This window comes from Dactylosporangium sp. NPDC051541 (assembly GCF_044454505.1).
Lineage (GTDB): Bacteria > Actinomycetota > Actinomycetes > Mycobacteriales > Micromonosporaceae > Dactylosporangium.
Genome location: NZ_JBITDU010000011.1, coordinates 1 through 223711, shown reverse-complemented (window position 1 = coordinate 223711; position 223711 = coordinate 1). Strand labels below are relative to the sequence as shown.

The following is a 223711-nucleotide window of genomic DNA, read 5'->3' as shown; positions in this document are numbered from 1 at the left end:
ATGATGGCGTAGGTCGCGCTCGCGAGCAGTACCAACACGATGATCTGTCCTGGCACGTCGACCCGGCGGGGCTTGGGCGCGCGCGACTCGGGGACGAACAGGGCGGTCAGCACCACCGCGGCGATCCCGATGGGCACGTTGATCCAGAAGATGGTCCGCCAGCCGACGGTCTGCACCAGCAGGCCGCCGACGACCGGCCCGAGCGCCATGCTGATGCCGACGACGCCGGCCCACACGCCGATGGCCCGGGCCCGCTCCCGCCGGTCGGTGAAGACGTTGGTGATGATCGACATGGCCACCGGGTTGAGCATCGAGCCGCCGATCGCCTGGACCACGCGAAACGCGATGAGCCACTCCAGCGTCGGCGCCAGCCCGCAGAGCAGTGACCCGATCGAGAAGACGACGAGCCCGAGCTGGAAGATCCGCCGCCGCCCGAGCCGGTCCGCGGTGGAGCCGCCCATGATCAGGAGACTGGCCAGCACGAGGGTGTACGCGTCGATGGCCCACTGCAGCCCCGACAGCGGCGCGTCCAGGTCGCGTCCGATCGCCGGCACCGCGATGTTCACGATCGTGTTGTCGAGCCCGACGATGAGCAGGCTCATGCAGCAGATCGCGAGGATGAGCAGGCGCCGGCCACGTGTTTGTACGACCATAATAGTTATGGTCGTACAACCAACTGTCCGGCGCCACGCGTCGCGGTATTTTGCGGCTCAGATCACGCCCTAGTTCGTCGGCGCCGCGCCCGGCTGCTGCCCGTTCTGCGGTCCGCCGTTCTGCTGGCCGCCGCCGTTGGCCTGGTTGAGCGCCGTGTCGGTGATCGTCGTGGCCGTCGCCGTGTCGCCGCTGACAGTGCCGACGACGGTCACGGTGTCACCGGTCTTGATGTCGGACACGGCGTCGTTGCCGTTGTCGATGCTGGTGGACGAGCCGATGACGAACGTTGTCGCGCGCCCGTCGGCGCTCTTCGCGGTGATCGAGGTGGTGCTGATGTCGGTGACGGTTCCGGTCTGGAGTCGTTTCGTGGTGTACCCGCCATTGCCGTCGGACGCCGTGAAGTCCCCGTACAGCGCACCGGAGAGCCCACTGTTGTTGAAATTGCCCATCCCCGGCCCGCCCTGGCCGCCGCCCATGCCGCCGGGCCCGCCCGCCGGCGCCGTCGAGGCGGTGGCGTCCCCGCTCGCCGCTCTGATCACCGCGAACCCGCCCCCGCCGATCACCAGGGCCGCGACCACGCCGACGATGACCGTCTTCACCTTCGAGGACTTCGCCGCCGGCGCGGGGACGGCCGCCGGCGCGAGTCCGGCGGGCTCCGGCTGCGCGGCGCTCGCCCAGACGGGGGCGGCGGCGGGCTGCTGGTCGGTCGTCTGGCTGCTCATGGCGTCGCTCCCGCGGGTCCGGCGGCCCGCTCCGGGGGAGCCGCTCACCAGCAACGATCGCGATGTTGCCTGTCACGCCGCCGCGTGGACCTTGGCAACCACCTGTGAGCCTTCGGGAGCCGGCCGGCGGCTCCGGCGCACGCCGGCGAGGACCACCAGCAGCAGGCCGAACACCGCCCACGCGGCCAGCACCCAGACGTGCGGCGCGGCCCCGGCCCCGTCGAAGAAGGCCGTGCTGCGCAGGAGGGAGCCGGCCGCACCCGGCGGCAGGTACTGCCCGAACGTCCCCCAGCCCGACGGCAGCATCTCCGGCGCGCTGGTGAGACCCGACAGCGGATTGCCCAGCAGCATCATCGTGGCCGCGCCGAGTGCCAGCCCCCGCACCCCGAGCAGCGACTCCAGCCCGAGGATCGCCAGCGCGGTGGCGGCGATGGACAGTGCGACGACGCCGCTGTTGCGCCAGAAGTCGCCTTCGAGGGAGCCCAGCCAGTACTGCAGGATGCCGACCAGCGCCAGCCCGCCCGTGACCGCGAAGGCCAGCGCCCCCGCCACCCGCCGCCCCATCCCGACGATGAGGCTGGTCAGCAGCCCGGCCGCGATGATGCCGCCGAGCACCAGCGGCAACGCCCCGGCCGCGAGCCCGGCCCCGCGCGGATCGTCGACCGGCAGCGGCACCAGATCGCGGACCGCGACCTCGGACTGGTTGCCGGCCAGCCCCTGCGCCACCTGCTGCAGCGCCTGTGCCACGGCCGGGCTGGCGGCGGAGGCGATGATGAGCTGGGGCTTGCCGCTGGTGAGGTCGATCGCCCCGTACACCTCGCGATCCCTGATCAGCCGCTCCGCCGCCGCCGTGTCGCCGACGGTCCGCACATCGAACGCCCCGGGCCGCTTGCTCTCGAGCTGCTGGACGACCTGCGCGGCGACCGGCGCCGGCCCGGCCACGGCCAGCGGAATGTCGTGCACGCCGGCCCGGGTGGCGGGCCACGCGAACGCCACCATGATGAGGCTGAGCAGGGCCGTCAGCAGCAGCACAGCCGCACCGACCCGGCCCCACCCGGACGACTTCCCACGCTCCTGAGCGGCCATGCGAGTCTCCTAAAAAGAACGTTCGTTCGCTGTTTTTAGACTCCCCTGCTTGCTGTCGCCAGTCAAGAACGAACGTTCGCTTTAAGATGCGACTCAGCTCACGACTGCTTGCCTCAGCGCTCCGAATCCGGCGTTCTGTAGTGGAGGTACATGACGCCGTTGGCGAACCGGCGCTCGTCGACGAGCTCGAGATCGGTGCGCAGGCCGCTCGGCAGCCCCGGCTTGCCCCCGCCGAGGACCACCGGCCACACGAACAGCCGGCACTCGTCGACCAGCCCGGCCCGGAACGCCTGCGCCGCGAGGTCGGCGCCGCCCACGGTGAGATCACCGCCGGCCGCCGCCTTCACCTCCCGCACCGCGGCGGGGTCGAACCGCCGTTCGAGCCGGGTGTCGGCCGTCGGCACCGCGGCCAGCGTCGTGGAGTACACGACCTTGCTCGCCGCCTGCCAGACCCGCGCGAACTCGGCCATGGCCGCGGACCGCGCGGCCAGGGTGGTATCGGTCTCCCAGGTGGCCATCCCCTCGTACAGCCGCCGCCCGTACAGCAACGTGCTCACCGATCGCAGCTGGTCGGTGTAGAACGCGAACAACTCGTCGTCCATCGGCAACCAGGCGAACACGCCGTGCTCGTCCTCGATGTAGCCGTCGAGCGACAGGTTCGTCAGGTAGATGAGCTTGCCCATGCCGGTCCCTCTCGGTGGTCGATCGCACAAGATCCTGCACCTGTTCTACGAACGACCGCCGGCCAATGCGACACCGGGCTTGGTTTCAGGTGGTCCGGCCGCCTGCTTGGGCGACTCCGCCGATTCGGGCGCCTCCGCCGACTTGGGCGACTCCGCCGATTCGGGTGACGATGCCGGCTCGGGTTCGTGTCGCGGTCGCGAGGACCGACGACGGGCGGCCGAGCCGGTCGCCCTGGCGGACCTCGACGCCGCCGTCGCCGGACGTGTCGAGGAGGTGGGCGGCCAGGCAGCCGGCGCTGTTGGCGTTGGCGATGTCCTCGTCGACACCGATCGCGGGGGCGAACATGCGGGCGTCGGCCGTGCTCGCAGCGTCCGCCCTCTTCGCAGCATCGGCCGTTTTCGCGGTGGCGGCCGTTTTCGCGGTGGCGGCCGTGCTCGCGGTGGCGTTCGTGCTCGCGGCGACGGTCGGTGTTGCGGTCGGTGTTGCGGTCGGCGACAGCGCGTAGGTGAAGCAGCCGAGCAGGCCGAGCCGGCGGCACTCGTCGGCCAGCCGGGCGAAGTCGGGCCGCATCGCCGCCAGCGTCCGGCGGTCCCGGACGGGCACGAGCAGCCGCGGCGTGCCGGGCGAGGCGATCCGCAGGTCACCGGCGATGACGTCATCGGGTGTCAGTCCGAGTGCCGCGACGATGCCGCCGCTGACCGCGCCGGCGCCGTCCCGCAGTGCGATGACGCCCTGGTCGAACCAGACTTCGACGCCGCCGGGCCGGCGGGTGGCGGTGACCTGGAAGGTCCGGTTGCCGGTGCGCTGGCACCCGTGGTGCTCGGTGGCCCCGCTGCGGTGCAGCAGGACGGCCTGCGCGGCGATGATCCCGTGGCCGCAGTTGGCGAGCTCACCCGCGGCGGTGAAGAACCGCACGGCCACGACATCGCCGCCGCCGGTGCCGACGAACACGGTGTGTGACGTGCCGGCCGCCGCTGCGATCGCGCGCCGTTCGCCGTCGGTGCGCGCAACATCGTCGATCACGACCGCGGTGGGGCTGCCACCGCCCCCGTCGCGGGTGCAGGCGTCCACCACCGTGGCCTCGACGCGGTCCATGCAGCGCACGTTAGCGATTCGCTTTTCGAAGCGCCAGGGCAGCTACGCCCCACCATCCTCTGTCATTTCGGAAGCCCACGCGTCGGACCAGCGGACGAGCGGCCGCAGAGCCCGATATACGCCGTGCCCGAGCTCGGTGAGCCCGTAGGCGGTGTCCGCCTGCTGCCGGACGAGACGGGCGTCGAGCAGCTCGGTCAGCCGCTGCCGCAGCACGCTGGAGGACATGTTGTCGCAGCGCTGCCGCAGCGCGCGGAAGCCGACGGGCCCGTCCTGCAGCTCCCAGATGATGCGCAGGTTCCACCGGCGCCCGAGCAGGTCGAGGGCGGCCATCAGCGGACGTCCGGTGCTGGACCCCCGCACCGGCCGCCCGGGCCTGGGTGTCGTCATTGGCCCCGCCCTCTTGTCGCTTCGATATCCGACACAGTAACGTCCACCCCGACCGATTCGATTTCCGAAGCGGAGGACGTCATGCACAAGCTGGTGGTCCTGTATCCCGAGCCCGCCGACCCCGACCACTTCCGGCACTACTACGTGACCACCCATCTGCCCTTGGTCACCCGCCTGCCCGGCCTCCTGGCCTGGCGCTACAGCCTCGACGTGACAGCAACGCCGGGCCAGACCCCATACTTCGCCGTCTTCGAAGCCGACTTCGCCGACGCCGAAGCAATGACCGCGGCCAGAACCTCACCCCAGGGCCGCCAGGTAACCGCCGACGTCCCCAACTACACCACCGCCAGCCCCACAGTCATCCATTACGAGGTAAACCGAACGACAAGCTGAACCGGCCCGTCGGTGAGGGGGTTGAAAGGTCAAGAATCAGCAGCGGCCACGGCAAGCGGCTTCGCCACGAAGCAGGAGGTGGCGCAACCAGCGAGCAGCAGATACACCACGACCCGGGCCGGTAACAACCGGACCCGAGCCTCGGTTCGCCTGGTCGAAGCCAGGACATCATCGACCATCTCGAACGGCACCAACCGGGTCAGCTCACCTCAGTGTCGACCGCGAGGTGGCGTTTGCGGCCGTTGATCTTCTTGCCGTTGTCGAAGCCCCGGGTCGCGGCGGCGACGGTGTCGGCGGCCTTGACCGATTGCGTCCATGATGCCGGCGGTCGGTTGCACGTCCCGGCCGACGCCGGTCCGCAGCCGGGCCCGGAGCCGGTCGACCAGCAGGTGTGGCAGTTGCCGTTCGCTCCAGCGCTGGAAGAACGCGTAGACCGCTTCCCACGGTGGGAAATCGATCGGCAGCGCCCGCCATTCGATACCGTTGCGGACGATGTAGCCGACCGCGTCGAGCATCGCGCGGAGGTCGTGGACCATCGGCCGGCCGGCAGCCCGGCGCAGCTGGTCCATCACCTGTCGCGCGTGCGGCTGCAGGACCTTCCACTGCGCATCGGTCAGGTCGGACGGATAGCGGCGGACCCGGTCCCGACACAGGCAACCAGGGCAGGTGGAACTAGCGCCGGGCACGGCCGGCAGGTATGAAGACATCTACGGGTTCTTGGTAGGACGGGCTGACTAGAGACCTCCCATCTACCAAGAGCCCGCCTTCTATGTCTCCGGACACGCCGCAGGTTGACCACGTCGACATCAACCACCTCGCCCAGACCCTTTACCAACAGGCACTTAGACCACTGCGATCAGCTCTTCCTAAGCCCGGGCCGCTCGAACCGGCCCCCGCCGAAGCCTCGCGGATGCCGAATGACTCCCCGCGCGGGGGAATTGCTCGAACCTCAACCGAGACGATGCCCAGCCGGACGTGCGATGGGGGGCGTGGGTGGGCTAGCCCCCCACTGGGGAGCGAGCAACGCGAGCGCGAAACATCCACCGCAGCCACGGCAAGCGGCACCCGCCGCGAAGCAGGGGGTGGCGCTGCGGTGGCCCCGGCGCGAATCGAACGCGCGACACCCGCTTTAGGAGAGCGGTGCTCTATCCCCTGAGCTACGAGGCCTTCGTGCTGCAGGTCGAGTCTAGGGGAAGGTGGGCATCGACCGAAATCGCGTATCCGTGCAACCTCCGGCCGGGTGGTGCTCGTTTCAGTCCGACCGATGGGGGAGGGCGATGCGAAGACAGGCGCAGGACGAGTACGTCGAGTATGTGACCGGGCGGCTCGGGGCGCTTCGGCGGCTGGCGTTTCTGCTGTGCGGGGACGAGCACCGGGCCGATGACGTCGTGCAGCTCACGATCGAGAAGCTGTACCGGCGGTGGGCTCGGGTGAGTGCGGTGGAGCACCTCGACCAGTACGTGCGGCAGATGCTCGTGCGCACGTTTCTCGATGAGCGGAAGCGGCCGTGGGCGCGGATCGGGCTGTTCGCCCGGGCGCCGGAGAAGGAACGGGCGGCGGCGACTGAGATCGAGACGGGGCTGGTCGTGCGGGCGGCGCTGGCGAAGGTGCCGCGGCGGCAGCAGGCGGTGCTGGTGCTGCGGTACCTGTGTGACCTGCCCGTCGACGAGGTCGCGGCGATCTTGAGTTGTTCGCCCGGGACGGTGAAGAGCCAGGCGGCTCGGGGGCTGGCGGCCATGCGTCAGCTCGTCGGTGATGACCTGCAGAGGACGGTGTGAGATGGATGACGACGACCGGTTTGGGATTGATCTGCTGACGCCGCTGCGGCGGGATCCGCTGGGGCCTTCGGCCGTTGACGTGCGGCGGGCCGTGGCCAAGGGGGAGCGGCGGCAGGCCACGGTGCGGGCGGCCGCGGCCGGGGTTACCGTGCTGGCAGTGCTCGGCGGGGTGTGGGTGGTGACCGAGCGCGGCGGTGCCGAGCCCGGCCCGGCACCGGCGGCGAGTGTGCCGTGGGGGCCGCCGGCGCCCCGGGCGTGCACGCCGAAGCAGCTGGAGAACCCGCCGAAGTACCCGGCGATCGCCCAGGTCCAGGGCGGGGACCCGACCGGGCGGTATCTGATCGGGCTGGTCGCCGCCGGCTATGACCGGGACGGCCACAGCGGCGGCGGGACATACGGGTGGTGGGAGGACGGGCACTGGCACGACCTGGACCCTCAGGGTCGCAACCCGACGGACGTCAACTCGCGGGGCGTGATCGTCGGCACCCGGCCGCCGACCGAGTTCCCCGACGCCGGCACCGCCTGGGTGTACAAGGACGGCCAGGTGCGGGACCTCGTTGGCGCGAAGGCGGCGGCGGTGGGCATCAACGACAAGGGTCAGATCGTGGGTTACGTCGGCGGGTCAGGGGTGATGTGGACCGTCGACGACCCGAATCCGGTCCCGTTGAAGGTCCCCGCCGGGTATAGCGGGCCGGCCCGCGTCGGGGGGATCGACGAGGACGGGACGGTGGCCGGCGGGCTGAAACGAGACGGTCACGACGTGCCGGTGGTCTGGCTGCCCGGCGGAGAGGTCAAGCCGATCGACGCGGTGGGCGGCGACGAGGACGTTTCCGCCGGCGCCATCCGTAATGGCTGGGTGATTTTGAGCGGCACGGACCGGCAGATGCTCTGGAATCTGCGCACTGGCGGTGCACCGGTGGAGATGGACCGGTCCATCACCACCGGGCCGAACGCCTCGGGCTGGTACGTCGCGCAGACGTCCGCGGCCGCCGAGCTCGTGACGCCGCGTGGCCGGGTCAAGCTGGCGCAACCGGCGGAGGCCCCGGTCGGCCCACCGGGTGCCCTCGCATCCAGCAAAATCCAGGTGCATGCGATAAGTGACGATGGGTCGCTGATCGCCGGCGAACTACCGGTCACGAACCAGGCAGACCACGCGATCGCGTATGTGTGGACCTGCCGATAAGGGCACGGGCGCGGGCCACCTTCACCGCCTCGGTGAGGGTGGCCAGGTCGTAGGCGCCGTAGTGGCGCTGGCCGTTGATGAAGAAGGTCGGGGTGCCGCTGACACCACTGAGGTCCGCGGACTCCACGTCCTGGTCGATCCGGGCCGCGTGCTGGTGCCTGCGCAGGTCCTCGTGGAACTGCTCGCGGTCCAGGCCGAGGCGCTCCGCGTAGTCGACCAGGGCCATCGGCTTGAGCTCGTCCTGGTGGTCGAGGAGCAGGTCGTGCATGGGCCAGAACGCGCCCTGCGCGGCCGCCGCCTCGGCCGCCTCCGCCGCGAGCTGCGCCTGCGGGTGCACATCGGTCAAGGGCAGATGCCGCCAGACGTACCGCAGGTCGGTGTCCGACAGCAGTTCGCGCACGACGGGCTCGGCCTGGCCGCAGTAGGGGCATTGGAAGTCGCCGTACTCGACGACGGTCACGGACGCGTCGGCGGCGCCCCGGACGTGGTCGACGCTCACATCCACCGGCGGGATCAGGTCGACGAGGACCTCGGCGTCGCCGAGCAGCGCCCGGGCCCGCTTGTGCTTGGGGAGGCGGGCCGTCATGCGGTACACCACGAACGTGAGCAGCGACGCGATGACGGCGGAGGCCAGCACGCCCAGCTTCGCCTCGGCGAGTTCGTCCCCCGTGAACGCCAGGTTGGCGATCAGCAGCGACACCGTGAACCCGATCCCGGCGATCGTGCCGCTGCCGAGGACCGCCGCCCAGCCCGCACCGGGGCGGATCCGGCCCTTCGAGAGCCGGGTCACGGCCCAGGAAGTACCCACGACGGCAATGGGTTTGCCAACAACGTAACCGGCCAGCACACCGAGCGTGATCGGCGAGGTGAAGGCCCGGGCCAGGAAGGTGGCATCGATCGGGATGCCGGCGTTGGCCAGGCCGAAGAGGGGCACGATGAGGTAGCTCGTCCAGGGGTGATACATCCGCTGCAGCCGGTCGTTGGGCGACAGCGTCCGGGTGAGGCCGATGGACGCCGAGCGGGCCAGCTCGGGCGTCGGCTGCTCGCGGAACAGCTTGAACAGGCCGCTGGCGGCCTCCAGCGCGCCGCGCGCCGGGGTATACGCGGTTGCCGTCAGCCCGATCGCCAGGCCGGCGACGACGGGGTCGACACCGCTGCGCAGCATGAGGTACCACAGCAGCAGGCAGAACGGCGCATAGAGCACTCCGCTGCGCACCCCCAGCGCGCGCAGGCCCAGGAGCACCCCGAACACGGCCACGGCCAGCAGCAACGGCATCACCGCGATGTGCTCGGAATACGCCACCGCGATCACGATGAGCGCCACCAGATCGTCGACGACGAATACCGTCAGGAGAAAGACCCGAGCCTGCTCCGGTACCCCCTTGCCGACCAACGCCAGCAGCCCGAGCGCGAGCGCCGTGTCCGTCGACATGGCCACACCCCAGCCGTGAGCGCCACCGCCAGCGAAGTTGATCGCCAGGTAAACGCCGACCGGCAGCACCATCCCGGCCACCCCGGCCGCCAGCGGCAGCAGAAACCGCCGCCGGTCCCGCAGGTCCCCGAGGTCCAGTTCGCGCCGCGCTTCCAGCCCCACCACCAGGAAGAACAGCGTCATCAGGCCGCTGTTGACCCACGTCCGCAGATCGCTCGCCAGCGCCCAGGAGCCGACCTTCAGCGCGAGTTCGGTGCTCCACGCCCGCTCGTAGCCGTCCGCGTCCACGTTCGCCCACACCAGCGCGGCGACGATCGCGCCGACCAGCACCCCGGCGCTGCCGGACTCGGTCGCCATGAAACTGCGCAACGGCGCGGTGAAGTTCCGCCGCGTCTGGGACACCTCGCTCACAACGCCGCAGTCTAGGCTCGTTGATCGTGGGGATACGAGTGGTGATCGCCGACGACCAGGAGATGGTCCGCTCCGGGCTGCGGCGCATCCTCACGGCCGCGCCCGACATCACGGTCGTGGGGGACGCGGCGGACGGGGTCGCGGCGCTCGAACTGATCCGCGCCGTGCGGCCCGACGTCGCCCTGCTCGACATCCGGATGCCGCGGCTGGACGGCCTCGAAGTCACCCGCGCGCTCGCCGGCGGCCCCACCCGGGTGGTCGTCGTCACCACGTTCGACCTCGACGAGTACGTCTACACCGCCCTTCGCAACGGCGCCGCCGGCTTCCTGCTCAAACGCTCCGGGCCGGCCCTGCTCACGGAGGCGGTCCGGGCCGCGTACTCCGGCGAGAGCCTGATCAGCCCCTCCATCACGGTGAAGCTCCTGCGCCATCTGTCGGCACCCCGGCCGTCCTCACCCGAGCCGCTCACCGAACGAGAACTGGAGATCGCCGCCCAGGTCGGGGCCGGACTGACCAATGCCGAAATCGGGGAACAGTTGTTCATTTCCGCCGGTACCGTCAAAACGCACGTATCCGCGGTGCAGCGCAAACTCGCGGTGCGCAATCGGGTCGGGATCGCGGTCTGGGCCTGGAACAACGGGGTTGTCGCGCCGTGAAGGCGCTCTGGCTGCTGCTGCTCATCGTGCCGGTGCTGTGCGGGTTGCCGTTGACGAAAGCGCCGGGGGCATTGGTCAGTATCGCGGCCATGCTCGCCGTCGCCGCCGCGATCAAACCCTCGTGGTGGTGGCTGGTCCTCGGATCGCTGGTCGTGACCGCCGTCTATCCGATTGTGTATCCGGATCAGCCGGAGGCGGCCGGGCTCTGGTTCATGTTCGAGTTCACGCCGTTGCTGGTGCTGCTGGCGCGGCTGGTTCGGCGGGGGCTCTGGACCGGACTGATCGTCGGGGTGGCCGTTGTCGTGCTGCCGCTGCGGATGTCGTTCCCGTTGAACGGGGTGGTGCTCACCGTCGCCTCCGCGTTCGCGTGTGCGGTGGGGGCGGCCGGGGTCGGGCTCTATTTGCGGGGGCGGGATCGGGCCTTGGAGGCGGCTCGGCGGGCGCAGCGGCTCGAGCTGGCGCGGGACCTGCATGACCTGGTCGCGCACGAGGTCACCGGGATCGTGATCGAGGCGCAGGTGCCGGAGGCGGCCTCCTACGCCCGGATCGAGGCGGCCGGGCAGCGGGCATTGGCGGCCATGGATGAAATGGTGGCGGCTCTCCGGTCCGCCCGCGTCTATGGGCTGGCCGATGTGCCGGATCTGGTGGGGCGGTTCGGGTCCTCGGCCTCACTGTCCATCGCGCCCGGGGTCTCGTTGTCGCCGGCGGCTTCGGCGGTTGCTTATCACGTGGTTGTCGAGGCGTTGACCAATGTTCGGCGGCATGCTTCGGCTTCGGCCCGGGTGTTCGTAGCGCTTTCGACTACCGGGGTGATCTCTGTTATTTCCGACCTGTCGGATATTTCGGTTACGCGGGCCCACGGCGGGTCGGGGCTCCTGGGGCTGGCGGAGCGGGTGGCGGCCGTCGGCGGGACGTTGACCTACGGGCCGCGGGACGGGCGGTGGGAAGTCGTCTGCGATCTCTCCCGTTCGGCAGATGTGCGCGGCGGCGGCGTTCAGCAGCCTTGAGGCATGCTCGAACTGCTCGACATCACGAAGGTCTACAAGGGACAGAAACGGGCCGTCGACGGTCTCACGCTCCGGCTGACACCCGGACTGATCGGTCTACTCGGACCCAACGGCGCCGGGAAGTCCTCACTGCTGCGGATCGCCGCCACCGTCACCCGGCCCACCAGCGGAACCGTCCGCTTCGACGGCGCCGACGCCGTGAGCCGGCCCGACGCGCTGCGGCGGGCGCTCGGCTACCTGCCGCAGGACTTCGGGGTCTACCCGCACCTGAGCGCGGTGGAGTTCCTGACGTACCTGGCCGCGGTCAAAGGCCTGCCCGCCCGCGCCTCCCGGGCCCGGATCGACGAGCTGCTGGAGCTGGTCAACCTCACCTCCGCGGGGCGGCGGCCCCTGGGCGGGTACTCCGGCGGCATGCTGCGCCGCGTCGGCATCGCCCAGGCGCTGCTCGGGGACCCGCGGGTGATCATCGTCGACGAGCCGACGGCCGGGCTCGACCCCGAAGAGCGGGTGCGGTTCCGCAACCTGCTGAGCTCGCTGGCCGCCACGCGGGTCGTGCTGCTCTCCACGCACATCGTCAGTGATGTGGAGTCGGTGGCTTCCCGGATCGCGGTACTGCAAGGCGGCCGGCTCCGCCTCGACGGGCCGCCGGAGGATGTCGTGCACAGCGTGGCCGGCCATGTGTGGGAAGTGACAGTACCCCCAAATGCGGTTGGTGATTTGCAACAACGACTCCTCACGACCCGCGCCGTCCGATCCTCGTCCGGGGTGCGGCTGCGAATCCTGTCCACCGCCCGCCCGCTGGCCGACGCGGTGCCGGTGACGCCCGACCTCGAGGACGCGTATGTCGGGGCGGTGCGTCGATGATCTTCTCGGTCGCGCTGGCGGACTTTCGGGAACGGGTGCGGCGCCCGGCGTACCTCTTCATGCTGATCTCGGCCATCGGCCTGGGTCTCCTGGCCGTGCCCGCCGTCGACTCGCACTGGTCGGTCCTGGTGATGGGCGGTTACCGGGGCCGGTACACCAGCGGGTACGTCGGGATGGTGACCGCCCTGACCAGCGCGTTGTGGCTCACACTGGTCGGCTTCTACCTGGTCCGCGACGCCGTCGCCCGCGACGAACGCACAGGCGTCGGCCAGCTGATCGCCGCCTCACCGTTGCGCACCTGGGCCTACCTGCTGGCGAAACTGCTGAGCAATGTCGCCGTGCTCGGCTCGATGACCGCCGTTTCAGCGACGACGGCGGTGGTACTGCAACTGCTGCGCGGCGAGTCCATGCGCGTGGATCTGGTGGCGCTGGCGCTACCCTTTGTGCTGATCGCCTTCCCGATGCTGGTCGTCACCAGCGCGGCCGCCCTACTGTTCGAAACCACCCCGCTCCTGCGCAGCGGCCTCGGCAACGTGCTGTGGATCTTCATCTGGATGGTCGGCACCATCGCCGGCCAATCCCAGAACGCCCCGTTCGGTGGCCTCGGCCTACGCCCCGTCACGCTGCCGGCCGGAGCGAGCCAGGACGTGGGCCTCGGCCTGATGTATGTGGACGAGCCACTGCGCGCCTTCGACTGGCCCGGCCTGCCGGTAACGACATCGTTCGTGCTCGCCCGCGCCGAGCTGATCGCGCTGGCCGTGGCCGTCGCCCTCCTGCCGGCGCTGTGGTTCGGCCGCTTCGACCGCCCGGCCCGCCCCGACCGCCCTTCCAGGTTCTTCCGGTTCCCGGCGCCGCGGTGGGGCGGCCCGGGGCTACGGCTGGTGGCCGGCGAAACACAGATCCTGGTGGCGGGGACACCGCTGTGGTGGTGGCTGGGCGCGGCCACCCTGAGCCTGGCCGGCCTGACACTCCCGCGCGGCGCGCTCCTGGCGATAGCGTGGATCTGGCCGGTACTGATCTGGTCCCGCCTGGGCACACAGGCCGCAACCTCCGGGACGGCCGCGATCCTGGCCGCCTACCCATCCCCTCGCCGCCGAGTGCTGGCCGAGTGGACAGCGGGCGCTCTCCTGGCCGCCGCGACCGGCGCGGGCGCCGCGATCCGGATGGCCTGGGCTTCGGACTTTCCCGGCCTTTCGGCCTGGCTGGCGGGCACCCTGTTCATCCCGGCGCTGGCGTTGACTTCGGGCACACTGACCAAGGCCCCCCGATTCTTCCAGGCGGTGTACACCCTCCTCTGGTACCTGATGATCAACGACGCCGACGCCCTGAATTTCATGGGCATCCTGCGCGACGGCCGCCACCCGACCGGCCCGGGCGCTCTGACCTGGACCACTCTGTCGTTGGCCGGCGTACTGACTACCCTGGCGTGGACAACGGTCAAGCAGGCTCGTCGATGAAACGCTTACGTTCGTTCACAGCAAACCTACGACAGCGCCTTCGCGATGCTTGCGACCTGGCTCGGCGCCACGGCGTCCCAGTAGCGGCCGTCGTGGCAGCCCGTCGAGAAGGTCACAACCGCCGGGTCCGGGAGGTGGTCGCGCAAGCGGTGGACGGTCGGTGCGAACGGGTCGGCCGAGCCGATGTCGATGCGCATGGGGACGCCGGACAGTTCGGAGGCGCGGGCGGTGATGTCGTACCGGTCCCACTCCGCCCGCGAGTCATAAGCGCCCGGGTTGACATGTTCGGCGTCGTCGTAGTCGCGGAAGATGGCCGGCGACGAGGCCACCACATAGCTGACCCGGTCCCGGTACGTCAGGGCCGACAGGAGCGCCCCATAGCCGCCCATCGACCAGCCGGCCACCGCGACCCGCTCCGACTCCAGGCCGTACTCAGCCCCCAGCATCGGCAGGAACTCCTCGAACAGCATCCCCAGCGGATCGTCTCCGGATGCCGCGTGCGGATGCCAGTATCCGCCGCCGCCGTCGGCCGCGGCCAGGACGAACGGCCGGCCGCCGGCAGTGACCAGGTCGGCCATCAGGCGTGGGTAGTTCCCGGTGTTCACGGCACTCAGCGCGTCGGAGCCGAACCCGTGCAGCGCCAGGCACACGGGCAGCTTGGCGCCCCGCCGCGAACCCGGAGGGTAGGCCAGGGCGTAGGAGACCGGACGGCCCCGCAGCCGCGACGGGAACGAGCCTATGGACGGCAGCGGCGCGGAAGCGGTCAGCGGAGCCGGGGGCGTCGCGTCGCAGCGGCCCAGAGCTTCGTCGAGCCGGCCCTTGCCGGGCAGCACCGCGTGATCGACGAGTTCGAATCCGGTGACCGCGGCCGCCGCCAGCAGCGCGGCCCCGCCCGACAACACAACGCGCCGGCTGATCCCCATGTGCGACACCGTAGCGACCGATCGATCAAGTCGTTGTCCTAGTGGTTCACAAGTAACCACCAACCGGCGTGCCGCACGGTTCACCCCATGACCACTGCACTGACCTCGCTCCCGGCCGTGGCCGGTCCCGTATATGTCCCCGGCGACGAAGGCTTCGCGGCCGAGGCGTTCTCCTGGAACGTCGCCATCACCCACGAGCCCCTGGCCGTCGTCGGCGCCACGAGCGCGCAGGACGTGGCCGTGGCCGTGCGCTGGGCCGGCACGCTCGGGCTGCCGGTCGCCGTGCAGGCCACCGGGCACGGCGCGGTACGGCCCGTCAACAATGGTGTCCTCATCACGACGAACCGGATGCGCGAGATGAGCGTCGACCCGGTCGCCCGGACCGCTCGGGTGGCGGCCGGAGTTCGCTGGTCCGAGGTCATCGCGGCCGCGGCCCCGCACGGCCTGGCCCCCTTGAGCGGCTCCTCGTCGCAGGTCGGCGTGGTCGGGTACACCCTGGGCGGCGGGGTTGGTCCCCTCGGCCGGAAACACGGCTTCGCCGCCGACCACGTCCGCTCGGTCGAGATCGTGACCGCGGAAGGCGCGCTGCGAACGATCGATGCCGACCACGACGCCGAGCTGTTCTGGGCCGTGCGGGGCGGGAAGGGCAACTTCGGGATCGTCACCGCCATCGAGTTCGACCTGTTCCCGGTGGCCGCGTTCTTCGGCGGCGGCATCTTCTACCCCGGCGCCCACGTTTTCACGATTTTGCGGGTGTACAGCAAGTGGTCGGCCGGCCTCCCCGAGGACATGAGCACTTCGGTCGCCCTGATCCGGTTCCCGGACGCCGAAATGGTGCCCCCGCCGCTGCGCGGTGCGTTCGCGGTCCACCTGCGCGTCTTCTACCTCGGCCGCGAGGCGGACGGCCGGGCGCTGCTGGAGCCGATGCGCGCGGCCGCACCGGCGATCATCGAAGACCTTGCGACGCTGCCGTACCCCGCGATCGACAGCGTCCACCGCGACCCCGTCGACCCGATGCCGGGCCGCGAGCGGGGCGTCGTGCTCAGTGCGCTCACCGAGGAGACGATCGACCAGGTCGTCGCGGCCGCGGGTCCCGACGTCGACATCCCCGTGCCGATCGTGGAGGTGCGCCACCTCGGCGGCGCGTTCAGCCGCCCGCCGGCCGTGCCCAACGCGGTGAGTGGCCGGGGCGCGGAGTACCTCCTCTTCGCCATCGGCCTCGGCGTGCCCGAGCTGGTCCCGGCGGTCGACGCCACGATCAACCGGATCCTGGCCGTGGACGCCACCCCCGGCGGCCTGATCAACTTCTCCGGCGCCGCCGGCCCGGACGCGCTCCTGGCCAACTGGTCCCCGGCCGACCGCGACCGGCTCCTGCGGGTCAAGGCCGAGTACGACCCGGCGAACGTCTTCTCGAGCGGCCAGGCCCTGCGGTCCTGAAACTGCGGCCTGAACTCCTGTCCTGCACCCGGCCCGCACTGCTGCGGGCCGGGTGCCGCGCCGATGTGGCCACCATGCAAAGGTCGGTGCTGCGGACGATGCGACTGGCGATCGCACTCGCCCTGGCGGCGGTGACGGCGGTCTCGCTGGTCCACCCCACGCTGTGGGGTCTGGTGCCGGTGGCCGTCCTCGCCGTGCTCGCCTACTACCTGCACCGCCTGCTCAACCGCGTGGACCGGCAGCACTCGGCGCAGAACGCGCTGCTGCACACCGTCCTGCGCCGGTTCCCGTTCCCGGTCCTGGTGACCGACCCGGCGGGGGACGTACAGTCGGCCAACCCGGCCGCCCTGGACCTGCTGGGCTGGCCGGCCGGGACCCCCGTCGTGGCCGCCGCGCTGCGCCTGCACACCCCGGACGGCCGCCAGGTGAATCTGCGGGCGTTGGCGCTGAACGGTTCGGACACGTGCGAAGCCCGGCTGACCCGCCCGGACGGCACGACCAGCGAGATCCTGATCGAGTCCATCCCCATAGACCCCGGCGCCGGTACTGTCTTCGCCCTCCTCGACATCAGCGCGCAGCGCGTCTTCGAGGAGTCCCTCCACCACGCCGCCTACCATGACGCCCTCACGGGCCTGCCCAACCGGGCCATGCTGTGGCAGCACCTGAACACGGCCGCCGCCGACCATCACCCCTACGCCGTCCTCCTGGTCGACCTGGACGACTTCCGCACCGTCAACGACACCCACGGCCACCAGGCCGGCGACGAACTCCTGACCGCGGTCGCCCACCGCATCCGCGACGCCGCGTACGCCGAAACCCGCACCACCCCCCACCGGGCCGTAGTGGCCCGCCTCGGCAGCGACGAGTTCGCCGTCCTCCTCCCCGGCGCCGACACCCGCCAGGCCAACCACCTGGCCCAAACCCTCCGCGCGACCTTCGACCACCCGTTCCCGACAACCGCCGGCCGCCTGGTCGCCCGAGCCCGCGTAGGCGTCTCGGTCAGCGCCCCCGGCGCCTACCCCGACGAAGCCCTCACCGACGCCGACGCGGCGATGCGATAACCACGGCCATGACAACCAGAAAGGCCAATGGCCGCTGACGGTTGACCACTGCGGAAAACGAGGCGGGCCGCCCCCGGAAGGGGCGGCCCGAAATCCGTCGCTGCGATCAGTTACGGAACGCGTCGGCTACGTCGTTGCCCGCGTCCTTCACGTGGTCGCCGGCCTGCTTGGCCTTCGCGGCGGCGCGCTCGGCGGCGCCCTCGGCCTGCAGGCTCTCGTTGTCGGTCGCGTCGCCGTACTTCTCCTTGGCGGCGCCCTTGAGCTCTTCGGCCTTGTGCTCGACCTTGTCCGTGAAACTCATTGTCAGTCCCTTCCACGTATTCCAGTCACGCCTTGCTGACTAGAGCATTCCCGGGGCGGCGCGTTCGCAAACGCAGGCGTCGTGCTGCCGTCGTCACACCCGTCACGAGGAATGACAGGGTGATCCCCAGTCCCGCGGCGGCGAGCGGGTTGCCGGTGAACACGTTGCCGCCCAGGTAGCCGAGGCCGACGATGTACAGGCTCCACAGCGACGCCCCGACGGCCAGGGCCGGCAGGAGCCGGCGGCGCGGGAACTCGGCGTAGCCGCTGACGAGGGCCACCGTCGTGCGGCCGAGGGGGACGAAGCGGCCGCCGGCGACGATCGCGCCGCCGTGGCGGTCGAGGAGGCGGGCCACCCAGCTGACGGCCTTGGCGTAGCGCTCGCCGCGCAGGAACCGTTCCACGAACCGCCGGCCGCCGCGCCGCGCCACCTCGTGCATGAGCACGTCGCCGACGAACATCGCGGTCGCCGATGCGGCCAGGACAAGGGCCAGGTGCAGGTGGCCGGACGCGGCCAGGGCGCCACCGGCGATCACGCTGGTCTCGGCCGGTACCGCCGGGATGAGGCAGTCCAGCACGAGCAGCACGAAGATCAGCAGGTAGGCCCACCCGGCCATCGCTTCCATGCCTTCAACCCTGCCGGTGTACAGCTCCGGAGTCAGCGGTGCCAGCCCGCCGAACGGCCGGGGGGTTTCCCCTACCCCTAAGGGCCTCGGGCAAGATTGGTCGGATGTGGGCGGAGTTTCGTGAGCACGTGATCCTGGAGGACGACGCCGTCCTGGTGCTGGACAAGCCGGCCGGCGTGTCCGTCATGGGTGAGCGCCACGAGTCCGATCTCGTCCGCATGGCCGCCGACGCCGGTGAGGAGCTGTTCCCGGCGCACCGCATCGACAAGGTGACGTCGGGGGTCATTCTGTTCGCCAAGAACCTGCCGGCCCACGGCGCCCTGACCCGCCAGTTCAATAAGCGCACGGTCGAGAAGGCATACCTGGCCGTGACCGCCCCCGGTGGGCTCCCGGCGGCCGGGGACATCGACCTGCCGCTGAGCGTGGGCCGCAAGAACCGGGTCCGGATCGCCGCGCCGCGGGAGAGCATCGAGCGCTCCGGTGACAGCTGGACGGTGCCGGCGGCGGCGGTGTTCGACACGGTGCCGACGTACCCGTCGCAGACGTCGTTCACGGTCCGCGCCCAGACCGGGGACCGGGCGCTGCTGGAGGCCCGCCCGCACACGGGCCGCCGCCATCAGATCCGGGTCCACCTGGCCTGGATCGGCCACCCGATCGTGGGCGACCCGCTGTTCGAGAAGCAGCCGGCGGGCCGCACCTACCTGCATTCGTGGCGGCTGTCGTTCGACCACGGGGGCGCCCGCGTCACGGTCGAGGCCCCGATGCCGGCCGATTTCACGGTCTGAACAGCTCCCGGCGGCGGGGGTTGGCGACGGCGCGGTAGCGGCCGTCGGGCTCGGGCTGCGGGCTCACCGGGTCGGCGAAGTCGGGGCGGTCGGCCGCGAGCGCCAGGGCGGCCTCAACGCGGGGCCGCGGCCAGTCGAGGGTCAGCGCCAGTTCGGCGGCGTCGCGGGGGGCCGCCGCATGAACGAGGGCGGCGATGACCGTGAGCATGTCGTCGGCGACCGCGGGGTCGTAGTCGAGGGTCATGCCGCGGCTCAGGTCGTCGAAGAAGCGGCCCATCCGCTCCAGGCGGACGCCGGCCGGGGTGTCCGGGCCGTGGAGCGCCGCGCCCTCGCGGGCCGCCGCGGCCCACTTCGCGTGGGCGCGGGCACTGGTGAGCCCGGTGCGCAGCCAGACGTCGTCGTCGATGACATAGCGCTCACGGCGGCCGGCCGGGCGTTCGCGGCGGACGATGTCCAGGGCCTCCAGGTAGGCGATGGACTTCGACACCGAGGCCGGGCTGACGCGCAGGCGGGCGACCAGTTCGGCGGCGGTCAGCGCGCCCGCGTCGGTGGTGACGATGGCGGTGAGGACGCGGGCGGCCATCCGGTTGAGGCCGCTCTCGACCATGAGGGCGGCAAACCGGTTGGCGAAGCCGTCGGCGGCCGATCGCGTCTCGACCGACGAGGCCTGTGTCGCCTGACTGCCGTCGGCGGCCGATCGCGTCTCGACCGACGAGGCCTGTGTCGCCTGACTGCTGTCGGCGGCCGATCGCGTCTCGACCGACGGGGCCTGTGTCGCCTGACTGCCGGGGCCGCCCGGGCGGGGCCGCGCCGCCCGGATCGGGCGTCGGCGGGTCTGGTGGGCCTCGGCCGCGCGGTAGGTGCCCTGGCGGAGGTTGCGGCCCACCTCCCGGGACACGGTCGACGTCGGCCGGCCGAGGCGGCGGGCGATCTCGGCGTAGTCGAGACCGTCGGCCAGCCCGGCCGCGATGTGCTCGCGGTCCTCCCGCGTCAAGCGCGCCCCCGGCATGCCGCCCATCGTTGCATTCAGCACCACCCCATTGCAACGCTATGCAATTCATTCCAGGCCATTGCAACGTGGCATTGCCATCGACCGGGTGGATTTTCTAGTTTCAAAAAATGGAAACACACCCGATTGAGATCGATGGGCTGCGGATGCGGTACGGGGAGCGGGAGGTGCTCGGCGGCGTGAGTTTCCACGCCCGGCGGAGCCAGGTCCTGGCCCTGCTCGGGCCGAACGGGGCCGGGAAGAGCACCACGATCGAGATCCTGGAGGGCTTCCGGATCCGCACCGGCGGGGCCGCGACAGTGCTCGGGGCCGACCCGGCGCGCGGCGACGAACGGTGGCGGGCCCGGGTCGGGATCGTGCTGCAGGCCTGGCGTGACCACACCCGGTGGCGGGTGCGGGAGCTCGTCGCCCATCAGGCCCGCTACTACCCGGGCCGGGCCTGGGACCCGGACCGGCTCGTCGCCGCCGTCGGGCTGACCGGGCACGCCGGGCAGCGGATCGGGGTGCTCTCCGGCGGGCAGCGGCGGCGGCTCGACCTCGCGCTGGGGCTGGTGGGGCGGCCCGAGGTGCTGTTCCTGGACGAGCCGACGGCCGGGCTCGACCCGCACGCGCGGCGCGAGTTCCACCGGCTGATCCGGGACGTCATCGCCGAATCGCAGACGACGGTCCTGCTCACCACCCACGACCTGGACGAGGCCGAGCGGCTGGCGGCCCGGATCGTGATCCTCGACGCGGGCCGGGTCATCGCCGACGGTACGGCCGCCGAGCTGGCCCGGATCGCCGGCCCGGACGAGGTGCGGTGGAAGCTCGGCGCCGAGCAGCACATCGAGACGACGAGCGACGCCACGAAGTTCGCCTACGAGCTGTTCCAGCGCCACGGCCCGGCCGTGCAGGACCTGGAGATCCACCGCTCGTCCCTCGAAGACACCTACCTGGAGCTGGTCCGTCGAGCGGAGGAGCGGCAATGAGCCCCGGATGGCACCGCGGCCTGATCGAGCTGCGGCAGTCGCTGACCCAGCCGGCCGAGCTGTTCAACCACTGCTTCTGGCCCACGTTGATGCTGATCACGCTGTACTTCATGCGCGGCCACGCGGCCCTGCTGCCCTCGATCCTCGGGATGAACGCCGCGATGGGCATGGTCACCATGAGCCAGGGGCTGACCGCCGACCGCGAGGACGGCACGCTGCTGCGGGCGCGGGCGACACCGAACGGGCTCAGGGAGTACCTCCGGGGCAAAATCATCTCCGTCTCCGGCGGGCTCCTCGTCGACCTCACGATCTTCCTAGTTCCGGCGCTGCTGATCGTGCGGGACCTGCCGTCCGTCGACGTGGGCACCGTCCTGTGGGTGCTCGGGCTCGGGCTGCTCGCCACCCTGCCCCTCGGCGCGATCCTGGGCGCGCTGCTGCCGACCGCGCGCGGGCAGGGCCTGCTGACCCTGCCGATCCTGGCCGTCATCGGCATCTCCGGGATCTTCTACCCGATCACGGCCCTGCCCGGCTGGCTGCAGTCAATGGCGCAGATCTTCCCGGTGTACTGGCTGGGCCTCGGCATGCGCACAGCCTTCCTCCCCACCGAGGCCGGCCACCCGCTCGCCACCGCCGCCGTCCTCGCGGCCTGGGCCGTCGCCGGCCTCGTCCTGGCGCCGCGGGTGCTACGCGAACGCCTCATCGGCCAGCACCGCGTGCAACCGAGCCGCGCCGGCCGGGTCCAGGCTCGATAGCGACAGCGGCAGCTCGCGCCCGCGGTCCAGCGCCGTCAGCTGGGCCGCGGGCGGCGTGTCGATGAGGTCCACGATCGGCGCCACCGACTCCGCGACCGGCCGGGCCGCCACGAACGCGAGCGCCCGCAACACGCCGCGCAGCACGGGATTGAGCGGCGAATGGTCACCGCTCTTCGTGAAACCCGGGTGGTACAGCACATAGCGGGCCTTCCCCGAATACCCGGCGCCGAGCAGATCGTTGAGCCGGCCGGCCTGCATTTGGGCCCGCACCATCGAATAGCCGGTCCGCAATTGCAGGTCGTCCCACGCGATCCGCCCTTTGGTGACGCCGACCCCGCCGACATTGACGATGACCGGTGCCGCGGCCGCTTCCAGCAACGGCCGGAGTCCCTCGGCGAGCCGGTGCCGAGCCAGAAAATAGAGCCCGAAGGTGTACTCCAAATGCTCCGACGTCTCCCGCCGAGCCGGGCTGACCCGATTGGCGCAGAGCACGAGCGCATCCACCGCCGAGACCCGCGCATACAACTCGGCGACGACCGCCTTGATGGCAGTACCCCCGCTGAGGTCTTGGTTTATAAAGGTAATTCCGGACGGCAACGTCCGGCCCTTGGCGGCATTGCTGCCGATCACAAACACGTCGTCGCCGCGCTCGAACCGGGCCAGGGCCGTCGCCCGCCCCATGCCATCCGTCCCGCCGGCGATCACCACCGTCTTGGTGTTCATGTGAACAATCTCAGTACGCTGGCCGCAGGCGCGAAAGGAGGCACTTCAATGTTGGATACGCACACCCGTGTGCCCGTGGCCGAGTACGACGCCTGCCCGGTCACCGGCATCGTGCGGCGCATCGGCGAACGCTGGACCCTGGTGGTCCTCTCCCTGCTGTCCCGCCGCCGATACCGTTTCAACGAACTCCACCGCGCCATCGAGGGCATTTCCCAGCGCATGCTGACCCGCACCCTGCGCACCCTGGAGGCCGACGGCCTCGTCGAACGCACCGTGTATCCGACGGTCCCCCCGTCCGTCGAATACGCCCTCTCCCCGAAGGGTGCCGCCCTCATGGAGTCCCTGGCCGGACTGATCGACTGGGCCGTGACCCACAGCGACGCGTAGCGGCAACGACACGCTGGACTGCGGCGCCGTCGTCGACTCTGCCCACCCGGGCCGCGGCAACAACCAGAACACCGGCGCGCGCTGCGAGACCTTCACCGGCTGAGCTCGTACCGATACCAGCGCCGCGGGTCGCCGTCCACGTCGGTGAGTTCGGGACCCACCTTGGCCGGTATCACGGACTCACTCTTTGGGGGCGCCGTTGGGGCACGACGCCTGGCGGGCGTTGCTCGCGACCCGACCACGTTGGGGATCACCAACTGTCACACCATCGACATTGGGTGGGTCCTGAACTCACGAACACAGGAATCGGACGTCGCCTAATGGGCACCGAACTCTCGCCGACAAACGGGTGCCGAAGTCGGCTCTGGCGCGAACTGTGTGATGGGTGCTGGACGGTGATCCAACCGTCAGTCGGAGAACCTGAGTGCCTCGGCGTGCGTGATCAGCTCCGCGACCGTCGGCGGCGCCGTGAGCAGCCCTGCAATCCGCTCCGCGGCGGGGTCGCCGACGGCGTGACAACGCTCGATCGCGGCCGCGACGTCGTATCGGGTGCGTCGTAGCCGGACGTCGGGTCCGAGCAACGCCCAGTACGCGGTGCCCGGCTCCCCGTCGTGGTAGGGCAGGCCGACGCTGCCCGGGTTGACGCTGCGAAGGCCGTCGACGGTACGGTCGAACTGCACGTGCGAGTGGCCGCTGACGAGTGTCGGCTCGGCGAAGCGGAGGCGCACCTCGGCGAGCCGCTGCGCGGGTGTTCCCGGCGTGAGGATCTCGGTGTCGCTGCGCGGCGAGCCGTGGCAGCATCGGACGGGGCCGAGACCGGCGACATCGACGACCACCGTGAAGTGAAACCCGGCCAGCCAGTCGACGACCTCCCCGGAATGCCGCCCCGGCATCCATGCGTCACGCGGCGTCTGCGCCGCCCGGCGTCCGCCGGCGAGCTCGACGACGGCGCGGTCGGCGTTGCCGCGCACCAGCACGGCCCGGTCCCCGAGCCGCTGCACGAGCTCGACGGTGCGCTGCGGCTCGGGCCCCCAGGTGAGGTCGCCGCAGAAGACGACGAAGTCGGCGGCGCGAACGTCGGGCTCGTCGAGCACAGCGGTCAGCGCCGGCACGTTGGCGTGGACGTCGGAAAGCACCGCGATCTGGCCGACCGGACCGAGCCGGGGCGCCGGTCCTTCCCCGTCGCGAGGTCCGTGCAGCACGGGCTCCATCGGTGCACCCTAATCCCTGCCCAGGCTCGTCGGCAGCCCGCGACGCGCGCCGTCGCCGTGCGCAACCGGTGGTGGTCGCCGCCGAGCTCGGGATGTGGGTCGCGCTCGACCTCGCCCGTCCTGGCGGGCCGAGGCTAACCGGGGTGACATCTACCGTAGCGGCCGGGTCGATGACCCGCGCAGCGCCGACCGGACGGTCGTCTGGCCAGCGGCGGAGCTGGGCTCACCGTGGCTGTGGTTCGGGGCCGATGGCGGCGCACGTGAGGATCAGCAGGCCCAGAGCCACGTCGTTCCAGGTTGAGGCGGACCAGCCGTACTGCAGGACCAGCGGCGCCATCAGGAGCCAGCCGGCCAGGCCCCCGGTGACCGCGGCGAACCCGGTCACGCCCGGTTTGAGCAGGCGGATCGCGGTGACGACGGCGAGGGTGATGCCGGTGACGGCGTCGTTCCAGAACATGTCGTAGCGGCCCGCGCCGATGTAGCCGAACGGGACCGCGGAGACGACCAGCCAGACCGCGGCCAGGAAGATCACCGTGAGGGGGAGGGTCCGCGGCCGAGGCCTAGAGGAAATATCGGAAAAATCAGGATACGGCGGCGGGCCGGCGGCGCGGGTGTGGGCGGGGGTGGTGAAGTCCTGGTCCGAGATGAAGCTCGTCATGGCCGACAGCCTCGGTACGGGGCGGATGAGTGAGGATCACCCCGCGGGAGGGCTTTCGTTCCAGGAGCGGTCCAGTTCGGTGACGCAGTAGGTGCCCTTCGGGCCGGTGTAGTCGCCGTCGCCGCCGCGTTTCGTGGCCACCAGTTTGGCGGTGCCGTCGGCGACCCGGTAGACGGCTGAGGACGTGCCCTTGCCCTTCCAGGTCACCTTCACGCCGCCGCCCTCGACGGCGGTCGTGACGGCCGGGGCGGCGGGGGCGTTGTTCGGCAGCCACTTCATCAGCGGCGGGAGGGCCGGGGTGGAGTAGAAGTGGCCGGCGTACTTGCTGACCGCGCCCAGCGCGTCGGCCCGCAGGTTCTTGGCGCTGAAGTGGACGCTGCCGGTGACCTGGGGATACTTGCGGTTGAGGGCCAGTTGGCGGTCGAGCTCGGCCGGGTCGCTCCAGGGGCCCGACTGCCCCACGCGGTAGTCGGCCTGCCCGATGTACAACTGCACCCTTGTCGTTTTGACGACGTCGGCCCACCAGGGCAGGAGTTTCGCGTAGTCGGCGGCGTCGAAGCCGATGTTCCAGTACAGCTGCGGGACGATGTAGTCCAGCCACTGCTCGCGCACCCAGAGGCGGGTGTCGGCGTAGACCTCGTCGTAGCTCTGCAGGCCGCGGGTCGGGGAGCCGGCCGGGTCGGTGGCGTCGTTGCGCCAGATGCCGAACGGGCTGATGCCGAACTTCACATACGGCTTGATCTGCTTGATCCGCTGGCTCATCTCCTTGACGAGCAGGTTGACGTTGTCGCGGCGCCAGTCGGCCTTGCTCTTGCCGCGGCCGTAGATCTGGAACGCGCCGTCGTCGGGGAAGTCCTGTTTGGCCACCGGGTACTGGTAGAAGAAGTCGTCGAAGTGGACGCCGTCGACGTCGTACTTCTGGACCGCCTCCAGCATCGAGTCCTCGACGAACTTGCGCGCCTCCGGGATGCCGGGGTTGAAGTGCAAACGGCTTCCGGTGGTACCGGCTGAGGGGTAGACGACGGCCCATTCCGGGTGCTTGCGCAGCGGGTGGTCCGCGGCGAGCGCGTTGATGTCGGAACCGGCGCCGGCCGGGGCGGGCTGGCTGCCCCGATACGGGTTGAACCAGGCGTGGAACTCCAGGTTGCGGCGGTGGGTCTCGTCGATCATCCACTGCATCAAATCGAAGCCGGGGCCCTGGCCGCGCACGCCGGTGATCCACTCGGACCAGGGGGCGTACTCCGACGGCCACAGAGCGTCACCGCTGGGCCGGACGTGGACGAAGACCGCGTTGAGGTTCAGCTTCTGGGCCAGGTCGAGCCAGCCCAGGTACTCCTGCTTGATCTGGTCCGCGGGGAGCCCCGGCTTGCTGGGCCAGTCGATGTTCTCGACCGTGGTGATCCAGACGCCGCGCAGCTCCCGGGGCGCGCTCAGCGGGGCCCCGCCGCAGTCGGCGGTGCGCGGGTCGGCCGCGCGATCGGCCCGCCGGGCGTTGCGGTCGAGCCGGTCCGGGCCGGGGGCCTCGGCCGAGGCGCTGCCGGCCCGGTCCCACACCATCCGGGCCACGCCGACCCCGCCTACGAGGACCAGGACGATGCCGACGACGAGCGGCAGCACCGACGTGCGTTCGGGCAGGCGGGGGAGCACCGGCCCAGTCTGCCCCGGTGCCCGGGGGCGAAAGCAAGACATTGGGCCAAGAAAGGTCCTAACGAACCAGCCGAGACTGATCTTCCAGCTCAGCCATGAGCCGCTCGGTGGCCCGGCTGACCGCCGCGTCCATGAGCCGCCGCTCCGCCACCACCGTCTCCATGCCGTCCCCGGCCAGGGTCCGGGCCTGCTCGGTGACCAGCAGTTCCTGCTCGTGCCGCTTGGTCGCCGAGAGCTCCTGGCGGCGGGCCTCGCGGGCCTCGGTGCGCTCATAGCCGTTGCCGTGCGAGACCAGCTTGAGCCAGACGGCCGCGCAGTCCAGGCAGACCAGCAGTGCGGCGACGCCCAGGTAGAAGAAGCCGAAGCCCCAGAAGTCGCTGGTCACCAGGTGCCACATGGCGGTCGTGCGGGCGCCGAAGCCGGCCCCGGCCTCGACCGAGGCGCGGTTGTCGGCGCGCTGCTCGGCGATCTGGGCCAGCAGCGAGGCGACCTGGTCGGCCCGGGACTTGCGGCCCGGCTCCTGGGACGTGCGCAGGGCCGCGGCCTCGGCGTCGAGCCGGGTGGCCTCGTCCATGAGTGCGCGGGACTGCTGCACGAGGGTGTCGCAGTAGCCGCCGGCCGGGCAGCCGGCCCGCTGGGTCACGCCGCCGGCCCGCGAGTCGGCCAGGGCCTGGTCGTAGACGGCGGTGGACTCCTTGCGCTTGTCCGCGGCGAGCTTGTGCAGGTCGGCCACGGCGGTGTCGTCGGCCGCGTCCTGGGCCCGCAGCCCGTCGACCTGGTGCTGGAAGGCCGCGATGGCGCCGCCCTGCTCGAGCTGGATCAGCTGGCGGTTGTGCACGGTGCCGAGGTACGCGTCGATCTCGCCCTTGTATCGGGCCAGCATGAGGGGCTCGGTGATGACGACCGCGAACAACAGGGCCAGAACGATGCGGCCGCAGTACAACCCCAGGGTCCGCTTTTTGAGCAGTTGGTCGGGGTCGGCCGACTCGAGGTGCTCGAAGTTGACGGCGACCCGCCCGACGACGGCCCGGTCGTAGGCGATGACGGCCAGGGCGACCGGCGGGCCGACCAGCCACTGCCACCACGGGTGCGTGTAGTTGGACGAGGCGTCGACGAAGCTCGCGGCGCCGACGATCGCGTAGACGCCGTACAGGACGATGAAGATCCCGATGGAGCCGTAGAGAGCGCGGTCGGTGTGGGTGCGCACGCTGGCGGGGTTCACATTTGCGATCTTGAGCAACACGGTTCCCGCCATGGATGCGACGGTACGCGAGGATGTGTCGCATTTGTGGGTGTTTCTCGAGACCTGCAACTGTGGTCAGCGGCTCATCGCGTGACCGAGGGCCGGACGGCGTCCAGGACGGAGGGGCGGGACTCCGCCGGGCGGACCGAAGCCGCGCCGCGCAGGCCGAAGTGGTCGAGGGCCTCGGCCAGGTTGAGGTCGGTCGGCAGCGACCGGGAGACCTCCTGCCACAGGACGCGGTCCCGCTGCCAGGCGAGCAGGAACCGGACGCACTGGCGGGGCTCGATCAGGAAGGAGCGGCCGCGGGCGGCGCGGAGGGCCTCGACGATGCGGTCGCGGTGCTCGCCCGGCGGGAGCGTGTCGGTGCGGCGCAGCAGGTCGCGGATGAGGGCCCGGCGCTGACCCAGGAAGCCGACCCAGTAGCCGTCGTTGAGCGCGTCGGGGACGGTGCCGTGCCGGCTCAGCAGGGCGAACAGGCCCTCGGCGAGCGTGTCGCCGAACTCCTCCTGCCGCGCCCGGTCGGGGTCGGCGAAGGGGTCGTACGGGCCCTGCACGGCCGAACCGATCAGCGACACCGGGCGCAGGGACCGCGGGCCGACGAGGAACAGCCAGTCCTCGTTGTAGACGTCGGGGAAGAAGGCCGCGTCGTCCCGGTGGACCGGCACGGCCAGGGCGCCGCCGCCGACGAACGTGCCCTGATGGTCGCCGACACTGCGGCGGGCGTGGCAGACCACCGAGTTGTCCGGGAAGCCGTCGATGTAGAGGCCGGCGGCGTCGTAGTGGTCCAGGGCCCCGACGGCCCGGCGCAGGTCGGCCGGGTCGGGCACGGCGATGTCGTCGTCGAGGAACAGGACGTGCCGCCAGCCGACCGTGCGGGCCAGCAGCAGCGCGAGGTTGCGCTTGCGGCTCACGTCGGTGCGGTACTCGAACGCGGTGCCGGCGAACATGTCGGTCGTCTCGAGGTATGGCACCGGGCCCACCGGCGTCTCCGGCGCGTCGATGACGATGAGGTCGCCGGTGCGCTCCGGATGCGCGAGCGCCGCCAGGATCTCGTCCCGGCGGGCCTTGCGGCTGGCCAGCACCACCAGCGGCGCCGCGAGCTCCCAGGCCAGGTCCGCGGCCGCGGCCAGCTGCGCCGCCGGCCGCGCGCTCGGCACGACGATCGCGTCGAGCCGGCGCTGCACGATCTCCGGCGGATCCCCGAACTGCAGCAGAGCGGTGTGGGACAGCAGCTGACCTCGCGCCGGTGCGCGCCTACCCATGCGGCTCCCGGGCGGACAGGTCACTGGGCTGCACTCGGGGCTCGCTTCCGTCGCGCCGGCCGGCCCGGGGCCGGGCCGTCCCAGAAGCGTACGTGCCGGTGACGAGGGCCGAACCGGTCAGTCGAGCAGATTCTTGACCAGGACGTGGCACTTCTCCGTGCTGAAGCGCCGGCGGCCGTCCTGGTCGAACTGCTCCACCACCGCGTTGATCGGGCCGCCGTCCCACTCGGCGTAGCCGAGCCGGGTGTACAGCCGGTAGGCGTCGGGGTTGTCCATGTTCACCCCGAGGGCGATCCGCCGCCGGCCGAGCCGGGCCACCCGCTGCTCGGCCGCGCTGATCATGGCGGTGCCGATGCCCTGGTTGCGCGCGTCCCGGACCACTTCGACGTGGCTGAGGATGGGCACGTTGGGCAGGCGCTCGCGCAGCTCCCACTCCTCGGCCGGCATCGTGCGGACGAACGCGTCGCCGAGGATCCGCCGGCTGCCCGGCTCCTCCGCGAGCAGCAGACTGCCGAGCCGCGGCTGCCGGCTGATGCGGTGCCGGAAGTAGTGAACCTGCCCCAGCGCGTCGGCGAGACGCTCCAGGTCCTGGTCGTTCGCGGTGCGGACGACCACCGCCGCGGCAACGCTCGTAGCGCCCACTTCGCAGGGCTTCCTCTCGACGCTGAGATTCGCTGAAGAACCGCGCCAGGGACGGCCCGAAACCCCTCGTGCCGTCCCTGCTGTGCATGCTGAACCCGGCTGAACGTCAACCCAGCAGCCAGGCCATTATCGCGAGGATAGCGAACACCACCGTGATGATGACCGGCCAGGTCGCCTTGCTCCTCTCGTCGCTCACCCGGACCACGACCGGCGGCGCGGACCGCTCCTGCCGCAGCGAGTTGATCCTCGCCTGCAGCAGCAGGACCACGACCACCAGCACGCCGATGATCAGCAGCGCCGGCGTGCGCGGGTCGGCTCCCGCCTGGGCGCCGGCCGCGGTGACAAATCCGTGATTTACCCATGAACCTGCGAAGGCTAAAGTTGAAGCCATCGGTTACTCCTTGGCCTGGAAGCGGAGAAGTGCCGAGAAGTAGGGGCGCATCCGGCGGCAACCGGGCGCGCCCCGTTCTGTTGCTCGGGCCGGCGCGCTCAGCGCCGGTCGGGCATCAATCGGGGCGGATCTCTCGTGTGGTGGACCGGTCCGGTGGACATCACTCCGACCCCCCTCGTTTCAGTCGACAAGACTGAATTTCAGTGATGACCTGAAGGTCCTCGACCTTTCCTGAGTAATAGTTTAGGATTCAGCGAATTCCTGAATCAATGGTCGCCGATTCCGTCGTGTTACCGGCTCAACGTCCTGTTCGCATCGCCTGGACGGCGCCGTCGCGGTCCGCGACCAGTCCTGAATATGACTGAACAGGAGGGCGGATGGAGTCCCCGGCCGAGCTCGGAGCGCGAGTTCGCGACCTCCGACTTCAGCACGAGCTGACGCAGGGGCGTCTCGCCAAGGTCCTCGGGGTGAGCGTGCCGAGCATCTCCGCGTGGGAGAGCGAGAAGAAGCGGGACGTCCCCAAGGCCGAGCACCTGGCGAAGTACGCCCTGCTGTTCTGCACCGCCCGCTCCTTCGCCGACGGCGACACGCGGCTGCTCGACCCGGCCGAGCTGACCGAGGAGGAGCGCGGCCACCACGCCCGGCTGCGCATCGAGCTGGGGCTGGTCGAGGCGGTGGTCAACCCGCTGCGGTTCCCGGCCGGCGAGCTGCTCACCGTCGTCTGCGCCCAGCTGCCGGTGCACATGCGGGCGGCCAAGGAGTACGCCGACCCCCTGGACCCTGACCACGTCGAGATGTACAACTTCGCCGACATCGACGCCCTCTTCGAGTTGTACAGCTATCTGCGCCAGGTCAACCCGGACAACCCGATCCGCTACAAGCTCGTCAACCAGATCGACCGCCGGGACCTGGACTCCCATCTGATGCTGCTCGGCGGCGTCGACTGGAACACGCTCACCCGCCAGCTGCTCGACCGGCTGCGGCTGCCGGTGGCCCAGGTGCCGCGTGAAGGCATCGACGCGGGCGCGTTCGAAGTGGTGGACGACGACGGGGCGAAGCGCACGCTGGTGCCCGTGCTCAAGGAGGAGGACGGCCGGCTCACGCTGCGCGAGGACGTGGCCCACCTGTGCCGGGCGCCCAACCCGTTCAGCCGGCCGGGCTTCACGGTGACGATCTTCAACGGGATGTACGGCCGCGGCACCCACGGCATCGTCCGCGCGCTGACCGACGTCGACTGGCGCGACAACAACTACCGCTACCTGCACGGCCGCTTCGGCGACGCGAGCACCTTCAGCCTGGTGTCGCGGGTCGAGATCGTCGCCGGCGTGGTGACCGTGCCGGACTGGACCGATCCGCACAACCGGCTGCACGAGTGGCCGCCGGTGTCTCCCTGAGCGGCTGTGACAGTCCGCCTGAACGAGCCGTAAAGTACCTCTCACACGGCCGGGGGAGTGCGGGAGGGCGACGCGTGGAGGCGGCACCATCCGGCGGTCCGCCCCGTCATTTTTCGCATCGCCAGCTGCTCCGGCCGGCGCACGCCACCCCGGCCGACGTCGATGCGATAGTCGTGCCGACCAACCGCCCGGTCAGCTCCCTGGCCGCCGCGATCGAGCTCGCGACCGACCTCAAATGCCTGCTCCTGGTGTTGTGCAGCCGATGGAGCAACGCGACCCCGGCGGTCCGGGAGGCGCGCGCGGCCGGCGCCCGGGTGATCGCCGTCGATGTGCCGCCGCGGGCCCGGCTCCCCGTCCTGGAGACCGACGCGCTGCTGCGGCGGCTTCCGTCGCCGCGCTCCGGCGACACGGTGCCGACCGTCTTCCCCCCGGACACCAGCATGAAGCGCAACCTGGGCCTCGCGGTCGCCCATATGTTGCCGTGGCGCACGGTGCTGTTCCTCGACGACGACATCGTCACCTCGGCCGATGACGTCCGCGCCGCGGCCGGCCTGCTGCGAAACTACGACGCCGTCGGGCTGGAGAACACCGGCTACCCCGACAACTCCGTCGTCTACCACGCCCGCCGGGCCGCCGGGGAGCGCCAGGACACGTTCATCGGCGGCGGTGCGCTCCTGGTCCCGGCCGGCTGCGGCTCACACTTCCCGAACGTGTACAACGAGGACTGGTTCTTCCTGTTCGACGACATCCGCGCGGGCCGGGTCGCCCTGAGCGGCCAGGCCGAGCAGCGCCGCTACGACCCGTTCGACCGCCCGGCCCGGGCCCGGGAGCAGGAGTTCGGCGACTGCCTGGCCGAGGGCCTCTACGCGCTGCTCGACGACCGCCGCGACCTGGCCGACGCCTTCGAACTGGACTTCTGGCGCGGCTACCTGGCCCTGCGGGCGGACCTCATCGCCGACATCGACGGGCGCTCGGCCCGGGCCGACGTGCGCGCCTCCCTGAAAGCCTCCCGCGAGGCCCTGGCCGAGATCACACCCGAGCGCTGCGTGAAGTTCCTGGCCGCCTGGCAACGCGACCGCGGGACCTGGTCGGCGTTCCTCGGCGGGCTGCCGGAGCGCGACGACATCGCCGGCGCGCTGCGGTATCTCGGGCTGCGGCCGATCGGGCAGGAGTAAAAAAGGGCGCTTCGTGGTATGCCAGAGGGCACGGTCTCCCCCCGGCGCGTGGAGGTGCCAGCCCATGGGCAAAGACGTCGAGTCGACGGTGTTCAGCCGGGAGGACCGGACTCGTTACCGCGACAAAGTGCACCGGTGCCTGGACGCGTTCGCGCGGATGCTGGACGAGACCGCGTTCGAGGCCGGTGACGGGATGAGCGGGCTCGAGATCGAGCTCAACCTCGTCGACGAGCGCTACGATCCGGCGCTGCGCAATCAGCGGGTGCTCGATGCCATGGCCGACCCGGCGTTCGTGACCGAGCTGGGGCAGTTCAACATCGAGATCAACGTGCCGCCGCAGCGGCTGGCCGGTGACGGGCTGGCCCGGTTCGAGGCGCAGGTGCGCAAGAGCCTCAACGCCGCCGAGGAGCATGCGGCCCAGGTCGGCACCCGGCTGGCGATGATCGGGATTTTGCCGACGCTGCGCCGCGACCAGCTCACACCGGATGTGTTGTCGGCGAATCCGCGGTACGCCCTGCTGAACGAACAGATTTTCGCGGTCCGCGGCGAGGACCTCATGATCGCCATCGATGGGGTCGAGCGGCTGCATGTGCGGTGTGACTCCATCGCGCCCGAGGCCGCCTGCACCAGCGTGCAGTTCCATCTGCAGGTGCTGCCGCAGCAGTTCGCGGCCTACTGGAACGCGGCCCAGGCCATCGCCGCCGTCCAGGTCGCGCTGGCCGCCAACTCGCCGTACCTGTTCGGCCAGGAGCTGTGGCGCGAGACCCGGATCCCGCTGTTCGAGCAGGCCACCGACACGCGGGCGGAGGAGCTCAAGAGCCAAGGGGTGCGGCCGCGGGTGTGGTTCGGGGAGCGCTGGATCACCTCGATCTTCGACCTGTTCGAGGAGAACGCGCGGTACTTCCCGTCGCTCCTGCCCATCTGCGAGGACGAGGACCCGATCGCGATGCTCGACCGCGGGGAGGCGCCGCGGCTCGGGGAGCTCAAACTGCACAACGGCACCATCTACCGCTGGAACCGGCCGATCTACGACGTCGTCGACGGCCGGCCGCACGTCCGGGTCGAAAACCGGGTGCTGCCCGCGGGGCCGACGGTCGTGGACAGCATGGCCAACGCCGCGTTCTACTTCGGGCTCGTGCACAAGCTGGCCGGGCAGGAGCGGCCGGTGTGGACGCAGATGTCGTTCGGGGCGGCCGAGGAGAACTTCCACACCGCCGCCCGGCACGGCATTGAGGCGTCGGTGTTCTGGCCGGGGCTGGGCTCGGTGCCGGTTACGGAGTTGGTACTGCGACGCCTGCTCCCGATGGCCCACGAAGGACTCGACGAGTGGGGGGTGGACCCCGTCCAGCGTGACCGGCTCCTCGGCATCATCGAGCACCGCTGCCTGGCCCACCGCAACGGCGCTTCCTGGCTGGTCGAGGCCGCCCACGCGATCGAGGGCAACGGGCCCGTGGAGCGCGACGACACCATGCGCAAGCTGCTGGCGGAGTACCTTCCGAGGATGCACTCGAACGTCCCCGTGCACGAATGGTGACCGGCGAGCTCGTCCTCACCCAGGACGGCCCGCTCGCCACCCTCGTCATCACCAACCCCGCGAAGCGCAACGCGATGACCGCCGCGATGTGGGCCGCGCTGCCGGGGCTGCTCGAGGTCCTGGCCAAGGACCGGGCGAACCGGGTGCTGATCGTGGCCGGGGCCGGCGGCACCTTCTGTGCGGGCGCCGACATCACCGAGGCGGCGGCGATCGCCCGGGCCGGCGACGAGAGCCTGGCCGTCGCCGCCGAGCGGGCCCTCGCCGAGTTTCCGAAGCCGACGATCGCCCGGATCGACGGCTTCTGCGTCGGCGGCGGCTGCCAGCTCGCGGTCGCCTGCGATCTGCGGGTCGCCGGGGCGTCGGCGCGCTTCGGGGTGACCCCGGCCAAGCTCGGCATCGTGTATCCGCCCGCCACGACCCGGCGCCTGGCCGCCCTGATCGGCCCGGCGAAGGCGAAGCTCTTGCTGTACACCGGCGAGCTGTTCGAAGCTTCTGAAGCGCTCGACTTCGGTCTCATCGACCGGCTCGTGCCCGATGACCTGCTGTCGGCCGCCGTCGACGACCTGGCCGCGACCATCGCCGCCCGGTCGCGGTTGACGCTGCGGGCCGCGAAGGCGGTGCTGGGCGATCTGCCGGTTCCGGCGCAGGACGAGGCCGAGCTGGCCGAGGGGATCGCCGCGTTCCAGGAGCGCCGGGCGCCGAACTGGGCCTGACTCACAGCTGGGGCACAGGCTGCTCGGACGCGGCCGGAAGCGTCCGGCCGCAGCGTAATGACCATGACAGCCACGCTGACCCCTCCGGTCGTCCTCCCGGCCGCCACCGAGGCCCCAACCCGGGCGCGGGACGGCTGGGTGCGCCCCGCTCTGTTCGCCCTCCTGCTGGCCACCGGCCTGCTCTACCTGTGGAACCTCAGTGCCTCCGGCTGGGGCAACGCGTTCTACGCGGCCGCCGCCCAGGCCGGCGGGGACAGCTGGAAGGCGTGGTTCTTCGGCTCCTCCGACGCCTCGAACTTCATCACCGTCGACAAGACGCCGGCCGCGCTGTGGGTCACCGGCCTGTCCGTGCGGATCTTCGGGCTGAGCTCGTGGAGCGTCCTCGCCCCGCAGGCGCTCATCGGGGTGGCGACGGTGTGGCTGCTGTACCTCACCGTGCGCCGCTGGCACGGCCCGGCCGCCGGGCTCCTCGCCGGTGCGGTGCTCGCCGGCACCCCGGTGGCCACCTTGATGTTCCGGTTCAACAACCCCGACGCGCTGCTCATGCTGCTGCTGGTGGCCGGCGTCTACGGCGTGCTGCGGGCGATCGAGCGGGGCAGCACCTGGTGGCTGCTCTTCGCGGGTTCCATGGTCGGCTTCGGGTTCCTCACCAAAATGCTGCAAGCGCTTCTGGTGGTACCGGCATTCGCCCTCGCATACCTCCTGTTCGCCCCGACCGGCTGGGTCCGCCGCCTCGTCCAGCTCCTCGCGGCCGGCGCGGCCGTCATCGTGTCGGCCGGCTGGTGGGTCGCGATCGTGTCGCTGACCCCGGCCTCCTGGCGCCCGTACGTCGGCGGCTCACAGACCAACTCGATCCTGGAGCTCACCCTCGGGTACAACGGCTTCGGCCGGCTCACCGGCAACGAGACCGGCAGCGTCGGCGGTGGAGGTGGCGGCGGCGCGGGCGGCGGCTGGGGCGAGACCGGCTGGTCCCGCCTCCTCGACGGCTCCACCGGCGGCCAGGCGTCGTGGCTGCTCCCGGCCGCGCTGATCCTCACCGTCGCCGGCCTGATCTTCTCGGCCCGCACATCAGGCGACACAGGCGACGCGGGCGAAGACGTGGTCGGCCGGCGGCGACTGGCCGCGTACGTCATCTGGGGCGGCTGGCTGGTCACCACCACGCTGGTCTTCAGCTACATGCAGGGCATCTTCCACGACTACTACACGGTGGCCCTGGCCCCGGCCCTCGGCGCCCTGGTCGGCATGGGCGTGGCGACCCTCTGGCGGCGCCGCGCCGACCTCTACGCGCTGCTCATCCTGGGCGGCACGGTCGCCATCACCGCCGTCTGGTCCTACATCCTGCTCAACCGGGCCGCCGACTTCCACCCGTGGCTGCGCGTCGCCGTCCTGATCGCCGGGGCCCTGGGCGCGGCCGGCATCCTGCTCAGCCAGCAGCTGGGCCGCACCCTCCGCCTGGCCGCCGCCGCGCTGGCCCTGTTCGCGGTGCTGGGCGGGCCGGTCGCATACTCGGTGAACACGGCCGCGACCGCCCACACCGGCTCCATCGTCACCGCCGGCCCGTCCGTCGGTGGCGGCTTCGGCGGCCGCGGCTTCCCCGGCGGCGGCGGCTTCCAGGGCACCCGGGGCGGTGGCTTCGGCGGCGGTGGGGGCGGGGGCGGCCTGGGCGGCCTGCTCAACGCCACGACCCCGAGCGGCGACGTGGTGGCGGCGCTGCGGCAGGACAGCTCGCAGTACACGTGGGTCGCCGCCGCGGTCGGCTCGAACAACGCCTCCGGCTACCAGCTGGCCACCGAACTCCCGGTGATGGCGATCGGCGGCTTCAACGGCAGCGACCCGGCGCCGAGCCTGGCGCAGTTCCAGCAGTACGCGCGGGACGGCAAGATCCACTACTTCATCGGCGGCTCCGGCGTCGGCGGCCAGAGCAACGGCGGCAGCAGCGTCAGCGCCGAGATCGCCGCCTGGGTCCAGGCCAACTACACAGCCACGACGATCGGCGGCACCACCCTGTACGACCTTTCGACCTGACACCGTCGGCGGTGAGAGGCGGACTCGGCTTCCGGCGGTGTCAGTGGCGTGACAGGGCTGTGTCCGCACGGGCGTCGATGCTTTGCGGCATGACAACCACACAGGTCCACACCGCCGCCGCCACCACCGCCGCTTCGACGCCGACCGCCGGGCCGGGCCGTATCGCCCGCCTCCTGCTCGCCGACCGGCACTCACTGCCCCTGACGACCGCGCTGCACCTGGTGCCCGGCGCGCTGATCGTGGCCGCCTACGAGGTCATCGCCGCGCCGTTCGTGAAGGCCATCCACTATCCGATCTTCTTCGCCTGGGCGATCGCGCTGGTCGTGGTGCTCACGCCGGTGATGGGCGGGCTGTTGTGGCTGGGTAAGCAGCGCAACGGGCGGTTCTCGTTGCGGGGGGTGGTCGCCTACACGGGGCGGCCGATCTCGCGGGGGAAGATCACGGCGCTGATCGCCGGGCTGATCGTCTGGATGACGGTCGTGTCACTGGCGCTGACGCCGTTGGACAGTTTCGTGTTCGAGCACTTCTTCACGTGGATTCCGTTCGAGGGGGCCGGGGGGAGCGCCACCACGTACCTCGACGGGTATTCGCACACGAGTGTCGTCGTCACCATGCTGATCAGCCTGCCGCTGACCGGGTTCTCGCTGCCGTTGATCGAGGAGCTGTACTTCCGCGGCTTCCTGCTGCCCCGCATCGCCCACCTGCGGTGGAAGGCGCCGGTCCTCAACACGGTGCTGTTCTCGGTCTACCACTTCTGGGCGCCGTGGACGGTCCTGTCGAAGCTGGTCTTCCTGTTCCCGGCCGTCTGGCTGGTGTACCGCAAGCGTGACATCCGCATCTCGATCGGCATGCACCCCGGCACGACCCTGCTGATGGCCACGCTCGGCACCGTCGCCATCATCCTCGGCTACACGCCGTGAGCCGGTTCACCGAGCGGGACCCACGCGAGGGCCCGCTCGGTGAGGCTGCCGAACCACAACGTCTCACCGGACTGGCGGACGCCGGTCAGCATCGGATAGCGGCCGGCCGGACTGTGCAATGTGCGCAGTACCGAGCCGGCCGCGTCCACTTGTGCGGCGATCGTGTGCTTGCCCGGCTGTGGCTGCATCCAGACCGGCAGGGCCGCGACGACTTTCCGGATGCCGGGGTACGGCAGCAGCCGCTCCGCGATCGCGACCCGCGGGCTGGCCAGGGCGATCCAGAACGTCCCGTCCCCCACCGACGACATGTTGTCCGGGTAGGCCGGCAGGTCGGCCAGCACCGTGGCCGCGCCGGAGGGCAGGGCGATCCGGGTCAGGCGGTGCGCGACCGTCTCGCAGACCAGCAGCGCGGACTCGTCCGGCGTCAGCGCCACCCCGTTGGGGAAGTACAGGTCCGTCGCCACGACCCGGGTGGTGCCGGACGCCGGGTCGAAGGCCAGGACACGGCCGTTCGGGCGGTGCTCCAGCAGGTCGCGGCGCCAGTGGGACAGCGGGAAGCGGTTGGAGGAGTCGCTGAAGAAGACGGTGCCGTCGGCGGCTATGGCGGCGTTGTTGCAGAAGAGGATGCCCGCGCTGGTCAGCTCCCGCAGGGCGCCGTCGGCGGACAGGCGGAGCAGGCCGCGGTACGCGTCGCAGATGATCAGGGAGTCGTCGCGGCTGTCGCATTCGATCCCCAGGGGACGGCCGCCCGTGTCGGCTACCTGGGTGAAGCCGTTGGAGTCATGGCGCCAGACCAGGCCTTCGGCAGTACCAGTGAAAAGGCTTCCGTCTGAAGTGACCGCAACGTCCTCGGGAGCGTGCTGGCCCGGCGGGAGCGGCACCAGGGTCGCGTCGTCGATTCGGGTGTCGGTCGGGGACCACGGACCGGTCAATGGCGGAGGTGTTGTGGCCGGGAGCTTCGCACCATTGATAAGCCGCGGGACACTCATCGGCTGAGTGTCCCGCGGCAAACCCTTATGCGGTAGCCGTGAACGTGTACGAGCCGGACGGGAGGTAGTAGGTTGCCGTTCCCGACGGGACGGCCTGGGCGGGGGCATTGATGGAGGCGGCGTTCGAGGTGGGGACCTTGACCGTGGCCGTGGCGCCGGCCGGGACCGTCACCCGCAGCGTGAGCGTGCCGCCGGCGATGGACCAGTCGCTGACCGCGCTGCCGTACGGCGTGTCGTACGACGACTTGGCCGAGGTCAGGCCGCCGCCCGGGATCGGGGCGACGGTCAGGGCGCTGTAGCCGGGTGCGGCCGGGGCGACGCCGCCGACCTGGCGGTACAGGAAGTCGCCGACCGAGCCCAGGCCGTAGTGGTTGAAGGAGTTCATGCCGGGGTCGTTGAAGGTGCCGTCGGTCCTGATGCCGTCCCAGCGCTCCCAGATCGTGGTGGCGCCCTTGGCGATCTGGTAGCCCCAGCCGGGGAAGCCGGGCTGGGTCAGGATCGTGTACGCGGTGTCGGCGTGACCGTTGGCGGCCAGCACCGGCAGCAGGTTCTCGACGCCCAGGAAGCCGACCGACAGGTGGCCGCCGGTGGCGTTGACCTTCGCGGCCAGCTTGTCCGCCGCCGCCTGGACGCGGTTGGCGGGCAGGAGACCGAACGCGAGGGCGAGGACGTAGCCGGTCTGGGTGTTGCCGCTGACGGTACCGTCGGCGGCCACGAACCGGTTCGTGAACGCGGCCGCGACCTGGTCGGCGAGCTGGCCGTAGGACGTCGCCTGGGCGGTGCGGCCGGTGGCGGCGGCCATGCGGGACACCAGCCGGGCCGACCACGCGAAGAACGCCGTCGAGACGACGTCCTGCGCCGTGTTGTCGTTGACGTTGAGCCAGTCGCCGTAGGTGGTCTGGTTGCGGATCAGGTCGGCGCCCGAGGTGTTCTTCAGGTAGTCGACCCACCGGGCCATGGCGTCGAAGTGATCGTTGACCACCTTGATGTCCCCGTACCGCTGCCACACGGTGTAGGGCACGATCACCCCGGCGTCGCCCCAGCCCGCGGTCCCGGCGCCGGCCGACACGCCCGGCGCGACATCGGTGAAGGCGCCGTCGGCGTGCTGGGCGTCGACCAGGTCGTCGGTGAACTTGTCGAGGAAACCGTGCACGTCGAGGTTGAACGTCGACGTGGCCACGAACGCGGCGATGTCGCCGGTCCAGCCGAGCCGCTCGTCGCGCTGCGGGCAGTCGGTGGGGATCGTCAGCATGTTGTCGCGCTCGCCCCACAGGATGTTCTTCGCGAGCTGGTTGAGCATCGCGTTGGACGTGGTGAACGTGCCCGTCTGGGCGCCGGTCTGCCAGGCCGCGCGGCCGGTGAGCGTGTCCGCGGTCGGGGTGAAGCCGGCCGGGAGGCCCGTCAGCTCCACGTACCGGTATCCGTGCACGGTGAACCGCGGCTCGTAGGTCTCGGTGCCGGAGCCGCTGAAGGTGTACCGGTCCGTGGCCGCCGCCCCCCGCAGGTTGGCGGTGTAGATCGTTCCGTCGGGGTTGAGGACCTCGGCGTGGCGGATCTGCACCGTCGTCCCGGCCGGTGCGCTCATCGTGAGGCGGTCCCAGCCGGTGAAGTTCTGGCCGAGGTCGAGCACCCACACCCCGCTCTGCGGCTGGGTGATGGCGACCGGGCGGAACTCCTGCTGCACGGTCACCCCGTTGTCGACCTGGGCGACCAAATTGGGCTTGGTGCCGCTGCGCACGGCGACGGCCGGCCAGGCGCTGTCGTTGAACGTGGGGCCGTCCCAGCCGGCGATGGCCGCGCGGGCGTCGTAGGACTCGCCGCCGTAGAGGTCGTCCGCCCGGATCGGACCCGTCGTCACCTTCCAGGTGTTGTCGGTCCTGACGGTCTGCGTGGTGCCGTCGGTGAAGGTGATGAGCAGCTGCGCGGAGTACCAAGGCTGCGTCCCGTAAATGGCGGTGCCCGCGAAGCCGACGTTCCCGGAGTACCACCCGTTGCCGACGTAGGCGCCGAGCGCGTTGGCGCCCTGGCGGATCTGCCCGGTGACGTCGTACTCCTTGTACTGCAGCCGCTTGTTGTAGTCGGTCCACCCCGGCGCCAGGACGTCGTTGCCGACCTTCGCCCCGTTGAGCCGGGTCTCGTGCAGGCCGAGCGCGGTGGTCAGCAGGCGCGCCGACGCGACCGCCTTGCTCACCGTGAAGCCCTTGCGCAGCAGCGGCGAGGGCTTGCTCACGACCACGTTGGAGCCCCACGGGCCGCTGCCGTAGGTGGCCAGGGCCTTGGCCGCGGGCCAGCCGGAGTCGTTGAAGCCGGTCGTGTTCCAGCCGCTCGGTGCGCTGTTGAACGCCTTCCAGGCGGTGTCGGTGCTGACCGTCTGGCCCGGGAGGAAGAGCTTGGCGATCATCCCGGCCGGCGACACCGTGGTGTTCAGCCCGGCGATGGCGATCGTGTTGGTGCCGGCCGTGAGCCGCCCGCCGAGGTCGATCGTGGCCGCCCGCTTCCACGAGTCGGTGACCCGCGGCGAGGAGCTGACCTGGACGCCGTCGACCCAGACGTCGGCCGTGTCGTCGCCGGTGACGACGAGGGTGGCGCCGGCGGGCGCGCTGCTCAGGGTGAGCGTGCGGCGGAAGTACCGGGTGGCCGCGGGCGCTTCGGTGGCGGGGTCGCCTTCGGGGTACCAGATCCAGGTCGCTCCGGAGACGTCGGCGTTGACGGCCGGCTGGCCGATGAAGTCTCCGGTCCACTCGGTGGCCGGCGCGCGCAGGGCGGTCTCGAACGACTGGGTCGCGCTCCAGGCGCCGGTCCGGCCCTGCGTGTCCCAGGCCCGCACGCGCCAGAAGTACTTCCGCAGGCTGCCCAGCGCCGGCCCGCCGTAGACGACCTCCACCTGGCTGCTCGACGCCACCCGGCCGCTGTCCCAGACGTCCGCGGTGTTGCCGCTGCTGGTGGAGACCTGCAGCTGATAGGCCCCCTGTCCGGCCGCCCCGGCCAGCTTCCAGCCGAAGCGGGGCTGGGCCGCGTCGATGCCGAGCGGGTTGACCGCGTGCTCGACTGTCGCACTGGCCACGCTCAGCGGTGAGGCGGCGGCGGTGTCGGGCAGCACCACGGAGCTGTTCCACGGTGCGGCGCCGTAGAGGCCGAGGTCGAGCGCGGCGGCCCACCCGCCGTCGCCGAACCCGGGCTGCTCCCAGCCGGTCGGGGCGCTCTGGGCCGTCTTCCAGCTGGCGTCGGTGACCAGATCGGCGGTGCCGCCGCTGGTGGTGACGTGCACGTGCCCGAGCACACCGGCCGGTCCGGCGGTGGTGTTTCGAGAAGCCAGAGCAATGGTGTTGGTACCGCTGGTGAGCGCGCTCTGCAGATCGACGTACACGGCGCTCTTCCACGAGTCCGTCACCCGCTGCGACCCGGCGAGGGGCTTGCCGTTCAGCCAGACGTCGACCGTGTCGTCACCGGTGACGACCAGCTGCGCGTCGCTGACACTGCCGGCCGCGACGGTGAACGTCTTGCGGAAGTAGCGGTACCCGGCGGGCACGCTGACGTGGGGATCGCCTTCGGGGTACCAGATCCAGTGCGAGCCGGTCAGGGCCACGGGGGTCGCGGCCTGGGCTTGTGTCGGTGGCGCCACGATGACGAGCGCCGCGGCGGTGATGAGCGCGGTGGCGGCCGCGCGTGTTCGTTGCTTGCTCGGGGGCATGGCGGGAGCTCCCTTGTTGTGTGAAACGTTTCATTAAAACGTTTCACATGCCAGTAGTGCGCTCACTGTAGTGAGACGGTTATCAATGCGCAATGGCGACGACCGCACATCCCCGACCAAGTACCGAACAAATTCGAAACCCGATCCCGGCAAACCACGGACGCCCGGCACGGTCGGTTTGCAAGATGTAGGGGTTGTTGGGAGCGAGGTGGGATGCCCGGAAAGCTGCTCGTCATCGGGGGCGCGGAGAGTCACGACGCCGGCGACGACGAGATCCTCGAGCGCTTCGTGCTGCTCGCGGGCGGGGGTGAGGCGCACCTCGTCGTGATCGCCACGGCGAGCGAGAGCCCCGGTGCGCGCGCGAAGGAGTACGCCGAGGTCTTCCACCGGCTCGGGGCCCGGCGCGTCACGGCGCTGCGGCTCGAGTCGCGCGAGGACGCCAACGGCGACCTGGCCGTGGCCGCCATCGAGCGGGCCACCGGCGTGTTCTTCACCGGCGGCGACCAGCTGCGGATCACCACCGTGGTGGGCGGGACGAAGGTCGACCGGGCACTGCACGCGCGGCTGGCCGAGGGCATGATCCTGGCCGGCACCAGCGCGGGCGCCGCGATGATGTCCGGCACCATGATCCTTGGCGGCAGTCTCGCCAGCGTGAGCACCAGCAGCGTGCGGACCGGCCCGGGCATGGAGTTCCTGCCGGGCGTGCTCATCGACATGCACTTCGCCGAGCGCGGGCGGCTCAACCGGCTGCTCAGCGCCATCGCCATGTTCCCGCACGAGCTCGGCCTCGGCATCGACGAGAACACCGCCATCCTCGTCGACGGCGACGTGTTCCAGGTGCTCGGGCGCGGCACCGTGACCGTGATCGACGCCGGGCAGGCCCGGGACATCCAGTGCCCCGCGGCCGGGTCGGGCGGCTTCGCCGGCGAGCCGGGCGGCCCCATCGCGCTGTACGGCGCCCAGCTGCACGTCCTGCCGGCCGGGCACCGGTTCGACCTGACCGAGCGGGCCCCGAAGAGGAAAGCGGAAGAGGATCATGCGTATTGAACACAGCCGCCGCCTACGGGGGCCGAACCGGTACCTCGCCCGCCCCGTCCAGGTCACCCGGGTCCTCCTCGACGACCTCACCGGCCGCGAGACCTGCGACTTCCCGGGCCTGCCGGAGCGCCTCCTCGAGCTGCTGCCGGGCCTGGCCGAGCACCACTGTGCGGCGGGGGCGCCGGGCGGGTTCGTCAAACGGCTGCACGGCGGCACCTACTTCGGCCACACCGCCGAGCACATGGCGATCGAGCTGTCCAACCTCATCGGCCGCGCGGTCAACTTCGGCCGCACCGTCGGCACCGAGGACCCCTCCGCTTTCGACGTCCTCATGGAGTGCCCGCTGGACGAGCCCCACGAGTCCGACTTGCCGGTTGCCCTGCTGAATATGGCCATCTCCCTCCTGCTGCCGCTGGTGCGTGGCGACGCGCCGCCCGCCCTCGACCTCGGGGACCTGCGGCGGCAGTACGAGCGGGAGAAGCCGGGCCCGTCCACCGCCGCCATCGCCGAAGCGGCCCGCGCGAAGGGCATCCCGGTCGAGCGGGTCGGCGATCTGAGTCTGCTGCGGCTTGGCTACGGCCGCCACCGCCGCCTCGTCTGGGCCGCCCTCACCGACCAGACCTCGGCGATCGGCGTCGACATCGCGGGTGACAAGGAGCTCACCCGCCGCCTCCTCGAAGACGCCGGCATCCCGGTCGCGACCGGCGGCCCGGCGACCACGCCGGACGAGGCGGTGCGCCGGTTCGAGGAGCTCGGCGCCCCGGTCGTCGTCAAGCCGCGCGGCGGCCGGCAGGGGCGGCACGTGTACCTCGAACTCGGATCGGCCGACGCGGTCCGGGCCGCGTTCACCGCCGCGACCGCGGACGGCGGGGACGCCGTGGTCGAGCGCCAGGTCGAGGGCCGCGACTACCGGGTGCTGACCGTCGGCGGCGAGATCATCGCGGCCGCCGAACGCGTCGCCGCGCACGTGATCGGCGACGGCCGCACCGACATCGCCGGCCTGATCGCGCGGGCCAACGAGGACCCGCGGCGCGGCGACGGCCACGCCCGCGCGCTCACCCGGCTCGCGGTAGACGAGGTCGCCGCGACGCTCCTGGACCGCCAGGGCCTCACGGTGCACGACGTGCCGGCCGAGGGGGCGACGGTGTGGCTGCGCGACAATGCCAACCTCTCTACGGGCGGCACCAGCGTCGACGTCACCAAGCTGGTCCACCCGTCGGTCGCCGACCTGTGCCGCCGGGTCGCCGGCCTGGTCGGGCTCGACATCGCCGGCATCGACCTGCGGCTGCCCGACATCGCCGAGGAGCTGCCCTTGCGCCGGGGCGCGGTGATCGAGGTCAACGCCGCCCCCGGGCTGCGCATGCACCTGGACCAGCACGACGTGGGCGCCGCGATCGTCGACGCCCTCTACCCGGCCGGCACCCCGTCACGGATCCCGATCGTGGCCATCACCGGCACCAACGGCAAGACCACGGTCGCCCGCCTGACCGCCCATCTCCTGGCCGGCGCCGGCCTCCGCGTGGGCGTGACGACCACCGACGGCGTGGTGGTGGGCGGCCGCCTGATCCAGCGGGCCGACGCGACGGGCCCGCGCTCGGCGCGGGTCGTCCTGGGCGACCCGACGGTGGACGCGGCGGTCCTGGAAACCGCCCGCGGCGGCCTGCTCCGCCAGGGCCTCGGCTACGACTGGAGCGACGTCGGCATCATCACCAACCTGTCCTCCGACCACGTGGGCCAGGACGGCATCGAGAGCGTCGACGAGCTCGTCGACCTCAAGTCGGTCGTGGCCGAGCGGGTCCGCGCCGGCGGCGCCGTGATCCTCAACGCCGACGACCCCCGCGGCAGCGAGCTCGACTTCCCCGGCCGCGAGATCATCTGGTGCTCGCTCGACCCCCGCAACCCGCTGGTCCGCCGCCACTGGGACTCCGGCGGCCGTGCCTACCTCCTGGCCGACGGTTGGCTGGTCGAGCTGTCCGGCCGCCGCTGGATCCCCCTGCTGGCCGCCCACGAGCTGGGCGGCGGCTTCGGCGGCGCCGCGCGCCACCTGGTCGCCAACGCCCTGGCCGCGACCGCCGCCGCGAGAGTCCTGGGCGTCACCACGGCCCGGGTGGCCGAACGCCTGCGCACCTTCGGCGCCAACCCCCTCGACAACCCCGGCCGCGGCACCCTCCTGCGCTGCGGCGAGGTGGACGTGCTGGTCGACTACGCCCACAACCCGGCCGCGATAGCCGCCGTGAGCGATCTGGTCGAGCGGGTGTGGGGCTACGACCGCGCGGTAGCGGCGATCACCCTTCCCGGCGACCGCCGCGACGATCTGCTCCGCGAGTCAGCCACCGTCGTCGGCGCCCGCTTCACCCGCGTGGTCCTCTACGAGGACGCCGACCGCCGCGGCCGCACCCCGGGCGAGGTCCGCGGCATCGTCCACGACGAACTGCTGGCGGTCGCTCCGCAAACGCGGTGTGTCCGGGTCGACACCATCGAGGAGGCCATACCGGCCGCGCTGGCCATGACCCGCCCGGGCGACGTCCTGCTCCTGCTCTACGAGAAGATCGAGCCGGTCCTGGCGCTGCTCGAAGCCCACGGCGCCCGCCACACCGGCGAACTGCCGCGGCCCGCCGCCGATCCGGCCGGCACCATGCCGCTCCTGCAGAGCGCGGACCGCTGAGCCCGGCCCGGCGCCGGGCCGTCTCCGCACCGCCGTCGGCTCAGTGCGGCGCGGTGACCCGCTCGGGCTCGCTCTCCTCCGCGAGCTGGCGGGGTGCGGGGCGCCGCGGCGCGGGCGCCTTCTCCACCGGGTAGAAGAAGCCCTTGACCGTCGGGGCGAGGGCGCCGATGCGGTTCATCTTCTTCGGCACGACCCAGCCCGCGTAGTCCAGGCCGTGGTGGCCCTCGCCGTCGGCCGACGGCAGCGGCTGGTGGATCTCGATGAAGCGGCCGTCGGGCAGGCGCCGGATGATGCCGGTCTCGACGCCGTGGGCCAGGACCTCGCGGTCGTGCTGCTGCAGGCCCAGCGCGATGCGGTAGGCCGCGTAGTAGGCCAGCGGCGGGATGATCAAAATGCCGATGCGCCCGGCCCAGGTCATCGCGTTGAGGCTGATGTGGAACTTGTCGGCCAGGACGTCGTTGCCGCCGGAGATCACCAGCACGATGTAGAACGAGATCGCCATGGCGCCCAGCGCGGTGCGGAACGGGTTGTCCCGCGGGCGCTGGAGGAGGTTGTGGACGGCCTTGTCCTTGCTGAACCGCGCCTCGATGAACGGATACAGGATCGGCAGCATGACCAGGATGCCGGGCAGCGCCACGGTGGGCCAGAAGACCGCCGGGATGGTGTAGCCGTCACCCCAGCCGAACAGGTCGAACCTGATCTCCCAGGCCGGGAACAGCCGGGTCGACCCGTCGAGGAACATCATGTACCAGTCGGGCTGGCTCGCCGCCGACACGACCGCGGCCTTGTAGGGGCCGAACAGCCAGATCGGGTTGATCTGGAACAGCCCCGCCAGGGCCACGATCATGGCAAAAACGATCATGAAGAAGCCGCCGGCCTTGGCCGCGAAGCCCGGGAACATCCGCACGCCGACCACGTTCTCGTTGGTCCGGCCGGGCCCCGGCCACTGCGTGTGCTTCTGCTTCACCAGCAGTCCCATGTGGACGGTGATCAGCGCGAGCAGCGCACCGGGGAGGAGCAGCACGTGCACGATGTACAGCCGGTCGAGAATCACCTCACCGGGGAACTCCCCGCCGAACAGCGACGTGGTTATCCAGGTGCCGACGATCGGGATGGAGAGCAGGATCGCCGAGGCGATCCGCAGGCCCGTGCCGGACAGGGCGTCGTCCGGGAGCGAGTAGCCGGCGAAGCCCTCGAACAGCCCGACCCAGAAGAGCAGCAGGCCGACGATCCAGTTGGCCTCGCGCGGCTTGCGGAACGCGCCGGTGAAGAACACCCGGAACATGTGCACCACGATCGCGGCCATGAACAGCAGCGCGGCCCAGTGGTGCATCTGGCGCATGAAGAGGCCGCCGCGCACGTCGAACGACAGGTGCAGGGCGGTGTTGTACGCCTGCGACATCTCCACGCCGCGCAAGGGCGTGTAGGAGCCGTCGTAGACCACCTCACGCATCGACGGGTCGAAGAACAGCGCCAGGAAGATGCCGCTGAGCAGCAGCACGATGAACGAGTAGAGCGCGATCTCGCCCAGCAGGAACGACCAGTGGTCGGGGAAGACCTTGTTCAGCAGGCGGCGCAGCGGCGTCGCGGCCTGAAACCGCTCGTCGAGCGCACTGGCCGACTGGCCGGGAAGAGCCCGGACCTCGAACTTGCGTCGTGCCATGCCCGCTCCCCCGTACAGGTCCGCCAGTCATGCCGCAGCACAACCATCGTCCACCGCAATACGTAGCCTGTCTACCCTCCGGCCCGGGTGACCGTCCGGCGGCCCTAGGGCGTCAGGGGCGGGAGGTGGTGACGGCGTCGCGGCGGCCGGCGGGGACCAGGCTCTGGCCCGGGGTGATGACGACCTGGCGGGGCTGGGCGATCTGGGCGACGAGCAGGGTGCCGATCAGGCCGAACAGCGCGTAGCCGCCGAGGATGATGGCGGCTCGCTGGACGCCCGCCCCGGAGAAGTACACGATGCCGCGGATGGCTTCGGTGCCCAGGCCCGGTGGGAGCCACTGACCGATGGCGCGCCAGAACGGTGGGAGCAGCGGGGCCGGGTACGCGCCGCCGGCGCTCGGGTTGCCGAGGACTACGAAGAGCAGGATCGTGAGGCCGGTACCCACGAAACCGAATGCCGCCTGCAAAGCCATTGTGCAGCAGCCCGAGGCGAACACCAGCAGCGCGCCGAACCACCACAGTTGCGCGAGGTGGCCGTCCAGGGCGCCGAACAGGGAGCCGGCGATCAGCGCCCCGGCCACGCCCGACACGGCGGAGTAGACGGCCAGGGCGAGCAGGCGGATCACGGCGCGGTGCGGGTTGGCGGGGCGGGCGCCCTTGCTCATGCTGACGGCGAGCGCCACCAGGTAGCCGCCGACGACCCAGCCCAGCGCGAGGTAGAAGCCGGACAGGCCGCGGGCGTCGCCGAGGAGGGCCGGTTTGGCGTCCTCGGTGGTGAACGCCCGCTCCTGTGCGTCCTCGAGCGGGGTGATGATCTGCTGCAGGGCGGTGGCGACGCTCGCGCCCGCGGCGCCGGCGACGATGAGGCGGTCGGTGGCGTCGGTGTTGGAGACGATGAACGCCCCGTACACCTCCCGCTGGTCGATCATGCGGCGGGCGGCGTCCTCGCTGAACGCGGCCCGCGCGTCCAGGGGCTGGCCGGGCAGCCGATCGAGCTTGCCGACCAGGTCGTCGAGCGCCTCCGGGGGCGCGGCGACGGCCAGGGGTATGCGGTGCGGGGTCGGCTCGTGGAAGGCCCCGATGTAGCTGGCGATGAACGCCAGCTGGAGGGCGAGGACCGCGAGGACCAGCGCACCCGCGCGCGGCGTGACGCCGTCGCGCACTTCATGAAGAAATCCCGCTTTCACCACATTTGACGGTATCGTACGAGCGACTCCGGCGTGTCAGACTTGACCGTTTTGTCGGGCCGAAAAACTGTGATCGCCGCGCCCGTGGCGGCATCTACCCGAGCGTGCAGACGTCTCTCGTCCGGACGGCGCAGTGCGGCGACCGGGATGCGCTCGACCAGCTGCTCGCCCGGGTCATGCCCGGGGTGCGGAGCCTGGTCGGCCGGGCCCTCAACGGCCACGCCGACGCCGACGACGTGGTGCAGGAGGTGCTCATCCAGATCGTCCGGGGACTGCCGCGGCTGCGCGACCCCGAGCGGTTCCGGGCGTGGGCGGTGGCGATCACCAACCGGCAGATCCAGCTGTACCTGCGCACCCGCCGCCGGGACGCGCCGCGCCGGCAGGAGCTGGCCGAGGACCTGCCCGACCCGGGGCTGGACTTCGCCGAGCGGACCGCCGAAGACCTGGTCCTGACCGGGCAGCGGCAGGAGGTGGCCGAGGCGGCGCGCTGGCTCGACGACGACGAGCGGGCGCTGCTCGCGGTCTGGTGGCGGGAGGCGGCCGTCCGACACACCAGAAACTGCTCCAGGTGTACCGCGCACAGCGCCGGTCTGATCGCGCCCGAGCGACTGCTGCCCGGCCTGGTCGCGCTGCTGGCCGGCCTCAAGGCGCTGAGCGGCAAACACGCGGCCGCCGCGGTGGCCACGGCCGCCGTCCTGATCGGGTTCGCGCTCACCTTCCCGGTCACCACCCCGCGCGACCTGTTCGTCGCGCCGGACGGCGACGACGGCGGCGACGGCAGCAAGGACCGGCCGCTCGCCACGGTCGGCGCGGCGGCGGACCGGGTCCGGCCGGGCCGCACCATCTGGCTGCGCGGCGGCACCTACGCGCTGACGACCCCGATCGAGCTGCGCACCGGCGGCACCACGGACGCGCGGATCACCCTGGCCGGCTACGGGGACGAGCGGCCGGTACTGGACGGGTCGGGCCTGCCGGCGGACGCGTGGGTCGTCACGCACGAGGCCGACTACTGGACCGTCCGCGATCTGGAGATCCGGGGTGCGCGAAGCAACGCCTACGTCTGCCTCTCCTGCAAGCACGACACGTTCCTGCGGCTGTCGATCCACGGCGGATACCGCGCGGCGCTGCAGCTGCGTGGCGACGGTACCGACGGCAACCAGATCCTGGACGGGGACTTCTACGCCAACCGCGACCCCGCCCCGGGCACGCAGAACGGGCAGGGCATCGCGCTGAAGTTCGGCGGCGGCGCCGGCAACGTGCTGCGCGGCAACCGGGTCTGGTCCAACGCCGACAACGGCATCGACCTGGGCGAGTTCAACGGGGCGGTGACGCTGGAGCGCAACTGGGCCTGGAGCAACGGCGCGAACGGCTTCGCGGTCGGCGGCGGGAGCCCGGCCCCGGCCGCCGGGCACGTCCTGCGCACCAACCTGGCCTGGGACAACGGCGGGGCCGGATTTCAGGACGACGGCAACCCAGGCCCGCTGCGGCTGACCGGCAACACCGCTTGGCGTAACCGCACCGCCGGCTTCGCGCTGACGGCGGACACGGCCCGGCTCGACGGCAACCGGGCCGTCGGCAACGCGAAGCCGGCCACGCGGACCTGGTCGGCGGCCGAGCTGGCGACCCAGGCCGCCTTCCGCTCCACCGACCCGGCCACGGCACAGGGTGCCCGCCAGGCTGACGGCACCCTGCCCGTGACGGACTTCCTGACTACATCGTGATGTTGGCCTGGGGGCCGGAGTAGGTCTTGACCAGGGTCGGCACGTCGGCCGCCGGGTCGAGGGTGTACGAGTAGAACGAGTGCGGATCGAACGCCGAGCCCGACGTCTCCTTGCGGCCGGTGCTGTTGACCACGATCGAGCCGGACTGCTTCAGCTGCGCCGTGCTGTCCGGGTAGTACGGGTTGTTCACGTGGTCGAAGTAGCTGTTCTCCAGCACCATCTTCGTGCTGCCGCGCGAGTAGTTGCCGTAGCTGGAGATGTTCTGCAGGTAGTTGTTGTAGAGGTGCGCGTAGGCGAGGTTGTCGGCGCTGGGGTTGCGCTGGTTGTTGTCGTGCAGCCAGTTGTGGTGGATCGTCATCCGGGCCGTCACGTTGTCGGTCCAGCCGATGCCGAACACCTTGTTGTGGTTGCCGAGCTGGTTCCACGACACCGTACTTCAGCAGGTCCGCGTAGTTCGACACCGTCACCGTGGTCCCGCCGGCCCCGCCGGTCGTCCCCTGCGCGAACCCGTCCGCGGTGTTGGACCAGGTGCGCCCGCCACCGCCGGTGGTCGGCCCGGACGTCGGGCCGCTGACGTAGTTGAACGACCACTGCATCCGGGCGACGTCGGCGCAGGTCTCCTGCACGATCGGGTTGTTCCCGGCCGTGGAGCCGTCCTTGTCGGTCACGCACAGGCCGCTCTGCGCGCTCTTGATGATGTACTTCCCGGCCGCCGCCGTCGACGCGGTCAGCTGCCACGTCTGGTTGGCGCTGGCGCCGCACGTGTACTGCCACAGCTGCGTGCCCGACGTCGTCGACGAGCTCGGGACGTCGACACACTTGCCGCTGGCGACGCTCGTCAGCCCGTAGGCACCGTTCTGCGCCACCACCTTGAACTGCTGGTTGGCGCACGCGACCTGGACCAGCAGGTCACCGTTCGCAGTGCCCGAGCCGCTCACGGCGAGGCACTTGCCCGACGCACCCGCGGCCAGGGTGTAAGTTCCGCCGGCCACCGGGGCGACGGCCGCCTCTGATGGCCAGGCGGTGACCGCGACGACGGCCACCGGCACCGCCACGAGGACCGCGAACAGTCCGACTCGACGTTTCACAGGGTGCTCCTTCCCAAAGAATCTGTCGTGGGAAAGGTGCGCCGACGACCCGCCGCATTACCGAAAAATCAGCCGGCTTCGCGAAACACCCAGACCCGCATCAGCACGAACCGCAGCAGCGTCGTGACCGCGTTGGCCAGCAGCAGCACCGCGAGCTCGGCCGCGTGCGAGTGCCCGGGCGCGGTCCAGTTCAGCGCGATGAGGGCGGCCGAGTTCAGGGCCAGACCGAGCGCGAAGAGCAGAAGACCCTGGACCTGATGGCGTACCGCCCCGTCACTGCCCCGGATCGCGAACGTCAGCCGGCGGTTCAGTGCCGTGTTGGCGACCGCGGTCGTCAGCAGCGCGACGAAGTTGGCCGCTTGCGCCCCGAACTCGGGCCGCAGCAGCGCGTACAGCAGCAGGAAAGCGACGGTCGAGAGCACGCCGATCCCGCCGAAGCGCAGCAGCTGCGGCAGCAGGCCGGCCGGGACCCCCTCGACCAGCGGGGCCCGGCCAAGGCGGCTGCGCAGCGCGGCGACCGGCACCTTCCCGGTGACCAGGGCCCGGCCCAGGCGGGCGATCCCCTTGAGGTCGGCCACGGCCGTCGCGACGATGTCGACCCGGCTGTCGGGGTCGTCGATCCAGTCCACCGGCACCTCGTGGATGCGCAGGCCGGCTCGCTGGGCCAGGACGAGCAGCTCGGTGTCGAAGAACCAGCCGGTGTCCTCGACCAGGGGCAGCAGCTGCTCGGCGACGTCCTTGCGGATCGCTTTGAAACCGCACTGCGCGTCGGAGAAACTGGCGCTGAGGGCAGTGCGAAGGATGCGGTTGTAACTACGCGAAATGAACTCCCGCTTCGGCCCGCGCACCACCCGCGACCCCCGGGCCAGCCGCGACCCGATAGACACGTCCGAATGCCCCGACAGCAGCGGCGCGACCAGCGGCAGCAGTGCGTTGAGGTCGGTGCTGAGGTCCACGTCCATATACGCGAGCACCGGCGCGTCCGAAGCCGACCAGGCCTGCTTCAGCGCTCGCCCCCGCCCCTTCTCCGCCAGCCGCACGACCTCGACCCCGGCGAGCTCGGCGGCGAGCGCCCCCGCCACCTCCGGCGTCGCATCGGTGCTCGCGTTGTCGGCCACCGTGATCCGAAAGGGATACGGAAAACTCTCCCGCAGATGCGCATGGAGCCGCCGCACACAAGGCCCGAGATCAACCTCCTCGTTGAACACCGGGATCACGACGTCAAGGACAGCGCCGGCGTTCCGGCCACCCGCGCCAACCGCGCGAGGAAGCGTCTCTGTGCTGGTCATGCTGTTGAGACTCAGTCCCCGACCTTCCGGCAAGTTCCCGCGAACCTGTGCCCCACCTGGGAACCGGCCCGCTACCTTGCAGGCACGCTGCGCTGGAGGGCGCTAGTCGGTCTCGGGACGCTGGTGGGTGTCGGTGGTTTCGGGGCGGTCGGCGGGGTGGAGATCGAGGACGCGGGTCTTGTCCGGGTCCGGTTCTTCGGGGGCGGGCGGCGGGGCGGGGGGTTCGGTTTCGCCGCGGGCGTCGGCCAGGGCGGCCTGCAGGGCGGCGTTGATCCGGGTGCCGCCGCGTTTGAAGCCGAGCTCCCGGCGGGCCTCGTCGACGACCTGCTCCTCGGTGCGCAGCAGTGTGTCGGACTCGATCCAGAGGAGCAGATCAACCAAAAGGCCGTGGGGGTACTCCGCTATCGGCCGGCCCGGCGTGAAGTCGGGCTTGGGGCGGGTGCGGGCCTCGTCGTCGGTGGGCTCCGGCGGGTCCAGGTGCAGGACGATCGTCGGCTCGTTGGTGCGGCGGGCCTCCACTGCGGCCACCGCCTCGTCGTAGGCGGCCCTGGCGCGGGACGTCTCCGCCACCGGGTCGGCGAACCAGTCCGTCGACCAGATGCGGTGGAAGCGCCAGCCCAGGCGCTCCAGCTGCTCCTGGCGTAGGCGGTCGCGGTCGCGGGCGGTGGTGGAGGAGTGGTAGGTCGCGCCGTCGGTTTCGATGGCCAGGACCATCTCCGCCGGGTTGGTCGGGTGGGCGCAGGCGAAGTCGATCGCGTAGCCGGCCACGCCGAACTGCGGGGTCAGCGGGATGCCGGCCCTGGTCAGGCGGTCCTGGACGTCGGCCTCGAAGGCGTTCAGCGGGGGGCGGGTGGCCGCGGTCGGGGCCAGGCTGGTGCCGCCGGACTCCGTGTATTCCAGGTAGGAGCGCAGCAGGCGGACGCCGTCGCTGGTGGACTTGGCCGGGTCCATGTCGGCCGCGGTGAACGAGCTGACCAGGGTCATCCGGCGGCGGGCCCGCGTGACGGCCACGTTCAGGCGGCGTTCGCCACCCGGGAGCAGGAGCGGGCCGAAGCGGTACAACAGGCGGCCGGAAGCGTTTTTGCCGTAGCCGATGCTCAGGATGATCGCGTCGCGCTCGTCGCCCTGGACGCGCTCCAGGTTCTTCACGAAGAACGGCTCGGCCGCGGTTTCGGCGAAGAACCCGTGCAGCTCCGGTCGTGCCGCCAGGGTCTTGCGCAGCGCCAGGTCGATGCGCTCGGCGTGCGTGATGCCCATCGTGATGACGCCGAGAGACTCGTTCGGGCGGATCTGGGCGTGCTGGAGGATGAGCTCCACGACGCGGTCGACCTCGGCGGTGACGGAGTCGGCGGCTTCGTCCGACCCGGCACCGTCGAACGGCACGTGGACGTGCCGCACGCTGCCCTCGCCCGCGACGCCGGGGAATGTCACGAGGGAGCCCTCGTAGATGTGGGCGTTGGAGAAGCCGATCAGACGGTCGTCCTGGCTGCGGTAGTGCCACCTCAGGAGGTACCCCGGAAGCAAGGCACTCAAGACATCGAGAATCGATTCGTAGCCGGATGTCAGGGACAGATCGATGGAGCCGTCGGCGTTCACCCCCAGCGGGTCGGCGCCCTGGCCCTCCTCGGCGGCGGTGAAGAAGCTGGTCGGCGGGAGCTGGTGCTCGTCGCCGGCCACGACGATCTGGCGGCCGCGGAGCAGGGCCGGGACGGCGTCCGCGGGCGTCACCTGGCTGGCCTCGTCGAAGACGACCACGTCGAACAGGTCGGCCTGCGGTGGCAGCAGCTGGGAGACGACCAGGGGGCTCATCGCCCAGCACGGGCGCAGGGCCGTGAGCATGTGCGGGGCGGTGGCGAAGAGCTGGCGGATCGGCAGGTGGCGGCGTTTGAGATTGGCCTGGTGCTCGACCAGGCGGCTCTCGTCCGGATACTCGTCGCGCACGTGGGTGATGTGCTCGGCCACGGCCCGCAGGACCCGGGTGGCGGTGGCGTCGATGTGGCGGTGGTCGGCGTCGCGGTACTCCGCGACCGTGCGCGACTGCAGGGGTCCGTCGAACGCGCCGACCCGGGGGTCGGTGAAGTTCAGGTGCTGGAGGATCGAGGCGTACCAGCACGCGTCGAACACCGCCGCCGCCTGCTCGGCATCAGGCCTTCGCGCGCGGAGATCCTCGACGAGGTCCTCCAGGCCGGCCTCCGTGAACGCGAGCGAAAGCTCGTTCAGCCGGGGGACGCGGCGGACCGTGCGCTCGTCACCGGCCAGGCTCGTGAGCACGCGGCCCAGACGATCCAGGTCCATGGTGGCCAGCGGGAGGTGCGGGCAGAACCGGAGCAGGCCGCTCACCTGCCCGTCCAGCTGCTCGAAGGCCGCCTTCGCGCGGGGCAGGTCGGACGGGAGCCGGGGGACACCGCCCCACTGCTCGCGCTGACGCAGGACCTCCTGCAACTGCTGTGCGCTCGGCGTGCCGCCGCCGCGCGACAGCTGGGCGGCCTGCTTGCGGAATTTCCGGCGGGTCCACCAGCCGGCGTCCAGGCCGGCGATGAGGCTCGGGAGGTCGGCCTGGTAGACCTCGGGCCGGAACTGCGACAGCGTGGCCGCGATGCCGTCGAGGAAGGCGAACAGAGCGCGCCAGCCGTTGAGGTCGGTGGGTTGGCGCAGGCCGGTCTGGGCGGCGACGTACTGCAGGGCCGGGCGGGTCTCGGGCAGCGTGCGGGCGGACAGGCGCTCGGCCAGGTCGAAGGCGGCCTCGGCGTCCTGCGGGCTGTGGATGGCGGCGCCGATCCAGCCGGACTCCGGCGGGCCGGCCGTGAAGCCGCCGACGGTGGCGTAGTCGCGCAGCTGCTCGCGGACCCGGCGGGCGCCGATCTCGTCCAGCGCGGTCAGGACCGGGCCGCGCAGGCGGACGCCGGTCATCGGCTGGACGACCGCGGCCAGGCGGATCATCTCGGTCTGGGCCTGATACGCGGAGACGCCCCACGGGCCGCGCACCTGGTGCATGGCCTCGTCGTGGTCGTTGAGCGCGGCCCGGCGGGCGGCGAGGGTCTCGTGCAGCACCGCGAGGTCGGGCTGGGCGATCCGGGCCGCGGAGTCGAACGCGGCCTTGAGGTCGGCCGCGACCTTCCTCCTCGAGGTCGTGCCGTCGTGCACGTCCATCACCAGCTGGCCCAGGCCGCGCCGGGCCAGCCGGTCGGTGACGGCGGTGATCGCGGCGCGCTTCTCGGCCACGAAGAGGACCCGCTTGCCCCGGGCCACCAGCGACGCGATCAGGTTGGCGATCGTCTGGCTCTTGCCGGTGCCGGGCGGGCCCTTGATCACGCTGTGCTGACCGGCCAGGACGGCGTTGATCGCGTAGTTCTGCGAGGAGTCGGCGTCGAGGACCAGGAACTCGTCCTCCGGCGGGATCCAGTCCGGGTCACGCAGGCCGATCCCGGTCGCGGGCCGGAGGGCGGCCTGGGCGTCGCGGTCGCCGGCGATGGCCGCGATGACGTCGTGCTCGATCAGGGCCCGGGCGCCGACCCGCAAGTCGGTGACCATCGGGAGCTTGGCGTAGGAGAAGGTGCCCAGGACGCACCGGGGGCTGATCGCGAAGCCGCGGACCCGGGCCGACGCCTCCTTGCCGAGGCGCTCATACAGCGGCTGGGGGTCGAAGCCGGACTGGTAGCTGACCAGCTCTTCGAGTTCGTCGGCGTCCAGGCGTACCCCGAAATCCTCTTCCAGCAGTTGCAGGAGGGTCGGGTTCAGCTCCAGATCACCTTGCAGGGTGAGGTCGAAGTCGTCCTCGGCCGCACCGCGAGCCCGCAGCTGGGCCGAGCGCAGCAGGACCGGCGCGGCCGGGGCGGCGCCGGAGCCGGGCGGCTGGTCCCAGGTGGCGCTGCCGATCGCGGCGAAGCAGGTCTCGATGCCCCGCTCCTCGGTCAGCTCCCGCGCCTTGTTGCGGATCGTCCGGGCCCGCTTGATCGCGGCCTGGTGCGCGTCACGGTCCGGGAAGAGCTGGCCCAGCGGCAGGGTGCGCCCGCCGAGCAGGGCCTGCAGTGCGACCGGGTCGGCGGCGCTGAGGTCGAGCGTGCCCGCGCGCAGGTCGCGGTAGAACAGCAGGGTGTTGCGCCCGCCGAGGTCGATCAGCTGTGACCGCCAGCGGCGGGCCGCCTCCTGCACCAGCGTTCCCCGCCGGTCGACAGCGTCCTCCACGCCTGCGAGCGTACTGCCCGCCGCAACTTGGGGATCGGCCCGTTTACATCGCCAACCCTTGCCCGTCGGGGTGGCGGCCCAGCCAGTTCGAGTACCGCTCGTTGCGCCGCACGGCGTCCGCATACGACTCGATCGCATACGCCCAGACCTGCGAAGCGACTCGCGCGGCGGGCCCGTCGGGGAGCCAGCCGAGCATCTGCCGCCAATGCAGGGGCGCCCCCGCGATCGGTACCGCCACCAGCCCCGCCATCGGCCGCAATGTCGCCTGGCACAGGCCGACCGCGTCCCCGTGCTCGATGAGGTCGATCGCGCCGCGCACCTCGGTCTCGAACAGGACCTTCGGCGTGAACCCGGCCCGCGCGCAGGCCGCCGCGTGGCACGCCGAGAAGCAGCCGTCCCCGGGCGCGGCCACCCACTGCGCGTCGGCCAGCTCGGAGAGCTCGACCTCGTCCCGGTCGGCCAGGGTGTGCCCCTCGGGCAGCAGCAGGAAGACGGGGTCGGCCGCAACCGCGCGCCAGGCCAGCCCGGTGTCGGTCGCCGGTGGCGCGTCTCCGCACGCCCCGACCAGCACGAAGTCCAGCTTCCCGGCGAGCACGAGGTCACCGAGCTCCGCGGACGACCAGGACGCGTGGGTGGTCACCTGGGCGGCCGGGTGGTTGCTGGTGATCCGGTGCACCAGTCCGCCGAGGATCGGGCCGTTCACGGCGCCGATTCGGTACCGCCCGGCCCGCTCGGCCCCGCTGGCGAGCCGGGTCGCCTCGTCCTGCAGCCCCTTCACGGCCGGCAGCAGCACCCGGGCCCGGGCCAGCACCAGCTCGCCCAGCGGCGTGGCCCGCGCACCGCGCCGGTCGCGCTCGAACAGCGTCCCGCCCAGCGCCCGCTCGATCCGCTGCAACTGCGCGGTGAGCGCGGGCTGCGCCAGGCCGAGCACGGACGCGGCTTTGGTCACGCTGCCGGCGTCCGCGATCGCGCACACGACCCGCAGATGCCGCAGCTCCAGTTCCATAACTAGGAACGGTAGGACTGCGGATACCCTGCTAGATACCCTATAAGCATCGAGAGGTGCCGTTTTACAAGAACGTCAAATTTGGCCGGTACCCCCTGTGGGTATTCGGCCACGCTATGGAATTAGGCTGGCTTCGTGATCAACCGCTGGGCCGCCGCCGGTTCCGCGGTCGTCGGGGCCGGTGGCGCGATGGGGCTGGCCACGGCGGTGGCGGGCTCGGCACCCTGGCGATACGTCTCGGAGTCGGGCGTCCCCGGTGCTCCCCACGCGACGTTGTACCAGGTCAGCATGGTGCTGCTGGCGCTCTCCCTCGGTTTGCTGGCGGTCGCGAGCCGGCCCGTCTGCGGGCTGATCGCGCTGTCTCTGGCCCTCGCCGCACCCTTGGCCGCCCTGTCCGGGGCGGTGCACTGCAGCCCCGGCTGTCCGCTGCCGCCGTACGAGTCGCCCACCGCACAGGACCTGGTCCACGCGGCCGCCGCGATCGGGGCACTCCTGCTGATTGCTCTGGCGATCCTGTTGTACTGGTTCCAGGTCCGCTGGATCGGCTGGCTCGGTGTGGCGATCGCCTGGCCGCCCCTGATCCTGTCCGCGTTCGGGATCCTGTTCGCCGGGCGTTCGCTGTTCACCGGGGTGATGGAGCGGGCAGCACTGATCGGAGTGTCGGCCTGGGTGGTTGTGACGGCGTTTGTCCTGATAAAAAGGCATAAATCGTGACCAGGACCGTGGTGATCACCGGGGCCAGCGCCGGCATCGGCCTCGCCGCCGCCCGCCGGTTCGCCGCCCAAGGCGACCGGCTCATCCTGCTCGGCCGGGACGAGCGCCGCCTGGCCGCGGCCGGCTCCTTGTGTGCCAACTCCACCACCGTCCGCGCCGACTTCGGCGACCTCGATCAGGTCCGTGCCGCCGCCCGCAAGGTCCGGGACGCCTGCGACCGCATCGACGTGCTCGTCAACAACGCCGGCGGGCTCTATCGCGGTCCGAAGGCCCTGGTCGTCAACCACCTGGCCGGGTTCCGGCTGGCCCACGACCTGCTCGACCGGCTCTACGCGGCCGGGAGCTCGCGGATCGTCACCACCGCGTCCCTGGCCGAGGCCTGGGGCGTGCTCGACGTCGACAACCCGCTGAAGAACTCCTTGTGGCACCGGGCACGCTGGCTGGCGTACGGGTCGTCCAAGCAGGCCAACATCCTGTTCACCGGCGAGGCGGCCCGGCGCTGGGGCGCGCACGGCGTGCTGCCCGTCGCGTTCTTCCCGGGCCTGGTGCGCAGCCGGTTCGCGTCCAGCAGCCCGCTGTTCATGCTGGCCAAGCCGATCCCGGTGCTGTTCAGTTCCCCCGATCGGGCCGCCGGCCAGCTCCAGTGGCTGGCCGACGCCCCGGCCGCCGAGCTGGTGCCCGGCGGCTACTACTTCATGCGCGAGCGCTTCCCGGCGACCCCGCGCTCGACCAGCCCGGACCGCGCGGCCCGCCTCTGGGAGTCCTCACTGCGTGGATAGCGGGATCTCGGCCCACTGCGCGTCCGGGCCGGGGCCGGCGGTGAAGTCGTAGCGCACGCCCGGCTCCCCGATCGCGACCAGGGCGGCCGAGCCGGAGCCGTACAGCAGACCCTCGACCTCCCGCCGGACCAGCAGCGGCCGCGGGGCGGCCCCGGTGAACTCGCCCCCGGACAGCAGCGCGATCCAGTCGCCCCACGCCGCGGCCGGAGCCAGACCGGGCTTCGGGTCCGGGGTCGCGGCCGCGCGCAGCGGTGCGAAGTCGTTCACGTCCACACCCTGGTTGACGAACACGTGGTCGCCCGGCTCGAGCAGGCGGCGGGTCACCGCGACCCCGTCCCAGGTGACGACCGAGACCTCGGTCGGCTCGGCGTGGACCAGGTGGAACGTGTCGAACGAGCGCAGCACGTCGTCGTCCGGGATCGTCTGGGCCAGGGGCAGCGAGCCGCGGGTCGGGCGGTCGCCGGCGGCGGGCCGGTGCGGGAAGCCGTTGAGCAGCGCGGTCACGCTCGGGCGGGCCGGGTCCACGGCCAGCCACGTGCCGCCCGCGGTGCTGTCCCGGCCGCCGAAGCGGCCCGGCCAGTGCTCGGCCGGGGGTTCCCAGGGGCGGGCCAGATACTCGTCGCGGACCGCGGCCAGGAGTACCGGCCAGGTGGCGTCGGGGTCGAACCGGAGGAGCACGGTGCACATGGACCGAACGTTATGCCCCGCCGAGCTGCGGGACTCGGGCGGTCAGCCAATCGGCGAACTCGTCGGCCGGCAGCGGCTTGGAGATGAAGTACCCCTGCACCAGGTTGCAGCCCTCTCGGCGCAGGTGGAGCAGCGTCTCCTCGTCCTCGACGCCCTCGGCCACGACCATCAGGTCCAGCGCGTGCCCGAGCTGCACGGCCGAGCGCACGACCGCGCGGTCGCGGTGGTCGACGGCGATGCGCTGCACGAACGAGCGGTCGATCTTCATCTCGTGGATCGGGAGCTCACGGAGCCGGCCCAGCGACGAGTAGCCGGTGCCGAAGTCGTCGATGGCCAGCTTCACCCCGAGGCCGTGCAGGCGGTCGAGGATCACCAGGGCGCCGGTCGGGTCGGCCATGATGCTGCTCTCGGTGATCTCCAGGGTCAGGGCGCTGGCCGGGACGCCGGCCTGGCCCAGGAGCCGGTCCACGATGTCGGGCAGGTCGGACTCCTGCAGGCTGTTCGGTGAAAGGTTCACCGCCACGTGCATGTCGTGGCCCATCCGGCGCCAGCTCGCGCAGCGGCGCAGGGAGACCTCGAGCACGTGCAGGGTCAGCGGGCGGATCAGGCCGGAGTGCTCGGCCAGGGGGATGAACTCGTCCGGCGGGACGAACCCGTGGACCGGGTGGTGCCACCGGGCCAGGGCCTCGGCCCCGACGACCACGCCGGTCGCGGTGGAGAGCTTCGGCTGGAAGACGACCACGAGATCGTGGCGCTGGATGGCCTCGCGGAGGTCGGCGACCATCGCCAGGCGCCGCGGGCTGTTGCGGTCGTCGTCGCTGGTGTACACCCGCACGCCGGTGTGGGTGTTTTTGGCGACGTACATCGCCACGTCGGCCCGCTGGATGAGCGAGTTGGCGTCGTGGCCGTGCTCGGGGGCGAGGGCTATGCCGATGCTGACCCGGGCGTTGAGGCGGAGGTGGCCGATGGGGATCGGCTGCTCCATCGCGGCGCCGAGATCGTCGCCGACGGCGATCGCGGACTCCCGGGTCCGGATGTCGGGGAGGAGTACCGCGAACTCGTCCCCGCCGAAGCGAGCGACCGTGCCGCGGTCGCCCAGCCGCGCCTGGAGCCGCTCACCGACGAGCCGGAGCAGCTGGTCGCCGACGTCGTGGCCGAGGGCGTCGTTGACGTCCTTGAACCGGTCCAGGTCCATCAGCAGGACGGCGACGGGCGTGCCGGCCGCCCGGTGCCGGTCGGTCAGGGCCTGGAAGCGCTGCCGGTTGATCAGCCCGGTGAGCGGGTCGTAGGTGGCCAGGCGCTCGGTCTGGGCGACCTCGCGGCGCAGGTCGTCGAGGAGCCGGGCCTTGGTGAGGGAGAGGCTGGCGTGGTTGGCCAGGGCCTGGAACAGCCGCACGTGCTGCTCCCCGAACGTGGGGATGTCGGGGAGGCTGTCGGCCACCAGCAGTACCCCGGACTCGTGGTCGCTCACCGGCACGGGCACCGCGATGCCGTCGGCGATGGAGCCGATCACGCGGGAGCCCTTGGCCACGAGCACCGGCGCACCGCCCCGGGCCGGCTGCCACCAGGCGGTCTCGGGCAGGGTGTCGACGGTACTGATCTCGAAGTCGCTCTGGCCGTGCATGCGCAGCCGGACGTGGGTGCCGTCGGCGGCCGGGATGATGAGCTCGGCCCGCTCCGCGCGCAGCTGGTCGCGGGCCTGCTCGAGCACGATGCGGGCGACGCCGCGGGTGTCGAGCGGGCCGTCGAGGGCGCGGGTGAAGGCGTACAGCTCCTCGACCTGCTGGTGGCCCTGGTTCTGCCGGACGAAGGCGCGGTAGGCCAGGTAGGTGACCGCGGAGACGATGGCCAGCAGCGCGATGGCGCGGGAGTCGCGCTCGATCGCGAGGGCGCTGATGAGCCCGATGCTGGTGGTGATGGCCACGAGCGGCAGGCCCTGCAGCGCGCTGGGCAGCCGGCGCCACTCGCTGGGGTCGTCGTGCAGCGCGATGACGGCGGTGACCAGGACCGCGGCGATGACGTCGGAGAGCAGCATGACGATGAGGACGTAGAGCCACTCCCTCGGCCCCGCTGACAAATCGGGGCCGGCGAGGGTTCGCAGCAGTACCGCCGAAGCAGTGGTCTGCACCCCCAGCAGGGCGACGTTGAAGCCCAGCTTGATGCCCCGCTGCCCGCGCAGGAAGGCGAGGCCGGCCACGCCGCCGATGAGCCGGACGCAGAGCAGCAGCGTCGGGTCGACCGACAGCAGCCCGAGGACCATCGGGATCTCGCTGAGGCTCATCGCGTGCCCGCCCCGGCGGACCCGCACGTGGATCGCGAACCCCTCGGTCAGCGCGAACGCGACAAGCAGGATCGCGAGCGGGACAGGGTCAGGGTCGGCCGGGAGGCCGATGGTCCGGATGCGCACCGCGTGCGCCGCGATGGTCGCGATACCCAGCCAAAGGCTGAGCATCGCGACCCGCGCATCCGGGCGACTCCAACCGCGTACTTTCGTCATCAATCGCCCTGTTTAGTGCTTTAGTCCCAAATGGAGCTGGACCAGTAGCTCCCACTCCAAGTTCGGCCGCTCCAGGTGTTTCCTGACCAAGTTCGGCCACTCCATGTGCGTCCGTCCCACGTCGCCCCGCTCCAGGTGCGGCCGCTCCAGGTGCGGCCGTCCCAGTTGGTGCTCGACCAGCTGACGCTGCTCCAGCTCTTCATCGTGAGCAGGCCCGGCAGCAGGCCGGCCTTCATGTCCGTCCCGGTCCAGGCCGAGCCGTTCCAGGTGCCGCCGGTCCACGCGGTGCCGGCGGTGGCCGTCTTGGCCCAGGTGGTGCCGTTCCAGGCCTTGCCCATGATGTCCTTCTCACCGGTCAGTTCGACGCCGCTGACCGGGTCAGCGACGTGGGCGGTACCGCGGGCGGCCTCCAGCGTCCCGGTGCCGGTGGACGCCGCCCAGGTCTGGGTGGAGGCGGCCGCGGTCGGCGTCGGGGCGTTGATGGCGTTCTTGATGTTCAGCTCACCCGCGCCGCGGCCCAGCGTCTCGGCCAGGGGCATGACGTCGGCGGTACTCGTGAGCAGCTTCTTGACCTGGTCCGGGGTCAGCGTGGGGCGCTGCTGCAGCAGCAGCGCGACCGCCCCCGAGGTGATGGCCGCGGCCTGGGAGCTGCCGCTGCCGCGGAAGTAGCGGCCCGACGTGTCGCCCGGTACCAGGCCGGTCGGGTAGTTCACGTCGACGTACGAGCCGGGGTCGCGCAGGCCGACGATCGACTTCCCGGGGGCGGTCAGGTCGACCGACCGGGTCGTGTTGCCGCGGCTGCTGAAGTCGGCCACAACGTCGTCCGAACGGGACTCCGTGGCCTTGGAGTCGGCCGCGCCCACCGCGATGACGTACGGGTTGACCGCCGGGTTCGACAGGTTGGCCCGGGTCTTGCCGTCGTTGCCGCCGGACACGACCACGGTGATGCCCTTCTTCCAGGCCGACTCGACCGCGTGCGACAGCGGGTCGAGCTTCTCGTCCTGGTTGGAGTCGGTGCCGAATGACAGGTTGATCACCTTGATGTTGAGGCCGGGGTCGTTGCGGTGCGTCACCACCCAGTCGATGCCGGCGATGACCTGCGACACGTCGGTCGCCCCGTCGGCCGCCGCGACCTTGACGCTGATCAGCGTCGCGTTCGGGGCCATGCCGGTGAAGTTGGTCGGGTCGCTGACGGTCAGCGGGTTGGTGTTCGGGTCCCGGCCGGCGATCAGGCCGGCCATGTGGGTGCCGTGGCCGAACGTGTCGGCGTAACGCAGCGTCGGGCTCTGCGACTCGAACGACAGGTCCGGCCCGTTGATGACCCGGGTCGCGTCGTTGAGCCCGGTCACCGGCGCCACACCCGAGTCGATCAGGGCCACGCCCACACCGGTCCCGATGATGTTCCGGCCGCTCGGGTCGAGCTTTTTCCACACGTCGAGGGCGCCGGTGGCGCGCACGACGCTGAACATCGAGTTGGCGTCGCCGTCGGCGCGCCACCGGGCCGCCTCCATGGAGACCGACCCGTCCTCGGTCACGCCGCGCACACCGGGCGCGGCTCGCAAAACGGACAAGCGCTGTGTTGGTACCTCGGCCACGAAGCCGTCCACAACCGCCAGTGCGCGGCCAACCCTGCCGCCGACGCGAGTGACCGCGAGGGCGGCCGCGCCGGGATCGTCGGCCTCGACGATGACGCGGGTCAGGCCGGTGGCACTCGCCGGCGGTGTGGTGGCTGCGACCGCCGGCCCGCCCGGCGCGACCGCCCCGGCTGCGATCGCGAGGACCGCGGCCGAAGCGGCACCCAGTGCGCTCCGGTATCTGCTGGGCATGCAGGCCCCTTCCATGGGTCGATGACTCGCCGTGATCCATGGTTGGGCAGTGCGTAGCTCGCCGTTGTCACCAGATCGGTCGCACTTCGCTCACGGTCCGTGACGCGAGGCACGCGCAGTATTCCTAAACTTCGGCCGGGGCCCGCCGAATCGCCCCCGGACCGGGCTGCGGAACGACGTCGCGCGGGGTGATCTCCTCGTGGCCGTGCTCGCAGACGAGCTTGGCGTGCACCGGGGCGCCGCAGCCACGGTGGACGGTCTCCAACGGTGGCCCGCCCGGGTCGGCCAGGTAGCGGTCGCCCCACTCGCGCAGGGCGACGAACATCGGGTAAAGCGCGAAACCCATTTCCGTCAGCCGGTACTCGTCCCGCGCCCGCGCCCCCGGCTCGCGATACGGCACCCGGCGCAGGATCCCGTTGTCCACGAGCACGCCGAGCCGGTTGGTGAGCACCTGCCGGGGGATGCCGGTGCGCACCCGCATGTCGTCGAACCGGAAGATCCCGTTGAAGACCTCACGGAGCACGACGACGGTCCACCGCTCGCCGAGAATCGCCATCGCGCGGCCGATCGTGCAGTTCTCGACGGACCATTCGAGTGCCCTAGGTCTCATGGTGCAAAGGCTAACCCGGCGCTGAGTCTGATTGACAGATCTAGCCTCGGCCCGGGAGTCTAGGTCCATGACGCAGACCGAGCCGGATGTCCGCAGCCGCACGTTCTCGTGGTCCGACCCCGCGCTGAACGCGGCCGAGGTCGGCCGGCGCAGCGGCTTGGAGCTGCTGCGGGCGATGGGCACGGGCGAGCTGCCCCGCCCGCCGATCATGCACCTGCTGGGCACCGGCGCGCTGGTTGCCGAAGACGGGCGGGTCGTGGTGACGCTGGAGCCGCGGGAGTACCACTACAACCCCCTCGGCACCGTTCACGGCGGGGTGCTGGCCACGCTGCTGGACACGGCCACGGGCTGTGCGGTCCACTCCACCTTGCCGGCTGGCGTGGGCTACACGACGCTGGACCTGACGACCAAGTTCCTCCGCCCCGCGTCCTTGGCGTCCGGCATCCTCACGTGCGAAGGCACCATCCTGAACAAGGGCCGCCGGACAGCGCTCGCCCAGGCCCAGATCACCGACGCCCGCGGCGCCCTGATCGCCCACGCCACGTCCACCTGCATGATCTTCGAGGTGCCGCAGCCGTGACCGCCTTCCGCGAAGCCGTCGAAGCCGCCGACCCCGACGCGATGGCCGCGACCTTGGCCGACAACGTCACCTTCCGCAGCCCGGTAGCCTTCCGCCCCTACGAAGGCAAACCGATCGTGGCCGCCATCCTCCGCGGCGTCCTGCGGGTGTTCGAGGACTTCCACTACGTCCGCGAACTGTCCGCCCCGGACGCCCACGCACTGGTCTTCGCGACCAGAATCGGCGACGTGGCGATCGAGGGCTGCGACTTCCTGCACTTCGACGAGCACGGCCTGATCGACGAGCTGACGGTGATGGTCCGCCCGATGTCCGCCGCCCAGGCCTTGGCCGAGGCGATGGCCACCCAGTTCCCCCAGATCAAACGCGAGGCCGCCGGCGCTTCCTGAGCGGCGTGCTCTTCAAGAGCCGATATGTCGGGCGCTTCGCGCCGCGCTCCGCTCGACATATCGGATTTTTCGCCCGACGGGGTATTCGCGTAATTTGCGGGGATAATTGTGTGCGCTGGTTGTCGCGTGTGACGGCGGTGAATCTGGGCAACACCTTGACGTGGAAGGCGAACGCCTGAGCGGCACGCGGTACCGGCTGATCGAGCCCCTGGGCGCCGGCGGCATGTCCGTCGTGTGGCGCGCCTTCGACGAGATCCTGGAGCGCCCGGTCGCGGTGAAGCTCCTGGCTCCCAAGCTCCTGACCGACCCGGACTCGCGGCGCCGCATTCAGGCCGAGGCTCGGGCGGCTGGACTGCTGAGCCATCCGCACATCGCGCAGGTATACGACTTCGGGCACAAGCCCGACGGGGCCCCGTATGTGGTGATGGAGCTCGTCACCGGCCGCTCACTGGAGGAGGTCGGCGAGCTCCCGGTCGCCACCGTCCTCCAGGTCGGCGCGCAGCTCGCGGCCGCGCTGGCCGCGGTGCACGCCCGCGGCCTGGTGCACCGCGACATCAAGCCGGCCAACGTCATGCTCACCGACGGCGGAGCCAAGCTGGTCGACTTCGGCATCTCCGCGGTCGCCGGCGACAACAGCGACAAGGGCGGCCAGATCCTCGGCACGCCCGCGTACCTGGCGCCGGAGCGCATCCGCGGCCTGCCGACCACCGCCGCGACCGACGTCTACGCGTTGGGGTTGCTGCTGTACCGCGCCGTCGCCGGGCGCTTTCCCTGGCCCGAGGAGTCCACCACCACCGGCGTGCTCGAGGCCCATCGCCGCACCCGCCCCGAGCCCCTCCCGCCCGGCCTGGTCGACGCACCGGTGGCCGCGGCCATCATCCGCTGCCTGGCCAAGGCCCCCGAGAACCGCCCGTCCGCGGCCGACATGGCCGAGCTGCTGGCGACGGGCCGCCCGACGCTGACGGACGCCGCCGCCCCCGCCGCCCTCGACTCGCGCGTCCTCGAGTCCACCCACCGGGTCTTCGTCCCGCGCGGCAAACGGGGCCGGGTCGCGGTCGCGGGTGTCGTCGCGGCGGCCGCGGTCAGTGGCCTGGCAATGTGCTCGTCCGGCAACGCGGCCGCCGACTCCCAGGCGAAGCCGGGCTGGGTGGTGGCCTCCGCTCCCGCCCCGTCAGCGTCCAAGGTGGACTGCACCGTCGAGTACTCGGTCCGCTCCGAGCAGGCCGGCTCCTTCAACGCCGACCTCCAGGTCAAGGCGGCCGGCCCCGGCGGCGGCTGGAGTCTGACGTTCCGGGTCCCCGACGGCCAGGCCATCGGCGCGATCGACGGCGCTACCTGGCACCAGGACGGCGACACCGTCCTGCTCGGCGGCGCGGACCTGACGACGGAACTCGCCGCGGGCGCCCAGTTCCGGGTCGTCGGCGCGTATCGCGACTCGTCGCAGCTGCCGGCCGACTTCACCCTGAACGGTGAAGCGTGCCGCTCCGTCCTGCTCGCGCCCGCGGCTCAGGTCGTCGTCACCCAGGCCCCGGCCACCCAGGCCCCGGTCACCAAACATGTCACCACCACGGCCCCGCCGGCGCCCAAGCCGCCGGCCGTCAACAAGGGCCCCGGATCCGACGATGAGGGTAAGGGCAAAGAGGGCAAGGGCCCGAAGAAGTAAGACGACAGCTGACCCTTTCGTAGGGTGATCGACGTTTTGTAGCGTATGGCGTGCAACCTTCCTGACTGGTACACAAGTCTGATCCTCGTGGCGTCCCGTATATAAGCGGGCCGCCTCACCGTAGGGTGTTGAGGTCGAAGGTAGGAGGCGCCGTGCGGTTCGAGATCAGCCGGGTCATGGACACGATCGAGCAGCGGCTGACCACGGACATAACCCTGGCGCAGGCCGTCGTGGACCTGGCGGAGGTCGCGCGGTTCGTGGCCCTCGACGGCGGCCGCCCCATCAACCTGCTGCGGCTCGGCATGGTGGTGGACGCCTTGAGCCGCTACCTGATCGACGCGGGCGCCATGCTCTATCCGGTCGCCGGGCGCGAGGTCCTGTCCGAGGCCGCGCTGACCTCCAAAGAGCGCATGGTGCTGGGCCGCTGGGCGGACGACGGCCTGATCGAGGTGACCCCGGTGGTGGCCGACCGCCCCGCGGAGATCGCCGACTTCACGGGCCTGCCGCTCGTCGTGGTCCGCGAGCTGCCGCCCCAGGCCAAGACCCGCTTCCCGTGGATCGCCGACAGCCCGGAACGCCTGCTGCGCCTGACGCCGCGGGCCGGCGGCGCGGTGCTGACCCCCGGCGGCGAGCCGATGCCGCCGAAGGACGGCAAGGAGCGCCTGGTGATCCGCGGCCAGGCGACGCTGCCGATCGTCCCGCCGGACCCGAAGGACAAGACCGAGGAGAAGGAGATGGCCGAGCCGTCTCCCGCCGAGCCACCGGCCGAGGATGCTCCCGCCGATGCTCCGGCCGAGGACGCTCCCAAGGAGCCGGTCGCCGCGGAGAAGGGCGGCCGCCCGGACGGCCTGCAGTCGTTCACCGCCCGCGGTGCCCAGCGGTTCGGCCGCACCCGCGTGGTCCGCCGTCGCTTCACGCGCGCCGACCCCAGCGGTGTCGGCGCCTCGCTGATGGCCCGGGAGTGGCGGTGCAAGGAGCCGGAGTGCCCCGCGTTCGGCCCGATCCGCCGCATCGGCCAGCCGGTCCCGAGAATGCGCGCCGGCCTGCCCGCCTGCCCCCGCCACGGTGAGGCGGTGAAGGACATCGGCCCGCGTCCGGCCGCGTTCGCGGTGGCCATCGTGGTGGACGACCTGGCCCGCCGCCGTTTCGTGGTGAGCGCCGAGCACCCGGTGATCGTGGGCCGCGAACCGTCCGACCCCGACGACATCTCGGTCGCGGCCTGGCTCCACGAGGCGGCCGCCGCCTGGATCGCCAAGGAGCACGTCAAGCTCGAGGTGAAGGCCGGTCGTCTCCAGGTCACCGACACCAGCGAGAACGGCACCCTGATCTGGAAGCGCTCGACCCCCGACATCAAGGAGGAGACCGAGCGCATCTACCGCAAGTCCTACCAGCTCGACGGCTGGGACTCGATCGAGCTCTACACCGGCGTCGAGCTGGTCGTCGGCGACCACCGCCTGCAGACGGTCGTCGGCTCCGAACCGGCCTCCGTCCTCCTCGACGCCCCGACGGTCGCCCTCCGCCTGGTCGACTGAGCCCACCCGGCTTCGGTTCAGGCTGGCCGGCTGAGCGCACTCAGGCTTCGGTTCAGGCGGTCAACTCAACGCACCCAGGCTTTCGGCTCAGGCAGGTCGTCTGAGCGCGCCAGGCTTCGGTTCAGGCTGGTCGTCTGAGCGCACTCAGGCTTCGGCTCGGGCGGTCAACTCGACGCACCCAGGCTTTCGGTTCAGGCAGGTCGTCTGAGCGCGCCGACGCTGCCGGCCGGCGTGCTCGTGCCGCGGGCGCTGTCCGGGCGCAACGCCGGCTCGCCGCCTATGTGCGCGACAAGGCTTCGGTTCAGGCTGGTCGTCTGAGCGCGCCCAGGCTTCGGCTCAGGCGGTCAGGGCCAGCGCGAACGGCAGCACTCCCTTCGCCCCGGCCAGGTTGAGCGCCCGCGCGGCCAGGGCCATCGTCCAGCCGCTGTCGACCATGTCGTCGACGAGCAGCACCGGGCCGTCGAGGGCGCTCACCGCGTCGGCGAGGGGCCGCGGCACGGCGAACTCGCGGTGCAGGGCCCGCACCCGCTGGGCCGAGTTGGTGCGGGACGCGACGTCCGTGGACAGCCCGGGCGGGATGGTGCCCAGCAGCGGCAGCCGGCCCACCTCGGCGATGCGGGCACCGAGCGAGGCGACCAGCTCCGGCGCGTGCTGCGAGCCCAGGATCACCACGCCGGCCGGGCGCTCGGGCCAGCGGTCGTCGCCCTTGGACCACTCGGCCAGGGTGGCCACGACGCCCTTGAAGACGTCGTCGGAGATCGGGGCGTCGGGGCCGTTGAGGGCGGCGCGGAGGCGCTCACCCCAGCCCAGGTCGCTCAGGCGGCCGATGGCGCGCCCCGGGAGGGATTGCTCGGCCGGCTTGATCTTGCCGGTCAGCTGGACGCCGACGGCGGGGAGGCCGGTCGGCCACTGGCGGCGCGGGGTGATCTCGACGCCGGCCCGGCCGAGGTGGGCGCGGGCGGTGTCCAGGGCGGCGGGGGAGACCTCGGTCGCGTACCACGCCCCCGCGCAGTTGTCGCAGCGGCCGCACGGGGCCGCCTCCGGGTCGTCGAGCTGGCGGCGCAGGAACTCCAGGCGGCAGGAGGTCAGCACCGCATACTGCCGCATCGCCTCCTGCTCCGCCTCGCGGGCCTGGGCGATGCGGGTGTAGCGCTCGGTGTCGTGCCGCCACTGCGCGCCCGTCGCCTCCCAGCCGCCGCCGCGCACCCGGTGGACGGCACCGTCGACGTCGAGGACCTTCAGCAGCAGCTCGAGGCGGCCGCGGCGCAGCTCGACCCGCGGCTCCAGGGCCGGGAGTGACAGCGGGCGGCCGGCCTCGGCCAGGACGTCGAGGACCTCGCGGACCTGGTGCTCGGGCGGGAAGGCCAGGGACGCGAAGTAGCGCCAGATGTCGGCGTCCTCGCGGCCCGGCAGCAGCAGCACGTCGGCCTTCTCGACGGCTCGGCCGGCCCGGCCGACCTGCTGGTAGTAGGCGATCGGGGAGGACGGGGCGCCGAGGTGCACCACGAAACCGAGGTCCGGCTTGTCGAAGCCCATGCCGAGCGCCGACGTGGCGACGAGGGCCTTGATGCGGTTGCCGAGCAGGTCGGCCTCGGCGGTGAGCCGGTCGGCGGGCTCGCTCTTGCCCGTGTAGGACGCGACCTCGTAGCCCTGTGCCCGCAGGAACGCGGCCGTCTCGTCGGCCCCGGCCACGGTCAGCGTGTAGATGATGCCGGAGCCAGGGAGGTCCTTGAGGTGCTCGGCGAGCCAGCCCAGGCGGTGCGACGGGGAGGGGAGGGTGAGCGAACCCATGCGGAGGGACTCGCGGTCGAGCGAGCCGCGCAGCACCAGGGCGTCACCGAGCTGCTCGGCGACGTCCGCGGTGACCCGGGAGTTGGCGGTGGCCGTCGTTGCGAGCACCGGGGTGTCGGGGGCCAGGTCGAGCAGGAGGGTGCGCAGGCGCCGGTAGTCGGGGCGGAAGTCGTGGCCCCAGTCGGAGACGCAGTGCGCCTCGTCGACGACGAGCAGGCCGGCCGTGGCGGCCAGCTTGGGCAGCACGTCGTCGCGGAACACCGGGTTGTTGAGGCGCTCGGGGCTGACCAGCAGGACGTCGACCGCGCCGTCGTTGATCTCGGCGGTGATCGCGTCCCACTCCTCCAGGTTGGCGGAGTTGATGGCCCGGGCCGCGATCCCGGCCCGGGCGGCCGCGTCGGTCTGGTTGCGCATCAGGGCGATCAGCGGTGACACGATCACCGTCGGGCCGGCGCCGCGGGCGCGCAGGAGGGCGGTGGCCACGAAGTAGACCGCCGACTTGCCCCAGCCGGTGCGCTGGACGCAGAGCACCCGGCGGTGCCCGGCGACCAGCGCCTCGATGGCTGTCCATTGGTCTTCGCGCAGCTCAGCGGCGGGTCCGGCGAGCTTTTTGAGGACTTGCGTGGCTTCCTGTCTCACGGGTCCGACGCTAGTCCAGGGGTGTGACAAAAACCGAAAGGATCACTGCGGTCGGCCGTATCCGACCACCGGAGCGTAGTCGATCAGTCGCATGGAGATACGCTCTCCGGCTCTGGGGGCCTCGACCACGCGGCCGGAGCCGATGTAGATACCGACGTGGCTCACGTCTTTGTAGTAGAAGACCAGGTCACCGGGTTGCAGCTCGGCCCGCGTGATCGGCTTGACGGTCTGCTTCTGGCGGGCGGCGTTGTGCGGAAGGGCCACTCCCGCGGTCTTCCACGCGGCCATCGTCAGGCCCGAGCAGTCGAAGCTGTTGGGCCCGTCGGCGCCCCACTTGTAGACCTTGCCGAGCTGGGAGAACGCGAACTTGACGGCCCGGCCGGCGGCGTCGTCGCTGAAGACGGGCACAAACCCGTCGTGCAGCGCGCCCGAGGGCGACCGCGCGGTGTTCCCGATGCCGAACCGGCGCAGCTGCGCCTCGATCGTGGCCTTGCGCTGCCCGAGCTCGGCCTGCTGCGCGGTCTGCTGCTGGCGCAGCGTCGACAGCTCGGCCTTCTCGTCGTTCAGGGCCCCCTGGGCGGCCTTGAGCTCGTGCAGCGCGGTCACGCGGCCGCGCGAGATCTGGTCCAGCATCGCGAGCTGGTCCATCCAGGCCTCGGGCGACGGCGCCGCGATCAGCACGGCGGTCGAGCCGATGGCGCCGCTGCGGTACAGGGCGGCGGCCTGGGCGTCCGTTTCGCGCTGAGCGGTGTCGACCTGGGCCTCTAGTGGCCCTAGCCGGGTGTTGACCTGCTGGAGACGTGCGTCGGTGGCTCGCAGGTCGTCCCGTACGGCGTTGTACCGTTCGATGACGCTCTCGAGCTCCTGCCATGCGTTGGCGAGCTGCCGTTGCCGGTCCGCGGTTGGGTCCGCGTGCCCGGTCCCGGGCGCCATCAGGACAATGAGTCCGGCGACGACCAGTGATGCGGCGCTGCGCAAGTTCTTGCGGCAAAACCCCACGTGTCACTAACGTCGCAATTTGGACAAAAGTAACTTAACCTCCCTCGGTAGGCTGAATTTCATGGTGCTCAAGGGACCGTTCGTGGCGGCCGGGCTGGTCGCGGCGCTGTTGCTGGGCTTCGGCATCGCCCGCGCGACCGCGCCCGCCGCGACGCCGGCGGCGACGTCCGACCCGACCACGATCCCGTCGCACTCACACGGCGGCGCGGTCCTCGGCGACCTGGGCGGGTTCTCGCTCAGCGGGGCCGGCTTCACGCTGGTCCCGGCGGCCCCACCGACGTTCGAGGCGGGGGTGCCGCGCCCGTTCGCGTTCAAGATCGTGGGGGCGGACGGCAGGGCGGTGACGAAGTTCGTGCCGAACCACGACAAGCTGCTGCACTTCATCGCCATAAAACACGATTTGTCGGGCTTTCAACACCGGCACCCGGAGCTGGCGGCGGATGGCACGTGGTCGATCCCGCTGACCTTGCCGAGCCCCGGCATTTGGCGGTTGTACAGCGACTTCGTCACCCTGGACCCAGCCGGCCAGCAAGTGCCGCTGGCCCTGTCGATCGACGCGACCGTCGCCGGGAACTACTCGCCGCTCGCCCTGCCGGCCGCGGCCCGGACGGCCGACGTGGACGGCTTCACGGTCACCTACGAGGGCACGCCCAAGGTCAACGCCACCCAGCCGCTCACGTTCCGCGTCTTCTCGGGCGGCTCGCCGGTGACCGACCTGGAGAAGTACCTGGCGGCCTACGGGCACCTGGTCGTCATCCGCGACGGCGACCTCGGCTATCTCCACGTACACCCGGAGGACCAGCTCGTGGGCGGCGCCGTGAAGTTCTGGCTCTCCGCACCCAGCCCGGGCCGCTACCGGATGTTCTTCGAGTTCCAGAAGGGCGGCGCGGTCCACCGCGCCGAGTTCACAGTAGACATCCAGTAGCGGCGCTTTGCGTCGCTTGTTCCTGGCGACGCGCTGCGTCGTTTGTTCACCGCGGACGTCCAGTGATGACGCTCCGCGTCGCGTGTTCGTGGCGCTCCGCGTCGCGTGTTCGCGCCGCTTGTTCGTGGCGACGCTCCGCGTCGCGTGTTCGTGACGCCCCGCGTCGCGTGTTCGTGGCGACGCCCCGCGTCGCTTGTTCGCGGCGCTCTGCGCCGCGCGTTCCTGGCGACGCTCCGCGACGCTTGTTCGAAGCGGCCCGGAGCGTCGCTCGTTCGAAGCGGCGCGGAGCGCCGCTTGCCCTGAACCGTTCCCAACGGCGGACGCCGAAGGGAGGGCCCCCAGGGCCCGACCGGTGTCTCGCGGGAGGAGCGGACCGCAATTGATACGGACCCGAGTAAAAGGCTCTTACTCGGGTCCGCTTTTGCAAAAAGCTACTCGGCCGCGCTCTCTTCGCCAGCCCCGCCGCGTCCGCGACCGCCACGACGACGGCGCCGTCGAGTGCGACCGCCCTCGTCGCCAGCCACAACGACCGCGGAACCGTCGTCGGACGCGGACGAAGCGGACGAAGCCGACGACGAGCCAGAAGAGGACGAGCCAGAAGAGGACGAGCCCGACGAAGCCGGAGCGGTGAAGGTGATCGTCGTGGCCGACGTCTCCGCGTGCTCGGCCGCGTCCACCTCGCCCCGGCGGCGACGCCGGCGCTGACGGCGCGGCTCCGACGACTCGGCCGTCTCGGCGACCGGCGACGCGGAGGAGGAGGACGAGCTCGAGGAGTTCGAGGAGCCCGAGGAGCGCCCACGAACCCGACCCCGGGCGGCCCGGCCGCGCGGCTTGCCCTCGATGTCCTCGAGCTTCTCCGCCGACAGCCCGGCCCGTTTGCGGTCGGCCGTCGGTAGCGAGCCCGTGGTGCCCTCGGGAATGCCGATGTCACTGAGCAGGTGGGCCGAGGTGTGGTAGGTCTCCGGCGGCTCCGGGAGGTCCATCCCCAGCGTCTTGTCGATGATCCGCCAGCGGGGCATGTCTTCCCAGTCCACGAACGTCACCGCGACGCCGGTGGCGCCGGCGCGGCCCGTGCGGCCGATGCGGTGGGTGTAGGTGTCCGGGTCCTCCGGGCAGTCGTAGTTGATCACGTGCGTGACGCCGGAGACGTCGAGGCCGCGGGCCGCGACATCGGTGGCGACGAGCACGTCGATCTTGCCGGCCCGGAACGCGCGCAGGGCCCGCTCGCGGGCGCCCTGGCCCAGGTCGCCGTGGACGGCCGCGGCCGCGAAGCCCCGGAAGTCGAGGTCCTCGGCGGCCCGGTCGGCCGCGCGCTTGGTGCGGCAGAAGACCATGGTCAGACCGCGGTCTTCGGCCTGCAGGATGCGGGCCACGATCTCGATCTTGTTGAGCGGGTGCGTGCGGTAGATGAACTGCTTCGTCAGCGGGGACGGGCCCGTGCTGGCGTCGTGGTGCGCGTGGATCGTCATCGGCTGGCGCAGGAACCGCCGGGCCAGGGTGACGATCGGGTCGGGCATGGTGGCCGAGAAGAGCATCGTCTGGCGCTCTTCCGGCAGCAGCTTGAGGATCCGCTCGACGTCGTCGAGGAAGCCGAGGTCCAGCATGCGGTCGGCCTCGTCCAGGACCAGCGCCCGCACGGCGTGCAGCCGCAGGTGCTTGCCCTTGGAGAGGTCGAGCAGCCGCCCGGGCGTGCCGACGACGATCTCGACGCCGTTGCGCAGCGCCTCGACCTGCGGCTCGTAGGCCACCCCGCCGTAGAGCGGGAGCACCCGCACGCCGCGGGTCTTGCCGGCCGCCGCGATGTCGCGGGCGACCTGCAGGCCGAGCTCGCGGGTCGGCACGACGACGAGCGCCTGCGGTAGCCCGTCGGCGCCTTCACCGGGTGCGGTGACGCGGTCCAGCAGTGGAACGCCGAACCCCAGAGTTTTGCCGGTACCGGTCGGTGCCTGTCCGATCAGGTCGGTGCCCCGCAGTGCGATGGGGACCGCGTACTCCTGGATCGCGAAGGCGTGCGTGATGCCGACCGCTTCGAGCGCGGTCACGGTCTCGGGCCGCGCGCCCAGGTCGGCGAATGTGGGACTGTCGGCGCGCACGGGGGCGCGCGGGGCTACCGCTGCGGCAGCCTCTGTGTTGTCGATTGTCATGTTGTGCTCGGGGTGTCTCTCTCGCGGGAGCGCCCCTGAACTGCCGGGTGCGCTCGATCTGTGTAGGGCGCGGGCCACACGCGACCGTGTTCGAACGTTGGTCGCGGGCTACAAGCGCCGGTGCCTGGGCTAGGGTCCGCCCAAGGCCATTTCTCGTCATTGTACCGACACAAATGCGGATCCGCGCACAACACTGCGTGGGCATCTCGCAGCCAGCGCTGGGAGATCCCGCGCGGTACTGTGCCGACGTGTCCGATGTCACGCCCGGGGCGGTGCTCGACCTGCTGGGAATGCTCGCATACGGCGAGCTGGTCGCCTTCGACCGCATGGCCGCCGATGCCCGGCTGGCCCCTGACCTGCGCCGCCGCGCCGTGCTGAGCGAGATGGCGGCCCGTGAGATCAGCAACTACGGCCGCCTGGCCGACCGCCTCGTCGAGCTCGGTGCCGACCCGGAGGCCGCGATGGCGCCCTATGTGCGGGCAGTGTCGGACTACCACGAGCAGACCGAGCCCAACGATTGGCTGGAGGGCCTGACCAAGGCCTATGTGGGTGACGGCATCGCCGACGACTTCACCCGCGAGGTGGCGTTGATCCTGGACGCACCGGACCGCGACCTGATCCTCGACGTGCTGCACGACTCCCGCCACGCCGACTTCGCGGCCGACGAGCTGCGGGCCGCGATCGCGGTCGACCCGAAGGTGGCCAACCGGCTCTCGATGTGGGCCCGGCGGCTGGTGGGGGAGGCGATCTCGCAGTCACTGCGGGTCGCCGGTGAACGGCCCTCGCTGGGGGTGCTGCTGGCCACCCACGGCACCGACTTCCAGGCCCTGATCAAGCGCCTGACCTCGGCGCACACCGAACGGATGGGCGCCGTCGGACTGAATAACTAAGCGGTTGGACTGAATAACTGAAAGGGGCCCCCGGGAAAGGGGGCCCCAATCGTTCAGCGCGCGGCCGAGAAACCAACCGGCCGCGGCGACGACTCGGCGATCTCGACGTATGCGATCTTGTCGACGGGCACGATCACCCGGCGGCCCTTGTCGTCGACCAGGGACAAAACACCTTTATCGCCACCGTTGATCGCGTCGGTGACCGCAGACTCGACCTCGGCCGGCGACTGGTTGCTCTCCAGCACCAGCTCCCGAGGCGCGTACTGCACGCCGATCTTGACCTCCACGCGTTCCTCCTTGATCGGGCGCGGCCGCGCGTCGGGCCGCACACCCAGTGTGGTTGAAGATTAACGCGATCAGGCGTGTTCGCCGTGCAGGGGGAAGCTGGCGATGCCGCGCCACGACAGCGCGGTCAGCAGGCTCTCCGCCTCGGCCTTCTCCACCTGGCGGCCGCCGGCCAGCCAGAAGCGGGCGGCGATCTCGGCCGCGCCGACCATGCCGGAGGCCAGCAGCTCGGCGCGGGCCCGGCTCACGCCGGTGTCGGCCATGATCGTGTCGGTGATGGCCGCGATGCAGCCGGTCTCCACGCGGTCCACGCGCTCGCGGACGGCGGGGTCGTTGCGCAGATCGGACTCGAAGACCAGCCGGAAGGCTTCACTTTCGTGGTCGATGAAGTCGAAGTAGGCCTGGATGGCCCCGCGCACCCGGTCCTTGTTGTCGGTCGTCGCCTCCATCGCGGAGCGCACCCGGGACACCATCGCGTCGCAGTGGGTGTCGAGCAGCGCGAGGTACAACTCCAACTTGCCCGGAAAATGTTGATACAAGACAGGTTTCGAAACACCGGCCCGCTCGGCGATGTCGTCCATCGCGGCGGCGTGGTAGCCCTGCGCCACAAACACCTGCTGAGCTGCGGCGAGCAGTTGCTTTCTCCGCGCCGACCGGGGCAGCCGCACGGGCCGGCCGGCCGCCTGCGTGCCGCTCATCGACGAGGTCATGTTCACCATCCGGATTTGGGTCGAGATTGCAACTTACCCCCTTTCCACCCACACGGTAGCCTCACTACGGGGCGATGGAGGAGCGTGCGGTGGACGAAACGGGGCAAGCCGGTAGCCCGGAAGCGGGTGGCGCCTACCCTGGTGCAAACCTCGGCTCGGGCCACGGCCTGGGTCGCGGTCGTCCCGCATATCCAGAAGGCCAGGCCAACGGCGGTACGCCGACCGATGATGCCCTGGAGGCGATCGTCTCGGCCTGGCGCGAGCCGGCCAGCGGGGCGATCGCCGGCCGGGCCCAGGTCACGGGAGCTTTCAACATCCACCAGCACAACGGCAACGGCCTCGGTTCCAACGGCGTCAATCTCAACGGCGCCAATGGCAATCCCCCTAACGGCGTAAACGGTACAAATGGCGTCAATGGCGGGACGCGGGGCCGGGCTGAGGTCCGCAGTCCGTATTCCGACATGCTGGCCCCCATGAGCCCGCCGGTCTCACCGCCGCCGCCACCGGTGCACGCGCCCACCCCGCAGCCGCCGATGTCGACGCTGCACTACGGCCACTACGGGCCGGACGGGCAGGGCTGGCCGACGTCCAGCCCGACCGGCGAGACGAAGAGCGTCCCGCCGCCGGCCCCGGGCACCGTCTACGGCGCGCTGTCCGCACCCGCCGAGCACACCGGTGAGCTGCGGCGGCCGATCTCCGCGCAGCCCTCTTACGAGCCGTCGTCATACCGGCCCTACGAGGCGCTCGAGCGGGTCGCGGAGCAGCCACCGGCGACCGACGGCTGGGGCTACACGGGCGGGGCCTACCAGCCGCCGCAAGAGACGTACCAGCCGCCGCAAGAGACCTACCAGCCCGCTCAGGAGACGTACCAGCCGCAGGAGCAGCGGCACTGGGCGCCGGAGCCGTCGCAGCCGGAGTTCGACTGGGCCGCGCCGACCCAGCACCCCGCCCCGCACGAGCCGGTGTCGGCCCCGCCGCCCGCACAGGCCGCGCAGCCGCAGGCCCTGCCCAGCCAGCGCGTCCCGGAGGACGACCCGTTGCTCGGGCCGATGCCGCCGCTCCTGCTCGGCTCGGCCACGTCGATGGCGGCCGCCGAGCCGATCATGCCGACGTTCGCCGACGACATGACCCAGCCCGCCTACGAGGCCCCCGAGCTGCCGCAGCGCGTGCCGGCCCAGCCCGATGTGCCGCCCATCCCGGCCGGCGAGCCGCAGGCGTCCGCGGTCGGCGCGCCCGAGCTCACCCGGATCACCGACTACCTGCGCGAAGAGCAGGAGGGTCAGCCCGGCGACCCGGACAGCCGCCCCGACGGCTTCGACGTGCAGAGCGTCCTCCGGGCCGTGCAGACCGTCGGTGGTGTCCACCGCGCGACCCTGCGCAAGAACGCCGACGGCCTGCACACGCTGCGCCTGGAGCTGGCCGACGAGGCCGACGCCGGGCAGGTCAGCCGGATCGTCGCGCGGATGCTCAACGAGACCATGGGCCTGTCGGCCGAGCAGAACCCGCTGCTCCCCGACGGCATGCCGGAGCCGGCCGCGCCCATCGCCGGCCTGCCCTCCTCCGCCCCGGTGCCCACGCCGCGCCCGCCGGTCAACGCCGCCGCCGCGCTCAACGCCGCCCGCAATTCACCACACAGTGCCCTTCCCGGGTACGGCCGTGAAGCCCGTCGTCGCCGCCCCGTCAGCAGTGGCGCGCGCAAACCCGCGCCCGTCGAGCAGAAGGCGCCGGCGCTCACCCCCAACCCGGGCTCGATCGTGTCGCCGCGGGTCGTGATCGAGTCGGTCGACGTCAACACGCAGGGCATCGACGCGACGGTCGAGGTCCGCCTGACCGCCGACAACCAGCCCGCCATCGGCGTCGCCAGCGGCCCCAACTTCGACGGCTACATGCTGAAGCTGGCCGCCCTGGCCGCCGCCTCCGCCGTCGACCAGCTGCTCATCGACACCGACGCCACCGTCCGGGCCCGCTGCTACATCGAGCACGCCGCGGTGGTCGCCCTCGGCGGATGCGAGGTCGCGGTCGTCGTGCTCCTGCTGATGTACGACGGCTTCGTCGAGCAGCTCACCGGCTCGGCCGTGGTGGCCGCCGACGGCGACTCCCGCCAGGCCGTGGTCCGGGCCACGATGGCCGCCGTCAACCGCCGTTTGGAAGCTCTCCTGCCTTAGCCGTGCCTCCAAGGCACACTTGGGGGATGAAGCGAGCCACTCTTGTCCCGGAGTTCACCGTCCCGTCACCCGAGCAGTTGCCGGACCGGTGGCCGGGGCGGGAGGTCGAGCTCGACGGCACGCCCACGTTCGTCCGGGACACCCCGGCGCTCGGCCGCGACGTCGAGCCGGCCGTCTATGTGCACGGCCTCGGCGGCTCGTCGACCAACTGGACCGACCTGGCCGGCATCCTGGCCTCCCGCACCGACGGGCTCGTCCTGGAGGGGCAGGCCATCGACCTGCCCGGGTTCGGCTACAGCGGCCGCGCCCGCAGCTACACCCTCGACGCGATGGCCAACCACGTCATCCACTGGATCGAGCACAGCGACCGCGGCCCGGTCCACCTGTTCGGCAACTCCCTCGGCGGCGCCACCAGCGTCGTCGTCGCCGCGCGGCGGCCGGACCTGGTCCGCTCGCTCACCCTGATCTCTCCGGCGATGCCGTTCCTCGACCCGCGCCGGTCGCTGCAGGGCCGGGTGGTGCCGCTGCTCCTGCTGCCCAACGCCACCCGGCTGGCGGCCCGGCACATGGGTTCCATGGAGCCCGAGGCGATCGCCGACATGGTCATCGACTCCTGCTACGGCGACCCGGCCCGTTACCCCGAACAGCGCCGGCTGGAGGCGATCGAGGAGGCCCGGCTGCGGCACGAGGTGCCGTGGTACGCCGAGGCCTACGTCGGCAGCCTGCGCGGCCTGGTCAGCAGCTTCCTGCGGGCCTACCTGCCGGGGGAGGGCTCCATCTGGCGGATGGCCCAGCGGATCAAGGCGCCGACGCTGGTGGTCGCCGGGCGGCAGGACAAGCTCGTCGACATCCGCACCGCCCCGCAGGTCGCCCGGCTCATCCCGGACAGCCGGCTGATGATGCTGGAGGGCGTCGGGCACGTCGCCCAGATGGAAGTTCCGCGCTCCGTGGCCCGGGCCGTGTTCGGGCTCATCGACGAGGTCGCGGCGCCGGTTGCAGAACGGGAGCAGGTACCGGTCCGCGCGCGCGTGGCCCAGGTGCGCATGGCAAGCTAGCCGTCGATGGTTAGCCGGCTGATCTCCGACCGCCGGCGGGAGCCGGAACCGTTGCCGAGCGACCCGACGGCTGCCCGGGAGGTCGTGCGCGCGTCCCGCCACCGCCGTCGCATGGAGGCGCGCCGCAAGCGTTACCTCATCGCGGGCGTCATGGCCGCGGCCGGACTGCTGGCCGCATTGGGCCTGACCCGGCAGCTGTTTTTTGCAAGCGATTCCGGGGGTACTGCCGACAAGGCGCCCGTTCGCCAGGAGCAGCCGATGCTGGCGCCGCCGTCGCAGCCGGCTAGCCCGCCGCCGGAGGCCGGTGCGGCCAAGGGGGACGGCACGTTCGCCTACGCGACCACCGACGGGCCGATCGCCGGGGCCGGCGGGGGGTTGAAGAAGTACCGCGTCGCCGTCGAGAACGGGGCCGAGCTGCAGGCCGACGCGTTCGCGGCCGCGGTGGAGAAGACCTACGCCGACCCGCGCGGCTGGACCGCCGCCGGCGAGCTGAAGCTGCAGCGGGTCAAGGGCGAGGGCCCGGCCGACTTCACGGTGTTCCTGGCCACGCCGGTCACCTCCGAGGCGATGTGCGCGACGGCCGGGCTGCACACGGACGGATACAGCTCCTGCCGCATCACCGGCAAGGTCATCATCAATCTGGCCCGCTGGAACACCGCCATCCCGGACTACGGCGCGCCGCTCGCCGAATACCGGACCTACGTCATCAACCACGAGACCGGCCACGAGCTCGGCCGCGGCCACGAGGCGTGCCCGGCGGCCGGCAAGCCCGCGCCGGTCATGATGCAGCAGACCTACGGCCTCAAGGGCTGCGTCGCCAACTCGTGGCCGTTCGTGGACGGTCAGCAGTACACGGGGCCCAAAGTGCCCTAGCTCACTCGGGTTCGGGGCGTAGGCGGGGCAGAATGAGAACCATGTCGTTGCCTCCTCTGGTCGAACCCGCCGCCGACCTGTCGGTGGACGAGGTCCGCCGTTACTCACGCCATCTGATCATTCCCGACGTCGGGGTGGCCGGGCAGAAACGACTCAAGAACGCCAAGGTGCTGTGTGTCGGCGCGGGTGGCCTCGGCTCGCCCGCGCTCATGTACCTGGCGGCCGCCGGCGTCGGCACCCTCGGCATCGTCGAGTTCGACACCGTCGACGAGTCCAACCTGCAGCGCCAGATCATCCACGGCCAGTCCGACATCGGCCGCCCCAAGGCCGAGTCGGCGCGGGACTCGGTGCTCGAGATCAACCCCTACGTCAACGTCATCCTGCACAACGAGGCGCTCTCCAACGACAACGTCATGGAGATCTTCGCGCAGTACGACCTGATCATCGACGGCACCGACAACTTCGCGACCCGCTACATGGTCAACGACGCGGCGGTACTGCTCGGCAAGCCCTACGTGTGGGGTTCGATCTACCGCTTCGACGGCCAGGCGTCGGTGTTCTGGGCCGAGCACGGCCCCTGCTACCGCTGCCTCTACCCGGAGCCGCCCCCGCCGGGCATGGTGCCGAGCTGCGCCGAGGGCGGCGTGCTGGGTGTTCTGTGCGCGTCGATCGGCGCGATCCAGGTCACCGAGGCCATCAAGCTTCTGACCGGCGTGGGCGAGACCCTCCTGGGCCGCCTGATGGTCTACGACGCCCTGGAGATGGAATACCGCAAGATCAAGCTGCGCAAGGACCCCAACTGCGCGATCTGCGGCGAAAACCCCACCGTCACCGGCCTCATCGACTACGACGACTTCTGCGGCGCCGTCTCCGACGAGGCCCAGGCCGCGACCGAGGGCTCGACGATCACCGCCCAGGAGCTCAAGGACTGGCAGGACTCGGGCAAGCCGATCGACCTCATCGACGTGCGCGAGCCCGCCGAGTGGGAGATCGTCCGCATCCCCGGCGCCCGCCTGGTCCCGAAGGGCGAGTTCCTCAACGGCAACGCCCTGGCCGACCTCCCGCAGGACAAGCAGATCGTCCTGCACTGCAAGAGCGGCGTCCGCTCCGCCGAGGCTCTGGCCGCGGTGAAGGCGGCGGGCTTCAAGGACGCGGTCCACGTCCAGGGCGGCGTGGTCTCCTGGGTCAAGACAGTCGACCCGTCTTTGCCCATTTACTAAATAAGTAGGGGAGACTTCGCCTCCACCCACACCCCCTCACGATCGGCGCGATAGTGGCCGGCCGCGCGGGGTTGCGCCTCCACTGGGCCTGTTGCCAACCGGTAACAGGCCCAGTGCCTGTCAGGAACGACTCAAGTCACATGATCAACCCGCGCGTATGAGTCAGCCGGGCGGTACTCTGCGCCCCATGGCCGACCTTGATGCCGCAATCGGCTACGTAGTCGCCCACGGCGACTCTGTAGACCGCGCCCGCCTAGCCTGGCTGCGCACCGGTCAGGCCCCCACGGCCGATGTTCTGGACCGAGCCGAATCGGGACAAGCTTCCACGGGCGGCTGGCCAGCCTATTTCGGAGCCCACGTGGCCTCGGTGGACGCCACCTGCTTCCGTCTCAACGAATTGGACGACTTGGCCGCGCTAGCTCGCCCAGCAGCCCGCCGAGCCCTCTCCTGGCTAGCCCAAAGCCAACGCCCAGACGGCATGTGGGAAGAGGACGAGTCCTTGGCCGGCATAGCCCCACCATGGGCTCAACCGGGCGACGACGAGGCCCGCCTGTACCTGACGTGCAGCGCCGCGTACTGGCTCGTTGTCGGCGGCCCAGCGGCGGGCGAAGAGGACGAACACGCGGCCAGCATCGCCAGGGCCGCGGAGGCCTTCCGCGCATCCCTCCGTCCAGACGGCTCCTGGCCATCCTTCCTGGTCACGGGCTGGCTGGGCTGCGCCGTCCTGTACCACTTGGGCTGGTTCTACGAGTCCGCCCAGATCCAAGTCGCGCTGGCCGACCGAGTACCGACGATGACCCCCGCCGACACAGCCCTGCTGTACGCGACCCTGCGCCGTATTGGGATGTCTACCGAGGACTGGCTACTGGGCGCAGCCCGCAAACGCCTGAACGAAACCCAACGCAGCGACGGCAGCTGGCCCAGCGACGACGGCGACCAGTTCAACGTCCACACAACGCTGATTGCTATCCGGGCGCTGCGCTAGCGGGGGGCTCTTCTTGCCGCCTAGCGCAGTTCCGTCAGAGCCGCGTCCAGAGCCACCCGCAGGGCCGTTGAGTCGCCGGTCGCCAGCAGGATGCCGACACCGCCCTGCACCGCCGCCAGAATGACCAACCCCGACCGCTCGGGGTCGGGTGCGTTGGCCCGGCGGGCGCCCTCGGTCAGCTTGGCCAGCCAGGATTCCAGGAGGCCGGACACGATCGGCCGCACCTGCGGATTGCTCGGCGCCAACTGCCGGGTGAGCGCCGCCAGCGGGCACCGGGTCCCCTGCGCCTCGTAGCGAGCAATCACCGCGTCCCGCCACGCGACCCAAGAGGATGGCGGCCCGAGGGAGCTGAGGTGGGGCTCCTGATCGTGCAGTACGGCCGCCGCCTCATGTTCCGCAACGGCCAGCAGGAGCGAGGACCGGCCCGAGGGAAAGTAGTGGAACAGCTGGCTCTTGCTGGTGGCGGTGGCGGCGCGGATGTCATCGAGCGACACCTCGTCGACGCCTCGGGAGCGCAGGAGGGCCGCGGCGCCGGCCACAATGCGGTCTCGGGTGGCTGCGCCCTTGGCCGTCAACGGCGTGCTCATCGGCACATTCTAGGTAGTGGACCGTGCGGTCCAGAGGGCGCTATGGTCAGTGGACTAGTCAGTCCACTTCTAAAGGAGACCTCAGGACATGAGTCGCCGTCTGCAGGGCCGCACTGCCCTCGTCACCGGGTCGACCAGCGGGATCGGGCGGGCCATCGCCGAGCGCTTCGCCGCCGAAGGGGCCGGCGTCATCGTCAGCGGGCGCCGCGAAGATCTGGGCGTCGAAGTGGCCCGGGGCCTCAAGAACGCCACGTTCCTGCGGGTCGATCTGGGCGCGGGCCAGGAAGCGATCGAGGAGTTCGCCGCACAGGCCGGCGACGTGGACATCCTCGTCAACAACGCCGCCTACCTGGTCGGGGGGAAAGCGACGGCAGACACCCCCGAGGACGTCATCGATGCGGCACTGCGCACGAACATCAAGGCGCCGTTCCTGCTGACCGCCGCGCTCGCCCCCAAGATGCGGGCCAAGGGCGGCGGCGCGATCGTGAACATCGGCTCGATCAACGCCCTGACCGGCATGCCCGGCAGCGCGCTCTACAGCGCGACCAAAGCCGCCCTCCACGCCATGACCGCCGCCTGGGCGGCCGAGTTCGGGCCGCACGGCATCCGCGTGAACACGATCGCCCCGGGGCCGACGGCGGTCGAGTGGTCAAAGCCGATTCGGGGGTACCTCGAGCGAATCGTCGCGACGACCCCGAGCCGCCGCCTCTCCGAACCCGACGAGATCGCCAAGGCCGCGGTGTTCCTGGCCTCCGACGAGGCGAGTCACATCCACGGTGCGACGCTCACCGTCGATGGCGGCCTGACGGCCACGACGATCACGAGCTAGTCGTCGCCCGGCCACCAGGCGGCGCGGCGGATGTCGACCTTCTCGCCCCTGAGCGGAGTGCCCTCGGAGCGGTGGCGGCGCAAAGCCTCCTGTTCGTGGCCCGGCACCAGGCGCCCGTTGGCGGCCACGACCCGGTGCCAGGGGACCGGCCCGCCGTAGTGCGACATCACGGACCCGACCTGCCGCGGCCCGCCCTGGCCCAGGTATTCGGCGATCGCCCCGTACGACATGACACGCCCCGGTGGGATGCGCTCCACCAGGGAGAGGACCTGCTCCGTGTACTCCTCGTCCGCCACGATATGGGAACCTACCCCGCCGCCCGGCGGGTCACGCGGCAAGATTAGCGGCGTGCGTGAACAGGTCACCGGGGCTCGGCGGATCGTCGTCAAGGTCGGGTCGTCGTCGTTGACCACCGCGACCGGCGGGCTGGCCGAGGACAGGGTCGATGCGCTGGTCGAGGCCATCGCTTCGGCGCCGGCTGAGGTTGTGCTGGTCTCGTCGGGGGCGATCGCGGCCGGGCTGGCCCCGCTCGGGCTGCCCCGGCGGCCGCGGGACCTGGCCACCCAGCAGGCGGCCGCCAGCGTCGGGCAAGGGTTGCTGATGCGGGCGTACAACGATGCCTTCGCCCGGCACGGGAAAGTGGTGGGGCAGGTGCTCCTGACCGTCGACGACGTGACGCGACGGGCGCACTATCGCAACGCCTATCGCACGCTGCGGCGGCTGCTGGATCTCAAGGCCATCCCGATCGTCAACGAGAACGACACGGTCGCGACGCACGAGATCCGGTTCGGGGACAACGATCGGTTGGCCGCTCTCGTGGCGGCGCTCGTCGATGCCGATCTGCTCGTGCTGCTGTCCGACGTCGACGGGCTGTACACCGGGGATCCGGCACTGCCCACCTCCCGGGCGATCACCGACGTCCGCAGTCTCGCCGACCTGGATGGCGTGGATGTCCGGCGGCCGGGCAAGGCCGGGCTCGGGACCGGGGGGATGGTGACGAAGGTCGAGGCCGCGCGGATCGCCACGACCAGCGGCATTCCGGTCGTGCTGGCTTCAGCCCCACAAGCGGCGGCGGTACTGGCCGGGCGCGAAGTCGGCACACTCTTCCACCGGCAGCGAGAACGGCCGCAGGCCCGCCTGTTCTGGCTGGCCCACGCCACCACGCCGCGCGGCCGGCTCGTCCTCGACGCGGGGGCCGTGCGCGCGGTCGTCAGCCGCCACGCCTCGCTGCTGCCGGCCGGGATCACGGCGGTCGACGGGCGGTTCGCCGCCGGGGACCCGGTGGACCTGGTCGACCCGGGCGGCATCCCGGTCGCGCGCGGCCTGGTCAACTACGACGCGGCCGAGCTGCCGCCGCTGCTGGGCCGCTCGACCGGCGATCTGGCGGCGGAGCTGGGACCGGCCTACGAGCGTGAAGTCGTACACCGCGACGACCTCGTGCTCCTGTAAAGAGAAACTCCTGTAAAGAAGAAACTCCTGTAAAGAGAAACTCCTACGAACAGAAACTCCTATAGAAGGCGCCCGATGCCGCCACGCCGGGGATCACCCGCGGCACCGGCCACGCCCACGGTGCTCACCCCGCCGAAGTAGTGGTCCAGCTTGTCCCAGCGCTGAATTTTGTACCCCGCCTCCTGCAACGCCTCCAGCTCGTCCTCCGGATATCCGGGCTCCGCATGGACCAGATCGGAGACGACGTGGAAACGGGGGCGTCGAATCGCCTCGAGTGCGGAGTCTCCATCGACCAACGTATTGATCAGCGTGTGCAGCAGGGCGGTGCGGATCCGGGTGGCGCCGGCCGAGCCGATCGCCATCAGCAGCGGCCCGTCCGGCGCTATCACGACGGTCGGGCACATGCAGGAAGCCATCCGATCCCCGGGTTTGGTGCCGGGCCGGATCAGCTCGCCCTCGCCGAGCATCGAGTTCAGGTGAATGCCGAGACCGTCGAGCCAGACTCCGGACCCGATGCCCAGCGTCAAGGTGATGACACAGGCGTTGCCGTCGGCGTCGACGACCGAGATGTTCGTCGTATCGCCGAGGCGCTGCGTCCCGTAGGACCGCAATGCGTCGGCCAATGCGACCGCCCGCGCCGGTCGGGGCAGGACATCCAGCTTCGGCTGCGACCCGAGCGTGATGATGAAGTCGTTCAGATCCGGCCGCGCCATGACCGTCGCTCCGGCCAGCGAAGCCGACGCGACCGGCTGCTCCAGCACCTCGTAAACCGATAGGTCGGTGGGCGTGAGAATGCCACCGCCGGCCGCGATCGTGTCGACCAGTTGCCGCCCGACCCGGCCCGTGTAGAACGCGGCCGGGCCTTCAGAGCTCAAAATCCCAAGAGCCCGATCCAGGCCCGGGTGGTACAGCAGATCCCCGCCCTGCAGCAATCGCCCGGCGGGCGCATACACCTGAGCTCCGAACCCGGGCATCATCGCCGGCGCCAGTGATGCGAGGGTCGCCGAATGCGGGGCGGGCAACAATGCGCCCGCGCGCGCCACGGACCGGGCCGGCGAAATGACCTGGGACCACGGCAGCCGGCCCCAGCGCGAATGGATGGCCCCGGCCCCGGCCGGCACTCCGGGAACGCCGACGCTCGATGCCCCGATCTCGTATCGCTGTGGCACTCCGCCGAATGAGACCGCGATCGGCTCCATCGGCGCCGCGGCCCGGGTCGCGTCCAGGCCCGGAACGGAACAGAAGAAGTCGAGGCAGGTGGTATTACCCGATGAAGCCTCGTAAAACGTCGCAAACCCGCCGCCCGCGATCCCGGTCAGCACGGTTTCGGCGACGCAACTGGTCAGCATCGCCGCCACCGCGGCGTCGGCGGCGGAGCCACCCTCTTCCAGGACCCGCAGGCCGACCTCGGTCGTCAGCGGGTGGCCGGCCGCCACCCCCGGCGAAAGTCCTGGCGAAGCAGAAACAGAAACATCCTCGCGATAGCGGTAGCATCCGTGGACCATGAATCACCCGTCGCAATCACTGCCCGGTCGCGTGCGGGCGGGGTACGCACTCGGCTCGCTCGTCACGGGCGCGTTCGGCACCGTGCCCGGTTTGTTGCTGCTGCCCTACCTGACCGACACCCTCGGCGTCGCGGCCGGGATCGCCGGGCTGCTCGTGCTGGCGCCGAAGGCGTGGGACGTGTTGATCAACCCCGTTGCCGGGAGGATCTCCGATCGTACCCGCACTCGCTGGGGCGCTCGGCGACCATTCTTGCTCGCGGCCGGGCTGGCTGTCGCGGTCTTATTCGCGGCAATTTTCGCGGCACCCATCAAAAGCGGCGTATACGTCGCGCTGACGTTCCTGGCGACCGCCACGGCATACGCGTTCTACCAGGTGCCGTACGTCGCCATGCCGGCCGAGATGACCGACGACTACCGCGAGCGAACCCGGCTGATGACCTGGCGCGTAGCGCTCCTCGCGGTCGCCATCCTGGTCTCCGGTGCCCTGGCCCCGGTGGTGACGAAGCAGTTCGGCGACGGAATCCCGGGCCATCGGGCCATGGGCGTTTTCGTGGCATTGCTCATTCTCGTCGGTACCGCCGGCAGCTTCTTCGGCACCAAGAGCGCGCCGACGGGCAAAATCCTCGAAAGCGAAGCGTCGCTCAAAACGCAGCTGAACACGGCCAGGTCCAACAAAGCGTTCACCCGGCTGCTCATCTGCTTCATCATCCAGGCCGCCGGAATCGCCACCATGCTGGCCGGCGTGAGCTACTTCGCCACGCAGGTGCTCGAGGACCCCGACACCGGATCGACGGTCATGTTCGCCTGTTTCGTCGGGCCGGCGCTGCTCGTGATGCCCGTCTGGTCACGGGTCGGAGAAAAGCTCGGGAAGCTGCGGTCGTACGTCCTGAGCTCCCTCATCTTCGCCGGCGCGGCCGCCCTCATCGCCCTGGCGCCGGTGCTGCCGGCCGCCGGCGTCTACGTACTCACCGGCGTAGTCGGCTGCGGCTACGCCGGTCAGCAGGTGTTCGGCCTGGCCATGCTGCCCGACTGCATCGCGTACGACGCCGAGCGGACCGGGCGGCGGCAGGCGGGCGTGTTCACCGGGCTGTGGACGGCCGGCGAGACGTTCGGGCTGGCGCTCGGGCCGGGCATCTTCGCGCTGCTCCTGGCCGCGTTCGGGTATGTCTCGAGCGACTCCGGCACCGCCGCGGCGCAGACGGACACCGCCCGGCTCGGGGTGCTGCTCGGCTTCACGGTCGTACCCGCCATCGTCGTCGCATTGGCGTTGTTCACTCTGCGAGGCTATGACCTCGACGAAGAGCGACTGTCGGGTCGTTCGGAAGGACAGGGTGAAGCACTTGAGCGCGCTGCCTGAGCAGGGCCTCCCGGCCCAGGATGTGCTGGCCGAGCTGCGGGAGTTACGCGGCCGCGACCTGCCTACGCATGGCGGGCGCCTGTTCGCCTACGTATACGACGCCGGGCTGGCCGGCCTGGATGATCTCGCCGCGGCCGCGCACGCGCTCTCCTCCCATGTGAACGGGCTGGACCCGACCGCCTTCCCCTCGCTGCTCGCGATGGAGAACGACCTCGTCGGGGCGGCCGCGCAGGTCCTGGGCGGCGACGAGCACACGGTCGGCAGCGTCACCTCGGGCGGGACGGAGTCGCTGATCCTGGCGGTGAAGGCGGCCCGCGACGGCCGGCCCGACATCGCCCGGCCGCGCCTGGTCATGCCGGTCACGGCCCACGCGGCCCTGGCGAAAGCGGCTTCGTATCTGCGGGTCGAGCTCGACACCGTGCCGGTCGACCCGGTGACGCTGCGGGTGGACCCGGCCGCGATCGCTGCGGCGATCACTCCCGAAACGGTCCTCGTCGCCTGTTCGGCCCCGTCTTATGCCCACGGTCTGATCGATCCGGTCGAGCCGATCGCGGCGGCTGCTCTCCAGGCGGGCGTCCGGTGTCACGTGGATGCGTGCTTCGGCGGCTGGACGCTGCCCTACCTGCGCCGGCTCGGTGAACCGATCCCGCCGTTCGACCTCTCGGTGCCGGGAGTCACGAGCATCTCGGTCGACCTGCATAAGTATGCGTACGTACCCAAGGGCGTGTCCGTACTGCTGCACCGCGACGAGTCACTACGCATGCCGCAGTACTTCGGCTACGCCGACTGGCCCGGGTACACCATGGTCAACCCGGTCATCTCCTCGACCCGTTCCGGCGGCCCGATCGCGGCGGCTTGGGCGGTTTTACGGCACATCGGTGATGACGGATACCTGGAGCTGGCGGCCAAGACCCGCGATGCAACGAGATCTATCGGTGCCGCTATAGCCCGCATTTCGGACTTTTCGGTTATCCCCCAAGAGTCGACTGTTGTGACATTTATGTCTACAAGTGTTGACTTGTTCGTGTTGGCGGATGAACTGGCCGCGCGCGGGTGGCACACGCAGCCGCAGTTCCGGCACGGGGAGATTCCGGCCTCGGTGCATCTCACGGTCACCGCGTCCGTCGCGCCGCGGGTCGGAGAGTTCGAGGCCGACCTGACGGCCGCCGTTGCCGCTGCCCGCGCGTACGGCCCGATCGAGCTGCCTGATGGCATTCTGGACCTTCTCGGATCCGCTCCCGTGGAGCAGATCGCCGCCGCTTTAGGACTCGGCGCGGGCGGAGGGCTGCCGGAGCGCATGGCGCCGGTGAACGCTTTGCTGAATGCGGTCGATCCGGCAGTACGAGAGAAGCTGCTTATCGCTTTTCTCAGTCTCCTGCAGCGACCTTCACGGCGGCCGTGAGCACCAGCTGGGCCAGTGCCGCGGGGACCAGCACCAGCCAGCACAGGCGCTGCAGCTGGTCCTCGCGGAGGCGCGGATAGGAAACGCGGACCCAGATGACGACGAATGACACCGCGAAGATTTTGATGAGCGTCCAGAGCCAGCCGAGCTCGGCGTCGAGCCCGAACGGGCCTTTCCAGCCGCCGAGGAACAGCACGGTCGTGAGCGCGGCGATGACGACGATGCCGACATACTCGGCGAGCAGGAAGAAGGCGAAACGCAGTCCGGTGTACTCGGTCATGTAGCCGAAAACCAGCTCGGAGTCCGCGATCGGCATGTCGAACGGTGGCCGGCGAATCTCGGCGAGGCCCGCGGTGAAGAACACCAGCATCGCCGGGAGCTGCCACAGCAGCCACCACGGCCGCCAGGCCTCGACAATGCCGGAAAGCGACAGCGTGCCGGCCGCCATGGCCACGCTGAGTGCGGAAAGAATGAACGGCAGCTCGTATCCGAGCAGCTGCGCGGCCGCGCGGAGCCCACCGAGCAGCGCGTATTTGTTGGCGCTGGACCAGGCGGCCATGAGCACCGCGACCACGCCGACGCCGACCACCGCGAGCACGAAGAACAGCCCGATGTCGAGCTTCTGCGCGACCAGCCCATTGGGGCCGAGCGGGATGACGAGCAGGACGATGAGGTACGGCAGCAGGGAGATCACCGGCGCGAGCCGGAACACCGCCCGGTCGGCCGCCCGCGGCGTGATGTCCTCCTTCTGCACGAACTTCACGCCGTCGGCGACGAGCTGGGCCCAGCCGTGGAAGGCGCCCGCGTACATCGGCCCGAGCCGCCCCTGCATGTGGGCCATGACCTTGTGCTCGGCCTGCCCGACGACGAGCGGCAGCGTGAGGAACGCGACGACGACACCGACGACGCGGATCGCCACGTCCAGCCAGACCGGGATCACTTCGGCCACTCATTCGGGTCCGGCACACCGGGCGGCCGCATCGGGGCCCGCTTGCTCACGGTGTGCTCGCTCTCGCCGGGCTCCTTGGCGCCGGGCCAGGGCTTCGCGACCCGGGACGCGAGCACGAACTCCTTGCGCAGCGGATGCCCCTCGAACTCGTCCGGCAGCAGGAGCGGCTTCAGGTCGTCATGTCCGGTGAACCCGATCCCGAACATCTCGTGCGTCTCGCGCTCGTGCCAGGCCGCGCCCGGATAGATGTCCTTGACGGTCGCGATGGCCGGCGCCGACCGCGGGATCTCGGCCCGGATCAGGACGCCCTTCTTCTGCGTGGTCGACCAGAGGTGCACGACGAGCGTGAACCCGCCGGGCAGCTCGTCGACGGCCGAGAGCCAGTCGAAGAAGTCGAAGCCCTCGCCCTTGGCGGTCGCGATCGCCTCGGCCCACGACTCGGCGGGCACGTCGTAGGTCGGGCGAGCGAACCGTCCGCCGCCGCTCTCCGTGGCTTCGCCGATCACTCCCGCACCGGCTTCTTCACAGGCGCCGCGGTCAGGGCCTTCACGTCCGGCCGGGGCGTGCCACCGAGCCCGGCCGGCTCGCCGGCGATCTTCTCCTGCAGCCGCATGATCCCGTGCAGCAGTGCCTCGGGCCGCGGCGGGCAGCCGGGCACATACACGTCCACGGGGATGATCTGGTCGACGCCCTTGGTCACCGAGTAGGAGTCCCAGTAGGGTCCGCCGCAGTTGGAGCAGGCGCCGAAGCTGATGACGTACTTCGGCTCGGGCATCTGGTCGTAGAGCCGCTTGACCGCGGGCGCCATCTTGTCGGTGACGGTGCCGGAGACGACCATGAGGTCGGCCTGGCGGGGCCCGTGCGCGAAGGGAATCACGCCGAGCCGCATGAAGTCGTGCCGCCCCATGGACGTGGCGATGAACTCGATGGCGCAGCAGGCGAGCCCGAAATTGAACACCCACAGCGAGTAGCGCCGCCCCCAGTTGAGCACGAACTTGATCGGCTCACCCAGCACTCCCGACATGGCGACAGCGTAGCCTCTGGCAAGCTGTAGTGCGTTCGTGTGTCGCGCAGACTTGGAGACTGGACAGATGGCGTCGTTGGAGCGGACCCTCGTACTGCTGAAGCCGGACGCGGTGGCACGCGGCCTGGCCGGCCGGATCATCCAGCGTTTCGAGGACGCGGGCCTGAAGATCGTCGGCACCAAGATGGTCCAGATGGACGCCGACCTGGCCAAGAAGCACTACTTCGACCTGGAGGAGCGCTTCGGCCCGTCGGTCTTCAACGTGACCGCCACCTTCATGCAGTCCGGCCCGGTGATCGCCCTGTGCCTGGAAGGCGTCGAGGCCGTCCCCACCGTCCGCCGCCTGGTCGGCGTAACCTTCCCGAACCAGGCCAACCCGGGCACCATCCGCGGCGACTTCGCCCACACCTCAAAGGCCTACACCGAGTCCAACCACACCGTAGCCGCCAACTTGATCCACGCCTCCGGCAACTCGGAGGAGGCCAAGTACGAGGTCGAACTCTGGTTCCCCGAGTCGGAGCTCTTCACCTACCAGACCGTCGGCGAGAAGTACCTCTTCTGACCGCTCCCGCACCGTTGAAGGGCTTTCCGCCGGGGCTGACTCCGGTGAAGGGCCCTGCGGCTTTGGTTGCCTTGCCGCGGGCCGGAGCGAGCGCGACATACAAGAAGGGCCTGTCACCCGGATTTCCCCTGGTGACAGGCCCTTCAAGCGTGCCGGTGGCGGGTAGAGGATTCGAACCTCTGTAGCTTTCGCGACGGATTTACAGTCCGCTCCCATTGGCCGCTCGGGCAACCCGCCTGGCGGAAGCCAGAATAGCGGTAGGCCCCCGGGGGAATGCAAACGGGTACCCTCGGCACGCCCACACCCGTCTAACGCACGCAGTAACAGGGAGCGTCTGCCATGGCTTCGGCACCCTCGTTCGACATCGTCAGCAAGGTCGACCGGCAGGAGGTCGACAACGCGCTCAACCAGGCTGAGAAGGAGCTGGCGCAGCGGTTCGACTTCCGCGGCACCGGGGCTGAGATCAAGTGGTCCGGCGAGGAGGCGGTCGCGCTCCAGGCTGAGACCGAGGAGCGGGTCGCCGCTGCGCTTGAAGTGTTCAAGGAGAAGCTGGTCAAGCGCAACATCTCGCTCAAGTCGCTCGACGCGGACGAGCCGCGCGCGTCGGGCAAGGTGTACAAGATCGACGCCCGGATCATCCAGGGGATCGAGTCGGACAAGGCGAAGGCCATCTCGAAGAAGATCCGCGATGAGGGCCCGAAGGGTGTTCAGGCCCAGATTCAGGGTGACCAGCTGCGCGTGACCGGCAAGAAGCGGGATGACCTGCAGGCCGTCATCGCCCTGCTCAAGCAGGAGGATTTCGGTATCGCCCTGCAGTTCACGAACTACCGCTGAGGCGACCGGGCCGGGTGGTGCTGGCTCACTGACGCTTGTTGCGCCGAGTCAGCACCACCGCGACGGTCGTCACGATTGCCGCCATCACCAGCAGACAGCACAACAGGACAAGGACGTGCCACGGCTTGATCGCACCCATGGCCGTGCAGCCTAGCCGAGCGGCGATCCGGCTGTTGACCCACCTCGATGGCGAAGATCAAGAAGATGGTCGCGAAGGTCGCCACGAAGGTCGCCACGAAGATCGTCGCGGAGATCGCCACGAAGATCGTGGCGGACGTCGTCGCGAACATCGTCGCGAAGGTCCTGTGGCGCCCGGACGAGCAGAAAGCTGTCCGTGTCACAAATCTCGAGGTCCTGCTCGCCGGCCTCGTCCGGGTCGGTGAGCACGACGTTGAGCGTCTGAGCCATGGGTGCCGACCCTACACGGCGGCCTGTTTTCGGTCGCCCGTGTGGGTGAACGCGGTCGGCGCGACCAGGGCGCCCGCCGCCACCGAGGCCCCGGCCAGCAGGAACGCCCAGACGGCCCCGCCCGGCCGGTCCACGACCAGCCCGGTCACTCCGACCCCGGCCGCGCTGGCGCCGATGGAGACGGTGACCAGCCACGTGTACGCCTCGTTCAGCATCGACGGCGGCACGATCAGCCCGACCATCGAGTTCTGCACGGTCAGCGCGGGCGCGATCGTCGCCCCGCCGATGACGAGCGCCACGCCCAGCGCGAGCGCGTTGGGCATCGCGGCGAGGATCGCCAGGCTGCCGGCCACGGCGACGAGCAGCCACCGCAGCCGCGCTCCGGGCCGCGGCCGGCTGCCGAACCACACACCCGCGGCCGCGCTGCCGATGCCCCAGACGCCGAGCAGGATGCCGCCGACGCTCTCGGGATCGTCGGCGACGTAGGCCGTCGCGTACGCCGGCACCGCCACCCCGATTCCGCCGAACGCGAACCCGACGCCGAGCGCGGTCACCAGCAGCGCCGCGAACCCCGGTACCCGCAGCGGCCCCAGCCCTCGCGCCGGCGTGTGCTCCGCCGGCCGCCGCCACGAGCGGATCGCCTGCCCCCGCGCCACCGTGAGCGTCCCGACGAACGTCACCACCGCCGCCGTACCCAGGGCCACCGCCGGTTGCCACAGGGCCACACAGAGCGCGACCAGCAGCGGCCCCACGACGAACACGAGCTCGAACAGCGCCGTCTCGGCCGCCAGTGCCGTGACCCGGACCTCGGCATCATGGACGGTCAATGCGTTCCAGGTCCCGCGCACGGCCGCCGTGAGCGGCGGAAACGTGATCCCGGCGAGCACCGCCGCGGCGAGCACGACGCCGAGCGGCAGATCGTTCAGCCCGGCGACAAGCAAAAAGATCAGGCTGCAGGGGTACAGCAAGCCGGTGACCAACAACACCGGAGCCGGACCGATCCGATCGGCCAGCCGCCCCACGATCGGGCTGGCCGCCGCACTCGCGATCGCGTAGACGGAGCAGGCCAGCGCCGCCTGCGCATACCGCCCGTTGGCCTGCTGGAGCAGCAACAACAGCGCCAGCGACACCATCCCGAGCCCGAGCCGGGCCGCGACGCCGACGATGAGCAGCAGGGGCGCGCCGGGAAGCCGCCACACGGACATGTACTGCCGCACGGCAGACCTCGTTTCGCACCTGTTACAAAAGCAGAGAGCCCGCCGATGGTACGGCGAGCCCTCCAGCTGTTCACATGTGTTTTCCACCGCTCATGGTACGAGCCGCAGCCCCGACCGCTCCTTACCGCCGGTCGGCTCGAAGCGGATCAGCGATGCAGCGCGAGCCCGGCCATCTGCTCGAGCCGCGCCACCCGCTGCTCCATCGGCGGGTGCGTCGAGAACAGCGACGCGATCCCACCACCCTTGAGCGGGTTGTCGATCATGAGGTGGGCCTGGCTGGCCATCTGCCCATCGGCCGGCAACGGCAGCGCCTGCGTCCCCCGGTGGATCTTCCGCAGCGCACTGGCCAGGGCCAGCGGGTCACCAGTGAGCCGCGCCCCGGACTCGTCCGCCTGGTACTCCCGGCTCCGGCTGATCGCCAGCTGGATCACCGACGCGGCCAGCGGCCCCAGGATCATCATGAGCAGCAGCCCGCCGATGCCGGGCCCCTCCTCGTCGTCACTGGAACCGAGCGGCAGAAAGATCGCCAGGTTGGCCAGCATGGTGATCATGCCACCGAGCGCCCCGGCGACACTCGAGATCAAAATGTCGCGGTTGTACACGTGGGAGAGCTCGTGTCCAATAACCCCACGAAGCTCACGCGGCGTCAGCATCTCCAGAATCCCGGAGGTGACGGCCACGGCCGCGTTCTGCGGGTTGCGCCCGGTCGCGAACGCGTTGGGCTGCCGCGTAGGACTGATGTAAAGCCGGGGCATGGGCTGCCCAGCCGACGTGGCCAGCTCCCGCACCATCGCGTACAACTGGGGCGCCTGAGCCTCGCTGACCGGCTGCGCGTTCATGGCCCGCAACGCCAGCTTGTCCGAGTAGAAGTAGCTGAACGCGTTCATGCCCAGCGCCACGAACACGGCGATGACAAGTCCAGCGCTACCGCCGAGCCAGTAGCCGACAAGCAAAATAAGAGACGTCAGCAGCCCAAGAAGCGCCGCCGTCTTCAAGCCGTTGAAATGCTTGTGCTGCATGCCTCTAAGAACACCGCAACTCCCCGTACCCCTTCCCAACGCAAGCTGTGAGCTACCTGAAAGCCTCCACCCCCGCGCCTCCACCCCCGCCACTCCCAGCCAAACCGGCAGCCCCCACCAAAACACCCAAAAGCCGTCGACGCCGCACCCCTACCGCCCAGCAGCGATGCCACCCCGATAAGTCCACGAGCGCACCAGCCCACGAGCCCACGAGCGCACCAGCCCACGAGCCCGCGAGCCCGCGAGCGCACGAGCCGACTGCTCGCGCTATCCGAACGTCCCAGCGGCCCGCATCACCACCTCCGGCCCGAACCCGACAAGCACCGCCACCAAAGCCGCCACCGCCAACGAGGCCGCCACCGTCCAAGGCACCCGCACCGCCGGCGCCAGCACATCGCCGGCCGGGGACTCAGGAGCGGCGAAGAACGTGGCACCCACCCGGACGTAGTACGCCAGCCCGATCACAGCGTTGACCGCCACCACGATCGCCAGCCAGGTCGCGTCCCCGCCGAGCAGCGACCGCACCACCGCGACCTTCGCGAACAGCCCGGCGAGCCCCGGCGGCAGCCCCGCCAGCCCGGCCAGGGCCAGCACCAGCACCGCGGTCAGCCACGGCGACCGCCGCGCCAGCCCGCGGTAGTCGGCTATCGTCCCGCCATCGCCGGCCCCGCGGACCGCGACGAGGGCCCCGAACGCGGCGAACTCCAGGATCACGTAGAAGAAGGCGTAGCCGATCGCGGCCGCCACCAGCAGCGGCGTCACCTCGTCGGCGGCGATCAGGGCACCCAGCGGCGCGAGCAGGTAGCCGGCCTGCGCGACCGACGACCAGGCCAGCAGCCGCACCATCCGCCGCTGCCGCAGTGCCACCAGGTTGCCGACGGTCATGCTCAGCACGGCCAGCACCGCGAGTGTCAGCCCGGACGTGGACAGCACCGGCCGCGCCGCCGAGACGCCGACCAGCAGCAGCGCGACGACCCCGCCGAGCTTGGACGCGGTCGACAGGTAGGCCGCGATCGGCAGCGGCGCCCCGTCATACGTCGCGGGCGCCCAGGCGTGGGCCGGCACCGCGGCGACCTTGAACCCGAGCCCGACCAGCAATAGCACGACGCCGGCCTTGAGCAGCGCCGCGGTCGCGGCCCCCGGTGCTCCGACGGCGACCGACTGCCCGGCCAGGTGCCCCGGCCCGGCCGCGATGTCCGAGAAGTGCACGCCGCCCGTGGCGGTGAACACGAGCGCGGCCCCGAGCAGCGCCACTGCCGTCGACACCACACTCACCACGAAGAACGTGACCGCCGCCGTCCCGCCCTCCCGAGCGCCCCGCCGCAGCCCGACCAGCAGGTAGAGCGGGAGCGTCAACGTCTCCAGCGCCACGATCAGCGTGATCAGGTCACGGGCGCCGCCCAGCACCACGGCCCCGGCGAGGGAACAGGCCAGCAGGAAGCAGTATTCCCCGACGGGCACTTCGCCGGTCCGCAGCAGCGGCACGGAGAGCCCGAGCGCCCCGAGCGCCAGCCCGGCGAAGACACCGGCCACGATCGCGGCCGCCGGGTCGAGCACGAGTGAGCACTGGTCGGGCCCGAAGCAGAACGCGCTCCGATGGTCACCCCCGGCCCCGACCGCGATAGCCGCCGCGATCACGCCGGCCATCCCGAGCGCGGTCGCGCCCATCACCGGCCCCCGCCGCGCGGGCCAGAGCAGATCCACGAGCAGCGCGAGCACCGCCGTCCCCGCCGCCACGTATGCGGGGATCAACGCCACCTGATCGATCCTCATCGCCCGAACACCCCCGCCAGCGCCTCGACGGCCGCGTTGGACCACTCCAGCACCAGAACCGGCGCGACACCGACGGCCAGCGTGAGCACGACCAGCGGCCCCCAGGCCACGAGCTCACCCGCCGTCAGCCGAGCGCCACCAACACCGTTGCCGGCACCGACCTGATCCCGGCCGTCGGCACCCGCTCCGCTCTCGGCGACCGGTCCGTCGGCACGGGGCTGTCCGGTCGGCCCGAGCGGCGCGCGGCCGCCGAGCGGGGCGGGCAGCGGCAGGGCGAGCGCGGCGACGAGGGGTGTGGCCGGTCCGTGGGTGACCCGGCGCAGCAGCCGCAGGAAGTACGCCGCCGCCAGCGCGGCCCCGGCCGCCGCCACCGCACCCAGCGCGGTCCACAGCGGCCCGCCCCGTTCGAAGGCGGCGACGACGGCGAACGCCTCACCCCAGAACCCGGCCAGGCCCGGCAGCCCGAGCGAGGCGATCGCCGCGAAGGCCAGCACCCCGCTCAGCGCCGGTGCCGTCTCGCGGAGCCCGCCGAGCCGGTCGAGGTCACCCGTGTGGGTGCGGTCCTTGATCCCCCCGGCGACGAAGAACAGCAGCCCGGTGACGATGCCGTGCGCGATATTGCCGATGAGCGCGGCCTGCATCCCGGTGGCGGTCAGCGTGGACACGCCGAGCAGGACGAAGCCCATGTGGCCGACCGAGGAGTAGGCGATGAGCCGCTTCAGCTCGGTCTGCGCCAGGCAGATCAGGCCGCCCGCGATGATCGCCGCCGTGGCGAGGATCCCCAGGACGGGCGCGCAGCGGGCGGCGCCGTCGGGAGCCACGCCGACCGCGACCCGCAGCAGTCCGTAGGTGCCCATCTTCAGCAGCACCCCGGCCAGGATCACCGACCCGACCGTCGGGGCCTCGGTGTGCGCGGCGGGCAGCCAGGTGTGCAGCGGCCAGAGCGGGCTCTTCACCGCGAACGCCAGGGCCAGCAGCACGAACGCCAGCAGCTGCATCCCCGCCGACATCGGCCGGACCGCCGGGTCGCTCAGCGCCACCAGGTCGCCGGTGCCGGACGACGACACCACCACGAAGACCCCGATGAGCAGCAGCACCGACCCGAACAGCGTGTAAAGCACGAACTTGCGCGCCGCCCGCCGCCGGTCGGCCCCGCCCCAGACTGCGATCACCGCATACATGGGCAGGAGCACGACCTCGAAGAACACGAAGAACAGGACCAGGTCGAGGGCGAGGAACACGCCGGTGATCCCGGCCTGCAGCACCAGCAGCAGCGACACGAGCAGCCGCCCGCGCCCCGGCTCCGGCACCCGCCACAGGCAGTAGGCGCAGCAGAGCAGCGTCAGCAGGGCGGTGAGGGCGACGAGCGGGTAGGAGATCCCGTCCACGCCGATGTGGAACCGCAGGCTCAGCGTCGGCGCCCACGGCAGGTCGACCTCCGCGAACGGCTCGATCCGCCGCACCCCCGGGGTATCCGTGCGCGCCACCCCGAGGGCGACGACCACGCCGGCGGTGGCCGCGGCGAACAGGAGCCCGCCGACCCGCGCGAGCCGGTCCAGCCGCGCCGGCATCGCGGCCGCGAACAGCGCCCCGATCGCCGGCAGCGACAGCGTCGCCAGCAGCAGCGTCTGTGCGGAGGTCATCGGCCCACCTCCAGCGCGAGGACGATCACGGCGGCGATGACCACGGCGCCGGTCAGGACCGCGGTCGCGGCTCGGGGGAGTGCGGCGGTGTGTGCGCGGGCGAGCAGGCCGCCGAGCCCGCCGGCGCCCGTGCCGACCCCGTCGACGGCGCCGTCCACGAGGCCCTCGTCGGAGCGGCGGGCCAGGCGGGCCAGCGCCACCATCGGCTGGGTGACGAGCGCGTGCTGCACCGCGTCCAAGTAGAAGGCATTGGCGAGGAGCCGTCCGAGGCGGGTGTCGGGCGGCGCGGCGGCCGGGTCGCGGCGCCAGGCGAGCAGGCCACCGACGGCCAACAGCACCAGCGCGGCCACGGTCATCCAGCCCAGGTGCGCGACCCGTTCGTGGGAGCCGAGCCGGGCACTGAACCCGGGCAGCAGGCCGGCCAGTCCGAGCAGCGCCGCCGGCACGGCCAGGGCCACCAGCGGTCCGCGCATCGCCCAGGACGGCTCGTGCCCGGCCTCGGCCGCGGCCCCGCGGGGCGCGCCGAAGAACGTCCGGCGCCACAGCCGCACCACGTATGCCGCGGTCACCGCCACCGTCAGCGCCGCCGATCCGAGCACGATCCACGCCACCCCGCGCGGCACCGGCCCGGACCCGGTCGCCGCCTCCAGGATCGCGTCCTTGCTCCAGAACCCGGCCAGCGGCGGCACCCCGGCCAGCGCCCCGAGCCCGATCGTCATCGTCCAGAACGTCACCGGCATGCGTGACCGCAGCCCGCCCATCGCCGACATCAGGTTGCTGCCGACGGCGTGGATCACGGAGCCCGCCGCGAGGAACAGCAGCGCCTTGAACGCCGCGTGGGTGAGCAGGTGGAACAGCGCGGCCGAGGGGGCGCCGACGGCCAGCGCCCCGGTCATGTATCCGAGCTGGCTCACCGTCGACCAGGCGAGCACCCGCTTGATGTCGTCCTGCCCGAGCGCGCTGAGCGCGCCGAGCAGCATGGTCACCGAGGCCATCACCGCGAGCACGACCAGCGCCGGTGTCGAGCGCTCGAACAGCGGATACAGCCGCGCCACCACGTAGACGCCGGCCGCCACCATCGTCGCGGCGTGGATCAGCGCCGAGATCGGAGTCGGGCCGGCCATCGCGTCGGGCAGCCACGTGTGCAGCGGGAACTGGGCGCTCTTGCCCGCGACCCCGGCCAGCAGCAGCACGCACGCCGCGGTCAGCGCGCCGCCGGAGATCGCCCCCGACCCGGCCGCCGCGAACACGTCGGCGATCCGGAAGCTGTGCGCGTGCAGCCCCAGCACCACGATCCCGAGCAGGAACCCGACGTCGCCGACCCGCGTCACGATGAACGCCTTCACCGCCGCCCGCGGCGCTTCGGGGAGCCGCCGATCGTGCCCGATGAGCAGGTATGAGCAGATGCCCATGACCTCCCACCCCACCAGCAGCGCGATGAGGTCGCCGGACACGACGACCAGCAGCATCGCCCCGGTGAAGAGGCTCACCTGCGCGGCGTAAGGCGCGTATCGCTCGTCGTCGTGCAGATAGGCCACGGAGTAGATCTGTACGCAGAGCGCCACGACCCCGACGGCCACGGCGACGAGCCCGGCGGGCCCGTCGAGCCAGGTCCCGAACGTCACGCCGACCCGGCCGAACTCGGCCACCGTGATCCCGGGATCGGCTCCGCGCACGCCCCGGAGCGCGACCGCGATCGCGCAGCCGAGCGCGACGAGCGCACCGCCCACGCCGAGCAGAACGGCAAGACCGCGCATCCGGTACCGCAAGATCAGGCCGACCAGCCCGGCTCCCACGGGCACGGCCGGCAGAGCGACTCCCAGCGCGTCCACACTCATCGCGCCACCTCCGCTCCGTCGGCGCCGGTTTCCGCCGCGGGCGGCGGCTCTTCCGTGAGCGGCAGGTCGTCGACGTCGACCGTGCGCCGCAGCCGGTACAGCTGCAGGATCAAGGCGAGCCCGACGCCGATCTCGGCGGCCGCCAGGACGATCACGAAGAGCGTGAAGGACTGGCCGGCCTGGGGGACCGCGGCCCGGATGGTGGCGTCGGCGGTCACGAAGACCAGGTTGACCGCGTTGAGCATGAGCTCGACGGCCATCAACAGCAGGACGGCGTTGCGCCGGACCAGCACGCCGTAGACCCCGATGCCGAACAGCAGGGCGGCGATGGTGAACGGGAGCGCGGGATGCATCAGCCGCGCCTCCGGTCGGCCGGACGGGCGCCGATGTCGGGGCGGGAGACCACGATCGCGCCGACCAGCGCGGCCAGCAGCAGGACCGAGATCAGCTCGAACGGCAGCACCCAGGTCTTGAACAGGGCCGCACCGAGGCGCTCGGCAGTGCCGGGCTCCGGCATCGTGACCCGGGTCCACCGGAACGCGTCGATCAGCAGGGCCGCAAGGCCGGCCCCGGCGCCGGCGCCGACCAGGGCGCCCGGCCACCGGGCCCGGTCGAGGTCGTCGCTGGCGCCGATCGGGGCCCGGGTGAGCATCACGGCGAAGAGGAGCAGCACGACGACGGCCCCGACGTAGACGAGCACCTGGACCCAGGCCACGAGCTCGGCGGTGAGGACCAGATAGAGGCCCGCGATCGCGCCGAGGGCGACGACGAGCCAGAGCCCGGCCCGCACCACGTGCCGGGTGGTCACGACCAGGAGGCCGGCGCCCAGCGCCACAGCGCCGAGCGCCAGCGTGAGCACGTCGGCCACGGTCATCGCTGCGCCACCCTCATGGCCGACATCCTGCCATCCGGGTGTGACAGGAATCGACCGCCGGGCCGCCCCGCGATCACCGTCGGTTCCCGCGCAACATCAAGTTGCGCTCGGGGCCGGGCTCAGCCGGCGTCGCGGGCGGCGCGCTTGGCCGCCGCCGTCTGCTCCTTGGCCGGCTCGCCGCGGGGGTCGTGCGCGGGCGGGGCCGGTACGGTCGGCACCCACTCCTCCAGCCGCTGCTTCTCGTGGAGCAGGTCGCGGATGTCGTGCTCGGCGTACTCGAACTCGGGCGACCAGTGCAGCGCGTCGAACGGGCACACCTCGATGCAGATGCCGCAGTACATACAGAGCGAGAAGTCGATCGCGAACCGGTCGAGGACGTTGCGCTGGCGGGCCCGGGCGGCGCCGGGGACCATGACCTCTTCCTTGTGCGAGTCGATGTAGATGCACCAGTCCGGGCACTCCCGCGCGCAGAGCATGCACACCGTGCAGTTCTCTTCCAGCAGCGCGATCACACCGCGCGACCGGGGCGGGAGGTCGGGTTCGACGTCCGGGTATTGCTGGGTGTGCGACCGCTTGGTCATCGTGCCCAGCGTGACGGCCAGTCCCTTGGCGAGACCCTTCCCCGGAAACTCCACGTTCGGAAGGTAACACCGGACCCGGACGGGTGGCGGCGGCCCGAGCCCCAAAAAATGTCGTACACCTGTTCTAAGCTATCGGCATGAACGAGCGACGGTGGTGGAACGGCAGCTGGTCGCGGCTCACGCGCCGGGACGTCTTCGTGCACAACGCGGCCGACGGCCGGTGGCAGGTCGAGCTTCGCCGGGGTGGTCCGGAGGGGCGGGTGCGGACCCGGGCGTTCGAGTCCGAGGGGGATGCGGTCGCGTGGATCGAGCGCGCGGTGGTCGCCGTCGAGCCCAATTGGCGGGAGATCGTGGCCACGGGGCGGGCGAAGGCGAAGGCGCGGGTCCGCCGGAAGGTGGCCAAGGCCGGACCGAGCGGGGGCAGCGGCGGGCTCGTCGCATGAAGGCGCCGAGAACGTGAGGAAAGAACGCGTATGAAAGAGGACTTCGCGAAAGACGGCACGACGAAAGAAGGCGTCGAGAAAGGTGCGGGGGAGAGCGCGGCGCCCGGGCGTTGGCGCCACGCGCGCGGCGCTCTTCCCCGCGGCGCGAGACCGGCCCGGCGGACTCCGCGATCCGTCTGCGGACCGGGCGGGCCGGGCGGGCCGGTGGCCCGCAAGCGGGAGTCCGGACGTGTCCGTCAGGAGGAAGTGGCGGCGGGAAAGTCTGCGGGCTCGTCCGGAATGCGCCGAACTGGGCGGGAAGTGAGAATCTCGCGTAACCGCGAGTACCGACGGCGGGTCGCCGGATGGGGCGTCCGTTTTGTGGGAGGTTGTGGCGACCGAACGGCTCGACGGAGTGGCGGATGCGGTGACCGGGTTCGACGAAGGCCGACCCACGACGACGCCGAAACGTTGCGGTGATGCTGCGACGAGTGAAGCGATATAGCCGGTTCGCCAGACCTGAAATCGGCCGAAAGGTCGATTCTTCCTCGCGACCGCGTCATCTTGGCCCGCGCTCTGTTGGTCCTGACGTGGCTTGTGGCACGATCGTGGGTATCTAAACCGTGCCACGTGTCGCACTGATCGCATGGGAGCAATAGATGCGCGAGAAGACGCTGGGCCGGTGGATTGTGCGGTTGGCGGTGACCATCGGGGCTGGGTCGTTGGTGTTAGGCCTGGGGACTGTCGCGGCCAACGCCGACACGTCCACGATCGGCCTGATCCGCAAGTTGCCGGCCGCGGCGACTCACGTTCAACAGAACACTGCGTCATCCGAGCAGATCTTCTTCACCGAGGACTACAGCTGGGAGTGACCGAGCCCGTCGCCATCGCAGCCGGCGACCGGTCGAGCCTTGACCTTTGCTGTGCGCGAATGGGGAACTGGTGCCCGCACCCAAGACGCCGATCCGGCGCGCTGATACGCACGCCTGGCTGATCACCGGTCCGCTCCTGGTCCTGGGGATCGCGATGGCGCTGCCGGGCATCCTCTCCGACCGGTCCTACTCACTGACGCACAACATCCAGTACGCGCCCCTGCTGCTGCTGTTCGCGATCGTGGCGACACACATGCAGCTGCGCCTGGACGTCCGTCGGCAGGTGCTGGCGATCGGCATGAACGACGTGCCGATCCTGCTGGCGCTCTGTTACCTGTCGCCGGTACTGGTGATCTTCATCCGGGTCATCGCCAGTCTGAGCTGGAACGTGTTCAAGCTCCGGCTCGGCCCGCACAAGGTCGCGTTCAACGCCGCCAGCCACTTCGCCGGTGTCGCCGGGGCCACGCTGGTCGTCGCGACGATGCACCTCGGGGAGCCGACCGAGCCGCGCACCTGGCTGGTGCTCGCGCTGGCCATCGTCGTGAGCAACATCATCAACCTGGTGGCGATCGCCGGTGTCATGACGATCGTGCAGGGCGTCGCGCACCTGCCGCAGTTCCTGCGCACGGCCCTGCCCGGGCACGCGGTGATGGGCGTCGGCATCGTGCTCGGCCTGGTGATGCTGCTGACGCTGCAGGCCAACCCGTGGGCGAGCCTGCTGCTGGTCTTCATCGCGATCGCGCTGGTGCTGGGCAACCGGGCCTACGCGCGGTTCCAGCGGCAGCACAAGTCGCTCATGGAGATGTACGGCCTCACCCGCGACATCGCCAGCACCAACCACGACGGCACGCTGCCCGACGTCCTGCTCGGCCGGGTCCGGGCGCTGCTGGTCGCCGACTCCGCCTCGCTGTGGCTGCCCCGTCAGGGGCGCCACCAGGAGGTGCTGCTGTCGGCCCGGTTCGACTACCCGGGCCTGCTCGACGCCGCCCCGACACCGGATCTCTTCCGCGAGCTCGCGATGCGGACCGGGCGGACGGTCGCGACCGGCCCGCGGGTCGGCGACGCGGAACTGCGATCGGTGCTGCAGGAGGCCGGCGTCAAGGACATCATCGTGGTGCCTCTGCGCTCCGGCGGTGTCACCATCGGCACGCTGGAGGTCGCCGGCCGGCTCGGCGAGCGGACCGAGTTCGGCCGCGACGACATCCAGCTGATCGAGACGCTCGCGGCGCACACCGGGGTCGCGGTCGAGAACAGCCGGCTCGTCGACCGGCTGCAGTTCGACGCCAACCACGACGCACTGACCGGGCTGGCCAACCGCCGCCGGATGCTGGAGGCGCTCGGCGAGGCGATGGGCGGGCGTGGGGCCCGCGAGGTGGTCGCCGTCCTGCTGTTCGACGTCGTCGCTCTGCGCCAGGTCAACGACTCGCTCGGGCACGCCGCCGGTGACAAGGTCCTGGCCGAGGTGGCCCGGCGGCTGCGGGCGCTCGCGCCCCAGGGTGCGCTGGTGGCCCGGGTCGGCGACGACGAGTTCGCGATCGAGCTGCGCACGGCCAGCGGCGATGCGGCCGCGACCGTCGCCGACACGCTGCGGCAGGGGCTGCGCGACCCGATGGTGATCGACTCGCTCACGATCGACATCGACACATACGTCGGGGTGGCGATCTACCCCGAGCACGGCACGGAGCCCGAGGAGCTGCTGCAGCGGGCCCACGTGGCCACGCACGTCGCGAAGTCGCGGGGCATCGTGCAGGTCTTCAACGCGGGCCTGCAGTCCCGGGCCGTCCGCCGCGTCGGGCTGGCCGCCGATCTGCGCACCGCCCTCGCCGGCGGGGAGCTCGAGGTGTACTTCCAGCCCAAGGTCGCCCTCACCGACCGCCGGCTGGTCGGCGTCGAGTGCCTGGCCCGCTGGGAGCACCCCGTCCACGGCCAGGTCGCGCCGCCGGACTTCGTGGCCGTCGCCGAGCACACCGGGCAGCTCAACCGGCTCAACGGCGTGGTGCTCCGCGAGGGCATCCGGCGGGCCCGGGAGTGGGCCGACGCCGGGCGGCCGCTCGTCGTGGCCGTCAACCTGTCCACCCGTGCCCTCGGCGACTCCGACCTGCCGCTGCAGATCTCTGAGCTGCTCGACGAGCACGGCGTCCCGGCCGACCGGCTGATCCTGGAGATCGCCGAGGACGAGGGGCTGCTGGCCGGCGGGCGCGCGCTGTCGACCCTGACCCGGCTGCGTGACCTCGGTGTCCGGCTGTCGGTCGACGACTTCGGGGCCGGCCGCTCGTCGTTCGCGGACCTGAGCCGGCTGCCGGTCCAGGAGGTCAAGATCGACCGGACCTTCGTGCAGGGCATGGCCACCTCGCCCAGCGACCTCGCCATCGTGCGCACGATCGTCGACATGGCCCGCAACTTCGAGCTCGACGTCGTCGCCGAGGGCGTCGAGAGTGAGCTCACCCTGGGGCTGCTCGAGGACATGCGCTGCGACATGGGCCAGGGCTTCCTCTTCAGCCGCCCGCTGCCGTATGAGCGCTTCGAATCGTGGCTCCAGGTGCAGACCGCGGAGGACTCGACGGAGGCCCCGGAAGGCGAAGTGCGCTGGCTCCGCGCAGTGCCCTAAAACGGCATCTGAGCAGCGAAGAAACCGAAAGAGGGTAAGTCGATTTCGCGGCCAGGCCGGGGCCGTGTACTCTTAGCGAGCGCGTGTGCGGGACCGTCAGGGAACGTAGGCGATGCGCCCCCTTAGCTCAGTCGGCAGAGCGTCTCCATGGTAAGGAGAAGGTCTACGGTTCGATTCCGTAAGGGGGCTCGAGACCGGGCTTGAGACATCGAGTCCGCCCGCGGCGGTGTAGCTCAGATGGCAGAGCAAGCGGCTCATAATCGCTGTGTCGCCGGTTCAAGTCCGGCCACCGCTACAGAGGCACTACGGGACGCCCGATTGGGCGTCCAACTGTGTGAGCCGCTATGCTGGTTCGCTGGGTCTGAATCCCACCCCACTTTGAAGCTCTGAAGGAAGGCACTTCGCCATGGCCAAGGCGACCGACGTTCGTCCGAAGATCACGCTGGCGTGCACGGAGTGCAAAGAGCGCAACTACATCACCAAGAAGAACCGGCGCAACGACCCGGACCGCATCGAGCTGAAGAAGTTCTGCCCCCGGGACGGCAAGCACACCCTGCACCGCGAAACGCGATAAAAAGCAACAACCGATAAAGGCAAGGCTGAGGATTCCGGGCCGCTTCGCTCCCGCCCGGGCAGGGGGCTCCGCGCCCCCCACACCCCCGGCCACCTCATACGACACGCCACGAAGCCCCGGCCGCGAAGGTCGGGGCTTCGTCGCGCTCGAGAAAGCCGAGCGCTCGAGCAGCCAAGCGCTGGAGAAGACGAGCGCCGGAGAAGCCAAGCAAAGCCCAACCAAAGGCCATGACCGGCCGACCGGTAAATTCCTCGGCATGCCGCTTGATCAGTCGTTCCTGGGCCGGGTGTACCCGCCGACCCCGCCGTATGAGGTGGGGAGGGAGAAGATTCGCGAGTTCGCCGACGCGATCTTCGCCGCCGACCCCGTGCACCGTGACCTCGCCGAGGCCCGGGCCAAGGGCTACAGCGACGTGATCGCGCCGCCCACCTTCGCGATCATCCTCAGCCAGAACGCCGGCCAGCAGCTCGTCGACGACCCGCACTTCGGCCTGGACTACAGCCGGGTCGTGCACGGCGGCCAGACGTTCCGCTACGTGCGGCCCATCCAGGCCGGCGACCACCTCGTCACCGTGATGGCGGTGGAGGAGATCAGCAGCCGGGCCGGGCACGCGTTTCTCACCACCCGGCATGAAGTTTCCACCGTCGAGGGTGAACCGGTCGTGACGATCTGGACCCGGCTCGTGATCCGTGGGGAGGGCTGACAATGCAGCCAGGCACCGAGTTCCCGACCCAGACCTTCCGGGTCACCCGCGCCACCCTGGTGCGCTACGCGGGCGCGTCCGGCGACTTCAACCCGATCCACTGGAACGACCGGCAGGCGACCGCCGTCGGCCTCCCCGGTGTAATCGCGCACGGCATGCTCACCATGGGGCTGGCCGGGCAGGCGGTGGCATGCTGGGTTGGTGGTACCGCCGCGATCGTGGAATTTTCCACCCGTTTCGCGAACCCCGTCGTCGTGCCCGATGACGACGAGGGCACCGAGATCGTCATCGCTGGAGTGGTGAAGAAGGCCCTGGATGACGGCCTGGTGCAGATCGATGTCACCGCGACGTGCCGGGGGGACAAGATCCTCGGGGCGGCGAAGGCGATCGTCCGTAGCTCCTAGAGGGGGGTGGTTGGGATATCCCGTCAGGAACCCGTACACTGGTCCGCCGTGGGGTGAGCAACTCGACACAGGCGCAACAAGGCCTGTGTGGAGGACCTTTCTCACGAAGGGGTGTGGCGCAATTGGTAGCGCAGCGGTCTCCAAAACCGCAGGTTGCAGGTTCGAGTCCTGTCGCCCCTGCGCCGAAGGCCTGACCTGGGCCCGGTGCACCCGGCTGGAAGGCCGGGGCGTCGGCCACAGCGGTCACGGTTCGACTGACCGAGCGCCGCCGGCTCCTGCCGGTGACCGCGGCCGAAGCCGAACCGGTGGTCTACGGGTCGAGCATCGGACCCGGGGTCTTGCTGCCGGCCGAAACGGACCGAGCACTCGCGAGATCACGGAAGAGGGCGAAAGTGGCCGAACGCAGGCGACGCGGGACCAACCCCGCCGACGATCGCCGTGAAGAGGAGCTCAGCGCCGAGGACGCCGCCATCGAGGAAGAGTTCGCTGACGAGCTGGACCGCCTCGACACCACCGACGACGTCGACGACGCCGACGAGGATGACCTCGACGACGATGACGACGACTCGAGCCGCAACGGCCGGGCCAAGGGCAAGGCCAAGGACGCGAAGTCCAAGGACCTGAAGGACCGGCCGAGCAAGAAGATCAAGGTCAAAGAGGGCGGCTCCAACAACATCTTCGCGCGGCTCATCAACTTCATCCGCGAGGTTGTCGCCGAGCTGCGTAAAGTTATCTGGCCGACCCGCAAGGAGCTGACCACCTACACCCTGGTCGTAGTGGTGTTCGTGATCGTCATGCTGGCTATCGTCGGCGGCCTCGACTACGGCTTCGCCAAGCTCGTCCTCTGGTCCTTCGGCAACGGCAGCGCGGCCGACCAGTAGGCGGTCGGCGGCGCCGGGATCAACCAGCCGGGGGATCATGCGGCCGGCGCCACAAACCGAAGACAGACAGACGGAAGTGAGCAGCGTGCAGGAATTCGACGAGACGCCCGGAACCGACGACGAGGAGCACGAGGAAGCGTCGACGGTGATGACGGCCGCCAGCCCGACGGTGGCGTCTGAAGCCGAGGACCCCGTCGCCGAGCTGCGTGCCGCACTGCGCTTCGCGCCCGGTGACTGGTTTGTCGTGCACTCCTACGCCGGCTACGAGAACAAGGTCAAGACCAACCTCGAGACCCGCATCACGAGCCTCGACATGGAAGAGTTCATCTACCAGGTCGAGGTCCCGACGCGCGAAGAGGTCGAGATCAAGAACGGTAAGCGCACCCAGGTGCAGAACAAGGTCTTCCCCGGCTACATCCTCGTCCGGATGGAGCTCACCCCGGAGTCCTACTCGTGCGTGCGTAACACGCCGGGTGTCACCGGCTTCGTCGGCGCGACGGACCGGGCCGACCGCCCGGCGCCGCTGTCGCTCGACGAGGTGCTCAAGTGGCTGGCTCCCGCGGTCCAGCCGGAGGCGGGCAAGAAGGCCGGCAAGCCCGAGGTCAAGGTCCTCGACTTCGAGGTCGGCGACTCGGTCACCGTCACCGACGGCGCGTTCGCCTCGCTGCAGGCGACGATCAGCGAGATCAACGCCGACCAGCAGAAGCTCAAGGTGCTGGTCTCGATCTTCGGCCGTGAGACCCCGGTCGAGCTGAACTTCAACCAGGTCACCAAGATCTGAATCCGGCGGCCCAAAGGCCCTGGTCAAGATCTCAATAGAGCCTGCGGTACGCTTGAGCGTCCGGCCACAGTCGCCGGGCGCTCACGCGTGCGTATTGACCGCACGAAACACGATTCCAGCCCAGGAAGACGAAAACAGCCATGCCTCCGAAGAAGAAGCTCGTCAAGACCTTCACGCTTCAGCTGCCGGGCGGCCAGGCCACGCCGGCGCCGCCGGTCGGCCCCGCCCTCGGTCAGCACGGCGTGAACATCATGGAGTTCGTCAAGGCGTACAACGCCCAGACGGAGTCCATGCGCGGTGACATCATCCCGGCGCAGATCAGCGTCTACGAGGACCGCACGTTCACGTTCATCCTGAAGACCCCGCCCGCCGCGCGCCTGCTGCTCAAGGCCGCCGGTGTGCCGAAGGGCTCGGGTGTGCCGCAGAAGGACAAGGTCGGCTCGATCACCAAGGCGCAGCTGCGCGAGGTGGCCGAGAAGAAGATGGCCGACCTCAACGCGAACGACATCGAGATGGCCGAGCGGATCATCGCCGGCACCGCCCGGTCCATGGGCATCACCGTCAAGGACTGACGCACCCCCGCACAGCACAAGTGGGAGGGCGCCCATCGAGGCGCCCGCACTGAGACCACAGGAGAAAACAGCGACATGTCGCAGCACGGCAAGAACTACCGCAAGGCCGTCGACCAGGTCGACCGCAACGCGCTCTACAGCCCCTTCGCCGCCGTCCGGCTGGCGAAGCAGACCACGACCGTGAAGTTCGACCCCACCGTCGAGGTGGCCATGCGCCTGGGTGTCGACCCGCGCAAGGCCGACCAGATGGTCCGCGGCACGGTCAACCTCCCGCACGGCACCGGCAAGACCGCCCGCGTCATCGTCTTCGCGCAGGGCCCCAAGGCCGCCGAGGCCGAGGCCGCCGGCGCCGACGCGGTCGGCACGGACGAGCTGGTCGCCCGCATTCAGGAGGGCTGGCTGGACTTCGACGCCGCGATCGCCACGCCCGACCAGATGGCCAAGATCGGCCGGATCGCGCGGATCCTGGGCCCGCGCGGCCTGATGCCGAACCCGAAGACGGGCACGGTGACCATGGACGTCACCAAGGCGGTCAACGAGATCAAGGGTGGCAAGATCACCTACCGCGTGGACAAGCACTCGAACCTGCACCTGATCATCGGCAAGGCGAGCTTCTCCGAGCAGCAGCTGGTCGAGAACTACGCGGCGGTCCTCGACGAGGTCAACCGGGCCAAGCCCTCGGCGGCCAAGGGCAAGTACCTCCGGAAGATCTTCCTCACCACCACCATGGGCCCGGGCATCCCGGTCGACCCGAGCAAGACCCGCAACCTCCTCGAGGACGACAGCATCACCCCTGGAGCAGCGGAGTAGCAACGACGCTCAGCAATCTCCCAGCCGACTGGGAACACCCGGGACAGCATGCCTATGGCACGCTGTCCCGGTGCGTTTGCAGGACGTGTGGTTCCGATACGGCCGTCGCGCACCCTGGACGCTGCGCGCCGTCGACCTGGCGCTGGAGCCGGGTGAGACCGCGATCGTGGCCGGGCCCAACGGTGCCGGCAAGTCAACGCTGCTGCAATTGGCGGCGGGGGTACTGCGCCCAGGCCGGGGCGTCATCGCGGAGCGCCCGGAGGTCGTGGGCTGGGTCCCCGAGCGCTTCCCGGCCGACCAGCCGTTCACGGCCCGGGCCTACCTCACCCACATGGGCCGGGTCCGCGGCCTGGACGCCGGCGCCGACATCGAGCGCTGGGCCCAGCGGCTCGACTTCGGCCACTTCCTCGACGTGCGGCTCGGCCGGCTGTCGAAGGGCTCGGCCCAGAAGGTCGGCCTGGTGCAGGCGCTGCTGCAGCCGCCCGGCCTGCTCGTGCTCGACGAGCCCTGGGAGGGTCTCGACGCGCAGACCCGGGAACAGGTCCCGGCGATCGTCGCCGAGGTCGTCGGCCGCGGCGGGTCCGTGCTCGTCAGTGACCACCTGGGCGAGGTCGCGCGGCTGCCCGGCGCGCGCCGCTGGCACGTCCGCGACGGCGAGGTGCACGCCGGCGAGCGCCCGGGTGCCAAGAAGGTGATCGAGCTGGCCGTCGACGCCGCGGACGCCGGTGACGTGGTGTCGCGCCTGCGCTCGGCCGGCTTCGATGTGCTGTCGGTGCGGGATGAGGTACCCCAGCGATGAATGCCCTTGTCCGGATGCGCCTGACCGGCTTTGTGCAGACCGGTCGCGCCGCGGCTCCGCTCTTCTGCGCCCTCGTGGTCCTCTCGATCCTCTACGGTGGCGGCCAGGCTCAGGCCGGCGAGGCCTACGGCGTCTCCGCGGCGATCCTGTTCGCGGTGCTGGCCTGGCAGACCAAGATCCTCATGGACGTAGAGCCGGACGTCCAGCGGCGGCTGGGCCGGGTCGCGGCCGGCGGACCCGGGCGGGAGATCGCGGCCGGGCTGATCGCCGCCCTCGTGGCCGGTCTGCCCGCGATCCTCATCGCGCTGATCCTGCCCTGGGTCGTCGGCGGCGTGACGACCCCGCGCGCCGGTGACCCGCCGCTGTCCACCGGCATCGCGCTCGGCGTCTGGGCCCACCTGCTGTTGCTGTTGCCGGCCGTGGTCCTGGGGGCGCTGGCCAGCCGGGCCGTGACGGTGCACACCGGGCGCGGGCTGACCGTGCTGGTGGCCGGCATCGTGTTCGCGATCGTGTTCGGGCTCAAGAGCTTCCCGGTGCCGTGGCTGGCCCCGCCGGTGATGACGACCGCCCGCGACACGGTCGGTGCCGCGCACCTGCCGACGATCGCCGTCACCACGCTGTGGGCCCTGGTCTGGAGCGCCGTCTTCACCCTCGTCTACGCGCGGATACGACGCGAACAGGCGTGATTTGGTGAAAGCGCGCTCGGTCACGTACTGTTGCAGCGCAAACCCGAAGACCGCTGGTCATATCCGCGTGAGCGGATATCGAAAGCCCCGCCGCAATGCGGGCGACCCGCGCAGGGACGATGCGAGCGACGACGGCACGATCTGTGCCCACCGAAGCCCCGTGCGCCCCTGCGCCCGGGGCGTTTTTCATTGCCCGGGGCTGGTGACCAGCTCTGTAGCAAGGAGAGAGGAGGGACATGGCGGACAAGCCGGTTCGAGACGACAAGGCCACTTCGGTCGCGGAACTCACTGACAAGTTCCGGGGCTCCTCGGCCACCGTGCTGACCGAGTACCGCGGCCTGACCGTGGCGCAGCTCAAGACCCTGCGCCGCAACCTGGGCCGCGAGACCACGTACGCCGTCGCGAAGAACACGCTCGCGAAGCGTGCCGCGACCGATGCGGGCATCAGCGGACTCGACGATTTGTTCTCCGGTCCTACCGCGCTCGCCTTCGTCGGCGGGGACCCCGTGGAGGCGGCCAAGAGCCTCCGCGAGTTCGCGAAGGCCAACCCGATGCTCGTCATCAAGGGCGGCGTCTTCGAGGGCAAGGCCATCAGCGCGGACGAGGTCCGTCGCCTGGCCGACCTGGAGTCCCGTGAGGTGCTGCTGGCGAAGCTGGCCGGCGCCATGAAGGGCAACCTGTCCAAGGCCGCGGCGCTGTTCCAGGCTCCGCTGTCGAAGGCCGTCCGCACCGCTCAGGCCCTGGTGGACAAGCGCGCGCAGGAAGCCGGTGGCGCGGCCGAATAGTCCGGCCCGCCCCCGTTAGTCAAAACTTTTGAGAGGAAACGCCACCATGGCGAAGCTGAGCACCGACGAACTCCTCGACGCGTTCAAGGAGATGACGCTGATCGAGCTCTCCGAGTTCGTGAAGCAGTTCGAAGAGGTCTTCGAGGTCACCGCGGCCGCCCCGGTCGCCATCGCGCAGGGTGGCGGTGGCGGCGGCGCCGCGGCCGAGCCCGTCGAGGAGCAGAGCGAGTTCGACCTCGTCCTCGAGGCCGACGGCGGCAAGAAGATCCAGGTCATCAAGGTCGTCCGCGAGCTGACCGGCCTGGGCCTCAAGGAGGCCAAGGACCTCGTCGAGGCCGCGCCGAAGGCCGTCCTGGAGAAGGTCAACAAGGAGACCGCCGAGAAGGGCAAGGCCAAGCTCGAGGCCGAGGGCGCCAAGGTTACCCTCAAGTAACCTGCTCCACTCGTACAGCGAGATCGAGACGGCCGCCGGACTCCGGCGGCCGTCTTCTTTCTTAAGCAACTTGTAAGGACCCCAAGATCTAGGGGGCCGACCACAACACTTAGTGGTCGGTGTGCGAGATATCTGTCACGAAGCCCCGACGCGCGTGGGAACCCTTGACGCGATGACCGGCGGGCAGGCACGCTAATCAGGCACTGCCTTCCGCGGACGCGGCGGCCGGGCGGACCGACCAGATGTGCCCCGACCCTTCTTGGGCCCGGCTCAGCGCGCATCGCCAGGATTCCGCAGGCCACGACCGATGCGAGCGGCTCGGCCGGTGAGGAAACGATCTTCAAAAAAGGTCGTTGGAAACATCGTGCACGATGCCGCTGGACAGCGGTGAGCCTTGCGGCTACACTGCTAGTTTGCGCTGTCTTCTGACTTCACCTTCGGCGTGAGGTGTCCCTTCATGGGCTCCTCCACATCGGGGGTCGTCAGGCTGCACGCGAAACGGCCTGTCTGCACCACCGGTCCTCGGAAGGACGCATCTTGGCAGCTTCCCGCCCTGCGAAGACCAGTTCGAGCGCTTACGCTCCCCGCCGGGTCTCCTTCGGCAGGATCACCGAACACCTTGAGGTTCCCAACCTCCTCGCCATCCAAACCGACTCGTTCGACTGGTTGGTTGGCAATGAGGCTTGGCAGAGCCGCTCGTCCGGTGATCAGCACGCCCGTTCCGGGCTCGCGGAGATCCTCGAAGAGATCAGTCCTATTGAGGACTTCTCCGGCACGATGTCGCTGTCGTTCTCCGCGCCCCGCTTCGATGAGGTCAAGGCCCCGATCGAGGAGTGCAAAGAGAAGGACCTGACCTACTGCGCCCCGCTGTTCGTGACCGCGGAGTTCACCAACCACACCACCGGCGAGATCAAGAGCCAGACGGTGTTCATGGGTGACTTCCCGATGATGACGCCCAAGGGCACCTTCATCATCAACGGCACCGAGCGCGTCGTGGTGAGCCAGCTCGTCCGCTCGCCGGGCGTGTATTTCGACAAGCAGCCGGACAAGACCTCCGACCGCGACCTCACCAGTGTCAAGGTCATCCCGAGCCGGGGTGCCTGGCTCGAGTTCGACATCGACAAGCGCGACACCGTCGGTGTCCGCATCGACCGCAAGCGCCGGCAGGCGGTCTCCGTCCTGCTCAAGGCCATCGGCTGGTCCGCCGAGCGGATTCGTGAGAAGTTCGGCTGGTCCGAGCTCATGATGACCACGCTCGAGAAGGACCACATCGCCGGCCAGGACGAGGCGCTGCTGGACATCTACCGCAAGCTGCGGCCTGGTGAGCCGCCGACGCGGGAGAACGCGCAGAACCTCCTCGACAACCTGTTCTTCAACCCGAAGCGGTACGACGTCGCCAAGGTTGGTCGATACAAGTTCAACAAGAAGCTCGAACTGGGTCTGCCGATCAACCAGGGCGTCCTGACCGAAGAGGACATCGTCGCCACGGTCGAGTACCTCTGCCGCCTGCACACGGGCGAAGAGGGCTACGAGGCCGACGACATCGACCACTTCGGCAACCGGCGGCTGCGCACGGTCGGCGAGCTCATCCAGAACCAGGTCCGCGTGGGCCTGTCCCGGATGGAGCGCGTCGTCCGCGAACGCATGACCACCCAGGACGTCGAGGCGATCACGCCGCAGACCCTGATCAACATCCGTCCCGTCGTGGCGGCGATCAAGGAGTTCTTCGGCACCTCACAGCTCTCGCAGTTCATGGACCAGACCAACCCGCTGGCGGGCCTGACCCACCGGCGCCGGCTGAGCGCGCTCGGCCCGGGTGGTCTGTCCCGTGAGCGGGCCGGCTTCGAGGTCCGTGACGTGCACCCGTCGCACTACGGCCGCATGTGCCCGATCGAGACCCCTGAGGGTCCCAACATCGGTCTCATCGGCGCGCTCTCGACGTTCGCGCGGGTCAACCCGTTCGGCTTCGTCGAGACGCCCTACCGCAAGGTCGTCGACGGCAAGGTGACCGACCAGATCGACTACCTGACCGCGGACGAGGAGGACCGGTTCGTCAAGGCGCAGGCCAACGCTCCGCTGAAGAGCGACGGCAACTTCGCCGAGGACCGGATCCTGGTTCGCCGGAAGGGCGGTGAGGTCGACAACGTCCCCGCCGAGCAGGTCGACTACATGGACGTGTCGCCGCGGCAGATGACCTCGGTCGCGACCGCGATGATCCCGTTCCTTGAGCACGACGACGCCAACCGGGCACTGATGGGCGCCAACATGCAGCGCCAGGCCGTGCCGCTGGTCAAGGCGGAGTCGCCGCTGGTCGGCACCGGCATGGAATACCGTGCCGCGGTCGACGCCGGCGACGTGGTCGTGGCCGAGGTCGGCGGGGTCGTCGAGGACATGTGCGCCGACTACGTCACCGTCCACCAGGACGACGGCCACCGCCGGACCTACCTGCTGCACAAGTTCCGCCGCTCCAACTCCGGCTCCTGCGTCAACCAGAAGCCGGTGATCTTCGAGGGGCAGCGGGTCGAGGCGGGGCAGGTCATCGCCGACGGCCCGTGCACCGACGAGGGCGAGATGGCGCTCGGGCGCAACCTGCTCGTGGCGTTCATGCCCTGGGAGGGGCACAACTACGAAGACGCGATCATCCTGTCCCAGAAGCTGGTGCAGAACGACGTCCTCACCTCGATCCACATCGAGGAGCACGAGGTCGACGCGCGCGACACCAAGCTGGGGCCGGAGGAGATCACCCGCGACATCCCGAACGTCAGCGAGGAAATGCTCGCCGACCTCGACGAGCGGGGGATCATCCGGATCGGCGCCGAGGTGGTCACCGGCGACATCCTCGTCGGCAAGGTCACGCCCAAGGGTGAGACCGAGCTGACCCCGGAGGAGCGGCTGCTGCGCGCGATCTTCGGTGAGAAGGCCCGCGAGGTCCGCGACACCAGCCTCAAGGTGCCGCACGGCGAGACTGGCACGGTCATCGGCGTGCGGACGTTCAGCCGCGAGGACGGCGACGAGCTGTCCCCGGGCGTGAACGAGCTGGTGCGCGTCTACGTGGCCCAGAAGCGGAAGATCCAGGACGGCGACAAGCTCGCCGGCCGCCACGGCAACAAGGGTGTCATCTCCAAGATCCTGCCGGTCGAGGACATGCCGTTCCTCGAGGACGGGACCCCGGTCGACATCGTCCTCAACCCGCTCGGTGTGCCGAGCCGTATGAACATCGGGCAGGTCCTGGAAACCCACCTCGGGTGGGTGGCCAAGACCGGCTGGAAGATCGACGGCGACGAACACGAGTGGCAGCGCGCCCTGAAGGCCATCAACGCGGGGGAGTCCGAGCCGGACACCAACGTGGCGACCCCGGTCTTCGACGGCGCCAAGGAGGAGGAGATCGCCGGCCTGATGAGCAGCACGCTGCCCAACCGGGACGGCAAGCAGCTCATCGGGGCCAGCGGCAAGGCGCGGCTGTTCGACGGCCGCTCCGGCGAGCCGCTGCCGGACCCGATCGCGGTCGGCTACATCTACATCCTGAAGCTCAACCACCTGGTCGACGACAAGATCCACGCCCGCTCCACCGGTCCCTACTCCATGATCACGCAGCAGCCGCTGGGTGGTAAGGCGCAGTTCGGTGGTCAGCGCTTCGGTGAAATGGAGTGCTGGGCGATGCAGGCCTACGGCGCGGCTTACGCGCTGCAGGAGCTGCTCACGATCAAGTCCGACGACGTCCTCGGACGCGTCAAGGTCTACGAGGCGATCGTCAAGGGCGAGAACATCCCGGAGCCGGGTATCCCGGAGTCCTTCAAGGTGCTCCTCAAGGAGCTGCAGTCGCTGTGCCTGAACGTTGAGGTGCTCTCCAGCGACGGTGTGGCCCTCGAGATGCGCGAGACGGACGACGAGGTGTTCCGGGCCGCCGAGGAGTTGGGCATCGACCTCTCGCGGCGCGAGCCGAGCAGCGTCGAGGAAGTTTGATTCGCGGTTGATGCCCCTGCCGGTGACGGTGGGGGCATCAAGCCCCGCGACCTAGCAATTACCCGAGCAACTGAATCGTGAGGACATAGACGAAGTGCTCGACGTCAACTACTTCGACGAGCTCCGCATCGGCCTGGCCACAGCCGACGACATCCGGCAGTGGTCGCACGGCGAGGTCAAGAAGCCTGAGACGATCAACTACCGCACCCTGAAGCCGGAAAAGGACGGGCTCTTCTGCGAGAAGATCTTCGGCCCGACCCGGGACTGGGAGTGCTACTGCGGTAAGTACAAGCGGGTCCGCTTCAAGGGCATCATCTGCGAGCGCTGCGGCGTCGAGGTGACCCGGGCGAAGGTCCGCCGTGAGCGCATGGGCCACATCGAGCTCGCCGCGCCGGTCACGCACATCTGGTACTTCAAGGGTGTGCCCAGCCGGCTCGGCTACCTGCTCGACCTGGCTCCGAAGGACCTCGAGAAGATCATCTACTTCGCGTCGTACGTGATCACCAGCGTCGACAAGGAGGCCCGCCACCGCGACCTGGCGACCCTCGAGAACGAGGTGTCGGCCGAGAAGCGGCAGGCGGAGAACGCGCGCGACTCCGAGATCGAGAAGCGGGCCGCCAAGCTGGAGCAGGACCTGGCCGAGCTCGAGGCCGAGGGTGCGAAGGCCGACGTGCGCCGCAAGGTCAAGGAGGCCGGCGAGCGCGAGATGCGGCAGATGCGCGATCGCGCCCAGCGCGAGATCGACCGTCTCGACGAGGTCATGGACACGTTCCGCAAGCTGGAGCGCAAGAACCTCATCACCGACGAGCTGCTCTACCGCGAGCTGCGCGACCGGTTCGGTGAGTACTTCAACGGAGCCATGGGCGCTGAGGCGATCAAGGCCCTGCTGGAGAACCTCGACCTGGATGACGAGGCCGAGCTGCTGCGCGAGACCATCCGCAGCGGCAAGGGCCAGCGCAAGATCCGGGCGCTCAAGCGCCTCAAGGTCGTGGCCGCGTTCCTCAACACCGCCAACTCGCCGCTGGGCATGGTGCTGGACTGCGTCCCGGTCATCCCGCCGGACCTGCGCCCGATGGTGCAGCTCGACGGTGGCCGCTTCGCCACCAGCGACCTCAACGACCTCTACCGGCGCGTGATCAACCGGAACAACCGGCTCAAGCGCCTGATCGACCTGGGCGCCCCCGAGATCATCGTCAACAACGAGAAGCGGATGCTGCAGGAGGCCGTCGACGCGCTGTTCGACAACGGCCGCCGCGGCCGCCCCGTCACCGGCCCGGGCAACCGGCCGCTGAAGTCGCTCTCCGACATGCTCAAGGGCAAGCAGGGCCGGTTCCGGCAGAACCTGCTGGGCAAGCGCGTCGACTACTCCGGCCGTTCGGTCATCGTCGTCGGCCCGCAGCTCAAGCTGCACCAGTGCGGCCTGCCCAAGCAGATGGCCCTGGAGCTGTTCAAGCCGTTCGTGATGAAGCGCCTGGTCGATCTCAACCACGCGCAGAACATCAAGTCGGCCAAGCGCATGGTCGAGCGTCAGCGCCCGGTCGTGTGGGACGTGCTGGAGGAGGTCATCGCGGAGCACCCGGTGCTGCTCAACCGCGCGCCGACCCTGCACCGCCTGGGCATCCAGGCCTTCGAGCCGCAGCTGGTCGAGGGCAAGGCGATCCAGATCCACCCGCTCGTCTGCACCGCCTTCAACGCCGACTTCGACGGCGACCAGATGGCCGTGCACGTGCCGCTGTCCGCGGAGGCGCAGGCCGAGGCCCGCATCCTCATGCTGTCCAGCAACAACATCCTCAAGCCGGCCGACGGCAAGCCGGTCACCATGCCCACGCAGGACATGGTCATCGGCCTCTACCACCTCTCGCACATCCAGAAGAACCTGCTCGGTGAGGGGCGCACCTTCAGCTCCGACGCCGAGGCGCGGATGGCGTTCGACAACGGCGAGCTGCACCTGCAGGCGCCGGTGAAGATCCGGCTGCGGGACATCATCGGTGTCGACAACGGCGCCGGTGCCCAGCCGTGGGAGGCCCCGGAGGGCTGGCAGCCGGGCGAGCCGGTGATCGTCGAGACGACGCTCGGGCGCGTGCTGTTCAACGAGGCGCTGCCCGTGGGGTACCGCTTCGTGAACTACGAGATCCGCAAGGGTCAGCTCTCGGCGATCGTCAACGACCTCGCCGAGCGCTTCCCGAAGGTCTCCCTCGCGGCGGCCCTCGACGCGCTCAAGCTGGCCGGCTTCCACTGGGCCACCTGGTCCGGCGTCACCATCGGCATGGAGGACGTCATCCAGCCGCCTCGTAAGCGCGAGATCCTCGAGCGCTACGAGAAGGAGGCCGAGCGGATCGACAAGCAGTACCAGCGTGGTCTCATGACCGCCGAGGAGCGCCGCGGCGAGCTCATCGAGATCTGGACCAAGGCGACCGGCGAGGTGGCCAAGGAGATGGAGAGCGCGCTGCCGCGCGAAAACCCGCTGTGGAAGATGATCAACTCGGGTGCCCGCGGTAACCTCCTCCAGCTCCGCCAGATCGCCGCGATCCGCGGCCTGGTGGCCAACCCGAAGGGCGAGATCATCCCGCGGCCGATCAAGGCCAGCTACCGGGAGGGTCTGTCCGTGCTGGAGTACTTCATCTCCACCCACGGTGCCCGCAAGGGTCTGGCCGACACCGCGCTGCGGACCGCCGACTCGGGTTACCTGACCCGTCGTCTGGTCGACGTCTCGCAGGACGTCATCATCCGCGAGGAGGACTGCGGCACCGACCGCGCCATCCCGATGGCGGTCGGCGAGCTCGCCGACGGTGTCCTGCGGATCCACCAGCACGCGGAGACCGGTGTGCACGCCCGCACCCTGGCCGACGACGTGCGGGACAAGGACGGCCGGATCGTCGCCGAGCGCGGCACGGACATCAACTCGATCGTGGTCGACCTGCTCATCGCGGCCGGCACCGAGAACGTCCGGGTCCGCAGCGTGCTCACCTGCGAGTCGAAGCTGGGCGTCTGTGGCGCCTGCTACGGCCGGTCGCTGCCCACGGGCAAGACGGTCGACGTCGGCGAGGCGGTCGGCATCATCGCCGCCCAGTCGATCGGTGAGCCGGGCACGCAGCTGACGATGCGTACCTTCCACACCGGTGGCGTCGCGGGTGAGGACATCACCCAGGGTCTGCCGCGTGTCACGGAAATCTTCGAGGCCCGCGTGCCGAAGGGTAAGGCGCCCATCGCCGACACCCCCGGCCGCGTGCGCATCGAGGACGGCGAGCGGATGCGGAAGATCATCATCGTGCCGGACGACGGCAGCGACGAGATCGTCCACGACAAGCTCAGCCGGCGGGTCAAGCTGCGCATCCAGGACGGCGAGCACGTCGAGGTGGGCGAGAAGCTCACCGAGGGCACGATCGACCCGCACGAGCTGCTGCGCATCATGGGTCCCCGGGCGGTGCAGGTGCACCTCACGTCCGAGGTCCAGGAGGTGTACCGCTCGCAGGGTGTGCTCATCCACGACAAGCACATCGAGATCATCATCCGGCAGATGCTCAAGCGGGTGACGGTCATCGACTCCGGCTCGACCGAGTTCCTGCCGGGTGTGCTCGTCGACCGCGCGATGTTCGAGGCGGAGAACCGCCGCGTCGTCGCCGAGGGTGGCGAGCCGGCCGCGGGCCGGCCGGTGCTGATGGGCATCACCAAGGCGTCGCTGGCGACGGAGTCGTGGCTGTCCGCGGCCTCGTTCCAGGAGACGACCCGGGTGCTGACCGATGCCGCGATCCACGCGCGCAGCGACTCGCTGATCGGTCTGAAGGAGAACGTGATCATCGGTAAGCTCATCCCGGCCGGTACTGGCATCAGCAAGTACCGCAGCATCCGGGTCGAGCCGACCGAGGAGGCGAAGGCCAAGGTCTACTCGATGACGGGCTACCCGGAGGCCGACTACGGCTTCGGGCCCGCGAGCGGCCAGGCAGTCCCGCTGGACGACTTCGACCTGGGCTCCTTCCGCTAGACAAGGCACAACGAAAGGGCGGGGATCTTCGGGTCCCCGCCCTTTCGCTGTCCCGGAAAGCACGACGGCCGGGCCTCGCTCGCGGCGGACGCGGCGCCTGAACGACCGGCAGTGACCACGTGTGGCAGGGGGTGCGGGTGGGCGGAGCCCCATGCCGGGGAGGGAGCAACGCGACCGCGCAACGCAGTAGAGTCGCCTGGTGACGTCTTCCACCCGGCATCCATTGGATCCGGACCCGGTCCGGGCGACCAAGGCCACGGCCGTGTTCAGCCTGGGCCTGCTCTCGGTCGTCACCGGGCCGTTCCTCGGCGGGGTGATCCCGGCCACGCTGGCGCTGCTCATGGCCCGGGAGTCGCACCGGGAGCTGGTCGCCGCAGAGGGCTTCCTGCTGGGCGCCCGGCGCATCCGCAGCGGCATCCGGCTCGCCTGGACCGGGATCGTGCTCGCCATCGCCGGCCTGGTCGTGCTGGCCATCATCGGGCTGCTGCACTACGCCCGGCAGCGCGGCACCGACTTCGACTCGACGGTGAACTAGAGATGGCCTACCCGCCGCCGTATCAGCCGCAGCCGCCGGGCTACGGCCAGCCCGCCCCCTACGGTCAGCCGCCCGCCTACGGCCAGCTGCCCCCCGGCTACGGCCAGCCGGCGGGCTACGGAGCGCCGCCGCCGCTGTATCCGCCGCCCATGCCGCCGTCGCCGCCGATCGCCCCCGCGATGCGGGTCGACGTCATCCAGGGCACCCCGTTCGGGGTCGCCTACCCGGCCGTCGCGGCCACGCCCAGCGGCCCCTCCATCGGCTCCCTGGTCGCCGGCATCGCCTCGATCCTGGTCGCGCTGTTCGCGATGTGCCTCGGGGTCACCGGTGCGCAGGAGGGCTGGGGCCTCGCCGCGGCCGGAGCGTTCACCGTCCTGGGTGTCTTTCTCGGCGCCGGCGCGATCGGCTTGGCCCTCGCCTCGCTCCGGCAGATCCGCCGGGCGGCGGGCTCGGGCGCCACGATCTCCGGCCGCGGGATGGCCATCACCGGCATCGTTCTCGGCTGCGTCGGTGCTGGTCTGGCCCTCCTGGTGATTCTGCTGACGATCGTCATGTCCTAGATCAAATGCCGTTTGACGACCAGAAACAGGGCCCCCGAACGCTTCGATCGGCGACCAGGTACTCTTGGTGCGAAGAGTGTTCCGCCGATCGGCCCGCCGGGCGATTTTGACCAGCGTCCTTACGGTGGGTACTCTTTCCCCTCGTGCCCGGCTTTGTCGGGCAACTCGTGCGTGCGCCCAACTCGGCTCCCGCTCCGCGGGAGTGAGGGTGGGCGTGGACCACAACCCCGGGCTGGGATTCAACGGGCCGGGTCGCGGACGCGGCGACACGCCCGACCGCGTGTGCCGGTCACACGGGGCATAACAAGAAGAAGACGTGCGGCCGGGAGGCCGAAGGGAGAGGCAGGCCCAGTGCCTACGATCCAGCAGCTGGTCCGCAAGGGCCGCCAGGCGAAGCTGAGCAAGACCAAGACGCCGGCGCTCAAGGGAAGCCCGCAGCGGCGGGGCGTCTGCACGCGTGTGTACACCACCACGCCGAAGAAGCCCAACTCGGCGCTTCGCAAGGTGGCCCGTGTGCGACTGAGCAACGGCATCGAGGTGACGGCCTACATCCCGGGTGTCGGTCACAACCTTCAGGAGCACTCGATCGTGCTCGTGCGCGGCGGCCGGGTGAAGGACCTCCCCGGCGTCCGGTACAAGATCATCCGTGGTTCGCTGGACACCCAGGGCGTCCGCAACCGCAAGCAGGCTCGCAGCCGTTACGGCGCGAAGAAGGAGAAGAGCTGACATGCCGCGTAAAGGCCCCGCGCCGCGCCGGCCGCTCGTGGCGGACCCGGTCTACAACTCCCTGCTTGTCACCCAGCTGATCAACAAGATCCTGGTCGAGGGCAAGCGGCAGCTCGCCGAGCGCATCGTGTACAGCGCGCTCGAGGGTGCCCGCGAGAAGACCGGGACCGACCCCGTGGTGACGCTCAAGCGCGCCATGGACAACGTCAAGCCGACCCTCGAGGTCCGCAGCCGCCGTGTCGGTGGCGCGACCTATCAGGTGCCGGTCGAGGTCCGCCCTCCCCGGGCGACGACGCTGGGCCTGCGCTGGCTGGTCAGCTACTCCCGCGCCCGGCGCGAGAAGACCATGACCGAGCGGCTCATGAACGAGCTGCTCGACGCCAGCAACGGCCTCGGGGCTTCGGTGAAGCGCCGCGAGGACACCCACAAGATGGCGGAGTCCAACAAGGCCTTCGCGCACTACCGCTGGTAAGCAAGCGCCCCCAGCATCCGACGAGAGACGAAGTAGGGATTTGTAGTGGCTGCCGCAGACGCCGCCCTCGCCAAGGTCCGCAACATCGGCATCATGGCGCACATCGACGCCGGTAAGACGACGACGACCGAGCGCATCCTCTTCTACACCGGCATCACGTACAAGATCGGCGAGGTCCACGAGGGCGCGGCGGTCATGGACTGGATGGAGCAGGAGCAGGAGCGCGGCATCACCATCACCTCCGCCGCCACGAAGTGCGAGTGGAAGGGCCACACGATCCAGATCATCGACACGCCCGGCCACGTCGACTTCACGGTCGAGGTCGAGCGGTCGCTGCGCGTCCTCGACGGCGCGGTTGCGGTCTACGACGGTGTGGCCGGCGTGGAGCCGCAGACCGAGAACGTGTGGCGGCAGGCGGACAAGTACAACGTCCCGCGTATGTGCTTCGTCAACAAGCTGGACCGGACCGGGGCCGACTTCTTCCGCTGCGTGCAGATGATGGTCGACCGGCTCAACGCCACCCCGCTGGTGCTGCAGATCCCGATCGGGCTCGAAGGCGACCACATCGGCGTTGTCGACCTTCTGGAGATGCGCGCGCTGACCTGGCGCGGCGAGACCCAGAAGGGCGAGGACTACGCGATCGAGGACATCCCGGAGCACCTGGTCGAGCAGGCCAACGAGTACCGGGACAAGCTCCTCGAGACCCTCTCGGAGACCGACGACGACATCATGGTCCGCTACCTCGACGGCGACTCGTTCGACGTCAAGGAGCTCAAGGCCGCGATCCGCAAGGCGACCATCGCCGGCAAGCTCAACCCGGTCGTGTGCGGCTCGGCGTTCAAGAACAAGGGCGTCCAGCCCATGCTCGACGCCGTGGTCGACTTCCTGCCGTCGCCGCTGGACATCCCGGCGGTCGAGGGTGTCGCGACCGACGGCGAGACGCCGCTGAAGCGCAAGCCGTCCAACGACGAGCCCTTCTCCGCGCTGGCCTTCAAGATCCAGACGGACAAGCACCTCGGCAAGCTGACCTACGTCCGTCTCTACTCGGGCACGCTCGAGTCCGGTTCCCAGGTGGTCAACTCCACCAAGGACCGCAAGGAGCGGATCGGCAAGATCTACCAGATGCACGCCAACAAGCGTGAAGAGCGTCCCAGTGCTCAGGCCGGGGACATCATCGCCGTGCAGGGTCTCAAGCAGACCACCACCGGCGACACGCTGTGCGACCCGGCCAACCCGGTCATCCTCGAGTCGATGACGTTCCCGGAGCCGGTCATCCAGGTGGCCATCGAGCCGAAGAGCAAGGCCGACCAGGAGAAGCTGGGCACCGCGATCCAGCGTCTGGCCGAGGAGGACCCGACCTTCCGCGTCAAGAACGACGAGGAGACCGGTCAGACGATCATCGCCGGTATGGGCGAGCTCCACCTCGACATCCTGGTCGACCGCATGCGCCGCGAGTTCAGCGTCGAGGCCAACATCGGCAAGCCGCAGGTGGCCTACCGCGAGACCATCAAGGGCACCGTGGACAAGATCGACTTTGTCCACAAGAAGCAGACCGGTGGCTCGGGTCAATACGCGAAGGTCGTCGTCAAGCTCGAGCCGCTCGAAATGACGGCCGACGGCGCGACCTACGAGTTCGTCAACGCGGTCTCGGGCGGTCGCATCCCGAAGGAGTTCATCCCTTCGGTCGACGCCGGCGCCCAGGACGCGATGCAATACGGCGTGTTGGCCGGCTACCCGATGGTGGGTGTCAAGCTGACGCTGCTGGACGGCCAGTACCACGAGGTCGACTCGTCGGAGATGGCATTCAAGATCGCTGGTTCGATGGTGATGAAGGAAGCGGCCCGCCGGGCCACTCCCGCACTCCTTGAGCCGCTGATGGCCGTCGAGGTCACCACCCCGGAAGAGAACATGGGTGATGTCATCGGCGACCTCAACTCCCGGCGTGGCACCATCCAGGCGATGGAGGAGCGTGGCGGCGCCCGTGTCGTCCGCGCCACCGTGCCGTTGTCGGAAATGTTCGGCTACGTCGGCGACCTGCGGTCGAAGACTCAGGGCCGGGCGAGCTACTCGATGCAGTTCGACTCCTACGCCGAGGTTCCCGCGAACGTGGCGAAGGAAATCATCGCGAAAGCCACCGGGGAGTAAGACTCCCGGTAGTTGGCCGTGAGGCTGTGTCAGCGGGGCTGAGGTTCCGGCTGTGAAAAGCCGGAGCCGGCCAGACCCAAGTCGACAGGGTGCGTCGGCGCTTCCAGCGTCGGCGCACCGCGAACCAAGAAGTCCACAGGAGGACACCAGTGGCGAAGGCGAAGTTCGAGCGGACTAAGCCGCACGTCAACATCGGCACCATCGGTCACATCGACCACGGTAAGACGACGCTGACGGCGGCCATTACCAAGGTGCTGCACGACCGCATGCCGGACGTGAACCCGTACACGCCGTTCGACGAGATCGACAAGGCGCCGGAGGAGAAGGCCCGCGGCATCACGATCTCGATCGCGCACGTCGAGTACCAGACCGAGGCCCGGCACTACGCGCACGTCGACTGCCCGGGTCACGCCGACTACATCAAGAACATGATCACCGGTGCCGCGCAGATGGACGGCGCGATCCTGGTGGTGGCGGCGACCGACGGCCCGATGCCGCAGACCCGCGAGCACGTGCTGCTGGCCCGCCAGGTCGGTGTGCCGTACATCGTCGTGGCGCTCAACAAGAGCGACATGGTCGACGACGAGGAGCTCCTCGAGCTCGTCGAGCTCGAGGTTCGTGAGCTGCTGTCGAGCCAGGAGTTCCCGGGCGACGACGCGCCGGTCGTGCGCGTCTCCGCGCTCAAGGCGCTCGAGGGCGACCAGAAGTGGTCGGACGCGCTCATGGAGCTCATGACCGCTGTCGACACCGCGATCCCGCAGCCCGAGCGCGAGACCGAGAAGCCGTTCCTCATGCCCGTCGAGGACGTCTTCACGATCACCGGCCGTGGCACGGTCGTGACCGGTCGTGTCGAGCGTGGCATCCTCAAGCCGAACGAGGAGGTCGAAATCGTTGGCATCAAGGCCAAGTCGATGAAGACCACCTGCACGGCGATCGAGATGTTCCGCAAGATCCTCGACGAGGCGCGCGCCGGTGAGAACGTCGGCCTGCTCCTGCGTGGTATCAAGCGCGAGGACGTCGAGCGCGGCATGGTCGTGGTGAAGCCGGGGAGCAACACCCCGCACACCGATTTCGAGGCGACCGTCTACATCCTCTCCAAGGAGGAAGGTGGCCGGCACACCCCGTTCTTCCAGAACTACCGGCCGCAGTTCTACTTCCGCACCACGGACGTCACCGGCGTCGTCACGCTGCCCGAGGGCACCGAGATGGTCATGCCGGGCGACAACACCAGCATGTCGGTGCAGCTCATCCAGCCCATCGCGATGGAGGAAAACCTCCGCTTCGCGATCCGCGAGGGTGGCCGCACCGTCGGCGCCGGCCGTGTGACGAAGATCATCAAGTAACAACCAAGAGGTACCCCGATTTCACTTTGTCGCAGTGCTTGCGGCATAATGGACGGGTTGCGTCGCGGGGCGGTCGAGACTGCTCGATGAGGAGTCTCGACCGCTTCTGCGCGGCGTCAGTTCTGTTGAGCTGGCGCGGATCCCCTCAACGGGCGTGGCACGCCCTGGGGTAGGTCTCCGAAGCGGGAAATCGCATGCGGCGGAGCCTGGCCCTTGGCCGCGACACGCCCGAGCGCGGGGGTCGGACAGACACCAATAGGCGGCACCGGACCCTTCGGGGTTTGGCGGGGCTGCGAAGCCCCGCATGAGAGAGGGAACTGAAGCCACCATGGCGGGACAGAAGATCCGCATCCGGCTCAAGGCCTACGACCACGAGGTCGTCGACTCCTCGGCGCGGAAGATCGTCGAGACGGTCACGCGCACCGGGGCTCAGGTCGCGGGGCCGGTGCCGCTGCCCACTGAGATCAACCGCTACTGCGTGATCCGCTCGCCGCACAAGTACAAGGACTCGCGCGAGCACTTCGAGATGCGCACGCACAAGCGTCTGATCGACATCATCGACCCCACCCCGAAGACGGTCGACTCGCTCATGCGGCTCGACCTGCCGGCCGGCGTCGACATCGAGATCAAGCTGTAGGGACTCGGACTTATGGACAGGCAAGTCAAGGGCATCCTGGGTGAGAAGCTCGGCATGACCCAGGTCTGGGACAACGGCAAGGTTGTCCCCGTGACCGTCGTGCAGGCCGGCCCGTGCGTCGTGACCCAGGTGCGCACGCCCGACAACGACGGCTACTCGGCGGTCCAGCTGGCTTGGGGCCAGATCGACCCCCGCAAGGTGAACAAGCCGCGCGCCGGCCACTTCGCCAAGGCGGACGTCGCCCCGCGCCGGCACGTCGTCGAGCTGCGCACCACCGACGCCGGCGAGTACTCGCTCGGCCAGGAGGTCAGCGCCGACACCTTCGCCGCCGGCCAGCGCATCGACGTCACCGGCCGCACCAAGGGCAAGGGCTACGCCGGCGTCATGAAGCGGCACGGCTTCCACGGTCTGCGGGCCAGCCACGGTGTCGAGCGCAAGCACCGTTCGCCCGGTTCGATCGGCGCCTGCGCGACCCCCGGCCGCGTCTTCAAGGGCGTCCGGATGGCCGGTCGCATGGGTGGCGCGCGCTTCACCGTGCAGAACCTCACCGTGCAGGCGATCGACGCCGAGCAGGGCCTGATCCTCGTCCGGGGCGCCGTCCCCGGCCCGAAGGGCAGCCTCGTGCTCCTGCGCTCCGCCGCCAAGGTCGAGGTCAAGGCGCAGAAGGGTGGGATCACCAAATGAGCACCGTCGACGTCCGTAAGGCCGACGGCACCACCAACGGCACCGTCGAGCTCCCCGACGACATCTTCGACGCCCAGGCCAGCATTCCGCTGCTGCACCAGGTCGTCATCGCCCAGCTCGCCGCGGCCCGTCAGGGCACGCACAAGGCGAAGAGCCGGGGCGAGGTCGCCGGTGGTGGCAAGAAGCCGTACAAGCAGAAGGGCACCGGCCGCGCCCGTCAGGGCTCGATCCGGGCGCCGCAGTTCACCGGTGGTGGCGTGGTCCACGGCCCCGTGCCGCGCGACTACACCCAGCGGGTGAACAAGAAGATGAAGGCGGCTGCCCTGCGCGGCGCGCTCTCGGACCGCGCCCGCGAGGGTCGCATCCACGTCGTCGAGACCTTCATCGAGGGCGAGACGCCGAAGACCAAGGACGCGCTGACCGTGCTGCGCGGCATCACCGAGGACCGTCGCGTCCTGGTGGTGCTCGCCCGCGACGACGAGGCCAACTGGCTGAGCCTGCGCAACGAGCAGTCGGTCCACCTGCTGGTCGCCGACCAGCTCAACACCCACGACGTGCTCATCGCCGACCAGGTGATCTTCACCAGCGCGGCGCTGGACGAGTTCCTCGGGGTGCCGGCCGAGTCGGGCGAGAGCGCCGACGCCGACAGCAACGAGGAGGGCTGAGATGGCGACGATCGCCGACCCGCGGGATGTGATCATCCAGCCGGTGGTCTCCGAGAAGAGCTACAGCGAGCTCAACCGCAACTGGTACACGTTCCTGGTGCACCCGGACGCCAACAAGACCGAGATCAAGATCGCGATTCAGCAGATCTTCAACGTCCGCGTCCTGTCGGTCAACACCATCAATCGCGAAGGCAAGCGCAAGCGGACCCGGACGGGGTTCGGCAAGCGCAAGGACACGAAGCGGGCGATGGTGAAGCTCGCCGAGGGTGACCGGATCGAAGCCTTCGGCGGACCGGTCAGCTGAGGGGTATAGACGATGGCTATCCGTAAATACAAGCCGACGACGCCCGGTCGTCGTGGTTCGAGCGTTGCCGACTTCGCCGAGATCACCCGATCGACGCCGGAGAAGTCGCTGCTCGTCCCGCTGCCGAACAAGGGCGGCCGCAACGTGCACGGGCGCGTGACCGCACGGCACCAGGGCGGCGGGCACAAGCGCCAGTACCGGTTGATCGACTTCCGGCGGGCTGACAAGGACGGGATTCCGGCCAAGGTCGCCCACATCGAGTACGACCCCAACCGGACCGCGCGCATCGCCCTGCTGCACTACGCCGACGGCGAGAAGCGCTACATCATCGCCCCGAAGGACCTCAAGCAGGGCGACCGGGTCGAGGCGGGTGCGGGCGCGGACATCAAGCCCGGCAACAACCTGCCGCTGCGCAACATCCCGGTCGGCACCACCGTGCACGCGGTGGAGCTGCGTCCGGGCGGTGGCGCGAAGCTGGCCCGCTCGGCCGGCGTCGGCATTCAGCTGCTGGGCCGCGAGGGGCAGTACGCCACGCTGCGTATGCCCTCCGGTGAGATCCGCCGGGTCGACGTGCACTGCCGCGCGACCGTGGGTGAGATCGGCAACGCCGACCAGTCCAACATCAACTGGGGCAAGGCCGGCCGTATGCGGTGGAAGGGCAAGCGCCCGACCGTCCGTGGTGTCGCGATGAACCCGGTCGACCACCCGCACGGTGGTGGTGAGGGTAAGACCTCGGGTGGTCGCCACCCGGTCAACCCGAAGGGCAAGCCGGAGGGCCGCACGCGGCGCAAGGGCCAGCCGAGTGACCGTCTCATCGTCCGTCGGCGTTACGCCACCCGGAAGCGCGGCTAAGGAGCCTGAGCAATGCCTCGCAGCCTGAAGAAGGGCCCGTTCGTTGACGACCACCTGATCAAGAAGGTGGAAGTCCAGAACGCCAAGAACTCCAAGAACGTCATCAAGACCTGGTCGCGCCGGTCGACGATCGTCCCCGAGATGCTCGGGCACACGATCGCCGTCCACGACGGACGCAAGCACGTGCCCGTCTTCGTGACCGAGGCGATGGTCGGGCACAAGCTCGGCGAATTCGCTCTGACCCGCACGTTCAAGGGTCACGAGAAGGACGACCGGAAGAGCCGCCGCCGCTAAGGCGATAAAGGAATCAAGGGGATTTCCCGATGCCAACGAAGAGCGAGGCGGCGCTGCCCGGTGCGCGGGCGATCGCGCGGCACGTCCGCGTGTCGCCGATGAAGGCGCGCCGTGTGGTGAACCTTGTGCGCGGCCTGCCCGCGCGCGAGGCGCTCACGGTGCTCCAGTTCGCGCCGCAGTCGGCGAGCGAGCCGGTCTACAAGGTCCTTGCCAGCGCCATTGCCAACGCAGAGAACAACGAGCGTCTCGACCCCGATTCGCTCCTGGTCGCCGAGTGCTACGTCGACGAGGGTCCGACGCTCAAGCGGTTCCGGCCGCGGGCGCAGGGCCGGGCGTACCGCATTCGCAAGCGCACCAGCCACATCACGATTGTGGTCGAGAGCGTCCCGGCCGCCCAGGCCCGCGCGGCGAAAGCCGGCGTGGCCAAGGCGACCAAGGCCGCCAAGGCCGTGACCCCGGAGACCGACGAGGTCGACGAGGTCGAGGAGTCGAAGCCGGCTAAGAAAGCGGCGGCGAAAAAGGCCGCTCCGGCCAAGAAGGCCGAGACGGCCAAGCAGGCCGACGCCGACGAGGCTGACGCCGAGGAAGGGACCGAGTAATGGGTCAGAAGGTTCACCCGCACGGGTTCCGGCTCGGTATCAGCACCGACTGGAAGTCGCGCTGGTACGCCGACAAGCTCTACAAGGACTACATCGCCGAGGACGTCAAGATCCGTCGGATGATGTCCAAGGGCCTGGAGCGGGCCGGCATCGCCAAGGTCGACATCGAGCGCACCCGCGACCGGGTCCGCGTGGACATCCACACGGCCCGCCCGGGCATCGTCATCGGCCGTAAGGGCGCCGAGGCGGACCGCATCCGGGCCGAGCTCGAGAAGCTCACCGGCAAGCAGGTCCAGCTCAACATCCTCGAGGTGAAGAGCCCCGAGTCGGACGCTCAGCTCGTCGCGCAGGCCGTGGCCGAGCAGCTGTCCAGCCGGGTCAGCTTCCGCCGCGCGATGCGCAAGTCGATGCAGTCGGCGATGAAGAACACGCTTGTCCGCGGCATCCGGGTGCAGGTATCCGGCCGCCTGGGCGGCGCCGAAATGAGCCGTACCGAGTTCTACCGCGAGGGCCGCGTTCCGCTGCACTCGCTGCGCGCGAACATCGAGTACGGCTTCTTCGAGGCGCGTACGACCTTCGGCCGCATCGGCGTGAAGGTCTGGATCTACAAGGGCGACGCCGTTCCGGGTCGCGAGGCGCCGGCCGAGGCCGCCGCTCCGCGTGGCCGCCGTGACCGCGCCGACCGGCCCGAGCGGCCGCGTCGTGGGCGTTCCGGCTCCTCCGGCACGACCGCCGGTGGCACCGAGGCCGGTCGGGCCGCGGCCGCCGCGCACGCCGCCGAGGCGGCTGCCGGCGAGCCCGCTCCCGCCGCCGAGACGGCCGCCGCTCCGGCAGAGACGCAGCAGGAGGGCTGACGAATGCTGATCCCTCGTAAGCCCCCGAAGGGCTTCCGCAAGCCGCACCACCCGGACCGTCACGGTCCGGCCAAGGGCGGCACGCGCGTGGTCTTCGGCGAGTTCGGTATTCAGGCTCTCGAGCCCGCGTACATCACGAACCGCCAGATCGAGGCCGCGCGTATCGCGATGACCCGGCACATCAAGCGTGGTGGCAAGGTCTGGATCACGATCTTCCCGGACCGCTCCATCACCAAGAAGCCGGCCGAGACCCGGATGGGTTCCGGCAAGGGTTCGCCGGAGTGGTGGGTGGCCAACATCAAGCCGGGCCGCATCCTCTTCGAGATGTCGTTCCCGAACGAGCAGATCGCCCGCGAGGCGATGCGCCGCGCGATCCACAAGCTTCCTTTGAAGTGCCGGATCGTCACGCGCGAAGGGGCTGATGTCTGATGGCCGCCGGTATCAAGGCCAACGACCTGCGTGAGCTGTCCGACGAGAACCTCGTCGAGAAGCTGCGGGAGGCCAAGGCGGAGCTGTTCAACCTCCGCGTGCAGTCGGCCACCGGCCAGCTGGACAACCACGGGCGGCTGCAGATCATCCGCAGGGACATCGCCCGGATCTACACGATCATGCGCGAGCGCGAGCTGGGTCTTTCGGCGGCGCCCGACGCTGTGGCTGAGGTGGCATGAGCATGAGCGAGCAGACGACCGAGTCGGGCACCGAGGTGCGCGGCCGCCGCAAGGTCCGCGAGGGCCTGGTGGTGAGCGACAAGATGAACAAGACCGTCGTCGTGGCGGTCGAGGACCAGGTCAAGCACCCGCTGTACGGCAAGGTCCTGCGCCGCACGAGCAAGCTCAAGGCGCACGACGAGCAGAACGCGTGTGGTGTCGGCGACCGGGTGCTGCTCATGGAGACCCGCCCCCTGTCGGCGACCAAGCGCTGGCGGGTCGTGGAGATCCTCGAAAAGGCCAAGTAAGGCTTTCGTTCCGCCAAGCTCGGCGCCGGTGCCGGGGTACTGCTCCAAGCCGGCGCCGAGAACTGGCAGACATTAGGAGACAAGCGTGATTCAGCAGGAGTCGCGGCTGCGCGTCGCCGACAACACGGGAGCCCGGGAAATCCTGTGCATCCGTGTGCTCGGTGGCTCCGGCCGCCGCTATGCAGGCATCGGCGACATCATCGTGGCCACGGTGAAGGACGCCATTCCGGGCGCCGGCGTGAAGAAGGGCGACGTGGTCAAGGCCGTCGTCGTCCGCACCACGAAGGAGCGGCGCCGGCCGGACGGCTCATACATCCGCTTCGACGAGAACGCCGCCGTCATCATCAAGGACGGTGGCGACCCGCGCGGTACCCGTATCTTCGGCCCGGTCGGCCGGGAGCTGCGGGACAAGCGTTTCATGAAGATCATCTCGCTCGCGCCGGAGGTGTTGTAGCCGTGAAGGTCAAGAAGGGCGACACCGTCCTCGTCATCGCCGGTAAGGACAAGGGCACCCGGGGCAAGGTCCTGGCCGCGCTGCCCCGCGAGGACAAGGTCCTCGTCGAGGGCGTCAACCGGGTCAAGAAGCACACCCGCATCCGCACCACCCAGCGGGGCTCGAAGACCGGCGGCATCGTGACGCAGGAAGCCCCGATCCACATCTCGAACGTGATGGTGATCGACTCGGACGGGAACCCCACCCGCGTCGGCGCCCGCGAAGACGAGAACGGCGTGAAGACCCGCGTCTCCCGCCGCTCCGGTAAGGAACTGTGATGACGACGGTCGAGAAGGTGAACCCGCGCCTCAAGCAGCGCTACCGCGACGAGATCGCGGGCGCCCTGCAGGAGCAGTTCAAGTACGCCAACGTCATGCAGATCCCGGGCGTGGTGAAGGTCGTCGTGAACATGGGTGTCGGCGAGGCTGCTCGCGACTCCAAGCTCATCGACGGCGCGGTGCGCGACCTGGCCACGATCACCGGCCAGAAGCCGCAGGTCCGGCGGGCGACCAAGTCCATCGCGCAGTTCAAGCTGCGCGAGGGCATGCCGATCGGTGCCAAGGTCACGCTGCGCAACGACCGGATGTGGGAGTTCCTGGACCGGCTGCTGTCCATCGCGCTGCCGCGTATCCGTGACTTCCGTGGTCTGGACGGGCGCAAGCTCGACGGCAACGGCAACTACACGTTCGGTCTCACCGAGCAGTCGGTGTTCCACGAGATCGACCAGGACCGCATCGACCGGCCGCGAGGGATGGACATCACCGTGGTCACCACCGCTCGCACGGACGAGGAAGGTCGCGCGCTGCTCAAGCTGCTCGGCTTCCCTTTCCGTGAGAACTAGGGAGAACTGACCAATGGCGAAAAGAGCCCTTGTCCTCAAGGCCGCCGCGAAGCCCAAGTTCGCGGTCCGCGCGTACACCCGCTGCCAGCGCTGCGGCCGGCCGAAGGCCGTCTACCGCAAGTTCGGCTTGTGCCGCGTGTGCATCCGCGAGATGGCGCACCGTGGTGAACTGCCCGGCGTTTCCAAGGCTTCCTGGTAATCCTCCTTCGCCGCAGGCCCACCGGTCCGGTGCGGAACCGCGGCGAGAAAGGCTGACAAACCCATGACCATGACCGACCCGATCGCAGACATGCTGACCCGTCTGCGCAACGCCAACCAGGCGTACCACGACCGGGTGTCGATGCCCTATTCGAAGATCAAGGCGAACATCGCCGAGGTGCTCAAGTCCGAGGGCTACGTGTCCGCGTGGCTGGTTCAGGAGCCGGAGGAGGGCAAGGTCGGCAAGACCCTTGTCGTCGACCTCAAGTACGGCCAGAACCGTGAGCGCAGCCTCGCCGGCATCCGCCGCGTGTCGAAGCCCGGCCTTCGCGTCTACGCGAAGTCGGTCGAGATGCCGCGCGTGCTCGGTGGTCTCGGTGTGGCCATCATCTCGACGTCCCAGGGCCTCCTGACCGACAAGCAGGCCCGCAAGCGAGGGGTGGGCGGGGAAGTCCTCGCCTACGTCTGGTAAGGGAGGGCATCACATGTCTCGCATCGGACGTAAGCCGATCACGGTGCCCTCGGGCGTCGAAATCAAGATTGACGGCCCGGTCGTCACCGTCAAGGGCCCGAAGGGCCAGCTGAGCCACACCCTGGCCGAGCCGATCACGATCGAGCGGGCCGAGGACGGCAACTACAGCGTCGTCCGCCCCGACGACGAGCGGAAGTCCAAGGAGCTGCACGGGCTCTCCCGCACGCTGGTCTCCAACATGGTGGTCGGCGTGACCGAGGGGTACCGCAAGAGCCTGGAGATCGCCGGCACTGGTTACCGCGTCACGGCCAAGGGCGCCGACCTCGAGTTCGCGCTCGGGTTCTCGCACCCGGTCCTCGTGACGCCGCCGCCCGGGATCACCTTCACGGTCGAGCGGCCGACGGTGTTCCACATCGCCGGTATCGACAAGCAGCAGGTGGGCGAGGTCGCCGCCAACATCCGCAAGATTCGCCCGCCGGAGCCGTACAAGGGCAAGGGCGTGCGGTACCAGGGCGAGGTCATCCGCCGCAAGGCCGGAAAGGCTGGTAAGAAATGAGCGCCACGCTGCTCAAGCGCCGCAACTCCGGCGGCGTTGCCGCCACGCGCCGCACGGGGCGTGCTCGCCGGCACTTCCGCATCCGCAAGCACGTCGGTGGCACCGCCGAGCGTCCGCGCCTGGTCGTCACCCGCTCACTGCGCAACATCACCGCACAGATCGTCGACGACCTCAAGGGCCACACGCTGGCCTCGGCCTCGACGCTCGACGCGACCATCCGCGGCACCGACGGCGACAAGAAGGCGCAGGCCGCGAAGGTCGGCACCCTCCTCGCCGAGCGGGCGAAGGCCGCGGGTGTCGGCAAGGTCGTCTTCGACCGTGGTGGCAACAGGTACGCCGGCCGCATCGCGGCTCTGGCCTCCGCCGCCCGCGAAGCCGGACTCGAGTTCTAGAAGGAGAAACGTTCATGCCTGGTCCTCAGCGCAGGGGCGGCGGGTCCGGTAACACCAATGAAGGTGGTGGCGGCCGTCGCGAGAATCGTCGTGAGGGTGGCGGCCGCGGCAACGCGCCCGCCGAGAAGACGCCCCACCTCGAGCGGGTCGTCGCGATCAACCGTGTCGCCAAGGTCGTGAAGGGTGGTCGTCGCTTCAGCTTCACCGCCCTGGTCATCGTCGGCGACGGCGACGGCACGGTCGGCGTCGGCTACGGAAAGGCCAAGGAGGTGCCCGCGGCCATCGCCAAGGGTGTCGAGGAGGCCAAGAAGCACTTCTTCAAGGTTCCGCGGCTCGCGGCGAGCATTCCGCACCCGGTGATCGGCGAGGACGCGGCCGGTGTCGTGCTGCTCAAGCCGGCCTCCGCCGGTACGGGCGTCATCGCCGGCGGTCCGGTCCGCGCCGTCCTGGAGTGCGCGGGCATCCACGACGTGCTCTCCAAGAGCCTGGGCTCCTCCAACGCCATCAACATCGTCCACGCGACGGTGGCGGCGCTGAAGAAGCTCGAGTCGCCCGAGGCCGTGGCCGCGCGCCGGGGCCTGCCGGTCGAGGATGTCGCGCCGGCCGCCATGCTGGCCGCGCGGGCCGGGGCGGGTGCGTAACGATGGCCCGTCTCAAGGTCACCCAGATCCGGTCCGAGATCGGCGGCAAGCAGAACCAGCGCGACACGCTGCGCTCGCTCGGCCTGAAGCGGATCCGCGACGTTGTCGTCAAGGAGGACCGTCCCGAGATCCGCGGGATGATCCACACCGTGTCGCACCTCGTCGCGGTTGAAGAGGTGGAGTAATTCCATGACGATCAAGCTGCACCACCTGCGGCCGGCCCCCGGCGCCAAGACCGCCAAGACCCGTGTGGGTCGCGGTGAGGGCTCCAAGGGCAAGACCGCCGGTCGTGGTACCAAGGGTTCCAAGGCCCGCAAGAACATCTCGGCGGCGTTCGAGGGTGGGCAGATGCCCCTCCACATGCGCCTGCCGAAGCTCAAGGGCTTCCGCAACCGCAACCGGGTCGAGTTCCAGGTTGTGAATCTTGCACGCCTGGCCGAGCTCTTCCCGCAGGGCGGCGAGGTCGGCGTGGCCGAGCTCGTGCAGGCCGGCGCCGTCCGCAAGGGCGAGCTGGTCAAGGTCCTCGGCGACGGCGAGCTCGGCGGCGTGAAGCTGCAGGTCAGCGCGCACAAGTTCAGCGCGTCGGCCAAGGAGAAGCTCGAGGCGGCCGGCGGTTCTGTGAAGCTGCTCGGCGGCGAGCTCGAATAGAGCGCTATCGTGGCGTCCACCAACGTGGTGGGCGCCACGCGGTGCGTCCAAAGCCGGACGTGATGTGCCCCGGACATCCTGTTAGAGTCCGTTGCGCAGTAACACGCTCGACTCATACGTTTCGTCAGTGACATCGGTACCACCCGGACCCCACCTCGTCGGCCGAACGAACGGCCGCCTTGCGCAGGAGGATGAAGTTGCTCTCCGCCTTTGTTAGCGCGTTCCGAACGCCTGACCTGCGCAAGAAAATTCTTTTCACGTTGCTGATGATCGGCATCTACCGGCTCGGCGCCACCCTGCCCAGCCCCGGTGTGTCCTACGGCAACGTGCAGAAGTGCCTCAACATCGTCGAGAACAGCAAGGACAACCAGGTCTTCACCCTGCTGAACCTGTTCTCCGGTGGTGCACTGCTCCAGCTGTCGGTGTTCGCGCTGGGCATCATGCCCTACATCACCGCGAGCATCATCCTGCAGCTCCTGACGGTGGTGATCCCGCGCCTGGAGCAGCTGCGCAAGGAAGGCCAGTCCGGCCAGGCGAAGATCACCCAGTACACGCGCTACCTGACCCTCGGCCTCGGCATCCTGCAGGCCTCGGCGTTCGTCGCCCTGGCGCGGTCCGGCCAGCTCTTCGGCGGCGCGTGTGACCAGTCGACCTACCCGATCATCCCGGACACCGGCCGCATCCCGATGTGGCTGACGCTGACCTGCCTCGTCATCACGATGACGGCCGGCACCGGCGTCATCATGTGGCTCGGCGAGATGGTCACCGACCGCGGTGTCGGCAACGGCATGTCGGTCCTCATCTTCACCTCGATCGCGGCCCGCCTTCCGCTCGAGGGCATCCAGATCTGGCAGGACGACCGCACCACGTTCTTCATCATCGTCGGCCTGGCCGTCGTGGTCATCGCGTTCGTGGTCTTCCTGGAGCAGGCGCAGCGCCGCATCCCGGTTCAATACGCGAAGCGGATGATCGGCCGGCGGATGTACGGCGGCACCTCGACCTACATCCCGCTGAAGGTCAACCAGGCGGGTGTCATCCCGGTCATCTTCGCCTCGTCGCTGCTCTACATCCCGCAGCTGATCACCTCATTCGCGGGCACCGACTCGACCAACAAGACGATCCTCTGGATCAACCGGAACATCGTGCCGCAGAACAGCGCCTGGCACATCTCGATCTACTTCCTGTTGATCATCTTCTTCACCTACTTCTACGTGTCCATCACCTTCAACCCGACCGAGGTGGCGGACAACATGCGGAAGTACGGCGGATTCGTGCCGGGTATCCGGCCGGGCAAGCCCACGGCCGAGTATCTTGACTTCATCCTCAGCCGCATCACCCTTCCCGGTGCGCTCTACCTGGGCATCATCTCGATCCTGCCCAACCTGCTCATCGGGATCGTGGGCGGGACGCAGGCTCTATCCAACTTCCCGTTCGGTGGCACCGCAGTACTCATTATTGTTGGTGTGGGCCTCGAGACGGTGAAGCAGATCGAGAGCCAGCTGATGCAGCGCAACTACGAAGGGTTCCTCCGGTAGTGAGGCTGGTGCTGGTAGGTCCCCCCGGGGCGGGCAAGGGGACCCAGGCCGAGTACATCGCCGCGCACCTCGCCGTGCCCAAAATCTCCACCGGCGACATCTTCCGGGCCAATGTCGGGCAGGGCACCCCGCTCGGCGTCGAGGCGAAGCGGTACATGGACGCGGGCCAGCTCGTGCCGGACGAGGTCACCATCAACATGGTGTCCGACCGGCTGGCCGAGGGCGATGCGACCGACGGCTTCCTGCTCGACGGATTTCCCCGCACGGTTCCACAGGCCAACGCGCTGGACAAGCTGCTGGCCGACCTGGGCACCGGGCTCGACATCGTGCTCGAGCTCGTGGTCGAGAACGAAGAGGTCATCCGCCGGCTCTCGGGCCGGCGGACCTGCCGCGGCTGCGGGAAGATCTGGCACGTCGAGTTCGACGCGCCGACCCACGACGGCGTGTGCGACCGCTGCGGCGGCGAGCTGTTCCAGCGCGACGACGACAAGGCCGAGACCATCGCCGAGCGGCTGAAGGTCTACGCCCGCGACACGTCGCCGCTGGTGGACTACTACGGCGCACAGGGCAAGCTGGTGGGCATCGACGCGACGGGTCCGGTCGAGGACATCACCGTGCGCGCCATCGATGCCCTCCGCTCATACGGCGCCTGAGCACAACGGCGGTAAGTTGCACATGGCTCATCACATGGAAATCGAGCTCAAGACGCCCGAGGAGATCGGCCACATGCGCCGGGCCGGGCTGGTCGTGGCCGACGCGCTGGCCCGGATGCGAGCCGTGGTCGCGCCCGGTGTGTCGACCGCCGAGCTTGATCGCATCGCCGAGGACACCATTCGCGCCGCGGGTGCCGTTCCGTCCTTCAAGGGGTACCACGGCTATCCGGCTTCTATCTGCTCTTCAGTCAATGACCAAGTGGTCCATGCGATCCCGAGCGCCCGGCAGGTGCTGCAGGACGGGGACCTGATCTCCATCGACTGCGGGGCCGACCTCGACGGGTGGCACGGGGACGCCGCGATCACGATCGGCGTGGGCACCGTACACCCGGATCGGCTTCGGCTCGTGCGAGTGGCCGAGGATGCGATGTGGGCCGGCATCGCCGCGGCCGCTCGCGGGGCGCGCTCGGGCAAGGGGCGGCTGACCGACATCTCGTTCGCCATCCAGTCCTCGATCCGCAAGGCCGGCCGCTACGGCATCGTCGAGGGCTACGGCGGGCACGGGATCGGCAGCGCGATGCACCAGGACCCGTTTGTGCAGAACTCGGGCCGCCCGGGCAAGGGCCCGATGCTGCGGCCGGGGATGGCCCTCGCCATCGAGCCCATGATCACCCGGGGCAAGCCGAAGGTGGCCGAGCTCGACGACGGCTGGACCGTGGTGACCGTCGACGGCTCCGTGGCCGCGCACGTGGAGCACACGATGGCGTTCTGCGAGGACGGTGTCTGGGTGCTGACGGCCCACGACGGCGGCCGCGCCCACCTCGGTGACCTGATCACGGCCCGTGAGCCCGTCGGGGCATCCGAGTAGGGGCAAAGCCGGGGTAGAGCCCTCTGGAGGTCGGCTGCGATGATGTGTGCAGCATCCGAAGGGGGAGCAGTGGCAGACCGGCGGGAAGAGCTGCGCGCGGCCGACGTGGACCGCCAGTTCGTGGCGGAGCGTCTCAAGGCGGCGCTCGACGAGGGTCGGCTGTCGCTCGGTGAATACGACGACCGGCTCAAGGACACCTACGCCGCCCGCACCTATGGCGACCTGGACGGCATTCTCAAGGACCTGCCCGGGTTCCATCCCGTCGGCGGCTCCCAGCTGGCCCCGGCGGAGCCCTTCGTCGACGATCCGGACGAGCGGGCCGACCCGTCCGACAAGAGCAACCCGCGCTGGCTGGTCGGCATCTGGGGCGCCTGGCTCGTCGCCGTCTCCGTCAACGTGGTCATCTGGGCCCTGGTGAGCATCTCGGCCGGCGAGGCCGTCTACTTCTGGCCGATGTGGGTCGCCGGGCCGTGGGGTGCGGTGCTCCTGGCATCGACGTTCTCCGTCAAGGTCCTGGGCAACAACCCGGAGAACGACCGTCAGCGGCGCTACCGCGACAGTTAGTGCGAGCGGGCCGCCCCGACGGGCCGGCCGCCGGGGCCCCCGATTTGGTGTGTGGGGATCGCACGCGTAGACTTGCCGATTGGCGCATCGCGTCCACTCCGGCATGCCTCCACGCGCTTCTAGTGGTGTGACCGGAGCCGCGGCTGGCTCAGGACCCGGACGGTCCTGAGAAAACGGATGCGAGCGTCGACCACCAGACCCGATGTCAGGTAGCGGAGGACATGCCGAAGAAAGACGGGGCCATCGAGATCGAGGGCCGAGTGATCGAGCCACTTCCGAACGCGATGTTCCGGGTGGAGCTCGCCAATGGCCATAAGGTCTTGGCGCACATCAGCGGCAAGATGCGGCAGCACTACATCCGTATCCTGCCCGAGGACCGTGTCGTCGTGGAGCTCTCGCCCTACGACCTCACTCGCGGGCGCATCGTCTACCGCTACAAGTAATTCGGTGTCGGTACCCAAAATAACGGTCGGGTTCTGTCGTGCCCGCTCGTATGAGTGCGCGCGCAGCGAGAGTTAGGCAAACCGTGAAGGTCAAGCCGAGCGTCAAGCGGATCTGCAACAACTGCCGGGTCATCCGGCGGCACGGCCGGGTCATGATCATCTGCAGCACCGACCCGCGCCACAAGCAGCGCCAGGGCTGAGTCCCCGGCTCCGCTTTTTGAAGTAAGCCCGTTCCAGCCTCGGGCCGCCCCGCCGTCACGGCGTGGTGCGCGCGAGGCCGCACCCCCGGTCGGAGGCCGGGGCCCGTCTGTGGGCAGACGGGGGGAGTGGGCACAGACCTCCGCACACTTGAGGAGCACGCCCACTTATGGCACGTCTCGTCGGTGTTGATCTCCCGCGCGACAAGCGCACGGAGATCGCACTCACTTACATCTTCGGCATCGGGCGGACGCGCGCTGTCGAGACCCTGGCCGCTACCGGCATCGACCCGAACAAGCGGGCCCGGGACCTGACCGACGAAGAGGTCGTGCAGCTGCGCGACCACATCGAGGCCAACTACAAAGTCGAAGGTGACCTTCGCCGCGAGGTCCAGGCGGACATCCGCCGCAAAGTTGAGATCGGTTGCTACGAAGGCATCCGGCACCGCAAGGGTCTGCCGGTGCGCGGTCAGCGCACCCGGACCAACGCGCGCACCCGCAAGGGTCCGAAGCGCACGGTCGCCGGCAAGAAGAAGCCGGGCAAGAAGTAACCACCGGTCCACGCAGAAACTTAACTAGGAGCGCATAGAGAATGCCGCCGAAGGCTCGCGCCGGTGGGGCCGCTGTTAAAAAGGTCCGGCGCAAGGAACGCAAGAACGTCGCCCACGGGCAGGCGCACATCAAGAGCACGTTCAACAACACCATCGTGTCGATCACCGACCCGACCGGTGCCGTCATCTCCTGGGCCTCGGCCGGCCAGGTGGGTTTCAAGGGCTCGCGTAAGTCGACTCCCTTCGCCGCGCAGCTGGCCGCCGAGGCCGCCGCGCGCCGCGCGATGGAGCACGGCATGCGCAAGGTCGACGTCTTCGTGAAGGGCCCCGGCTCCGGCCGGGAGACCGCGATCCGCTCGCTGCAGGCCGTCGGCCTGGAGGTCGGGCAGATCTCTGACGTCACGCCGCAGCCGCACAACGGCTGCCGTCCGCCGAAGCGCCGCCGGGTCTAAGGGAAGAGACGAAGAGAACATGGCTCGCTATACAGGTGCCGACTGCCGCCGTTGCCGGCGCGAGAAGATGAAGCTGTTCCTCAAGGGCAGCAAGTGCGACGGGCCGAAGTGCCCGTTCGAGTCGCGTCCCTTCCCGCCCGGCCAGCACGGCCGCGGCCGGCCGAAGGAGACCGAGTACCTCCTGCAGCTGCGCGAGAAGCAGAAGGCCCGCCGCATCTACGGCGTGCTGGAGCGGCAGTTCGCGGGTTACTACGAGGAGGCCGTGGCCAAGCCGGGCAAGACCGGTGAGGAGCTGCTGCGGATCCTCGAGTCGCGGCTGGACAACGTCGTATACCGCGCCGGCCTCGCGACGTCGCGTGACATGGCTCGCCAGCTCGTCAAGCACGGCCACATCGTGGTCAACGGCCGCAAGGTCGACATCCCGTCCTACCGGCTGCGCGAGCACGACATCGTGCAGGTGCGCGAGAAGTCGCGGGAGCTGACCCCGTTCCAGATCGCACAGGGCCTCGCGGGCAGCAAGACCGTCCCGGCGTGGCTGGAGTTCATCCCGAGCGAGTTCAAGGTCCTGGTGCACAGCCTGCCCGCGCGGCAGGTCATCGACACCCAGGTCCAGGAGCAGCTCATCGTCGAGCTCTACAGCAAGTAGCAAGACGTCGACCGGGGCCCTTCGCGGGGCCCCGGCCGAATTCCGGAGCGCGTCAAATAGCGGGCGCGCAACGAACTGGAGGAACAGAACGTGCTCATCTCCCAGCGGCCCAGTCTCGCCGAAGAGTCCATCAGCGAGGTCCGGTCCAAGTTCACCATCGAGCCCCTCGAGCCGGGCTTCGGGTACACCCTCGGCAACTCGCTGCGGCGCACCCTGCTCAGCTCGATCCCGGGTGCGGCGGTGACCAGCATCAAGATCGACGGCGTGCTCCACGAGTTCACCACCATCCCCGGTGTCAAGGAGGACGTGGTCGAGCTCGTCATGAACATCAAGGAGCTGTGCGTCAGCTCCGAGCTCGACGAGCCCGTCTCGATGTACCTGCGCAAGCAGGGCCCGGGCGACGTCACCGCGGGCGACATCCAGCCCCCGGCCGGCGTCTCGGTGCACAACCCGGACCTGAAGCTGGCCACGCTCAACGGCAAGGGCCGCCTCGACATGGAGCTCACCGTCGAGCGGGGCCGTGGCTACGTGACGGCCAACCAGAACAAGCAGCAGGGCCAGGAGATCGGGCGCATCCCGGTCGACTCGATCTACTCGCCGGTGCTCAAGGTGACCTACCGCGTCGAGGCGACCCGTGTCGAGCAGCGCACCGACTTCGACCGGCTCATCATCGACGTCGAGACCAAGGCGTCGCTGACCCCGCGCACCGCGCTGGCCTCGGCCGGCTCGACGCTGGTGGAGCTGTTCGGCCTCGCCCGCGAGCTGGACGAGACGGCCGAGGGCATCGACATCGGCCCCTCGCCGCAGGACGCGCAGCTCGCGGCCGACCTGGCACTGCCGATCGAGGAGCTGGACCTCACCGTCCGCTCGTACAACTGCCTCAAGCGTGAGGGCATCAACTCGGTCGGTGAACTAATAAGCCGTACGGAAGCAGACCTCCTCGATATAAGGAATTTCGGTCAGAAGTCGATCGACGAGGTCAAGATGAAGCTCGCCGGGATGGGCCTGGGTCTGAAGGACTCCGCGCCGACGTTCGACCCGGCCCACGTCGTGGACTCCTTCGCCGAGGTTGACTACGACGCCGACGACTACCGCGAGACCGAGCAGCTGTAATTACACAGCCGCTGTACTAGAGGAGTCCCTGACAATGCCCACGCCCACCAGAGGTCCCCGCCTCGGCGGCAGCCCCGCGCACGAGCGGCTGATGCTGGCGAATCTCGCCTCGTCGCTGTTCAAGCACGGTCGCATCCAGACCACCGAGACGAAGGCCAAGCGGCTGCGCCCGCTCGCCGAGCAGCTCATCACCAAGGCCAAGCGCGGCGACCTGCACGCGCGCCGTCAAGCGCTCTCCGTGGTGCGGGACAAGGACGTGGTGTTCCAGCTGTTCGACCAGATCGCGCCGCGGTACAGCAACCGTCCGGGTGGCTACACCCGCATCGTGAAGACGGGCCCCCGCAAGGGCGACGCCGCGCCGATGGCGATCATCGAGCTGGTCGAGGAGCTCGAGGTGGCCGCCCCGAAGGCGCCGCGCAAGACCGCTCGCAAGGCCGCCAAGGCCGACTCGATCGCGGTGCTCGCCGGCGACGACGAGGACGAGGCGACCCCGGCCGCAGCTGACACCAAGGCTGCGGACGAGGAAAAGGACGTAGAGACCAAGGCTTAAATTTCGGTCTCGGCCCGGCACCCTTCCGAGGGTGCCGGGCTTCTTCCTTTGGGGGGTACGGCATGAGCCCGCGCATTCGCCTCGACGTCTCCTACGACGGCACCGACTTCTCAGGCTGGGCCGTGCAGCCGGGCCGCCGGACGGTGGCGGGGGAGCTGCTGGCCGTCCTCGAGCGCCTCTTCGGCACGGTCGAGGGCCTGACGGTGGCGGGCCGCACTGACGCCGGCGTGCACGCCACGGGCCAGGTCTGCCACGTCGACGTGCCCGAGGATCGCTGGACAGTGCTCGCCCCGGCCCTGGTGCACAAGCTCTCCGGCCTGCTCCCGCCCGACGTCCGCGTCCTGGCCGCGGCTCAGGTCCCGGCCGAGTTCGACGCGCGCTTCTCGGCGTTGTCGCGGCGGTACGAGTACCGGGTGACCGACGCTCCGCACGGCGCCGACCCGCTCCGCCGCCGCAACACCCTGGCCTGGCCGCGCCCGCTCGACGTCGAGCGGCTGAACGCGGCCGCCGAGGGCCTGGTGGGCGAGCACGACTTCGCGGCGTACTGCCGCCGCAAGGAGCACGCCAGCACCATCCGCGCGGTGTCCCGCATGGACTGGCGCCGCGACCCCGACGGCACGGTGGTCGCCACGGTGGCGGCCGACGCGTTCTGCTGGTCGATGGTCCGCAGCCTGGTGGGCGCCCAGCTGTTCACCGGCGACGGCCGGCGCCCGGCTCCGTGGCCGGCGTCGCTGCTCACGAGGTCCGCGCGCGCCGACGAGGTCGTCGTAGCGCCCGCACACGGCCTGACCCTGGTCGAGGTGGCCTACCCGGCCGACGCCGCTGCCCTGAGGGCCCGAGCGGACCTCACCCGCCGCCGCCGGGACCTGTAGCCGGCGGGGCGAGGCCCACGAGCTTGGCCAGGAACCGGTCGGCCTGCTCGGGGAACGGCGGCCAGGGCAGGCCGGGCTCGTTGATCCGCAGCGACAGCATGCCGATGATCGCCGTCCGGAGGTCCAGCGCGACGGTGGCGGCGTCGCCCGGCGGGGCCAGACCGGCGTCCATGCAGCGCTGGACCGCGGCGGTGGTGCGCGTGAACAGGATCTCCTTGAAGGGCATGCCGACCTTGCTCTCGTGCATGACCTTGTAGAGGCCGGGATGGTCCTGCACCCAGGCGGCCTGGGCCAGGATGCGGGCGCGCAGGCTCCCGGCCGGGTCGGGCTGGGCGGCGTCGGCGTCGTCCGCGGCCTTGAGCATCTCGGTGTGGCAGCGCTGCATCGTCGCCGCCACGAGCGCGTCGCGGTCGGAGAAGTACAGGTAGACCGAGGTGGGGGAGATCGACACCGCACGGGCAACCGCGCGGAGGGACAGCGCCTCGTCGTCGGCGAGGTCGTCGAGCATCTTGGCGGCGGCGGCGAGGATCTCCTCCCGCAAGCGCTCGCCGTGGCCACGCGCGTTGGGGCGGCGCGGGGCGGCCGGAGTGCTCTCGTTCATCGCTCCGCCATCGTATCCGCGCGGCCTTGTGTTGCAGACGGTGTGGGCAATACGCTTGTCCATGCAAGGACAGCTGTCCACTCATGAGGAGTCGTCATGCCGCTCACGCTTCAAGAGGCTCAGACGGTCATCGCCGGCGCACATGAGCGCGCGGGGGAGATCGCCGCCCTGGTCACGGTGGCCGTCGTCGACGAGGGCGGGCACCTGCAGGCGCTCGGCCGGATGAGCGGCGCGCCGCCGCTCTCGGCCCGGATCGCCGAGACCAAGGCGGCCAGCGTCGCGCTCTTCCGGCGGGACGGTGCCGTGCTGCGCGCGATGCGGGAGACCTCGCCGGACTTCTTCGCCCAGCTCCAGCCGGCCCTGCGGCAGCCCATCCTGGTCGGCGCCGGCGCGATGCTGATCCGGCGCGGGGAGGACATCGTCGGCGCGCTGGCGGTCAGCGGCGGCACGGCGCCCGGTCAGGACGACGAGTGCGCGAAGGCCGCGCTGACCGCTCTGGCTCCATGAAGCCGCGGCGCCTGGGCGGGACGGCGCCTGGGCGGGACGGCGAGTGCGCGAAGGCCGCGCTGACCGCTCTGGCTCCATGAAGCCGCCTGGGCGGGACGGCGCCTGGGCGGGACGACGCCTGGCGGGACGGCGAGTGCGCGAAGGCCGCGCTGACCGCTCTGGCTCCATGAAGCCGCCTGGGCGGGACGGCGCCTGGGCGGGACGACGCCTGGCGGGACGGCGAGTGCGCGAAGGCCGCGCTGACCGCTCTGGCTCCATGAAGCCGCCTGGGCGTCCTGGCTCCGCGCCCTGATTCCATGAAGCCGCGCCGGCGGACTTCGCTTTCCGTCGCGATTTGCTGCTAAACCGCGCTGATGGCCGAAGTCCGCGATATTCCGCCCGTCGGGGTATAAATCCGATATGTCGGGCTAGCGAAGCGCCCGACATATCGCGCGAAGGCGGCGAAGTGTCAGCTCGGCTTGGAGGGCGGGAGGGAAGCGGCCGGGGTGGCTTGGGGCTGGACGACCGAGCGGTTCTCGATGATGCCGTTGTCCAGGTACGTCTCGACGATGTCGTACGTGATCTGGTTGGGGTAGGGGTCGCCCTGGGCGAAGTTGTTGCCGTCGACGCGGGCGATCACGCAGTAGGTGATGAAGTGGCCCTTGTAGTTCCAGCCCAGCTGCGTCGGGGCCCGGACCAGGGCGTCCGTGCCGGTGCCGGCGCCGACGCTCATGCCCGCGAAGCGGCCCTTCTGGCCGTCGACGATCGGCTTGATGCCGTCGAACGTCTTCGCGGCCACCTGCTCGCTGGTGACGTTGAAGACGCCGGCCGTGATCAGGTACTCCTCGTTGGGCGACTTCATCGTGGCCCGCACGACCTCGGTGCAGCCCGCGCCGGCCAGGAGGTTGGCCAGTTCTTCGGTCGCGGCGACCTTGCAGTCGTTGGACGCCTTGGTCGCGAGGATGACGTACGGCGGCTCGTTCGGCACGGCGACGATGCTGTTGGTCGGGAACACCTCGGCTTCGGTGAGCGCCTTCGGGTCCACGTCGCGGCTGCTGATGTCGCGCTTCTTCGGTGCCGACGTCTGGCCCGACTTCGCCGAGTCCGGGCCGTTCTTCTCGTCCTTGAAGATGAACCAGGTCCCGACGCCGCAGGCGCCCAGCACAACCAGCACCGCGATGGCGCTCAGCATCGCGATCCAGCGGTGCGGCCGCGGGCCGGTGCGCACCGGGTCGACGACCATCCGCTTCGTGCGCGGGCGGTCGAGGCGGTCCGGCGGCTCCATGCGGTCGAGCTCGCGATCGCGGTCCCGGCCGCGGCCGGGCGGGTCGTCACCGTCGGGCCGGCCGGGCCGCTCGCGCACCGGACGGCGGGTGCCGCCGCTCGTGTAGTCGCCGGTGTACTCCCCGGTGCCGCGCCCACCGCGGCCGCGCCTGACCTCGGACGGCTCGTCGTACGGGTCGTAGGGCATGTCGTCGTCGAGGGCCCGCCGCTGCTGCGGAGGATCGTCGTAGGCCGGGCGGCGCCGGGCGATCTCGTCCCGCCGCCGCACGCCGCTGTCGTCGCGACGCCCGATGTCGTCCCGGCGCCCGGTGTCGGGCGGGGCCGCGGACTCGAAGGCGCGCGGGTCGTCGTCGTGCGGGCTCCGGGTCCGGCCGCCGCGCGGGCGGTCACCGGGCCGGAACATCGTCGTGTCACCGCGGTAGACCCCGCTGCCGCCGTTGCGTCCGGGCTCGGCCCCGTCGACGTCGGCGCGGCGGCGGCCACCGGTCACATCCCCGGTGCGGGGCCCCAGGTCGCCGGTCCGCAGCCCGACCTCGCCGGTCCGCGGCCCCAGATCGCCCGTCCGCGGCCCGAGGTCTCCCGTGCGCGGTCCGAGTTCTCCGGTCCGTGGTCCGAGGTCGCCCGTGCGGGGGTTGGCCGCCCGCTCCTCGGCGGCGGCGCGACGGGCCCGGCGGGCGGCGCCGCTGGTCGGCGAGGCGTCCGGGCGCATGTTCGGGAAGATCGGGACCAGCGGCGGTGGCTCGGTGGTCGAGGCCGGTGCGGCCAGCTCGGTGAGGGGCTTGATGATCGGAGTCAGCTGCGGGCCCTGGTCGTGCGGCTCCTCGTCCCGGGCCCGCCGCCGACCCCCGCCCCCGGGCGTGTCGGCGACCGGCGCGACCGGGGTGGAGAGCTGCTGGTCGAGCGGCGGCCGGGCGGTCGGCGGCGGCGTGACCGCACCCCGGCCGTAAATGCCGCTGGGGGAGTCGTCGGCCCGCCGATAGACGCCGCTCGGCGAGTCGTCGGCGCCGCGGCCGTTGGCGACGGCGCCTCGGCCGTAGACCCCGCTCGGCGAATCGTCCTCGACCCGGCGCCGACGGCCGCCCGAAGTCGTGGAGGCGTCCGGGGTCGACCACCCGTCGACGTTCGCCGGACGGGCCGGCGGCCGCGCGGGAGGAAGGGCACCCGGGCCGAAAACGCCACTGGGGGACTCATCCCGCGGCTGGCGACCACGAACATCGCCGGTGCTGTAGACCCCACTGGGCGAGTCGTCACGGGCACGGCGGCCACGAACATCACCGGTGCGTGGCTCGCGGACCTCGCCGCCACGCGGCTCACGGACGTCGCCCGTGCGCGGCTCGCGAATGTCGCCCGTGCGCGGGTCGCCGGCCGGGCGGCGGATCGGGATCGCGGTGGTGCGGTCGAAGGAGACGGCCCGCTCACCGGTGCCCGAGCGCTCCATCCGGTCCGGCCGCTCCAGGGGGCGGTCGTAGGAGCCGGGCCGCTCGCCGGCGAAGCGGCGATCTTCGAACTCGCGGTCGTCGCGGCGGCGGTCGTCCAGGTCGCGGGGGTCGGGTGAGCCGGGGCCGAACGGGTCGGGCTCGCCACGGCCGCCGCCACGGAGGCCGGCCAGCCAGTCGTCGGCCTCGTCCGCCTCGTCCCGGCGGAACGAGTCGGATCGCCGCTTGCGGCGCTGCTCGTCCCGAGAAGTCATGTCGCACAGGGTAGCCGACGGGACCGGGCGATGGCTTGTCGGCGATGTCTCGCACAATCCGAACGGGTGGCCGCTCAAACGGGCCGTCACCTGCGCGTGGACAATGTGTTGACACGCGGCGCCTAAGGAAAAGCCGCACTCCACCAAAGCGGCGCCTCAAGAAGGGCAGGCTGTGGCAGGCGAGCATTACTTCTCGGCCGACCCGGCGGTCGCGTATGAGCGGCACGTGGTCGTGTTCGAGGCCCTTGGCCAGGAGTTTCGCCTCACGAGCGCGGCGGGGGTGTTCTCGCGCGACCGGCTCGATCCGGGCACCGCGACACTCCTCGCTGAGGCTCCGTTACCGAACGTGTCGACCGAGGGGGTGCTGCTGGACCTGGGGTGCGGCTATGGGCCCATCGCGACCGTCCTGGCCGCGGCCGCGCCGCGGGCGACCGTCTACGCCATCGATGTGAATCAGCGCGCACTCGAGCTCGTGCGGGAGAACACGATCGGTAAGCAGGTCGTCGCCGCACTGCCCGACGAGGTCCCGGAGGCTGTCGGGTTTACGCAGATCTGGTCGAACCCGCCGATCCGCGTCGGCAAGGCCGAGCTGCACGCGCTGCTGCTGCGCTGGCTGCCGCGGCTCGCGCCGGACGGCGTCGCGTGGCTGGTCGTGGGCAAGAATTTGGGCGGGGACTCGCTGCAGCGCTGGCTCGTCGAGCAGGGGTTCGCGGCCGAGCGGCACGCCAGCCGGAAAGGGTTCCGGGTGCTCAAAGTCCAAAAACCCCTTTCGCGGGGTACCGCCGCCGCCTGAAGCTTCTCCTTGTGGGATATGTGGACGTCGCAGGAGTCGGGCACACGCTGCCGGACGGCCGTGAGCTTTTCTCCGAGGTTTCGTTCCGGGTCGGCGAGGGCGCGAAGGTGGCACTGGTCGGACCCAATGGAGCCGGCAAGACGACCCTGCTGAAGATGGTCGCCGGCGATCTTCCGGTGCGCGCGGGCGCGGTCGCCCGCTCCGGCGGTCTCGGCGTGATGCGGCAGTTCATCGGCATGATCGGTGATGACCGCACGCTGTATGACCTGGCCCTGGACCTGGCTCCGGCGCGGCTGCAGGAGGTCGGGCTCCGGCTGGCCGCGGCCGAGCACGCCCTGGCCGACGGGACCGAGAAGGCGCAGCTGCGATACGCCAACGCGCTCACGGCCTGGGGCGAGGCCGGCGGCTACGACGCCGAGGTGCTCTTCGACACCGTCAGCGTCGCCGTGCTCGGCCTCCCGTGGGAGAAGTCCCGGGACCGGCCCGTGCGCACCCTCTCGGGCGGGCAGCAGAAGCGGTTCGCGCTGGAGCTGCTGCTGCGCGGCGAGGACGAGGTCCTGCTCCTGGACGAGCCGGACAACTTCCTCGACGTGCCCGGGAAGCGCTGGCTGGAGGAGCGGCTGCGGGAGTCGCCGAAGAGCGTGCTCTATGTCTCACACGACCGCGAGCTGCTGGCCCGGTCGGCCGACCGGGTCGTCGCGGTCGAGGGCGGCTCGGCCTGGGTCCACCCGGGCGGCTTCGCGTCCTGGCACGAGGCCCGCACCGCCCGCCACGAGCGCCTCGACGAGCTGCGCCGGCGCTGGGACGAAGAGCACGAAAAGCTCAAAGCCCTGGTTTTGATGTACCGCACGAAGGCCGCCTACAACGACGGTCTCGCGTCGCGATTGCAGGCCGCCGTCACCCGTCTGAAGAAGTTCGAGGAGGCCGGCCCGCCCCCGGAGCCGCCGAAGGAGCAGAACATCCGGATGCGCCTGTCCGGCGGCCGCACGGCCAAACGCGCGGTCATGTGCGAGGAGCTGGAGCTCGACAACCTGACGTTCCCGTTCGACCTGGAGATCTGGTACGGCGACCGCGTGGCCGTCCTCGGCGGTAACGGCACCGGCAAGTCGCACTTCCTGCGGCTCCTCGCGCGCGGCGGTACCGACCCCGACGGCCCGCAGATCAACATGGAGCTGGCCCCGGTCGCGCACGGCGGCAGAGTGCGCCTGGGCGCGCGGGTCCGCCCGGGGCACTTCTCGCAGACCCACGACCGGCCGGAGCTGCTGGACAAGACCCTGGCCGAGATCCTCTGGCGGGGCGACGACTGGCGGTCGGGCCTGCCGCGGCCCCAGGCCATGCCGGCGCTCGGCCGCTACGAGCTGGCGGCCCAGGCCGACCAGCGCTTCGGCACGCTCTCCGGTGGCCAGCAGGCCCGCTTCCTGGTCCTGCTGCTGGAGCTGTCCGGTGCGACCCTGCTGCTGCTCGACGAGCCGACCGACAACCTGGACCTGGCCAGCGCCGAGGCACTGGAGGAGGGGCTGCGCAGCTTTGACGGCACGGTGATCGCGGTGACCCACGATCGCTGGTTCGCCCGCTCCTTCGACCGCTTCGTGCTCTTCCGTGCGGACGGTGAAGTCGTGGAAGTACCGGAGCCGGTCTGGGAAGGCCGCGGTTAGACGGACGGTTTGTGCGGGTGGCGCGTCACCCTCCGTGGTGACCTATCGCCCGTGCAGCCGACTGTCGTTCTCACCATCGGGGCCTCCGACTCGTCCGGGAGCTCGGGACTGCAGGCCGACCTGCGGACCCTGGCCGCGCTGCGGATGCACGGCGCCTCGGTGGTGACCGCCGTGCTGGCCCGCAACACCCGGGACGTGGCCGACCTGTACCCGCAGCCGACCAACGTCGTGACCGCGCAGCTCGCCAGCGTCCTGGAGGACCTGCCGGTGGCCGCGGTGAAGACCGGCATCCTGCCCACGCCGGAGACGGCGGTGGCGATCGCGGCCCGGGCCCGTAACGGCGCGCTGCCCAACCTGGTCGTCGACCCGGTGCTCACGGCGGCCACGGGGTCGCGGCGGGGGCTCATCGCGGCGTACGAGCGGCTGCTGCCCCACGCCAGCGTCCTCACCCCCAACCGGGAGGAGGCCTCGGCGCTGGTCGGCTGGCCGGTGGTGACCCCGGAGGACATGGCCACGGCGGCGTCGCAGCTCTCCGCCCGGGGTCCGCGCTGCGTGGTGATCACCGGCGGCGACTTCGCGACCGGGTCCGACGCGATCGACGTGGTGTGGGCCGAGGGTGAGGCGCGGATGCTGCAGAGCCCGCGCATCGCCAGCCGCAACACCGACGGCAGCGGTGCGACGTTCGCCACCGCCGTGGCCGCCCGGCTCGCCGCGGCCGACGACATGGACACCGCGGTGTCCTGGGCCAAGGGGTTCGTGGGCCGCGCGATCGGCGACGCCGCGGAGTGGCGCATCGGCGGCGGGCCCGGGCCCATCGACCAGTTCGGCTGGTCCTCGCTCACGCTGCGCTGATCAGCAACCGCTGTGCTGGTCGGCAACCGCCGTGAAGCGGACAGACCGCGCGGACGTGGTGGATGATTGCCTGTCATGGACGAGAAGACGCTGATCCACCAGATCTCGACCCTGGTGGACGAGGAGCACAAACTGCGCACGCAGGTGCAGGCGGGCAAGATCACCGAGCAGGAGGAGCACGAGCGGCTACGCGCCGTCGAGGAGCACCTCGACCAGCTGTGGGACCTGCTGCGCCGCCGGCGCGCGGCGAAGCTGCAGGGCGTCGCCCCGGACGAGGTCGAGGCCCACTCCATCGACGAGGTCGAGCGCTACCTGCAGTAACTCGTTCAGTCGACCCTGAGGCGGTAGCCGCGTTTGACCACGGTCTGGACGAACGCGGAGCCGCCGAGGGCCGCCCGCAGCCGGGCCACCGCCATCTCCACCGCGTGCTCGTCGGCGCCCCGCGGCAGTTCGCGCAGCAGGGCGGCCCGGGACAGCACGCGCCCCGGCGACGCGGCCAGGGCCCGCAGGACCGCCATCGGGCCGGGCGCGAGCGGCTTCAAGGTGCCGTCGATGATCGCCGCGTGGCCGCGCAGGGTCACCGCGGCCCCGGCCACCTGGAGCGTGGGTGAGCGCTTCGGCAGCTCGTCCACGAGTATGCGGACCAGTGCGCCCAGGCGGGCCCGGGCCGGTGCCGCGACGGGCACGCCGAGGCGCTGCAGCGGGGCCGCCGTCACCGGGCCCACGCAGGCGGCCAGGACATCGGTGCGCAGGGCCTCCAGCACGTCGGGAGCCTCCGGACCGGCCACCCGCAGCAGGGAGCTGACGGCCGGGGCCGACGTGAACGTGACCGAGTCGACCAGTCGCGAGCAGATCAGGTCGACCAGGCGGCGCAGCGGGGCCGGGTCGACCGGCGGGGCCCAGCGATACACCGGGATCTCCACGACGATCGCGCCCGCGTCGCGCAGGGCCGACGTGAACTCCGGGTGCGGCTCCCCGTGCAGCTGCAAAGCGATCCGCCGGCCCGCGATCCCGCCGCGGTAGCCGCCGGTCAGCAGGTAGTCGAGGACCTCGTCGCAGCTCTCGGTCTCCGGGGACCAGTGCTCCATCATCCCGGCCGCCCGGACCGCGCCCTTGGCCTTGGGGCCCCGGGCGATCAGGTACGCCTCGCCGAGCCGGGTCCGCAGCGCCTCGCCGAGCCCCCAGCCCTCCGCCGCCTCGAGCCAGCCGCGCAGGCCGATCCCGGTGGTGGCGATGACGATGTCCGGGGCCACGTCCACGCAGGACACGGTGGCGGCCTTGAGCTCGGTGTCGTCGGCGACGGGCACGATGCGCAGGGCCGGCGCCAGGACCACCCGGGCCCCGCGCCGCTCCAGGAGCGCGCTGAGCTCGTCGCGGCGCCGGTCCGCGGTCACGGCCACGGTGAACCCCGCGAGGGGCAGGTCCTCGTCGGACGCCGGCCGGGCCTCCAGGCGGCTGGTCGCGCTCACGCGTGATCACCTATTTCGACCATGCCGTCGTTGACCCGCACGGCGAACACGCGAACCCGCACACCGGGCTCGTCCACGCATTGCCCGGTGGTCAGATCGAAGGCCTGCTTGTGCATCGGTGAGGCGACCACGGACCGATCGCCCCGGCTGCCGACGATCCCGCGGGAGAGCACGGCGGCGCCGCTGAAGGGGTCGACATTGTCTATGGCGTGCAGCGCGCCGTCCGAAGTCCGGAAGAGCGCCACCTGGTCGCCGGCCACCAGGGCGGCCACCCCGCGATCGGGCTCCAGTCGGAGGTACGGGCACACGACGGTCCAGCTCATTGGCGCGCTCCTAGGACGACGGGGACCGGTTGTCCGCGTTCGGACACGAAGGAGATCGTCGGATCGGGGGTGCCGGGGGCGTTGACGAACGATACGAAGCGGGCGAGCCGCTCGGGGTCCTCGACGGTCGCCTTCCACTCGTCCATGTACGACGAGACGTGGCGGGCCATCTGGGCGTCGAGCTCGGCGGCGATGCCGAGGGAGTCCTCGACGATCACCGCGCGCAGGTAGTCGAGGCCGCCTTCGAGCGCCTCGATCCAGGCCGAGGTGCGCTGCAGGCGGTCGGCGGTGCGGATGTAGAACATCAGGAACCGGTCGATGAGGCGGATGAGCTCGTCGGTCGACAGGTCGGCGGCGAGCAGGTCGGCGTGGCGGGGGCGGAAGCCGCCGTTGCCGCCGACGTAGAGGTTCCAGCCCTGGTCGGTGGCGATGATCCCGAAGTCCTTGCCCTTGGCCTCGGCACACTCGCGGGCACAGCCGGAGACCGCGGACTTGAGTTTGTGCGGAGCACGGAGGCCGCGGTACCGCAGCTCCAGCTCGATGGCGAGCCCGACCGAGTCCTGCACGCCGTAGCGGCACCACGTCGACCCGACGCAGGACTTCACGGTGCGCAGGGCCTTGCCGTAGGCGTGCCCGGACTCGAACCCGGCCGCGACCAGCCGGCTCCAGATCGCCGGCAGCTGCTCCACCCGCGCGCCGAGCAGGTCGATGCGCTGCCCGCCGGTGATCTTCGTGTAGAGCTGGAAGTCCCGGGCCACCTCGCCGATCACGATCAGCTTTTCCGGCGTGATCTCGCCGCCCGGGATGCGCGGGACCACGGAGTAGGTGCCGTTGCGCTGGATGTTGGCCAGGAAGTGGTCGTTGGTGTCCTGCAGCGAGGCCTGCTCGCCGTCGAGGACGTAGTCGTTGTGCAGCGACGCCAGGATCGAGGCGACCGTCGGCTTGCACACGTCGCAGCCCCGGCCCTGCCCGTGCTCGGCGATGAGCTGCGAGAACGAACGGATCTCGCGGATCCGCACGATGTCGAAGAGCTCGGCCCGGGAGTACTCGAAGTGCTCGCACAGCGCCTTGGAGGCGGCGACACCGTTGGCGACCAGGATCTTCTTCAGCAGCGGCACGCAGGACCCGCAGCTGGTGCCGGCCCGGGTGCACTCCTTGATCGCGGCGACGTCGGTGCAGCCCTCGTGGATCGCGGCCACGACCTGGCCCTGTGTGACCGCGTTGCAGCTGCAGACCTGTGCCTCGGCCGGCAGCGCGACGTCACCGGCGGCGGCATCCCCGGCCAGCAGCGCGAGGGGGTGGCCGGGGAGCGGCCCGCCGACACTGGCGCGCAGGGTGGGGTACGCGCTGGCGTCCCCGACCAGGATGCCGCCGAGCAGCGTCTGGGCGTCGTCGGAGACGACCAGCTTGGCGTAGCGCCCGTTCGCCGGGTCGAGGTAGACGATGTCGAGCAGGTCCTCCCGCAGGGCGTCGCCGAAGCTGGCCACGTCGACCCCGAGCAGCTTGAGCTTGGTCGACATGTCGGCCCCGGGGAACTCGGCCGCCCCGCCGAGCAGCCGGTCGGCGACCACCTCGGCCATCGCGTAGCCGGGTGCGACCAGCCCGTAGCAGCGCCCGCCGATCTCGGCGCACTCGCCGATGGCGTAGATCGCCGGGTCCTCGGTGCGGCAGCCGGCGTCGACGACCACGCCGCCGCGCGCCCCGGTGGCCAGCCCGGCCGAGCGGGCCAGGTCGTCGCGGGGCCGGATGCCGGCCGCGACCACCACGATGTCGGCCGGCACGTGGGCACCGTCGGACAGCGTCAGGCCGAGCCGCCCGCTGGAGCCGGTCGAGCGGATCGCGGTCGTGCCGGCGCCGAGGTGCGTGGTGACGCCGAGGTCCTCGACGTACTTGCGCAGCACCGCGCCGCCGGCGGTGTCGACCTGGACCGGCATCAGCCGCGGGGCGAACTCGATCACGTGGGTGCGCAGGCCCAGCAGCCGCAGCGCGTTGGCCGCCTCCAGGCCGAGCAGCCCGCCGCCGATGACCGCGCCGACCTCGCGGCCCCGGGCGTGCTCCCGGATCGCCTCCAGGTCGTCGAGGGTGCGGTAGACGAAGACGCCGACCTGGTCCACGCCGGTGATGGGCGGCACGAACGCGGACGAGCCGGTCGCGATCACGAGGGCGTCGTACTCGTACACCCCGTGCGCCGTGGTGACCTTGCGGGCGGCCCGGTCGATGGACAGGGCCGGCTCGCCCAGCCGGACCTCGACCCCGTCCGGCACGTCGTAGGTCAGCTCCTGGGCCGAGACGCCGTCGAAGTAGGCCGACAGCCGGACCCGGTCGTAGGCCCGGCGGCCCTCCTCGGCCAGCACCGTGACCTGCCACCGGCGGCCGGAGTCACGGGCGGTCAGGGCCTCGGTGAAGCGGTGCCCGACCATGCCGTGGCCGACGACGACCACCCTCATCGACGAACTTGACTCACTGGCCGCATCGGACATGGCCCAAAGGCTGCCGGGGGGCGGTTTCGCCGCAAAGTCCCGAATGTTTCGGGCCTGCTAAGTGCGGCTCACACGCGGCTCCACCAGGCCGTTACCGAAGCGTTGTGCCAGATCTTGACACTGTAGATTGGCGACCGTCCGCCACGGGGTAAAGAACTACCGACCCCTATACAGCAGCGAGGAGGAAGCAGATGCGCACGACCGGCAAGGCCGCACTCGCGGCCGTTGCGGCGCTCAGCATCGGGCTCACCGGATGTAGTGGCGACAAGGCCAACCCGAGCAACGGGGCCTCGGCCGGGGCCTCCGGCGCCACCGGCACCCCGGGCACCGGCACCTCGGCCGGCGCCTCCACCGGCGCTTCGGGCGACACCAACGGCACTACCGGCGGCGGCCAGGGCAGCGTGGCGTCGTGCCTCGTCGGCTCCTGGAAGGCCACCAGCATCACGGGCAAGCTCAGCGGCGCGGTTGGCGGCGACTTCACGGGCGGCGGCGGGACCCTGCTGACGATCGACTCCGGCGGCAAGACCCAGGTCGACTTCGGCCCCATGCAGCCGGTGACCTTCACATTCTCCGTCTCCGGCAACGCCGTGAAGGGCAGCTTCTCCTACGGCGGCAAGGTCAACGGTGCGGTCAAGAGCCCGTCCGGCACCACCGGCACGCTCGAGCCGACCGGCGCCGTCGACTTCAGCACCCTGACCGTGACCGTGGACCTGACCGCGCCCGTCGCGCAGCGCGTGGCCGACAAGGTCTCGATCGCCGAGTTCGCCGGGACCGGCACCGCCAACACCGGTGGCGCCGTGGACGCCCAGCCGGTGCTGAAGAAGAGCCAGTACGACTGTGGCGGTGGCACCTTGAAGCTCTCGCCGCCCGCGGGGGAGACCGACACCGGCACCTGGACCTTCACGAAGGCATAGCGGCAAACCCACGGGGGCGGGTCCTCACAAGAGCCGATCCGCCCTCGTGGGGTAAAAGTTTCGACGCCGATAACTTCGGTGCGACGACCCGAAACGGGGCGTCCATAGCGTCCACGGCCATGACACTCGCCGTGGACAAACCGCAGTCTCAGCCCGAGCCGCGCCGCGGCCGGTGGATCGACGACTGGCGCCCCGAGGACCCCGGGTTCTGGGCCGATGGCGGGGCGAAGATCGCCCGGCGCAACCTCGTCGTCTCCATCCTCTCCGAGCACATCGGCTTCTCCATCTGGAGCCTGTGGTCGGTGTTCGTGCTCTTCCTGGGCCCCCAGTACGGGCTCGACCCGGCCCAGAAGTTCCTGCTCACCAGCGCGCCCACCCTGGTCGGGGCGGTACTGCGGCTGCCGTACACGTTCGCCGTCGCGACGTTCGGCGGGCGCAACTGGACGATCTTCAGCGCCCTCATGCTCCTGGTCCCGACGATCTTCGCCGGCGTCATCCTGGAGCCCGGCGTCTCCTTCACCACCCTGCTCATCTGCGCCTCGGTGGCCGGCGTCGGCGGCGGCAACTTCGCCTCCTCGATGGCCAACATCAACGCCTTCTACCCGCAGCGGCTCAAGGGCTGGGCGCTGGGCATCAACGCCGGCGGCGGCAACATCGGGGTGGCCGCGGTACAGCTCATCGGGCTGCTGGTGCTCGCCACCGCCGGAGCCGCCCACCCGCGCTACATCGTGCTGATCTACCTGCCGCTGATCGTGATCGCGGCGGTACTCGCCGCGATCTTCATGGACAACCTGACCCACGCCTCCAACGACAAGCGGGCCATGCGCGACGTGATCAGGGACGGGCACGCCTGGATCATGTCGCTGCTCTACATCGGGACGTTCGGCTCGTTCATCGGCTTCGGATTCGCCTTCGGGCAGGTCCTGCAGGTCCAGTTCAAGGCCGACTTCGCCACCCCGGTCCAGGCGGCCTACCTGACGTTCCTCGGCCCGCTGCTCGGTTCCCTGATCCGGCCGGTCGGCGGCATGCTGGCCGACCGGCTCGGCGGCGCGGTGGTCACCTTCTGGAACTTCGTGGCGATGGCGCTCGGCGCGGTGCTGGCCCTGATCGCGTCCCAGCAGCACTCGCTGCCGCTGTTCGTGACCGGGTTCGTGCTGCTGTTCATCTTCAGCGGGCTCGGCAACGGCTCGACCTACAAGATGATCCCGGCGATCTTCAAGGCCAAGTTCCCGGACGACGAGCGCGAGGCCCGGCGGCTGGCGACCGCGCTCATCGGCGTGGCCGGGGCGATCGGGGCGGCCGGCGGTGTGCTCGTGAACCTCGCGTTCCGGCAGTCCTTCCTGGAGTACAAAACCGGTGATGGCGCTTATATCGCTTTTATCGGGTACTACGCGCTCTGCTTCCTGGTCACGTGGGTGGTCTACCTGCGTCGTTCGCCCGGCAAACTGACGAACGTGTGACCCGATTTTGTTTCCGCTGGGGACGCCGAGTATCGTGGATTGCTGTTGTGCGATGACAAGGCGTCCCCATCGTTCGGGTACGCTGGATGACCGTGCGCCCGGGTGAATTCGCTTGGCGCTGTCATCGAGGCGCACCCCGGACCGACGATTGCGGAAGACAAGGTAGAACTGTGGGTACGTACAGCCCGAAGCCGGGTGAGATCGAGCGCGTGTGGCATGTCATCGACGCCACCGACATTGTGCTCGGCCGCCTCGCCACGCACGCGGCGACGCTGCTGCGCGGCAAGCACAAGCCGACGTTCGCCCCGCACGTGGACACCGGCGACTTCGTCATCGTGATCAACGCCGGCAAGGTCGCGCTGACCGGCAACAAGCGGCAGACGAAGGTGGCCTACCGCCACTCCGGCTACCCGGGTGGTCTGAAGCGGGTCGGCTACGAAGAGCTGCTGACCAAGAACCCCGAGCGGGCGATCGAGCTGGCGGTCAAGGGCATGCTCCCGCACAACCGGCTGGGCGCGCGCCAGATCCACAAGCTGAAGGTCTACGCGGGCGCCGAGCACCCGCACGCCGCCCAGCTGCCCCAGCCGTTCGAGATCAAGCAGATCGCGCAGTGAGCGCGGACGAAGGACTGAGCGTGACCGACGAGACCACCGCCGACCCGACGCCGGCCGCCGAGGCCGTCGAGACCGTCGAGACCCCGGCCGCCCCGGCTGCGGCCGCTCCGGCCCCCGCCGCCACGGCGACCGCGACCGCTCCGGCGGCCACCGCCACCGCTCCGGCGGCCACCGCCACGGCCACCACCGCCACGGCGACCGCCACCAGCTCGGCGCCGACCCGGGCCCGCCGCGCCGGCCAGCCGATCCAGACCGTTGGCCGCCGCAAGGAGGCCATCGTCCGGGTCCGCCTGGTCCCCGGCACCGGCAAGTTCCTGCTCAACGGCCGCGAGCTGGAGAACTACTTCCCCAGCAAGGTCCACCAGCAGTCGGTGAAAGAGCCGCTCGTGATCGTGGAGAAGGCGGAGCAGTTCGACGTCTTCGCCAACCTGCGTGGCGGCGGCACCACCGGCCAGGCCGGCGGCCTGCGCCTGGCGATCGCCCGGGCCCTGATCGAGAACGACCCGGACGACCGCCCGGCCCTCAAGAAGGCCGGATTCCTGACTCGGGACGCGCGTGCGACCGAGCGCAAGAAGTACGGTCTCAAGAAGGCCCGTAAGGCTCCTCAGTACTCGAAGCGCTAACGAAGCGTGTCGGCCGGGTGCCACCCTGGAGGTGGGCACCCGGCCGTTTCGTGTTGCGGGGCGGTTGCGAGGCTGTGCTGCCGGGCGTGTGCGCGGTGGGTTCGACTTGGGAGGTATCGCGATGGGGCGACTCTTCGGCACCGACGGAGTTCGTGGGCGGGCCAACGCCGACCTGACTCCCGAGCTGGCGATGGCGGTCGCCATCGCGGCCGCCCAGGCGCTGTTCGAGCACGACCACTCGCACGCGCCGGTCGCGGTCGTCGGCCGTGACCCGCGGGCGAGCGGGGAGATGCTGGAGGCGGCCGTCGTGGCCGGCCTGACCAGCGCCGGCGCCAACGTGGTGCGGGTCGGCGTGCTGCCGACACCCGCGGTGGCCTACCTGACCGGCGTGCTCGAGGCCGACATCGGCGTGATGCTCTCGGCCTCGCACAACCCGATGCCGGACAACGGGATCAAGCTCTTCGCGGCCGGCGGGCACAAGCTGCCCGACGAGGTCGAGGACGAGATCGAGCGCCTCATGGACAACGGCACCCACCGCCGCCCCACGGGGGCCGGGGTCGGCCGGGTCACCGACTACCCCGACGGCGAGGACCGCTACGTGCGGCACCTGCTGACCTCGCTGCCCAGCCCGCTCGCCGACCTCACCGTCGTCGTCGACTGCGCCAACGGGGCCGCCTCCTCGGCCGCACCCGAGGCCTACCGCCGCGCCGGTGCCAACGTCATCGCGATCAACGCGGACCCCGACGGCCTCAACATCAACGAGGACTGCGGCTCCAACCACATCGCCCAGCTGCGCCAGGCCGTTGTCGAGCACAACGCCGACCTCGGCATCGCCCACGACGGCGACGCCGACCGGTGCATCGCCGTGGCCGGTGACGGCACCGAGGTCGACGGCGACCAGATCATGGCCATCCTCGCGCTGTCGATGCGTGACGCCGGCCTGCTGACCGAGGACACGCTGGTCGCGACCGTCATGAGCAACCTGGGCCTGAAGCTGGCCATGGCCGAGGCCGGCATCCGGCTGCTCGAGACCAAGGTCGGCGACCGCTACGTCCTGGAGGAGCTGCGGGGCAAGGGCCTCGCGCTGGGTGGCGAGCAGAGCGGGCACATCGTGATGCCGGCCTTCGCCACCACCGGCGACGGCGTGCTCACCGCCCTGCACCTCATGGGGCGCATGGAGAGTTCCGGGAAGAGCCTCAAAGAGCTGGCTTCGGTGGTACACCGGCTGCCGCAGGTCATGATCAATGTTCCGGTCCTGGACCGTGCCGCCGCGGCGCGCTCGCCCCAGGTGCTGGACGCGGCCAAGCAGGTCGAGGCCGAGTTGGGCGGTGAGGGCCGGGTGCTGCTGCGCCCCTCCGGCACTGAGCAACTCGTGCGGGTCATGGTCGAGGCCGGGACGCAGGAGATCGCCAAGGAAGCGGCCGAGCGGATCGCTCACATCGTGCGGACGGCGTCACCTACCCAGTAGTAACGTGCGCGCATGACAGATGCCCGCACAGTGATCGTCACCGGCGCCTCCCGCGGTATCGGCAAGGCGAGCGCACTCGCGTTCGCCGCCGAGGGCGGCAACGTCGTGCTGACCTCACGCAAGATCGAGACCTTGGACGAGGTCGCGGCCGAGATCACCGCCAAGTTCCCGGCCGCCGGCGTGCTCACCCACGCCGCCCACGCCGCCGAGCCCGAGCAGGCGGCCGCGGTGGTCGAGGCGACCATGGCCCGCTTCGGGGCGATCGACGTGCTGGTCAACAACGCCGGCACCAACCCCTACTTCGGCCCGCTCATGGACATCGACCCGGTCCGGGCCGAGAAGACGGTCCGGCTCAACCAGTTCGGCCCGGTGCTCTGGACCCAGCTGGTCTACAAGGCCTCGATGGCCCAGCGGGGGGCCGGCACGGTGGTCAACGTGGCCTCCGTCGGCGGGGTGCTCACCGAGCCTGGGATCGGCTACTACAACGCCACCAAGGCCGCGGTCATCCACCTGACCCGGCAGCTGGCGGCCGAGCTCGCGCCGATCCGGGTCAACGCCGTCGCCCCCGGGATCGTGCGCACCCACCTGGCCAAGGGGCTGTGGGAGAACAACGAGGACTACCTCAACGACAAGCTCCCGCTCGGCCGGATCGGCGAGCCGGACGACATCGCCGAAGTGATCACCTTCCTGGCCGGATCTGGTTCACGCTGGATGACGGGCCAGACCCTAGTGGTTGACGGCGGCGCGCAGATCCGCTCTTCACTGATCTAGGGTCAGCCGTTCGTGCGCATTTCCCGTGCGCGTATGCGACAGTTTCGCGCACGGGCTTTGCTCGAAATTCTGCTACGGTACGGGCATGTGCGGAATCGTGGGGTACGCCGGCGCCCGGCCGGCCTTGAACATCGTGCTGGACGGGCTGCGGCGGCTGGAGTACCGCGGCTACGACTCCGCCGGCGTGGCGATCGTGAACGGAGAACTCCTTACCGCCAAGCGCGCCGGCAAGCTGGCCAACCTGGAGAAGGCCCTGGCCGAGGAGGGCGCGCACGGCCTCCGGGTCGGTACGACCGGCATCGGCCACACCCGCTGGGCCACGCACGGCGGCCCGACCGACCGCAACGCGCACCCGCACCGCTCGTTCGACGGCCGGGTCGCGGTCATCCACAACGGCATCATCGAGAACTTCGCGAAGCTGCGGGCCGAGCTGGAGGCCGACGGCATCGAGTTCGCCAGCGACACCGACTCCGAATGCGCGGCCCACCTGCTGGCCCGGGTCCTGCCCGACGCGGCCGGGGCGAGCCCGGCCGAGCGGCTGGCCGAGGCCATGCGGATCGTCAGCCGCCGCCTGGAGGGCGCGTTCACGCTGCTCGCCGTCGACGTCGAGGCTCCCGGCGCGGTGGTCGGCGCCCGGCGCAACTCCCCGCTCGTCGTCGGCCGCGGTGACGGCGAGAACTACCTGGCCAGCGACGTGTCCGCGTTCATCGAGCACACCCGCGAGGCGGTCGAGCTCGGCCAGGACCAGGTCGTGCTGATCACCGGGGCCGACATCGCGATCACGGACTTCGCGGGCAACGCCGTCGAGGGCAAGCCGTTCCACATCACCTGGGACGTCTCCGCCGCCGAGAAGGGCGGCTACGAGTACTTCATGCTCAAGGAGATCGCCGAGCAGCCGCACGCGGTCGCCGAGACGCTCCTGGGCCGGCTCAACGAGACCGGCGACCTCATGCTCGACGAGGTCCGCCTCACCGACCAGGACCTGCGCGACGTCGACAAGGTGTTCATCGTCGCCTGCGGCACCGCCTACCACGCGGGCATGGTCGCCAAGTACGCCATCGAGCACTGGACCCGCATCCCCTGCGAGGTCGAACTGGCCAGTGAGTTCCGCTACCGCGACCCGGTGCTCGACCGCTCAACGCTCGTGGTGGCCATCTCCCAGTCCGGCGAGACCATGGACACCCTGATGGCCCTGCGCCACGCCAAGGAGCAGAAGGCCCGGGTCCTGGCGATCTGCAACACCAACGGCTCGACCATCCCGCGCGAGTCCGACGCCGTGCTCTACACCCACGCCGGGCCGGAGATCGCCGTCGCCTCGACCAAGGCGTTCCTGACCCAGCTGGTCGCCTGCTACCTCGTCGGGCTGCACCTGGCGCAGGTGCGCGGGGTGAAGTACGCCGACGAGGTCGCCGCGATCATCGCCCAGCTCCAGGAGATGCCGGACAAGGTCGAGCAGGTCCTGGCGATGATGGAGCCGATCCGGGATCTGGCCAAGGACCTGGCCGAGGCCAAGAGCGTGCTGTTCATCGGCCGGCACGTCAGCTACCCGGTGGCCCTGGAGGGCGCGCTGAAGCTCAAGGAGCTGGCCTACATGCACGCCGAGGGCTTCGCGGCGGGCGAGCTCAAGCACGGCCCGATCGCGCTGATCGACGAGGGCACCCCGGTCGTCTGCGTGGTGCCGTCGCCCCGCGGCCGCGGCGTCCTGCACGACAAGGTCGTCTCCAACATCCAGGAGGTCCGGGCCCGCGGCGCCCGCACGATCGTGATCGCCGAGGAGGGCGACGTGGCCGTCAAGCCCTACGCCGACCACCTCTTCTACGTCCCGATCACCCCGACGCTGCTCGCCCCGCTCGTCACGACCGTCCCGCTGCAGGTCCTGGCCTGCGAGATCGCCTCGGCCCGCGGCCACGACGTCGACCAGCCCCGAAACCTGGCCAAGTCGGTCACAGTCGAGTAAGGCTCATGTGACAGGGTTGTGCCTGTGAGAGCAGCCTGGCGGGTCGCGCAGGTACGTGCGGCCGAAGAGTCCGTGATGAAGACGCTGCCCGACGGCGCGCTCATGCAGCGCGCCGCCGCGGGGTTGGCCCGGCGTATCGCCGACACGCTCCCGAGGGTGTACGGCAGCCGGATCCTGCTGCTCGTCGGCCCTGGCAATAACGGGGCCGACGCCCTGTACGCCGGAGCTCGCCTCGCCGACCGTGGAGCCCGAGTGGACGCGCTGCTGTTCAACCCGGACAAGGTGCACCGGGCGGCGGCGGAGGCGCTGTATCGGGCCGGTGGGCGGCTCGACGACGATGCCCCGGACGCGGCGGTGGACCTGGTGGTCGACGGCATCCTCGGGATCGGGGGACAGGGCGGGCTGCGGGAGCCGATCGCGGCCCGGGTCGCCGAGCTCGCCGACGTGCTGCACCGCGCGACAGTCGTCGCCGTGGACGTGCCCTCGGGCGTCGACGCCGACACCGGTGCCGTCACCGGCATGGCGGTGCACGCCGACATCACCGTGACCTTCGGCGCCCTGAAGCCGGGGCTGCTGGTGGGGGCGGGGGCAGTACACACGGGAATGCTCGAGCTTGTTGATATCGGCCTCGAGGACCACCTCGAAGGCGATCCCGCGCTCTATGTGCCGGACGCGGCCGACGTCGCCGCCTGGTGGCCGCGGCCGCGGGCGAACGACAACAAGTACTCCCGCGGAGTCGTCGGGGTCGCGACCGGCTCCGACAAGTACCCCGGGGCGGCCGTGCTCTCCACCGCCGGAGCGCTCGCGGGGCCGGCCGGGCTCGTCCGCTACGCCGGCGGCGCCGCCCACGCCGTGCGGTACCACCACCCGCCGGTCATCGCCACCGAGAAGGTCTCCGACGCCGGCCGGGTCCAGGCCTGGGTCTGCGGCAGCGGCCTCGGCACCGACGAGCGCGCCTACGGCGAGCTGCGGGCCGTGCTCGGCGCCCCCGTGCCGGCCATCCTCGACGCCGACGCGCTCACGCTGCTCGCCGACGCGCGGCTGGCCGACTGGATGCGCGAACGCGACGCGCCGACCGTCGTCACCCCGCACGACGGGGAGTTCCAGCGGATGTTCGGCGGCGCGCCCGGCGACGACCGGGTGGCCGCGGCGACCGCCCTGGCCGCCCGGATCGACGCGACGGTCCTGCTCAAGGGCGACCGCACCATCGTCGCCACCCCCGACGGGCGGGTGTTCGTCAACCCGACCGGCACGGCCGCGCTGGCCACCGGCGGCAGCGGCGACGTGCTGGCCGGGCTGCTCGGCGCGCTGCTGGCCGGGGGGCTGCAGGCCGAGCACGCGGCGGTGGCCGCGGCCTACGTACACGGCCTGGCCGGGCGCCGGGCCGCCGAATCCGGACCGGTGACCGCTGCCGATGTGGCCGCCCACCTGCGCGAAGCGGTCAGGACCTTAACTCGCCGGTAACGACCGTTTAGCCTTGTCCTATGGGTACCGAGGTGGCGAAGACCAACCGCAAGCGCACGGCCGGGATCATCGGGGCGCTCGTCGGCCTCGCCGCGGCCGGCGTCGCCGCGGGGGTGGCCACCGAGCGGTACATCGTGCGCCGGTCCAAGAACGCCGACGACCCCTACGCCGAGGAGAACTTCGGGGTCTGGCGCGCCGACGAGGAGCTGACGGTCACCACCGAGGACGGCATCGACCTGCACGTCGAGGTCGTCGACGGCCCCGGTCCGACGCTGGTTTTCGTGCACGGGTTCTGCCTGGACATGGGCACGTTCCACTTCCAGCGCAAGTACTTCGAAGGCAAGTACCGCATGGTCATCTACGACCAGCCCGGGCACGGGAAGTCGGGGCGGCTCAAGAAGGGGGAGTACACCATCGACTCCCTCGGCGCCGGGCTCAAGGCGGTGCTGGAGGCCACCTGCCCCGACGGTCCGGTCGTGCTCATCGGGCACTCGATGGGCGGCATGACCATCATGGCGCTGGCCGAGCAGCTGCCCGAACTCTTCGAGACCCGGGTCGCCGCCTGCGTGCTCATCTCCACCTCGGCCGGCAAGCTCGACACCGTCACGTTCGGATTCCCCGAGGTCGTGGCCCGGTTCCGGCGCCCGCTGCTGCCGCTCGTCGGCCTGGCCGGCCCGATCAGCTCGGCCGTGATCGACCGGGGCCGCCGCGCCTCGGCCGACCTGGCCTGGCTGCTGACCCGGCGCTACGGCTTCGGCACCGCGCGGCCCAGCCCGGCCCTGGTGTCGTACGTCGAGACGATGAACCAGACCACGTCGACCGAGGTCATCGCCCGCTACCTGCGCACCCTCTACACGCACTCGCGGCTGCTCGTCCTGGGCCCGCTACAGTCGGTGCCGGTGCTGGTGGTCTGCGGCGACAAGGACTACCTGACGCCGCTCGCCCACACCTACGAGATAACGGCGGTGCTGCCCGAGGCCGAGCTGGTCGTCGTCGCCGACGCCGGCCACGTGGTCCTGCTGGAGCACGCCGACGAGGTGAACGACGCCATGGACACGTTCCTGACGAAGGTGCTGCAGTGACGCGAATGCTCTCCACAGTGGATGAGACCCGGGATTTCGGCCGGACCCTCGCCGGGGTACTGCGAGCGGGTGACCTGGTCGTGCTGGCCGGACCGCTCGGGGCCGGCAAGACCGCCATGGCTCAGGGGGTCGGCGCCGGGCTGGGCGTGCGCGGGGACGTCACCTCGCCGACCTTCGTCATCGCGCGGGTGCACCAGCCGGACCCGGCCCGCGGTGGCACGCTGCCGATGGTGCACGTCGACGCATACCGCCTCGGCAACGTCAGCGACCCGATCGGCGAGGTGGACGCGCTCGACCTCGATGCCACGCTCGAGGACTCGGTGACGCTCGTCGAGTGGGGCGAGGGCCTGGTCGAGCAGCTCAGCGACGAGCACCTGGAGGTCCGGCTCGAGCGCCGCGACGACGACTCCCGGGTGGTGACGCTGACCCCGCGCGGCGGGGACTGGGCAACCAGGATCTCAGGCCGGCTGTAGTACCTCCCAGACGTCGACCCAGGTGCCCTCGTCGTCGGTGCCGCGGGCCAGCAGGTGCCGGCCCTCGTGGCAGAAGGCGGTGCTGACCCGGTGCGCGGGGGCGAGTTCGGCCCGGAACACCTCGGCCTCCGTCTCCAGGTCGCGGACCGAGAGCGTGCCGTCCGCGGCCGCGGCCCGCAGCCGCCCGTCCGGGCTGCGCATCTCCGCGGCGAACGCATCGGCCCGGCTGGTCTCCGCGTAGCCGGTGAACCGCTTCGGCAGGTCCTCGCCGACGATCCGGTCCAGCCGCGCCCCGGTGGCGAGGTCCCAGACCGTCGCCACATCGCGGCGGTAGCGCCCGACGTGCGCCGCCCCCTCACCGGTCGCCACCAGGCGCCATTCGGCCTCGTTGAGCAGTACCGCATCCGGCTTGTGCACGTCCGAGAAGCTCGCCGTGACCCTTCCCGAACGCACGTCCCACACCGCGAAGTGCCCGTCCGTGTCCCACGTCACGAGCGCGAGCTGCTGCCCCGGCCCGAGCGCGACCTGCGCCTGCCGCTTCTGTCTCGCCGCGCTGCGCCCCGGCCGCAGCTCGGTGACCAGCGCACCGGTCGCGATCGTGCGGAGCTTGACGTACTCCCCGTCACCCGAGCACTCCACGAGCGTGCGCCGGTCCGGCGTGAGCAGCCAGTCGCCGGCGACCCGCAGGTGGTGGCGCTTGGCGAGCTGAAACCGCTCGGCTCCGGCCGGCTCCAGGCGGGCGTGCGCGGCCACGGCCCCGGAGACGATCGTCTCGCCGATCGCGACCCGCTGCTCGAGCAGGGTGCCCTCGCTCCGGCCGGAGGAGAGGTCATACACGCTGTCGTCGGCCGTGCGCACCTGAGCCAGCGGGGCGTCGCGGCCGTACGCCTCGCCTTCTCGAACCAGCCAGCGCACCAGCTGCCCGCGCCCGCCCGGGACGGTCCACACCAGCGGCTCCACCCGCCAGGCCGGCGGATCGGCCGGCACCGCGCGGGTGGGGCGGGCCCGGGCCCAGGCCGCGGCCCCGCGCAGCACCGCCAGCTCCGGGTCGGCCGGCCGGGTGACCGGTCGCCCGAGCCCGTTGTGCAGCGCCGGGCCGATCCCCGGCAGCCGGGCGGCGCCCCCGACGAGCAGGACGGCCACCACGTCACTCGGCCCGAGCCCGGCCCGGGCCACGACCGCCCGGGCACTCGCCACCAGCCAGCGAGCCCCGGGCTCGGTGAGCTGGTCGAGGTGGCGGCGGTCCAGCCGGTATGCCGGCACCCCGGTCTCCACCTCCTCCTCGGCCTCCATGACGTCGGCCAGGCGGTGCTTGACCCGCCGGACGACATCGAGGGCGTGGAGGTTGGCCCGCAGGCTCACGTCACCGCCGGCGGCGAACGCGGGCTCGACCCACTGGGCCAGCCGGGCCCGCAGGTCGGCGACGAGCATGACGTCGAGGTCGCGGCCGCTGCCGGAGCTCTCCTGGCTCAGCAGCACCGGCCGGCCGTGCTGCACCTGCGCGACGGTCGCGGTCCACGTCTGCCCGAGGTCGCACACGAGCACGAACCCGCCCTCCGGCACCTCCAGGAGGGTCTGCGGGTCGAGCACGGCGGCGCCGGCGTCCGGGACCAGTTCGACGTCGGGGAAGCCGGCCAGCGCGGCCGCTTCGAGCGCGGCGGCCCGGGCCGCCACCGGCGCGCTCAACACCAGCCGCGCGACGGACCCGGCCTCCTTCGCGATCGCGCTCAGGGCGGCCCCGAGCCGCTCGGGAGCGGCCGCGGGCCAGCGCGTGGCGCCGCTCACCGGCTCGCGCACGGGATCGGTCCGGTCGGGTCGGACGACGGCGGCGGACAGGGCCCAGGACCCCACGTCCACGACCAGGATCGGTTCGGTCACGGCGGCTCTCCCCCGGCGTCGATAGGCGCCGATGCTAGGGCCTCCTCGTTGCGGCCCTGTTAACTGGTTTTAGAGTTGGGTCCGTGCTGGTGATGGTGGTGGACACGGCGACGGCGGCGGTGACCGCGGCGTTGGCCAAGATCGATGACGAGGTCACGCTGCTCGCCGAGCGGGTCACGGTCGACGCGCGCGGCGCCGGTGAGCTGCTGGCCCCCCAGATCGCCGCGGTCCTGGCCGAAGGCGGAGCGGCCCCCGGCGACCTGGCCGCCGTGGTCGCGGGCGTCGGCCCCGGGCCGTTCACCGGCCTGCGCGCCGGGATGGTCACCGCGGCCGCGCTCGGGCACGCCCTGGCCGTCCCGGTCTACGGGGTGTGCACGCTGGACGCGATCGGCCTGCGGTTGCCGGGGCGGGCGCTGGTCGCCACCGACGCGCGCCGCAAGGAGATCTACTGGGCCGTCTACGTCGACGGCCGGCGTGTTGCCGGCCCCGAAGTGGCGAAGCCCGCGCACGTGGCCCTGGACGGGATTGTGGTGGCGGCGGGCGACGGCGCCGAGAAATACGCCGATGTGCTGAACCTTCCCGTCGACGGCCCGCGCTACCCTCCCGCCCTGGCCCTCGCCGAGCTCGCGGCCGACCGGGTCCGGAGCAAGGCGCCGGGGGAGACCCTGACCCCGCTCTACCTGCGCCGCCCCGACGCCGTACTGCCAGGCGAACGGAAGCCGGCCCTGCAGTGAGCGCGGTGGCATTGGCCGAGATGCGCTGGTTCCACATCGAGGAACTGCTGCCGATCGAGGACGAGCTGTTCGGCGAGGAACAGTGGTCGGCCGGCATGTTCTGGAACGAGCTCGCCCTCGGCCACCACTATCTGGTCGCGGTGGCCGGCGACGCGGTCCTCGGCTACGCCGGGCTGGCCCTCACCGCGCCCGACGAGGCCTGGGTCCAGAACATCGGCGTGCGCAAGGACGCCCAGCGCCGCGGCATCGGCCGGCAACTGCTGGAGGCCCTGCTCGCCGCGGCCGGCCCGCGAAAGGTCCTGCTCGAGGTCGCGGTCGACAACGGCCCGGCACAGAAGCTCTACGCGGAGTACCGGTTCGAGGCCGTCGGCATCCGCCGCGGCTACTACCAGCCCAGCAACACGGATGCCCTGGTGATGATGCGTGAAAACTGAGCCACTGGTCCTTGGGATCGAGACGTCGTGCGACGAGACCGGCGTCGGGATCGTCCGCGGGCACACCCTGCTCGCCGACGAGATCGCGTCGAGCGTCGACGAGCACGCCCGCTACGGCGGCGTCGTGCCGGAGGTGGCCAGCCGCGCACACTTCGAGGCCATGGTCCCGACCATGCAGCGCGCCCTCGACAAGGCCGGCGTGACCCTGTCCGACGTGGACGCGATCGCGGTCACGGCCGGCCCCGGCCTGGCCGGCGCCCTGCTGGTCGGCGTGGCCGCGGCCAAGGCCTACGCACTCGCCGCCGGCAAACCGATCTACGGCGTCAACCACCTGGCCGCCCACGTCGCCGTGGACACCCTCGAGCACGGCGCCCTGCCCGAGCCGGCGATCGCCCTGCTGGTCTCCGGCGGCCACTCCTCACTCCTGCGCGTCGACGACCTGGCCGCCGGCGTCACCCCGCTCGGCGCCACGATCGACGACGCCGCCGGCGAAGCCTTCGACAAGGTCGCCCGCCTGCTCGGCCTGCCGTTCCCCGGCGGCCCTCCGATCGACAAGGCGGCCCGCGAAGGCCAGATCGCGATCCCGTTCCCGCGCGGCCTCACCGGCCCCCGCGACCAGGCCGAGCACCGCTTCGACTTCTCCTTCTCCGGCCTGAAGACCGCCGTCGCCCGCTGGGTCGAGGCCCGTGAACGCGGCGGCGAGCCGGTCCCCGTCAACGACGTGGCCGCCAGCTTCCAGGAGGCGGTCTGCGACGTCCTGACCGCCAAGGCCATCGACGCGTGCGTCACGAACGGCATCGATACCTTGGTCATCGGCGGCGGTGTGGCGGCCAACTCCCGAATCCGTTCCATGGCCCAGGAACGCGCCGAAAAACACGGCATCACGGTCCGCGTCCCCCGCCCGAAGCTCTGCACCGACAACGGCGCGATGGTGGCCGCGCTGGGCTCACACCTGGTCGCCGCCGGCGCCGCACCGGGCCGGCTGGGCCTACCGTCGGACTCGGCGATGCCGATCACGCTGGTGACGGCGTGACATGGGGGTAGTAGAGTCCACCGCCGTGATCGTGCGCATGTGGGAGGTACGAGCGCACCCGGAGGCGTTCGGGGAGCTGTTGTCCTGGGTCTGCGAGGCCATGCTGCCCCGGGTCGAGGTGAGCCCCCTGCACCTGAGCAGCGAGGTCTACTCCTCGACCGACCAACGCCTGGTCGTCATCTCCAAGTGGCGCGGCAGCACCCCGGAGCCCTTCACCGACCCGCCGTCGCACCTGGTCTCCCGCAAACCGCAGTTCTGGGACTTCACCGAGGTCGACCGCTAGTTCAGCCTTCCTGGGGTTCGGACCACAGGAGGGCTCCGAAAATGTAAGGCGCTCCGGCGGGGTGTGCGGTTACCGTCGGGGGCTGTGCGGAGACTGCCTCAAGCTGAGCCCGGGGAGCCCGACAGCCGGTCGGCCTTTCGCTATCTGCTGTGGATCGTTCGGGGGCAGCTGCCGCTGATCGCCGGGGGCGTGACGTTCGGCGTGCTGTGGATGGTCAGCCAGGCGTTGGTGCCGGCGGCTATCGGGGTTGGGGTGGATGCCCTCGCGGCGCATGATCGGACGCGGTTGCTCTGGGCGGGTGCGGGGGTGCTCGGGCTCGGGGCGGCAACCGCGGTCACCGGGATCATGCGGCATCGGTTCGCGGTTTCGAACTTTCTCAGCGCCGGGTTTCGGACCGTGCAGGTCACGGCCCGGCAGGCGACCCGGCTCGGGGCGGCGCTGGAGAAGCGGGTGGCCACCGGGGAAGTCGTCAGTATCGGGACCACCGACTTCGATCACATCGGGTACTCCATCGACGTCACCGCGCGGGCCAGTGGGGCGGTCGTCGCGATCGTCGTCGTGACCGCGTTGCTGTTGCGGGTGTCGGTGCCGCTCGGGCTGGTCGTCGTGCTCGGTGTGCCCGTGCTGGTGATCGTGGTCGGGGGGCTGCTGCGGCCGCTCCACCAGCGGCGGCGGCACCAGCGGGAGCTGGCCGGGGAGCTCACCTCGCGGGCCGCGGACATCGTGGCCGGGCTGCGGGTGCTGCGCGGGGTCGGCGGGGAGAGTGAGTTCTCGCGGCGATACCACGTCGAGTCGCAGCGGGTCCGGTTCGCGGGCGTGCGGGTGGCGCGGGTCGAGGCCACGCTGGAGGCGGCGCAGATCCTGCTGCCCGGGTGCTTCATCGCGCTCGTCACGTGGCTCGGGGCGCGGTTCGCGGTCAGCGGGCGGATCTCGCCGGGGGAGCTGGTGGCGTTCTACGCCTACGCGGCGTTCCTCATCGGGCCGCTGCGGACCCTCACCGAGTTCGCGCAGAAGCTCACGCGGGGGCTGGTCGCCGCCGGGCGGGTGGTTGCCGTCCTGCAGGTTCGGCCGGACTTCGAGCCCAAAAACATCCAAGAAAAATCCAAGGTCCGGCCCGCAGAATCAGCGCATGGCGGCGATCTGGACGACCCCGACTCCGGGCTCCTGGTGGAGCGGCACCGGCTCACGGCCGTGGCCGCGGTGCGACCGGAGGACGCGGCGGCCATCGCGGAGCGCCTCGCCCTGCTCGATCCCCGGTCGAATGTGCGCCTCGGGGGAGTACCACTGCAGCAGCTGGCACTTGAAGAGGTGCGGCGGGAAATCCTCCTCGCGGATAATGACGCGACGCTGTTCCGCGGGGTGTTGCGGGACGAGGTCGGGGACGGTGACACGCTCGCCGACGCGGCCGCCGTGGACATCGTCGAGGCCCTGCCGGACGGGCTCGACACCGAGATCGCCGAGCGGGGGCGGGACTTCTCGGGTGGGCAGCAGCAGCGACTGCGGCTGGCCCGCGCCCTCGCGCTCGACCCGCCCGTGCTCGTCCTCGTCGAGCCGACCAGTGCCGTCGACGCGCACACCGAGGCCCGGATCGCCGAGCGGCTGCCGCAGCGGCGCAAGGGGCGCACCACCGTCGTCTGCACGACCAGTCCGCTGCTGCTCGACCGGGCCGACACCGTCGCGTTCGTGGACGCCGACGGGAAGGTGGCCGCGACCGGGCCGCACCGAGAGCTGCTGGACCGCTGCCCGGCCTACGCCGCGACCGTGACCCGCGGGGAGGACTGAGATGCTGCCGATCGCTTCCCGGGCGCAGGTGCGGGCCTATCTGCGGGCGCTGTTCACCGACTATCCCTGGCGGCTGGCCGGCGTGCTGGCGCTGCACCTCACCGGTGCGGCCGCCGGGCTGGCCGCGCCGCCGTTGCTGGGGCTGCTGGTCGAGCGGGTGGCGACCGGGACCACGACCGTGACCGTCGACCGGATCGCGCTGGCCATCGCCGGGTTCGTGGTCGCGCAGGCGGTGCTGGTGCGCTGGGCGAAGGTGGTGGCGGCGCAGCTGGCCGAGCGGGTGCTGGCCCGGCTGCGCGAGGAGTTCGTCGACGGGGTGCTCGCCATCCCGTTGTCGACGGTCGAGCGGGCCGGGACCGGTGACCTGCTCAGCCGGGCCTCCAGGGACGTGGCGCAGACGTCGGACTCGGTGCAGATCGCGCTGCCGATGATCGTCGTCAGCGGGCTGCAGATGCTGCTGACGCTCGTCGCCGTGGGCCTCGTCGGGCCGATTCTGCTGCTGCCGGCGCTGGTCGGGGTGCCGGTCATCTACTGCAGTTCGCGGTGGTACTTCCGCCGCGCCAACGACGGCTACCTGCGCGAGACTGCGGCGCTGGCCCGCATGGCCGACGGGCTCGCGGAGACCGTCGAGGGCGCGCGGACCGTGGAGACGCTGGGCTGGCAGCAGCGGCGGGTCCAACGGACGCAGGAGCAGCTGGCGGGCACCTACAAGGCCGCGATGTACACGCTGAAGCTGCGGACCGTCTGGTTCCCGCTGTCGGAGTTCGGCTACGCGATCCCGGCCGCGGTGACGCTGCTGGCCGGCGGCTGGTTCGTCATGGAGGGGTGGGCGTCGGTCGGGCAGGTGACGGCCGCGGTCCTCTACTTCGTGTCGATCATCGACCCGCTCGACCGGATCCTCAGCTACATCGACATGCTGCAGCTGGGGCGGGCGTCGTTCGCCCGGATCATCGGGGTGCGCTCGGCGGCCGCGGCGCCGGTGCCCGCGGACGGGCCGAAACCGGTCGACGAGGTGCTGGTGGCCAAGGACGTGCGCTACTCCTATGTGGACGGACGCGATGTCCTGCACGGCATCGACCTGGCCGTGCGGCCCGGGGAGCGGCTGGCCATGGTCGGGCCCTCGGGGGCCGGGAAGTCCACGCTCGGGCGGCTGCTGGCCGGGATTCACGCGCCGCGGGCGGGGTCGATCGAGCTGGGGACGGTACCGCTGAATGCACTGCCTTTGGACGAACTGCGGGGCCACGTCGCGCTCGTCACGCAGGAGCACCACGTGTTCATCGGCAGCCTCCGCGACAACCTCACCCTGGCCAAGCCGGGCGCGACCGACACCGAGCTGCGTGCGGCCCTGGCGACGGTGGACGCGCTGGACTGGGCCCTCGCGCTGCCGGACGGGCTGGACACCGCGTCGCTGTCGCTGTCACCGGCGCAGGCCCAGCAGCTGGCCCTGGCCCGGCTCGTCCTGGCCGACCCGCACACGCTGGTCCTCGACGAGGCGACGTCGCTCATCGACCCGCGGGCGGCCCGGCACCTGGAGCGGTCGCTGGCCGGGGCCCTGGAAGGGCGCACGGTGATCGCGATCGCGCACCGGCTCTTCTCCGCGCACGACGCCGACCGGGTGGCCGTCGTCGAGGACGGCCGGATCAGCGAGCTGGGCCCTCATGACGAGCTGGTCGCGGCCGGCGGGGCCTACGCCGCGCTGTGGCGGTCGTGGCACGGCAAGTCACTTGAGCAGGGCGTAGATGATCCCGATGATGACCACGGCGGCGATCGCCAGGCCGAACGTGAGTAGCAGCTGGCGGTCGTGGGTGGCCGGCGGGGCCGGTGGCGTCGGTGTCTTCGGGGACAGCGCCGGCAGGTCCACCACAGCCGCGCGCAGGTCGTCGAAGGTCTTGGCCGCATACACGGTCCCGACCCGGTCGGAGAACTCCTCCAGGGTGAGCCGGCCCGCCTCGGTGTGCCGCTGGAGCACCCCGATCACGCGCTGCCGGTCCTCGTCCGATGCCCGCACAGCCGACATGGTTTCAGTGCGACGCGATCGGCGCCAGGGTCGCGCCGGTGACCTGCAGGAGGTCGGCCGGGGCGAGCTCGATCTGCAGGCCGCGGCGGCCGCCGGAGACATACATCGTGGCCAGCTCCTCCGCGGAGGCGTCGATCACGATCGGCAGCCGCGAGCGCTGCCCGACCGGGGAGATCCCGCCGGTCACGTAGCCGGTGGCGCGCTCCGCCGCGGCCGGCTCGGCCATCGCGGCCCGCTTCCCGCCGACTGCGGCCGCCAGGGCCTTGAGGTCCAGCGACGCCGAGACCGGGACCACGCCGACGGTCAGCTGCCCGTCGACGGTCGTCACCAGGGTCTTGAACAGCCGGGTCGGCTCCACGCCCAGGGCCGCGGCGGCCGCCTCGCCGTAGGACGCGGCGCGCGGGTCGACCTCGTAGGTGTGCGGGGTGAACGCGATCTTGGCGCGCGTCAGCATCGCGGTCGCCGGAGTGCCCTTGCTCGCCACTGGCCCACAATAGCGAGATGCAGATCGGCTCGGTCCAGTTGTACCTCGGCCACGGCCACCTGTTCCTGGGCGCGACGAGCAGCGTGGACCTGTCGGTGTTCGACGGCGACGGGGCGGTCACCGCGACCGAGCACCACGTGCGCATCGCCGCCCGCCCGCAGGTGGGCCCGGTCCGAGTGCGGCTGTGGCAGGGCGCCGGGCCGCGGGTCGGCAAGCTGGTCTTCGACGGGCTGCTGAAACTGCCCGACGCCAAGTTCTGCGTCGAGGAGGGCACCGGCCAGTCCCGGTTCGTCACCAAGGTCACCAGCCACTGCCCGCGGGTCCTGGTCGCGGTCGACGACCCCGGCCACGCGTCCCGGATCGAGGTCGTGCTCGAGCCCGAGTTCGTGCCCCGCAGCGCCCAGGTCTGGACCGCGGGCGAGCCGCCGTTCCCGAAACTGACCGTGGCCCCGACCACACCCCGGCACCGGGCCGACGCGTTCGCCGACGCCCTCACCGGGCACGACTTCGCCCACCGGCGGCTGGCGGCGGCGCTGCTGGTCGTGGCCGAGGAGCGGCGGCAGCGCAACTCCGAGCAGAGCGTCGCCTTCTACATCAACGACATCGTGGAGTGGCTGCGCTGGCTGAACGACCGGCTCACGTACGAGATGTGCCGGGACACCGGGCGGCACCTGCTGGGGCAGCTCGGGTCACGCCCGCCCGAGCTGCTCGCCGCGGACACGCTCAGCGATCTGCAGCGCCGGCTGGGGCATCCACTGGTTTGAGCAGCAGGGCGGCCGGCTCGTCGGCAATTCTGGTGAGCGCCAGGAAGGCGCTCTCCCGGCCTTGCAGCCTGAGCTGTTTCCGCAAGTCGTCGACGTCGTGCGCGGAGCCGCGTTTGAGGATCTGCAGGGCGCCGATGTCGCGCTCCTTGAGGGCGGCGCGCAGCTTCTTGAGCGCGATTGGGAGCCGGTCCACGATGGCATAGCGTTTCGCGAAATTTGTGGATATGTCAGTTTTTGTGGTGATGTAGGCGATCGACTGGTCCAGCAGCGTGCCGTCCAGCTCCTCGGCCAGCTCCGCCACCAGGTGGGAGCGGACCACGGCGCCGTCCGGGTCGTAGAGGAAGTCGCCGACGGGGCCGACCGGAGCCTGCCGGGTGCCGCCGCCGGTGAGTTGGTAAACCTTGTCACCCTTGATGACCGTCGCCCGCCGCGGCACCTCGGCCAGGGGCCCGCACCACGCGGCCGCCTCCACCACGTCGCCGTCGACGGACACCCACTCGCCCTCCGCGCCCTTCGGCAGCAGCGCGTGGTCGATGCCGGGTGCGAGCTTCAGCACAGTGATGGGGACCCGGGTGGGCAGGGCGGTCACGAAGTCCCACGGCGGCGAACAGGCCCGCGGATCGAACACCCGGCGGCCGCCCGCCGTCCTGCGGGCCGGGTCGCAGAACACCGCCTCGATGGCGACCAGGGGCGTCGTGGTGGCGTCGCGGGCCTCAATCAGTACAACATCCGCGATTTGCAGGTTCTGGGCGTTTGCTTCGGCCACCGCGGCGGTCACCGGGTCGGCGTCCACGGCCAGGACCCGCATGCCGGCCCGGGCGAACGCGATCGTGTCGGCGCCGATCCCGCACCCGAGGTCGGCCACCCGCGTGGCACCGGCCGCGGCGAGTCGAGCGGCTCGGCGCCGGGCCACCGTCGACCGGGTCGCCTGTTCCAGGCCGGCCCTGGTGAAGAGCATTTTGGCGGCATCGGTACCGAACTTCGCCGCACCCCGCCGCCGGAACTCGGTCTGCGTGAGCGCCGCGGCGGCTAGGGTCGGTGTGAAGCCCTGCGCGCGCAGCTTCTCGGCCGCGACGAGCGGATTACTGTCGGGCAGCGCGGCCGCGGCGGCCAGTGCGGCCTGCCCGTCTGCGCTGATCAGAGCCTGAACGTCCTCTAAGCGCACGGTTTTCCTCGGGTGATTTCGTGGCGTGTCTGGCACTCTAGTTGACGGAGTGCTAGCCACCGGCATAACCTCCGAGTTAGCACTCTCATGCCGAGGGTGCCAGACATACCCGGCCGGGGCCGGCACCCGCGACGACGGCTTCACCGGGCACTCGATTAGCAAGCTCGATACCCCAGGAGGGTATGCCCGTGACTACCGCGACGCAGGTTGCGATCAAGCCGCTCGAGGACCGCATCCTGGTCCAGGCCAACGAGGCTGAGACGACCACCGCCTCGGGCATCGTCATTCCGGACACCGCGAAGGAGAAGCCCCAGGAGGGCACCGTCATCGCGGTCGGCCCGGGTCGCATTGACGACAAGGGCAACCGGGTGCCGATTGACGTGAAGGTCGGCGACACCGTGATCTACTCGAAGTACGGCGGCACCGAGGTCAAGTACGCCGGCTCGGAGTACCTGGTGCTCTCGGCCCGCGACGTGCTCGCCGTCATCGAGAAGTAAGAACGTTCTAGAAGCAGTGGCCACCGCCCCGGACTCGTGCACAGGCGCGAGCCGCCGCCGGCCGACCTAGGCCTCGACCTACGAGGCCTGTGTCGCCTGTCGGCTCCGGGGCGGTGTCGCTTTCTTCGTCTTTGAAGGGAATCCGTTAAGCATGGCGAAGATCCTGAGCTTCTCCGACGAGGCGCGCCACCTTCTGGAGCACGGCGTCAACCACCTGGCCGACACGGTCAAGGTCACGCTCGGGCCCCGGGGACGCAACGTCGTCCTCGACAAGAAGTTCGGCGCCCCGACCATCACCAACGACGGCGTGACGATCGCCAAGGAGATCGAGCTCGCCAACCCGTACGAGAACCTTGGCGCCCAGCTGGTCAAGGAAGTCGCCACCAAGACCAACGACGTGGCCGGCGACGGCACCACGACCGCCACCGTGCTGGCTCAGGCGCTGGTCCGCGAGGGCCTGCGCAACGTGACCGCCGGCACCAACCCGGCCGGCATCAAGCGCGGCATCGACCAGGCCACGGCCGCCGTCGTGAAGGCGCTCAAGGACAAGTCGACCCCGGTCAACAGCCACACCGAGATCGCCCAGGTCGCCACCATCTCGGCCCAGGACGCCACCATCGGCGACCTGATCGCCTCGGCCATGGAGCGCGTCGGCCGCGACGGCGTCATCACGGTCGAAGAGGGCTCGATGCTCACCACCGAGCTCGAGGTCACCGAGGGCATGCAGTTCGACAAGGGCTTCATCTCCCCGCACTTCGTCACCGACGGCGAGGCGCAGGAGGCGGTCCTGGAGGACGCCTACGTCCTGCTCACCACCCAGAAGATCTCCGCCATCGAGGAGCTCCTGCCCCTCCTGGAGAAGATCGTCCAGAACAGCAAGCCGCTGCTGATCATCGCCGAGGACGTCGAGGGCCAGGCCCTGTCGACCCTCGTGGTGAACGCCATCCGCAAGACCTTCCGGGTCGTCGCGGTCAAGGCCCCCGGCTTCGGCGACCGCCGCAAGGCCATGCTGCAGGACATCTCGATCCTGACCGGCTCCGAGCTGATCGCTCCCGAGCTCGGCTACAAGCTCGAGAGCGCCACCCTGGAGCAGCTCGGCACCGCCCGCCGCGTCGTGGTCACCAAGGACCTGACCACGATCGTGGACGGCGGCGGCGACCAGTCGGAGGTGACCGCGCGCGTCGAGCAGCTCCGCAAGGAGGTCGAGGCGTCGGACTCGGACTGGGACAAGGAGAAGCTCAACGAGCGCGTCGCGAAGCTCTCCGGCGGTGTCGCGGTCATCAAGGCCGGCGCCGCGACCGAGGTCGAGATGAAGGAGCGCAAGCACCGCATCGAGGACGCCATCTCGGCGACCAAGGCCGCGGTCCAGGAGGGCATCGTCCCCGGCGGCGGCGCCGCTCTCGCGCAGGTGGCCTCCGTCCTGGACGGCGACCTGGGCCTGACCGGCGACGAGAAGGTCGGCGTGGCGATCGTGCGCAAGGCCCTGGTCGAGCCGCTGCGGTGGATCGCCCAGAACGCGGGCTTCGACGGCTACGTCGTGGTCGGCAAGGTCCAGGCGCTCGACTTCGGCCACGGCCTCGACGCCGCCACGGGTGAGTACGTCGACCTGGTCAAGTCCGGCATCGTCGACCCGGTGAAGGTGACCCACAGCGCGGTCTCCAACGCCTCGTCGATCGCGGCCCTCCTGCTCACCACGGAGAGCCTGATCGTCGAGAAGCCGGCCGCCGCCGAGCCGGCCGCGGGCGGTGGCCACGGCCACTCGCACGGTCACGGCCACTCGCACGGCCCCGGCTTCTGACCGGAGCGGATGCACAAGGGGCCCCGGGCGATCTTCGCTCGGGGCCCTCGCAATTCTTAGCGTCCCATTACATGGCTTGGTGCGGCCGGGACGATCGCCGCATGCTTGGGGCGTGCACACTCGCAGGTTCGCCGCGCTGGCCGGGGTCGCGGCCGCCGCCGTTGCCGTCGGCGTCGCTGAAGTCGTCGCGATTCTCACCGGAGCCACCACGTCGCCGCTGGTGAGCGTGGGTGGGGTGGTCATCGACGCGGTGCCGGCGAAGGTCAAGGACTTCGCGGTCGAGGTCTTCTACACCTACGACAAGCTCGCGCTGTCCATCGGCACGCTCGTGATCCTGGCCGCGTTCGCCGCCGGGGTGGGGGTGCTGGCGCGGACGCGGATCTTGTGGGGGTACCTCGGAATCGGCGTTTTCGGTCTTATCGGGATCGTCGCCGCCCTCAGCCGGCACAACGCGCCCTGGTACGCCTTCATCCCCACACTCCTCGGGGCGGCCGCGGGCGCCGGCGTGCTGCGCTGGCTGTTCACCCAGGAGGCGAGCGCGAACGCCACCGAGGACGAGCGGCGGGGGTTCCTGCGGGCGGCCGGTTACACGCTGCTCGGGGCCGTCGTCGTCGGGTTTGGCAGCCGGTGGTTCTCGACGCGGCGCGGGGTCGAGGCCGACCGGGCCAACGTCCAGCTGCCCAGCGTGCCGCCCAACACCGTGGCGCCGCTGCCGCCGGACGCCGACGCGAGCCTGCCCGACATGGCGCCGTTCGTCACGCCGAACAAGGACTTCTACCAGATCGACACGGCGCTGGTGGTACCGCAGCTGACCACCGAGGACTGGCGGCTGCGGATTCACGGCCGGGTCGAGAAGGAACTCACCATCACGTGGGACGAGCTGCTGAAACGGCCCATGATCGAGCGGTACGTCACGCTCGCCTGCGTCTCCAACGAGGTCGGCGGCAACCTCATCAGCAACGCCAAGTGGCAGGGCGTGCGGATCGCCGACCTGCTGGCCGAGGCCCGGCCCCAAGCCGGCGCCGACCAGGTCGTCAGCCGGTCGATCGACGGGTTCACCGCGGGCACTCCCACGACCGCCCTGCTCGACGGGCGCGACGCCATCCTCGCCATCGCCATGAACGGGGAGCCGCTGCCGGTCGAGCACGGTTTTCCCGTTCGGATGGTGGTGCCCGGGCTGTACGGGTACGTCTCCGCCACGAAATGGCTCGTGGAGCTGGAGCTGTCGTCGTTCGCCGATTTCGACGCCTATTGGATCAAACGCGGATGGTCCGCCCAGGGGCCGATCAAGACCGAGTCAAGAATCGACACGCCGCGGGACGGGGGCAGTCCGCACGCCGGCGAGATCATGATTGGCGGCGTCGCCTGGGCGCAGCACCGCGGCATTTCCAAGGTCGAAATCCGGGTTGACGACGGTGCCTGGCAATCGGCGACGCTGCTGCCCGTGCCGTCGATCGACACCTGGCGGCAATGGACGCTCAAGTGGCAGGCCACCCCGGGCAAGCACCGCATCACCGTGCGGGCCACCGACAACGGCGGCGACACCCAGACAGACGCCGTGGCGCCGCCGGATCCCGACGGCGCCACGGGGTGGCACTCCATTGAGGTTGAAGTGAAGTAGCTCTTTAGCGGGCGGCCGTGCGTGAGCGGGAGTTTCCGGCCGACACCTGAGGGCGGCGCTGTGAAGGCACGCCCGGCGCGGGGTGCGTCGGGCCCGGGCGGCCCGGCACGGCGCGCAGCGGCTGCTGAGCGCCCGCGTTCGGGGCCGGCATGGGCGGGGTCGGGCGCAGGCCCAGCTTGGCCTCCAGGCGCGCGACGTCGACCCGGGTGTGGCGGCGGTCCGCCGCCTCCTCCCAGCCCAGGGCCAGCAGCCGGAGCCGCTCGCCCTCGGTGAAGCCGCCCCACACGCCGTAGGGCTCGCGCGTGGTCAACGCCTGGGCGGCGCACTCCGCGCGCACCGGGCAGGCCCGGCAGACGTTCTTGGCGGCCGTTTCCCGGCGGCCTCGCGACGCTCCGCGCTCACCGTCCGGGTGGAAGAACTGGGCGCTGTCCCGCCCGCGGCACAGGCCGAGTCGCTGCCAGTCCCAAATGTCCGCGATTGGACCGGGCAGGCGAGTAACATTCGTCATTCGCTCCTCCTTCCAGGCGTGTGGCCTGGAATTCGTGCGTTGCACAATCTCTGTACAACGCGCGAGACCGCCACAGGTAACGGCATGTCGTCGGTCAATTTCTCGTAGGCCAATCGCGGCGAAACCGCGTCTAGATCTCGCCTTTTCGTGTTTCTCTCTACGAGAGAGAGGAGCACGACGGTGCGTACGATTTTGGTGTGTGTGCGAACACAGGTCGCGGCACAGACGGTCGCCGCAGCCGCGGCCAGGCTGGGAGTGGCACACGCGGTGCGGACCGCCGTCACGATGGTCGAGGCCCTGGCGCGTCTTTCCGAGCAGCCGGCCGACCTGGTGCTGGCGGACCCGACGCTGGCCCGGCCCGACAGTGCGGAGTTCTCCCGCCGCGTGCTGGCCGTGGCGCCGGGCGCGACGGTGGTCTTCTTCGGCACGGAGGAGCCCCGGGCGGCCGCCGCGGCGATCGCGGCCGGCGCGCGGGCGGTCATCCGCGTCGACACGGCCGACCCGGTCACGACGCTGGCCAAGGCGGTGCTGCTGGTGCTGAGCCAGGTCGGCCGCGGCGGCAACGGCGAGCCGGTGCTGCAGGCCCGGATGGGCGCGCCGACCCAGGCGGCGGGCGGCATGATGCAGGCGGGCCGTGGGCTTCCGCCCGGCGCGGCCAGGACCGCGGTCGGGGTGCCCGGTGCCCGGGTGACCGGTGCGGGTGTGCCGACCCAGCGCGGCGACGTCCCCGGCGAGCCCCCGCGGCGGCGGGTCGAGCTCACCGAGCGCGAGCTGCAGGTGCTGCGCGGGATGGCGGACGGCAAGAGCAACGCCGAGATCGGCCGCGAGCTCTTCGTCTCCGAGGACACGGTCAAGACGCACGCTCGCCGGCTGTTCCGGAAGCTGGGAGCACGTGACCGGGCACACGCCGTAGCGGCGGCGTTCCGAGCCGGGCTCGTGAGCTAGCGGGGGCCATCCGGGGCATGCCGCAGCGGTACCCGCCGCACGGCAAACCTAAACGACGAGCAGTTCAGCTTTCGCCGTCGTCGGTGGCACTCGCCAGCGCGTCGTGGACCCCGTCAGCGTAACCCCGCGCGTACTCCCATGTGACGTAATGGTCGGGGTCGGGGTCGAAGGCGGGCTCGTGCACGCGCGGACGACCGGACGTGAGCAGGTGTTTCAGGTTGCCCCGCAGCAGATCCCAGTCGAAATAGTGCGGTTCGTGGCAGTCCTCACACTCGATCACGAGCCCACGCACGCCGATCGCCGTGAGCAGCGCCTGGTAGATCTCGAGGTCCGCAAGGTCCTCGAGAACGTCCTGGCGCTCGGCGGCCGTCAACGGGTCTTCGCTTCCGCTGTCGTCGAGCTCGGCCGAGGGATCGGCCGGGTCGCCGGCGAACGGGTCGATGGGCTCTTCGTGCACGCCTCAACGGTAGACCTTTTCGGCCCCGATGTGGGCCCGGGCACGGCTCTGCCATGGCGGACGGGTGCGCCGCCGGGGCGGAAGTACGATGAGACGCACCCGCCGGACGACCGAGAGCTGGGATGCGCTTCATGGATTTCTCGCGACCTGACGTGCTGCCTTTGGGCCTGACCTTCGACGACGTGCTGCTGCTTCCGGGCGAGTCGGACGTCGTCCCGAGCGCCGTGGACACGTCGAGCCGGGTCACCCGGAACATCACCCTCCGGATACCACTGGTGTCCTCCGCGATGGACACCGTGACCGAGGCCCGGATGGCCATCGCCATGGCCCGCAACGGCGGCATCGGCACGCTGCACCGCAACCTGTCGATCGACGACCAGGCCACCCAGGTCGACCTGGTGAAGCGCTCCGAGGCCGGCATGGTGACCAACCCGGTGACCTGCTCGCCCGACGACACGCTGGGCGAGGTGGACCGGCTCTGCGGCCGCTACCGGATCTCCGGCGTGCCCGTGACCGACGCCGACGGCCAGCTCGTGGGCATCGTCACCAACCGCGACATGCGTTTCGTGTCCGACCCCAACATCCGGGTCCGCGAGATCATGACCGTCGCGCCGCTGATCACCGCCCCCGTCGGGGTGAGCAAGGACCAGGCCCTGGCCCTGCTGCGCCAGCACAAGGTCGAGAAGCTGCCGATCGTCGACGGCGCCGGCAAGCTGCGCGGCCTGATCACCGTCAAGGACTTCTCCAAGAGCGAGAAGTTCCCTCACGCGACCAAGGACGAGGCCGGCCGGCTGCGCGTCGCGGCCGCGGTGGGCGTGGGCGAGGACTCCTACAAGCGGGCCCGCACGCTCATCGACGCCGGCCTCGACATCGTCATGGTCGACACCGCCCACGGCCACAACCGCCAGGTCGTGGAGATGGTCCAGCGGCTGAAGAAGGAGACGTCGGTCGACGTCGTCGGCGGCAACGTGGCCACCTACGAGGGCGCCAAGGCACTCGCCGAGGCCGGGGCCGACGCGGTCAAGATCGGCGTTGGGCCGGGCTCGATCTGCACCACCCGGGTCATCGCCGGCGTGGGTGTGCCGCAGATCACGGCCATCATGGAGGCCTCCAAGGCCTGCGCCCCTCTGGGGGTGCCGGTCATCGCCGACGGCGGCATGCAGTATTCCGGTGACATCGCCAAGGCCATCGCGGCCGGCGCCGACACCGTCATGCTGGGCAGCCTCCTGGCCGGCTGCGAGGAGAGCCCCGGCGACCTGATCTTCATCAACGGCAAGCAGTTCAAGACCTACCGCGGGATGGGCTCCCTCGGCGCCATGCAGTCCCGCGGCCAGGCCCGCTCCTACTCCAAGGACCGCTACTTCCAGGACGACGTCAACTCCGACGACAAGCTCGTCCCCGAGGGCATCGAGGGCCAGGTCGCCTACCGCGGCCCGCTCGCCTCGGTCGCGCAGCAGCTGGTCGGCGGTCTGCGCTCCGGCATGGGCTACGTCGGCGCGGCCACGGTCCCGGACATGCACGAGCGCGGCCGGCTCATCCGGATCACCGCCGCGGGGCTCAAGGAGAGCCACCCGCACGACATCCAGATGACCGTCGAGGCCCCGAACTACCACTCGCGCTAGATACTTGTGCGCGAAGTTCACCCCGGATTAACAGGAGCTGACAATGCGTGACGTGGTCGAGATCGGGCTGAGCAAGAGCGCCCGGCGGGGGTACCACCTGGACGACATCGCGATCGTCCCGACGCGCCGCACCCGCGACGTCGACGACGTGTCCACGAACTGGCAGCTCGACGCCTACCCGTTCAAGATCCCCTGTGTGGCCCACCCGTCCGACGCCACGATGAGCCCGGCCACCGCCGTCGCGCTCGGCCGGCTCGGCGGCCTCGGCGTGCTCAACGTCGAAGGGCTCTGGACCCGCTACGCCGACCCGACCAAGATCCTGGAGGAGCTGGCCGGCCTCGACGACGAGTCACCGGCCACGCACCGCCTCCAGGAGGTCTACGCCGAGCCGATCAAGCCCGAGCTGATCGGCGAGCGGGTCAAGGAGATGCGCGACGGCGGCATCACCGTCGCCGTGCGCGTCTCGCCGCAGCACACCCTCGCGCTCGCCCCGGTGATCCTCGACGCCGGCGTCGACATCCTGGTCATCCAGGGCACAGTGGTCTCGGCCGAGCACGTCTCGATCAGCGACGAGCCGCTCAACCTCAAGGAGTTCATCGCCGACCTCGACCTGCCGGTCATCGTCGGCGGCTGCACCAACTACCAGACCGCCCTGCACCTGATGCGCACCGGCGCCGCCGGCGTCATCGTGGGCATCGGCGCCGACGAGTGGTCGACCACCGACCGCGTCCTGGGCATCCGGGTCCCGATGGCGACCGCCATCGCCGACGCCGCCGACGCCCGCCGCGACTACCTGGACGAGACCGGCGGCCGCTACGTGCACATCATCGCCGACGGCAACATCCAGACCTCGGGCGACATCGCGAAGGCCCTCGGCTGCGGCGCCGACGCGGTCATGGTCGGCGAGCCCCTGTCCCGCAGCGAAACCGCCCCGGCCGGCGGCGCCTGGTGGCACTCGGCGGCGAGCCACCCGAAGCTGCCGCGCGGCTCCTTCGGCTCGGCCGAGCCGACGCTGGGCACGCTGGAGAAGGTCCTCTACGGCCCCTCCGCGGACCCGGACGGCGCGCTGAACCTGTTCGGGGGGCTGCGGCGGGCGATGGCGAAGTGCGGGTACCGCGACCTGAAGGAGTTCCAGAAGGTCGGTCTGATTCTCGACAAATAGCTTATTTTCATGAAAAAAGGGGCCTTCGGGCCCCTTTTTCATTGCCCGAGCAGCGCCAGGTCGCGCGTTGCATGCCGGGCGCCGCTCGGTCTGGCCGCTACGCAGGGCGCTGCGCGTGCCGCCATGCCGTGTGCTGCTGCGTGCCGGGCGTCGCTCGGTCTGGCCGCTGTGTCGGGCGCAGCGTGCCGGGCGCCGCTCGGTCTGGCCGCTGTGTGCCGGGCTCCGCCGGGTCTGGCCGCTATGTCGGGGCTGTGCGTTCGCTATGTCGGGTGCTGTGTGCCGGCTGCGCTCGGACTGCCGATATGTCGGGCGCTGCGCGCCGCGCTTCGCTCGACATATCGGATTTTTCGCCCGACGGGGTATTCGCTGAGCTTGTGGCGATCTCAGGCACCGATCTTGGGGCGGTGACTACCTGGGAAGCGCCTGCTGCAGTTCGGCCCGCAGCGCCGGGGTCAGCATCTCGCCGGCCTGTTTGGCCAGCCGGGCCATCTCGTAGCCGACGACGCCGATGTCCGCCTCGCGGCCGGCCAGGGTGGCCAGGATCGAGCCGTCGCGGATCGACATGACCAGGAAGAAGCCCTGGCCCATCTCCACCACGGTCTGCTTGACCTCGTCGCCGTCGAAGATCCGGGCGGCGCCGCTGGTGACGCTGACCAGGCCCGACGTGACCGCGGCCAGCTGGTCGGCGCTGTCACGGGGCAGATGGTCGGAGACGGCCACCAGCAGGCCGTCGGAAGAGACGACAACAGCATGGGCGATGCCGGGCACCCGCTCGGTGAACGCGTTGATCAGCCAGCTCAGGTCCCGTGCTTGTTGGCTCAGGGTCACGCCGTGCTCCCTCGATGTTCGTTGATCGGCACCGTGGGGACCTCGTCCTCGTTCGCGGCCCGATGCACGCCACTGTAGAACCGGGTGAGCATGCTGCCCACGCTGGCCGGGTCCGGCTCGGTGTGCGGCACGTTGACCGGCTGGGTATCCTCCGGCGCCGGGATCGGCTCATTGGGGTCGCCGGGCAGCTGGGCGAGCGGGACCCGGATCGGCAGGCCCGCGTTGCTCGTGCCGGCCGTGACCGGCTCACGCTGGGCCGGGATCTTGATGGCCGGCTTCGGTGCCTCGCCGCCGCCACCGCCGCGCGACCACCAGCGCGTGCCCTTCCCGGCCGGGGCGGGCGCGCCGTTGGTGCCGCGCGCCGCCGCTCCGATGATGTCCTCGGCCCGGGCCGGTCGGGGTTTCGCCCCGTTCGCCGGGCCGCCGTTCGGTGAGACCGGAGCGGCCGAGACGGGGACCGCCGAGACCGGGGCGGCCGAGACGGGAGCCGCCGACACCGGGGCGGCCGAAACCGGCACCGCCGACACCGGCACCGCGGAGATCGGGGCCTCCTGCGGCACCGGCGGCGCCGCGACCGCGGGCACGTCGGAGTCCACCTCGTCGTCCGCCGGTTCGGCGCCGTTGGAAGGTCCGGCCGTCAGCGCGGGCAGCACCGTGGTCGGCGTGTCCGAGACGGGCTCGGCGGGGGTGACCGGGGTGGCGACACCGTCGACCGGGATCGGCAGGCGGGCGGCGGCCCCGGCGAGCCGGCCGGCCGCGTTGTTGCCGTAGAGCCCGACGCCGTCGGGCGCGCTGGCCAGCAGGCGGGCGGGCAGCGTGACGTACGCCGTGACCCCGCTCTCGTTCGCCGTCAGCCGCACCGACACGCCGTGCCGGTCGGCGAGGTGGCCGACCACGACCAGACCCATCCGCTCGGAGGCGGCCACGTCGATCGCGATCGGGCTGGACACGCGCTCGTTCGCCTCGATGAGGCCGGACTCGGTCATGCCGATGCCCTTGTCCTCGATGACGATCGTGGCCTCGCGGGCCTGCTGGGCCGGCCAGCCGGTGACCGTCACCACCGTGTCCGGCGGCGAGAACGTCGTCGCGTTCTCCAGGAGCTCGGCGAACAGGTGGACGACGTCGGAGACCGCGTGGCCGACGATGAACACGTCATTGGACACGTCATGACGGATCCGGGCGTACTGCTCGATCTCCGCCATCGCCGCCAGCATGACGGCGGACAGGGACACCGGCTGGGCCCACCGCCGGGTCGCCTCACTGCCCGCGAGGACCAGCAGGTTTTCGTCGTTGCGGCGCATGCGGGTGGCCAGGTGGTCCAGCCGGAACAGGTTCGCCAGCTGGTCCGGGTCGGTCTCGGCCGACTCCAGCTGGTCCAGCAGCTGCAGCTGGCGCTCGACCAGCGTCTGCGACCGGCGGGCCAGGTTGACGAACATCGAGTTGACGTTGCGCCGCATGACCGCCTGCTCGACGGCCAGGCTGACCGCGCTGCGGTGCACGGCGGTGAACGCGTCCGCGACCTCGCCGATCTCGTCCGACGAGCGGACCCGGGTCGTCGTGTCGACCGTGACCGTCTCGCCCCGCGGCAGCGTCCGCAGCCGCTGGATCGCCTCGGGCAGGCGGTGCTGGGCCACGTCGAGGGCCTGGGCCCGCAGCTGGCGCAGGGAGCGGGCCATCGACCGGCCGATGAGCCAGGACAGCAGCAGCGCCAGGAGCATGACCAGGACGATCGCCGAGGTGGCGACGATCGCGTTGGTCCGCTGGGTGCTGCTCCGGTCGCCGGCGCCCTTGATCGCGTCCTCGAGCATCAGCTGCTCGATGCTGCGGACGTACTCCAGCTCCTGCGTGCTGGCCCGCCACCAGTCCTCGGCGGAGACGCCGACCGCGGCGCCCCGGGCCCGGGAGATGATGTCCTGCTGGAGCCGGGCGACGGTGGAGACCGCGGACTGGCGCAGGTTCTTGTCGTAGATGGCCAGGTGCCGCGGGCTGGCCGAGCTGCGGAACCGCTCGACCGCGGCGATCTGCCGGGCCTGGATCTCGGAGAACGTCTCGAAGTCGTCGGGGGCGAACTTCCCGGCGCTGGCCGCGGCGAAGATCCGCCCGCGCAGCTGGTCCTTGAGCTCCTTGGCCTGCGCGAGGTCCATGAGCGAGGCGACCTCGGAGACCGACTGGGAGTCGCCGCCGATGTCGGGCCGGTCCGGCACCAGCTCGAACAGGTGCTGGATGGTGATCGAGAACTGGTCGAAGACCGCTTCCTCACGCAGCCACCGGTGGGCGACGCCGTCGCGGACCAGGCCGAGGTCGGTGAAGTCGGCGGTCATCCGGTTCTGCACGCCGCTGAAGATCGGGTTGCGCAGCAGCGGGCGGGCCTGCTCGGAGAAGGCGCGCAGGGAGGCGTCGGTCCCGGCCTGGCTGGAGGCGAGGTCGTCGGCGGCGGGATTCGGGCCGGACGGCTGGGTGCCGGTGTTCGACTTGGCAATAAATCCGACCGTTCGGTCCCTCTCCAGCTGCAACTGGTGGATCAGATCGGTCAGCTGGCGGCCGACCTTGACCCCTTGGGCGAACTGGTCCAGCTTCGTCGCGTCCTGCACCGAAACGTTGATCTGGACGCCGGCGATCACCAGGAAGGCGACGGCCGGCAGCACGAGCACGGCCGCGAGTTTCGTGGGCACGCGCCAGTCGCGCACCCGGAAAAGAGATGCGCTGCGCCGTTGCGGTTCCCCCGGCCGCCGACGGCGATGGCTGTTCACCTTCATCACGACGGCTGGAGCCCTCGTCGAAGGCGGCGTAGCGAAGGTCTGCACCCCTCCACACCTTTCGCATGCGTCATCGCGCTGCTGAGCAGCGTGCGGGACTTATCAAACCAGGGTTGGGGCGACTGGCCAACCGCGTCACAGTGGCGCAGGTCACAATACTCGAAGCCGGACACCGGACTTGCTAGCCATAGACCAGACGGGAAGGATACGGCCGTCCGACCAGCAACGCTTCACAAGGAGTCATACGCCGTGCTCACCCGGGGCCTCCGGCCCGCAGTGACCGCCATCGTGCTGGCGTCGGCGTTACTCATGTCGGCGTGCACCGGTGACCAGAAGCCGACCGCGACCGCACCCACGAGCGTCGCCATCGGCCTGCTCGTGCCGACCAGCGGCCCCAACGCGCAGCTCGGCCAGCAGGCCACCCTGGGCGCCAAACTCGCCGTCGAGGTGGTCAACCGGGACATTCCGACCAAGCCGCTGCCGCTCCCGCTGGGTGCCGGCGTCGGCCTGCGCAACGGGACCAAGCTGACGCTGCTGACCGGCAACACCGAGAGCGCGCCGGAGAAGATCGAGAAGGAGGCCGGCAAGCTCATCGACGACGGTGCCGTCGGCCTGGTCCTCGCCGACACGATCGACGTGGCCCTGGCCACCAGCCGGGTCGCCGACCTGCAGGGCGTCTCCCTGGTCGACGGGCTGAGCACCTCGGACACCTTCGGCGATCTCAACCGCACCGGGCACTTCCGCATCCAGCCGACCGACCGGCGGGAAGTCACCACCGCGCTCGACCTGCTCTACCGGCAGAAGGGCACGGACAAGCAGATCAAGCGGATCGTCACCGCGGCCGGCTCGCCCACGGGCCCGCTCGGCGACCAGGTGAACAGCCTCAAGACCTCGATCGAGGACCTCAGCCAGGCCGCCGGCTACGACGTGGCCGGCAAGGACAAGATCCTGCCGCTCACCGGCAGCGAGGCCGGCCAGCCCAACGGCCAGGTGCAGAAGGGCGACGCGGTCATCGCCGTCGTCACCAGCCCGGCCGAGGCGGGCGCGGCCAACGACCTGGCCGTGAAGCTCAAGGGCACCGCGCCGGTGATCGCGGTCGGCCCGGCCGTCGCCGCGCTCGACGCCGTGAAGAACCCGACCGCGCTGCGCGCCTCCGGCTGGTCCAGCGAGTTCGCCGCCCGCAACCCGATCGCCCAGGTCATCGGCGCGATGTTCGAGCAGGCGTTCCACACGAAGCTGACCGAGGTGGCGGCGGACGCGTTCATGGCCACCCTGACCCTGGCCCTGGCGATGGACCAGTCGGTGGACTATTCCAAGCAGGCCGTCCGCAACGCCGTGCAGCAGCTCAACCTGCCGGCCACGCAGACGATCATGCCGTGGAACGGGGTCCGCTTCGACGGCAACGGCGTCAACCAACTGGCCGGCGGGGTCGTGGAGCTGCGGACCCAGAACGGCTACGCGCTCATCCACCCGGCCGAGCTCGCGATCACGCCGACGTCCGCGCTCTAAGCGCCGCTTCCGCGCACCGGCGGTGTCGTGGAGCAGCGCCCCGGGAACGGCCGCGCGCTCATCCACTTCGCCGAGCTTGCGCACTCCGCCGACCTCGCGATCACGCGGGCGGCGGCGCTCTGAGCGTCGCCTCCGTGCCCTGAGCGCCGCTCCCGCGCACCGACGGCAAATCGCTCCTCACAAGCCGCAGAAGCCGCAAAAAACGCTCAAGGCGCAGAAGTCACGCAACACGAAATAATACGAAATAACCGATAAGTCGTGGCGCGGAGCGCCCGACTTATCGAGAGCGAGAGCAAGAGCGCAACCAGGCGAGCGGTCGGCCAGGTGGGTGGTTCAGCCCAGGTGGGTGACGAGCGCGCCGGGGTCGCTGCGGACCAGTTCGTTGAGGTCCAGGACGTCGCCGGAGGTGGGCTCGACCAGGCGGCGCGGCAGGAGGGGGTGTTCGCGACGCCAGCCCTTGCGGAGCAGGGCGTACTCCACGACGACCGCCAGCAGCGCCGCGCCCATCCACGGTGGTGGTGTTTCCGCGGAGGGGTCGGGGTCCGGGGGTAGGCCGCGCCGGGCCCGCTCCACGTCGACGGGGCGGCGCAGCAGTGTGCCGGCGAGCTCGTCGCGGCCGTCCGGGGGGCGGCCGAGGACGTCGTTGACGGCTTCTACGTACTGCCGCGCCCGGCGTTCGACGTCCGGGAGGTAGGCCTCGACGGGCAGGTCGGCCAGGCGGACCCACGGGTCGGTCGAGTCGGGCAGGACGGCGGCGGCGAGGGTGCGCTGGGCGGCCGGGCCGAGGTCGTCCAGGTGTACCGCGTCCGGGTCCAGGGTGACGAGCGGGCCGCCGGCGGGGGCGCGTAGCTCTTCGGCTAGGCCGGGGTGGCGGGCCGCCAGGTCGTCGGCGGCCGGTTTGATCCTTGGTGCGCCCCACCGGTCCAGCCGCAACCGCCACGCCTGGTGCAAATCCTCGGCCCGCACGATCGCCGTGGTCGGGAGGGAGCCGGTGTCAAGGGTTGGTGCGGTGCCGGAGGCCAGGGGGGCGGCGGCGAAGGCGGCGAACGCGGCTTCGGTCGCGGCCGCTTTGAGCAGGGCCCGGGCGGCGTCCTCGACGGCTGAGAGGCCGCCGCCGGCGGCGGTGATCGCGGCGGCGTCGCGGACCTGTTCGGCCTCGGCCAGCAGCGCCTCGGTGGCGGCCAGCAGGCGGGCGTGCCGGGCGGCGGCCTTCTCCGAGTGTGCGGTGTGGCGGCGGGCGTTGAGCAGGTCGCGGACCAGGTCGGGGTGGCGCGACGGTGGCAGCGCCAGCTCGTGGGTGAGCAGGACCCGCAGCTGGTCGGCGGACAGGCCCCAGACCAGCGGCAGGCCGATGACCAGGACGCCGCCGTCGGTCCGCACGGTGGCCGGGCCGCCGATGTGCACCGAGTGCGGCGGTGGCGCGTCGGCGAACTTCAGTGCGTCGAGCACCACGGAGTGCAGCGCCGCGTGATGTGCGGCATCGACGGCCGGGAGCGGGGGTGGCGACGATGTGTGATCGCCATCCAGCAGCCGGCGACCACGCCAGACGGGCAGCCCGCCGGGAAGTCTCGCCATAGTTGACCAGTCTGCCGCAAATGACCGCCGAAACCGAAGGGGCTTCCGGCCAAGTTACCGGTGAGTCACTATCGGACATGCGCTACGACGTTCGCCGGCGACGAGTTTTCCGAAGGCGTCGTCAACGGCGCCCGTCGCTGACGATCGCCGCCCAGGCCGAGCGGGCGGCGTCGATGTGGCCCGACAAGGGCGAGCCGGATCCGCGCCCGGACCTGGGGGAGCCCTACCGTCCGGTCGCACCGATACCTCCGTCACGTCCCGCGGTCCCGGCGGAGGCTCCGGCCGCTCTCCGACTACCCTTTGCGACATGACCACGCCGCCGCCAGTGCTCGTCGTCGACTTCGGTGCCCAATACGCGCAGCTGATCGCCCGCCGGGTGCGGGAGGCCGACGTGTATTCGGAGATCGTGCCGAGCTCGATGCCGGTCGCCGAGCTGCTGGCCAAGCGGCCCGCGGCGATCATCCTGTCCGGCGGCCCCTCGTCGGTCTACGAGGAGGGCGCGCCGCAGGTCGACCCGGCGCTGTTCACGGCGGGCGTCCCGGTCTTCGGCATCTGCTACGGCTTCCAGGCGATGGCCGTCGCCCTGCGCGGTGAGGCCGCCCACACGGGCAACCGCGAATTCGGGGGTACTGCCCTGACGATCGCCGGCGGCGGTGGCGTCCTGCTGCGGGATCTCGAGGCCGAGCAGTCGGTCTGGATGAGTCACGGGGACTGCGTGACCGCCGCCCCGGCCGGCTTCACGGTCACCGCCGGTTCGCCGGGTGCGCCGGTCGCCGCGTTCGAGGACACCGGGCGCCGCCTGGCCGGCGTGCAGTTCCACCCCGAGGTCGCGCACACCCCGCACGGCCAGGAGATCCTGCGCCGCTTCCTCTACGACATCGCCGGCCTCGAGCCGACCTGGACGTCGAGCAACATCATCGACGAGCAGGTGGAGGCGATCCGGGCCAAGGTCGGCGCCAAGCGGGTCATCTGCGGCCTGTCCGGCGGCGTCGACTCCGCGGTCGCCGCGGCCCTCGTTCACAAGGCCGTCGGTGACCAGCTGACCTGCATCTTCGTCGACCATGGCCTGCTGCGTGCGGGCGAGGCCGAGCAGGTCGAGAAGGACTATGTCGCCGCGACCGCGATCAACCTGAAGGTCGTCGATGCGTCCGCGACGTTCCTCGGCGCGCTGGCCGGCGTCACCGACCCGGAGCAGAAGCGCAAGATCATCGGTCGCGAGTTCATCCGCACGTTCGAGGCCGCCGCCCGCGAGCTCGACGCCGAGGACCACGTCGAGTTCCTCGTGCAGGGCACCCTCTACCCGGACGTGGTCGAGTCCGGTGGCGGCACCGGCACCGCCAACATCAAGTCGCACCACAACGTCGGCGGGCTCCCCGACGACCTGCAGTTCCAGCTGGTCGAGCCGCTGCGGACGCTGTTCAAGGACGAGGTCCGCCAGATCGGCGCCGCGCTCGGCCTGCCCGAGGAGATCGTCATGCGCCACCCGTTCCCGGGGCCGGGCCTGGCGATCCGGATCATCGGCGCGGTCGACGAGGAGCGGCTGGAGATCCTGCGCGCGGCCGACCTCATCGCCCGCGAGGAGCTCACCGCGGCCGGGCTGGACCGCACCGTGTGGCAGTTCCCGGTCGTGCTGCTGGCCGACGTCCGCAGCGTCGGCGTCCAGGGCGACGGCCGCACCTACGGGCACCCGATCGTGCTGCGCCCGGTCTCCAGCGACGACGCCATGACGGCCGACTGGTCGCGGCTGCCGCACGAGCTGATCGCCAAGATTTCGACCCGGATAACAAACGAGGTCCGGGAGGTCAACCGCGTGGTCGTGGACGTTACGTCCAAGCCGCCCGGCACAATTGAATGGGAGTGACCCGGCTGCCTCCCCGGCCACCCACCCTGGCAGGAATAATTCACTCAACACTTCAGGGTGTCTGACCTCTTGTCACGGCCGCCAAAAGCCGGACAATTTATCTCCGTGACTCCAGCGTTACAACCGCTGCGGCGCATCGCGGCTTACTGCGTGTGCACCGACGGCGACACCGTGCTACTTGTGCGGGCCTCGGCCAAGTCCGGGACGCCCGGCGTCTGGTCGCTGCCCGGCGGCGCCGTTGACCACGGTGAGAACCCGGTCGACACCGTCGTGCGGGAGACCGCCGCCGAGACCGGGCTGTCCGTCGCCGTGGTCAAGCTGCGCGACGTCCTGGCCGACATGCGCGCGCTCCCGGCCCGCGAACTGACGATCCACACCGACCGGCTCATCTACGAGGTCACGGTCCGCGGCGGCGCGCTGCGCGACCGGGTCGGCCAGCCCACCGACCTCGCCCGCTGGGTCACGCTGGAAGAGGCCAAGCAGTTGCCGCTGCGCCGGTTCACCGCCGACGCGCTCGGTCTGCCGGAGGCGGCGGCCGATATACGACCGGACGGTACCCCCCAAATCCCTTCGTTCTATGCGGTGCCCGGCCCCGACGGGCTGCACCGGGCCCAGCGCTTCGCCGCCTATGCGGTCTGCACCGACCGGCGCAACCGGGTCCTGCTCACCCGCATCTCCGACGGATACCCCGGCGGCGGCTGCTGGCACCTGCCCGGCGGCGGCACTGACTTCGGCGAGCAGCCCGGCGTGGCGCTCATCCGCGAGCTCGTCGAGGAGACCGGCCAGGAAGGCAGGATCGTCGAGCTGCTCGGCGTGGCCAGCCATCGCGACGCCGCCCAGCTCGGCCCCGAGGGCTACCCCATCGACTGGCACGGCGTCCGCGCCTTCTACCGCGTCCAGGTCGCCCGCTCCAGCCGCCCGGTGATCCACGACGTCGGCGGCTCGACCGCCGAGGCCCGCTGGTTCGACCCTGAGGAGCTCGACGAACTGCCGCTGACCGAGGTGACCGAGGAGGCCCTTCGCGGGGTCGGCCTACGCTGATCACCATGACGCAGACACGGGTGATCACCGTCTACGGCCGGCTGCCGGACGCGGCCGAGGAGATCGGCGGCCCGATCCGGCACGGGGAAAACCCCGCGTCCGCCGTGGTCCGGCTGTTCCGCGAGCGCTCCGGCACACCGGTTGTGGTTTCGGGGGTACACGCTGTGCTCGCACTGATCACAGACGATCTCCATGAGGATCGCGTCGTGTTCGATGTCGTCCCCGCTTCGGGGGAGTCGGTGGCCGATGCCTTCGTCGAGGCCCGGTCCGACCTCCCGAAGGGCCAGCGGTTCGCCGCCTACGGCCTCGTCACCGACCCGGCCGGCCGGGTCCTGCTCACCCAGATCGCCCAGGGCTTCCCCGGCGCCGGCCGCTGGCACCTGCCCGGGGGCGGCACCGACGTCGGCGAGCAGCCGGCCGATGCGCTGCTGCGGGAGCTGTACGAGGAGACCGGTCAGCGCGGCGAGATCGTCGAGCTGCTCGGGGTGACCCACCGGCGCAGCTCGGGGCTCGTGGGGCCGGAGGGGTACCCCATGAACTGGCACGCCGTCCGCGCCCTCTACCGGGTGCTGGTGCGTGAGCCGTCGCCACCGAGCGTGACGGAGGCGGTCGGCGGATCGACCGCCGGGGCGGCCTGGTTCGAGCCGGACGAGCTGTCCGGTCTGACCGTCACGGAAGTGGTCCAGTGGGCGGCGGGACGGCCCGCATCGGGGGAGTGACGAGCGTCGTTAAAATGGACTAGAGGTTAACCGAATTACTACACTGAGTAGTTCCACGACTCGTCCTTCCCGGCGGTTTCCTACCTGAGGCATCGCCAAGCGCGACCTGATATGAGACCGTGTAGATCGCGAGACCTACTCGCGAACCGGACAACGAGGGTCAAAAGGCCCCGGAAAAACGGACCGTGGGAACCTCGTTCCTACATGGAGGATCAGTGCCGAGCACACCTTGGCAGCGACGACGCACCACGGACAGCCCGCGCCCCGGTGGCGGACGGCAATGGGCGGGACGGCTGCGACGCAGCGGCTCGCTCGCCCGTCAGGTGCTCTTCGCCGGACGAGTCGGCCGCCGCGGCGAAGGCAACGTTGCCGGCGCCACCTCGCTGCTCGTGCCCGCTGCGGAGACCGACACCCGCACCGGCCGCGTCCGCCTGCCCCGCCTGCGGATGCGCCGTCGTGACGGACTGTCACGGGACCTGACCACGCTGGCCCCGATCAGCCCCCCGGTCGTCCCCGCCGCGCCGGTAGCTCCCCACGTCGACGACGAGCCCGCCCAGCTCGCCATCCCACTGCTCCCCGGCGAGCGCACAATCGCCCGCCGCATCCGCTTCGCCCTGGTCAACGCCTGCACCCTGAGCAGCCTCATGCTCGGCCTGTCGGCCATCTTCATCGCCGTCAACCAGGGCGACGTGCGGGCGGCCGCGGCCCTGCTCATCGCCTGCGTCGTCTTCGACGGCCTCGACGGCTTCCTGGCCCGCCGCCTGGGCGTGGCCAGCCCGTTCGGCGCGCAGATGGACTCGCTGGCCGACATGTGCTCCTTCGGCCTGGCCGCCCCCGTGGTCGTCTACGCCTGGCTCAACGGCTCCGCCCCCGGCTGGTTCCTGGTCCCGGCCTGCGCCCTCGTGGCCGCGGCCGCCGCGATCCGCCTGGCCCGCTTCAACGTCTCCCCGAAGGACGGCCGCTTCTTCTGCGGCGTCCCGACGACCATGTGCGCGGCCGTCCTGGCCCTGGGCACCCTGATCGCCCCGGAAATGCCGGCCGCCCTCCGCATCGCCGGCGTGGTCCTGCTCGGCCTGGCGATGGTCTCCAGCTTCCCCTACGCGAAACTGGCCCGCCTCCTGAAACTCCCGCCGTGGCTGCTGGTCCTGCCGGTGATCGGCGCCTTCGTGAACTACCGTGTCACCTTCGTCGTGGTGGTCCTGGCCTACCTGATCAGCGGCCCGCTCCTCTGGCTGAAGCACCGCAACGACAACCAGCCCGCGTAGCCCCTCACGCCAGTATCTGGGCCCCCGCTTCCCGCACGTTGGGGAACGGGGGCCGTCTGTTGCCAAGGGCGGAAGAGCCGGAGCAATTGCATTGCTCGGGTCCGCGTGACTCGCGGTCCGCTCCTCCCGCGAGGCCCCGGTCGGCGCCGGGGCGCCTCCCTTCCGACTTCGCCGAGTGAAAGGAAGAAGCATCGGCCCTGGCGGGCCTCAAACGCCCGCCCACCGGGCGCACCGACCGACCTGCGCTCCTGGGGACTGTTCACCGGCCGCACGAAGCGCGACCCGACCCCGAGGAAACCCCCACGACAGCCGCGCGCCGCAACGTCCCGCCGCCGCCGCACGCGCCCGCATTCCGAACCCACGGCGCCAAGACCAAGCCCCCGACGACAAGGCAGCGCAGTCGACAGTGATCCGCATCGTTGCCGGGCGCTTCAACCCAAGAGCAGCGACAGCTCAGACCAGGCGGCGGTCGGCGGCCCAGCGGGAGAGCTCGTAGCGGTTCGACATCTGCAGCTTCCGCAGAACATTCGACACGTGCGTCTCGACGGTCTTGATGGAGATGAAGAGCTCCTTCGCGATCTCCTTGTACGCGTACCCCCGAGCCAGCAGTCGTAGCACCTCGCGCTCCCGGTTGGTCAGCTGGTCCAGTTCCGGGTCGGCGACGGGGGTGTCGGGGCGGGCCGCGAACGCGTCGAGGACGAAGCCGGCGAGGCGGGGGGAGAAGACGGCGTCGCCGTCGGCGACGCGGCGGATGGCGTCGGCGAGCTCGTCCGGGGAGATGGTCTTGGTGACGTAGCCGCGGGCGCCGGCGCGGATCAGGCCGATGACGTCTTCGGCGGCGTCGGAGACGGAGAGGGCCAGGAAGCGCACGTTGGGGTGGGTGCGGCGCATGGCGTCGAGGACGGCGCGGCCGCCGCCGTCGGGCATGTGGACGTCGAGGAGGACGACGTCGGGCTCGAGGGCGGCGATCTTCTGGACCGCCTCGGCGACCGCGCTGGCCTCGCCGATCACGTCGACGTGCAGGCCGAGTTCGGCGCGGACGCCCGCGCGGAACATCGCGTGGTCGTCGACCAGGAAGACGCGCAGGCGCGGGGTGGTCTCGTCGGTGCTCATCGCTCTCCGCTTTCACTAGAACCAGCCGCTGAAGCCGAAGCCGAACCAGTCGCTGAACCCGAACCAGTCGCTGAAGCCGATGCCGTCGCCGGGGCCGATGTCGCCGAAGCGTGCTTGCGGCGCTTGGCCTCGGTGTCGATCGGCATGTGCAGGCGCACTTCAGTGCCTTCGCCGGGGGTACTGCGAATCTCCGCCCGGCCACCGTGACGCTGCATGCGCAGGATGATCGAGCCACGCACCCCGTGCCGATCATCGTCCACGGCGGCCAGGTCGAAGCCGGCGCCCCGGTCGCGGACGAAGACGCTGACGCAGTCGGGTTCGACCTCGGCGTACAGCGAAATCGTCTGCACTTTCGCATGTTTGGCCGCGTTGACGAGCGCCTCCCGGGCCGCGGCGACGATCGCGCCGACCTTCTCGTCGACGTCGACGTCACCGACGACGACGGTCTCGACCGCGATCGCGAACGTGTCCTCGACCTCGGCCGACGCCTCTTCGAGGGCGGCGCTGAACTTCTCCATGGGCGAGGCGGTCGGCTTGTAGAGCCAGTTGCGCAGCGTCCGCTCCTGCCCCCGCGCCAGCCGCTGGACCTCTTTGACGTCGCCGGCGTTGCGCTGGATGAGGGCGAGCGTGTGCAGCACCTGGTCGTGGATCATCGCGGCCAGCTCGGCCCGCTCCTGCTCCCGGACCCGGGCCTCGCGCTCGGTGCTGAGCTGGGTGAACATCCGGTACAGCAGCGGCGCCAACGCCAGCCCGACGCCCGCGAGGGCCACGGCGGCGAAGCCGAGCCCGTAGCCGATCGAGGAGAACGGCACCCCGCGCAGCGGCACGCCGACCACGAACACGCCGATGATCCCGGCGACCACGAGCAGGCCGCCGCCGACGAACCGCACCAGGTAGGACTTGCGGTTGGTGTCCATCACCGCGCCCAGCCACGGCATCCCGGGCACGGCCGCCGACCAGCGCTCGCGGCGTTTCGGGTCGGCCTGGTGCCAGATGATGCCGGCGCCGAGGGCGATGACCGCGGCGAGCCAGCCGATCACCGCCGAGACGCCCGTGCGGCCGTCGGGCTGCAGCATGAGCCGCAGGACCACGATGCCGACGCCGAGCGCGAGGAACGAGAACAGCTGGTTGACGTTGCGCCCGCCGCCCCGCCCGTGCGGTGGCATCGGCAGGACCGCCCAGAACGCGGCGTAGAGCAGCGCACCGAGCCCGTTGAACGCGGCGAGCACCACGAACGCCACGCGCACCAGCACCACCGACGCACCGAGATGCGCGGCGAGGCCGGCCGCGACGCCTCCGACGACCCGGTCGGCGGGTTCGCGATACAGGCGGCGGACGGGGAACGGGCTGCTCACCTCCGAATCGTCACACGGATGCGGGACACAAAACCACTCCGAGAGGCCCGGAGCCGCAGAATCAGGGTGCCGTCAGGGTCGATGCCGGAGGCGGCGGCCCCGTCCGTCCGCGAGCATTGACGGCATGACGAACCCGCCCGCCGCCGACGAGCCGGCCGCCAACGCCGCTTCCCGTGGCGCCGGCGATGCAAAACCGGACGATTCGGGTGCACAGCCCGAGCCCCGCCCAGCCGCCGAAGACTCCCACGACGCCGAGTCGAAGACCAAAGACCTGGACGCTTCGGGGGTACGGCCTGAGCCCCGCCCCGTCGCCAACACCCCCGACGACGAGCGGGAAGAGCCGCCGACCGCTCCGAGCTTCGAGGCCGACTACACCCCACCGGGCCCGCCGGCCACGCTCGACTGGCCCGCTGAGACCACAGACGAGCACGCCACCGTGAGCGAGCACGCCATCACCGAAGAGCACACCGCCGCCAAGACCACGCCCGAGCCGTTGTCGGACGAGCACGCCACGGACGAGCAGGCCGCGGACGAGCAGTTCGCCGCCGCCACCGCCGCACCGCCGCCCTCGACCGCTTGGGACGCTCCTCCGCCTCCGCCGTCGACTGGTGGGGCCACACCGCCACCACCTGGAGGCATGCCGCCCGGCGCGGGGATGCCCGGCGCTGGAATGCCCGGCGGAGGGATGCCCGGCGGAGGGATGCCCGGCGGAGGGATGCCGCCTGGTGGGATGCCCGGTGGTGGGATGCCGCCGCCGTTCGGAGCGCCGCCGCCGCCGTTCGGGGCCGGGTTCAACCGGGCCCTGCTCGTCCGGCCGCAGCAGGGCCGCTACGTCGCCGGTGTCTGCGCCGCCATCGGCCGCGCCACCAACACCGACCCCACCCTCTGGCGGGTGATCTTCGCCGTGCTGACGCTGGCCGGCGGGGTGAGCATCGTCGCGTACCTCCTCGGCTGGCTCCTGCTGCCCGCCGAGGGTGACACCGGCTCCCCGCTGGAGGCCCTGCTCGGGCGCGGCCGCTCCGGCACGTCGGCGCCGCTGGCGATCGCGATCGGCGTGTTCGCGGTGCTCGCGTTCCTGCTGGTCATGTCCCAGAACTTCGGGGCCGCGCTGGTCGGCCTGGCCGTCGTCATCGGCGTGGTCGCGCTGGTCGTGCGCGGTCAGGGCAACAATCAGCAGGCGCCGCCGCCGGGGCCGTACGTGCCGCCGCCCATCCCGAACCCGGCTCCGGGCCAGTTCGCGACCACGGGCGCGCCGTTCGGTGCACCGCAGTACCAGCCGGGGCCCGCGCCTTCGTTCGGCCCCATGTCGTTCGGCGCGCCGTCGTTCGGCGCCCCGCCACCGCGCCCGACGGCGCCGACCGCACCTGGAGGGTTCGAGATGGCCGACGCCCCCGAGGCGCCCGAGCCGCGGCCGGGCAGCGTGGGCACGACGGCTGACCTGGGTGACGACCGGGCCGACGAGCCGGGGCCGCCGCTGATCCCGCAGGCCGCCGCCTACGCGGAGCCGAAGGCGCCCACCGGCCTGTCGTTCCCGCCGGTGCCCCCGATGCCGGCGTTCCCGCCGGTGCCGCCCCTGCCGCCGGTCCCGCCGATGCCGGGCAGTGCCCCGTCCGGATACCGCCCGCCGTTCGCGCCGCGCGGCCCGTTCGCCGGCAGCCCCTACGCCGCGAGCCTCGGCTACCCGCCGGGTCCTCCGGGCGCGCCCTATCCGGGGCTGGGACCGGTGCCGCGGGTGAAGAAGCCGAAGGAGCGGTCGCGCCTGGGCCGGATCACGTTCTCGCTGATCCTGCTGTCGCTCGGGGTGCTCGCGGCGCTCGAGGTGACCGTGGCCGATTTCAAGACGAGCACCTTCTTCGCAGTACCACTGGCAATCACCGCTCTTGGTCTGATCACCGGAGCCTGGTTGGGGCGGGCCCGGGTGCTGATCCTGCTCGGGGCGGTGCTGAGCATCGCCTTGGCGATCGCGACCGCGGCGGCGGACGTGGCCATCCCGCGCAGCACGGCCAACATCTACATTGCTCCGACGACGTTCGAGGAGCTGCGGGACGAGTACTCGACCGACATCGGCGACGTCAGCGCCGACCTCACCGAGCTCAACTTCACCGCGCAGGAGATGCCGACGGTCATCTCGTTCCACGTCGGGGCGGGCGACATGCGGATCACGGTGCCGGCGAACGTGGACGTGACGGTCAACGTGCGCGTCCAGGCCGGCGACTGCCAGGTCTTCGACACGCAGTGCGGCGGGTTCAAGCAGTCGACGACGGTCACCGACTACGGGGCCGACGGCCAGGGCAAGGGCGGCCAGCTGACCCTCGACCTGGACACGCAATTCGGTGATGTGAGGGTGACCCGATGAAGCCACACCGTCTGGACGGCGTCTCGCTGACGTTCGGACTGATCTTCCTGGGAATCGTGGTGGTCTGGCTGTTCAACCAGGCCGTCTCGGTCAACTTGAACGCCGGCTGGATCGTGGCCGTCGGCCTGATCCTGTTCGGAGGGCTCGGCCTGCTGGGGGCACTGCGCTCGGACAAACCGCAGCGCGGCAAGGCCGAGTCGAACGGCGATGGGCTCGACTACGACCTGGACGCCGACTGACCCGGATGGGGGCCGGGATGACCGGGCTCGGGCGGGGGCCCGGCGCGGTCGGTTCGGTGAAGCTCAGCGGGGGGCTGGGCGGACGGCTCGGGTGGGGGACCTGAGCCGATCGGGTTCGGGCGGGGGGCCCGGGCCCGCGAGCCAAGGATGTGGAACGGCTCATCGCGGCACGGAATATGCTGGCCGACGGGGTTCATGCCCCGTCGGCCGGCTTGCGTTCGCGGGCCGAGTCCCTGAGCGACCATGACAACCTTTTGAGGAGCCCTTCCGAGATGACCCAGCTTCCCGTTGGCGGCACGTCCGGCGCCTCCCGCCGCCCGACCCAGATCGGTGACCGGGCCGCCCGGGTCCTCGCCTCCGAGCTCGCCCGCCACGGCGGCCCGAAGACCGGCCTGGTGATCGGCGCGGCCGCCGGCTCACCGGCCCTGGCCGCGGTGATCGACGCACTGCTGCCCGACGACCGGCTGACCGTGGTCGGCTCCGGCCCGGGCGGGGCCGCGGCCCTGCGCGAGCACGTGGAGCGCCAGGGCCGCTGGGTCGTCGAGCGCACCCGGGTGATCGACTCGATCGACGCCGCCGACCCCGCCGACGTGGTGATCCACGCCGAGGCGCTGACCGGCGGCGCCGAGGAGGCCCGCGAGGTGCTCGCCGGCCTGGCCAAGCTGGTCGCCGACGGCGGCGTGCTCACCGTCGTGGTGCCCGCGACCCGGCTGCCCAGCGGGGCCGCCGACGAGGTCGAGCGGCAGGCGGCGCTGTACGGCGTCGGCAGCGACCTGGTCCTGCGCAACGTCCCGCCGGTCCGCGTCCACCGGCTCCGGCTCACGCCCGCCCACCACAGCGCGGCCGCCAACCTGCTCCCGGCGCTGCGCCCGTCGAGCGTTCCGCTGACCCGCGGCATGAACATCGACTCCAACGGCGTCGCCGCGGCCGGCATCGCCCTGGGCCTGGCCGCGCTGGCCAAGGCGGCCCGCCCGAAGTCGAAGCTGTGGCTGGTCCCGGCCCTGGCCGCGGCCCCGGTGGCGGCGTTCTTCCGCGACCCGCAGCGCGACGTGCCCGACGACGCGACCGCGATCGTGGCCGCCAGCGACGGCAAGGTCCTCGGCGTCGAGCGCATGCACGACGAGCGCTTCGGCGACATGGAGTTCCTCCGCATCGCCGTGTTCCTCTCGGTCCTGGACGTCCACGTCAACCGCTCCCCCGTGGCCGGCAAGGTCGTCGACTACTTCGTCGAGGACGGCGGCTACGCGGCCGCGATGAAGCCCGAGGCGGAGCACAACGTCGCGGCCTACACGCTGCTCGAGACCGCACACGGCCCTGTAGCGGTGGTCCAGCGCACGGGCCTGATCGCCCGCCGCATCGTCCAGCGCGCCCCGATCGGCTCCCTGCTGGCGAAGGGCGAACGCTTCGGCCTGATCCGCTTCGGCTCCCGCACCGACGTCTACCTCCCGGCCGACAAGGCCACCCCCGAGGTAGCCCCCGGCGACCGAGTCGTAGGCGGCCGAACCGTCATCGCCACCTGGCACTAGCCCACCCGACCTGCGCCGCCGCCCTCAACCGCAGCGGCGCAGGTCGGCCTTGCACCCCGGCCGGCCGGCAACCAGCCGGTGCTTCTTCCTTTCGCTCGGCGGAGTCGGAAGGGAGGCGCTCCGGCGCCGACCGGGGCCTCGCGGGAGGAGCGGACCGCGAGTCACGCGGACCCGAGCAATGCAATTGCTCCGGCTTATGTTCGGGAATCGGCGCGGCTCAGGCGGTGGCGAAGACCGAGTAGCCCTCGGCCAGGCGGCCGTCGGGGAGGCCGCCGGCTCGGGCGACCATGGCGTGGCGGTCGCGGAGCATCTGTTCGAAGCCGTCCAGGTGGCCGGTCTGTGAGAGGTGGGCGCGCAGCGCGGCGAGTTTGCGGTGGAATACGTCGGTGATGTCGACGATGTGGTCGGGGCTGGGGCCGCCGCTGTACCAGATTTCGCGGACCGTCCACGGGTCCAGGCCGATGTCGGTGAACGTGAACGGGTTGCGGGCGTCGGGGTACACGGCGCAGGTCGTCGCCTCGCCGGCGGCCAGGTGGTCGGGGTGGCTCGGGCCGGCCAGGCGGTCCCAGCGGCGCAGCGGTGAGCTGGTCAGGACCCGGTCAGGGCGGAAACGGCGGATCGCGGCGGTGATGTCGCGGCGCAGGGCGATGGTCGGTTCGAGGACGCCGTCGTGGTACCCCTCCAGGAACTCCACCTGCTTCACGCCCACGGCCGCGGCGGCGGCGCGCTGTTCGCGTTCGCGCAGGAGCGGCATCTCCTCGCGCGGGGTGTCGTCGAACCCGCCGGCGTCGCCCCTGGTCACGAGGAGGTACTTGACCTCTAGGCCGGCATCGACCCAGGTCGCGATCGTGCCGGCGGAGCCGAAGTCGACGTCGTCGGGGTGCGCGAGGACGCACAGCACGCGCTGCACGTCGGTGAGCGGCGCGGCCGATGGAGGAAAGGTCATGTTCCTATTAGACCGCTTACAGCGGCCCGCGACCGGCGCGCAGGATGAGCAGGGCCAGCTGGGTGCCGTCGGCGCCGAGGTCCTGGGAGAAGCGCTCGAGGATCTCGCGCTCGCGGGAGAGCACGAGGCGGGTGCCGCCGGCGGCGACGCGGGTCTTGCCGACCTCCTGCGAGATCGCGGCCCGTTCTTTCCACAGCGCCACGAGGGCGGAGTCGATCTCGTCGATGCGCTGGCGCAGGCCCTGGATGTGCTCGTCCGGGGTGGTGGTGGGCTGCTGGTCCATGGTGGTGGTGACCATTTCTGCTCGTCCCCTGTGTTTCAGGCCTGGTGCATCCGGCCCCGGAACGCGAACGCCCCGGGCTCGGAGCCCGGGGCGTCGGTAGGTTTTGCGATCAGGCGCGACCTACGGCTGCCGGACTCCGGTAGCCGTAAAAAAAGTAGCGCGCCCGCTCGATCACGTAGCCGAGTATCGCACGGCCTCAACGCGACCGGAAAGACCTTCCGGAAGTTGGGACGGGTCGGTTTTCGGTCACCCGTACGAACCGGGATGGGTGTCGCGCCCCGGAAAGTGTCACACCGTCGGCGTAGAGTCGCGGCTGCGATGGATGCTCTGTTCGTAGTACCTCAGTCTCGCCCGCCGCAGCCCGAAGCTCCGGCGGCGCCGCCCCGACCCCCGATGCGCGACCTGCTGGACGGGCTCAACGGCCCCCAGCGTGACGCGGTGACGCACGAGGGGCAGCCCCTGCTCATCGTGGCCGGCGCCGGGTCCGGCAAGACGAAGGTGCTCACGAGCCGGATCGCCTACCTGCTGGCCGCCCGCCACGTGCACCCCGGCGAGATCATCGCGATCACGTTCACCAACAAGGCCGCCGGCGAGATGAAGGAGCGGGTCGCCAAGCTGGTGGGCAACCGCGCCCGGCTGATGTGGGTGTCCACGTTCCACTCGGCCTGCGTGCGGATCCTGCGCAACGAGCACGACCACGCCGGGCTCAAGTCGACGTTCTCGATCTACGACGCCGACGACTCGCGCCGGCTCATGCAGCTCGTCGCCCGGGAGCTCGACCTCGACCCGAAGCGCTACCCGCCGCGGGGCCTGGCGACGCAGGTGTCCAACCTCAAGAACGAGCTCATCGACCCCGAGAAGTTCGCCGGCACCGCCAAGGGGCCGGCCGAGCGGGCCCTGGCCGAGGCCTACACGCTCTATCAGCAGCGGCTGACCGAGGCCCACGCGCTCGACTTCGACGACCTGATCATGCGGGTCGTCCACCTGCTGCAGAGCCACCCGGAGGTCGCCGAGTCCTATCGGCGGCGCTTCCGGCACGTGCTCGTCGACGAGTATCAGGACACCAACCACGCGCAGTACATGCTGGTGAAGGAGCTGGTCGGGGACACCGGCGAGCTCTGCGTGGTGGGCGACGCCGACCAGTCGATCTACGCGTTCCGGGGCGCGACGATCCGCAACATCCTGGAGTTCGAGCGCGACTACCCCAACGCGCGCACGGTCCTGCTGGAGCAGAACTACCGCTCCACCCAGACGATCCTGTCCGCCGCCAACTCGGTGATCGGCCGCAACAGCGACCGCAAGCCGAAGCGGCTGTGGAGCGACCAGGGCGAGGGCGAGCAGATCGTCGGATACGTCGCCGACACCGAGCACGCCGAGGCCGACTGGGTGGCCCGCGAGATCGACCGGCTCTCCGACAACGAAGGCGTCCGCCCGGCCGACGTCGCCGTGTTCTACCGCACCAACGCGCAGTCCCGCGTGTTCGAGGAGATGTTCATCCGCTTCGGCCTGCCCTACAAGGTCGTCGGCGGGGTCCGCTTCTACGAGCGCAAAGAGGTCCGCGACGCGCTGGCCTACCTGCGGGCGGTGGCCAACGAGGACGACACGGTGAGCGTCCGCCGCGTCCTCAACACCCCCCGCCGGGGCATCGGCGACCGGGCCGAGGCCTGCATCGAGGCCCTCGCCAGCCGCGACCGCGTCTCGTTCGGTGCCGCGCTGCGCCGGGCGAGCGAGGCCCCCGGCATCTCGACCCGGGCCGTCAACGCGATCGGCGAGTTCGTGGCCCTGCTCGACGACCTGCGCGCCCTGGCGGAAACGGCGATGCCCGAGGAGGTCCTCGAGGCCGCCCTCGACCGCTCCGGCTACCTCGCCGAGATCGAGGAGAGCACCGACCCGCAGGAGGCCGGCCGCGTCGAAAACCTCCAGGAGCTCGTCAGCGTCGCCCGCGAATACACCGAGCGGGCCGAGGCCACGATCACCGTCGCGGCCGAGCAGGGCGACGCCACCACCGCCCCGCCCCCGAGCGTCGCCGGCTTCCTCGAGCAGGTCTCCCTCGTCGCCGACGCCGACCAGATCCCGTCCGACGACCCCGACCACACCGGCGTCGTCACCCTCATGACCCTGCACACCGCGAAGGGCCTCGAGTTCCCGGTCGTCTTCCTCACCGGCCTCGAGGACAGCGTCTTCCCGCACCAGCGCGCGATGAGCGACAAGAAGGAGCTGGAGGAGGAGCGCCGCCTGGCCTACGTCGGCATCACCCGGGCCCGCCAGCGCCTCTACATCTCCCGCGCCGTGACCCGCTCCGCCTGGGGCGCCCCGTCCTACAACCCGCCGTCGCGCTTCCTCGAGGAGCTCCCACCCGAGCTGATCCGCTGGGAACGCACCGACGCCGCCTACACGAGCTGGTCCGGCCGCGCCGGCGTCGGCGGCCGCTCCTCCGGCGCCACCCAGTCACGCACGTCGTCGTTCGTCGGCAACACCCCGAAGGCGGCGCAGCTGGCGGCCCGGCTCGGTCTCGACGCGTCCAAGCTCTCCACGGCCAGTGAGCTGCAGCGGGAGGTGCCCAACTTCGCGGTCGGCGATCGGGTCAACCACCAGCGTTACGGGCTGGGGCGGGTTCTGGCGGTCGAAGGGGCCGGGCCGCGGGCGCAGGCGCAGATCGACTTCGGCGACCAGGTGGTGTGGCTGGTGCTGCGGCACGCGGCGATCGAGAAGCTGTAGGCGGCGTCGTCGGGCGAGAAGCTGTAGGCGGCGTCGTCGGGCAGGGGGCCGGGCGGGGGCCGGGAATGTGGGCAAGGGCTAAAAGGCCACAGCGAAAAGCTGCAAGACAGAGCAATTGCATTGCTCGGGCTCGTCGTTATCGCGGTCCGTTCCTCCCGCGAGAGACCGGTCGGCGCCGGGGCGCCTCCCTTCGGCGTCCGCCGTTTGTAACGGTTCCAAACGGCGGCGCTGGCGCGCCTTCCAAAAGCGCCGCCAGGCGGCTCTCACTGCTCAGCCCCGTTCGGCCCGGGGGATGGCGGAGATCGTGCGGGGGTGTGGGTGGAGGCGAAGCCTTCCCCACGGAAATGAACCAGCTCAGGAATAGATCGACTCGGTGTGTTTCTGGATGTCGACGCCGTGTTTGCGCATGAAGCTCAGCGGTTCGATCGGCTTGTCGTCCTGGCGTACCTCGAAGTGCAGGTGGGAGCCGAACGAGTGGCCGGTGTTGCCGACCAGGGCGAGCCGGTCGCCGGCCTTCACCTGCTGGCCCTCCTTGCACAGGAGCTTGGAGGCGTGGCCGTAGACGGTGACGATGCCGTCGCCGTGGTCGATCATGACGTTGTTGCCGTAGCCGGCGTTCCAGCGGCACAGGATGACCTTGCCCGCGGCGACCGCGGTGAACGGGGCGCCGGTCGGGGCGCCCAGGTCGACGCCCGGGTGGAGGCGGCCCCAGCGCTCGCCGTAGAACGAGGTCAGCGTGTAGCTGTGCAGCGGCAGGATCCACACGTCGGGGGCGGGCTGGTTGGCCGTGGACAGGGTCGTCTTGGCGTCGCCGCGGCTGGCTCGATCACCGGCCCGGTCGCCCGAACGGGTGGTGATGTCGGCGTAGCTGCTCGTCGACTCCATCGTCAGGCCGTCGGTGTGGGGCTCCGGCAGGGTCGACGCCGTGCCCAGGGCGACCACGCCGGAGGCGACGATCGTGGTGGTCAGTACCGCCAGCAAGCGACTGCGGGGACTTTCCAGCCGCCGGCGGCCCCGGTAATTCGCGCGCTGGGTTGCTGAGGGCACCGCGAAACCTCCGGAGAATGGCGACTGATTGGCCGTACAATTGTGAGCGGTAATTGTGAGAATGAATCATTAATCCTTTGAACCGACCGTCACCGTAGACAGGTCGGAATCTTTCGCACAAGCGCCGCGCCGAATAACGGGTGCGATTGTGCCCGTCGGGTTGGTTGTGCGTAACCGCGGTGTGGTGTGGTCGTTGCGGGCCGGGCGGATTGGATTGCGGTACCTTCGGTTGAGACCCCGCAACGGTGCGGGCTCGCCTGACTGTGGCCGTCACAAGCGGCCGGGAAGGACCGTGAGGATGAGCGCGCGGACCCGCGTCGTCATCGCCAAGCCTGGGCTCGACGGGCACGACCGAGGAGTGAAGATCGTCGCCCGGGCGTTGCGCGACGCCGGCATGGAGGTCATCTACACCGGGCTGCACCAGACGCCCGAGCAGATCGTGGAGACCGCGATCCAGGAGGACGCCGACGCCGTCGGGCTGTCGGTGCTCTCGGGTGCGCACATGACCCTGTTCAAGCGGGTCATCGAGCTGCTGGCCGAGCGGGGCGCGGAAGACGTCACCGTGTTCGGCGGCGGGATCATCCCGGACGAGGATCTGCCCGAGCTCAAGGAGCTGGGTGTGGCCGCCATCTTCACCCCGGGCGCCACCACGCAGTCGATCGTGGAATGGGCGCAGAAGAATCTGGTGACCGGATAGGCGTGCGTCAAAGAAAACTGGGCCCAAAAAATTGGGCGCAGAGAAATTGGGCACACAGGGGGAGGGGCCGGACGCACCCCTCACACGTCCGGCCCCTCTATCGCACGATGCCCCGCCGCCACCCCTCGACCGACAGGGCATCGGCCGTTTTTGGTGCCGGCCCTACCTCGGGTTTTCCCCGTGGGCGGGCCGACACTGCTCTCAACGACGCTCCATCGGGGCGGTTACGCGGCCGCGGCCGTGTCACCTGGAAGTGAAATGTCGCAGGAGTGGAATGGGGCACATCAGGAGCCCGCGCCGCGCTGCGGGGTGAGGCCGTGGTTAGGCTGCGCTTGTTGAGCCGTCCTCGCGATGGGGCAGGCGGCACGGTTGACGGAACGGGACCACTGTGGACCTGTACGAGTACCAGGGGCGCGCCCTCTTCGCCAAGCACGGGCTGCCCGTGCTGGGCGGCGGTGTCGCCGAGACCCCTGCCGAGGCCCGGGCGATCGCCGAAGAACTCGGTGGCCGGGTCGTCATCAAAGCCCAGGTGAAGGTCGGGGGCCGCGGCAAGGCCGGCGGCGTCAAGCTCGCGGAGAACGCCGATGAGGCGACCACCCACGCGACCAACATCCTCGGCATGGACATCAAGGGCCACACGGTCCACAAGGTGATGGTCACCACCACGGCCGACATCGCCGAGGAGTACTACTTCTCCTACCTGCTCGACCGGGCGAACCGCACGTTCCTGTGCATCGCCAGCGTCGCCGGCGGCATGGAGATCGAGACCGTCGCACACGACGCGCCGGAGAAGGTGGCCAAGGTCGCCATCGACGCGGTCAAGGGCGTCGACGAGGCCCTCGCCCGCCAGATCGTCGAGCAGGCCAAGTTCCCGGCCGACGTCGCCGACCAGGTCGTCTCGATCGCGGTCAAGCTGTGGGCCGCGTTCGTCGCCGAGGACGCCACGCTGGTCGAGGTCAACCCGCTGGCGAAGACCCCCGACGGCACCGTGCTGTGCCTCGACGCCAAGGTCACGCTGGACGCGAACGCCGACTTCCGCCAGGCCGAGCACGCCGAGCTCGAGGACAAGGCCGCGGCCGACCCGCTGGAGCAGGCGGCCAAGGAGAAGAACCTCAACTACGTGAAGCTCGACGGCAACGTCGGCATCATCGGCAACGGCGCGGGCCTGGTCATGTCGACCCTGGACGTCGTCGCCTACGCCGGCGAGGGCCTCGGCAGCAAGCCGGCCAACTTCCTCGACATCGGCGGCGGCGCCAGCGCCCAGGTCATGGCCAACGGCCTGGAGATCGTGCTGGGCGACCCCGACGTCAAGAGCGTCTTCGTCAACGTGTTCGGCGGGATCACCGCCTGCGACGCGGTGGCCAACGGCATCGTGCAGGCGCTGCAGCTGCTGGGGGACCGGGGCGAGGCGGTCACCAAGCCGCTCGTCGTCCGCCTCGACGGCAACAACGCGGAGGAGGGCCGCCGCATCCTGGATGAGGCCGCCAACCCGCTGATCGAGCGGGTCGACACGATGGACGGCGCGGCCCGCCGGGCCGCCGAGCTCGCAGCGAGTGGGGTGTAACGACCATGGCGGTATGGCTCACCGAGTCCAGCAAGGTCATCGTGCAGGGCATGACCGGTGCCGAGGGCTCCAAGCACACCCGGCGCATGCTCGCCGCGGGCACCGACGTGGTCGGCGGCGTCAACCCGCGCAAGGCCGGTCAGCAGGTCGACTTCGACGGCACCAAGCTCCCGGTGTTCGCGAGTGTCGGCGAGGCGATGGAGCAGACCGGCGCCGACGCCAGCGTCATCTTCGTCCCGCCGGCGTTCACCAAGGCGGCCGCGATCGAGGCGATCGACGCCCGGATCCCGCTCGCCGTGGTCATCACGGAGGGCGTGCCGGTCCACGACACCGCCTACTTCTGGGCGCACGCGCAGGCGGCCGGCAACACGACCCGGATCATCGGCCCCAACTGCCCCGGCATCGCCAGCCCCGGCAAGTCCAACGCCGGCATCATCCCGGCCGACATCACCGGCCCCGGCAAGATCGGGCTCGTGAGCAAGTCGGGCACGTTGACGTACCAGATGATGTATGAGCTTCGGGACATCGGCTTCTCGACCGCCATCGGCATCGGCGGCGACCCGGTGATCGGCACGACGCACATCGACGCCCTGGCCGCGTTCGAGGCCGACCCGGAGACCGCGGCCATCGTCATGATCGGTGAGATCGGCGGCGACGCCGAGGAGCGGGCCGCGGACTTCATCAAGGCCAGCGTCCGCAAGCCGGTCGTCGGCTACATCGCCGGCTTCACGGCCCCGCCCGGCAAGACCATGGGCCACGCCGGCGCGATCATCTCCGGCTCGGCGGGCACCGCCGACGCCAAGAAGGCGGCGCTCGAGGCGGCCGGCGTCGCGGTCGGCAAGACCCCGACCGAGACGGCCAACCTGATGCGGGACATCGTCACCGCGCTGTAGGGCACCCGGCAACCGGCCGAGGTCACGTCGACGACGGCCGCCGGGTGGTGCCGGCTCGAGCGGAGTGCCTGTTGCCGGGTGCTCCTGAACAAAAAACCGTGACCAGCAGTCCGGACGGCCGGGGTTAGTGACCGGCCGTCCGGACTTTGGCAGAGTACAAGGCGATGCCGACCACCCCTGAAGACCCGGAAGAGGGGGCGCAGACCCGGCTCGCCGACCGCGAGACCGTCAAGCTGCCGATCCAGCGGCGCTCGGTGCGTGGCAAGGACCCCGCCAAGCGTCCGGCTCGCCGTGCCCCGCTCGCCCTCGCCGCGGCCGTCAACTCCTTCTGGGCGGCCGTCGTCTCGCTGCTGCCGACCCTGCTGGTGGTCTGGGCCCTGTTCGCCATGGAGGGCGCCGGCGCCCCGCTGGGGCAGGTGCTGCGCCTCGGGCTCGCCGGCTGGCTGCTGGCGCACTGGGTGCCGCTCCAGACCGCCGTCGGCCCGATCAGCCTCGCCCCGCTCGGCCTCACCGCGATCGCCGCCTGGCGGGTCTACCGCGCCGGCGTCCACACCGCCCGCGCGATCGGCGCCCGCGCCCACCACCGCGGCCGCCCCTGGTCGCCCTGGCCGGCGGCCCGGGCCGGGCTCGGCGTCGGCGTCGTCTACTGCGGCCTCGGCGCCCTCGCCGCGATCATCGCCGACCACAGCGGTGTCCAGATCTCCGCGGCCCGGGCGGCCGGCACGTTCGCCGCGTTCGGCCTGGCCGGCGGCCTGCTCGGGGCGTTCGCCGAGGCCCGCGGCATCGCCCGGCTGGCCCACCACACCCCCCGCGTCCTGCGCGACGCGACCCGCACCGGCGCCGTCGCGGCCCTGCTGGTCCTCGGCGCGGGCGCGGCGACGACGGGCATGGCGGTGGCCTTCAGCGGCGGCGACGCCAGCCAGATCATCGACGACTATCACACCGGCATCGCCGGGCAGATCGGCCTGGTCGTCGTGTGCGCGTTCTTCGCACCGGACGTGACCGCGTGGACTGCCAGCTACCTCGTCGGGCCCGGCTTCACGATCGGCTCGGAGACGTTCATCAGCGCGGCCCAGGTGACGGTGGGACCCTTGCCGGCGGTACCCCTGCTGGCTGGTCTGCCCTCGACTCCGGCCACCGGCTACGCGCCGCTGCTGCTCGGCCTGCCCCTGCTGGCGGCTCTGATCGCGGGCTGGCTGCTGGCCCGGCGGGCGCAGCGGCTCGACCCCGACCGCTCGTGGGTGGCCCTGCTCGGCGCGGCCGCCCTGGCCGGTCCGGTGGCCGGGGCGCTGCTCACGCTGGTGTGCCGGGCGGCGAGCGGTTCACTTGGCGCGAGCGGGCTCAGCGACGTGGGGCCGCACTCGGGCGCGGTCGGCTTCGTGGCCATGTTCATGGTGGCGATCGGCACCCTGCTGTCGACGGCCGCGACCAAACTCGCGCTGCGCGCTAAAAGGGCGCGCGAATAGCTCGCGCGCCGTGCGAGGCGCGCTGCCACGAAGCTGGCCGTGCGCGCTAAAAGGGCGCGCGAATAGCTCGCGCGCCCTTCAAAAGCGGTCTGGCTGGCGCTAGTACCCGTAGCTCATGTTCAGGGCGAAGCGCAGGATCAGCAGCAGCAGGCCGATCAGGGCACCGACGCCGCCGCAGATGAGGCCGGCGAGCGCCATGCCCTTGTTGTTGGCGAGGCCCTGGTTGACCTTGTTGAGGCCCAGGTAGCTGACGACCACCGCGCCGATGCCGAGCGGCAGGCCGATGTACAGGCAGCAGGCCAGCGGGATCGAGGCGATGCCCAGGATCATGCCGACGAGGCCGAGCGTGTTCTGCGGCTGGGCCGGTGCGCCGTAACCCTGCTGCGGGTAGGCCCCGCCGGAGGTCGGGTATGCGCCGCCGGACGTCGGGTAGCCGCCGCCCGAGGTCGGGTAGGGCGTGCCGGAGACCGGGGGCTGCTGCGCGTACGGGTCCTGGTACTGCGGCTGCTGCGGCTGCGCGTACGGGTCCTGATACGCGGGCTGCTGGGGCTGCGCGTAGGGGTCCTGGTAGCCGGGCTGCTGCGGCTGCCCGTACTGCGGCTGCTGCGGCTGGCCGTATTGGGGCTGCTGGCCGTAGGGATCCTGGTTGGGCTGCTGCCCGTACGGATCCTGGCCCGGTGGTGGGTAGCCCATGACGTCTGGCTCCTAAGGCTGGGGACTATCGCTGGGTGGTGGACCGCACCAGGGTAATCCCGAGGGGATATAGAACCTCGGCAGCCTAACCGCCCGGATCAACTCTGCGCAGTCGCGGCCTGTACTTTGTACGGTTTTGTCGGAAATACTCGGTGACCCGCCGCTGAGCAGGGCTGACCCGGCCGATAGAGTTTCGTGGTGACAGTTCGGCTTGTCGTGCTCGTCTCCGGTTCGGGGTCAAACCTGCAGGCCCTGCTCGACGCGGCGGCCGACCCGGCCTACGGCGCCGAGGTCGTGGCCGTCGGCGCCGACCGCCCCGGCATCGAAGGCCTGGCGCGTGCGGAGCGTAACGGCGTGCCCACGTTCGTGGCCCGCGTCGCCGACTTCCCGGACCGGGCCGCCTGGGATGCGGCCCTGCTCGCCGAGTGCTCCCGGTTCAAGCCCGACCTGATCGTCTCGGCCGGGTTCATGAAACTCGTGGGGCCGCGGTTCCTGGGGGAGTACGAAGGCCGCTACATCAACACCCACAACGCGCTGCTCCCGGCGTTCCCCGGCACGCACGGACCCCGCGACGCGCTCGCCTACGGCGTCAAGCTCGCCGGGGCCACGCTGCACTTCGTCGACAGCGGCGTCGACACCGGGGCGATCATCGCGCAGGTCGCGGTGCCGGTCCTCGACGACGACACCGAGGACACGCTGCTGGAGCGGATCAAAGTGGCCGAGCGCCGCCAGCTGGTCGACACGGTCGGGCGGATGGCGCGTGACGGCTGGACCGTCAACGAACGAAAGGTCAGGCTGGGCCGTGGCTAACCGCCGTCCCATCAGGCGCGCCCTCATCAGCGTCTACGACAAGACCGGTCTCGAGGAGCTCGCCCGCGCCCTCGCCGGTGCCGGCGTCGAGCTGGTCTCCACCGGCTCCACCGCGGGCCGCATCGAGGCCCTCGGCCTCCCCGTCACCCGGGTCGAGCAGCTGACCGGCTTCCCGGAGACGCTCGACGGCCGGGTCAAGACCCTGCACCCGAAGGTCCACGCCGGCCTCCTCGCCGACCTGCGCCTGGAGGCCCACGCGGCCCAGCTCGGCGAGCTCGGCATCGAGCCGTTCGAGCTGCTCGTCTCCAACCTGTACCCGTTCACCGACACGGTCGCGTCCGGCGCCTCCGACGACGAGTGCGTCGAGCAGATCGACATCGGCGGCCCGGCCATGGTCCGCGCGGCCGCCAAGAACTTCCCCAGCGTCGCCGTGGTCACCTCGCCCGCCTCCTACGACGCGGTCGTGCAGGCCATCGCCGAGGGCGGCTTCACCCTCGACGAGCGCCGCGCCCTGGCCGGCCAGGCGTTCGCGCACATCGCCGAATACGACGTCGCCGTCGCCGCCTGGTTCGCCCGCGACGACCAGCGGTTCGCGGGCACGGCCCTGCGCCACGCGGCCACCCTGCGCTACGGCGAGAACCCGCACCAGGCCGCCGCCCTCTACACCGACCCCGCCGCCGCCCCGGGCCTGGCCCAGGCCGAGCAGCTCGGCGGCAAGGAGATGTCCTACAACAACTACGTCGACGCCGACGCCGCCTGGCGCGCCGCGCACGACTTCACCGACCCCTGCGTCGCGATCATCAAGCACGCCAACCCGTGCGGCATCGCGATCGGCGCCGACGTCGCCGAGGCCCACCGCAAGGCCCACGCCTGCGACCCGGTCAGCGCCTACGGCGGGGTGATCGCGGTCAACGCCGAGGTCACCACCGATCTCGCCAAGCAGATCAGCGAGATCTTCACCGAGGTCGTGGTCGCGCCGTCCTACTCGCCCGACGCCCTCTCACTGCTGCTGGTGAAGAAGAACCTGCGCGTCCTGCGGGCCCCCGTCTGGGCGCCGGCTCAGTTCGAACAACGGCAGATCTCCGGGGGTGTACTCGTCCAGGCCGCCGATCGCATCGACGCCGACGGGGACGCCGTCGACCGCTGGACCCTCGTCACCGGCGCGCCGGCGGACGCCGAGACCCTGCGCGACCTGGCCTTCGCCTGGCGGGCGGTGCGCGCGGTCAAGTCCAACGCGATCCTGCTCGCGTCCGGCGGCGCGACCGTCGGCGTCGGCATGGGCCAGGTCAACCGGGTCGACTCGGTGCGCCTGGCGATCAGCCGGGCCGGCGAAGAGCGGGTCACCGGCTCGGTCGCCGCCTCCGACGCGTTCTTCCCGTTCGCCGACGGCCCCCAGGCCCTCATCGACGCGGGCGTGAAGGCGATCGTCCAGCCCGGCGGCTCGATCCGCGACGAAGAGGTCATCGCGGCCGCTTCGGCGGCGGGCGCGACGATGTACTTCACCGGCACGCGGCACTTCTTCCACTGAGGTTCGCTTGGGCTGGTCCCCGTTACGGCAGCGTGACGGGGGCCGGCACCTTCGCGCCGAAGTAGGTGGCCACGGCGTCGCTGACCGCGTGCGCGCCCTTGTCCAGGCTGCCGCCGGACTTCTGCTCGTAGACGACGGCGACGACGTAGCGCTCCCCGTCCCCGGCGAACCCGACCGTGTGCGTCATCCACACGTTCACGCCGTTGACCGGCTTCTCGACCCACCCGTCCTTGTTGCCCGGCTTGAGCCCCGACCCGGCCGCCCACACCCCCCAGTGCTGGTTGCCGGCGACCTTGCGCAGCGTCGTCACCAGGTAGGAGCGACTGGTCGCATCCAGTTTCTCCAGGACGTACGACATGAGGCTCTGCAGGTCTTCGGCACTGCAACGCAGGTTGCGCCAGAACGTGTCCATCCCGTCGACGACGGCCAGGCTCCCCATCCCGTACTGCGACTTCCACTTGCCGATCGTGGCCGCCCCGTCGTACTTGTTCCACAGGGCCGTCGCCGCGTCGTTGTCCGAGTTGATCAGCGCCTTGTCGAGGTTTGCCTTGTCGGCCGCGTCGAGGGTGATCTCCTTGGCCTGCTGGCGCTCCAGCAGGTCGGTGGCGATGGCCAGCTTGATCGTCGACGCCGTCCAGGTGGTGGCGGTCGTGTTGCCGGCCTTGAACACGGTCCCGCCCTGCCGGTCGCGCACGATGATCCCGAACGTCCCCGGCAGCTTCTGCACGAACGCGGTCGTCTTGTCCTTCGCGTTGGCGTTGCTGCTGGCACCCGCGGAGCCTTCGGCCTGCAGGCCGGCCGCGTTGTCCCCGCCGCCGGTGTCGCCCGCCTGTCGCCCCTGACTCTCGGAGGCCTGGGGGAGCAGCCCTTGCGGGTCGGTGGCGGCGTCATCGCCACACGCCGTGAGAGCAAGCAGGGTGAAGAGGGCGACAACGCCGCGCCGGACCAGCACGCCCTGCACTCTAATGGCAGGATCGAGTTCCGTGACGGCAACGATTCTCGACGGTAAGGCAACGGCGACCGCCGTAAAGGACGAACTGCGCGCCCGGATCAAGGCTCTGAGCAGCCCGCCCGGCCTCGGCACGGTCCTGGTCGGCGACGACCCCGGCTCGCACGCCTACGTCGCCGGCAAGCACCGCGACTGCGCCGAGGTCGGCATCGCCTCGATCCGCTACGACCTGCCCGCGACCGCCACCCAGCAGGACGTCGAGGCGGCCGTGCGGGCGCTGAACGACGACCCGGCCTGCACCGGCTACATCGTCCAGCTGCCGCTCCCGGCCGGCCTCGACGAGCAGCGCATCCTGGAGCTGATCGACCCCGACAAGGACGCCGACGGCCTCCACCCGACGAACCTGGGCCGCCTGGTGCTGAACATCCCGGCCCCGCTGCCCTGCACCCCGAACGGCATCGTCCACCTGCTGCGCCGCTACGACGTGCCGATCAACGGCGCCGAGGTCACCGCCATCGGCCGCGGCACCACGGCCGGCCGCCCGCTCGGCCTGATCTTCACCCGCAAGTCCGAGAACGCGACCGTCACGCTGTGCCACACCGGCACCCGCGACCTGGCCGCCCACACCCGCGACGCCGACATCGTGATCGTGGCCGCGGGCTCGGCCGGCCTGCTCACCGCCGACATGGTGAAGCCGGGGGCCGCGGTCCTGGACGTGGGCGTGACCAGGGTGGTTGATGCCTCGGGCAAGGCCCGGTTGGTCGGCGATGTGGCTCCGGACGTCGCCGAGGTGGCCGGCTACCTGGCTCCGATGCCCGGCGGTGTCGGTCCCATGACCCGGGCCATGCTCCTGGCCAACGTCGTGGATCTGGCCGAACGCGCTGCTGTTTGACGGTCTCGGCTTGTGGACGCCGTCGGCGGGGGCGGTTCGGGCCGGGATTCTTCAATGCAGTACGCTTGTACTGCTAAGCGAGGAGAATCCCTCCGCGGAGGGCAGCGAGAGGAGCGCCCGGCCGATGGCGAAGATCAAGGTAAACAACCCTGTCGTCGAGCTCGACGGCGACGAGATGACCCGGATCATCTGGAAGCAGATCCGTGAGCAGCTGGTTCTGCCATATCTGGACGTCGACCTGAAGTACTACGACCTGTCGATCGAGTACCGCGACCAGACCGACGACCAGGTCACGGTCGACGCCGCGAACGCCATCAAGCAGTACGGCGTCGGCGTGAAGTGCGCGACGATCACGCCCGACGAGGCGCGCGTCGAGGAGTTCTCGCTCAAGAAGATGTGGCGCTCGCCCAACGGCACCATCCGCAACATCCTCGGCGGCGTGGTCTTCCGCGAGCCGATCATCATGTCGAACGTCCCGCGCCTGGTCCCCGGCTGGACCAAGCCGATCATCATCGGCCGTCACGCCCACGGCGACCAGTACAAGGCGACCGACTTCGTCGTCCCCGGCCCGGGCAAGGTCACGGTCACCTACACCCCGGCCGACGGCGGCTCCCCGATGGAGTTCGAGATCGCCAACTTCCCGGGCGGCGGCGTCGCCATGGGCATGTACAACTACGACGACTCGATCCGCGACTTCGCCCGCGCGTCGTTCCGCTACGGCCTGGACCGCGGCTACCCGGTGTACCTCTCCACGAAGAACACGATCCTGAAGGCCTACGACGGCCGGTTCAAGGACCTCTTCGCCGAGATCTTCGAGACCGAGTTCAAGGACGACTTCGCGGCGGCGGGCATCACCTACGAGCACCGCCTCATCGACGACATGGTCGCGGCCGCCCTGAAGTGGGAAGGCGGCTTCGTGTGGGCCGCCAAGAACTACGACGGCGACGTGCAGTCCGACACGGTCGCTCAGGGCTTCGGCTCGCTGGGCCTCATGACGAGCGTCCTCATGACCCCCGACGGCAAGACCGTCGAGGCCGAGGCCGCTCACGGCACCGTCACCCGGCACTACCGCCAGTGGCAGAAGGGCGAGAAGACCTCGACGAACCCGATCGCGTCCATCTTCGCCTGGACGCGCGGCCTAGCCCACCGCGGCAAGGTCGACGGCACCCCCGAGGTGACCAACTTCGCCAACACCCTGGAGCAGGTCTGCATCGACACCGTCGAGGCCGGCCAGATGACGAAGGACCTGGCCCTCCTGATCTCCCGCGACGCCCCGTGGCTGACGACGGACGAGTTCATGAACGCCCTGGACCAGAACCTGGCAAAGCGCCTCAACGCCTAGCCCCCACAAACACCCCCGGCCCCGTAGCCCACCCAGGCCACGGGGCCGGCGTGTTTCCGCCAGCCGACCTTCCCCCGGGTGCGCCGCTGATCCGAGCCGCGAGCCCAGCGTGTTCCCCGAGTCGACCGTTGCCCTCCGCGCCGCCCATCCAAGCCACGCGGCCAGCGGGTTCCCGGGAGTTAACCTTCCCGCCGGGCGCCACCAGTCCCGAGCCGCGAGCCCAGCGTGTTCCCCAAGTCGACCGTTGCCCTCCGCGTCGCCCGTCCGAGGAGTCAACCTTCCCCTTCGCGCCGCCCATCCAAGCCACGGGGCCAGTGTGTTTCCGAGTCGACCGTTGCCCTCCGCGCCGCCCGTCCGATCTACGGGGCCAGTGCGTTTCCGGGAGTCAACCTTCCCCTTCGCGCCGCCCATCCAAGCCACGGGGCCAGTGTGTTTCCGAGTTGACCGTTACCCTCCGCCGCCCGTCGGAGCCACGAGGCCAGCGGGTTTCCGGGAGGTCAAGCCCCTGGAAGTGGTGTAACGGCTGATCTTTCGAGGTTGTGCTGGTTAGAAGGGTTGTGTTCCGGCCGGGTGGGTGTGTGGTTCGCTGG

At 70.7% G+C, this 223711-nt stretch carries 211 protein-coding genes, 5 tRNA genes and 6 pseudogenes (1 of these 222 cut by a window edge); 145 read left to right on the top strand and 77 right to left on the bottom strand.

Annotation, left to right across the window (positions count from 1 at the left end):
* The 6 genes from ACIA8L_RS39320 to ACIA8L_RS39295 form a co-directional block, all read right to left on the bottom strand.
* Positions 1-653, bottom strand: partial view of an MFS transporter gene (locus ACIA8L_RS39320; protein ID WP_395912657.1) — the 5' end (the start) only. It extends 736 nt beyond the left edge of the window; 653 of the gene's 1389 nt are visible here — the first part of the coding sequence; the start codon lies at positions 651-653; its stop codon lies beyond the left edge, outside the window.
* Between the two features lie 69 nt (positions 654-722).
* On the bottom strand, positions 723-1376 hold the full coding sequence (locus ACIA8L_RS39315; RefSeq protein ID WP_395912655.1) for a hypothetical protein: 654 nt from the start codon (positions 1374-1376) through the stop codon (positions 723-725).
* Between the two features lie 72 nt (positions 1377-1448).
* Positions 1449-2462, bottom strand: a complete 1014-nt coding sequence (locus tag ACIA8L_RS39310) for an ABC transporter permease (protein ID WP_395912653.1) — start codon at positions 2460-2462, stop codon at positions 1449-1451.
* Positions 2463-2575: 113 nt separating this feature from the next.
* Complete coding sequence (locus tag ACIA8L_RS39305) at positions 2576-3145, bottom strand: dihydrofolate reductase family protein (RefSeq protein ID WP_395912651.1); 570 nt, start codon at positions 3143-3145, stop codon at positions 2576-2578.
* A gap of 85 nt (positions 3146-3230) precedes the next feature.
* Positions 3231-4241 carry a PhzF family phenazine biosynthesis protein gene (locus ACIA8L_RS39300; RefSeq protein ID WP_395912649.1) on the bottom strand — a complete coding sequence of 337 codons (1011 nt, stop codon included), beginning with the start codon at positions 4239-4241 and terminating at the stop codon, positions 3231-3233.
* A gap of 42 nt (positions 4242-4283) precedes the next feature.
* Positions 4284-4628, bottom strand: a complete 345-nt coding sequence (locus ACIA8L_RS39295; protein ID WP_395912647.1) for a winged helix-turn-helix transcriptional regulator — start codon at positions 4626-4628, stop codon at positions 4284-4286.
* 81 nt (positions 4629-4709) lie between these two features.
* Here ACIA8L_RS39295 and ACIA8L_RS39290 point away from each other — a divergent pair, with 81 nt between their 5' ends.
* Positions 4710-5021 carry an EthD family reductase gene (locus tag ACIA8L_RS39290; protein ID WP_395912645.1) on the top strand — a complete coding sequence of 104 codons (312 nt, stop codon included), beginning with the start codon at positions 4710-4712 and terminating at the stop codon, positions 5019-5021.
* Between the two features lie 83 nt (positions 5022-5104).
* Here ACIA8L_RS39290 and ACIA8L_RS39285 read toward each other — a convergent pair.
* The 3 genes and pseudogenes from ACIA8L_RS39285 to ACIA8L_RS39275 form a co-directional block, all read right to left on the bottom strand.
* Positions 5105-5230 (bottom strand): annotated as a pseudogene (locus ACIA8L_RS39285) (transposase domain-containing protein); the annotation flags it as partial.
* A complete protein-coding gene (locus ACIA8L_RS39280) occupies positions 5231-5728 on the bottom strand; it encodes a transposase (RefSeq protein ID WP_395912643.1) in 498 nt (165 codons plus the stop codon).
* A 387-nt stretch (positions 5729-6115) separates the two neighbouring features.
* Positions 6116-6188: transfer RNA gene (locus tag ACIA8L_RS39275), tRNA-Arg, on the bottom strand.
* 110 nt (positions 6189-6298) lie between these two features.
* Here ACIA8L_RS39275 and ACIA8L_RS39270 point away from each other — a divergent pair.
* Positions 6299-6799 carry a SigE family RNA polymerase sigma factor gene (locus ACIA8L_RS39270; protein ID WP_395912641.1) on the top strand — a complete coding sequence of 167 codons (501 nt, stop codon included), beginning with the start codon at positions 6299-6301 and terminating at the stop codon, positions 6797-6799.
* A 1-nt stretch (position 6800) separates the two neighbouring features.
* Positions 6801-7982, top strand: a complete 1182-nt coding sequence (locus ACIA8L_RS39265; protein ID WP_395912639.1) for a hypothetical protein — start codon at positions 6801-6803, stop codon at positions 7980-7982.
* Here ACIA8L_RS39265 and nhaA read toward each other — a convergent pair.
* On the bottom strand, positions 7933-9771 hold the full coding sequence (nhaA, locus tag ACIA8L_RS39260; protein ID WP_395912880.1) for a Na+/H+ antiporter NhaA: 1839 nt from the start codon (positions 9769-9771) through the stop codon (positions 7933-7935). The genes ACIA8L_RS39265 and nhaA overlap by 50 nt on opposite strands.
* A gap of 80 nt (positions 9772-9851) precedes the next feature.
* Here nhaA and ACIA8L_RS39255 point away from each other — a divergent pair, with 80 nt between their 5' ends.
* From ACIA8L_RS39255 to ACIA8L_RS39240, 4 genes are all read left to right on the top strand, one after another.
* On the top strand, positions 9852-10481 hold the full coding sequence (locus tag ACIA8L_RS39255; RefSeq protein ID WP_395912637.1) for a response regulator: 630 nt from the start codon (positions 9852-9854) through the stop codon (positions 10479-10481).
* Positions 10482-10570: 89 nt separating this feature from the next.
* Positions 10571-11488: a sensor histidine kinase gene (locus ACIA8L_RS39250; RefSeq protein ID WP_395912635.1), complete on the top strand. Its 918-nt coding sequence runs from the start codon at positions 10571-10573 to the stop codon at positions 11486-11488.
* A gap of 3 nt (positions 11489-11491) precedes the next feature.
* Complete coding sequence (locus ACIA8L_RS39245) at positions 11492-12352, top strand: ABC transporter ATP-binding protein (RefSeq protein WP_395912633.1); 861 nt, start codon at positions 11492-11494, stop codon at positions 12350-12352.
* The gene (locus ACIA8L_RS39240) at positions 12349-13809 is read left to right on the top strand and encodes an ABC transporter permease (RefSeq protein WP_395912631.1); all 1461 of its coding nucleotides are present in this window, start codon (positions 12349-12351) and stop codon (positions 13807-13809) included. The genes ACIA8L_RS39245 and ACIA8L_RS39240 overlap by 4 nt, the downstream gene beginning before the upstream one ends.
* A 26-nt stretch (positions 13810-13835) precedes the next feature.
* On the opposite strand, the gene ACIA8L_RS39235 is transcribed toward ACIA8L_RS39240, so the two are convergent.
* Complete coding sequence (locus ACIA8L_RS39235) at positions 13836-14732, bottom strand: alpha/beta hydrolase (RefSeq protein WP_395912629.1); 897 nt, start codon at positions 14730-14732, stop codon at positions 13836-13838.
* Positions 14733-14819: 87 nt separating this feature from the next.
* Here ACIA8L_RS39235 and ACIA8L_RS39230 point away from each other — a divergent pair, with 87 nt between their 5' ends.
* Both ACIA8L_RS39230 and ACIA8L_RS39225 read left to right on the top strand, forming a co-directional pair.
* Positions 14820-16169: an FAD-binding oxidoreductase gene (locus tag ACIA8L_RS39230; protein ID WP_395912627.1), complete on the top strand. Its 1350-nt coding sequence runs from the start codon at positions 14820-14822 to the stop codon at positions 16167-16169.
* Positions 16170-16267: 98 nt separating this feature from the next.
* Positions 16268-17230, top strand: a complete 963-nt coding sequence (locus ACIA8L_RS39225; RefSeq protein WP_395912625.1) for a diguanylate cyclase domain-containing protein — start codon at positions 16268-16270, stop codon at positions 17228-17230.
* Between the two features lie 106 nt (positions 17231-17336).
* On the opposite strand, the gene ACIA8L_RS39220 is transcribed toward ACIA8L_RS39225, so the two are convergent.
* Both ACIA8L_RS39220 and ACIA8L_RS39215 read right to left on the bottom strand, forming a co-directional pair.
* Positions 17337-17531, bottom strand: coding sequence for a CsbD family protein (locus ACIA8L_RS39220; protein WP_395912623.1), 195 nt, complete (start codon positions 17529-17531; stop codon positions 17337-17339).
* 25 nt (positions 17532-17556) lie between these two features.
* Positions 17557-18156 (bottom strand): DedA family protein, encoded by a 600-nt coding sequence (locus tag ACIA8L_RS39215; RefSeq protein WP_395912621.1) that lies wholly within the window; start codon positions 18154-18156, stop codon positions 17557-17559.
* 104 nt (positions 18157-18260) lie between these two features.
* Here ACIA8L_RS39215 and ACIA8L_RS39210 point away from each other — a divergent pair, with 104 nt between their 5' ends.
* Positions 18261-18941, top strand: coding sequence for an RluA family pseudouridine synthase (locus tag ACIA8L_RS39210; RefSeq protein ID WP_395912619.1), 681 nt, complete (start codon positions 18261-18263; stop codon positions 18939-18941).
* Here the strand turns inward: ACIA8L_RS39210 and ACIA8L_RS39205 are convergent.
* Positions 18931-19950, bottom strand: coding sequence for a MarR family transcriptional regulator (locus tag ACIA8L_RS39205; protein ID WP_395912617.1), 1020 nt, complete (start codon positions 19948-19950; stop codon positions 18931-18933). The genes ACIA8L_RS39210 and ACIA8L_RS39205 overlap by 11 nt on opposite strands.
* Before the next feature lie 110 nt (positions 19951-20060).
* Between ACIA8L_RS39205 and ACIA8L_RS39200 the strand changes: the two genes are divergently transcribed.
* Positions 20061-20918 (top strand): ABC transporter ATP-binding protein, encoded by an 858-nt coding sequence (locus tag ACIA8L_RS39200; RefSeq protein WP_395912615.1) that lies wholly within the window; start codon positions 20061-20063, stop codon positions 20916-20918.
* Complete coding sequence (locus ACIA8L_RS39195) at positions 20915-21670, top strand: ABC transporter permease (RefSeq protein ID WP_395912613.1); 756 nt, start codon at positions 20915-20917, stop codon at positions 21668-21670. The genes ACIA8L_RS39200 and ACIA8L_RS39195 overlap by 4 nt, the downstream gene beginning before the upstream one ends.
* Here the strand turns inward: ACIA8L_RS39195 and ACIA8L_RS39190 are convergent.
* A complete protein-coding gene (locus tag ACIA8L_RS39190; protein WP_395912611.1) occupies positions 21602-22393 on the bottom strand; it encodes an SDR family NAD(P)-dependent oxidoreductase in 792 nt (263 codons plus the stop codon). The genes ACIA8L_RS39195 and ACIA8L_RS39190 overlap by 69 nt on opposite strands.
* A gap of 48 nt (positions 22394-22441) precedes the next feature.
* Between ACIA8L_RS39190 and ACIA8L_RS39185 the strand changes: the two genes are divergently transcribed.
* A complete protein-coding gene (locus tag ACIA8L_RS39185; protein ID WP_395912609.1) occupies positions 22442-22780 on the top strand; it encodes a winged helix-turn-helix transcriptional regulator in 339 nt (112 codons plus the stop codon).
* Between the two features lie 407 nt (positions 22781-23187).
* Here the strand turns inward: ACIA8L_RS39185 and ACIA8L_RS39180 are convergent, their stop codons facing one another.
* The 7 genes from ACIA8L_RS39180 to ACIA8L_RS39150 form a co-directional block, all read right to left on the bottom strand.
* Positions 23188-23991 (bottom strand): metallophosphoesterase family protein, encoded by an 804-nt coding sequence (locus ACIA8L_RS39180; protein WP_395912607.1) that lies wholly within the window; start codon positions 23989-23991, stop codon positions 23188-23190.
* Between the two features lie 223 nt (positions 23992-24214).
* Positions 24215-24649 carry a hypothetical protein gene (locus ACIA8L_RS39175; RefSeq protein ID WP_395912605.1) on the bottom strand — a complete coding sequence of 145 codons (435 nt, stop codon included), beginning with the start codon at positions 24647-24649 and terminating at the stop codon, positions 24215-24217.
* 36 nt (positions 24650-24685) lie between these two features.
* Positions 24686-26296: a glycoside hydrolase family 10 protein gene (locus ACIA8L_RS39170; protein WP_395912604.1), complete on the bottom strand. Its 1611-nt coding sequence runs from the start codon at positions 26294-26296 to the stop codon at positions 24686-24688.
* Between the two features lie 58 nt (positions 26297-26354).
* Positions 26355-27551: a DUF4407 domain-containing protein gene (locus ACIA8L_RS39165; RefSeq protein ID WP_395912603.1), complete on the bottom strand. Its 1197-nt coding sequence runs from the start codon at positions 27549-27551 to the stop codon at positions 26355-26357.
* Positions 27552-27622: 71 nt separating this feature from the next.
* Positions 27623-28801: a hypothetical protein gene (locus ACIA8L_RS39160; protein WP_395912601.1), complete on the bottom strand. Its 1179-nt coding sequence runs from the start codon at positions 28799-28801 to the stop codon at positions 27623-27625.
* Positions 28802-28918: 117 nt separating this feature from the next.
* Entirely contained in the window at positions 28919-29443 is a 525-nt protein-coding gene (locus ACIA8L_RS39155; RefSeq protein ID WP_395912599.1) for a GNAT family N-acetyltransferase, read from the bottom strand.
* A gap of 106 nt (positions 29444-29549) precedes the next feature.
* Positions 29550-29834 (bottom strand): hypothetical protein, encoded by a 285-nt coding sequence (locus tag ACIA8L_RS39150; protein ID WP_395912597.1) that lies wholly within the window; start codon positions 29832-29834, stop codon positions 29550-29552.
* A 377-nt stretch (positions 29835-30211) separates the two neighbouring features.
* Here ACIA8L_RS39150 and ACIA8L_RS39145 point away from each other — a divergent pair, with 377 nt between their 5' ends.
* The 6 genes from ACIA8L_RS39145 to ACIA8L_RS39120 all read left to right on the top strand — a co-directional run bounded on the left by ACIA8L_RS39145 (position 30212) and on the right by ACIA8L_RS39120 (position 37595).
* Complete coding sequence (locus tag ACIA8L_RS39145; protein WP_395912595.1) at positions 30212-31228, top strand: helix-turn-helix domain-containing protein; 1017 nt, start codon at positions 30212-30214, stop codon at positions 31226-31228.
* Between the two features lie 173 nt (positions 31229-31401).
* Positions 31402-32403, top strand: coding sequence for a hypothetical protein (locus ACIA8L_RS39140; RefSeq protein WP_395912593.1), 1002 nt, complete (start codon positions 31402-31404; stop codon positions 32401-32403).
* 64 nt (positions 32404-32467) lie between these two features.
* Complete coding sequence (locus tag ACIA8L_RS39135; RefSeq protein ID WP_395912591.1) at positions 32468-33937, top strand: glutamate-cysteine ligase family protein; 1470 nt, start codon at positions 32468-32470, stop codon at positions 33935-33937.
* Positions 33931-34650, top strand: coding sequence for an enoyl-CoA hydratase/isomerase family protein (locus tag ACIA8L_RS39130; protein ID WP_395912589.1), 720 nt, complete (start codon positions 33931-33933; stop codon positions 34648-34650). The genes ACIA8L_RS39135 and ACIA8L_RS39130 overlap by 7 nt, the downstream gene beginning before the upstream one ends.
* 63 nt (positions 34651-34713) lie before the next feature.
* Positions 34714-36675 (top strand): glycosyltransferase family 39 protein, encoded by a 1962-nt coding sequence (locus tag ACIA8L_RS39125; RefSeq protein WP_395912587.1) that lies wholly within the window; start codon positions 34714-34716, stop codon positions 36673-36675.
* Positions 36676-36764: 89 nt separating this feature from the next.
* A complete protein-coding gene (locus ACIA8L_RS39120) occupies positions 36765-37595 on the top strand; it encodes a lysostaphin resistance A-like protein (RefSeq protein ID WP_395912585.1) in 831 nt (276 codons plus the stop codon).
* Here ACIA8L_RS39120 and ACIA8L_RS39115 read toward each other — a convergent pair.
* Together ACIA8L_RS39115 and ACIA8L_RS39110 are read right to left on the bottom strand one after the other, a co-directional pair.
* Positions 37583-38584, bottom strand: coding sequence for an SMP-30/gluconolactonase/LRE family protein (locus ACIA8L_RS39115; RefSeq protein WP_395912583.1), 1002 nt, complete (start codon positions 38582-38584; stop codon positions 37583-37585). The two genes, ACIA8L_RS39120 and ACIA8L_RS39115, sit on opposite strands and share 13 nt — an antisense overlap.
* 25 nt (positions 38585-38609) lie before the next feature.
* A complete protein-coding gene (locus ACIA8L_RS39110; protein WP_395912581.1) occupies positions 38610-42275 on the bottom strand; it encodes a family 78 glycoside hydrolase catalytic domain in 3666 nt (1221 codons plus the stop codon).
* A 213-nt stretch (positions 42276-42488) separates the two neighbouring features.
* Here ACIA8L_RS39110 and ACIA8L_RS39105 point away from each other — a divergent pair, with 213 nt between their 5' ends.
* Both ACIA8L_RS39105 and cphA read left to right on the top strand, forming a co-directional pair.
* On the top strand, positions 42489-43322 hold the full coding sequence (locus tag ACIA8L_RS39105) for a cyanophycinase (RefSeq protein ID WP_395912579.1): 834 nt from the start codon (positions 42489-42491) through the stop codon (positions 43320-43322).
* Positions 43312-45978, top strand: coding sequence for a cyanophycin synthetase (gene cphA / locus ACIA8L_RS39100; RefSeq protein ID WP_395912577.1), 2667 nt, complete (start codon positions 43312-43314; stop codon positions 45976-45978). Before ACIA8L_RS39105 ends, cphA begins: the two co-directional genes overlap by 11 nt.
* A gap of 40 nt (positions 45979-46018) precedes the next feature.
* On the opposite strand, the gene ACIA8L_RS39095 is transcribed toward cphA, so the two are convergent.
* Positions 46019-47641 (bottom strand): cytochrome bc complex cytochrome b subunit, encoded by a 1623-nt coding sequence (locus ACIA8L_RS39095; RefSeq protein WP_395912575.1) that lies wholly within the window; start codon positions 47639-47641, stop codon positions 46019-46021.
* A gap of 112 nt (positions 47642-47753) precedes the next feature.
* The gene (locus tag ACIA8L_RS39090; RefSeq protein ID WP_395912573.1) at positions 47754-48803 is read right to left on the bottom strand and encodes a hypothetical protein; all 1050 of its coding nucleotides are present in this window, start codon (positions 48801-48803) and stop codon (positions 47754-47756) included.
* A gap of 128 nt (positions 48804-48931) precedes the next feature.
* Here ACIA8L_RS39090 and ACIA8L_RS39085 point away from each other — a divergent pair, with 128 nt between their 5' ends.
* Positions 48932-50548 carry a sigma-70 family RNA polymerase sigma factor gene (locus tag ACIA8L_RS39085; protein ID WP_395912571.1) on the top strand — a complete coding sequence of 539 codons (1617 nt, stop codon included), beginning with the start codon at positions 48932-48934 and terminating at the stop codon, positions 50546-50548.
* On the opposite strand, the gene ACIA8L_RS39080 is transcribed toward ACIA8L_RS39085, so the two are convergent.
* The 5 genes and pseudogenes from ACIA8L_RS39080 to ACIA8L_RS39060 form a co-directional block, all read right to left on the bottom strand.
* On the bottom strand, positions 50538-50978 hold the full coding sequence (locus tag ACIA8L_RS39080; RefSeq protein ID WP_395912569.1) for a hypothetical protein: 441 nt from the start codon (positions 50976-50978) through the stop codon (positions 50538-50540). The two genes, ACIA8L_RS39085 and ACIA8L_RS39080, sit on opposite strands and share 11 nt — an antisense overlap.
* A gap of 205 nt (positions 50979-51183) precedes the next feature.
* Positions 51184-51486, bottom strand: a pseudogene (locus ACIA8L_RS39075) (RICIN domain-containing protein); the annotation flags it as partial.
* 218 nt (positions 51487-51704) lie between these two features.
* The gene (locus ACIA8L_RS39070; RefSeq protein WP_395912567.1) at positions 51705-52925 is read right to left on the bottom strand and encodes a glycosyltransferase; all 1221 of its coding nucleotides are present in this window, start codon (positions 52923-52925) and stop codon (positions 51705-51707) included.
* A gap of 102 nt (positions 52926-53027) precedes the next feature.
* Positions 53028-57110 (bottom strand): AAA domain-containing protein, encoded by a 4083-nt coding sequence (locus ACIA8L_RS39065; RefSeq protein WP_395912565.1) that lies wholly within the window; start codon positions 57108-57110, stop codon positions 53028-53030.
* Between the two features lie 43 nt (positions 57111-57153).
* Complete coding sequence (locus tag ACIA8L_RS39060; RefSeq protein ID WP_395912563.1) at positions 57154-58116, bottom strand: LysR substrate-binding domain-containing protein; 963 nt, start codon at positions 58114-58116, stop codon at positions 57154-57156.
* Positions 58117-58251: 135 nt separating this feature from the next.
* On the opposite strand from ACIA8L_RS39060, the gene ACIA8L_RS39055 reads away from it, so the two are divergent.
* Both ACIA8L_RS39055 and ACIA8L_RS39050 read left to right on the top strand, forming a co-directional pair.
* Entirely contained in the window at positions 58252-58830 is a 579-nt protein-coding gene (locus tag ACIA8L_RS39055; RefSeq protein WP_395912561.1) for a DUF998 domain-containing protein, read from the top strand.
* Positions 58827-59609: an SDR family NAD(P)-dependent oxidoreductase gene (locus ACIA8L_RS39050; protein ID WP_395912559.1), complete on the top strand. Its 783-nt coding sequence runs from the start codon at positions 58827-58829 to the stop codon at positions 59607-59609. Before ACIA8L_RS39055 ends, ACIA8L_RS39050 begins: the two co-directional genes overlap by 4 nt.
* Here ACIA8L_RS39050 and ACIA8L_RS39045 read toward each other — a convergent pair.
* The 4 genes from ACIA8L_RS39045 to ACIA8L_RS39030 form a co-directional block, all read right to left on the bottom strand.
* Entirely contained in the window at positions 59595-60296 is a 702-nt protein-coding gene (locus ACIA8L_RS39045; RefSeq protein WP_395912557.1) for an NRDE family protein, read from the bottom strand. The genes ACIA8L_RS39050 and ACIA8L_RS39045 overlap by 15 nt on opposite strands.
* Positions 60297-60306: 10 nt before the next feature.
* Entirely contained in the window at positions 60307-62793 is a 2487-nt protein-coding gene (locus ACIA8L_RS39040; protein ID WP_395912555.1) for a putative bifunctional diguanylate cyclase/phosphodiesterase, read from the bottom strand.
* Positions 62794-62813: 20 nt separating this feature from the next.
* The gene (locus tag ACIA8L_RS39035) at positions 62814-64619 is read right to left on the bottom strand and encodes a S8 family serine peptidase (RefSeq protein WP_395912553.1); all 1806 of its coding nucleotides are present in this window, start codon (positions 64617-64619) and stop codon (positions 62814-62816) included.
* 124 nt (positions 64620-64743) lie between these two features.
* On the bottom strand, positions 64744-65229 hold the full coding sequence (locus tag ACIA8L_RS39030; RefSeq protein WP_395912551.1) for a winged helix-turn-helix transcriptional regulator: 486 nt from the start codon (positions 65227-65229) through the stop codon (positions 64744-64746).
* Between the two features lie 67 nt (positions 65230-65296).
* Here ACIA8L_RS39030 and ACIA8L_RS39025 point away from each other — a divergent pair, with 67 nt between their 5' ends.
* From ACIA8L_RS39025 to ACIA8L_RS39010, 4 genes are all read left to right on the top strand, one after another.
* Complete coding sequence (locus tag ACIA8L_RS39025) at positions 65297-65809, top strand: PaaI family thioesterase (RefSeq protein ID WP_395912549.1); 513 nt, start codon at positions 65297-65299, stop codon at positions 65807-65809.
* On the top strand, positions 65806-66195 hold the full coding sequence (locus tag ACIA8L_RS39020) for a nuclear transport factor 2 family protein (protein WP_395912547.1): 390 nt from the start codon (positions 65806-65808) through the stop codon (positions 66193-66195). The genes ACIA8L_RS39025 and ACIA8L_RS39020 overlap by 4 nt, the downstream gene beginning before the upstream one ends.
* A 160-nt stretch (positions 66196-66355) precedes the next feature.
* A complete protein-coding gene (locus ACIA8L_RS39015; RefSeq protein ID WP_395912545.1) occupies positions 66356-67858 on the top strand; it encodes a serine/threonine-protein kinase in 1503 nt (500 codons plus the stop codon).
* Positions 67859-68010: 152 nt separating this feature from the next.
* Positions 68011-69390, top strand: a complete 1380-nt coding sequence (locus tag ACIA8L_RS39010; RefSeq protein ID WP_395912543.1) for a hypothetical protein — start codon at positions 68011-68013, stop codon at positions 69388-69390.
* Positions 69391-69726: 336 nt separating this feature from the next.
* On the opposite strand, the gene ACIA8L_RS39005 is transcribed toward ACIA8L_RS39010, so the two are convergent.
* Complete coding sequence (locus ACIA8L_RS39005) at positions 69727-71820, bottom strand: RecQ family ATP-dependent DNA helicase (protein ID WP_395912541.1); 2094 nt, start codon at positions 71818-71820, stop codon at positions 69727-69729.
* A gap of 42 nt (positions 71821-71862) precedes the next feature.
* A complete protein-coding gene (locus ACIA8L_RS39000; RefSeq protein ID WP_395912539.1) occupies positions 71863-72753 on the bottom strand; it encodes an NlpC/P60 family protein in 891 nt (296 codons plus the stop codon).
* Positions 72754-72880: 127 nt separating this feature from the next.
* On the opposite strand from ACIA8L_RS39000, the gene ACIA8L_RS38995 reads away from it, so the two are divergent.
* The gene (locus ACIA8L_RS38995) at positions 72881-73744 is read left to right on the top strand and encodes a hypothetical protein (RefSeq protein ID WP_395912537.1); all 864 of its coding nucleotides are present in this window, start codon (positions 72881-72883) and stop codon (positions 73742-73744) included.
* 431 nt (positions 73745-74175) lie between these two features.
* Here ACIA8L_RS38995 and ACIA8L_RS38990 read toward each other — a convergent pair whose 3' ends face one another.
* Complete coding sequence (locus tag ACIA8L_RS38990) at positions 74176-75888, bottom strand: DEAD/DEAH box helicase (protein ID WP_395912535.1); 1713 nt, start codon at positions 75886-75888, stop codon at positions 74176-74178.
* A gap of 248 nt (positions 75889-76136) precedes the next feature.
* On the opposite strand from ACIA8L_RS38990, the gene ACIA8L_RS38985 reads away from it, so the two are divergent.
* Positions 76137-76778 carry a ferritin-like fold-containing protein gene (locus tag ACIA8L_RS38985; protein WP_395912534.1) on the top strand — a complete coding sequence of 214 codons (642 nt, stop codon included), beginning with the start codon at positions 76137-76139 and terminating at the stop codon, positions 76776-76778.
* Positions 76779-76831: 53 nt separating this feature from the next.
* Here the strand turns inward: ACIA8L_RS38985 and ACIA8L_RS38980 are convergent, their stop codons facing one another.
* Together ACIA8L_RS38980 and ACIA8L_RS38975 are read right to left on the bottom strand one after the other, a co-directional pair.
* Positions 76832-77065 carry a DUF3107 domain-containing protein gene (locus ACIA8L_RS38980; RefSeq protein WP_395912878.1) on the bottom strand — a complete coding sequence of 78 codons (234 nt, stop codon included), beginning with the start codon at positions 77063-77065 and terminating at the stop codon, positions 76832-76834.
* Positions 77066-77134: 69 nt separating this feature from the next.
* The gene (locus ACIA8L_RS38975; RefSeq protein ID WP_395912532.1) at positions 77135-77773 is read right to left on the bottom strand and encodes a TetR/AcrR family transcriptional regulator; all 639 of its coding nucleotides are present in this window, start codon (positions 77771-77773) and stop codon (positions 77135-77137) included.
* Between the two features lie 473 nt (positions 77774-78246).
* Between ACIA8L_RS38975 and ACIA8L_RS38970 the strand changes: the two genes are divergently transcribed.
* The 5 genes from ACIA8L_RS38970 to ACIA8L_RS38950 all read left to right on the top strand — a co-directional run bounded on the left by ACIA8L_RS38970 (position 78247) and on the right by ACIA8L_RS38950 (position 84071).
* A complete protein-coding gene (locus ACIA8L_RS38970) occupies positions 78247-79938 on the top strand; it encodes a hypothetical protein (RefSeq protein ID WP_395912530.1) in 1692 nt (563 codons plus the stop codon).
* A 26-nt stretch (positions 79939-79964) separates the two neighbouring features.
* Positions 79965-80993, top strand: a complete 1029-nt coding sequence (locus tag ACIA8L_RS38965) for an alpha/beta fold hydrolase (RefSeq protein ID WP_395912528.1) — start codon at positions 79965-79967, stop codon at positions 80991-80993.
* Between the two features lie 6 nt (positions 80994-80999).
* Positions 81000-81866 (top strand): DUF3152 domain-containing protein, encoded by an 867-nt coding sequence (locus ACIA8L_RS38960; protein ID WP_395912526.1) that lies wholly within the window; start codon positions 81000-81002, stop codon positions 81864-81866.
* 41 nt (positions 81867-81907) lie between these two features.
* Positions 81908-83086 carry an adenylyltransferase/sulfurtransferase MoeZ gene (gene moeZ / locus ACIA8L_RS38955; protein ID WP_395912525.1) on the top strand — a complete coding sequence of 393 codons (1179 nt, stop codon included), beginning with the start codon at positions 81908-81910 and terminating at the stop codon, positions 83084-83086.
* 187 nt (positions 83087-83273) lie between these two features.
* Positions 83274-84071 carry a squalene--hopene cyclase gene (locus tag ACIA8L_RS38950; RefSeq protein WP_395912524.1) on the top strand — a complete coding sequence of 266 codons (798 nt, stop codon included), beginning with the start codon at positions 83274-83276 and terminating at the stop codon, positions 84069-84071.
* A gap of 20 nt (positions 84072-84091) precedes the next feature.
* Here ACIA8L_RS38950 and ACIA8L_RS38945 read toward each other — a convergent pair whose 3' ends face one another.
* Positions 84092-84658: a TetR/AcrR family transcriptional regulator gene (locus ACIA8L_RS38945; protein WP_395912522.1), complete on the bottom strand. Its 567-nt coding sequence runs from the start codon at positions 84656-84658 to the stop codon at positions 84092-84094.
* An 88-nt stretch (positions 84659-84746) separates the two neighbouring features.
* Here ACIA8L_RS38945 and ACIA8L_RS38940 point away from each other — a divergent pair, with 88 nt between their 5' ends.
* The gene (locus ACIA8L_RS38940) at positions 84747-85487 is read left to right on the top strand and encodes an SDR family NAD(P)-dependent oxidoreductase (protein WP_395912521.1); all 741 of its coding nucleotides are present in this window, start codon (positions 84747-84749) and stop codon (positions 85485-85487) included.
* Here ACIA8L_RS38940 and ACIA8L_RS38935 read toward each other — a convergent pair.
* Positions 85484-85783, bottom strand: a complete 300-nt coding sequence (locus ACIA8L_RS38935; RefSeq protein WP_395912519.1) for an MGMT family protein — start codon at positions 85781-85783, stop codon at positions 85484-85486. The two genes, ACIA8L_RS38940 and ACIA8L_RS38935, sit on opposite strands and share 4 nt — an antisense overlap.
* Before the next feature lie 52 nt (positions 85784-85835).
* Here ACIA8L_RS38935 and proB point away from each other — a divergent pair, with 52 nt between their 5' ends.
* The gene (proB, locus tag ACIA8L_RS38930) at positions 85836-86936 is read left to right on the top strand and encodes a glutamate 5-kinase (protein ID WP_395912518.1); all 1101 of its coding nucleotides are present in this window, start codon (positions 85836-85838) and stop codon (positions 86934-86936) included.
* A 59-nt stretch (positions 86937-86995) separates the two neighbouring features.
* On the opposite strand, the gene ACIA8L_RS38925 is transcribed toward proB, so the two are convergent.
* Entirely contained in the window at positions 86996-88441 is a 1446-nt protein-coding gene (locus tag ACIA8L_RS38925) for a gamma-glutamyltransferase (protein WP_395912516.1), read from the bottom strand.
* Here ACIA8L_RS38925 and ACIA8L_RS38920 point away from each other — a divergent pair.
* Both ACIA8L_RS38920 and ACIA8L_RS38915 read left to right on the top strand, forming a co-directional pair.
* Positions 88440-89798 (top strand): MFS transporter, encoded by a 1359-nt coding sequence (locus ACIA8L_RS38920; protein WP_395912514.1) that lies wholly within the window; start codon positions 88440-88442, stop codon positions 89796-89798. The genes ACIA8L_RS38925 and ACIA8L_RS38920 overlap by 2 nt on opposite strands.
* Complete coding sequence (locus ACIA8L_RS38915) at positions 89782-91200, top strand: pyridoxal phosphate-dependent decarboxylase family protein (RefSeq protein WP_395912512.1); 1419 nt, start codon at positions 89782-89784, stop codon at positions 91198-91200. Before ACIA8L_RS38920 ends, ACIA8L_RS38915 begins: the two co-directional genes overlap by 17 nt.
* On the opposite strand, the gene ACIA8L_RS38910 is transcribed toward ACIA8L_RS38915, so the two are convergent.
* Genes ACIA8L_RS38910 through ACIA8L_RS38900 form a run of 3 tightly spaced genes read right to left on the bottom strand, consistent with a single transcriptional unit; the run spans position 91166 to position 93173 of the window.
* Positions 91166-92137, bottom strand: coding sequence for an NADH-quinone oxidoreductase subunit H (locus ACIA8L_RS38910; protein WP_395912876.1), 972 nt, complete (start codon positions 92135-92137; stop codon positions 91166-91168). The genes ACIA8L_RS38915 and ACIA8L_RS38910 overlap by 35 nt on opposite strands.
* Positions 92137-92655 carry an NADH-quinone oxidoreductase subunit C gene (locus ACIA8L_RS38905; RefSeq protein ID WP_395912510.1) on the bottom strand — a complete coding sequence of 173 codons (519 nt, stop codon included), beginning with the start codon at positions 92653-92655 and terminating at the stop codon, positions 92137-92139. Before ACIA8L_RS38905 ends, ACIA8L_RS38910 begins: the two co-directional genes overlap by 1 nt.
* A complete protein-coding gene (locus ACIA8L_RS38900; protein WP_395912509.1) occupies positions 92652-93173 on the bottom strand; it encodes an NADH-quinone oxidoreductase subunit B in 522 nt (173 codons plus the stop codon). Before ACIA8L_RS38900 ends, ACIA8L_RS38905 begins: the two co-directional genes overlap by 4 nt.
* 67 nt (positions 93174-93240) lie before the next feature.
* Between ACIA8L_RS38900 and ACIA8L_RS38895 the strand changes: the two genes are divergently transcribed.
* A complete protein-coding gene (locus ACIA8L_RS38895; protein ID WP_395912507.1) occupies positions 93241-93735 on the top strand; it encodes a nucleoside-diphosphate kinase in 495 nt (164 codons plus the stop codon).
* Between the two features lie 156 nt (positions 93736-93891).
* Here ACIA8L_RS38895 and ACIA8L_RS38890 read toward each other — a convergent pair.
* Positions 93892-93972: transfer RNA gene (locus ACIA8L_RS38890), tRNA-Tyr, on the bottom strand.
* A 102-nt stretch (positions 93973-94074) separates the two neighbouring features.
* Here ACIA8L_RS38890 and ACIA8L_RS38885 point away from each other — a divergent pair.
* Positions 94075-94569, top strand: a complete 495-nt coding sequence (locus ACIA8L_RS38885; RefSeq protein ID WP_395912506.1) for a YajQ family cyclic di-GMP-binding protein — start codon at positions 94075-94077, stop codon at positions 94567-94569.
* 150 nt (positions 94570-94719) lie between these two features.
* Here the strand turns inward: ACIA8L_RS38885 and ACIA8L_RS38880 are convergent, their stop codons facing one another.
* From ACIA8L_RS38880 to ACIA8L_RS38840, 9 genes are all read right to left on the bottom strand, one after another.
* Positions 94720-94977: a hypothetical protein gene (locus tag ACIA8L_RS38880; RefSeq protein ID WP_395912504.1), complete on the bottom strand. Its 258-nt coding sequence runs from the start codon at positions 94975-94977 to the stop codon at positions 94720-94722.
* A gap of 11 nt (positions 94978-94988) precedes the next feature.
* Positions 94989-96194, bottom strand: a complete 1206-nt coding sequence (locus tag ACIA8L_RS38875) for an MFS transporter (RefSeq protein ID WP_395912503.1) — start codon at positions 96192-96194, stop codon at positions 94989-94991.
* A gap of 146 nt (positions 96195-96340) precedes the next feature.
* Positions 96341-97213 (bottom strand): zinc metalloprotease HtpX, encoded by an 873-nt coding sequence (htpX, locus tag ACIA8L_RS38870; protein WP_395912501.1) that lies wholly within the window; start codon positions 97211-97213, stop codon positions 96341-96343.
* Positions 97214-97480: 267 nt separating this feature from the next.
* A complete protein-coding gene (locus ACIA8L_RS38865) occupies positions 97481-98986 on the bottom strand; it encodes an NADH-quinone oxidoreductase subunit N (protein WP_395912500.1) in 1506 nt (501 codons plus the stop codon).
* Positions 98983-100629 carry a NuoM family protein gene (locus ACIA8L_RS38860; protein ID WP_395912499.1) on the bottom strand — a complete coding sequence of 549 codons (1647 nt, stop codon included), beginning with the start codon at positions 100627-100629 and terminating at the stop codon, positions 98983-98985. Before ACIA8L_RS38860 ends, ACIA8L_RS38865 begins: the two co-directional genes overlap by 4 nt.
* A complete protein-coding gene (locus tag ACIA8L_RS38855; protein WP_395912497.1) occupies positions 100626-102467 on the bottom strand; it encodes an NADH-quinone oxidoreductase subunit L in 1842 nt (613 codons plus the stop codon). The genes ACIA8L_RS38860 and ACIA8L_RS38855 overlap by 4 nt, the downstream gene beginning before the upstream one ends.
* Positions 102464-102820, bottom strand: coding sequence for an NADH-quinone oxidoreductase subunit NuoK (gene nuoK, locus ACIA8L_RS38850; RefSeq protein WP_395912495.1), 357 nt, complete (start codon positions 102818-102820; stop codon positions 102464-102466). Before nuoK ends, ACIA8L_RS38855 begins: the two co-directional genes overlap by 4 nt.
* Complete coding sequence (locus ACIA8L_RS38845; protein ID WP_395912494.1) at positions 102820-103341, bottom strand: NADH-quinone oxidoreductase subunit J; 522 nt, start codon at positions 103339-103341, stop codon at positions 102820-102822. Before ACIA8L_RS38845 ends, nuoK begins: the two co-directional genes overlap by 1 nt.
* A gap of 119 nt (positions 103342-103460) precedes the next feature.
* Positions 103461-103922, bottom strand: a complete 462-nt coding sequence (locus ACIA8L_RS38840; protein WP_395912874.1) for a 4Fe-4S binding protein — start codon at positions 103920-103922, stop codon at positions 103461-103463.
* Between the two features lie 137 nt (positions 103923-104059).
* Between ACIA8L_RS38840 and ACIA8L_RS38835 the strand changes: the two genes are divergently transcribed.
* From ACIA8L_RS38835 to truA, 58 genes and pseudogenes are all read left to right on the top strand, one after another.
* Positions 104060-104365, top strand: coding sequence for a hypothetical protein (locus tag ACIA8L_RS38835; protein ID WP_395912492.1), 306 nt, complete (start codon positions 104060-104062; stop codon positions 104363-104365).
* Between the two features lie 638 nt (positions 104366-105003).
* Positions 105004-105216 (top strand): hypothetical protein, encoded by a 213-nt coding sequence (locus ACIA8L_RS38830; RefSeq protein WP_395912491.1) that lies wholly within the window; start codon positions 105004-105006, stop codon positions 105214-105216.
* Positions 105217-105286: 70 nt separating this feature from the next.
* The gene (locus ACIA8L_RS38825) at positions 105287-107824 is read left to right on the top strand and encodes a putative bifunctional diguanylate cyclase/phosphodiesterase (protein WP_395912489.1); all 2538 of its coding nucleotides are present in this window, start codon (positions 105287-105289) and stop codon (positions 107822-107824) included.
* Between the two features lie 116 nt (positions 107825-107940).
* Positions 107941-108013, top strand: a tRNA-Thr gene (locus tag ACIA8L_RS38820).
* A gap of 33 nt (positions 108014-108046) precedes the next feature.
* Positions 108047-108119, top strand: a tRNA-Met gene (locus ACIA8L_RS38815).
* A 111-nt stretch (positions 108120-108230) separates the two neighbouring features.
* Positions 108231-108398, top strand: coding sequence for a 50S ribosomal protein L33 (gene rpmG, locus ACIA8L_RS38810; protein WP_350619868.1), 168 nt, complete (start codon positions 108231-108233; stop codon positions 108396-108398).
* Between the two features lie 256 nt (positions 108399-108654).
* Entirely contained in the window at positions 108655-109101 is a 447-nt protein-coding gene (locus ACIA8L_RS38805; RefSeq protein ID WP_395912487.1) for a MaoC family dehydratase N-terminal domain-containing protein, read from the top strand.
* 2 nt (positions 109102-109103) lie between these two features.
* Positions 109104-109505, top strand: coding sequence for a MaoC family dehydratase (locus tag ACIA8L_RS38800; protein ID WP_395912486.1), 402 nt, complete (start codon positions 109104-109106; stop codon positions 109503-109505).
* Between the two features lie 107 nt (positions 109506-109612).
* Positions 109613-109685: transfer RNA gene (locus tag ACIA8L_RS38795), tRNA-Trp, on the top strand.
* 212 nt (positions 109686-109897) lie between these two features.
* Positions 109898-110386 carry a preprotein translocase subunit SecE gene (gene secE, locus ACIA8L_RS38790; RefSeq protein ID WP_395912484.1) on the top strand — a complete coding sequence of 163 codons (489 nt, stop codon included), beginning with the start codon at positions 109898-109900 and terminating at the stop codon, positions 110384-110386.
* An 85-nt stretch (positions 110387-110471) separates the two neighbouring features.
* On the top strand, positions 110472-111167 hold the full coding sequence (gene nusG / locus ACIA8L_RS38785) for a transcription termination/antitermination protein NusG (RefSeq protein ID WP_395912483.1): 696 nt from the start codon (positions 110472-110474) through the stop codon (positions 111165-111167).
* A 140-nt stretch (positions 111168-111307) separates the two neighbouring features.
* Positions 111308-111739 (top strand): 50S ribosomal protein L11, encoded by a 432-nt coding sequence (gene rplK / locus ACIA8L_RS38780; protein WP_395912482.1) that lies wholly within the window; start codon positions 111308-111310, stop codon positions 111737-111739.
* Positions 111740-111814: 75 nt separating this feature from the next.
* Positions 111815-112549 carry a 50S ribosomal protein L1 gene (gene rplA / locus ACIA8L_RS38775; protein WP_395912481.1) on the top strand — a complete coding sequence of 245 codons (735 nt, stop codon included), beginning with the start codon at positions 111815-111817 and terminating at the stop codon, positions 112547-112549.
* Between the two features lie 70 nt (positions 112550-112619).
* Positions 112620-113348 carry an ATP-binding cassette domain-containing protein gene (locus ACIA8L_RS38770; protein ID WP_395912479.1) on the top strand — a complete coding sequence of 243 codons (729 nt, stop codon included), beginning with the start codon at positions 112620-112622 and terminating at the stop codon, positions 113346-113348.
* On the top strand, positions 113345-114034 hold the full coding sequence (locus ACIA8L_RS38765; protein ID WP_395912477.1) for a hypothetical protein: 690 nt from the start codon (positions 113345-113347) through the stop codon (positions 114032-114034). The genes ACIA8L_RS38770 and ACIA8L_RS38765 overlap by 4 nt, the downstream gene beginning before the upstream one ends.
* A gap of 236 nt (positions 114035-114270) precedes the next feature.
* A complete protein-coding gene (rplJ, locus tag ACIA8L_RS38760) occupies positions 114271-114819 on the top strand; it encodes a 50S ribosomal protein L10 (RefSeq protein ID WP_395912475.1) in 549 nt (182 codons plus the stop codon).
* Between the two features lie 46 nt (positions 114820-114865).
* The gene (gene rplL / locus ACIA8L_RS38755) at positions 114866-115252 is read left to right on the top strand and encodes a 50S ribosomal protein L7/L12 (RefSeq protein WP_395912474.1); all 387 of its coding nucleotides are present in this window, start codon (positions 114866-114868) and stop codon (positions 115250-115252) included.
* Between the two features lie 537 nt (positions 115253-115789).
* Positions 115790-119215, top strand: coding sequence for a DNA-directed RNA polymerase subunit beta (locus tag ACIA8L_RS38750; protein ID WP_395912472.1), 3426 nt, complete (start codon positions 115790-115792; stop codon positions 119213-119215).
* 94 nt (positions 119216-119309) lie between these two features.
* Positions 119310-123197 carry a DNA-directed RNA polymerase subunit beta' gene (locus ACIA8L_RS38745; RefSeq protein WP_395912471.1) on the top strand — a complete coding sequence of 1296 codons (3888 nt, stop codon included), beginning with the start codon at positions 119310-119312 and terminating at the stop codon, positions 123195-123197.
* Between the two features lie 199 nt (positions 123198-123396).
* On the top strand, positions 123397-123732 hold the full coding sequence (locus ACIA8L_RS38740; RefSeq protein WP_395912469.1) for a hypothetical protein: 336 nt from the start codon (positions 123397-123399) through the stop codon (positions 123730-123732).
* Positions 123733-123734: 2 nt separating this feature from the next.
* The gene (locus ACIA8L_RS38735) at positions 123735-124292 is read left to right on the top strand and encodes a hypothetical protein (RefSeq protein WP_395912467.1); all 558 of its coding nucleotides are present in this window, start codon (positions 123735-123737) and stop codon (positions 124290-124292) included.
* A gap of 351 nt (positions 124293-124643) precedes the next feature.
* The gene (gene rpsL, locus ACIA8L_RS38730; RefSeq protein ID WP_033357671.1) at positions 124644-125018 is read left to right on the top strand and encodes a 30S ribosomal protein S12; all 375 of its coding nucleotides are present in this window, start codon (positions 124644-124646) and stop codon (positions 125016-125018) included.
* Position 125019: 1 nt separating this feature from the next.
* On the top strand, positions 125020-125490 hold the full coding sequence (rpsG, locus tag ACIA8L_RS38725) for a 30S ribosomal protein S7 (RefSeq protein WP_360374664.1): 471 nt from the start codon (positions 125020-125022) through the stop codon (positions 125488-125490).
* Between the two features lie 45 nt (positions 125491-125535).
* Complete coding sequence (gene fusA, locus ACIA8L_RS38720; RefSeq protein WP_395912465.1) at positions 125536-127635, top strand: elongation factor G; 2100 nt, start codon at positions 125536-125538, stop codon at positions 127633-127635.
* 149 nt (positions 127636-127784) lie between these two features.
* Positions 127785-128978, top strand: a complete 1194-nt coding sequence (gene tuf / locus ACIA8L_RS38715) for an elongation factor Tu (RefSeq protein ID WP_395912463.1) — start codon at positions 127785-127787, stop codon at positions 128976-128978.
* Between the two features lie 328 nt (positions 128979-129306).
* The gene (rpsJ, locus tag ACIA8L_RS38710) at positions 129307-129615 is read left to right on the top strand and encodes a 30S ribosomal protein S10 (protein ID WP_018347762.1); all 309 of its coding nucleotides are present in this window, start codon (positions 129307-129309) and stop codon (positions 129613-129615) included.
* Between the two features lie 12 nt (positions 129616-129627).
* Positions 129628-130299 (top strand): 50S ribosomal protein L3, encoded by a 672-nt coding sequence (gene rplC, locus ACIA8L_RS38705; RefSeq protein WP_395912462.1) that lies wholly within the window; start codon positions 129628-129630, stop codon positions 130297-130299.
* Positions 130296-130964, top strand: coding sequence for a 50S ribosomal protein L4 (gene rplD / locus ACIA8L_RS38700; protein ID WP_395912461.1), 669 nt, complete (start codon positions 130296-130298; stop codon positions 130962-130964). Before rplC ends, rplD begins: the two co-directional genes overlap by 4 nt.
* Before the next feature lies 1 nt (position 130965).
* On the top strand, positions 130966-131268 hold the full coding sequence (rplW, locus tag ACIA8L_RS38695; RefSeq protein ID WP_395912459.1) for a 50S ribosomal protein L23: 303 nt from the start codon (positions 130966-130968) through the stop codon (positions 131266-131268).
* A 12-nt stretch (positions 131269-131280) separates the two neighbouring features.
* Positions 131281-132120, top strand: a complete 840-nt coding sequence (gene rplB, locus ACIA8L_RS38690; RefSeq protein ID WP_395912458.1) for a 50S ribosomal protein L2 — start codon at positions 131281-131283, stop codon at positions 132118-132120.
* Positions 132121-132132: 12 nt separating this feature from the next.
* Positions 132133-132414 (top strand): 30S ribosomal protein S19, encoded by a 282-nt coding sequence (gene rpsS / locus ACIA8L_RS38685; protein ID WP_190249384.1) that lies wholly within the window; start codon positions 132133-132135, stop codon positions 132412-132414.
* A 29-nt stretch (positions 132415-132443) separates the two neighbouring features.
* Positions 132444-132884, top strand: a pseudogene (gene rplV / locus ACIA8L_RS38680) (50S ribosomal protein L22); the annotation flags it as partial.
* Positions 132885-133012: 128 nt separating this feature from the next.
* Positions 133013-133867 (top strand): 30S ribosomal protein S3, encoded by an 855-nt coding sequence (rpsC, locus tag ACIA8L_RS38675; protein ID WP_395912457.1) that lies wholly within the window; start codon positions 133013-133015, stop codon positions 133865-133867.
* Between the two features lie 3 nt (positions 133868-133870).
* Positions 133871-134296, top strand: a complete 426-nt coding sequence (rplP, locus tag ACIA8L_RS38670; protein ID WP_203845084.1) for a 50S ribosomal protein L16 — start codon at positions 133871-133873, stop codon at positions 134294-134296.
* Positions 134296-134535 (top strand): 50S ribosomal protein L29, encoded by a 240-nt coding sequence (gene rpmC / locus ACIA8L_RS38665; protein ID WP_395912456.1) that lies wholly within the window; start codon positions 134296-134298, stop codon positions 134533-134535. Before rplP ends, rpmC begins: the two co-directional genes overlap by 1 nt.
* A gap of 2 nt (positions 134536-134537) precedes the next feature.
* On the top strand, positions 134538-134822 hold the full coding sequence (rpsQ, locus tag ACIA8L_RS38660) for a 30S ribosomal protein S17 (RefSeq protein ID WP_223099103.1): 285 nt from the start codon (positions 134538-134540) through the stop codon (positions 134820-134822).
* A gap of 85 nt (positions 134823-134907) precedes the next feature.
* A complete protein-coding gene (rplN, locus tag ACIA8L_RS38655; RefSeq protein ID WP_033357657.1) occupies positions 134908-135276 on the top strand; it encodes a 50S ribosomal protein L14 in 369 nt (122 codons plus the stop codon).
* 2 nt (positions 135277-135278) lie between these two features.
* Positions 135279-135593, top strand: a complete 315-nt coding sequence (rplX, locus tag ACIA8L_RS38650) for a 50S ribosomal protein L24 (RefSeq protein ID WP_395912454.1) — start codon at positions 135279-135281, stop codon at positions 135591-135593.
* Positions 135593-136156 (top strand): 50S ribosomal protein L5, encoded by a 564-nt coding sequence (gene rplE / locus ACIA8L_RS38645; RefSeq protein ID WP_350611879.1) that lies wholly within the window; start codon positions 135593-135595, stop codon positions 136154-136156. Before rplX ends, rplE begins: the two co-directional genes overlap by 1 nt.
* 13 nt (positions 136157-136169) lie before the next feature.
* Entirely contained in the window at positions 136170-136355 is a 186-nt protein-coding gene (locus ACIA8L_RS38640; protein ID WP_223099095.1) for a type Z 30S ribosomal protein S14, read from the top strand.
* A 63-nt stretch (positions 136356-136418) separates the two neighbouring features.
* Positions 136419-136826: a 30S ribosomal protein S8 gene (gene rpsH / locus ACIA8L_RS38635; RefSeq protein ID WP_395912452.1), complete on the top strand. Its 408-nt coding sequence runs from the start codon at positions 136419-136421 to the stop codon at positions 136824-136826.
* A gap of 13 nt (positions 136827-136839) precedes the next feature.
* Complete coding sequence (gene rplF / locus ACIA8L_RS38630; protein ID WP_395912450.1) at positions 136840-137382, top strand: 50S ribosomal protein L6; 543 nt, start codon at positions 136840-136842, stop codon at positions 137380-137382.
* Positions 137379-137774 carry a 50S ribosomal protein L18 gene (rplR, locus tag ACIA8L_RS38625; RefSeq protein WP_395912448.1) on the top strand — a complete coding sequence of 132 codons (396 nt, stop codon included), beginning with the start codon at positions 137379-137381 and terminating at the stop codon, positions 137772-137774. The genes rplF and rplR overlap by 4 nt, the downstream gene beginning before the upstream one ends.
* 14 nt (positions 137775-137788) lie before the next feature.
* Positions 137789-138415, top strand: coding sequence for a 30S ribosomal protein S5 (rpsE, locus tag ACIA8L_RS38620; RefSeq protein ID WP_395912446.1), 627 nt, complete (start codon positions 137789-137791; stop codon positions 138413-138415).
* Positions 138416-138417: 2 nt separating this feature from the next.
* On the top strand, positions 138418-138600 hold the full coding sequence (gene rpmD, locus ACIA8L_RS38615; protein ID WP_223099083.1) for a 50S ribosomal protein L30: 183 nt from the start codon (positions 138418-138420) through the stop codon (positions 138598-138600).
* A 4-nt stretch (positions 138601-138604) separates the two neighbouring features.
* Positions 138605-139063, top strand: a complete 459-nt coding sequence (gene rplO / locus ACIA8L_RS38610) for a 50S ribosomal protein L15 (protein WP_395912444.1) — start codon at positions 138605-138607, stop codon at positions 139061-139063.
* A gap of 197 nt (positions 139064-139260) precedes the next feature.
* Positions 139261-140598: a preprotein translocase subunit SecY gene (gene secY, locus ACIA8L_RS38605; protein ID WP_395912872.1), complete on the top strand. Its 1338-nt coding sequence runs from the start codon at positions 139261-139263 to the stop codon at positions 140596-140598.
* Positions 140598-141251: an adenylate kinase gene (locus ACIA8L_RS38600; RefSeq protein WP_395912443.1), complete on the top strand. Its 654-nt coding sequence runs from the start codon at positions 140598-140600 to the stop codon at positions 141249-141251. The genes secY and ACIA8L_RS38600 overlap by 1 nt, the downstream gene beginning before the upstream one ends.
* Positions 141252-141285: 34 nt before the next feature.
* Complete coding sequence (map, locus tag ACIA8L_RS38595) at positions 141286-142119, top strand: type I methionyl aminopeptidase (RefSeq protein WP_395912441.1); 834 nt, start codon at positions 141286-141288, stop codon at positions 142117-142119.
* A gap of 69 nt (positions 142120-142188) precedes the next feature.
* Positions 142189-142683, top strand: coding sequence for a DUF1707 domain-containing protein (locus ACIA8L_RS38590; protein WP_395912440.1), 495 nt, complete (start codon positions 142189-142191; stop codon positions 142681-142683).
* Positions 142684-142904: 221 nt separating this feature from the next.
* A complete protein-coding gene (gene infA / locus ACIA8L_RS38585; RefSeq protein ID WP_007073013.1) occupies positions 142905-143126 on the top strand; it encodes a translation initiation factor IF-1 in 222 nt (73 codons plus the stop codon).
* Positions 143127-143209: 83 nt separating this feature from the next.
* Entirely contained in the window at positions 143210-143326 is a 117-nt protein-coding gene (gene rpmJ, locus ACIA8L_RS38580) for a 50S ribosomal protein L36 (protein ID WP_091262778.1), read from the top strand.
* A gap of 167 nt (positions 143327-143493) precedes the next feature.
* Entirely contained in the window at positions 143494-143874 is a 381-nt protein-coding gene (rpsM, locus tag ACIA8L_RS38575; protein WP_223099067.1) for a 30S ribosomal protein S13, read from the top strand.
* 41 nt (positions 143875-143915) lie between these two features.
* A complete protein-coding gene (rpsK, locus tag ACIA8L_RS38570) occupies positions 143916-144326 on the top strand; it encodes a 30S ribosomal protein S11 (protein WP_223099064.1) in 411 nt (136 codons plus the stop codon).
* 19 nt (positions 144327-144345) lie between these two features.
* Positions 144346-144972, top strand: coding sequence for a 30S ribosomal protein S4 (gene rpsD / locus ACIA8L_RS38565; protein WP_395912430.1), 627 nt, complete (start codon positions 144346-144348; stop codon positions 144970-144972).
* Between the two features lie 90 nt (positions 144973-145062).
* A complete protein-coding gene (locus ACIA8L_RS38560) occupies positions 145063-146085 on the top strand; it encodes a DNA-directed RNA polymerase subunit alpha (RefSeq protein ID WP_350611890.1) in 1023 nt (340 codons plus the stop codon).
* Between the two features lie 34 nt (positions 146086-146119).
* Positions 146120-146635, top strand: coding sequence for a 50S ribosomal protein L17 (gene rplQ / locus ACIA8L_RS38555; RefSeq protein ID WP_395912428.1), 516 nt, complete (start codon positions 146120-146122; stop codon positions 146633-146635).
* Positions 146636-146697: 62 nt separating this feature from the next.
* Positions 146698-147507, top strand: coding sequence for a tRNA pseudouridine(38-40) synthase TruA (gene truA, locus ACIA8L_RS38550; RefSeq protein WP_395912426.1), 810 nt, complete (start codon positions 146698-146700; stop codon positions 147505-147507).
* Here the strand turns inward: truA and ACIA8L_RS38545 are convergent.
* Positions 147482-148108: a TetR/AcrR family transcriptional regulator gene (locus tag ACIA8L_RS38545; protein ID WP_395912424.1), complete on the bottom strand. Its 627-nt coding sequence runs from the start codon at positions 148106-148108 to the stop codon at positions 147482-147484. The two genes, truA and ACIA8L_RS38545, sit on opposite strands and share 26 nt — an antisense overlap.
* Before the next feature lie 96 nt (positions 148109-148204).
* Between ACIA8L_RS38545 and ACIA8L_RS38540 the strand changes: the two genes are divergently transcribed.
* The gene (locus tag ACIA8L_RS38540) at positions 148205-148615 is read left to right on the top strand and encodes a heme-binding protein (RefSeq protein ID WP_395912423.1); all 411 of its coding nucleotides are present in this window, start codon (positions 148205-148207) and stop codon (positions 148613-148615) included.
* Between the two features lie 448 nt (positions 148616-149063).
* Here ACIA8L_RS38540 and ACIA8L_RS38535 read toward each other — a convergent pair whose 3' ends face one another.
* The gene (locus ACIA8L_RS38535; protein ID WP_395912421.1) at positions 149064-151568 is read right to left on the bottom strand and encodes a hypothetical protein; all 2505 of its coding nucleotides are present in this window, start codon (positions 151566-151568) and stop codon (positions 149064-149066) included.
* 172 nt (positions 151569-151740) lie between these two features.
* Between ACIA8L_RS38535 and ACIA8L_RS38530 the strand changes: the two genes are divergently transcribed.
* The 4 genes from ACIA8L_RS38530 to ACIA8L_RS38515 all read left to right on the top strand — a co-directional run bounded on the left by ACIA8L_RS38530 (position 151741) and on the right by ACIA8L_RS38515 (position 155189).
* Positions 151741-152361, top strand: coding sequence for a class I SAM-dependent methyltransferase (locus ACIA8L_RS38530; protein ID WP_395912419.1), 621 nt, complete (start codon positions 151741-151743; stop codon positions 152359-152361).
* 11 nt (positions 152362-152372) lie between these two features.
* Positions 152373-154016 (top strand): ABC-F family ATP-binding cassette domain-containing protein, encoded by a 1644-nt coding sequence (locus tag ACIA8L_RS38525; protein WP_395912417.1) that lies wholly within the window; start codon positions 152373-152375, stop codon positions 154014-154016.
* A gap of 51 nt (positions 154017-154067) precedes the next feature.
* Entirely contained in the window at positions 154068-154868 is an 801-nt protein-coding gene (gene thiD / locus ACIA8L_RS38520; RefSeq protein WP_395912415.1) for a bifunctional hydroxymethylpyrimidine kinase/phosphomethylpyrimidine kinase, read from the top strand.
* A gap of 75 nt (positions 154869-154943) precedes the next feature.
* Positions 154944-155189: a DUF2630 family protein gene (locus ACIA8L_RS38515; protein ID WP_395912413.1), complete on the top strand. Its 246-nt coding sequence runs from the start codon at positions 154944-154946 to the stop codon at positions 155187-155189.
* Between the two features lie 5 nt (positions 155190-155194).
* Here the strand turns inward: ACIA8L_RS38515 and ACIA8L_RS38510 are convergent, their stop codons facing one another.
* Genes ACIA8L_RS38510 through nirB form a run of 3 tightly spaced genes read right to left on the bottom strand, consistent with a single transcriptional unit; the run spans position 155195 to position 159107 of the window.
* Complete coding sequence (locus tag ACIA8L_RS38510; protein ID WP_395912411.1) at positions 155195-156337, bottom strand: uroporphyrinogen-III synthase; 1143 nt, start codon at positions 156335-156337, stop codon at positions 155195-155197.
* Positions 156334-156660 carry a nitrite reductase small subunit NirD gene (gene nirD, locus ACIA8L_RS38505; RefSeq protein WP_395912409.1) on the bottom strand — a complete coding sequence of 109 codons (327 nt, stop codon included), beginning with the start codon at positions 156658-156660 and terminating at the stop codon, positions 156334-156336. Before nirD ends, ACIA8L_RS38510 begins: the two co-directional genes overlap by 4 nt.
* Positions 156657-159107, bottom strand: a complete 2451-nt coding sequence (nirB, locus tag ACIA8L_RS38500; protein ID WP_395912408.1) for a nitrite reductase large subunit NirB — start codon at positions 159105-159107, stop codon at positions 156657-156659. Before nirB ends, nirD begins: the two co-directional genes overlap by 4 nt.
* A gap of 224 nt (positions 159108-159331) precedes the next feature.
* Between nirB and ACIA8L_RS38495 the strand changes: the two genes are divergently transcribed.
* From ACIA8L_RS38495 to tsaE, 10 genes and pseudogenes are all read left to right on the top strand, one after another.
* Complete coding sequence (locus ACIA8L_RS38495) at positions 159332-160054, top strand: hypothetical protein (protein ID WP_395912406.1); 723 nt, start codon at positions 159332-159334, stop codon at positions 160052-160054.
* Positions 160055-160173: 119 nt separating this feature from the next.
* Positions 160174-161514, top strand: a complete 1341-nt coding sequence (locus ACIA8L_RS38490) for a nitrate/nitrite transporter (protein ID WP_395912404.1) — start codon at positions 160174-160176, stop codon at positions 161512-161514.
* A 170-nt stretch (positions 161515-161684) separates the two neighbouring features.
* Entirely contained in the window at positions 161685-162128 is a 444-nt protein-coding gene (gene rplM, locus ACIA8L_RS38485; RefSeq protein WP_395912403.1) for a 50S ribosomal protein L13, read from the top strand.
* Positions 162129-162349: 221 nt separating this feature from the next.
* Positions 162350-162751, top strand: a pseudogene (rpsI, locus tag ACIA8L_RS38480) (30S ribosomal protein S9); the annotation flags it as partial.
* 121 nt (positions 162752-162872) lie between these two features.
* Positions 162873-164219, top strand: a complete 1347-nt coding sequence (gene glmM / locus ACIA8L_RS38475) for a phosphoglucosamine mutase (RefSeq protein ID WP_395912402.1) — start codon at positions 162873-162875, stop codon at positions 164217-164219.
* Between the two features lie 12 nt (positions 164220-164231).
* The gene (locus tag ACIA8L_RS38470) at positions 164232-164990 is read left to right on the top strand and encodes an SDR family oxidoreductase (protein ID WP_395912401.1); all 759 of its coding nucleotides are present in this window, start codon (positions 164232-164234) and stop codon (positions 164988-164990) included.
* 85 nt (positions 164991-165075) lie between these two features.
* Positions 165076-166947, top strand: coding sequence for a glutamine--fructose-6-phosphate transaminase (isomerizing) (gene glmS / locus ACIA8L_RS38465; protein WP_395912400.1), 1872 nt, complete (start codon positions 165076-165078; stop codon positions 166945-166947).
* Between the two features lie 24 nt (positions 166948-166971).
* Positions 166972-168411, top strand: coding sequence for an NAD(P)H-hydrate dehydratase (locus ACIA8L_RS38460; protein WP_395912399.1), 1440 nt, complete (start codon positions 166972-166974; stop codon positions 168409-168411).
* A 20-nt stretch (positions 168412-168431) separates the two neighbouring features.
* Positions 168432-169493: an alpha/beta fold hydrolase gene (locus ACIA8L_RS38455; protein WP_395912398.1), complete on the top strand. Its 1062-nt coding sequence runs from the start codon at positions 168432-168434 to the stop codon at positions 169491-169493.
* 5 nt (positions 169494-169498) lie between these two features.
* Complete coding sequence (gene tsaE / locus ACIA8L_RS38450; protein WP_395912870.1) at positions 169499-169966, top strand: tRNA (adenosine(37)-N6)-threonylcarbamoyltransferase complex ATPase subunit type 1 TsaE; 468 nt, start codon at positions 169499-169501, stop codon at positions 169964-169966.
* On the opposite strand, the gene ACIA8L_RS38445 is transcribed toward tsaE, so the two are convergent.
* A complete protein-coding gene (locus tag ACIA8L_RS38445; RefSeq protein WP_395912397.1) occupies positions 169952-171844 on the bottom strand; it encodes an Hsp70 family protein in 1893 nt (630 codons plus the stop codon). The genes tsaE and ACIA8L_RS38445 overlap by 15 nt on opposite strands.
* 83 nt (positions 171845-171927) lie before the next feature.
* Here ACIA8L_RS38445 and tsaB point away from each other — a divergent pair, with 83 nt between their 5' ends.
* The 6 genes from tsaB to ACIA8L_RS38415 all read left to right on the top strand — a co-directional run bounded on the left by tsaB (position 171928) and on the right by ACIA8L_RS38415 (position 177899).
* Positions 171928-172578: a tRNA (adenosine(37)-N6)-threonylcarbamoyltransferase complex dimerization subunit type 1 TsaB gene (gene tsaB, locus ACIA8L_RS38440; protein WP_395912396.1), complete on the top strand. Its 651-nt coding sequence runs from the start codon at positions 171928-171930 to the stop codon at positions 172576-172578.
* A gap of 20 nt (positions 172579-172598) precedes the next feature.
* Positions 172599-173012, top strand: a complete 414-nt coding sequence (rimI, locus tag ACIA8L_RS38435; protein WP_395912868.1) for a ribosomal protein S18-alanine N-acetyltransferase — start codon at positions 172599-172601, stop codon at positions 173010-173012.
* Positions 173002-174045 carry a tRNA (adenosine(37)-N6)-threonylcarbamoyltransferase complex transferase subunit TsaD gene (gene tsaD / locus ACIA8L_RS38430; protein ID WP_395912395.1) on the top strand — a complete coding sequence of 348 codons (1044 nt, stop codon included), beginning with the start codon at positions 173002-173004 and terminating at the stop codon, positions 174043-174045. Before rimI ends, tsaD begins: the two co-directional genes overlap by 11 nt.
* Before the next feature lie 25 nt (positions 174046-174070).
* Positions 174071-174328: a hypothetical protein gene (locus tag ACIA8L_RS38425; RefSeq protein WP_395912394.1), complete on the top strand. Its 258-nt coding sequence runs from the start codon at positions 174071-174073 to the stop codon at positions 174326-174328.
* Between the two features lie 84 nt (positions 174329-174412).
* Positions 174413-176110: an ABC transporter transmembrane domain-containing protein gene (locus ACIA8L_RS38420; protein ID WP_395912393.1), complete on the top strand. Its 1698-nt coding sequence runs from the start codon at positions 174413-174415 to the stop codon at positions 176108-176110.
* 1 nt (position 176111) lies between these two features.
* Positions 176112-177899 carry an ABC transporter ATP-binding protein gene (locus tag ACIA8L_RS38415; protein WP_395912392.1) on the top strand — a complete coding sequence of 596 codons (1788 nt, stop codon included), beginning with the start codon at positions 176112-176114 and terminating at the stop codon, positions 177897-177899.
* Here ACIA8L_RS38415 and ACIA8L_RS38410 read toward each other — a convergent pair.
* Positions 177831-178118 carry a DUF1707 domain-containing protein gene (locus ACIA8L_RS38410; protein ID WP_395912391.1) on the bottom strand — a complete coding sequence of 96 codons (288 nt, stop codon included), beginning with the start codon at positions 178116-178118 and terminating at the stop codon, positions 177831-177833. The genes ACIA8L_RS38415 and ACIA8L_RS38410 overlap by 69 nt on opposite strands.
* A gap of 13 nt (positions 178119-178131) precedes the next feature.
* Positions 178132-178611, bottom strand: a complete 480-nt coding sequence (gene ybaK / locus ACIA8L_RS38405; RefSeq protein ID WP_395912390.1) for a Cys-tRNA(Pro) deacylase — start codon at positions 178609-178611, stop codon at positions 178132-178134.
* A gap of 17 nt (positions 178612-178628) precedes the next feature.
* On the opposite strand from ybaK, the gene ACIA8L_RS38400 reads away from it, so the two are divergent.
* Positions 178629-179375: a hypothetical protein gene (locus ACIA8L_RS38400; protein WP_395912389.1), complete on the top strand. Its 747-nt coding sequence runs from the start codon at positions 178629-178631 to the stop codon at positions 179373-179375.
* On the opposite strand, the gene ACIA8L_RS38395 is transcribed toward ACIA8L_RS38400, so the two are convergent.
* The gene (locus tag ACIA8L_RS38395; RefSeq protein ID WP_395912388.1) at positions 179335-180540 is read right to left on the bottom strand and encodes a methyltransferase domain-containing protein; all 1206 of its coding nucleotides are present in this window, start codon (positions 180538-180540) and stop codon (positions 179335-179337) included. The two genes, ACIA8L_RS38400 and ACIA8L_RS38395, sit on opposite strands and share 41 nt — an antisense overlap.
* A 182-nt stretch (positions 180541-180722) precedes the next feature.
* Between ACIA8L_RS38395 and groES the strand changes: the two genes are divergently transcribed.
* From groES to ACIA8L_RS38380, 3 genes are all read left to right on the top strand, one after another.
* Entirely contained in the window at positions 180723-181037 is a 315-nt protein-coding gene (gene groES, locus ACIA8L_RS38390) for a co-chaperone GroES (RefSeq protein WP_223099008.1), read from the top strand.
* A 151-nt stretch (positions 181038-181188) separates the two neighbouring features.
* Positions 181189-182835: a chaperonin GroEL gene (gene groL / locus ACIA8L_RS38385; RefSeq protein ID WP_395912387.1), complete on the top strand. Its 1647-nt coding sequence runs from the start codon at positions 181189-181191 to the stop codon at positions 182833-182835.
* A 112-nt stretch (positions 182836-182947) separates the two neighbouring features.
* Entirely contained in the window at positions 182948-184456 is a 1509-nt protein-coding gene (locus ACIA8L_RS38380; RefSeq protein WP_395912386.1) for a molybdopterin-dependent oxidoreductase, read from the top strand.
* A 142-nt stretch (positions 184457-184598) separates the two neighbouring features.
* Here ACIA8L_RS38380 and ACIA8L_RS38375 read toward each other — a convergent pair.
* A pseudogene (locus ACIA8L_RS38375) lies at positions 184599-184964 on the bottom strand (WhiB family transcriptional regulator); the annotation flags it as partial.
* A gap of 180 nt (positions 184965-185144) precedes the next feature.
* On the opposite strand from ACIA8L_RS38375, the gene ACIA8L_RS38370 reads away from it, so the two are divergent.
* Complete coding sequence (locus ACIA8L_RS38370; RefSeq protein ID WP_395912385.1) at positions 185145-185909, top strand: LuxR C-terminal-related transcriptional regulator; 765 nt, start codon at positions 185145-185147, stop codon at positions 185907-185909.
* Between the two features lie 64 nt (positions 185910-185973).
* On the opposite strand, the gene ACIA8L_RS38365 is transcribed toward ACIA8L_RS38370, so the two are convergent.
* A complete protein-coding gene (locus ACIA8L_RS38365; RefSeq protein WP_395912384.1) occupies positions 185974-186366 on the bottom strand; it encodes a DUF5319 domain-containing protein in 393 nt (130 codons plus the stop codon).
* 122 nt (positions 186367-186488) lie between these two features.
* On the opposite strand from ACIA8L_RS38365, the gene guaB reads away from it, so the two are divergent.
* Both guaB and ACIA8L_RS38355 read left to right on the top strand, forming a co-directional pair.
* Entirely contained in the window at positions 186489-187988 is a 1500-nt protein-coding gene (gene guaB, locus ACIA8L_RS38360) for an IMP dehydrogenase (RefSeq protein ID WP_395912383.1), read from the top strand.
* A gap of 43 nt (positions 187989-188031) precedes the next feature.
* Positions 188032-189150 (top strand): GuaB3 family IMP dehydrogenase-related protein, encoded by a 1119-nt coding sequence (locus ACIA8L_RS38355; RefSeq protein WP_395912382.1) that lies wholly within the window; start codon positions 188032-188034, stop codon positions 189148-189150.
* A 408-nt stretch (positions 189151-189558) separates the two neighbouring features.
* Here the strand turns inward: ACIA8L_RS38355 and ACIA8L_RS38350 are convergent, their stop codons facing one another.
* Positions 189559-189972: a roadblock/LC7 domain-containing protein gene (locus tag ACIA8L_RS38350; RefSeq protein ID WP_344616054.1), complete on the bottom strand. Its 414-nt coding sequence runs from the start codon at positions 189970-189972 to the stop codon at positions 189559-189561.
* 2 nt (positions 189973-189974) lie between these two features.
* On the bottom strand, positions 189975-192665 hold the full coding sequence (locus ACIA8L_RS38345) for a nitrate- and nitrite sensing domain-containing protein (RefSeq protein ID WP_395912381.1): 2691 nt from the start codon (positions 192663-192665) through the stop codon (positions 189975-189977).
* Between the two features lie 318 nt (positions 192666-192983).
* Here ACIA8L_RS38345 and ACIA8L_RS38340 point away from each other — a divergent pair, with 318 nt between their 5' ends.
* Positions 192984-194243: an ABC transporter substrate-binding protein gene (locus ACIA8L_RS38340; protein ID WP_395912380.1), complete on the top strand. Its 1260-nt coding sequence runs from the start codon at positions 192984-192986 to the stop codon at positions 194241-194243.
* Between the two features lie 333 nt (positions 194244-194576).
* Here the strand turns inward: ACIA8L_RS38340 and ACIA8L_RS38335 are convergent, their stop codons facing one another.
* A complete protein-coding gene (locus ACIA8L_RS38335; protein ID WP_395912379.1) occupies positions 194577-195818 on the bottom strand; it encodes a hypothetical protein in 1242 nt (413 codons plus the stop codon).
* A gap of 131 nt (positions 195819-195949) precedes the next feature.
* Here ACIA8L_RS38335 and ACIA8L_RS38330 point away from each other — a divergent pair.
* From ACIA8L_RS38330 to ACIA8L_RS38310, 5 genes and pseudogenes are all read left to right on the top strand, one after another.
* Positions 195950-196129, top strand: a pseudogene (locus ACIA8L_RS38330) (cholesterol oxidase); the annotation flags it as partial.
* Entirely contained in the window at positions 196126-197679 is a 1554-nt protein-coding gene (gene guaA, locus ACIA8L_RS38325) for a glutamine-hydrolyzing GMP synthase (protein WP_395912378.1), read from the top strand. The pseudogene ACIA8L_RS38330 and the gene guaA, both read left to right, overlap by 4 nt.
* 105 nt (positions 197680-197784) lie before the next feature.
* On the top strand, positions 197785-198720 hold the full coding sequence (locus tag ACIA8L_RS38320) for an NUDIX domain-containing protein (protein WP_395912377.1): 936 nt from the start codon (positions 197785-197787) through the stop codon (positions 198718-198720).
* A 5-nt stretch (positions 198721-198725) separates the two neighbouring features.
* Positions 198726-199439 (top strand): NUDIX hydrolase, encoded by a 714-nt coding sequence (locus ACIA8L_RS38315; protein ID WP_395912375.1) that lies wholly within the window; start codon positions 198726-198728, stop codon positions 199437-199439.
* A 293-nt stretch (positions 199440-199732) separates the two neighbouring features.
* Positions 199733-200704: a CDP-alcohol phosphatidyltransferase family protein gene (locus ACIA8L_RS38310; protein ID WP_395912865.1), complete on the top strand. Its 972-nt coding sequence runs from the start codon at positions 199733-199735 to the stop codon at positions 200702-200704.
* A gap of 453 nt (positions 200705-201157) precedes the next feature.
* On the opposite strand, the gene ACIA8L_RS38305 is transcribed toward ACIA8L_RS38310, so the two are convergent.
* Together ACIA8L_RS38305 and ACIA8L_RS38300 are read right to left on the bottom strand one after the other, a co-directional pair.
* Positions 201158-201817, bottom strand: a complete 660-nt coding sequence (locus tag ACIA8L_RS38305; protein ID WP_395912373.1) for a response regulator — start codon at positions 201815-201817, stop codon at positions 201158-201160.
* Complete coding sequence (locus ACIA8L_RS38300; RefSeq protein ID WP_395912372.1) at positions 201814-203172, bottom strand: sensor histidine kinase; 1359 nt, start codon at positions 203170-203172, stop codon at positions 201814-201816. Before ACIA8L_RS38300 ends, ACIA8L_RS38305 begins: the two co-directional genes overlap by 4 nt.
* Before the next feature lie 124 nt (positions 203173-203296).
* On the opposite strand from ACIA8L_RS38300, the gene ACIA8L_RS38295 reads away from it, so the two are divergent.
* From ACIA8L_RS38295 to ACIA8L_RS38285, 3 genes are all read left to right on the top strand, one after another.
* Positions 203297-205528 carry a PspC domain-containing protein gene (locus ACIA8L_RS38295; protein WP_395912370.1) on the top strand — a complete coding sequence of 744 codons (2232 nt, stop codon included), beginning with the start codon at positions 203297-203299 and terminating at the stop codon, positions 205526-205528.
* Positions 205525-205767: a hypothetical protein gene (locus ACIA8L_RS38290; RefSeq protein WP_395912368.1), complete on the top strand. Its 243-nt coding sequence runs from the start codon at positions 205525-205527 to the stop codon at positions 205765-205767. Before ACIA8L_RS38295 ends, ACIA8L_RS38290 begins: the two co-directional genes overlap by 4 nt.
* Positions 205768-206039: 272 nt before the next feature.
* Entirely contained in the window at positions 206040-207293 is a 1254-nt protein-coding gene (locus ACIA8L_RS38285) for a phosphatidylserine decarboxylase (protein WP_395912366.1), read from the top strand.
* A 217-nt stretch (positions 207294-207510) separates the two neighbouring features.
* Here ACIA8L_RS38285 and ACIA8L_RS38280 read toward each other — a convergent pair whose 3' ends face one another.
* Together ACIA8L_RS38280 and ACIA8L_RS38275 are read right to left on the bottom strand one after the other, a co-directional pair.
* Positions 207511-208239: a PIG-L deacetylase family protein gene (locus ACIA8L_RS38280; protein WP_395912365.1), complete on the bottom strand. Its 729-nt coding sequence runs from the start codon at positions 208237-208239 to the stop codon at positions 207511-207513.
* A 16-nt stretch (positions 208240-208255) separates the two neighbouring features.
* Complete coding sequence (locus ACIA8L_RS38275) at positions 208256-208537, bottom strand: chorismate mutase (protein ID WP_395912363.1); 282 nt, start codon at positions 208535-208537, stop codon at positions 208256-208258.
* Positions 208538-208840: 303 nt separating this feature from the next.
* Here ACIA8L_RS38275 and pcrA point away from each other — a divergent pair, with 303 nt between their 5' ends.
* Positions 208841-211240, top strand: a complete 2400-nt coding sequence (pcrA, locus tag ACIA8L_RS38270) for a DNA helicase PcrA (RefSeq protein ID WP_395912361.1) — start codon at positions 208841-208843, stop codon at positions 211238-211240.
* A gap of 354 nt (positions 211241-211594) precedes the next feature.
* Here pcrA and ACIA8L_RS38265 read toward each other — a convergent pair whose 3' ends face one another.
* Positions 211595-212221: a M23 family metallopeptidase gene (locus tag ACIA8L_RS38265; RefSeq protein WP_395912359.1), complete on the bottom strand. Its 627-nt coding sequence runs from the start codon at positions 212219-212221 to the stop codon at positions 211595-211597.
* Positions 212222-212585: 364 nt separating this feature from the next.
* Between ACIA8L_RS38265 and ACIA8L_RS38260 the strand changes: the two genes are divergently transcribed.
* From ACIA8L_RS38260 to ACIA8L_RS38245, 4 genes are all read left to right on the top strand, one after another.
* Positions 212586-212984 (top strand): cobalamin B12-binding domain-containing protein, encoded by a 399-nt coding sequence (locus ACIA8L_RS38260; RefSeq protein WP_395912357.1) that lies wholly within the window; start codon positions 212586-212588, stop codon positions 212982-212984.
* Between the two features lie 388 nt (positions 212985-213372).
* Positions 213373-214548 carry an ADP-forming succinate--CoA ligase subunit beta gene (gene sucC, locus ACIA8L_RS38255; RefSeq protein WP_395912356.1) on the top strand — a complete coding sequence of 392 codons (1176 nt, stop codon included), beginning with the start codon at positions 213373-213375 and terminating at the stop codon, positions 214546-214548.
* A gap of 5 nt (positions 214549-214553) precedes the next feature.
* A complete protein-coding gene (gene sucD / locus ACIA8L_RS38250) occupies positions 214554-215441 on the top strand; it encodes a succinate--CoA ligase subunit alpha (protein ID WP_395912354.1) in 888 nt (295 codons plus the stop codon).
* Between the two features lie 164 nt (positions 215442-215605).
* A complete protein-coding gene (locus tag ACIA8L_RS38245) occupies positions 215606-216907 on the top strand; it encodes a DUF6350 family protein (protein ID WP_395912353.1) in 1302 nt (433 codons plus the stop codon).
* A 99-nt stretch (positions 216908-217006) separates the two neighbouring features.
* Here ACIA8L_RS38245 and ACIA8L_RS38240 read toward each other — a convergent pair whose 3' ends face one another.
* On the bottom strand, positions 217007-217600 hold the full coding sequence (locus tag ACIA8L_RS38240; protein ID WP_395912352.1) for a DUF4190 domain-containing protein: 594 nt from the start codon (positions 217598-217600) through the stop codon (positions 217007-217009).
* A 198-nt stretch (positions 217601-217798) separates the two neighbouring features.
* Between ACIA8L_RS38240 and purN the strand changes: the two genes are divergently transcribed.
* Both purN and purH read left to right on the top strand, forming a co-directional pair.
* Positions 217799-218410: a phosphoribosylglycinamide formyltransferase gene (gene purN, locus ACIA8L_RS38235; protein WP_395912350.1), complete on the top strand. Its 612-nt coding sequence runs from the start codon at positions 217799-217801 to the stop codon at positions 218408-218410.
* On the top strand, positions 218403-219938 hold the full coding sequence (gene purH / locus ACIA8L_RS38230) for a bifunctional phosphoribosylaminoimidazolecarboxamide formyltransferase/IMP cyclohydrolase (RefSeq protein WP_395912348.1): 1536 nt from the start codon (positions 218403-218405) through the stop codon (positions 219936-219938). Before purN ends, purH begins: the two co-directional genes overlap by 8 nt.
* 22 nt (positions 219939-219960) lie before the next feature.
* Here the strand turns inward: purH and ACIA8L_RS38225 are convergent, their stop codons facing one another.
* Positions 219961-220890 (bottom strand): serine hydrolase, encoded by a 930-nt coding sequence (locus ACIA8L_RS38225; RefSeq protein WP_395912346.1) that lies wholly within the window; start codon positions 220888-220890, stop codon positions 219961-219963.
* Between the two features lie 31 nt (positions 220891-220921).
* Here ACIA8L_RS38225 and ACIA8L_RS38220 point away from each other — a divergent pair, with 31 nt between their 5' ends.
* The gene (locus tag ACIA8L_RS38220; protein WP_395912344.1) at positions 220922-221779 is read left to right on the top strand and encodes a bifunctional methylenetetrahydrofolate dehydrogenase/methenyltetrahydrofolate cyclohydrolase; all 858 of its coding nucleotides are present in this window, start codon (positions 220922-220924) and stop codon (positions 221777-221779) included.
* A gap of 124 nt (positions 221780-221903) precedes the next feature.
* Entirely contained in the window at positions 221904-223121 is a 1218-nt protein-coding gene (locus ACIA8L_RS38215) for an NADP-dependent isocitrate dehydrogenase (protein WP_395912342.1), read from the top strand.
* Positions 223122-223711 lie beyond the last annotated feature (590 nt).

What these genes read in the sequence shown, in the direction of transcription:
- rpsS (WP_190249384.1), top strand. Translation starts at nt 132,133, where the DNA reads ATGCCTCGCAGCCTGAAGAAGGGCCCGTTCGTTGACGACCACCTGATC.
- truA (WP_395912426.1), top strand. Translation starts at nt 146,698, where the DNA reads ATGAGCCCGCGCATTCGCCTCGACGTCTCCTACGACGGCACCGACTTC.
- ACIA8L_RS38490 (WP_395912404.1), top strand. Translation starts at nt 160,174, where the DNA reads ATGACACTCGCCGTGGACAAACCGCAGTCTCAGCCCGAGCCGCGCCGC.
- rpsE (WP_395912446.1), top strand. Translation starts at nt 137,789, where the DNA reads ATGCCTGGTCCTCAGCGCAGGGGCGGCGGGTCCGGTAACACCAATGAA.
- ACIA8L_RS38545 (WP_395912424.1), bottom strand. Translation starts at nt 148,108, where the DNA reads ATGAACGAGAGCACTCCGGCCGCCCCGCGCCGCCCCAACGCGCGTGGC.
- ACIA8L_RS39070 (WP_395912567.1), bottom strand. Translation starts at nt 52,925, where the DNA reads ATGACCAGCACAGAGACGCTTCCTCGCGCGGTTGGCGCGGGTGGCCGG.
- ACIA8L_RS39180 (WP_395912607.1), bottom strand. Translation starts at nt 23,991, where the DNA reads ATGGAGCCCGTGCTGCACGGACCTCGCGACGGGGAAGGACCGGCGCCC.
- ACIA8L_RS38960 (WP_395912526.1), top strand. Translation starts at nt 81,000, where the DNA reads ATGGTTAGCCGGCTGATCTCCGACCGCCGGCGGGAGCCGGAACCGTTG.
- ACIA8L_RS38400 (WP_395912389.1), top strand. Translation starts at nt 178,629, where the DNA reads ATGCAGATCGGCTCGGTCCAGTTGTACCTCGGCCACGGCCACCTGTTC.
- ACIA8L_RS38640 (WP_223099095.1), top strand. Translation starts at nt 136,170, where the DNA reads ATGGCGAAAAGAGCCCTTGTCCTCAAGGCCGCCGCGAAGCCCAAGTTC.
- rpsC (WP_395912457.1), top strand. Translation starts at nt 133,013, where the DNA reads ATGGGTCAGAAGGTTCACCCGCACGGGTTCCGGCTCGGTATCAGCACC.
- rpsG (WP_360374664.1), top strand. Translation starts at nt 125,020, where the DNA reads ATGCCGCGTAAAGGCCCCGCGCCGCGCCGGCCGCTCGTGGCGGACCCG.
- rpsM (WP_223099067.1), top strand. Translation starts at nt 143,494, where the DNA reads ATGGCACGTCTCGTCGGTGTTGATCTCCCGCGCGACAAGCGCACGGAG.
- sucD (WP_395912354.1), top strand. Translation starts at nt 214,554, where the DNA reads ATGGCGGTATGGCTCACCGAGTCCAGCAAGGTCATCGTGCAGGGCATG.
- ACIA8L_RS39220 (WP_395912623.1), bottom strand. Translation starts at nt 17,531, where the DNA reads ATGAGTTTCACGGACAAGGTCGAGCACAAGGCCGAAGAGCTCAAGGGC.
- rpmG (WP_350619868.1), top strand. Translation starts at nt 108,231, where the DNA reads ATGGCCAAGGCGACCGACGTTCGTCCGAAGATCACGCTGGCGTGCACG.
- ACIA8L_RS38335 (WP_395912379.1), bottom strand. Translation starts at nt 195,818, where the DNA reads ATGGCGAGACTTCCCGGCGGGCTGCCCGTCTGGCGTGGTCGCCGGCTG.
- guaA (WP_395912378.1), top strand. Translation starts at nt 196,126, where the DNA reads ATGACCACGCCGCCGCCAGTGCTCGTCGTCGACTTCGGTGCCCAATAC.
- ACIA8L_RS38900 (WP_395912509.1), bottom strand. Translation starts at nt 93,173, where the DNA reads ATGTCGGGAGTGCTGGGTGAGCCGATCAAGTTCGTGCTCAACTGGGGG.
- ACIA8L_RS39240 (WP_395912631.1), top strand. Translation starts at nt 12,349, where the DNA reads ATGATCTTCTCGGTCGCGCTGGCGGACTTTCGGGAACGGGTGCGGCGC.
- ACIA8L_RS39105 (WP_395912579.1), top strand. Translation starts at nt 42,489, where the DNA reads ATGCCCGGAAAGCTGCTCGTCATCGGGGGCGCGGAGAGTCACGACGCC.
- rpmC (WP_395912456.1), top strand. Translation starts at nt 134,296, where the DNA reads ATGGCCGCCGGTATCAAGGCCAACGACCTGCGTGAGCTGTCCGACGAG.
- ACIA8L_RS38275 (WP_395912363.1), bottom strand. Translation starts at nt 208,537, where the DNA reads ATGGTCACCACCACCATGGACCAGCAGCCCACCACCACCCCGGACGAG.
- glmS (WP_395912400.1), top strand. Translation starts at nt 165,076, where the DNA reads ATGTGCGGAATCGTGGGGTACGCCGGCGCCCGGCCGGCCTTGAACATC.
- ACIA8L_RS38735 (WP_395912467.1), top strand. Translation starts at nt 123,735, where the DNA reads ATGGCCTACCCGCCGCCGTATCAGCCGCAGCCGCCGGGCTACGGCCAG.
- ACIA8L_RS39060 (WP_395912563.1), bottom strand. Translation starts at nt 58,116, where the DNA reads ATGGAACTGGAGCTGCGGCATCTGCGGGTCGTGTGCGCGATCGCGGAC.
- ACIA8L_RS38880 (WP_395912504.1), bottom strand. Translation starts at nt 94,977, where the DNA reads ATGGCTCAGACGCTCAACGTCGTGCTCACCGACCCGGACGAGGCCGGC.
- rplQ (WP_395912428.1), top strand. Translation starts at nt 146,120, where the DNA reads ATGCCCACGCCCACCAGAGGTCCCCGCCTCGGCGGCAGCCCCGCGCAC.
- ACIA8L_RS38240 (WP_395912352.1), bottom strand. Translation starts at nt 217,600, where the DNA reads ATGGGCTACCCACCACCGGGCCAGGATCCGTACGGGCAGCAGCCCAAC.
- ACIA8L_RS39185 (WP_395912609.1), top strand. Translation starts at nt 22,442, where the DNA reads ATGTTGGATACGCACACCCGTGTGCCCGTGGCCGAGTACGACGCCTGC.
- nirB (WP_395912408.1), bottom strand. Translation starts at nt 159,107, where the DNA reads ATGAGGGTGGTCGTCGTCGGCCACGGCATGGTCGGGCACCGCTTCACC.
- map (WP_395912441.1), top strand. Translation starts at nt 141,286, where the DNA reads ATGGAAATCGAGCTCAAGACGCCCGAGGAGATCGGCCACATGCGCCGG.
- ACIA8L_RS38470 (WP_395912401.1), top strand. Translation starts at nt 164,232, where the DNA reads ATGACAGATGCCCGCACAGTGATCGTCACCGGCGCCTCCCGCGGTATC.
- ACIA8L_RS39125 (WP_395912587.1), top strand. Translation starts at nt 34,714, where the DNA reads ATGACAGCCACGCTGACCCCTCCGGTCGTCCTCCCGGCCGCCACCGAG.
- ACIA8L_RS39280 (WP_395912643.1), bottom strand. Translation starts at nt 5,728, where the DNA reads ATGTCTTCATACCTGCCGGCCGTGCCCGGCGCTAGTTCCACCTGCCCT.
- ACIA8L_RS38315 (WP_395912375.1), top strand. Translation starts at nt 198,726, where the DNA reads ATGACGCAGACACGGGTGATCACCGTCTACGGCCGGCTGCCGGACGCG.
- ACIA8L_RS38965 (WP_395912528.1), top strand. Translation starts at nt 79,965, where the DNA reads ATGAAGCGAGCCACTCTTGTCCCGGAGTTCACCGTCCCGTCACCCGAG.
- ACIA8L_RS38860 (WP_395912499.1), bottom strand. Translation starts at nt 100,629, where the DNA reads ATGACCTCCGCACAGACGCTGCTGCTGGCGACGCTGTCGCTGCCGGCG.
- cphA (WP_395912577.1), top strand. Translation starts at nt 43,312, where the DNA reads ATGCGTATTGAACACAGCCGCCGCCTACGGGGGCCGAACCGGTACCTC.
- rpmD (WP_223099083.1), top strand. Translation starts at nt 138,418, where the DNA reads ATGGCCCGTCTCAAGGTCACCCAGATCCGGTCCGAGATCGGCGGCAAG.
- rplO (WP_395912444.1), top strand. Translation starts at nt 138,605, where the DNA reads ATGACGATCAAGCTGCACCACCTGCGGCCGGCCCCCGGCGCCAAGACC.
- rplE (WP_350611879.1), top strand. Translation starts at nt 135,593, where the DNA reads ATGACGACGGTCGAGAAGGTGAACCCGCGCCTCAAGCAGCGCTACCGC.
- ACIA8L_RS39295 (WP_395912647.1), bottom strand. Translation starts at nt 4,628, where the DNA reads ATGACGACACCCAGGCCCGGGCGGCCGGTGCGGGGGTCCAGCACCGGA.
- ACIA8L_RS39040 (WP_395912555.1), bottom strand. Translation starts at nt 62,793, where the DNA reads ATGACGAAAGTACGCGGTTGGAGTCGCCCGGATGCGCGGGTCGCGATG.
- ACIA8L_RS38975 (WP_395912532.1), bottom strand. Translation starts at nt 77,773, where the DNA reads ATGACCTCGTCGATGAGCGGCACGCAGGCGGCCGGCCGGCCCGTGCGG.
- rplF (WP_395912450.1), top strand. Translation starts at nt 136,840, where the DNA reads ATGTCTCGCATCGGACGTAAGCCGATCACGGTGCCCTCGGGCGTCGAA.
- rplR (WP_395912448.1), top strand. Translation starts at nt 137,379, where the DNA reads ATGAGCGCCACGCTGCTCAAGCGCCGCAACTCCGGCGGCGTTGCCGCC.
- ACIA8L_RS38920 (WP_395912514.1), top strand. Translation starts at nt 88,440, where the DNA reads ATGAATCACCCGTCGCAATCACTGCCCGGTCGCGTGCGGGCGGGGTAC.
- ACIA8L_RS38970 (WP_395912530.1), top strand. Translation starts at nt 78,247, where the DNA reads ATGAGCCCGCCGGTCTCACCGCCGCCGCCACCGGTGCACGCGCCCACC.
- ACIA8L_RS39315 (WP_395912655.1), bottom strand. Translation starts at nt 1,376, where the DNA reads ATGAGCAGCCAGACGACCGACCAGCAGCCCGCCGCCGCCCCCGTCTGG.
- ACIA8L_RS39165 (WP_395912603.1), bottom strand. Translation starts at nt 27,551, where the DNA reads ATGGCGGGAACCGTGTTGCTCAAGATCGCAAATGTGAACCCCGCCAGC.
- ACIA8L_RS39210 (WP_395912619.1), top strand. Translation starts at nt 18,261, where the DNA reads ATGTGGGCGGAGTTTCGTGAGCACGTGATCCTGGAGGACGACGCCGTC.
- ACIA8L_RS39200 (WP_395912615.1), top strand. Translation starts at nt 20,061, where the DNA reads ATGGAAACACACCCGATTGAGATCGATGGGCTGCGGATGCGGTACGGG.
- ACIA8L_RS39000 (WP_395912539.1), bottom strand. Translation starts at nt 72,753, where the DNA reads ATGGCGCCCGGGACCGGGCACGCGGACCCAACCGCGGACCGGCAACGG.
- ACIA8L_RS38840 (WP_395912874.1), bottom strand. Translation starts at nt 103,922, where the DNA reads ATGACCAAGCGGTCGCACACCCAGCAATACCCGGACGTCGAACCCGAC.
- ACIA8L_RS39130 (WP_395912589.1), top strand. Translation starts at nt 33,931, where the DNA reads ATGGTGACCGGCGAGCTCGTCCTCACCCAGGACGGCCCGCTCGCCACC.
- rpsJ (WP_018347762.1), top strand. Translation starts at nt 129,307, where the DNA reads ATGGCGGGACAGAAGATCCGCATCCGGCTCAAGGCCTACGACCACGAG.
- ACIA8L_RS39300 (WP_395912649.1), bottom strand. Translation starts at nt 4,241, where the DNA reads ATGGACCGCGTCGAGGCCACGGTGGTGGACGCCTGCACCCGCGACGGG.
- tsaE (WP_395912870.1), top strand. Translation starts at nt 169,499, where the DNA reads ATGCTCTCCACAGTGGATGAGACCCGGGATTTCGGCCGGACCCTCGCC.
- ACIA8L_RS39175 (WP_395912605.1), bottom strand. Translation starts at nt 24,649, where the DNA reads ATGACGAGCTTCATCTCGGACCAGGACTTCACCACCCCCGCCCACACC.
- ACIA8L_RS39190 (WP_395912611.1), bottom strand. Translation starts at nt 22,393, where the DNA reads ATGAACACCAAGACGGTGGTGATCGCCGGCGGGACGGATGGCATGGGG.
- rpsK (WP_223099064.1), top strand. Translation starts at nt 143,916, where the DNA reads ATGCCGCCGAAGGCTCGCGCCGGTGGGGCCGCTGTTAAAAAGGTCCGG.
- groES (WP_223099008.1), top strand. Translation starts at nt 180,723, where the DNA reads ATGCCCGTGACTACCGCGACGCAGGTTGCGATCAAGCCGCTCGAGGAC.
- nirD (WP_395912409.1), bottom strand. Translation starts at nt 156,660, where the DNA reads ATGAGCTGGACCGTCGTGTGCCCGTACCTCCGACTGGAGCCCGATCGC.
- ACIA8L_RS39205 (WP_395912617.1), bottom strand. Translation starts at nt 19,950, where the DNA reads ATGCCGGGGGCGCGCTTGACGCGGGAGGACCGCGAGCACATCGCGGCC.
- rpsQ (WP_223099103.1), top strand. Translation starts at nt 134,538, where the DNA reads ATGAGCGAGCAGACGACCGAGTCGGGCACCGAGGTGCGCGGCCGCCGC.
- ACIA8L_RS38260 (WP_395912357.1), top strand. Translation starts at nt 212,586, where the DNA reads ATGAGCGCGCGGACCCGCGTCGTCATCGCCAAGCCTGGGCTCGACGGG.
- nuoK (WP_395912495.1), bottom strand. Translation starts at nt 102,820, where the DNA reads ATGCATCCCGCGCTCCCGTTCACCATCGCCGCCCTGCTGTTCGGCATC.
- ACIA8L_RS39030 (WP_395912551.1), bottom strand. Translation starts at nt 65,229, where the DNA reads ATGAGACCTAGGGCACTCGAATGGTCCGTCGAGAACTGCACGATCGGC.
- moeZ (WP_395912525.1), top strand. Translation starts at nt 81,908, where the DNA reads ATGTCGTTGCCTCCTCTGGTCGAACCCGCCGCCGACCTGTCGGTGGAC.
- ACIA8L_RS39110 (WP_395912581.1), bottom strand. Translation starts at nt 42,275, where the DNA reads ATGCCCCCGAGCAAGCAACGAACACGCGCGGCCGCCACCGCGCTCATC.
- rplK (WP_395912482.1), top strand. Translation starts at nt 111,308, where the DNA reads ATGCCTCCGAAGAAGAAGCTCGTCAAGACCTTCACGCTTCAGCTGCCG.
- ACIA8L_RS38305 (WP_395912373.1), bottom strand. Translation starts at nt 201,817, where the DNA reads ATGAGCACCGACGAGACCACCCCGCGCCTGCGCGTCTTCCTGGTCGAC.
- ACIA8L_RS38280 (WP_395912365.1), bottom strand. Translation starts at nt 208,239, where the DNA reads ATGACCTTTCCTCCATCGGCCGCGCCGCTCACCGACGTGCAGCGCGTG.
- ACIA8L_RS38540 (WP_395912423.1), top strand. Translation starts at nt 148,205, where the DNA reads ATGCCGCTCACGCTTCAAGAGGCTCAGACGGTCATCGCCGGCGCACAT.
- ACIA8L_RS38290 (WP_395912368.1), top strand. Translation starts at nt 205,525, where the DNA reads ATGAAGCCACACCGTCTGGACGGCGTCTCGCTGACGTTCGGACTGATC.
- rplP (WP_203845084.1), top strand. Translation starts at nt 133,871, where the DNA reads ATGCTGATCCCTCGTAAGCCCCCGAAGGGCTTCCGCAAGCCGCACCAC.
- ACIA8L_RS38245 (WP_395912353.1), top strand. Translation starts at nt 215,606, where the DNA reads ATGCCGACCACCCCTGAAGACCCGGAAGAGGGGGCGCAGACCCGGCTC.
- ACIA8L_RS39095 (WP_395912575.1), bottom strand. Translation starts at nt 47,641, where the DNA reads ATGGCACGACGCAAGTTCGAGGTCCGGGCTCTTCCCGGCCAGTCGGCC.
- ACIA8L_RS38765 (WP_395912477.1), top strand. Translation starts at nt 113,345, where the DNA reads ATGAATGCCCTTGTCCGGATGCGCCTGACCGGCTTTGTGCAGACCGGT.
- ACIA8L_RS38895 (WP_395912507.1), top strand. Translation starts at nt 93,241, where the DNA reads ATGGCGTCGTTGGAGCGGACCCTCGTACTGCTGAAGCCGGACGCGGTG.
- ACIA8L_RS38805 (WP_395912487.1), top strand. Translation starts at nt 108,655, where the DNA reads ATGCCGCTTGATCAGTCGTTCCTGGGCCGGGTGTACCCGCCGACCCCG.
- ACIA8L_RS39225 (WP_395912625.1), top strand. Translation starts at nt 16,268, where the DNA reads ATGCGACTGGCGATCGCACTCGCCCTGGCGGCGGTGACGGCGGTCTCG.
- ACIA8L_RS38990 (WP_395912535.1), bottom strand. Translation starts at nt 75,888, where the DNA reads ATGACAATCGACAACACAGAGGCTGCCGCAGCGGTAGCCCCGCGCGCC.
- ACIA8L_RS39160 (WP_395912601.1), bottom strand. Translation starts at nt 28,801, where the DNA reads ATGGGTAGGCGCGCACCGGCGCGAGGTCAGCTGCTGTCCCACACCGCT.
- ACIA8L_RS38995 (WP_395912537.1), top strand. Translation starts at nt 72,881, where the DNA reads ATGGTGCTCAAGGGACCGTTCGTGGCGGCCGGGCTGGTCGCGGCGCTG.
- ACIA8L_RS38215 (WP_395912342.1), top strand. Translation starts at nt 221,904, where the DNA reads ATGGCGAAGATCAAGGTAAACAACCCTGTCGTCGAGCTCGACGGCGAC.
- ACIA8L_RS38940 (WP_395912521.1), top strand. Translation starts at nt 84,747, where the DNA reads ATGAGTCGCCGTCTGCAGGGCCGCACTGCCCTCGTCACCGGGTCGACC.
- ACIA8L_RS39235 (WP_395912629.1), bottom strand. Translation starts at nt 14,732, where the DNA reads ATGGGGATCAGCCGGCGCGTTGTGTTGTCGGGCGGGGCCGCGCTGCTG.
- ACIA8L_RS39270 (WP_395912641.1), top strand. Translation starts at nt 6,299, where the DNA reads ATGCGAAGACAGGCGCAGGACGAGTACGTCGAGTATGTGACCGGGCGG.
- ACIA8L_RS39250 (WP_395912635.1), top strand. Translation starts at nt 10,571, where the DNA reads ATGCTCGCCGTCGCCGCCGCGATCAAACCCTCGTGGTGGTGGCTGGTC.
- ACIA8L_RS38925 (WP_395912516.1), bottom strand. Translation starts at nt 88,441, where the DNA reads ATGGTCCACGGATGCTACCGCTATCGCGAGGATGTTTCTGTTTCTGCT.
- rplA (WP_395912481.1), top strand. Translation starts at nt 111,815, where the DNA reads ATGTCGCAGCACGGCAAGAACTACCGCAAGGCCGTCGACCAGGTCGAC.
- ACIA8L_RS38355 (WP_395912382.1), top strand. Translation starts at nt 188,032, where the DNA reads ATGCGTGACGTGGTCGAGATCGGGCTGAGCAAGAGCGCCCGGCGGGGG.
- guaB (WP_395912383.1), top strand. Translation starts at nt 186,489, where the DNA reads ATGCGCTTCATGGATTTCTCGCGACCTGACGTGCTGCCTTTGGGCCTG.
- ACIA8L_RS38495 (WP_395912406.1), top strand. Translation starts at nt 159,332, where the DNA reads ATGCGCACGACCGGCAAGGCCGCACTCGCGGCCGTTGCGGCGCTCAGC.
- ACIA8L_RS38830 (WP_395912491.1), top strand. Translation starts at nt 105,004, where the DNA reads ATGCGCGAGAAGACGCTGGGCCGGTGGATTGTGCGGTTGGCGGTGACC.
- ACIA8L_RS39035 (WP_395912553.1), bottom strand. Translation starts at nt 64,619, where the DNA reads ATGCCCAGCAGATACCGGAGCGCACTGGGTGCCGCTTCGGCCGCGGTC.
- ACIA8L_RS39305 (WP_395912651.1), bottom strand. Translation starts at nt 3,145, where the DNA reads ATGGGCAAGCTCATCTACCTGACGAACCTGTCGCTCGACGGCTACATC.
- ACIA8L_RS39230 (WP_395912627.1), top strand. Translation starts at nt 14,820, where the DNA reads ATGACCACTGCACTGACCTCGCTCCCGGCCGTGGCCGGTCCCGTATAT.
- ACIA8L_RS38885 (WP_395912506.1), top strand. Translation starts at nt 94,075, where the DNA reads ATGGCTTCGGCACCCTCGTTCGACATCGTCAGCAAGGTCGACCGGCAG.
- ACIA8L_RS38515 (WP_395912413.1), top strand. Translation starts at nt 154,944, where the DNA reads ATGGACGAGAAGACGCTGATCCACCAGATCTCGACCCTGGTGGACGAG.
- ACIA8L_RS38415 (WP_395912392.1), top strand. Translation starts at nt 176,112, where the DNA reads ATGCTGCCGATCGCTTCCCGGGCGCAGGTGCGGGCCTATCTGCGGGCG.
- pcrA (WP_395912361.1), top strand. Translation starts at nt 208,841, where the DNA reads ATGGATGCTCTGTTCGTAGTACCTCAGTCTCGCCCGCCGCAGCCCGAA.
- ACIA8L_RS39120 (WP_395912585.1), top strand. Translation starts at nt 36,765, where the DNA reads ATGACAACCACACAGGTCCACACCGCCGCCGCCACCACCGCCGCTTCG.
- ACIA8L_RS39025 (WP_395912549.1), top strand. Translation starts at nt 65,297, where the DNA reads ATGACGCAGACCGAGCCGGATGTCCGCAGCCGCACGTTCTCGTGGTCC.
- rpsH (WP_395912452.1), top strand. Translation starts at nt 136,419, where the DNA reads ATGACCATGACCGACCCGATCGCAGACATGCTGACCCGTCTGCGCAAC.
- ACIA8L_RS38285 (WP_395912366.1), top strand. Translation starts at nt 206,040, where the DNA reads ATGACCCAGCTTCCCGTTGGCGGCACGTCCGGCGCCTCCCGCCGCCCG.
- ACIA8L_RS39045 (WP_395912557.1), bottom strand. Translation starts at nt 60,296, where the DNA reads ATGTGCACCGTGCTCCTCCGGTTCGACCCCGACGCCACCTGGCCGGTA.
- glmM (WP_395912402.1), top strand. Translation starts at nt 162,873, where the DNA reads ATGGGGCGACTCTTCGGCACCGACGGAGTTCGTGGGCGGGCCAACGCC.
- ACIA8L_RS39245 (WP_395912633.1), top strand. Translation starts at nt 11,492, where the DNA reads ATGCTCGAACTGCTCGACATCACGAAGGTCTACAAGGGACAGAAACGG.
- ACIA8L_RS38800 (WP_395912486.1), top strand. Translation starts at nt 109,104, where the DNA reads ATGCAGCCAGGCACCGAGTTCCCGACCCAGACCTTCCGGGTCACCCGC.
- rplD (WP_395912461.1), top strand. Translation starts at nt 130,296, where the DNA reads ATGAGCACCGTCGACGTCCGTAAGGCCGACGGCACCACCAACGGCACC.
- htpX (WP_395912501.1), bottom strand. Translation starts at nt 97,213, where the DNA reads ATGCAGCACAAGCATTTCAACGGCTTGAAGACGGCGGCGCTTCTTGGG.
- ACIA8L_RS38295 (WP_395912370.1), top strand. Translation starts at nt 203,297, where the DNA reads ATGACGAACCCGCCCGCCGCCGACGAGCCGGCCGCCAACGCCGCTTCC.
- rpsD (WP_395912430.1), top strand. Translation starts at nt 144,346, where the DNA reads ATGGCTCGCTATACAGGTGCCGACTGCCGCCGTTGCCGGCGCGAGAAG.
- ACIA8L_RS38865 (WP_395912500.1), bottom strand. Translation starts at nt 98,986, where the DNA reads ATGAGGATCGATCAGGTGGCGTTGATCCCCGCATACGTGGCGGCGGGG.
- rplC (WP_395912462.1), top strand. Translation starts at nt 129,628, where the DNA reads ATGGACAGGCAAGTCAAGGGCATCCTGGGTGAGAAGCTCGGCATGACC.
- ACIA8L_RS38835 (WP_395912492.1), top strand. Translation starts at nt 104,060, where the DNA reads ATGAACGAGCGACGGTGGTGGAACGGCAGCTGGTCGCGGCTCACGCGC.
- ACIA8L_RS39150 (WP_395912597.1), bottom strand. Translation starts at nt 29,834, where the DNA reads ATGGCTTCAACTTTAGCCTTCGCAGGTTCATGGGTAAATCACGGATTT.
- ACIA8L_RS39290 (WP_395912645.1), top strand. Translation starts at nt 4,710, where the DNA reads ATGCACAAGCTGGTGGTCCTGTATCCCGAGCCCGCCGACCCCGACCAC.
- ACIA8L_RS38455 (WP_395912398.1), top strand. Translation starts at nt 168,432, where the DNA reads ATGGGTACCGAGGTGGCGAAGACCAACCGCAAGCGCACGGCCGGGATC.
- ACIA8L_RS39265 (WP_395912639.1), top strand. Translation starts at nt 6,801, where the DNA reads ATGGATGACGACGACCGGTTTGGGATTGATCTGCTGACGCCGCTGCGG.
- groL (WP_395912387.1), top strand. Translation starts at nt 181,189, where the DNA reads ATGGCGAAGATCCTGAGCTTCTCCGACGAGGCGCGCCACCTTCTGGAG.
- ACIA8L_RS39310 (WP_395912653.1), bottom strand. Translation starts at nt 2,462, where the DNA reads ATGGCCGCTCAGGAGCGTGGGAAGTCGTCCGGGTGGGGCCGGGTCGGT.
- infA (WP_007073013.1), top strand. Translation starts at nt 142,905, where the DNA reads ATGCCGAAGAAAGACGGGGCCATCGAGATCGAGGGCCGAGTGATCGAG.
- nhaA (WP_395912880.1), bottom strand. Translation starts at nt 9,771, where the DNA reads ATGGCGACCGAGTCCGGCAGCGCCGGGGTGCTGGTCGGCGCGATCGTC.
- rimI (WP_395912868.1), top strand. Translation starts at nt 172,599, where the DNA reads ATGCGCTGGTTCCACATCGAGGAACTGCTGCCGATCGAGGACGAGCTG.
- ACIA8L_RS39195 (WP_395912613.1), top strand. Translation starts at nt 20,915, where the DNA reads ATGAGCCCCGGATGGCACCGCGGCCTGATCGAGCTGCGGCAGTCGCTG.
- ACIA8L_RS39215 (WP_395912621.1), bottom strand. Translation starts at nt 18,156, where the DNA reads ATGGAAGCGATGGCCGGGTGGGCCTACCTGCTGATCTTCGTGCTGCTC.
- rplW (WP_395912459.1), top strand. Translation starts at nt 130,966, where the DNA reads ATGGCGACGATCGCCGACCCGCGGGATGTGATCATCCAGCCGGTGGTC.
- ACIA8L_RS39135 (WP_395912591.1), top strand. Translation starts at nt 32,468, where the DNA reads ATGGGCAAAGACGTCGAGTCGACGGTGTTCAGCCGGGAGGACCGGACT.
- ACIA8L_RS39115 (WP_395912583.1), bottom strand. Translation starts at nt 38,584, where the DNA reads ATGAGTGTCCCGCGGCTTATCAATGGTGCGAAGCTCCCGGCCACAACA.
- ACIA8L_RS38535 (WP_395912421.1), bottom strand. Translation starts at nt 151,568, where the DNA reads ATGACTTCTCGGGACGAGCAGCGCCGCAAGCGGCGATCCGACTCGTTC.
- ACIA8L_RS38855 (WP_395912497.1), bottom strand. Translation starts at nt 102,467, where the DNA reads ATGAGTGTGGACGCGCTGGGAGTCGCTCTGCCGGCCGTGCCCGTGGGA.
- rplJ (WP_395912475.1), top strand. Translation starts at nt 114,271, where the DNA reads ATGGCGGACAAGCCGGTTCGAGACGACAAGGCCACTTCGGTCGCGGAA.
- ACIA8L_RS38845 (WP_395912494.1), bottom strand. Translation starts at nt 103,341, where the DNA reads ATGACCGTGGCCGACGTGCTCACGCTGGCGCTCGGCGCTGTGGCGCTG.
- rplL (WP_395912474.1), top strand. Translation starts at nt 114,866, where the DNA reads ATGGCGAAGCTGAGCACCGACGAACTCCTCGACGCGTTCAAGGAGATG.
- ACIA8L_RS39145 (WP_395912595.1), top strand. Translation starts at nt 30,212, where the DNA reads ATGGAGTCCCCGGCCGAGCTCGGAGCGCGAGTTCGCGACCTCCGACTT.
- ACIA8L_RS38950 (WP_395912524.1), top strand. Translation starts at nt 83,274, where the DNA reads ATGGCCGACCTTGATGCCGCAATCGGCTACGTAGTCGCCCACGGCGAC.
- rplB (WP_395912458.1), top strand. Translation starts at nt 131,281, where the DNA reads ATGGCTATCCGTAAATACAAGCCGACGACGCCCGGTCGTCGTGGTTCG.
- ACIA8L_RS38945 (WP_395912522.1), bottom strand. Translation starts at nt 84,658, where the DNA reads ATGAGCACGCCGTTGACGGCCAAGGGCGCAGCCACCCGAGACCGCATT.